Raw genomic sequence first — 226,281 nt, 5'->3', positions numbered from 1 at the left:
TGGGCAAGGTTTCGTTAACCCACGCGGCGCAGCATTTTCAGCGCTTAAGCAGAGGGCAGGAGCCGCGGCCGCAAGGCCCTCCTGCCCTCGCCCAGCTTCCGACATCGCCAAGCCCGGCTACGTGAATGTGATCGCCACCGCCATACTCATTCCCGCTTTGTCCGGCTAATGGCGGCAACCCAATTCCCTTGCCCCAGATCCGCAGCCCCATCCATAAATGATCATCCGCTCCGCCGCGACACGCCTCAGGGCGCTTCTTGTCACCCTCGCCGTGCTTCTTGCCGTCGGATTGTCTCCGGCATCGGCGGTTTCGCTGCTCGATCCCTTCAACCTGCCAGGGGTCATGGATGGCGGCACGGCCAAGGTCGGTGACGGCATTGCGTTTGCCGATGGCCAGCGGTTCAAGCTCGACGTCTATGCGCCCGAAGCGCGCGGCGGATCGGCGCCAGTGGTCTTCTTCATCTATGGCGGCGGTTGGAACCGGGGCGAGCGCGGCGACTACCAGTTCGTTGGCCGGGCTTTGGCCTCGCGCGGGTTCGTTACCGTCATCGCCGACTACCGTCACGTGCCGGAGGTGCGCTATCCCGAATTCCTCGAGGACAATGCCAGGGCGTTGAAGTGGGTCGAGGATAATATTTCGACCTATGGCGGCGATCCGACGCGGCTGTTTCTCGCCGGCCATTCGGCCGGTGCCTACAATGCCGTGATGCTGGCGCTCGACCCGTCGTTCCTGCGCGAATATGGCGTGACGCTCAACATCCGCGGCGTTGCTGCGCTCTCCGGCCCCTACGACTTCTACCCCTTCGAATACAATGAGGTCCGCGAGGCGTTTGGTCAGGCGCCGAACCCCGAAGGCACGCAGCCGATCAACCTCGTCACCTCCGAGGCGCCGCCGATGTACCTCGCCACCGGCACCACCGATCCGATCGTGCGCATGCAGAACACCGAGCACCTTGCCATGAGGCTCTACCAGAGCGGAGTGTGGGTGACGGCGCGCTATTTCGAGGGCTACGGGCACATGGAGCCGGTGATCGCCATGGGCGCCGCCTGGCGCTGGCGGCTGCCGGTGCTCGAGGACATGGTGGCGTTCTTTACCCGGTTCGGCGCGTTCCCGAGCGGCGTGCCCTATGTGGCGGTGATCCCCGATCCGCCAGCCGGCACAACGAACGGTATGGACGGGGTGGTTGCCGAGCTCGATGAGATGTTCGGGCCGCTCTCGCAGTAGCTGTCACGGCGCGATTTGACGGGGGCGGGAATCGGTCTAGCTTTCGCCCCATGGACCAAGTGCTACCTGACCCCTTGCGATATGCCGGCGCGGGCAAAGCCATCCAACGCGCCGCACTCGAAGAGATCGTGCGCGCCGAGCCGGTGCTGATGCGCGTGCTCCGGACGCTTCGGGACGAGGCGCTCCCCGATCACCTGCTGGTGGCCGGCGCGCTCTACAATGGCGTGTGGAATCATCTCACCGGCCGGCCGATTCTGGCCGGTGTCAACGATATCGATGTCTTTTACTTCGACGGCTCGGACCTCTCCTATGAGGCCGAGGATGTGGTGATCAGGCGGCTCGAGGCGGAGCTTTCCGAGTTGCCGGTGCCCGTGCAGGCGCGTAACCAGGCGCGGGTGCATCTGTGGTTCGAGCAGAAATTCGGCACCCCATTCACGCCGCTGACCTCAGCGGGCGAGATGCTTGAACGTTATGCCTCGAAAACCCATGCGGTGGCCGTGCGCCTCGAGGCGGACGAAAGCCTCACCGTGCTGGCGCCGTTCGGGCTCGACGACATCTTCTCGTTCCGCATCACTCCCAATCCTGCGCTCGACAATCGCAAGACGCATGAAGCGAAAGGCGCACGGGCGAAGTCGATCTGGCCGCAGATCACCGTGATGCCGTGGTGAGGGTGAACGTCCGGGCCTGAGGCGGCGGGCCCGACGTTACTCCGGCGCGGCGGTTGCCCCTTCTCCCCTCGTGGGAGAGGGTGCCTCGAAGGGGCGGATGAGGGGGCTGCGGTCGCAGTTTGCCGCCGAACGCTGTGCATATGGCGCCATTGCACCCCCTCACCCTGCTTTTCCTCTGGACGCGGAAAAGCGGTCCCTCTCCCACGAGGGGAGAGGGGAGGCGTGCCAACCGCGAGTACCGGGATGACAGCTCCTCTCACGCCGGATCAATGGTGACCGACGGAGCCGAGCGTATCGACGGGCCGTGGTACACCGCCTCGATATTGTTGCCGTCGGGATCGAGGACGAAGGCGGCGTAGTAGCCGGGGTGGTAGTCGCGCTCGCCGGGCGGGCCGTTGTCGGTGCCGCCGCTAGCGAGCGCGGCCTTGTAGAAGGCGTCGACCATGGCCCGGTCGCGCGCCTGGAAGGCGAGGTGCACGTGGGTCGGGACGGTGCGCGCGTCGGCGGCATCAACGAAGAGCTCGTCGACCTGGAACCAGCCTTTGCCGGACTGCTCGATCTTGAGGCCGAGGACGCCGAGCACAGCGGAATAGAACCGCTTGGTCAGCGCGAAATTGGCTGCACGCAGGTGCACGTGGTCGATGAGACGCCCGATATGCCAGCTCATCATCCGCTCCGAAATTCAGGTGGAAACGCCTCGCCAGGCGCATGGGCGGCGAGGCTTAACAGGCGTCAGTCCTTGTCGGCCTCTTCGGCCGAGCCGGAATTGAGCTGGCCGTACTTCTCCTCGCCGATCTTCTCCAGCAGGCCGAGCTGAGTCTCGAGGAAGTCGATATGGCCTTCCTCGTCGGCGAGCAATTCCTCGAAGAGGTTCTTGGTCACGTAATCGCCGATCTCCTCGCAGAGCTCGCGGCTGGCCTTGTAGGCGGTACGCGCGTCGTATTCGCCGGCAAGGTCGGCCTCGAGCACTTCCTTGATTGTCTGGCCGATGCGCAGAGGCGCGACGCGCTGCAAGTTGGGGTGGCCCTCGAGGAAGATGATGCGCTCGATCAGCTTGTCGGCGTGATGCATCTCCTCAATCGATTCGGCGCGCTCCTTGGCCGCGATCTTGGTATAACCCCAGTCTTCGAGCAGGCGATAGTGAACCCAATACTGGTTGACGGCGCCCAGTTCGAGAAAGAGGGCCTCGTTAAGCCGCTCGATGACTTGTGCTTCGCCTTTCACGACGACCTCCAATGCGTTTGCTCTTGAGCGTGGCAAGACGCGCGCGCACGTCGATAAGTTCGCCGGGCGTACGGGCTTGCTGCATATGGTAATTTTCGGTCGTCTTGACGATAATGTCCACCACATTCGGCACGCATCCACTGCACTTGGCGCGCCGTTCGAGTTCGCGGTAGACCATGGCGGGGACCACAAGCTGCCACGGGTCAGCTCTGAGAAAGCCGAGGACGATCTCCTCGATTTCCTTGTCGGTGATCATGTTGCACTGGCAGATGAGCATGAGCTTTCAGGCAGTGGTCTCTCGTGTTTCAGGCGGGCGCATAAAAAGGCCCCCATTCATGATTGTCAATGTCAGATATTGTCGCGGCAGAGGCCAGCGACAAGGTCTGCCGGCGGCTTCCCTTTCGCCAGGGATATGACGTTTGGGAGAGGCGTTCGATCTGATCTAGGTCAACATCGACCATGCCGCGCCGACGAGGGCAGCCGCTACGAGGACCAGCATGGGGCCTGCCTTCAGCGCAAAGATGGCGGCGAGCGCGGCAGCAGTCAGCGCGAGGGCAACGGGGTCGAGGGATGCCCAGGCGGGAATCTCGAGGCTGGCGCCAAAACCCCGCCATTGCGAGAGATCGGCAAAGAGCGTGTGCAGAGCGAACCAAACCGTCAGATTGCAGATGACGCCGACGACGGCTGCGGTCACCGCCGACATGGCCGCGCCGAGCGCCCGGTTTTCCCGCAGCTTTTCGATGAAGGGCGCTCCGAGGAAAATCCACAGGAAGCACGGTACGAACGTCACCCAGGTGGTGAGCACGGCCGCAAGGCTCGCCGCGACCAGTGGAGGCAGCGTGCCGGGATCGCGATAGGCGCCGAGAAAGCCGACGAACTGGACAACCTGGATCAGGGGGCCTGGCGTCGTCTCGGCCATGCCCAGGCCGTCCAGCATCTCGCCGGGTTGGAGCCAACCATAGTGGCCGACAGCTTCCTGGGCGACATAGGCAAGGACGGCGTACGCCCCGCCAAAGGTCACCACAGCCATCTGGCTGAAGAACAAAGCGATCTGAGAAAAGACATTGTCCAACCCGAGCATCGCCAGCAGGGCCAGCACGGGCGCGAGCCACAGGACCAGGAAGACGACGGAGACCATCAACGACCATCCAAGATTGGGTCTGGCATGGGCCGGGGTTTCCTGACCCAGGACTGAATCGGCGTCGGCCAGGAAAAAGCCCTTGCCGGCCGCATGTCCGGTTGCCGGACCAAACAGAGACGGAGCTGTCCGCTCGCCCAGAAAGCCGACGAGCGCGGCGACGAGGATGATGGCGGGGAAGGGGACGTCGAACACGAAGATGGCAAGGAACGCCGCCGCCGCGATTGCGACCATGGCGGGGTTGCGCAGCGCCCGCGTCCCTATCCTGACCAGAGCATTGGCAACGAGGGCGAGGACGGCGGCCTTGAGGCCGAAGAACAGGCCCTCGACGAGGCGAGCCTCGGCGAAAATGACATAGATGTAGCTGAGGGCGAGGATCGAGACGAAGCCGGGCAGGACGAAGAGAGCACCGGCGACGATCCCCCCCTTGGTCTTGTGCAGCAGCCAGCCGAGATAGACCGCGAGCTGCTGTGCCTCAGGACCGGGAAGCAGCATGCAATAGCTCAGCGCATGCAGAAACCGGTTCTCGCCGACCCAGCGCTTCTCCTCGACGAGGATGCGGTGCATCACCGCGATCTGCCCGGCCGGACCGCCGAAGCTGAGGGCGGCGACGCGCAGCCATACCTTGACCCCTTCAGCGAAGGGAATGGTGACGTCGGGCTGATAGGTCGTCCCGGCGTTGTCGCTCGGTTCGGAAAGGTCCGTCATCTCGTGGCCAGGGGCCGGTTCGTCGGCCAGTTGTGCGTCTCGTCGGTCGCGTCCCGGCACCAGCGATAGAAGGCGTCATAGAGCTCCATGCCGGCCTCGAGCTGCTCCAGATCGTCGGCATACATGCGCGACAGACCGAGGGATGCGGCAAGAAGTCCCGCTGCCTCGGGAGCGAGATCGTGGCGGGAGGTGTCGGCCCCGCGCACGATTCTGGCCAAGTGGTCGAGAGGGCCCGAGGACAGGCCGAACTCCTCCACCATGACATCGAAGGTGCACAGCTCCCCGCGGTGGCTCCAGAACACGTCCTCGATGTCGAAAGGCGTTGCGCCGAAACGTTCGGCGACGCCCACGACTTCCGGCGGCGGAACATAGAGGAACACTGCATCCGGATCGACGAAGCGGCGGATGAGCCACGGACAGGCGATGCGGTCAATCTTGGGACGCGCCCGCGTGACCCAAACCGTCCGCCCCAACCCATCGCGGGGAGGCACCACCGCTTGGGGAACAGCGCTCCCGTTCGCATCGATCCAGGCTAAATGACCGCCCTCCAGCACTTCGGCCGGCACGCCTTCATGGCGCAGATAGGCGGCGACGCCATGGCTGAGCTTGAGCCCGCGCTGGCAGATGATGATCGCGCTCTTGCCCCGGAGCTGGTCGATCCACTGGGGAACGGCGTCATGAGGACGCCGCACGCCTGCGGGGATCAGCCGGGGATCGGCTGCAAAGTCATCTTCGGTGCGGACATCGATGATGCGGGGCGATCGAGGGGTGCCGATCAGGCGAAGGAGTTTGTCGACAGAAATCGTCGTCGAAGACATAGCGCGCCCTTCCTTGGAACTCTGGGTGGACGCGATACTTCGGCTGGCGCCTCGTGGGGAGATCGCAATCCCCATGGCTCCAGTTTGCTGGCCGCAGGCGTTGATTGTCAAGAAAGCCGCGTATGCGACCACACCCTATTTGCCTTCCATGCGCCCCTTGCGCGTCGCGATCACCGCGGCCGAGGCGGCAACGCGGTGGGCGGTCGAGAAGAACTCGCGATGGACCAGGATGAGGATGGTGAGGAGGCAGGCAACGATGGAGAGCCACTCGGCCGCGAACCAGGCAACGGTGGCGACGGCGAAATAATAAGCGCGGATGCCCGAGTTGAAGTTCTGGGCGCCCAGTGAATTGAGCCGTGCCACGGCATCGATCTCGGCTTCACCCGGAGGTGGGTCGTGGTCGAGGGCGCCGAGCATGATGCAGAAATGGTTGAACTGGCGCAGCGACAGGGTGAAGGAAAAGAACGCCAAAACGAACATCGTCAGCATGACGACGAGATGCAGGACCACCTCCTGGACGCTGTAGACGCGGTCGATGGCGATGGTTTCGAGCGCGCTCATGAGCGCGGGCAGTTGCCCGAAGACCGCCAGCACCGCCAGCACCAGCAGTGCCGAGGTCGAGGCCATGAACGCGACCGAGCTCATGATGTTGCCGGAAAGGATGGCATCGAACGGGGATTCGCGCCGGGCGGCATTAGCCACCCACCGCCGCCGCTCGATGCTCATGATGACCGAGAGCGACGGGCGGTAGCGCTCCACCAGCGGCACGGTGAAGTTGTAGGCAAAGTAGCAGATCAGCGGAAAGAGCGTCGCCAGAAGCGTCATAACGGAAAATCCCCGGCCCGGTTGGGCGCATCATATAGACGCCGCGGCAAAAGGCGACCGCTCTAGGGTGTGGTGCTATTCAGGTGATGCCGGTCTGCAAATGGCCGCTTTCTGCGCTTCCGGCCTTCGCCGGCCGAAGCTTTCTCGAGCGTTAGCGCTCCAGGAAGGGCTACGGCCGGCATAGGCCGGTGCTCTCGTACCCGAAGGTACGCTGCGCTCCGGTTCTCGAAACGGCCATTTCGCCTCGGCCTGACCTGAATCCCAACACACCCTAAATCGGGCGTGGGTGGCGCCTGTGGATTTTGTCAATGTCGCAGAGGATCTTCTCGGAGAGCACGAGATCGCGCCCGCCGATGTCGTTCTCGAGCTGAGCGACGCTGGTCGCCCCGAGGATCACCGAGGTCACGAACGGGCGGGTGAGGCAGAAGGCGATGGCCATCTGCGCCGGGTCGAGTCCGTGGTGGCGGGCGAGCGCCACATATTCGGCAACGACCGGCATGGAGTGCCTGTTCATCCGCCACAGCCCCTTCTGGTATTCGGCACGGCTGCCGGGCGGGATGACGCCGCCCTCGTATTTGCCGGTGAGGAGCCCGGCGGCGAGCGGCGAATAAGCGAGGAGCCCGACATTCTCGTGGTGGCTGAGTTCTGCCATGTCGAGATCGAACTGGCGGCGGATGAGGCTGTATTCGTTCTGCACGGATACGAGCCGCGGCAGGCCGCGCTCCTCGGCGAGGCGCAGCCATTGGGCGATGCCCCAGGTGGTCTCGTTGGAGACCCCGACATGGCGGATCTTGCCGGCCTCGACCATGCGCCCCAACGCCTCGAGCATGTCGGTGAGGTTGGCGATGACGTCGCCGGTGTCCTGGGTGGCGGGAGCGTAAGTCCAGCCATTGTCGAAACTGTAGTGGCCGCGCGAGGGCCAGTGGATCTGATAAAGGTCGATGTAGTCGGTCTGCAGGCGCCTGAGGCTCCCTTCGACCGCCTCGGTTATCGTGGCGCCGTCAGCGCGTTTGCCGCCGCGGATGTGGCTGGAGCCGCCACCGACGATCTTGCTGGCGAGAATCCATTTGTCGCGCTTGCCCGTTTTGGCGAACCAGGTGCCGATGATTTCTTCGGTCCGCCCCGAGGTCTCAGGGCTGCCCGGCACCGCATAGACTTCGGCGGTATCCATGAAATTGAACCCGGCATCGAGCGCCAGGTCGATCTGCGCATGGCCCTCGGCCTCGCTGTTCTGGCTGCCCCAGGTCATGGTGCCAAGGCAGAGGGCAGTGACCGTCAAATCGGTGCGGCCGAGCCGGTTGCGCTTCATAAGTTCAAGTCCCCGCAAGTGAAATTCGCGCGGCACCCTAAGGGGACGACCCTGTTCGCACAAGGCGCAGAGGCGCATTTCCTGCGACTGTCAAAAAACCATCACATGGCGCGAGAAAGGGGGTTGAGCTATACCGCCCAACCCCCTATATACCGCTCACGTCGCGGCCAATCAGGCCGCCAGTGACGGCCTTCCCAGGCATCGCAAGTCACATTTGGCGCGGGGTGGAGCAGCCCGGTAGCTCGTCAGGCTCATAACCTGAAGGTCGCAGGTTCAAATCCTGCCCCCGCAACCAATCTTTCGTCCGAATACCCGTCTCTTGCGAGGCGGGTTTTTGCTTTTGGCGAGGGTGTTCGGCGGGGTGAGATCCTTCCCGGCCAAGCAGCAAGCTGCTGCGGTCGTTCAACCGCAAGCGCTTGACGATCATAAATTTCCATGCGAACAAAATACGAACATCGATTGAGGCAGGAAGTACGTCTGACTCGTTGCGGTGGTTTGGTCGTCCGCGATTACCGCACTGATGCGGCGGGCACCGCCTGAAGATCAGTCGAGTCTGCGTGGCGTATGCAAAGGGGGGAGTCATGTCACGACCAATCGCGAACGGCATGCGCCGCAAAATTGTCAGCTGGACAGTGCTTATCGCTGCGCTCTCCTTGGGCTACGTCAGCGAACACTTCGGCATCCCGCAGGACCGCTGGATCTTGCTCGTCATTCTAGGCGTTCTGTTCCTGGCCATTGGCGAGACCCAGGCAAATCTGCGACGCATCGAGAGCCATCTCGGCCTTGAGCATTTGCAAACGAATAGCGAGCAGGGTTTGAAGGTGGCGGACGGGCCGGTGACGTCGGAGCCTGTCCTGCCGGAGTTGCCGTCGAAGGATGACACGCGCGTTTCCCCCGGGACACGCCTCTTCCTTGAGCACTTCGCGCGGTTCGCGGACGTCACCAACAAACAGATAGGGGGGTTGTGGTGTCTGCGGGAAACCGCAGAGCGGGACTACAATGATCCGGCCTATTGCCGCCGCTACGACATCTTCTACATGGATAGACGGTGCGGAAGTGTTCTGGTCTACGACCGCAGTCGTCTCGGATTTCCCTATACGACAGAAACACCAAGCATAACCACCCGCATCGAGGTCCGGAACGCCCGGTCGTTCCGGACAGATTATCTGATGACGCTTCTGGACCAGCTGGCGATAGCAGGAAGTTTTAATGAGGAGGTGGAGCGGGTTCGGCAGGAGATCCGCAACGCCATGGTGCTGGCGATGTGGCAGGTCGGTCCGGAACGGATCGTCGCGCCGAAGACGCTGAAGATTCGATTCGATGCATCGGCCAAATGGTACCTCCTGACGGCGGGAATTGCACCGCACAAGCCCAGCGAGGCCCGCAGTCTCCGCGATGTCTTGCGAGAACCAGAGGAGGGCAACTCGACGGCGTGAACCCTTTGCTGGGCCCAGTTTTGGGCTCACCCACGGCTAATTGCATCAAAATGCAAGCCTTCTGCCACCGCGGAACCTCAGGGATTGGTGTGCGCTTGCCCCCTGAGGAGCGTTTGGCGCGACTCTCCAGGGTGGTCTATGTCCTTTGCCCGGTGAGGTGGTCGGTAACACGGCTACCGCGTGGCGGTCCCCCGCACCGCCCAGGCCCTGGCTTTGAGTGCAATGTTGCCGTCGCTGGCGCGGGGAAGGTCCGCGGCCAGCTTCTCCTTCAGCCGTTGACGTGCGTCGGGCGCCAGGCTCATGCAGTAGCCTGGCGCCGGACCGGCGCCCAGCGTGAAAGGATGCCAGAAGTCCTCGAAGTCGCGGAACATCGTCGGCACCTCTATGCGCGCCGACTCCACGAAAGCCAGGCCCGCTGCTTCCGCCAAGCCCACGAGACCCTCCTGGGTGCAGAAAGGAAAGCGCCGGTTCTCGGCGAGGTCATGAACTGCCGGATCGAGGGCGATCGCCGCCTGCCAGAAAGCTCGCATGAATTCCATACCCCCGCCTGGATAGTCCCATACGTAAAAGGCGATGGTGGCACCGGCGCGCGCCACACGCTGCATTTCAGCCAGCGCCGTTGCCCTGTCGGGAACGAAATTGAGGACGAGGCCGGAGACCACCATGTGGTTGGTGGCGTCCCCAACGGGCAACGCCTGCGCATCGCCGGTCAGGAACCGGGCGCGTTCGTCGCTCACCCTGGCTCTGGCCTGCGCGAGAAAGCCCTCGGACGGCTCGATGGCGGTTAAGCTGGCCGGTGTGCACCGGGCGAGGATCTCGCCCGAAAGCGCACCCGTTCCGCATCCGACCTCAAGCCAGTCAAGCCCTTCGGCCGGAGCCAGCCAATCGAGGAAGCGCGGGGCAACCTGCCGGCTCCAGCGGCCCATATAGAGGTCATAGCTCTCGCCGGCGCTCCAGGCGTCGTGACGGGACTGCTCAGACATTGCCCTCATTCCCCGGCTATTGACCGGAGGTAAGCATAGGCGCGCGCGCAAAAGAGAGCCAGCGGCAGATTAGGTGGGAGGGTACCCGCAATCGCGCCAGACTTGTTACTCCCACCGTTGCCGCCTGCGGTGCGAAGACGAACCTCACCCGAACGAGCGAACCGCCTCGACCATTATCCAGGCGGTGCTCACGCCAGATCAGGAGGTTCGACTGCCATGACGACATCAGCCACAAGCAACGGGACGCAGACCGCGATGAAGAAGCCGGCGGTGGTCTCTCCGCAGGAGTGGGAGGCAGCGCGGCAGGCGCTGCTCACCAAGGAGAAGGAGCACACCCGCGCCGGCGATGCGCTGGCAGCCAAGCGCCGGCGCATGCCGTGGGTGGAAGTGAACACTGATTACATATTCGAGGGTCCCGAAGGCCGGAAGAGCCTCATTGATCTCTTCGAGGGCAGGCATCAGCTCATCGTCTACCGCGCCTTCTACGAGCCGGGCGTCTTCGGCTGGCCCGAGCATGCCTGCCGGGGCTGCTCGATGGTGGCCGACCAGGTCGCCCATGTCGCCCATCTCAATGCCCGCGACACCACCCTCGTCTTCGTCTCGCGCGCACCGCAGGCCGAAATCGCGAGCCTCAAGGACCGGATGGGCTGGGCGATGCCATGGTATACGCTCACCGACCAGTTCGACGCCGATTTCGGGGTCGACGAGTGGCATGGCACCAATGTGTTCTTCCGCGACGGCGACAAAGTCTACCGCACCTACTTCATCAACAACCGAGGCGACGAGCAGATGGGCGGGACCTGGAACTATCTCGATATCACCCCGCTCGGCCGGCAGGAGGAGTGGGAGGATTCGCCCGAGGGCTACCCGCGGACGCCCGCCTACAAATGGTGGAGCTGGCACGACAGCTATGAGGCCGACGCCGAGTCCGACAAGAAGTGGGCCGAGGTGTCGGACGCTGGAGAGGCGGCGTTCCGCAACACGGAGGCGGAATCGTGAGCCGGGCGACGTCCGGCGAGTCCGGCGGGGGGGCCCTCAGCAGGAACGCCGCAGCTGGGGCGGGCGATCTCCTGGCGCTCGCGGCAGCACCGACCTTCGCCATCATGGCGCTTGTCACCGAGGTTTCGTCGGGCGGTGGCGGGATGGAGATGCCGGGCCATGGCGCACATCCCTTCCCGCTCGGAGAGATGACGACGATGTACCTGCTGATGGCCGTGTTCAGCGCGGTTCCCTGGTTGCGGCGGATGCGGGCGAGAAGGGGCACAACGCAGCACCATCTGCCCGATGCCGCTGCGGCGGGGGCGGCGACACAGCGCTGAACACATCAAAGGGCACGGGGAGGGCGGTTTTGCCAGTCTTCCGTGCCCCTTTCACACACCTTGCGGCTGTGGCGGTATCTCAGGTTGGGTTCCGGCCTGCGCCGGTATGACATGCGGTGGGTGGGGAGGCGTCGTGCGTCTCACCACCCGTCACAGCACGGTCATTCTCGCCGATCGGTGCTGCCGCGCACCACCAGAGTGTGCGGCAAGACAATGCGCTCGCCCGCCTCGCGGTCGCTCTCTTCGAGGAGTGTCAGCAGCTCGACCATGGCCCGGCGGCCGAGTTCGCGGCGGGGCTGGCGGACGGTGGTGAGCGGTGGATCGTAGAATTCGGCGATGTCGACGTCGTCGAATCCGACGATCGAGATATCCTGCGGCACACGCAGGCCCTTCTGCTTGCAGATGGTGATGGCACCGATCGCCATCTCGTCATTGGCGCAGAAGATAGCGGTCGGGGCCGGCAGGCGGGAGAGCAGGACCATCGCCGCCTCCTGACCCGAGCGCATGGTGTTGTTGCCCAGAACGATGCGTGACGGATCGACCGCAAGGCCCGCCGCGGCCATAGCGGCCCGATAGCCGCGCTCGCGGTCGGCATTGGTTGGGGCGGGCGGGCCGGCGATGTGGGCGATGTCCTTGTGTCCCAGCGCAACAAGGTAGGCAACGGCTTCGCTCGCCGCCGCGAACTCATCGATGCCGACGGTCGTCAAGGCCCAGCCTTCGATCGGCACGGCGACGGCGACGGCCCGCCGGGCGAGGTCGGGCACCCGGGCGAGTTCCTTGGGCACATGACCGGTCTGGATGACGAGGCCCTCGACCGTGCCGGCAAGGAAGGTGTGAGCGATGCGCCGCTCGATGTCGGGGCGCGAGAAGGTGTTGCCGATGAGCACCCCATAGCCGCCCTCCTGGGCGACCTCGGCGAGGGCCGAGACCACGTCGGAAAAGAACGGATTGGCGATGTCGTTGAGGGCAATGAGGATGTTCTTCTCGCGCTCCTCGCGCGCAGCCCTGGCGGCCGGCAGCACATAGCCCAGTTCCTCGGCCACGGCCAAGACCCTCTGGCGCGTCTCGGCATTGACCAGGGTCGACCCCGCCAGCGCCCGGCTGACCGTTCCTGCATTGACCTCTGCAACTCTTGCAATGTCGGCCATCGTCGGTCGTGCCATCGGCGAATCCGTCAATCACCCCAATCCCTAGCGAAGCTTAGCCGCAAGCCGGCCTACGGGAAACCCAGCCACCTCTTGCAATTGTAATGCAAAAGTTGTAGCAATATTGCAATATGTTGCAGAAGGAGGAGGGTATGGCGGCTACCGGCAGGAGGGTGATCGTCGCGCCTTATCCGCGAACGATGCGGGAGATCTTGGCCGAGGAGGACCTCGAGCGGCTCGGCGGCTTTGCTGAGATCGTCTGGGGGCGCGACGAAGAGTTGCCGGCCGAGCGGCTCAATGCGGCCCTGTCGGATGCCTGGGCGCTGGTCGGCTTTGCTCCGGCGCTTAGCGGCGCCGACATCGACAGGGCGTCAGAGCTCAAGGCGGTGGTCGAAGTCGGCGGGCATTTCCCGCCGGCGATCGACTATGAGGCGTGCTTTGCCCGCGGCATCCGCGTGCTCTCCTGCGCGCCGGCCTTTGCCCGGCCGGTCGCCGAGATGGCGCTGGCCATGACGCTGACGTCCTGCCGCGGGCTGGTCGCCGCGCATCTCGATTTCCGCGCTAGTCGGGAAGAGTGGCAGGGCGACCGGCGCGGCGACTTCTCGCTCTATGGCGCCGAACTCGGCTTTGTCGGCTTCGGCTCGATCGCGCGCGAGCTTGCCACACTCCTCAGGCCCTTCGGCTGCCGCATCAGGGTGTTCGACCCATGGCTGACGGATTCGGTGATCACGGCAGCCGGGTGCGTTCCCGCCTCGCTCGAAGAGGTGATGGCGGAGTGCCGGGCGATCTATGTGCTGGCCTCGCCGACGCCGGAGAACAAGGGCCTCATCAGCCGTCAGCTCATCGCCAGCGTGCAGCAGGATGCATTGCTGGTGGTAATCAGCCGGGCGCATCTCGTCGATTTCGACGCCCTGGTCGAGGCGGCCGATAGCGGCCGCATTCAGGCTGCGGTCGACGTCTTTCCGGTCGAGCCGGTGCCGCGGGACGCGACCGTGCGCGGGAGCGCCAACATGGTCCTCTCGCCGCATCGGGCTGCCTCCATCCGCCGGGAACGGCAGGCGATCGGCCGGATGGCGGTCGACGATCTCGAACTGATGTCGCGCGGCCTGCCGCCGCTGGTGCTGCAGGCGGCACAGCCGGAAGCGATCAGGAAGAGAATCCTGCCGAAGGCCGACGCACCGGCCCCACCGTCGGGGAGCAACAGCAGAAGGCGGCATCGTGACCGCACGGGTTAAGATCAAAAAGGAGGAGACCATGAGACAGTTGAAGCTTGCTCTGCCTTCGGCATTGGGCGTCGCGCTCCTCGCGAGCGTTGCATGTGCCGCCGAGCTTACCGTCGCGACCGGCGATGGCGGGCTTTATCCGCAGGTTCTGCGCGAGCAGCTCGACCGCTTCGAGGCGGAGACCGGCCACTCGGTCACTATTCTGCCGGCGCCGATCTCGGGCACCGAGACCTTCGCGCAGTTCCGGCTGTGGCTGGCCAATGGCAGCCCCGATGTCGACGTCTATCTCTTGTCCGACGAGTGGGTGCCGCAGCTTGCCGATCACTTCCTCGATCTCTCGCAGGCGGCCGGCGATGCGCTCGATGCGCATTTTCCGCCGCTCGTCGAGGGGCAGACGATCGACGGAAGGTTGGTCGGCATGCCGCTCTTTGCCGACGCGCCGGCGCTCTTCTATCGGACCGACCTGCTGGAGAAGTACGACAAGCCGGTGCCCGAGACCTGGGTGGAACTCGAGGCGACGGCGACGGAGATCATGGAGGTCGAGCGCGCTGCCGGCAACGAGGACTTGTGGGGTTTCGTCTTCCAGGGCAATGCCTATGAGGGCCTGACCTGCGACGCACTCGAATGGGTCGCCTCGAACGGGGGCGGGCGCATCATCGAAGCTGACGGCTCCATTTCGATCAACAACCCCCAGGCTGTTGCGGCTATCGAGCGGGCGGCCGGTTGGGTCGGCACCATCACGCCCGAGGGTGTGCTCGGCTACAAGGAGGAGGAGAGCCGCGGCGTCTGGCAGGTCGGCAAGGCGGTGTTCATGCGCAACTGGCCTTATGCCTATGCGCTCGGCAACAGCGCCGACTCGCCCATCAAGGACCTCTTCGACGTGGCGCCGCTCCCCAAGGGCGAGGCCGAAGGCGCGCAGTCGGCGGCAACACTGGCGAGCCGCGCCACCGCAGCCTCTAAATATTCGCGCAACCCCGATGCCGCCATCGAGCTGGCGCTGTTCCTCGCCGCGCCCGAACAGCAAAAACAGAACGCGATCAGGCTTGCGTATCTGCCGACCATCGAGGCGCTTTATGATGACGAGGAAGTGGCCGCGGCCCAGCCGATTATTCCGAGGTGGAAGGAGATTTTCCTCACTGCGGTGTGGCGCCCGGCGGCGGTGACCAAGACGCGCTACAACGAGGTCTCCTCGATGTTCTGGACCGCGGTCCACGACACCCTGTCGGGACGGGGGTCGGCAGCGGAGAATCTGGAGCTGCTGGAGGTGGACCTCACCGAGCTCAAGGGGGAGGGGTGGTAGGCAATTGCCCCTCATTCGGCGCTTCGCGCTACCTTCTCCCACGAGGGGAGAAGGGGAGGTGCCCCGCGCCGATTCTCTGCCAAATTGAGCTTCGCAAAAAGAGGCGGCGATTAGCCACCCTCCGCTATTAAGCTTCTGCTAACCATGTTTGGTCATGGTCACCCCCGGTGGCTCGGGGGCTGTGATGCGAAGTTTTGTATTGGGAATGGTGGTGGTGTTGGGGCTTGGCGCGACGGCATATGCCGGTCCGATGCCGGTGCTGCCTGAGCTGCCGCCGCTGCCGACCGATTATGTGGCGGTCGGGCAGATGGACGGGTTCCATGCCGGGATCGTCGGCGTGGTGAGCGTTAACTCCGATGCTGCCGGCACGATCGGACTTGCGGTCGGCGCGACGACCATGGCGGCCGACCTGCTGCTTGGGGTGGAAGGGCTGGGGCTGGTGACCAGCGACGGCACGACCAGCCTTGAAGCCAGCGTTCGCATAGGCGTTGCCCTCTCCGATACCGTTGCAATCTTCGGCCAGACCGGTCTTGGCCTCGACAGCGAGGAGGGGTCGTTCCTCGGCCTCGGCGGCAGCCTCGATGCGGCGGTTTCGGATACGCTGACGGCGCGTGTGCAGTATCGCTACGCACATGACCTTTCCGGCGACCCCGGCCGGCATGCGATCCTTTCTGGGCTCTTGTTCAAGTTTTAGCCGAATTTGTGATCGGTCCGATTTAGTTCTCGGTAGGAAGTTTTCCCCATAGTTTTCCCAAAGGGCCGAGAATAGGCCAGTTGGGGGCTCAGAATGAGGAAACGGATCGCACTTGCGTTGGGTGGGGTGCTCGCCTTGGCGGGGGCGGCGCATGCGGATGACTGGACGGTGACGCGCCTGCGCGGCGGCGTCTTCGTCCTTGCCGACGGACAGTGGCAGCAGCTTTTTCGCGGCAGCGTCGTCTCGGACGACCGGGTGATCAAGAGCGCGCCCAACGGCCGGGCAACCTTGGTGCGCGACGCCGAGGCGGTGGAGCTTGGGCCCGATACCACCGCGCAGATCGCCGATATCGGCGGTTTCACCACCGTCTACAACCACGCAGGCGTCGTTGGTGTCGACGCGGAGGCGCGCAATGTCCAGCACTTTGCCGTGCAGACTCCGCACCTAGCCGCCGTCGTCAAGGGAACGGCCTTCGTCGTCGAGGCGGAGACCGCCCAGTCGACCGTCGCGGTCACCCGCGGGCAGGTCGAGGTCAATGACGCACGGTTCGGTGGTACGGTGAGCCTTGCCGCCGGCCAGGAAGTCTCGTCGAGCAGCGTGCGTGCCATTGCCCCGGACGCGATCGTTCCGGTGTCGCGCAGCATGCCGGCCCCGCCGCCCCCGGTGGTGCCGCCGCGCGCAGCAGCCGCGCAGGCCGGACAGGGCGGCAATGCGGCCCCCGGGCAGCCGGGCTCCGATGCGCCCGGGCGTGCCGATGATGCACCCGGCGGCGCCGGGACCGGCAATAGCGGCGGCAACGGGAACAGCGGCGGAACTGCCGGCGGCGGAGGCGGCAGCAGCGGAAGTGGTGGTGGCAGCGGCAGTGGCAACGGCGGCAACGGAAACGGCGGCGACGGCGGGAACGGTGGGAGCGGTAATAGCGGCAACGGAAACAGCGGTAGCGGTGGCGGAAACAGCGGGACCAGCGGCGGCGGTAACGGTGGCGGATCCGGCAACAGCGGCAGCGGGAACGGCGGCAGCGGTAATAGCGGCAACGGAAACAGCGGCAACGGAAACAGCGGTAGCGGCGGGGGAAACGGCGGGAATAGTGGCGGCGGTAGCGGTGGCGGGTCCGGCAACGGCAATGGCAACGGCAGCGGCAGCGGCAGCGGGAATGATGGCGGCAACGGCGGCGGCAGCGGAAGCAGTGACGGCAACAGCGGCAGCGGTAGCAGCGGCGGCAGCGGCAACAGCGGCAACGGAAACAGCGGCAATAGCGGCGGAAGCGACAACGGCAACAGCAACGGCAACAAACGATGATGACGTCGCAAACCAGGACCGGGCTCGCCTGACAGGGCTCTCACCTTCGATCGGCAGTGCACATGCTTGATCTCTCCAGCACCGGCAAAGCGCGGGTTTATCTCGGAACCATCGGCGGCACGCTGTTGTGCATCGCCGTGGCGCTGCTGATCGACGGCTTTGACTTTGCAACGGGCAGGTGGCGCTGGGGCAGCGAGCCGCTCAACAACATCCTGATCCCCGGCGTGCTGGCGCCGCCGCTGCTCTTCCTGCTGCTGAGCCAGATGCGCCAGCTGGCCCTGGCGCATCGCGAGGTGCTGACCGCGGCCTCGACCGACAGCCTGACCCAATGCCTCAACCGGCGCGCCTTCACGGCCATGGTCGAGGGCTATATCGCGTCAGTCACCGGTGACGCGGCGCTGCTCGTCATCGACGTCGATTTTTTCAAGAGCGTCAACGACCGCTTTGGCCACGACAAGGGTGACGAGGCGCTCGGCATGGTGGCGCAGGCGATCAAGGGATCGGTGCGCTCGACCGATCTCGTGGCGCGCATGGGCGGCGAAGAGTTCAGCGTGTTCCTGCCGGCGACCGACCTTACGGGCGCGCGGGTTGCGGGCGAAGCCATCCGCCAGCGCGTCGCGGCGGTCGAGATCACCGTCGATGGCGAGCTGCTGCATCTCAGCGTGTCGGTAGGCGGGGTCGCCTTTGCAGCGCCCGCCGCCTTTGCCGAGCTTTATCGCGCCGCCGACCAACTGATGTACCTTGCCAAGGGCTCCGGGCGCGACCGCACCGTGCTCGATACCTTCGGGGCGGCGTGACCAAATGGCAGTGTGGCGGACCGCCGGATCGCAGATCGCGCGCACCGCCGTGGTCGCTCTCGTCATCGCGGCGGTCGCCGCGGGGGCAAATTTCGGCCTCTTCGCGCCCCTCGACCAGGCATTGGCGCAGTTCCGCTTTGCCGGCAACAGCCGGCCGCCGAGCGGCGAGGTGTTGTTCGTCGAAATCGATGCCGCGAGCCTCGAGGCCATTGGCGTATGGCCCTGGCCGCGGCGGGTGCATGGCGAGGTGCTCGATGCTCTGATGGAGATGGGCGCGGCCGAAGTGGTGTTCGACATCGATTTCAGTACGGCATCCAACAGCGCGGACGATGCGCTTTTCGAGGCAGCGCTCGCACGGGCCGGCGGCTATGCGTTCCTCGCCGCGTTCCAGCAGTTCCTGGCCGACGGCACCCTCATCGTCAATGAGCCGCTCAAGCGGTTCGCCCGGCACGCCTCGGCGGTCTCGGTCAATGTCGATGGGGACGGGACGGGCCTTACGCGCTCGATCCCGACAGTGCTCGCGGGGCCGGATCTGCCTTCGATCCCTCTAGCGCTGGTGCCGACTTTCGGCGGTGAGGGCGCCCGCATTTTCATCGACTACAGCATCGACCTGATGCAGGTTCCGCGCATCCCGGTGCATCGCCTGCTCGCTGGCGCGGTCGATCCGTCGCTTGTTGCCGGCAGGCAGGTCGTCATCGGCGCCGGCGCCATTGAGCTGCGCGATTTTTTCCGGGTGCCGCGCTTCGGCGTGCTACCGGGTCCGCTGGTGCAGATCGGCGCGGTGGAGACCGCCAAGGCCGGGCGCAATCTCTCCGTTCCCGGGGCCTGGCCGGCCCTGGCGCTCGCAGGGGTTGCTGGGCTGCTCTACCTCGCCTTCGGCGCCCGACTGTCGCTTGGCCGGCTGGCGATGGTGGCCGTTGCTGCGAGTCTTGCGATCGAGCTTGCCGCGTGGGCAGCGCTTGGGCAGGCCGCGCTGCTCGTCGAAACCTTACCCTTTCACGCGACGGCCGGCGCCTTGGTGCTGCTGGCGCTCTTTGAAGAACGGGCACGGCGCTGGTTCGAGAGCCGCGAGCAGCAGGCGCGGCTGGCCTGGCTTGCCGAGCATGATGTGGTCAGCGGCGCGCGCTCGCGCCATGCGTTCCTTGCCGATCTCGATCGGCAGCTTGCCGTCGAACCGGCAGCCAGCCTGATGCTGGTCCATCTGGGGCGCCTCGAGGCGGTCAATGCCAGCCTCGGGCACGAGGTGGCCGATGCGGTCGCCGCGCAGGTGGTCAAGCGCCTGGGCTCGCTGTTCAAGATCCTGCCCGCCCGCATCGGCGGCGACGTCTTTGCGCTGAACCTGCCGTCCGGCCTCGATGACGCGCACCGGTCGCTGCTGCCGGCGAGGCTCCGGGTCATGCTCGGCCAGCCGTTCGAGGTCGCCGGCCACCAGGTCGTGATCAGCCCGACCTGCGGGTTCAGCGAGACCTCTCCGGGGACCCCCGTCGGTGCGGCCGAGCTGTTGCGACAGGCCGAGGTCGCCCTGACGACCGCCCGGCAACGCCACACCGGCTCCGCCGTCTTTGCACCCGCGCAGGCGCAGCGCATCGCCGACCGAAGGCGGCTGGACCTGGCGCTGCGGCGTGCGCTCGACGAGAACCAGTTCCATTTGCTGTTCCAGCCGCAGATGGACCTCAAATCCGGCGCCATGGTCGGCGTCGAGGCGCTGGTGCGCTGGCAGAGCCCCGAGCTCGGGCTGGTGTCGCCCGCCGATTTCATCCCCGTTGCCGAGGAGACCGGGGTGATCGTCGCGCTCGGCGATTGGGTGATGCGCGAGGCGTGCCGGCAGGCGGCCGAATGGGCCTCAACGGTCAACATCTCGGTCAATGTCTCGAGCATCCAATTCCGGCTCGGCAACGTCGTCGGCACGGTCAAGCGCGCGCTCGCCGAATCCGGCCTTGCGCCCGAGCGGCTCGATATCGAGATCACCGAGAGCGTCTTCATCGATAATGACGAGACGATGCGCGGCACGCTCGAGTCGCTGCGCGCGCTGGGCGTGACCATTGCCCTCGACGATTTCGGCACCGGCTACTCGTCGCTGAGCTATCTGTCGAAACTGCCGGTCGACCGCATCAAGATCGACCAGGCCTTCATCCGCACCCTGCCGGACCCGCACAACGAGGCGATCGTCGAGAGCATCGTACTGATGGCGAGGCGGCTGGAGAAGACGGTGGTGGCAGAGGGCGTCGAGACCGAGGAGCAGCGGGCGTATCTTGCCGGCATCGGTGTGGAGCTGGTGCAGGGGTATTTGTTTGGTCGGCCGGGGTTGCCGGAGGCTATCGGGTTGGTTGAGAGGGCGGAAAGAAGCACTATCGCCGTGTCGGCGTAGCTGCCTGGTCATGGGGGAGGGGCACCATCCCGCCCCACCCACCGGCTGTCATCCCGGCGCAGGCCGGGACCCAGCCCTGAAGATCTCCGCGCGCACGGAAAGATCCGTTGGCTACGCTTTCCGAACCCCGTTCACACATCTTGCGGCTGGCGCGGTACCTCAGGATGGATCCCGGCCTCCGCCGGGATGACACCGAGTTTGTTGGAGCGGAGGTGACACCCTCACAACCCAAACCACCTTTGCCGCCGGCTCGAGCCGAAATGCTCCTTGTCCGCCCGCAAGGCCACCGACGGCTCGTAATAGTTCCCCGTCGGCGTCGGCCCGGAGAAGAAATCGACCTCGACCTTGCCGATGCGGCCGGCGCCGAATTCGATGTAGCAGGTGCCGAAGCCGTCATATTGCACCGGCTCGCCAGCCCCATTGATCCTCGCGATCAGGGCGCTGGCGACGGCCTTGGCGGCGCCTTCGGCAAAGACGCCGGCCTTAGGGGTGCCGGTGGCGGCGCCGTCGCCGACGGCGTAGACATTGGGGTAGTTGGTTTCGAGGGTGCGCGGGTTGACCGGGATCCAGCCGTCCTGGGACATGCCGCTTTCCAAGACCACCGGCGGCACGCGGTGCTTGGGTACGCCCAGGAACAGGTCGAAGGGCATCTCGCGTTTGTCGTCGAGGATGGCGACGTTGCGGGCATTGTCGACCTGGGCGATGCGGGCGCCGGGGATGAACTCGATGTCGCGCTCGGCAAAGGCGGCGAGCAGCGCCCGCGAGGTTTCGGGCGAGGGCGGCACCGGGCTCGGTAGCGGCAGCACCAGCGAGATCGTCGATTGCTGCCTGATGCCGCGCGTGACCAGGTAGTCATGCAGCATCAGCGCGCATTCGCTGGGCGCGGGCGGGCATTTGTAGGGCGCGCCGCACACGCCGATGATGGCGTTGCCGCCGGTAAAGGTCGGCAGCACCTGGCGCAGCTTTTCGGCGCCGGGGATCGAATAGAACTCGGTGGTGTCCTCAAGGCCGGGGGTGGCGTCGAAGTCGTATTCGGCCCCGAGCGCAACCACGAGGTAATCGGCCTCGAACACCCCGTCATCGGTGGTCACCCGCCGCGCCTCAGGGTCGATAGCGGTGATGGTGCTCTTCACCAGCTTGACGCCCGGTTTGGCATAGGCGCTGTAAGGCATGCGTAGCGCATCGGCCTCCTTATGGCCGAACATCACGTCGAGCTTGGAAAAGCCGAACATGAACGTTGTCGACTTGTCGATCAGCGTCACCTCGATGCTGTCGCCAAGCGCCTCGGACAGCAGGCTGGTGAGCTCGAGCCCGCCGAAGCCGGCGCCGAGCACGAGAATACGTGCCTTGGTCATCTGAAATCCCCCAAAATGGATGTGTGCCGAAAAGCAGGTATGGCGCGGGCGAGGGCGGCATGGCCGCCCCCACCCGATTGCGATGTCAGGTGATGACCGGCTGCGGGACGATGCGGATATAGGGCTTGGGCTCCTTCCAGCCCTGCGGATAAAGCGTCTTGGCTTCGTCGTTGGAGACGGACCCGGCAATGATGACATCGTCGCCCTGTTTCCAGTTGGCCGGGGTGGCGAGCCGGTGCTTGGACGTCAGCTGCAGCGAGTCGATCACCCGGATGAGCTCGTCGAAATTGCGCCCGGTGGTCATCGGGTAAGAGATCACCAGCTTGATCTTCTTGTCCGGCCCGATGACGTAGACGTTGCGCACCGTCTGGTTGTCGGCGGCGGTACGCCCTTCGGAGCTCTCGCCGGCCTCGGCCGGCAGCATGTCGTAGAGCTTGCTGATGGCAAGCGTCGGATCGCCGATCATCGGGAAGTTGGGCGCGGTGCCCTGTGTCTCGGCGATATCGCGGGCCCAGCCCTCGTGCTTGTCGACCGGATCGACCGAAAGCCCGATGACCTTGACGCCGCGCTTGTCGAACTCGGGTTTGAGGCGTGCCATCACGCCAAGCTCGGTGGTGCAGACCGGGGTGAAATCCTTGGGGTGGGAGAAGATGATGCCCCAGTCATTGCCGAGCCATTCGTGGAACGAGATCTGTCCCATGGTGGTCTCGGCGGTGAAATCAGGCGCCATCGTGTTGATGTTGAGCGTCACTTCAAGTTCCTCCTGCGGTTGGAAATTCGGTTGCCGGGGCACATTAGGAAAATTATGTTCCTCCAGCGTTCCCTGACGGCCGCGAGCCCGCGACGGCATGCTGGCTGGGCGGGAAATGGAGACTATCGCGCTGCGACTTGTTTGTATCAAATCACGCGCTTCTTTTTTCGTCGCGGGATTTCTCGCGAAAACTGGTTCTGACTTTCGCATCCTGCTTTAGTTTCTTCAGTGGTCCACGCTTCTTCGAACCAAAAAAAGCGCTGATCCATCTGCGTGGTGCCTCCTCATGCGCGTCTTCATCCAACTGCTCGGGCGCTTCAGCGTCCGCATCGACGATCAGGCCCTTGCCGCCACCGATTGGCCGCGCAACCGCGCCGCCGCGCTGGTCAAGCTACTGGCCGTTTCGCCGGGCAACCGGCTGCATCGCGAGCAGGTGATGGACCTGTTCTGGCCCGAACTCGACAGCGAGGCAGCGGGCGCGAACCTCAGGAAGGCCCTGCACTTTGCCCGCCGCGCGCTCGGCGTTCATGAGATCATCGAGGTTGTCGGCGACGTCGTCTGCCTGGCCCCGCAGGCGGAGCTGACCGTCGATGCGCAGCTGTTCGAGGAGACTGCCAAGGCAGCGCTCAAGGCCGGCGATGGCCCCGCCCTTGAACGCGCCGCCGACCTCTATGGCGGCGAGCTTTTACCCGACGACATCTATGTCGACTGGCTCGAGGCGCCGCGAGAGCACCTGAAGCGCCGCTATCTCGAGCTCCCGCGCGCCGGCCGAATGTGGCAGCGCCTCATCGCGCTCGACCCGACCGACGAGGAGGCGCAGCGCGCCCTGATGCAGGCGGCGCTCGATGCGGGAAACCGCGGCGAGGCCATCCGCCAGTTCAACCAGCTGCGCGACAGCCTCCATGCCGAGCTGGGCGTCGGCCCGAGCGCGGCAACCATCGCGCTCTACGAGCGGGCACTGGTGCTTTCGGCGGACCCCGTCAGCCCCTCCGAGCGCATCCGCGCCGCGCTCGCCTGGGGGCTTGTTTCCCTGCAAAGCGCCGATTTCGACGAGGCCAGCCGGATCGCGCGGGAAACGCGGGACCTCGCCATCGGCGCCGATCTCGGGCGCGAGGTCGGCGAGGCCAGCGCGCTTATCGGCCTTGCCGCCAACATGCAGAACCGCTGGCCGGCGCTTTTCCGTTCCGAATTCATCGAATGGGTCGAGGCGCGCCCCGCCTTCATCCGCCATGTCTTCGATGGGCACCTCTGCCTCTCCGAATTTTGCCTCTGCAGTGCATCCGGGCACAGCGAGGTGGCCGCGCTCGCCGCGGAGCTGCGCACCGTTGCCGCCAAGGCGCAATCGCGCGCGGGCGAGGGGCTCGCCTGCCTGCTGCTCGGCGAAGCAGCGCTGTTCTCGGGCGAGCTCGACTCGGCCGAGCAGTTGCTGACGCAAGCCGAAGAGAAGCTGCGCGAGGCCGATGCGGTTTCCGGGCGCGTGCTGGCGGTCGAGCGTCTGGCCGAGATCGCGCTCGAGCGCGGGCAGAACTGGAGGGCCGGCCGGCTGATCGAGCGCGGGCTGACCGACGCCCGGCTCTCGTGGCTCGCCCCGCACCTCATCATGCGCATGCAGGCCCTGGCCGTGCGCGCGGCAAGAACGCACGAAGAGGTGGCCGAGGCGATCCTTGCCGGCGACCGGCTGATGACCAGCGGCGCCTGCCAGCCCTGCTCGATGGCGCTGCGCACCGCGACGGCCATTGCGCTGGCCGAAGCGGGCGAGCTCGAGCAGGTCGACCGCCGCCTCAACGACGCCGAGCGCATCGCCGGCATGTGGCACGGCGGCCCCTGGGCCGCTGCGCTGTGGGAAGCCCGCGGCGTACAGCGGCGGGCGCAGAAGCTGACGGTGCGCGCCATGGCGGCGTTCGAGGAAGCGGCGAACCGCTATGCGGAGCTGGGGCGTCCGCGGGACGCGGTGCGGTGCCTGGCGCGGATGGGGGCTTAGCCGCGGGGGTGATTGGGCACCATTCATCCGCACCCACCGGCTGTCATCCCGGCGAAGGCCGGGACCCAGCCCTAAACACATCACCGGGCACGGAAAGTGCGATTGGCGACGCATTCCGAGCCCCATTTCAACACCTTGCGGCTGGCGCGCTATCTCAGGCTGGGCCCCCTGAGTTCCGTCGGGGTGACACCGAGTTTGTTGGGGCGGCGGTGGCAGCTACAGTACCCTCTTTACCTCGCCCCTTCGGGGAGAGGTCGACGGCGAAGCCGGCGGGTGAGGGGGCCTTCCTGCTCACACTCTCTCACCCATGCAACTCCACAAAATGCGGGTTGTACATCACCCCCAGCACATTGCCGAACGGATCCACCACCGAGGCGGTCACGAACCCTGAATCCCCCCGCGGCGTAACCGGATCAAACTCCCTCGCACCCTTCTCCTTCAACCGTGCCAGCGTTCCCTCGATGTCATCGACATGCCAGAGGAGGATCGCCCCTCCCGGGCCCTTCTGCCTCCCGCCCGGCGCGTAGCGGGCATCGATGATGCCGAACTCGTCGGCATCATCGCCAATGCGGAACTCCACATAGGCCGGCGCCTCGCGGCTCGGCACCTGGTAATAGGCCTCGACCCCGAAGAGATCGGCGTACCAGTCGCGTGCCGCGACGAGGTCTTCGGCAAAGAAGTTCGAGGTGGCCATACCGCGCAGGAAATGTGTGTTGGTCATTGTCATTCTCCATCATTTCGAGTGTTGATGGAGCCATGATGACGCCGCGCCCGCCCGCCGTATTTCAAAAACCCGCAGAACCCTACGAGCCGCGCGGGCGGCTGGACCCGGCAAGCTTCGATCGCAACGTCAACTTCCAGACCCTCGCGCCGCCGCCGGCGCTGGAGTTCTTCCTCGAGCATTTGTGGATCATCAGCTGGGAGGGGTTGGAGGGCACCTATCGTTCAGCGCAGGTGATGCACCGGCCCTATGTCGATGTGTTCGTTGGGAAGGAGAGCGACGGCATCCAGGGCACCTTCCGCGGCCGGCGCATCTATGAGGCCAAGGGCACCGGCCGTATCGTCGGCGCCCGCTTCAAGCCCGCCGCCTTCCGCTGCTTCTGGCCGGGCGAAATGTCGAACCTGCAAGACGCGATGATGCCAATCGCCTCCGCCTTCCCGCGCTATGACGAGCCGTATCGCAACGCCATCCGCGCCGCCCCCGAAACGGAAGCGGTCGGGCTCCTTGCCGATCTCATCGCCACCGCATCACCCAAGGAAGACGCCAACGTGCTGCTGGTCAACGATATCATCGCGGCTGTCGAGGCCGACGAGGAGATGGCAACGGTCGCCGGCGTTGCCCGCGCCTTCCGACACAGCGAACGCTGGCTGCAGCAGCTCTTCAAGGATTATCTCGGCGTCGGCCTTAAATGGTTCCTCAAACGCCGGCGTTTGCTCGCGGCGGCTGAGCGGATGCGTGAGGAGGGGGAGGTGGACTGGGCGGGGCTGGCGTATGAGCTGGGGTACAGCAGCCAGCAGCATTTCATTACGGATTTCAGGCTGGTGGTGGGGGAGACGCCGGTGGAGTATCGGGCAGGGGTGAGGCGGAACACAAGGGGGCGCCCTTCGGTATCAATCCAACGGAAGTAGGGGCACGTGCGGCACTCATGGCGGCGTCATGATAGGCCGGTGAAATGCGCCTCCGGAAGACCACGACCCTTGTGGTGCTCAATTGTTCAATTTCGACCAATTATTTCGGCCGCTAGATAGTCAAGATTACTTTGTGCGGCATGTAACGAATCCCGATCTCTGGACTTCTTCGCGGAATTGGAGGATTTTCTAAGAGGGGGGTGGATATGGGGGCGGATGCGTCAGTCAAAAGTCTAGAGGACTTCTGGCATCCTGCGGGGACTTCCACGCAGAACTTTGACGCGTCGCCAGACTTTTGGACGCCGCTCACATCTGTCGCGAACACGCAACCACAAAACGAGCCGCTAGCGGCCGCCGGCCCGTGGGATTTTCCTGAAGATAACCACCCACCAAGTCCGCCTTTGGCGGAGAGTTGGGCTATTGACCCCCCGCTGCCCTGGTATGATGAGCACAGGGCAGAGAATCCGCATCTACTGGTATTTTCGCCTCCGAGCGCAGAGTCCCTGGCTCTGAGGCGAGGTCGTTGGCTAGCGCAGTTGCTGGATGTTCCGGAACCTAGCCGCCGTCGACGCTTTGCGGCTTTCTTTGCTGAGGTCTTTGACCTCTTCCCATCTAAGGCGACGTTCCAAACTCTGGCGGATCTTGCCCTAGTTGGGGTTGATGCGGAAGCCGTCCAGGATGGTTGTCTTTTCAAGTTGGCATTTGTGGACGATCCCTACCTTCCGTTTCATCGTCACGGAGGCTCCCAACCCGCCCGCGCCGCCAACCCTCAACAGATGCTTCCTTGGCGCAGGGCAGTCCGAATGGCGGAAATCGCAATGCGAAATCCGTACGATTGTATTGAGGATGACTGGACCAATGCTTGGGCTGCGTTGCGCCCGGGCCACCCGGCTTACTGGTCGTTCCTTGACTACATCGAACTGCGCATCCGCTCAGCATTTATCCTTCTTCCAGAGGGTGCGGAAGATCAACCCCGCCCCGACAGGATAAAATTCAGGGCCGCATTCGGTTGCTCTAACCCCCAATCTCGGACCGGCGGACTTATTACTCTTGATCGGGGTCTTATTGGCGTCCTCCACCAAGAGACTTGGACCCCTCAGATAGCAGCGAGAAGATAAATTGTCTCGGTTGACCCCAATCGTTGAGAGCTGGATACGAAGCACGAAACACGAACGTATCGGCCATGTTGTTAGACATGTGGCCGGCGGACTCATCGCGAATTTTGGACCTGAGATCGGCGAGGCATTTGTCGCCGAAGAAGAATGGAGTTGTGGTCTGAGGCCCGGCTTCATCGTGCAGGATGTGCCCCTCTCGGCAACGCGGCGCACGCTTGGTATTGGCACGGTGGTTGCGCTCCGCAGCATCGGTCACAGCGATCTTGCCGCCGTGCAGTTTCACTCGTCGGGACAAACCCGATGGATCCCGTTCGAACGATTAGCCCGCATCATGGATCCAGCGCTCCAGTATCTGCGCGGAGAACAGCGGTTTGGCGACAGTGGCGAGCGGACAGCACTTAACCTGATGGCGCACGCACTAAGAACATGGAACGAAGCCACTGGCGCGCTCGACCGGCTGGATGTTGATCCGCTGCCTCATCAGATCACGCTGGTTCACAGGATCATGGGATCAGGCGAGACGAACTGGCTGATCGCGGACGACGTCGGTCTGGGCAAGACCATTGAGGTGGGTCTACTTTTGGCCGCGTTGGAGCGTCAACGAAGCATACGGCGCATACTCGTTATCGTGCCTTCTGGCCTGACACGGCAGTGGAAGGCCGAGATGCAGTCCAAGTTCAATCGGCATTTCCGCATACTTGGCCGGGACTTTGAGGTAGAGGGACCGAAGGAATGGGGATTATATGACAACGTCATTGCCTCCCTTGACCTCGTCAAACCTCGAAACTCTGACGACGACGGCACGGACTTCGGGACGCGGTTCGGTTCTTTGCTGGCTGCTGGCGCGTGGGATATCGTCATTTTTGATGAGGCTCACCGCCTTTCGCGCGACGAAGATGGTCGGCAGACCTTACGCTTCAGGTTGGCGCACGCGCTTAGGGAACGCTGTGACACCTTCTTTTTGCTAACGGGTACTCCACACCAAGGCGACGGAGGCTGCGCGATCAACTCCGGTCAAGCTTGCCACAGGTGCCGATGTCTAACTCTGAGGGGGGTAGCGGTGGCCGCGGACCTAATCCGTAATGTTGCGAGCCAGATCTTCCAGGGCGGCTTCGTTTATCTCGCACTGTCACACGACAATAATCCGACACCGTGACACGCTGCGCCGGTCTTAGCTCGATCGGATAAAGTGCGCTTTCCTTCGCACGAACTTCATACTGAAATTCAACAAGATATTCTCCGTATCTTGACATCCATGCCGCACCGTTGATTCATACGTTCTGCGAATGTTGGAGTCCTTTTATGTCCGAGAAGAGAGAGAAATTCATAAAGCTTGCAGAGGGCAGAACCCAAGCGGCTTTAGATGCCATTCGGAAAATTGGGAATCTCTCGAACCGGAGAGCCTACGAATTTGATGACGGGGACGTCAGGAAAATCGTGAAGGCACTTCGCGACGCGGCGTCAGACCTCGAACGAAAGTTCGGATCCACGTCAGCAGTCGAGAAGGACGTATTCAAGCTATAGGATCTTTGCGATGAGCTTCGAACGCCTGACCATTCAAGACGACAGATTCTTGATCAACCGCCTTATTGGACAGGCACCGCGACACACACTTGTTCGCGAGTTTTTCATGAACGCGCAGGAAAGTGCGGCACTGGCACCAGAAGGGCAGAGACTGGTCCGCATCTACCCAACGCTGGTCGAAGGCATTCGGAAGCTGACATTCTGGAACACCGGGCCAGGAATGAATTCGATCGACCTTCGAACTGCCACAAACATCTCTGCATCGATCAACAAACAGTTGTCGCTCGATGGCAATTTCGGTATCGGCGCCAAGGTATCTGGCTTAACCGTTTCGCCCGCAGGAATACGGTATCGCTCCTGCAAGGATGGTGCCGTCCATGAGGTCACAATAGGATTCGACGAGGACGCGGATACCTTTGTTCGATTTGCCTTCGAGGTCGAGGGACGACATGAGTCTGTCTTCGACGTCACCGAGGCGGTGCGACAGACAGCCGATGTCACCTACGACTGGACGGAAGTCGTTCTTATGGGCGAGGGCGATGACCATGACACCGTATCAGAACCGATCGGCACAGGTATCCGGGTCGACCGCAGCTACGTTGCGACGCAGATCTTTCGACGTTTTGCGGAATTTCGTCCCGGGGTCAAAGTCACTTTGGACGTGTCGATGACAAAAGGCGGCGGGCGTGATGAAACAGGCAGGACTCGTACCCTCAAGACGCTGCAGGACGTTATCCCACAGCTTCCAAACGCTGAGACAGTGACCTGCTCCGAGTCGGGTGTGAAGATACAGTACGTGCACGACCCGAAGCATGCCAGTTACAGTCACTCTATGAGCGCGCTCAACAACCCGGCGACATCGTCGACTACGTTCTGCGCGCTGGTTCACAAAGGTGAAAGATACGACCTGCGAACCGGGAAAGCATGGTCGGCTGTCGCTCCCAATTACGGGATTCCTTTCGGCTCGACCGTCCTTACGGTTGAGATCATCGTCCCGGACAGCGCGGCGCTTCCGAACCAGTACCGAGATGCCCTCACCACGGTCGAGGAGCGCAATTCGATCACTACCGACGACTACGCCATGAAGGTTCGGGAACTGATGCCTGAGTGGGTAAAGGACGTGATCAGGGAGGCGCACCCACCGAGGGACGAGAACCTCGACGACCTGCAGAACGACCTTCAGAAGCTCCTTGATGAGTTTCGCTTGCCGACATCAACCTACGTGAAGTCGCTCAAGACGCCCGAGCGCACGGAGGATAATGATGTCGGTCTCGATGAAGCCCGCGCAGCGGACGTCGATACGATCGACAATGAGGAAGATCGGTTCCTTCGCGGCGAACGGAGCTATGGACAGAGGGCGACGGAGAAGAAAGTCCGGAAAGCGCCAGAGGGCGCGAAACTCTCCAAGGAGGCGCAGGCACTCGAGCGCGCCCCGATGATCGAGATATTGGACGATCCCGCGGACGTTGATGAGAAGCAGATAAAGGGGCGTGCGGGCCGCTTCTACAAGGATGCGCAGACCCTATTCATCAATGGCCTTTATTCCGCAGTCGACAGGATGACTGCAGAGCTCGAGGTACACTTCGCAGGGCAGGCCGAGGGCGAGGCGCTTCGCAGTATCGTCCTGAGGGCGGCACAGCGATCTATGGCGTTCCGCGTGGGCAAGGCCACCTGCTACGCGATCAGCAAGCGATTGGTGGACGGATGGTCGCTGGAAGATCTCGATCGAGCGACCTCTCCGGAGTCTCTTTCTCTTGCAGCCGATGACTATCGCCAAAGCTTGGCAACGGCACGCAAATGGATCAGTTCGGAGCTCAAGGCCCATGGTTTTGCTGTCGTGGAGCCGGAGGCGGTGTGAGGCCTCTTGCAACGGAGGCCCGTTTTCGCATCAAAACAGCAAGACGGCGATGCACGGCGAGAAAATCGGCATCTATGCAAACCATTGATGACACAGTGACTTCTCCCCTCTAGTCTGGCCGGATGCCAAACGCGCCATGGACAGACGAAGAGAATGACCTGATCGTCGCGGACTACTTCGCGATGCTGGCCGACGACGTCGCCGATCGATCCTATAGCAAAGCCGAGCACAATCGGCGCCTGCAAGAACGGACCGACCGCTCCCGAAAGTCGATCGAGTTCAAGCACCAAAACATCAGTGCCGTGCTCAAAGGACTTGGCGAGGATTGGATTCCTGGCTACCGGCCGGCCTTCCACTTCCAGATGTCTCTGGTGAATGCAGTGGTTCGATGGCTGGCACGAAATCCGGATTGGGTAGTCCGAAATCCCGCTGCACGCGAGGATTTCGGGCTGCGCGAGACGTCACCACTCCACGTGGGGCCACCACCTACACTTTCGAATGAGCCGCCACCTCAAGAACTGGAGCAGACTTTATTCATCGCTCGAAAGTTCGACGTCGCGGGTAGGGACGAGCGTAACCGCGCTCTAGGTCGGGCGGGAGAAGAACGCGTTTTGGCCCACGAGCGCACCTCGTTGACCAGCGCGGGCCGAAGCGATCTGGCACGCGAGATACGATGGGTGTCGGAGGAGGAGGGGGACGGTGCGGGCTACGACATCGCAAGCTTCTCGGCAGACGGACGGCCGCGATTGATTGAGGTGAAGACGACGAACGGGTGGGAACGCACGCCCTTTCACATCACACGCAACGAGCTGGCGGTTGCCGACGAGCGGCGCACCGAATGGTGCCTGTTCCGTCTTTGGAACTTCTCGCGCGAGCCGAAGGCGTTCGAGCTATACCCGCCCCTAGACGCTCATGTCTCCCTGACAGCGTTGACGTTTCAGGCGAGCTTCCACTGAGAAACTCTTCACTCTCGCAAATTGTCGAATCCCCCACCCCTCGTTCGTCGCACCAATAGCGCCACCATCTGGGCGTTCGTGACACACACCGAGGGAGACCCCACAATGTTTGATCGACTCAACACATACGCCCCCATGGCGCTTGGCGCGTTGCGGATTGTTGCAGGGTTGCTGTTCTTGCAGGGCGGCACGCAGAAGCTGTTCGGCTTTCCGGAGGTGCCTTTCGAGATGCCGCCGACGGAGGGGCTGATGCTGGCCGCCGGTATATTGGAGTTGGTCGGCGGCGCATTGATGATCGTTGGCTTCTTGACGCGGCCGACCGCGTTCATCCTTTCGGGGTTCATGGCGGTCGGCTATTGGATCGGGCATGCGCCGATGGGCTTGTTTCCGGCCACCAATATGGGCGGGCCGGCGATCCTGTTCTGCTTTGTGTACCTTTATATTTTCTTTGCCGGGCCTGGGGCGTGGAGTGTTGATGGGGTGATGCCGGGGGCTTGGCGGGAGAAGAGGGCTTGAGGGGAGGCGGCTTCGGCGGTCCAAAGAAGGCCCCCTCACCCGGCCCTGCGGGCCGACCTCTCCCCCAAGGGCGAGGTGTTGCTGTGGCGCGCGCAGTGCCCTCTTCACCTCTCCCTTTGGGGGAGAGGTCGACGGCGGAGCCGGCGGGTGAGGGGGCCTTTCGCTTTCGACGGAACCGTTTTGTCGCCGACGCATCGCGCCCTGTTCATGCACCTTGCGGCTGGGGTGGGATCGCAGGCTGCGTCCTCGCCTTCGTGAGGATGACAGCCGGTGGGGGTTGCGCGGCGGCGGTCTACCTGGGCTACCCCCACCCTTAATCCCTCCCCACAAGGGGGAGGGAGAAGAAGGCGCGCGCCCTACTGCGCGGCCGCGGCTTCCGCCACATCCAGCCCAGCCAGCCGCCGCGCGCGGGTGAGGCACGCCGGCTGTTCCGACCGGTAGCGGGGCCCGATTTCCATCATCAGGACGGTGTCGGGGAGGAAGGTGAGGTCGGCGAAAATGCTGTCCCAGTCGATGTCGCCCCAGCCCAGGGGCATGTGCAGGTCGCCGATGCCCATGGCGGAGTTTTCCTGGACGAAGAAGGGTTTGTAGTGGGCCTGCGGGCGGCCGAAGCTGTCGTGGACGTGGAGATGGCCGGTGACGGGGGCCATGGCGGCGATCTCTGCGCGGAAGTCGAGACCCCTCAGGGTTGCCTCGAGATAGGCATGGCTGAAGTCGATGAGGGCGACGACGTTGGGGTGGTTGACGGCCTTGACCGTCTCGGCGACCTGCGCGGGCGTCTGCCGGTACTGGCCGGGTTCGGTGGTGAAGATGTTCTCGAAGGCGATGCGCACGCCATAGGGGCGGCAGAACTCGCCGAGTTCGGTCAGCGCCTCGCGCTCGCGCACATCCGCCTCGGCCCGCTGGTGCCACTGGTCGGCGCGCAGGCACCCGCCGTGCTGGACGAGGATGCGCGCGCCGATGCGGTCGCAGACCTCGACCAGCGCCTTGGCGGCGGCCAGCTGGTAGGGGAGGGTGTCGGGATCCATGAAGTTGGACGAGACCAGCCCGTGGACGGTGTAGCGGAAATCGAACTGGCTGGTGAGGGCCACCAGGCGCTCCAGGCGCTCGGGGATGATGCGGCCGCCGGCGACGAGGTCGATGCTGGTCAGGGCCAGTTCGACGCAGTCGACGCCCATGTCGGCGAGGCGCTTGAGGTCGGCCTCGAGGCTGAGGAGCTCGCCGTCGTTGGAGCCGGAGTTGAAGCCGACGGCGGTGATGCTGGTGGGGGTCATGTGGTGGTTCTCCCTGTCAAGCGCTGACGTGCTCGCGGCGGCGCGGGTCATGTGGAGGCCATCGAGACGATGGCCCCTTGTCTTGTCGAAAAGGTGGACGTCGGCTCCCCCCAATACGCCTTGCGCGTGAAGCCCTGTCGTCACTGCGATAACAGTTCGACACCTGGTTCGTGACGGTTGGGTGAAGCGGGTGCGGTGGGGCCTCCACCGCCCGGGTCGGGAGGCGGGATCGGCTTTTTCACCTGGGACAGTAACCGGAACAACCAGCAAGTTCCTGGCGTTGCGGTGGCATGATACCCAAACCCGATAGAAAGTTGGCGCGGATGATCCAGCGCCACGCTGCTGCGGAGGCGATGCGCGTGCAGTTGCGCCGCATGCAGGCGTTCGCGATTCCTGACGATCGGGAGGGTGTCTTCCGTCGTCTCCTCGACAAGCTCGATCGGGCTGCGGCGGACAAGGCTCCGGGGCATAGACGTCGGGGTCCTGAACGAAACGAGTCCTGAGCGTCTCCGTCCTCCAGGACACTGGAATTGCGCCTTTCGGGTGAGCGCCGCGCGCGCCGCAGGTATCTGCGGACGGCAACGACCGCCTGTCACGTCGACGCCGGAGCGCAGACCGACCCCCGGAACCCTTCGATGCGCATGCCGTTGCTTTCGGGAGAGTTTGCCCGGAGGCAGCGAAAGCTTCAGATGGCCAATCGGTTAGCGCAATCCCGTCCGCTGCGGGACGACCTCTATCAGCCGGTCAAGGACGATGACCTGTGGTCCGTCCATCGCGCCGACTCGCCCCTCGTCGGCACGGCCATCCACAATGGGCATGGGCTTCGCCCGGATCTCTCCGAGATCATGGCGCTCGATGCATCGGGGCGGCTGCGGGAGGAGGATCCGTTCACCGAATTCGTCATTCGCGACGTGCCCAACCGGGTGATCGTCCACCGCTCCCGGTTCGAGGTCGATCTCAATCGCGCCCGCGACGGGGCTGTCTATATGACCCGCGAACAGGCCTGGGGTCTCCACATCTGGGCGAGGAACCTCAAAGCCAGCGCCGTCGAGCGGTCGCTCGCCACGCACGATGCCTATTATGCCATGCTCGGCCAGATGCTGCGGGATGTGGAGGCGCAGTTCGGCCGCTTCGTCCTCCTCGACATCCACAGCTACAATCATCGCCGTGCCGGCCCGTCGGCCGACCCGACGCCGGCGGCGGACGCTCCGGCCGTCAATATCGGCACCTTTTCCATGGACCGCGCCCGTTGGGCAGACGTCGTCGATCCGTTCATGGAAAGCCTGCGCAGCTTCACCTTTCGCGGTGAAGCCATGGACGTGCGCGAGAACGTCGCCTTTCAGGGGCGCGGCGAGCAGACACGGTTCGTGCACGCCAGATTCCCCGAGACCGGCTGCGCCATCGCCATCGAGTTCAAGAAATTCTTCATGGACGAGTGGACCGGCGAGCCCGACGACGAAGCGCTCCTTGCCCTCCGGGCAATGATCAAGGCGTCCCTGCCGGTGCTGCTCGAGGCCCTCGAGCAACACGCATGAAAAGCACCGCCGACAAGAAGCTCCTGAAAACGATCGCCGCGGCGCTCGAAAGCGGCGATCCGATCAGGCTCGATCTCGGCCGCGGCGAGCGCCTGCATATCGATCGGCCGCAGCCGTTTCTCTGCGTCTATGTCGGGCGGCGGCGCGAACCGGCAGCGCTGGGCATCGTCACGGCCAATTCGGCCTACCTCCTGGTCGCCAGCCTCGGGCGCGCCAGGGCGATCATCGAGCTTGTCGGCAAGGCGATGGTCGATCGCTTCGGCGCCTTCCTCGTCATCGATGTCGGCGAGCTCGAGCGGGATCGCCTCGCCAGCGATGCCGCCTATCTGCCACCATTCGAAACCACCGCTTCTGCCTCGAACGACGCTGGCGCCCAGGCGGCGCTTGCCGCCTTCGCAGGCGCGGTCGAGGCGGTGAAGGTCAAGTTCCGCACGCCCCGGGTCGCCCGCCCGGGGCTTGCTGACGACCCTGCCGCCAAGCTCGCGCGGCACCTCACTCAGTTCGGCTGCCTGACGGTGCGCTTTGCGCCTATCTACCGGGTGCCGGAGTCCGAAGCGGTCTATCCCGAACTGCTAGAACGCGTGGTCGCCAACTTCGTCGATGCGGGCCTGCACGCCGTCGCCGCCTTTGCGCAGGAAACGAAAAGCGTTGCCGTCCTCAGTCATCGTGCGTTCGGCCGCAAGGCGTTCATCGATGCCGTCGCCCGCGCCGACCGGGCCATGGACGAGGTCGCCAGATCCTTCGATTTCCTGCTGGCCGTCACCCCCATCAACGCCGACGCGGCCTGGGAGGAGTTCGCGCAATCAAACCATGAGCGCGCGCCGCGGTTCCTCTACCGGCCGCTGGCGTTCGGGTCCGATGGCTTGAAGAAAAAGCTGTTCGCGATCCGGCTCGATCAGTTCGAGGACCCGGTCCTCACCACTCTTTACCGCGAGAAACAGCAGGAGCTGGACCTGATGCTCTCGCTGATCGCCGCGCGGGAAACGCCGCGCTTCGTCGAGCTCAGCCGCGCGCTCTACGGCCCGGTGGAGCCTGGATTGCTCAAGGCCGCCAAGGACGTCTTGGCCAAGACCCAGAAGACCAAGCGTCGCCGCGGCGCCGACGGCGAGGCCGTCGATTGCGCTTTTGTCGAACGTCGTGCCCGCGCCATGGTCAAGGCCTATGCCTTCAATGGCGAGGAAGCCGCGGCCATCGAAGTGCGCGACGACCTGCCGGCCGGCCTCATGGTCTCGGGCTCGCGGTTGCTGATCTCGCGCAGCACCACCATGCCCAAGGGCCGCGTCGAGGCCCTGCTCAGCCACGAGGTCGGGGTGCACCTCCTCACCTATTTCAACGGATCGGCGCAGGGGCTGCATCTCTTCCGCAATGGCCTGGCAGGTTACGAGGGCATCCAGGAGGGGCTGGCGGTTTTCGCCGAATACCTGGCGGGCGGCATGACCGTGACGCGGCTGCGCCTGCTTGCCGCGAGGGTCATCGGTTGCGCCGATATGCTCGACGGCGCCAGTTTTGCCGAGTGCTTTGCCCGCATGCGCGAACTCGGCCTGTCGCCGGCCCTGGCCTTCAATCTGGTGCTGCGCCTCTATCGCGGCGGGGGGCTCGCCAAGGACGCCATATACCTGCGCGGTCTCATCGAGATCCTCAGCCATCTGCGGGCTGGGGGTGCACTCGATCCGTTCTTTATGGGCAAGATCGCGGCGTCCCACTTCAGCATCATGCAGGAATTGTCGACGCGCGGCCTCATCAAGCCACCCCGGTTCGCCCCGCAATTCCTCTCGCATCCAGAGGCGGAAAAGCGTCTCGCCGCCGCCACCAACGGCATGTCGCCGATCGACATGATCAGACCCTAGGAGCCCCTATGCGCATCGCTTTCTTCGTCAACTCGATCAAGGGCGAAACCGTCAACTACACCACCACGCACCTGGCCCTGGCGGCGGTCAGTCGCGGCCACGAGATCTGCTATCTGACCCCGGGCGACTTCGTGATGCGCTCCGACGACAGCATCGTCGTGCGCGCCCTGACGCTGCCCTCGGCCAAGTACAAGAAGGCGGCGACCTTGTTCAAGGACCTGCAGGGCAAGGAGACGACCATCGAGCCCGTCGCGGTCGAGGAGATCGATGTCCTGATGCTGCGCAACGACCCGGCCGAGGATGCGGCCGATCGCCCCTGGGCCACCCAGATCGGCGCCCTCTTCGGACGGCTTGCGGCCGAGCGCGGCGTGGTGGTGCTCAACGATCCGGAGGGTCTCGAGCAGGCGCAGAACAAGCTCTACTTCCAGGGCTTTCCCTCGACGGTGCGTCCGGAAACGCTGATCTCCAAGAGCATAGAGGAGATTCGTGCCTTCATCGACGCGCAACGTCGCGGCGTCATCCTCAAACCCCTGCAGGGCTCGGGCGGCAAGAACGTCTTCAAGATCGCCTCGCCAAAGGACTCCAACCTCAACCAGATCTTCGAGGCGGTGAGCGAGGAGGGCTATCTCATCGCCCAGAGCTTCATGCCCAAGGCGAGCCAAGGCGACGTGCGCTTTTTCCTGATGAACGGCGTCCCGCTGCAACGCGACGGCAAATATGCCGCCTTTCGCCGGGCGCCCGCCGACGGGGAACTGCGCTCCAACATCCATGCCGGGGGCCACCCCGAAACCGTCGAGGTCACGCCCGGGATGCTGGCGATCGCCGAGTCGGTGCGCCCCAAGCTCGTCCAGGACGGCATGTTCCTCGTCGGCCTCGACATCGTCGGCGACAAGCTCTTAGAGATCAACGTCTTCACCCCGGGCGGGCTCAACAACCTTTCGAAGATGTACGAGACCGATTTCTGCCAGAGCGTCATCGAAGCGCTCGAGAAGAAAGTCTCGATCCGCGATGCCTATGCCGGCCGGATACCCAACCGGGAACTGGCGACACTTTAGAGCTCGATCGGCTCGCGGGTGAGGGTGACACCGAAGCGCTCTTCCACCGCACCGCTGACCTTCGCGGAAAGCTCCGAAACCTCCCGGTAGGTCGCGCCGCCATGGTTGACGACGATCAGGGCATGGCCTTCATAGATCCCGGCCTGTCCGTGCCGATGCCCCTTGAGGCCGCAGGCATCGATCAGCCAGGCGGCGGAGAGCTTGACGGTGCCGTCCGGCTGGGGATAGCGCGGACCACCCGTGATGGCGTCGGCCATTTCGGGCCGGACCACCGGATTGTGGAAGAATGACCCGACATTGCCGATCACCCGCCAGTCGGGGAGCTTGCTCGCGCGGAGGGTCAGCACCCGCTCCATGATCACCGACGCATCGGCGTCGCGCGGCAGGCTGTCGAGGCCCGGATAGGTGAGGACCGGCGCCCAGGCTCGCGGGAGGGCGAAGGTCGCCTCAGTGACGATGAAGCGGCCGCGAAGCTGCTTGAAGAGGCTCTGACGGTAGGAGAATTTGCACTCGTCAGGCGTAAAGCGGCGCTCCTTTCCGTCCTGCGTGTCGAGGACGGTCAACGATTCCAGCCTCTCGGCCAGCTCCACGCCATAGGCGCCGATATTCTGGATCGGCGCGGCACCGACCGTGCCCGGTATGCCGGCAAGGTTCTCGAGGCCCCGGAGGCCCTCGGACACCGTCCAGGCAACGAACTGCGACCAGTCCTCGCCGGCTTTCGCCGTCACCAGGGCTGACCCGTCATCACGCCGCTCGATGGTGCGCCCCTTGATGGCCATCACGCCGACGACGGCCTCAAGGTCATCGCGCAGCACCAGATTGCTGCCGCCGCCGACGATGTGGAGCGGGAGACCGGCGGATGCGGCAAATGCCATCAACTCCCCGATCTCGTCGCGTGCCGAGATCACCGCCCCGTACCGTGCCTTGGAGGCGAGGCCCAGGGTGTTGAACGGGGAGAGGTCGAAGTCTGGTGTCAATTCCATGGTGCCGGGTCTGGGCGCTGAAGGGGCTGCGTTGCAAGGCAGCGTCTTTTGACGCGCCCGCGCCCCCGCTGCAAGCAGATTGCACGTCGTGGCGTAGGAACGTTGCGCCCGATCAGCCGATCCGGAGCCGCGGTGCAATCGTCTCGAGAAAGCGACTGCACAAATTGAACGCCATCAACGATGATAGGGCGGTAACGCGGCCGAATGGTGGAGCTCTTCCCGCAGTGCGATTTGAATATGCACCCGCCGTCTCCTATGAGGATCTCGGCAGCGGACAGGTTCTCTATTCCGCGCCGGGGTTTCCTGCTTTTCCCGCCAGAGTCAGCATCGAACTCTTCGAGCGCGCGCGCCAGATCGTCGGCAGGCAGCAGGTGTCCGTCTGGGATCCGATGTGCGGTGCCGGCGGCATCGTGGCGACGCTCGGCATTGCCTGCGCGCATTCCATCACCAACGTCATTGCGACCGACATTTCCGGCGATGCCGTTTGGTTGGCGCGGCGCAACCTCGAGCTCACGTCGCCGCAGGGACTTTCGAGGAGAGCCAACGAACTCCGGCAGATGGGGGCGAACCCGTCGCGCATCGCTTCGGCAGAGCGCCTGATGAAACTGGTTGACGGCCGAGCGATCGCATTCGAAGCGGCGGTAGCGGACATCACGGACAAGGCGTCGTTGCCTGGTATCGACCCGTCTATGATCGACATCGTGGTGACCGATCTGCCTTACGGTTCGCAAACACATTGGCAGACCGCCTCCGAACGGCCCCTGGTGTCGATGCTGGACGTCCTCTGGCATGTCCTGCCGCGCCACGCCGTGGTTGTGGTCGCCGCAACGGATCGGAGTGCATTCGATGCGGGGCCACCCGCCTACCGCGCGTTCAAACACGGTCATCGAACCATCAAGATGTATCGAGCCCCGTGATCTAGCGGCTAGGTGGACCTGCCTTGGCGCCGGTCGGGGCTTCACCCGCCCGTGGCAACGCGCCGGGGCGTGTGGGAGGATTTCGCCAAAGGCTCCAGCAGGCCGATGATCTCGACGACCCTTCTGCCTTCGGGGCTCAGCGCATAGATGACGCTGCGCGGGAAGGTCGATTGGGGGGAACGCGTGACGAGCCCTCTATCTTCGAGCGCCTCGAGGCGTTCCGTCAGCACCTTCGGCGTGACCCCCGGCAGGCAGCGCGCAAGCTCGCTGTAGCGCTTCGCGCCCGCCGAGAGATGCCAGAGGATGCACGCGTTCCATCGGTGGCCGAGAAAAGCCAGCCAGTCTTCGACGGGGCAGTCCGTGGCCGGGCGGGCGACGGGCTCCTCGAACGCGTAGTTCTGCGCCCAGTGCAGCATGCAGTTCTCTCCATTTGGATAGGAAAGTGTGGGTGTGATTGGTTGCCTGCGTCAACCCGAGACGGAGCAAGCAATGTTCACCGTAGAAAGACCGGAAGCGTTCAACGAAACCTGGGCGCGCGCCTTCAACACGCGCGAACTTGACCATCTGCTGGCGCTCTATGAGGACGAGGCGATCCTGGCCGATGCCACCCGGACCGTGCGCGGCAAGGCCGAGATCGCGTTCTTCCTCGGCGAGTTCCTGAAGGTGCCGGGCACGTTGAGCGGCCGCAATAACTTCTGCCTGCAACTGGGCGATCTTGCCCTGCTGCGCGCCGATTGGGTTCTGCGCGATCCTGATGGGAACCAGATCATGTCCGGCAGTTCGGCCGAGATCATCCGGCGCCAGCCGGACGGCAACTGGCTCTATGCAATAGACCATGCCGCAGGAGCGAGCCTGCCTGCAGTCTGAGACGAAGCGCAATGCGATGGGGGCGTGCGCCCAGCGCAGCCTTCACGCGGAGCGGCGGACCGCCTGCCGAAGACACACTTGAAAAATCGGATGGCCGGGCAGCATGCGCCGGGCTGAAGGGGATCCTGGAACCTCCTCCCCCGCCGCTCGTTTCCTGGCCAAACCGAAGTGGAGTGTCCAATTGTCGGCACGTTTGATGAGCAGGCGCCTGTTCATCGGGACTGGTTTGGCGGGCGCGATCATGTCCACTGCATCGATGGGGCGCCTGGTATCGGCGCAGGAGGCGCGCGTGGGCGGAAATGAAGTCATTTCGAAAGACGGGACCCGCATCGCCTTCGAGCGGGTGGGCGACGGACCGGCGCTTATCCTCGTCGGCGGCGCTCTCAGCGATCGATCGGGGTGGGCGCCACTGGCCAAGCTCCTGGCGCCACGCTTGACCGTGTTCAGCTACGATCGCCGTGGCAGAGGTGATAGTGAAGACACGCCGCCCTATTCCGTCGAGCGCGAGATCGAAGATCTCGAGGTCCTCATCGAGGAAGCAGGTGGAGCGGCGTTTGTCCACGGCCAGTCCTCCGGCGCGGTCCTTGCCTTGGAGACCACAGCCAGGCTCCCGGCCAAGGTCCAAAAGCTCTCGCTGTACGAACCGCCATTCATTATCGACGACAGCCGTCCGCCACCGCCTGAGAATTATGTCAGGCACATCAATGAGCTGATCGCCGCCAATCGCCGAGGTGACGCCGTAAAATTCTTCATGACCGAAGTGGTGGGCGCGCCTGCCGAAGCCGTGGCAGAGATGCGAAACGCCCCAACATGGCCGGCGCTCGAGGCCTTGGCGCATACCCTGGCCTACGACCTCGCCGTTTTGGGAGATAACATGGCAGGCGACCCGCTGCCGGCCGAACAATGGACCACTGCCACCGCACCCACGCTGGTGATGGACGGTGGGGGGAGCCCTCCATGGATACGCAATTCGGCTCGAGCGGTAGCGGATGTCCTACCCGATGCGCAGCACCGCACGCTGGACGGTCAGACGCACAATGCCGCGCCAGAAGTCCTCGCCCCGGAGATAGAGCGGTTCTTCCTCGGCTAAAGCGGTTCCTAGACGCGATCGAAATTGCTCGGCAAAATGACGATGTCGCGGATGGTCACGTTGCGCTTGCGGGTGAGCATGAAGACGATTGCCTCGGCAACCTCCTCCGGATCGATCAGGCCGCCAGCCTCCTTGGCCTTGCGCAGGTTCTCTTCGGGCCAGTCGGCCAGCAAGGCCGACACGACTGGTCCAGGAGAGATCTCACCGACGCGGATGCCGTGCGGGATCAATTGTCGGCGCATGCCTTGGACAAAACTGTTGATCGCCCATTTCGAGCCCGAATAGACCGGCTCCCAGTACGTCGGGAAGTGTCCCGCCACCGAGCAGGTGACGAGGATATCGCCGGTCTTGCGCTCGATCATGTGCGGGACGACCGCGTGCACGTTCTTCATGACCGCATTGACGTTGAGGTTCAGCATGCGGTCGATGGCCTCGGGTGTCGTATCGGTCAGATCGCCTCCGACATAGACGCCGGCATTGCAGTGCAGGATGTCGATATGATCGACCTTCTCCAGGATCTCCGGCACCATTCGGTTGCAGCTGTCCGCATCAAGCAGGTTGGTCACCTGGGGGATGACGGCTTTGCCCAACTCGCCGACCAGTTCGGAGAGTTTGTTTTCGTTCCAGTCGACCATCACGACCCGGGCACCTTCAGCCAGCAGTGCTTTGGTCGTTGCGAGGCCTATGCCTGACGCGGCGCCCGTAACCACCGCGATCTTGCCTGCCAGGTCCGGCATTGTTGATTTCCTCTTCCCTGTGTCGATGCGGCAGCTCCTATTATGGAGTCTGCGCGCTCGTCATAACCCATTTCCGCCCGGTTCATACACCTTGCGGCTGGCGCGGTATCTCAGGGACCTTGGCCGAAATGATAATTGTGGGCGGTGTGGGCGACGGTTGCCAAGAGCTGAGGCCGGTGCAGCACCCCCTCGCGTGACTTGACGAGGCGGACTTTCGGGCGCAAGGTTGGCGAAATTGGCCAGACCAATTGACCAATAGGCCAGCGGAGGACCCTCGAGATTCCCGTCGTTGCCGTACAGCCGCGTCGCCTTTATCGCCAGGTCGCCGACCAGCTGCGGCAGCTGATCGATGACGGCGAGTTTCCGCCGGAAACGCGCCTGCCGCCGGAGCGGGACCTTGCCGCGCAGCTGCAGATATCGCGCCCGACGCTGCGCGAGGCACTGATCGCGCTCGAGGTCGAGGGGCGCATCACCATCAGGGGTGGATCCGGCATCTATGTGACCAGCGGCGCCCAGGTGATGCCCAGGGCGTCTGTCGGCGACACCATCGAGGGGCCGTTCGAGCTGTTGAGGGCGCGGGCCTTCATAGAGGGCGCCATCGCGGCCGAGGCGGCGCGGCTGGCAACGCCTTCCGATATCGCAGCGCTCGACGATGTGCTCGGCGGCATGCAGAGCCAGCGCGGATCCGGCGACCCGATGATCCGTCTCGACCGCGCGTTCCATACGGGCATTGCCGGCATACTCGGCAACGCGGTGCTGGTCCGCTTCATCGGCGACCTGTTCGACCAGCGCATCAATCCCTATTTCGAGCGGCTCGCCGTCTATTTCGAGGACGGTGACACCTGGCGCACGGCAGTCGCCGAGCACGCGGCTATCCGCGACGCCATCGCCGCCCATGATGTCGAAGGCGCCAAGGCTGCCATGCAGACGCATCTGCGTCTGTCGCAGGAGCGGTTCCAACGCAGTTTCGGCGAGGCCGTCGAGGAGCCAGGACGGCCTGGAAGTTAAGGAGAGGATACCTATCCGGCTGCACCGGCGGCCGATGTACCATCATCATCACTGGGAGGACCAATATGATACTGAAACGCGCATTCCTGACGGCAGCAATTGCCGCGATTTCCATGACCGCCAGCGCGGCCATGGCGCAGACGAACCTCAAATGGGCGCATGTCTACGAGACCTCCGAACCGTTCCACACGGAGTCGGTGTGGGCTGCCGAAGAGATCGAGAAGCGCACCGAGGGGCGCTACCACATCGATGTGTTCCCGGCCTCGCAGCTCGGCAAGGAAGCCGACATCAATCAGGGCCTGACGCTCGGCACCACCGACATCATCATCTCCGGATCGAGCTTTGCAGCCCGTGAGTTCGCGCCGATCGGCGTCACCTATTTCCCCTACACCTTTCGCGACGCCGATCACCTCCTCGCCTACACCAAAAGCGACATCTACAAGGACCTGACCGCCGGCTACGAGGAAGCTTCGGGGCACCACATCACCGCGACCACCTATTACGGCACGCGCCACACCACCTCGAACCGGCCGATCGAATCCTGCGCCGACATGCAGGGCCTCAAGATCCGCGTCCCGGATGTGCCGGCATACCTTGCGATGCCGCGGGCGTGCGGTGCCAACACGACGCCCATCGCCTTTGCCGAAGTCTATCTCGCGCTGCAGAACGGTACCGTCGAGGCGCAGGAAAACCCGCTGACGACGATCGAAGCCAAGAAGTTCTTCGAGGTGCAGGACTACATCGTGCTCACCGGCCACATCGTCGACCATCTCAACACCGTGGTCTCGCAGACCGCCTGGTCGCAGCTTTCCGACGAGGACAAGGCGATCTTCACCGAGGTGATGCAGGAAGCGGCCGCGCGCGCCACCGCCAAGATCGTCGAGAGCGAGGCGGCGCTCGTCGAGACGTTCAGGGAGCGCGGACTGACCGTCACCGAGGTCGACCGCTCGGACTTCGAGAAGGCTGTGATGGAGAAGGTGACGTTCGAAGAATTCGGCTACCGCCAGGCCGACTGGGAAGCGATCCGCGCCGTCGAATAGGATCCCCGGGCTCCGGCGCCAGGCGTCGGGGCCCGTTCATTACGGACCTCACCCGGAGCACCCAGATGGCGCAGGAAAACCAATCCAAGGTTACCGCCGAAGAGATCGCGCGGGCATTTGATGAGGAGGCCGCACCGGTCAGCCTCAGGCGCTACGCGCCCGAAGACTGGGTTACGCTCGTCGTCTTCTGGGGAATGGCGCTCTGCGTCTTTCTGCAGTTCTTTACCCGCTACGTGCTCAACAACAGCTTCGCCTGGACCGAGGAGATCGCCATCAACTGCCTGGTAGTCGTGGTGTTCCTGGGTTCGGTCATGTGCGTGCGGCTCTCCCGCCACATCCAGGTGGACGTCCTCTACCACTACATTTCGCCCCGGATCGGTCGGATGCTGGCGCTCTTTGCCGAAGTCGTCACCATAGGCTTTTTCGCCTACGCCTCACTCCTCTTCTGGCGCTACACCGGCATCGTTTCGCGCGAACGGATGGTCACTATCGACCTGCCGCGCAATATCGTCTTCTACGCCGTCTTTGCCGGCTTTGCCCTGATGCTGGTGCGCTCGGTGATCAAGTTCATCGCCGACATCAGGCGCGGCTATACTCAACTCGAGCGGCCCGGTGCCCTCGACGGGCTCGGGGAGTAGGCCATGCTGCTTCTCATCGGATCGTTCCTGGTGCTGATGATCATCGGCATCCCAGTCGCCGTTTCCATGGCGGTCGCCTCGGTGCTGTATCTCCTCGTCTATGGCGTTGCGCCCGACATCATCGTCGCGCAGCGCATGATCGCGGGCGTCGAGAGCTTTCCCCTGCTGGCGGTGCCGTTCTTCATTCTCGCCGGCAATCTGATGAACATCGCCGGGGTCACCGGGCGGATCTATGCCTTCGCGCTGGCGCTGGTGGGCTGGATGAAGGGCGGGCTGGCGCAGGTCAATATCGTCGGCTCGGTGGTGTTCTCGGGGATGTCGGGTACGGCCCTAGCGGACGCGGCGGGCATCGGCACCATCGAAATCAAGGCAATGAGGGATCACGGCTATCCCGTGGACGCGGCAGTCGGTGTCACCGCCGCCTCGGCGACGCTCGGGCCGATCTTCCCGCCGTCTCTGCCGTTCGTCATCTACGGCATGATGGCCAATGTCTCGATCGGCGCGCTGTTCCTTGCCGGCATCCTGCCCGGCATCGTCATGATGCTTTTGATGATGCTGACCGTTGCCTTCTTCGCCTATCGCAAGGGGTGGGGCTCGGACACGCCTTTCGAGTTGCGCAAGCTCGTTCGCGCCGGGCTGGAAATCGTCGTTGTCCTCTGTTTTCCGCTGGCGGTGTTCCTGATGGTCTGGGCCGGCCTCTCGGTCAATCTTGCCGTCGGCATTGCCCTTTTCGTCCTCGTCGCGCTCGACTGGTATTTCGACTTTTCCGCTGTGATGGCGCTGATGACGCCCGTCATCCTCATCGGCGGCATGGCGCTCGGCTGGTTCACGCCGACCGAGGCCGCGGTGGCAGCGGTCCTCTGGTCGCTGTTCCTGGGGCTCGTGCGCTACCGCACCATGACCCTCAAGATGCTGGGCAAGGTCACGTTCGACACGATCGAGACCACGGCATCGGTGCTGTTCATCGTCACCGCCGCGTCGGTCTTTGCCTGGCTGCTGACGGTGAGCCAGGCGGCCCAGCTGTTCTCCGATTTCATCTTTTCGCTGACCGACGATAAATGGACGTTCCTGATCCTCGTCAACCTCTTGATCCTCGTCGTCGGGTGCTTCCTCGATACCATCGCGGCGATCACCATCCTCGTGCCGATCCTCCTGCCGATCGTTCTGAAGTTCGAGATCGATCCCGTGCACTTCGGGGTGGTCCTTACCCTTAATCTGATGATCGGCTTGCTGACCCCGCCGATAGGGGTGGTGATGTTCGTGCTCTCGCGCATTGCCAGGATCTCCCTGCAGCGCACGATGAAGGCGATCCTGCCCTGGCTGGTGCCCCTCATCATCGCGCTGCTGGTGATCAGCTTCGTTCCCGCAGTGACGCTGTGGCTGCCGACGCAACTTGGGCTGGTACGATGACCCGAGCCGCGATCGCCGCAACGCTTTTCGGCGCCGAGGACCTGCGCCTCGTCGAGCAGAAGCCGGCGGCGCTGGCGAATGGCATGGTGAGGGTGCGGTTCGGGGCCGGCGGCATCTGCGGCTCGGACCTTCACTATTTCCGCCATGCCCGGACCGGCGACTTCATGGTGACCGAGCCGCTGATCCTCGGACACGAGATCTCCGGGGAGATCATCGAGATCGCCGGCACCGCCCCGGGACTGACGGTTGGCGACCGCGTCGCCGTCAACCCGTCGCGCTGGTGCGGCGACTGCCGGTATTGCCGGGAGGGGCGCGAGAATCTGTGCGAGCGTATCCACTTCATGGGCTCGGCGTCGCGCACGCCGCACATGCAGGGAGGCTTTGCCAGCCTCATCGACGTCACGCCTGCCCAGTGCGTCGTGGTGCCCACGCATGTTTCCTATACGGCCGCAGCGCTCGCCGAACCCCTGGCGGTTGCTCTGCACGCGGTGGCACGGGCCGGGCAGACGCGCGCCCGCAGCATCGCCGTGATCGGGGCCGGGCCCATTGGCCTCCTTGTGATGCTGTCGGCGAGGCTCGCATCGGCGGAAAGCGTGGCGGTGGTCGACATCGCCGCGGCGCCCCTGAGTTTTGCGTCCAAGCTCGGTGCCGACCGTGTCGTCGACCTTTCCGGCGGAGACGAGGCGGCGGAGGCGGTCACGCAGTCGGTCTGGGACGTGGTTTTCGAAGCTTCGGGCACGGCCGCCGGCCTTTCCACGGCGATCAGGGCGGTGCGACGCGGGGGCACGGTCGTCCAGGTGGGCAATCTGCCGGGCGGCCCCATTCCTGTGCCGGCAAATGCGGTGATGGCCAAGGAGCTCGATTTGCGCGGCACCTTCCGCTTCGGACGCGAGTTCGCACAGGCGGCGGAGCTCATCGTCACTGGTCAGGTCGACGTGACGCGACTGGTGACGGCAGAACGCAACCTGTCGGATGCTCCGCAGGCCTTCCGGCTGGCGCTCGACCGCTCGCAGAGCGTCAAGGTGATGCTGACCGCGGACTGAGCGGGGAGGCGGACGCGCCCGTGGCGGCGGGGAGGGCGCTATGCTAGATCCCCCGCATGAACAATCCCCCGCCAGCACCGGCCCTGTCGGTTCCGTTCGAAATCTTTCTCGTGGCAGTCCCCGGGCTCGAAAGGGCGCTTTGCGATGAGGCGCGGGCGGCGGGGTTTGCCGATGCGGTGGTGGGCGAAGGTGGGGTGGTGATCCACGGCGGCTGGCTTGAGGTCTGGCGGGCCAATCTGGAGCTGCGGGGCGCGACGCGGGTGCTGGCGCGGATCGGCTCGTTCCGGGCCATGCACCTCGCCCAGCTCGACAAGCGGGCGCGCAAGGTTGCCTGGGCCTCGGTGCTCAAGCGCGATGTGGCGGTCAAGGTCGAGGCGAGCTGCAAGCGGTCGCGGATCTATCACGCAGGCGCGGCCGCGCAGCGGGTGGCGACGGCGATCCGCGAGGAACTGGGGGCGCCGGTCGCCGATGATGCGCCGGTGCGGGTGATGGTGCGGATCGAGGACGATCTCGTCACCGTCAGCATCGATACGACCGGCGAGCCGCTGCACAAGCGCGGCTTCAAGCAGGCGCTCAACCGGGCGCCGATGCGCGAGAGCATGGCCGCGCTGTTCCTCAAGCAATGCGGCTATGACGGACGAGAGCCCGTGCTCGACCCGATGTGCGGCTCGGGCACCTTCGTCATCGAGGCGGCCGAGATCGCTGCGGGCTTAAAGCCAGGGCGGGAGCGGCCATTCGCCTTCGAAGAACTCGTCGGGTTCGATGCCGAAAAATGGCGGGCGATGAAAAGCGAGGGCGGGGGCAAGGCGACGGGTCTCATCTTCTTCGGCAGCGACCGCGATGCCGGCGCGATCCGCATGAGCCGCGAGAATGCGCAGCGTGCCGGCGTTGCCGAGCTGACGCGCTTCGAACAGGTGCCGGTCGAACTGCTGGCCGCGCCCGAGGGGCCGCCGGGCCTCGTCATCGTCAACCCGCCCTATGGCACGCGCATCGGCAACAAGGCGCCGCTGCGGGCCCTCTACCGGAACCTCGGCACGGCATTGCGGGGCAAGTTCGCCGGCTGGCGCGTCGGGCTCGTCACCACGGACAAGGACCTGGCGCAGGCGACCGGGCTGCCCTTTCTGCCGCCGGCGCCGCCGGTGCTGCATGGCGGGCTGCGGGTGACGCTCTACCAGACCGGGCCGCTGGGCAAGCGATGAGCGGGAGTTACGTGCATCGGCAGGGGTCGGTCGAGACGGCGTTTCGCGCGGCTGGCTGCTTCTGTTTCCATGACGGTCGGCTGCTGCTCATCGAGCGGCAGGTCGGCAAGCCGATGCCGCGTCACTGGGGCGTGCCGAGCGGCAAGCTCGAAAGGGAGGAGACGGCACGCATGGCGGTGGTGCGGGAACTCTTCGAGGAGGTCGGGCTGGAGGTTGCGCCGGCGGCCCCGACGGAAATCGTCAGCGCTATCGTCTCGGACCGCGGCGTGGTCTTCGAATATGTCTCGTTCCACCTCGAGCTCGAGGCGGTGCCGGAGCTGCGGCTCCATGAACACGAAATTCGCGACATCGCTTGGCTACGGCCGGAGGCGATCGGAGGGCGGCCGATGATGCCCTTCTTCTTCAATACGCTCAACGACGTGCTGGCGTGGCGAAGGCACGGCACAGTGCCGGTGCGGACGCTGCCGGAGGCGGAGGCGAGTGGGGTGGTTCCAACGAAAGCATAGGCCTTTCGACTATCGGTGGTGCCTTGACGGAAGAGAACTGCTCAGGAGCGCTACACCGCACCGGCCTCCGTCGACCTCGAGCTTTTCACGTTCCGATTGGATGGGAACGTGAGCCCTAAATACTTGAATTTGCAGCGTTTTCGAACCCCAAAAGTGGTGTCCACTTTTGCTGAAAACGCTCTCTAGGGCCCCCGTTCCGACTGAATCGGAACGGGGGCCCAGGTCGCTAAGTTTTTGCGTGTTCGAACGGAAAGTGGCGGCGTTTTTGCGGAGACGCTCTCGGGCGAGCGGCGGGCACTGCGGCGACCTGCATGTTGCCGCCATCCGCTGGGGCGCCGACCTATTTCCCGGGAACTTCGGTATAGACGGCCAGTTCATAGCCGTCCGGATCGGCGAAGTGAAAGCGCTGTCCGCCCGGGAAGGTGTAGATCGGCCGCACGATCGTGCCGCCCGCAGCTTTGACGCGCGCAAGGGTGGCCGTCAGGTCACCGGCGTAGAGGATCACAAGTGGTCCGCCGCCGGATCGGACCTCGCCGAGCGTCGTGAAGCCGCCCGAGAGGCGTCCGTCCCGGAACTCGCAATAGTCCGGGCCATAATCAGTGAAGGCCCAGCCGAAGGCGTCGCCGTAGAATTGGCGCGACCTGGCGATGTCAGCCACGTTCAGTTCGATGTAGTCGATGCGTTGGTCGTTGCTCATGGGAGTGGTCTCTCGTTTTGACGTTGGCTATCAGTCGGCTGGAAGGTTGGCCGGGTTCCAGACGACTTCCCACACGTGTCCGTCGGGATCCTGGAAATAGCCGGCATAGCCGCCCCAGAAGGTGTCCTTGGCGGCCTTGATAATTGTCGCGCCCGCCCTGGCGGCCTCATCCATCACGGCGGCGACCTCGGTGCGGCTGGCAACGTTGTGACCGATCGTGAGGGTCGTAGGGCTCGGCGGCGTTGCCGCCAGGCCGGTATCGTGGACGAGCGATGCATGCTCCCAGATGGCAAGCTTGAGACCGCCCGAGAGATCGAAGAATGCGACCGCCCCGTGCTCGAACTCGGTTCCGATTATGCCCTGCGTCGGAAGGCCCAACCCATCGCGATAGAAGTGCAATGATCGCTCGAGGTCGGTAACGGCAATGGTGAGGACAGATATTCTTGGCTTCATCGTCCGGCTCCTTGGTTTGTTGTCGTGAGCCTCGACCTTAGAGCCGCCGGGGCAGCCGCGATTGAACGATTCGGCCAAACTGGCGGCGGCTGGTGTCCGCTTTGCTGAAAACGCTTCAGGTGCGGCCGAGCAGGGTCAACAGGGATTGCGGCGTGTGCATGGTCAGGCGGCGGCTCTCGCGCACGAGGTGTGCCTGGTCGGCATAGCCGGCCTCGGCGGCCAACATGGCCGTGGAGCCGCCGCCTCGCGTCAACCGGAGGTAGCGCTGGTAGCGCAGGATACGGGCGAGGGTTCGCGGTCCATAGCCGAACGTCTCGTCAAACCTTCGCCGCAGCGTGCGCTCGCTCATTGCCAAGGCGCGCGTCAGCCAGGGAACGAGCGGCGCGTCCGGCGGCGGACTATTGTCGATGAGCTCGAAGGCGGCCCGCATCGCTGGGTCGACGTCGATGGCGGGCCGGCTGCTGACGACCAGCCTCAGCAGTGCGGCTATGTCGGGTTTGCCAACTGCATCGAGACGGATACTGCGTTCGAGGTCGCGGGCGCGGCGTCCCCAAAGATCATCCAGGGACACCCGCATGCCGAGAAGCTCGCCGGCCGGCACGCCAAGCCACCTGGCCGCTGCGGCGGGGCTGAAACGAAGGCCGACGACGGTTCCGCCTCCCTGGATCATTTCCACCTGAGGTTCGGCATCCGGACCGGCCACCCGCAGCTTTCCGCCGATCCACTCGATGTCGATCGTTGCGTCGGGCATCACAACGATCGGCGGCGTCACGCCAGGCAGGTCGTGAATCCAGACGGCCGAGAAGGCCGTACGGAGCCCAGGTGACACGCCATGCTCCCGGAAGAGCCCCGTGGCCTGCGCCAGCGTGCCCTCGGTCATCCTTCGCCTCGACAAATAGATGATCTTGCGGATGCCCTGGCAATCCTCATCAGTGCTGGTTGGTTCCCCAGCCGCAGACCAAACGCGGCTTGGACGCAGGTCAAGCGCGCTCGCGAGCTAATCCAATCCGAGGCGCCTGCCGGCTTGACGGAACAGAGCAGCGGCATCGTCGGCGAACCGGAACGTGGCGAGGAAGTCGTCGACGCGGTAGTCTGGACGCGTGCTGCGAATGATCGCAGCGAAGGCTTTGCCCTCATCGACACGTCCGGCCAAGGCCAGGCAATGGGCGGCGATCGCGAGAATGACAGCATGCGCGTTGGGACGGGCCGCGGCCTTCAGCGCCCACTCCGCGGCTTCCTCGAACTGGCCGAGGCGCACATGTGCCATCGCCCGGGCGCCCAGCATTCCGAACAGGAGCGGATCGAAGGGGCTGAGATGACGCGAATGGTCGGACGAGCCGATCGCGGCTTGCGGATTGCCCGATTGTGAATGGACGAAGGAGAGCGCGTAGTGGCCGAGCGCAAAGTTCGGACTGAGGTCCACCGCCGCCTCCAGCTCGCCAAGGGATTCATCCTGACGCCCGTTCAGCCAAAGAGCGCGGCCCATGGCCCAATGCGCGGCCGGATCGTGGTCGTCGACAATGAGGCTGCGCCCTGCAGCCTCGAAGGCCAGTGCGGCCTCGCGATCGCGATCCGCCCATTGCTGGAAGGCATTCTGCCAATGGGTGAACGAGATGCCTGCATGCGCTCGCGAAAATGTCGGATCCAGCCGCGCCGACATCTGGAAGAAGTGCTGCGCCAGCTCGTTGTCGGGCCTGGTGAACCGATAGCTGTGCCAGAGGCCGCGGTGATAGGCCTCCCAGGCGTCGAGTGAGTTGGGGGGCTTCAGGATCGCGCGGTTCCTTTCAGCCGTCTCGATCTCGCTGGCGATCGACGAGACGATCCTGTTGCAGATCTCGTCAAGCACCATGAAGGCATCGTCGGGCTTATGATCGAACGCTTCCGTCCACACGATCCTGGCCGTGCGCGCCTCGACCAACTCGACGGTGACCACGATGCGACCCGCCTGGTGCAGCACGGTGCCGCTGGCGACATAGTCGACGTTCAATCTGCGCGCGGCATCCTCCGGCCCGATACTGCGCTCGGCGAGCGCAAAGACGGAGCCGCGTGCGATGATGAACAGGCTTCGCAGCTTTGCGAGCTTGGTGATGATGTCACTGGTCAGACCATCTGCCAGCGGACGCCTCTGGGTGTCGCTGTTCCCCCCGTCGAGGAATGGCATCACTGCCAGGGAAGCGCGATGGGGTGCAAGGGAAACGTCTTCCGGCAAGCTCGCCAGACCGCCGGCCGGCTCCGCTGCAGCCATTTGCGTGCCGTGCAGTGCGCTCGCCGAGCTGCTTCTGATCTCCGCCCAGACTTTGCGAAGAGGATCGGTATCCAGATCCTCGGCCGCGAACATCCGGGCGGTGGTCGCGAGATGCTCGTCACCCTCATGGATACGCCCGCGTGCCGCCAAAGCACGCAGGAGCTTTGCGTGAGCGCGCGTATCGAACGGGGCAACTTCGACCCATCTCTCCAGGAACGGAAATGCTTCATCAGACTCCGGCGAGAGGCGTGCGATGAGGTGCTCCAGCACCGCCGCGTCGCAGGCGCTGAAGCGGCGCCTCTGGGCAATGAGCCAGCTGTCGAATTGAGGACTGCGGTCGACCTCAAGCCCTTCGAGGAAATCGCCGACGAACAGTTTCGACAGCGCCAGCAGGCGGTCCGTCCCAAGCTTCTCGATGCCGTGCTCGACTGCGGCCGCAATCTCGAGAACATCCACGAGGCAACCATCGAGATCGAGCGAAACCAGATCGTTCGAGGTCTCGATGCGCTGGTGGCCCGGCTCATCGAGTGCGTTTCGCAACTTGCTGAGACACCAGCGCAGTTCACCGCGGGGGTCGTTGGGAACATCCCAGAAAATATCACAGAGGCGGCTGCGTCCGACTGGATGCGGGGCGAGCGCCAGATATGCCAGGAGCGCGCGCAGCTTACGCGACGCCGGAAGCTGCAGGATGGTGCCGTTCCGCCAAACGGATAGCGCCCCAAGCATCCGAATCCGGATGCCGGGTGTGCCGACGTCAACGTCCGGCGCGGATTCCATGATCATTCCCACGCCGCCTCCCACGGCGCACCACGGTCAGGTGTTCTATCACCGAAATCACCGCGCTGCATCTTTGATCGGGCCTGCCAGGCCTCACAGATCCTTGGTGGCAGCGGACGGCTAGCAGACGAACGGCTGGCCTCCTTGGTGAGACAGGTTCGTCATCAGATGGAGAACGACGATGAAACGTGCATACAGCATCAAACGGGCGAGCATAGCGGCCACGGCCGCTGTCGGCGTGCTTTTCGTCACCTTTGCCTTTCCCGCCCTTGCACATGACAGCGAGCACCATACCGCCATCCCCGTGGATAATGTCGTCTTCAACCCGGGTCCGCCGACCTTGCCGGCCGGCGCTGAGATCGCCGTGTTGATGGGCAGTCCCGCCGAGCCCGGCCCGTTCGTCATCCGGCTGAAGTTTCCTGCCGGCTATGAAATACCGCCCCACCGGCACCCCCAGGAGGAGCATGTCACCGTTCTTTCCGGCGGCTTCGGCATGGCGACAGGAGAAACGCACGACCGGGCTGCGGCACCTCTGCTGGCAGCGGGAAGCTTCGTGCGGATCCCCGTCGGCGAGGCGCACTACGCCTGGACGCAGGAAGAGACGATCGTCCAGCTCAACGGCATCGGTCCGTTCGGCGTCGAATATGTGGACCCGATGGACGATCCGCGCGCACAATGAAGTCTCAGGGCCGCCGGGTATCCGGCGGCCCTGGAGCGCGATGCCATTTAATGGATGAGGGAGACCAACCATGTTGGACAAAGCAGCAATCAGAACGACGGCCGGTCGAGGGCGCCTCTTCGAAAGCATTCTGGAGACCGTCGGGGACACCCCGACGATCCGGATCAACAATCTCGGGGTGGATCACGCGACGATCTACGTGAAAGCCGAGTTCTTCAACCCGATGTCCTCGGTCAAGGACCGGCTGGCGCTCAATATCATCGAGGAGGCCGAGCGCAGCGGAACATTGAAGCCGGGCCAGACGGTCGTCGAGGCGACCAGCGGCAATACCGGGATCGGGCTCGCCATGGTGTGCGCTCAGAAGGGCTACCCTCTGGTCGTGACCATGGCCGACAGCTTCTCGGTCGAGCGCCGCAAGCTGATGCGCATGCTCGGGGCCAAGGTCGTCCTGACGCCGCGCGCGCAGAAGGGCTTCGGCATGTACAGGAAAGCGGTGGAACTCGCCGAGGCCAATGGCTGGTTCCTCGCCCGCCAGTTCGAGACCGCGGCAAATGCGGACATCCATGAGGCGACGACGGCCCGCGAGATCATCAACGATTTCGCCGGTTCGCGGCTCGACTGGTTCGTGACCGGCTACGGGACGGGCGGCACGGTTGCCGGCGTCGGGCGGGTCTTGCGCCGGGAGCGGCCGGAGACCCGGATCGTGCTCTGCGAACCCGCCAATGCACAACTCATTGGCAGCGGCCAGGCCCAGGAACGTGCAAGCGACCACTCTCCGGCAGCCAGCCATCCCGCCTTCGAGCCGCACCCCATCCAGGGCTGGACCCCGGATTTCGTTCCCTACGTGCTGCAGGAGGCTGTCGACTCCCGCTTCTATGACGAGGTGATGCCGGTTGCAGGCCCCGAAGGGATCAAGTGGGCGAAAGCACTGGCGCAAAAGGAAGGCATATTCACCGGCGTTTCCGGCGGCTCGACCTTCGCCGTGGCGCGTCAGGTCGCCGAACGCGCACCCGCCGGATCGGTGATCCTCGCCATGCTTCCCGACACCGGCGAACGCTACATCACCACGCCGCTCTTCGAGACGATCGAAGCCGAGATGGACGAGGAGGAGACCGCTCTTTCGCGCTCGACGCCCGGCTACCAGTTCGTCGCGTGACGATGCCCTTTGAATGGAGCATGAGATGGACGCGTTGCATCGCCCAGGGGCTGCGACCGGTGAAGAAACGCTCGACCCGACCGATTGGGCCGTACTCGGGGCACTTTCCCACCGCATCGTCGACGACGCGATCGGCTTTCTGCGCGATGTGCGCGAGCGCCCCGTGTGGCGGGATATGCCGGCTGAGGTAAGGACGTTCTTCGATACCGCCTTGCCTCGCTCGCCGGCGCCGCTCGGCGAGGTCTACAGGCAAGTCACGGAGAACGTGATGTCCTATCCGATGGGCAACATCCATCCGCGTTTCTGGTCGTGGTACATGGGATCCAGCAACTTTACCGGTGCGCTGGCCGATTTCCTGGCGGCGATCCAGGGATCCAACCTCGGCGGCGGCAATCATGCCGCCGCCCTGCTGGACGCTCAGGTGGTCAACTGGTTGAAGGAAATGGTGGGGTTTCCGGCTTCGGCCAGCGGCACGCTGGTCAGCGGCGGCTCCATGGCCAACCTCATCGGGCTGACGGTGGCGCGCAACGTAAAGGCTGGCGTGGACGTGCGCGAGCATGGCGTCGCGGCGATCGACAAGCCGTTGCGCTTCTATGCCTCGGATCAGGTCCACAGCTGCCACCGCAAGGCACTTGAAGAGTTGGGGCTGGGCAACCGGGCCCTGCGGCGCATCCCGAGTGATGCCGGGTTTCGAATGGACGTCGCCGCTCTTGCTGCAGCGATTGCGCAAGACCGCGCCGCTGGCTTTCTGCCTGCCTGTATTATTGCCAACGCAGGCACAGTGAACACTGGTGCGATCGATGATCTCTCAGCGATCGGTGATCTGGCAGCTGAAGAGGATATCTGGTTCCATGTCGACGGCTGCATAGGCGCGCTGATCGCCATCGCCCCCGAAAACGCCTTGCGCGTTGACGGCATCGGGCGCGCCGATTCCCTGGCGCTCGATCCGCATAAATGGCTGCATGCGCCTTTCGAAGTCGGCTGCGCCCTCATCCGCGACCCCTCTGCCCATCATGCGGCTTTTGCGGTGACGTCCGAATATCTGGAGGCGACATCGCGCGGCCTCGCCGCGGCAGCGTGGCTGCACGAGTACGGGTTGCAGACCACACGCGGCTTCCGGGCGCTGAAGGTCTGGATGGCGCTCAAGGAGCATGGCGCCGAAAAGTTCGGCCGCCTCATCGACCAGAACATCGCTCAGGCGCGGTACCTCACCACCCTTATCGAGGCCGAGCCCCTTCTGGAGCTCGCGGCCCCCACAACGATCAACATCGTCTGTTTCCGGTATCGTGCGAAGGGGGTGGAGGCCGAGGCGCTAAAGGCCATCAATACGGAAATCATGCTGCGGCTGCAGGAAGAGGGGACAGCGGCAATTTCGGATACGACGGTGCATGGCGAGCATTGCCTGCGGGTCGCCATAACCAATCACCGCACACACCGCGACGATCTCTTTCTGCTCGTTGAGGAAACGGTCCGCCTGGGGAACGAGATCGCAGGATCCTGAGCGGCTGGGACGCCTCAGGCTCGCGCCCAGAACCAGCCTCTAGCTCGCAGATAGCTCTCCGCTGACCATCGAACGAACCGTGCGGGCGAGGTCTGCAGTCGCTTCCGCCAGCTGATCTGCGCCGGCAGTCTCGAGTTCGTCTCTTGCGCCATAATCCCAGTGCACGCCAAGGCCGCGTATTCCCACCGCATGGGCCCTGGAGATGTCATATCGGCGGTCCCCGACCATGACGCTGTGCGAGGGCGGAATATCCTGTTGCGACAAAATATGGGCGAGGAGTTCGGGGGAGGCGGCTGCGACCGCCTCTCTTGTAACCCGGACCACCGTCTCATTTTTTACCGATACCGATATTGACCGGGTTGGTGAGATAGGCTCGGCCGCTATCGTCTGTCTGCTCCTGCACCATTTCGTCCAGCACGCCGCGAACCGTATCGCGCTCGGATTTGGTCAGGCCGAGCTCGCCGAGCACCTCCTCCACAATCGGATTGCTCCAAATGATCCAGTTCCAGAGTTCCTCTCCTGAACTGAATGCTGTCCGCTCGGTGGTCGTCTCGACACGGATCTTCTTGAGACCGGCGGCTTCCAATTCAGCGCGCAGCCGCTCGGGGTCGCTCAACTGGAACGGCAATGGCGGGGGGGCCACGGACGGGCCTTCGAACCCGGGCCGCACCGACTGAACCGCGCCTACCAGAAAGCGCAGGAAGTCGACTTCGTGCGGGTCGCCATAGGTGATGACCAGAACGGTTCCCCCCGGCTTGACGACACGGGCCATCTCGCGAATGCCTGCGGGCATGTCGGGAAATAGCATCACACCGAACTGCGACCCGGCGATGTCAAAGCTTTCGGCTTCGAATTGCAGGGCGTGGCCGTCCATGACGCTTGTGTCGATCGCAAGTGCATCCTTTCGTGCGCGATCCTGCAGCAGCTGGAGCATCACCGGCGACTGGTCGACAGCGACCACTTCTGCGCCAAGCCTCGCGGCGGGGATGGCAAGGGCGCCACTGCCGCAAGCAACGTCGAGGAACCGCATCCCCGACTGTAGTTCGGCCCGCAGCAGCGCCTCACCGGCAAGCTGCATCTGGGTTTCAGTGTTGGTCCTGTCATAGCCGGGCGCAATGTGATCCCACGCCTCGCGCGTATGCGGCGGTATGTCGGATGCGGCGGGTTCACCATACCTGCTGATGGCCTCCCGCAGCGCTTCGACGAATGCAGCAGGCTGCTCGATTGCGGGATCGTCCGCGGCGTCTTCGATGACGTATAGCGGCCAGCCATGGCGAGCGCTTGCCCTCTCCGCCACGTTCAGCGAGGTTGCGAGATCATGTCGCCCCCAGATCAATACAGTCGGCACCTCGATACGAGCGAGATCGTCCGGCGCAATCTCTGGAATGCCGAACTGCTCCATCAGGCCGTGTTGGGTGGGTTTCAGAGGGGCCGTCCGGGCGCGATCCAGATTGTAGGCTTTGAAATTGTCCCACGTGGTGCCCAGGTCCGTGCGAAGCCTGTCCAGATCGAAGGCGCAGCGTTGCCAGAGCCGATCGTGATTCTCCTCGCTCGGCTCTGTCGCGAACGTCATGAGTGCCTCCCCGAACTCCGGCGCAGGCTGGAAGGGCGTAAGCCCCAGCGCATCCGAGAGCACGAGACAGCGCAGACCCGCGCCTCCCGCGGCCGCATAGCGCGCGGCGATGGCGCCCCCTAGAACCTGGCCCACCAATACAGCAGGGCTCTGACAGGTCTGCTCGATCAGTTCGCCCAGCCAGGCGAGTACGCGGTCCGTATCGACGGTCCCGTCGATCGCGTTGGATTTCCCATGACCCGGAAGGTCGGGTGCTATGACCCGGTGGGTCTTGATGAGCTCGGGGATCACTCGAAACCATTTGGCGGCGTATTCGCCCGGGCCATGCAGAAGGACGAACGGCGGCCCGATGCCGCCCTCGAACACGTTGGTCGAAATGCCTGCCAGTTGCACGCGCCGCTCGGCAACGGGAAGATCTGTCAACAGCCGCAGCCGCGCCTCCTCGGCACCAATCACCGGTCCGGATTGTTCTTTCGTGGTTTCAACTCTTCGAGCCTTGTTCATGACCTCCTCCATTCCTTCGATGGTCTGGAGGCAGGCTAGAGCCGACCGTGGCCGCATGCTTCGGGGAAAGCGCGGAAATTGCAGCGAACGCGCAATGGGTGTTTCCACGTATAACGGAGTTCAGACGAGGTGGTGCCCGTAGGCCCATGCAGTGGCTGCCGCGCGCGATGACAGGTCGAGTTTTGTAAAGATATTGCTCACATGCCGCTCGATTGTGCGTTCGCTCAGGAAAAGCTCATCGGCGATGGCCTTGTTTGTCTTGCCGGTAGCAATTAGCCGCAAAACCTGCAACTCGCGCTGACTCAGGCCGTGCAATCCCGCACGCGGCCTCGCCATAAGGTCCTCGACGCGGCGGAGGTCCGGATAGGCGCCCAGTCTATCGAACCCGGCTTTTGCGGCCGCGAATTCAAAGTCGGCACCGTCGCCGTCACCTTGCGCGCGGCAGGCAAGTCCGATCTGGATGCGGATGCGGGCAGCCTCATATGGTGCGTCGATTGCATTCCACACCTCGAATGCAGGGCGCAGCGTGACGAGAGCCGCGCCGGCGTCTCTATTGGCAAGAGCGAGAGCTCCCCGGGCTTGGTTGGCCATGGCACTCAGCACTGTAGATTTGAAAGCTGCTGCGATCTCTTCCAGTTCCCCACATGCTTGTTTGGCCTCGCCGAGTTCTCCCACGGAGATTGCAGTCTCGACATACGCCGGAAGAAGGCGCGCCCTGTGCAGCCGATCCTTTGTGGTGCCTATCACTCGTCGTATTGCTGCGATTGCCGCGTCCTTGCGCCCCTGCGCCAGACGCAGCAGGGCCAGTCCCGGCTGCGGTTCGTGGCCAAACCGGCTGGCGCGGCGATAATCCTCCTCCGCCGCGTCCAGCTCGCCCCTGAGGCGATGCATCTCGGCCCTTTGATAAAACGCCGTTGCCGGAGGTTGCGGATCGAAACCATCAAGGAAACGCTCGCAGGCTCGGCCGGCTTCCGCAATTGCATCGCCCCAGGCGCCGGCAAGCTGCATGATCTCCGCGCGATGGACCAGGCAGGTGCCGGTGAATGCAACGATCTGCGGCTGTTTGCTGCACCAGGCGGCAAGGGCGGATGTCCACTCCCGCGCTCGGTCAAAGGCGTAGATATCGTGGCAGGCTTCGATGACGCTGCAATAGATCAGGCCCGTCATGAGTGGCGACAGCTCATCCTCGATGACTGCGACCATAGCTTCGTCGAGAAGGGCGAGACCCGCCGCCACTGAACCTTTGCGGAGAAGTGCGCGCCCCTGGAGATGCAGCGCGACCGAAAGCAGATCAGCATCCTGAAACCGCTCACCGATATCGGCGGCATTTTTTGCTTCGTGCAGAGCTGAGTCGAAGTCACCCTCGGCAAGCTTCTCCTCGATGACCGGTATCATCAAATAGCCCCGTTCGACGCAGTCTTTCCCGTGACGCTGCAACAGGCGCTTTGCCCGGGAGAACCATCCGCTCGCCGGACCTGTTTGTCCTCTGCTGGCAAGGCGGAAACCGAGCCAGAACGCCGTGCGCACGGCCCGCGTGCAATCGTTGGCCTCGACGTATGCGCGATGGGCGCGGTCGAAGGCGCGCAGGGCGTCTTCGTCTCGATTGGTCAGGTACGCGGATATCGCCAGCCGCTCCAGATCTTCAGCGGAAAGTGGCGCCTCCCGGTCGATTCGCGAAAACACGGCAAATGCGTCAGCCCAGTCATGACGCCCAAAGCAATCGCGACCTATCGACAGCTCGGCGTGCAGGGCAGATCCCGATCCGTCCGCATTTTGCTCGTCAGCGCCTTCCATCCACCTCCCTCCGGCGACAGAGGAGTTCGAGACGAGCTAGCCTAGCAGCAAATCCTGCCTTTTTCAGCGTACTCGACCAGGTTGTGTTGGACGTCTGGCTTCCCGGATCGCGCCCTCGGGTCGGCAACAGCCTGGACAGATGCCGGCCTAATCCGGTCGTCGGCATTATGCCCGCGCTTGCGAAGCGCCAGTGGGTATCCGGCGGCTTCCTTCTCCGCAATGCCAAGCCCATTCAGAACGATCAGCCCGTTCAGAGGCCCGAAGACATCAAACCGCGACTAGATCCGCGATGTCGGCGCATTGCGGACAGTCGATGGACTCAGGTACCCGAGTCCAGGTGGCGATAGCTGAGGACGAGGCCTTCCTTATCCTCCGGCAATGCCGGGAGGGGAACAATGGCCACCAGGATACCGCCGCTGTCGCTGATGCTCGGCACGAGCATGTTCCTCTCGGGCGTGACCTTCGCGACCACTCTGCCCTATGCGGCGATCGTGGGCATCGAGAAGCTCGGGATGTCCAACGCGACCTATGCGGCGCTGGTGTCGGCCGGCGCGGCGGTGGGAGCGGTGACCTCGCTGCTGATCGGCTACGTCTCGGATCGCGTGCCGGACCGGCGCATCCTGGTCCTGGTGTCGTCCCTTGCGGGTGTCATCGGCTACGGGCTTATTTATCTCTTCCGCAACCAGATGAGCTTTTCGATCGCGACGGTATTCATCATTCCCCTTGCGGTCGCCATCTTCTCGCAGAGCTTTTCGTTCGTGCGCGCCTTCTACAGCGAGCGGGCGCCGGGCAGGGCGGATATGATGGTCTCGGTGATGCGGACCATCTTTTCGGCTTCATGGGTGGTCGTGCCTCCAGCCGCGGGCATCATCGCCGCGCTGACGTCGGTGTTCGATGTCTATCTGATCACGTGCCTCGCCTACCTCGCCATCGGCACGATCTTCATCCTGATGATGCGCAACCCGGCGACCCGCGTAGCGCGCCCCGCGCCCAAATCCGCTGCCGGACCGACGCAAGGGCGAACGTTGGACGCTGGCACATTGTGCGGTCTCCTCGCGATCCTCATCGTGATGATCGCCATGCGGCTGGTCCAACTGGCCATGCCCCTGATGATCGTCAACGATCTGGGCGGCAGCATCAGCGACGTGGGGCTCTATGCGGGCACGGCGGCGCTGACGGAGATACCTTTCATGCTCCTATGGGGGTATGCGGTCGGCCGTTACTTCTCCAAGGTCGCGATCATCGCCTTTTCCGCCGCGTTGCTGGGCGTCTACATCCTTCTGGTGCTGCGCGCGGCCACCGTCATGGATGTCCTGATCCTGCAGGTGGTCAACGGCGTGGCGGCATCGGCACTGCTCTCGATCAACATCAGCTATGTCCAGGACACCATCAAGGGGCGCATCGGGCTCTCGAGTTCGCTGATGGACGTCATCGCCATTCTCGCAACGCTCGGCGGAGCGGCTCTCTTCGGAACCCTCAGCGCCGGCTCCGATTACCGGCAGGTCTTGTGGGCGGCGGCCGCCATCGCGATCCTTGGTGGCGTGGTCATGGGTGTCGGCAATTTCGGTCGGATAAGATTGCGACGTTCGACCGCTTCGCCGTGAAGTCTGGCGTTTGGCGCCTCTTTGCCACGGCTGTGGCGTCAGCGGGAGCACGAGCAGGCTGATTACCGTCAGGCATGAAACCAGAGGCGCCCTTCGCGGTTCTCCCAACCGAGGACAGCGTTGGGGCTGACAGTTTTGGTGACCGGATGTCCCGTTTCGTGATCAACCCGCCAGTCTTCTTCGGCTCCGTTGCGATCATCGGGCTTTTCGTTGCTGTTGGCGTCGTGTTCCCCGGACAGGCAGAGGCCATCTTCGGCGCCATGCAGGGCTGGGTGCTGGGCGCCTTCGGCTGGTGGTACCTGCTGTCGGTGGCGATTTTCCTCGGTTCGGTCATCCTCATTGCCGCAAGCCGTTTCGGCAATCTCAAGCTCGGACCCGACGACGCCACTCCAGACTTCCGCTACGTGTCCTGGGTGGCCATGCTCTTTGCCGCGGGCATGGGGATCGGGCTCATGTACTTCGCCGTGGGCGAGCCGATGACTCATTTTGCCGCCCCTCCCGAGGCCGAGCCTCTCTCCATTGCCGCGCAGCGCCAGGCGCTGAGCGTCACCTTCTTTCACTGGGGCTTTCATGCCTGGGCGATCTATGCGGTGGTGGGACTCTCGCTCGCCTATTTCGGCTATCGCTACAACCTGCCGCTCACGGTGCGCTCGGGCCTTTACCCGCTGCTCAAGGAGCGGATCAACGGGCCGATCGGCCACGCGGTCGATATCTTTGCCATCTGCGGAACGCTGTTCGGCATCGCCACGTCGCTTGGTTTCGGCGTGCTGCAGATCAATGCCGGCCTCAGCTATCTGCTCGAGGTTCCCAACAACACGCTCGTCCAGATCGTGCTGATCACAATCATCACCGCCGTCGCCACGATCTCGGTCGTCACCGGTGTCGACAAGGGCATAAGACGCCTCAGCGAACTCAACCTCGGGGTCGCCCTCCTGCTCATGCTCTTCGTGCTGGTGGCCGGCCCGACGGCCCTGCTCCTGCGCGACCTGGTGCAGAACATCGGCTTTTATCTCGATACCATCGTGCTGCGCACCTTCAACATCTACGCCTATGAGCCGCGTCCCTGGATCGACGCGTGGACCCTTTTCTACTGGGCCTGGTGGATCTCCTGGTCGCCGTTCGTCGGCATGTTCATCGCCCGGATCTCGCGTGGCAGGACGGTGCGGGAATTCGTCGTGGCCGTGCTCTTCATCCCGGCAGGGTTCACGTTCCTCTGGATGACTGTGTTTGGCAACACCGCCATCCATATCGACACGACGGTCGCCAACGGGGCTTTGGCGGTCGCCGTTTCCGAAGACCTTTCGGTGGCCCTGTTCCAGTTCTTCCAATATCTGCCTCTGCCGGCGCTCACCTCGTCACTGGCCGTGCTTCTGGTCGCGATATTCTTCATCACCTCCTCGGATTCCGGCTCCCTTGTCGTCGATACCATCGCGGCGGGCGGGGAAACGCAAACGACCGCGCTCCAGCGGGTGTTCTGGTGCGTGCTGGAGGGGCTGATCGCCGCTGTGCTGCTCGTTGCCGGAGGCTTGGCCGCGCTGCAGTCGGCCACGATCGCCACGGCGCTTCCCTTCTCGCTGATCATGCTGGTGCTGATCTGGTCCCTGTTCACCGGGATGAAGTCCGATCTGGCGCAGCAACGGGTCGGGCAGGGAGCAAGCACCCCCTCGGCCCATCCCGCCGCCGGACTGACCTGGCAACGCCGGCTCGGGCTGATCCTCAACGCTCCGGGCGAAAAGCAGGTCATCGGCTATATCGCCGACGTGGTAACACCGGCTCTCCAGAATGTGGCCAGGGAAATGGAGGAGCGTGGCCGCGCCGCGACCGTTTCGGACGGCGGCGGCGAACATTCCGTCGCGCTCACGATACCGGCCAGCGGCGTGCGCGATTTCTTATATGGCGTGCAACTGACCGCTCATCGCCTGCCGGCATTCTCGGCGCTCGAAGCGGCCCAGGCGGACCTGCGTTTCGAGGCGCGCACGTTCTTCAGCGACGGCAGCCGCGGTTACGACCTGATGGGCATGACGCAGGACCAGGTCATTGCCGACGTGCTGGTGCAGTTCGACCGGTACCTGCAGCTCATCCAGTCGCCCGAAGCCTCGCTGCTGGCGGGGGCACCCGAGCATGCGGCGGAAGCCGACTCGTCCCGTTGATCAAACTCGAAGCCTACCGGAACTGAGCCTGCCCGGCGGTGGCACATCCTCGACGATGGGGCGTTACTGATCCAGTGTTGTCACCGGAGCCTGCCGAGTAACCTCAGCAGCCTGAGCATCCGGGGCAGCAGGAGTACGGCGAGCAGGAGCATCGCGGTTATCGCGGTGGCCAGCAGGTAGGATTTAGCGCCGACCTCGGACGCGACGTGCGGGTGCCCGAGGGCCGGCAGGGGCCAGAGGACGGCGATGGTGGCGATCCAGGCTCGTATTGCCCGTGCTGAGGGGAAGGCCATCATGCTGCGCTCCCGGGGGTCGTCGACGCGAGCGCGTTCGGCGGCTGACGTTCCGAGCGGATCCGCCCGATTTCCTTCATCATGACGTAGAGGCCGTAATAGGCCGGCACCAGCGGCAGTGCCGCCGTGTACATCCCGGACTCGTAGTGGAACGTGCCGTCGATCACGAAGGGGAAGACGAAATGGGCCAGTTCGGCGATGGTCATGGCAATGAAGAAGGCGCAGAGAAAATAGTAGCCGACCGCCCACTGCTTGATCAGCGCGATCGCACCCCCGACCCAGATGAAGGGTGCAAGCCAGGCGATGACGAAGAGCAGGTCCGCTTCCGGCACGGTGCGGCCGGCCAAGGTGGACACCAGGACCTCGAAGTCGGTCAGATACTCCTCATAGGTGTGGACGAGGAACAGCATGACCGTCAGCAGGTAGGGAACGATGACCTTGCGAGAGTCGAAGGGGGTCCGCCAGGCGGTGGCCATGTAGAGGATGAGGCCGCCCCCGAAAGCCACAGCGAAGACCGCTGCCGGAATGGGCCCCAGCATCACGTATCCAATGGCGACAATGGTGCAGATCAGCAGGATGGGAAGGATGAGCGTGCGGGCTTGGGTCATGGATTTTCCGTTGTTCTAGGGTGTCGCGGCGGCCGCGCCAGGTCCCAGCCCTGCTGCATAGAGGGGTTCGAGGGAGGCGAGTTCCAGTGTGCTGCCGCTGAGATGCCGGGCAGCGTCGCCCATGAGGTAGGCGGCATAGTCGCCCACGGCCTCGGCGGGAAGTCCGCTTCCCGGGACCGTCGCATGGTCCCGCACGAAAGCTCGGTGCATGAGCTCGAAGATGGCGATGTCCTTGCCTTCCAGCTCCAGGCAAAGGCTCTTGAACAGCATCTGCTGGGCGGCGGTGGCGATCGAGACGAGGCCAGCGCCTTTCCATGGTGTCACCGCCAGCGGGCCGTTGATAAGCAGGTAGTGGCCGCCGCCGTTCTCGAGCAATGCCGGCAGGAACAGCCTCGCGGCGTCGAAATGGGCCAGCAGGTAATCATCGAGCACCTGCCTGAGCTTTTGCGGATCGGCTTTCAGCAATGACGGAGCGTCTTGGAAGCGCCCGAGCGAGGCGACGGCACCGTCGATGCGGCCGTGGCGACTGGCGAGTTCGCGCAGGAGCTCCCGCCCCCACACCGGGTCGCCGATGTTGCCCTGGTGCGTCGAGAGCCGGTCCATCCCGCCGCCCTCGGCCCGGCTCTCGACGTGCCCCCGGAGTGCCGCAAGCTTCTCCTCTGACCGCGAAGGGACCGCCACCTGCGCGCCGGCGGCAAGCAGCGAGCCGACGATGAAGGAGCCGACATTTCCGGTGCCGCCGGCAACGACGACGTTTCGTCCCGCAAGGGATTGAACATTGCTGGCCATCGTGATCCTCCCGTTTTTGCCCGGTGGATCTGGAATAGGCGTGACGGCTTCGCCCGGCAATCGCGCCGCGGCGGACGCAGCGTCCGGCAGAGCGAACAGCGGATCAGACCGGCGCCACGGCCGGGCGCTGCTTGCGGAACATCACGATGGCGGTTACCGCCGCCGCCAGCACCACCGCGCCGCTGACGGAGGCGGTGATCTGCATGGCTTGGGTGAAGGCGTCGCGCGCAGCTTCGAGAAGTGCCGCGCCCGACGGTCCGGGCATCGCCTCGGCGATCGCTGCTGCCGGGCCGATACCGCGCAGCGCCGTCGCTGCCAGATCGGGCGACATGTCCGCCGGCAGGCTCGCGCCGAGCCCCGCGCGATAGAGCACTGTCACCAGGCTTCCGAGAAGCGCGATGCCCAGCGCACCACCGAATTCAGAGCTGGTCTCGTTGAGCCCGGAGGCGGCCCCGGCGCGGTCGGGCGGTGCGGCGCTCATCACCAGGTCCGCCGCCACCGCCGCGCACGGCGCAGTCCCCAGCGACAACATGACGAAGCCGGTGATCAGCAGCGCGAAGCCGTTCGGGCCGTCGAGCTGGGTGAGGAGGAAGTAGCCCGCCGCAGCCACTGAAAGGCCAAGCCCGAGCACGTAGGCGGGCCGCATCAGGCCGAGCAGCACCGAGGTCAGCAGCGAGCCGGCGACGAAGCCGAGGCCGGACGGCAAGGTCCAGAGCCCCGCCTCGAACGGCGTCAACCCGAGCACCAGCTGCAGATACTGGGCTATGAAGAGGAGGGCCCCGAAGGCGGCAAAGAAGCCGAAGACGTTGATGGCGAGTGCCGCGCTGAACATCGGTCGGCCGAAGAGGCTCAGATCGAGCAACGGCTGCTCGAGGGTGGCCTTGCGGCGCACGAACACCGCGCCGACCACGAGGCCGAAGGCGATGGTTGCGGCCGCTGCCCAGCCATCGCCACCTTCGGCGACCTGCTTGATGCCGTAGATGATCGCAAGCACGGCGACCACCGACATGGCTGCGCTCAGCAGGTCGAGCCGGCCGGGATTGGGATCCTTGTACTCGGGCAGCAGCCTGGGGGCCAGCACCAGAAGCAGGACCATCACCGGCACGGCGATGAGGAAGACCGAACCCCACCAGAACCAGGCGAGGAGCGCCCCGCCGATCACCGGGCCCAGTGCGCCGCCGACGGAAAAGCTGGCCACCCAGACGCTGATGGCAAAGGTGCGTTCGCGATCGTTGGGGAACATGTTGGTGATCAGCGAAAGCGTCGAGGGTGCCAGCGTCGCGCCGGCTATGCCGAGCAGGGCGCGGGCGAGGATCAGCATGGCGGCGCTCTGTGCGAAGGCCGCGAAAATCGAGGCAGCGCCAAAGCACGCCGCCCCTATCAGCAGGAGCTTACGGCGGCCGATGCGGTCGCCGAGCGTCCCCATGGTGAGCAGCGCTCCGGCCACGAAGAACCCGTAGATGTCCACGATCCACAGCAATTGTGCGGCCGTGGGCTTGAGATCGGCCGTCAGCGACGGCACGGCCAGGTTGAGGACGGTCAGGTCCATCGAATAGAGCATGCACGGCAGCGCGATGACGGCGAGGCCGATCCATTCGCGCCGGCCGGCTCGCGGAGCATCCTCAGTGGTCATTGCCGATCTCCTTCAGATAGGTTCCAGCGGGGAGGGTGCCCCGCTTCACTGTATCGACGAACCGCTGGATCGGCTTTCGACAACCCACGAAAACTTTTCGGCCGCTGAAGGCTTGCGGCCGTTCGTACCCGCGAGGATTTCCGGTCCTCCACGCGGCATCGCCTCAAGATCCTGGCCAGCGTTCCTGTGGAGCTTCAGGACGCCGGACTGGAATAGGCTCGACGGCGTGTCCGGAACAACCATGCCGCGGCGGACGCAGCGTCCGGCAGTGCGAACGTCAGCAGAGCGACGTGTGGCCATGGCAGCTGCCAGGGCGCGATGTACCTATGACAGCGGGCGCAGAGCCGTGAGGCGCATCGCCTGCGGGAGGTGGCGGGCGATATAGAGAGCGAGCGCGCGTACGGAAGGCACCTGGCCCCGCCGGGACGGCACGAGCATGCTGATTTCGGCTCCGCCGGCATGCCAGTCCGGCAGCACCCGAACCAGATTTCCCTCCGCCAGCGCCGTCCTGCACAACCCGGCCGGCAGGGCCGCGATCCCTAGTCCGCTCGCTGCTGCGGCTTTCAGCGATTGGGCGTCGTCGGCGGCGATGCGGGACGACATGCGCACCCGGCACTCGCTGCCGGCGTCGTTTCGCAACAGCAACTCCGGTGCGTCGGCCATGGCGCTCATCACCAGCCCGGCATGGGCCGCAAGGTCGGCCGGCACGACAGGCAGCGTCATGCGCTCCAGGTAGGCTGCCGACGCGACCAGCCAGCGGGGCGAGAAGCCGAGCCGCTTCTGGATCAGGCTCGAATCCGGGAGCTGCTGTATGTGCGCACGTACTGCCAGATCAAAACCATCATCCACCAGATCGACGCTGCCGTTGCTGGCGTGCAGTTGAAAGTCGACATCGGCGAACTCGGTGGCAAAGCCGCAGAGCACCTCCACAAGGCCCGAGGTATAGGTGGTCGACGAACTGCTGATCCTGATGGTGCCGCCCGGTTCAGCCAGACGGCTCTTCAGCAGTACATCCAGCTCTTCGGCTTCATCCAGTATGGCGCGGGCATGAGCATAGACCTGCCTCCCGAGCTCGGTGACGCTGAAGCTCCTCGAGTTGCGCCGCAGGAGGCTGGCGCCGACCTCCTTCTCGAGCGCGGCGATCCGGTCGCTGACGCTCGACTTGGCGAGGCCAGTCGCCCGTGCAGCGGCCGAGAAACCCTGACTGTCGACCACCCGCACGAAGAGGGCCAGGCTATTGAGATCCATGAGCGCCATACGACCGTTGAACAACCATGCGGTGAAGCTATGCACCTCCTCGTTTAACACTCAAGAGCATCGCTAGCCGTCGGGGTCTTCGGCGCCATAGGCGCGCCGCCCCTTCCCGCCAGGGACGCGTCGGACCTCGAGCGGCGGTCAGCGGGGCACCGCCGCAAAGGGAAGTAGCATCCGCTCTGGCGGTTTGCATTTACCGTGCCGTGTCGACTCCACCCGTCCTGCTTCGTCGTGAACGCAGAACCGGACGCCGTCCGATGCGGCCGGACCGCCATGACACTCGAGGACAAGATGACCGCTGGCAAGACTTCCCTCACACGCAACCTCCTGATGGCGGGCGTCGTCGCCGGGCCGCTCTATGTCGCGCTCGGGCTCTTTCAGATGGCGATCCGCCCGACCTTCGACATCACGCGCCACCCGCTCAGCATCATGAGCAATGGCGATCTCGGCTGGATACAGGTCATGAACTTTACCGTGACCGGCATCCTGACGATCCTCGGGGCCATCGGCATCCGTCGGCTGATCCATCCCGGCCGCGCCGGAACGTCAGGACCGATCCTGCTTGGCCTCTACGGTTTCGGGCTCGTGGCCGCCGCTATCTTTCCCGCCGATCCGATGCTGGGTTTTCCGCCGGGAACCCCGGCGGACGCCATGGAGATCAGTACCACGGGCATCCTCCATTTCGTGGCCGGCGCGGTCGGTTTCCTGTCATTCATCGCCGGGTGCTTCGTCTTTGCGCGCCGCTTCTTTAACCAGGACGAGCGTGGCTGGGGGATCTACTCGGTCGCCACCGGTGTGATCTTCCTTGGCGCGTTCGCCGGCATCGCATCGGGCGGCGGCAATCCTCTGTTCAACGTCGCCTTCGCCATCGCAGTGGTCGTCGCCTGGGCCTGGATCTCGGCCCTGTGCCTCAAGTTCCGCCGCGAGGTCCATCCCGATCGGTGAAGCTCACGTTCAGCAGCCAGGCTTTGCCTGCCGGAGGTCATCATGCCGAAGTTCGATACTGTTCTGCTTCAGACCGGCGCCAACACCACCGGAATCGTGATCCCGGCCGAGGTGGTCGAGGCGCTGGGGTGGGGCAAGCGCCCCAAGGTCACTGTCACGCTCAACGGGACCTACACCTATCGCAACACGGTTGCCGTGATGGGCGGAGAATATATGGTCGGTGTCAGCGCCGAGCACCGCGAGAAGTCGGGGCTCAAGGGCGGCGACAGGATCTCCGTCGAGCTGGCGCTCGATACCGCGCCGCGCACTGTCGTGGTGCCTGCCGAACTGGCCGCCGCACTGGCCGGGGATGAGGCGGCCAAGAGTGCTTTCGAGAAGCTGAGCTACAGCCGCCAACGCCAGCATGTCCTGGCGGTCGAGGGCGCGAAGGCTGCCGAGACCAAGGCGCGGCGGGTCGAGAAGATCATCGAGACGCTGAAGGCCGGCAAGTAGTCTCGTGGCTGTCCACGGCCTCGCGACAGGTTCGTCACGTCGAGCTGGGCCTGTCCTAGGGATCCGACGCAGACCGGTCGGCCGATGCGGATTGCTCGATGGCAACGCGCAGGTACTCGGCGCTGTTGTCGATGTGGGCGCGCATCAGGGACTTGGCGCCGTCGGCGTCGCCCGCCTTGATCCTGTTGTAGATGTCGAGGTGCTCGTTGTAGGCGGCCTCGTAGGATTTGGTCGGCACGCTCGAGGTGACACGGATGACCTCGGTCACCAAGCCATAGAGATTGTCGTAGAAGACCGAGAGGATGGTGTTGCCCGCCGCATCGACGAGGGCACGGTGGAAGGCGGCGTCGGCGGCGGTAAAGCTGCCGAAGTCCTTGTTGTCGCCGGCCGCGCGCATGTCGGCGAGTGCGGTTTCCACTTTGGTCAGATCGTGGGTCTCGCCTGATGTCAGGAGGTCGAGCACGTCGCTTTCGATCATCCGGCGCACCACCATCAGTTCCGTCAGGTAGCGCGGATTGGCGGTGAGCAATTGCCGGACGGTCGTCGCCAGCGTCCCCATGAACTCGCCGACATCGTCACGCACCACGGTAGTGCGCTCGCCGTGCCGCCGCCGAACCAGGCCCTTGGTCTCAAGGATCTGGATGGCCTCGCGTACCGAGCGCGTCGAGACACCGAATTCTCGCGCCAGCTCGCTCTCCGAGGGGAGCCTGTCGCCAATCGCCAGTTCACCGCTGAGGATCTTGCCCTCCACCACGCTGGCGACGGCCGAGTGCAGCTTGTCTCTGGCGGGGGGCGTTCCGGTATGCGCGGTCATCAAGATTCCCTCATGCGAACGCCTGCGGCAAAACTAGTCATGTCATAAGTTGTGTCAAGCACGGCGGTCAAGTGTTGACATATGACTTATGACATGAGAGGTGGAGCTAAAGCTGGCTCGCCGATCACAGCCAATACGCTGCACTCGCCAGCATCCGGCAGCGTGGGAGGACAAGATATGAAGGTTTTCAAAGCAGCGCTCGCAGCTTCACTGTTGGTTGGTGGATCGCTTGCCCTGACGGGGCAGGCGCTGGCGGAGTGGCCCGAGCGGGCCGTCACCATCATCGTCCCCTGGTCCGCCGGCGGCGGCACCGATGCGACGGCGCGCGCCGTCGCCCAGGAGCTCGAGGAGCGGTTCGGCCAGCCGTTCAACGTCGTCAACCGCACCGGCGGCGGCGGGCTTGTTGGGCACATCACCATCGCCAACTCGGCACCCGACGGCTACACGCTCGGCGTCATCACCATCGAGACGACGATGTTCGAGGCCCAGGGCCTGCCGGGCGCGGCTCCGGAGAACTTCACCCTGCTCGGGCGCTTCAATGCCGATCCGATCGGTATCAACGTGCGCGCCGATGCGCCCTATGCGACGGCCGAGGACCTGATCAAGGCGGTCAGTGCCAATCCGGGTGCGCTGAAGGCTTCAGGCGCCAACCGTGGCGGCCTCTCGCACCTCGCCTGGGCGGGCCTGCTCAACACGCTCGGTGTCGATCCGGAAGCCAGCCCCTGGGTTGCTTCGGACGGTTCGGCTCCGGCCATGCAGCAGCTTGCCGCCAACGCCATCTCCATCGTCTCGACCTCGCCTGCCGAGGCGCAGTCGCTGGTCGATGCCGGCGAAGCCAAGACCCTGGTGGTGATGGCGGATGAACGCAGCTCGCTCTATCCCGACATCCCGACGGCTGGCGAGGCGCTTGGTGTCGAGTGGTCGCCGCTGCCCTTCCGCGGCATGGCCGGTCCCGCCGAACTGCCTGAGGAAGTGGTGACCAAGGTGTCTGAGGCCTTGGCGGAGATCACTGAGGACGAGGACTTCATCACCATGATGGAATCGCGTGGGTTCTCGGTTGCCTACCAGGATGCGGAGACGTTCACGCAGACGGTGATGCGCTCGCGCGATGCCCTGGTCGAGGCCATGCAGGCGGTCGGTCTCGCGCAGCAATAGGTAATAGGCAAAAAGGAGGAGCGCCATGCGCATTGACGACCGCATTCTCGGTGTCGGGCTGGCGCTCCTTGCCCTTTTCATCATCCAGCAGGCCCAGACGATCCCGTCCGTTCCCGGGACCACCTTCGGTCCGTCGCTGATGCCGACGCTCATCGGGCTGGTCATGGTGGCCTGCGGTCTTGCCGTCTTTCTCGGGGGCGTACGCAGCGCGGGGGCAGGACCGCTGATCGATGTCTCGGTGTGGCGCGGTCAGACCCGCGGGCTCGTCTGCGCGGCCTGGGCGATCCTCGGCGTCATCGTCGGCATCGCCGTCATGCCGTGGATCGGGTTTCCGCTGTTCGGGCTGATCTATGCGCTGCCGCTGATGCTGCTGATGGGCGCACGCCCGATCGCGGCGTTGCCGGTGGCGGTGGTCGTCGTCCTCTGTGCCTATCTGGTCTTCAAGCGGCTGCTCTATGTGCCGCTGCCGGCCGGCCCGCTGACGTTTCTAGGATAGTGCGATGGGTCTCGACGTCCTGATCCCCGCTCTTAGCCTGGTGTTGCAGCCCCAGGTGCTCGTCGTCGTTCTATTGGCCACCATCTACGGCCTCTTCATCGGGGCCATCCCCGGGCTCAGCGCCACCATGGCCACAGCGCTGCTGATCCCGCTGACCGTTTACATGGATCCGGTGCCGGCGATCGCGGCGATCGTTGCAACGACCGCCATGGCGATCACGGCGGGTGATATTCCGGGCGTCCTCCTGCGCATTCCGGGAACGCCCGCGTCGGCCGCCTATGTCGAGGAAGCCTATGCGCTCAACCTCAAGGGCAAGGCCCAGCTCGCCATGGGCATCGGCATCGTGTTCTCAGCCGCCGGGGGGCTCGTCGGCGCCATCATCCTGTTGGTCGGCGCACCGATCCTGGCGCGTGCGGCGCTCAATTTCTCCAGCTTCGAGTTCTTCTGGCTGGCGCTTCTCGGGCTCCTGACCTCGGCGCTGGTCAGCACCAACGCACCGGCGCGCGGGCTGTTCTCGCTCTGCCTCGGGCTGCTGATCAGCACCGTCGGACTCGACGTCACCTCCGGCCAGCCCCGTTTCACCTTCGGCGTGATCGACCTCTATGGCGGGGTCAGCTTCATTCCGACCATGATCGGCATGTTCGCCTTCGCCGAACTGCTACGCGGCCTGTCGTCGGCGGGGACGACGCCGCCGGTCCCCGAGCGGCAGAAGTTGTGGAGCAACCCGTTCGCCGGTGTCGGCCGCATGTTCAGGACGTATCCCTGGAGCTTCGTGCGTGGCTCGGGTCTCGGCGCGGCGATCGGCGCGCTGCCGGGCGTCGGTGGCGACCTTGCCGCCTGGATCGCCTATGGCATGAGCAAGCGCTTGTCGAAGACGCCCGAAAAGTTCGGCACGGGCCATGAAGAAGGCCTCATTGAAGCCAGCTCCTCGAACAATGCCGGCCTTTCGAGCGCCTGGGTGCCGGCGCTGGTCTTCGGTATCCCCGGAGATGCGGTGACGGCCATTGCCATTGGCGTCTTGTTCATGAAGGGGCTCAACCCCGGCCCGCAACTCTTCGTCGACAATCCGACGATGCTGACGGCCGTTATCCTCACCTTCGCCCTCGCCAACCTGCTGCTCATCCCCATCGGGTTCTTTGCCATCAAGGGCGCCCGCCATGTGCTGGCGGTGCCGCGCGGGCTGATCGTGCCGACCATCCTGGTGTTCTGCGTTGTCGGGTCGTTTGCCATCAACAACACGGTGTTCGATGTCGGCGTCATGCTGGCGGCAGGCCTTGTGGCATACCTGATGGAGTCCAACCGTTTCCCGATCGCGCCGGTCATCCTCGGGCTGGTTCTCGGCCCCATCCTCGAGCGCAATTTCATCATGTCGATGCAGATCGCCGACGGCAACCTCCTAGGCTTTTTCGGCCGGCCAGTATCCGCGGTCCTCGGGGTGATCGTCTGTGCCGTCGTCCTGATCCCGCTCATCCGCAGTGTGCTGCGCACGCGTTCCAGATCGACCGCCGATATCGGCGCGTCGTGACCTTCCAGTTCAGATTAGGGGTACTTTCAAATGTATGATCCGTTTTCCGTAGAGGGCCGCGTTGCCGTCGTGACCGGCGGGCTCGGCCAGCTCGGAACCCAGTTCTCCAAATCGCTGGCCGAGGCCGGGGCAAAGGTCGCGATCTTCTCCCGCCGCCCGTTCGATGATGCCAAGCTTGCCGAGAAGTTCCCCGGCCTGACCGACAACATCCGCGTCTATGAGGCGAGCGTCACCGACAAGGACGCGCTGGAAGCGGCGACCGAAAAGCTCGTTGCCGACTGGGGCGTGCCGCAGGTGCTGGTCAACAATGCCGGCATCGATTCCAAGCCCGATGGATCGGCCGAGCAAAATGCGCCCTTCGAAGTCTATCCGCAGAAATACTGGGACGAGATCATCGAAACCAACCTTACCGGCGTAATGCTGACCAGCCAGGTGGTCGGCAGCAGGATGGCTGAAGAAGAGCGCGGCTCGATCATCAATGTCGGCTCGATCTACGGCATGGTTTCGCCCAATCAGGCGCTCTATGCGTATCGCGAGAAGCGCGACGGCGTGCCGTTCATCAAGGCGATCTCCTACGCAGCCTCCAAGTCCGGCCTCGTCAACATGACCCGGTACCTAGCCACCTATTGGGGTCCTAAGAAGGTGCGCGTCAACCTCATCTCGTTCGGCGGAGTCAAGACCGCGAGCTTCGACAAGGAGTTCGTCGATGCGTTCCTCGAGCGCGTACCCATGGGGCGTCAGGCCGAGATCGACGAATACAACGGCGTCATCCGGTTCCTCGCCTCGGATGCCTCGTCCTACATGACCGGCTCGAACGTCGTCGTCGACGGCGGCTTCACCGCCTGGTGACGCCCACACCCGCCACTCTGAACAGGACTCCCTCATGAGCATTTTCGATTATTCGACCACTGACTGGGCGTCGATCAACCGCCTTTCCAACTGGTATTCCGGCGACATCCATGACGTCATGGACAAGCATGGCGCCTACGGCCACCTCAAGGGCATTTCGCTGTTCGGGAGCCTGCCTCCAGGCAAGGTGGTCTGCGGCCCGGCGGTGACCGTCCTCTACGAGCCCTCGACCCGCACCGGACAGCCGCAGGATGTCTATCACGGCGCCATCGACGGCGTGATCAAGGGCGGGATCATGATGGTTGATGCGTCCTGCGCCGAGGGCTCGGGCACGGGCGAATTGATGTCGACCGGAGCCAAGGTCGCGGGTGCTGCCGCGACCGTCGTCCACGGCACCGTGCGCGACCTCGCCGAGGTCCGGCATCTCGACTATCCGCTGTTTGCCCGCGGCACGAGTCCGGTCGGCGTCTCGGGCCGCATGGAGCCGACCAGGGCGCATATCGACCTCGATATCGATGGCGTGCGCGTGCGTCCGGGCGACGTGATCTTTGCCGATATCAGCGGTGTCGTCGTCATCCCGCGCGAGCTCATTGCGACCATCGCCGATGCGGCCGACGAGAACGGCAAGGGTGAAGCGCTATGCCGGGAGCGGATCCTGTCGGGCGAAACGCTGCAAAGCGTCTGGCCGCTGGGCAGCAGCGGGCCGGCGTGAGGGCGGGGGAAGCCGCCGTCAATGGAAGGCACCATCTCTTCCCGCCTGCGCTGGGATGCCGGCGGGAAGAGAGAATGTCTTAACCATTGGCCCATCCCCGCGACCGTGTGACCGCAGGCCCCGGCATCCAAGTCGCGACCGGAACGTTGCGAATGCGATGCGGTGGGGAAGCTGAGATGGTCTTGCGTTCTGGAGCCTGCGCCCTGGCGAGTGCCGCAGTGATCGCGGCGGCGCCGTGCGTTGGTGCGGAAATGGAGCTTACGCTGTCGGGCACGGCCTATGACGGCGGCCCGGCGTTCGAGGCGGCGATCGGCGGCGAGGTGGTCGCGACCGGTACGATCGACGATCCAGTTCCGGAGGGAAGCGTTTTCCACTTTACGGTCGACGACCGGATCCTTGCCGGCAATGGTGATCTCACCATCCGCTTGACCAACGACCATTATGGCGGTGAGGGCAAGGACCGCAGCCTCCACATCCTCGGCGGCAGGGTGGGGGACACGCCGCTGGCGCCCGCTCAATTCATCCTCACCAGCAATGGCGAACGCATCGAGCGGGACACGGGGGCAGTCGTGCAGGTGTGGTCGGAGGCGGAAATCGCGGTCGTCAATGCGCCGCCGGGCGGCTGGCTCGAGGCAGGGGCTTTGCCAGAAGCTGATGCGGCAGGTGGAGAGACGAGCGCCGCCTCCTGTTCCGCCGCGGCCGAGATCACCGGGTTCGCGCACAACGCGACCGCGAGCGAGGCCAACGTCTCGCAGGCCCTCAGCGACGTCGTCGACGTGGCCAACAGCGGAGTTTGCTCGGTCACCATAACTGGCTATGCCGACGTGACCGGTTCGGCACTGATCAACCGGCGGATCACCGCGGCGCGCGCTGCCGTGGTGCTCGACCATCTTCTGGCGAGCGGCGCCCGGCTTCCGGCCGCCAATATCGTTGCCACCGAGGGCACGACCCAGTTCGGGCCGGACGCCGCCGCCAACCGGCGCGTCGTCGTGCAGTTCTGGGGGCCTTAGGGTGTGCTGATATTCAACACGATGCCGGTCTATGTCGGTGCGTGCTGGTTCAATCCTCATTACCGTTCCGGCCAGGACGCGTGCTCGTCGTCGATGATGTAGTCGTGGAGGTGCCGGTAGCCGGCGCTTGTCGCCCGCGCACCCGCAAGATGCGGATGGTCGGCAGGCAAGTCCTCATGCGTGTGCTCGAGGGCGGTCGGGTCCGACGCCGGCCAGAGGCGCATTGCCAGGATCAGGCCCGCCGCGGCGATGGCGGCCATGACGAGGAAGGTTGCGGGCATGCCGACCGTGGCTCCCAACCACCCGGCGAGAGGATAGGTGATGAGCCAGGCGGCGTGGGAGAGGGCGAACTGGGCGGCAAAGAGGGCAGGGCGATCTTCTGCATGCGAGGAACGCCGTATGAGCCGACCGGATGGGGTCTGGGTGATCGAATAGCCGATGCCGACCGCGAACCAGGTAAAGAGCAGCGGCACGAAGCCGGAGAGGAGGCTCCCGGCCAGCATGCCAGCGGCGAGAATGCCGGCGCCGGCGAGCATGACCGGCCGGTCCGGCACGCGATCGAGGAGCCGGGGCAAGGCCAGCGCGGCGAGCATCGAGCCGCTGCCGAACGCGGCGAGCGCGAGCGCCGTCGCTTGCTGGTTCAGAGCGAAGATAGACTGGACGAGCACCACGGTGTTGACGATGACCATGGCTCCGGCCGCCGCGACCCCCAGGGTCAGCGCCAGTAGACCTTGCAGGCGCGGCGTGTTGAGGTAGATGCGCAGGCCCCTCGTGGTGCGGTCGTAGATGCCGCGTGGCCTGGCGGGCTTCGGGCTCGGCAGCACGACCGAGACAACCAGCAGCGCCGAGGCGAGGAAGCCGAGGACGGTGCCGGAAAACAGGGCGTTGAACGAGACGACGGCCAGCAGCGCCGCGGTGAGCAGAGGGCTGACGAGGCTTTCCAAATCGTAGGCGAGCCGCGACAGCGAGAGGGCGCTTGTATAGTCCTTGTCGTTGGCCAGCACATCGGGGATGGTCGCCTGGAAGGTCGGGGTGAATGCGGCCGAGGCCGATTGCAGCACGAAGATCAGCAGATAGACCTGCCAGACCTCGGTGACGAACGGCAGACAGGCCGCAACGCTCGCCCGCACCAGATCGCACGCGACCAGCATGAAGCGGCGCGGCAGGCGTTCGGCGAAGGCCGAGGCGATCGGCGCAACGCCCACATAGGCGACCATCTTGATGGCAAGGGCCGTGCCCAGCACCGCGCCCGCATCGGCACCGGCGAGTTCAAAGGCGAGCAGGCCGAGCGCCACCGTCGCAAGGCCCGTACCGACAAGGGCAATGACCTGGGCCAGGAACAGATGGCGATAGGTCCGGTCGGTGAGTACCTTCAGCATTTTGGCCTCAGTAAGGGAGATGGGCGTGGTGGCGCGGCGATAACGCCGCGCCTGAGGCCGGTCGGCCCTGGTCGAGTGTCGTCTATTACCGTCGGGAGAATCTCAACGCGCGACCAGGGATAAGAGTCCCCGTTTGATCGTCTCGCGCGTCAATCCGATGTTGGCGAGCAACCGATCGTTGAGATGGTCGACCCAATGGGCCTGACCGGCCGGCGAGAACTCGGTCGGTCGACTGGTCAACGATCTCGTCCCGAACTGCTCATGTTCTGCCTTGCCAGTATGGCGCAAGCTGCAAGCGAACGAGCTTTCGCAACACGGCGAGGCAGAGCCATGGGTATGACCGCGGTGCTGCCATCTGGCGCGGCACCGTTCGCATACGCAAAGCTCAACCTGGCACGGAGGGTACGATGCTCAAGACCGATGGCGTGATTTTGCACTGCTCCATAAGCCTTGACGGCTTCGCAGCCGATCTCAACGACAGCCTCGACGGCATGGAGGGCGACTGGGGACCCAACCCCCTGGCCGACGAAGTCGTGGCCAATGTCGGCTGTATCCTCGGCGGTCGTCGTGGCTATGACATTTCGCGCGGCTGGGAGCGGGAACCCGAAGCCTATGGCGGCGAGGTCAAGGTTCCCGAGTTCGTCGTCACGCGCCGGCCGCCACCTGACGATCCGAGGACCATGTTTGCCGACGGCAACGACCTGCCGGCGACGGTCGCCAAAGCCAAAGCGGCAGCCAAGGGCAAGATGGTCGTCATCATCGGGCCAACGCTGGGGTCGGCGTTGCTGCGCGCGGGACTGGTCGATCAGGTGGTGATCCACATGGTCCCGGTGCTGATCGGGGCAGGTCGTCCGCTCTACACACCCGATGGGGAGCCTCCGGTCCGGCTCGAAAAGCAAGCCATGAGCGAGGCCGGTCAGGTCACGAACTTCATTTTCCGGCCGGTACGGGACCCGCGTTCCAGGTGATGCCGGCCTAAAAGTGACCCTAGGCGTCGTGGGCGCGATCGGTCCTCGACTGCAGTGCGTCGATGATCTGCTGGCTGGCGATCGATCCGACTTCGGCCCCCTCTTCGTTGCTCACCGATACGGTACTCGCTCCGTTGGAAAGGGCGTCGATGACCTCGGTCACAGGTCCTGTCGTGCGCACCTGCATTTGCGCATCGGATACGATTTCCGGGATCATGACATCGGATGCCCGTAACTGTATCCGCGTGACCCGCGAGATCTTCGCACAGCCGGCCTTCGATACCTTCAGGGGGAACGAGATCCTTCCCGGTGCGCACGTGCAGACCGACGAGGAATTGGACGCGCATATCCGCGATCACGCCGAGAGCGCCTTCCATCCGTGCGCCACCTGCCGGGTGGGGCGTGCGGATGACGCTGCTTGGTGGGGGAAAAGGCCTCGGATCACATTCTGGGCAACAAGATGTTGCCACCTGAAGATACACAGCCCTGGATCAATCCACGCTGGCAGTCTTCGGACCGCTAGCAGCATGATCGGGGGTTTTGCCTTGCCGAGTTGACCGTTGCCGGAGCGTGATGCGAATGCTTCGGTCAAACCGCATAGGGGGGAGGCCAATGCAGCAATCTGGAGTGCCTTCGCCATTGCTGGCTGCCGGGGCGATCCTGCTCAGTGTCGCGCTTCTGATCACCGGCAATGGCCTGCAGCTCATGCTGCTGCCGATCCGCGGCGGCATCGAGGGGTTTTCTGCATTCGAGGTCGGCCTCCTCGGGTCCGGGTATTTCCTCGGCTTTGTGCTGGGCTGCGTGCTGTCGCCGCTGCTGATCCTGCGCGCCGGTCACGTGCGCACATTCGCCGCCCTGGTATCGATCGCCTCGGCAGCGGCTCTGGGCTACCCGTTGGCGGTCGACCCGCTGATCTGGGTCCTCTTACGCATGTTCACCGGGTTCTGCCTCGCAGGCCTCTATCTGGTGGTGGAGAGCTGGCTCAACGACCAGGCAACCAACGAAACCCGCGGCATGCTGATTTCGACCTATGTCACGGTCAATTTCACCGTCATCACCCTCGGTCAGATGATGGTAACCCTGGTGCAGCCGAGTTCGTTCGTGCTGTTTTCCATCGCCTCGGTTCTGGTCTCGCTGGCGGCCGTGCCGATCGTCATGACACGCTCGAGCCAGCCTGCACCCATCACCATCGTGCGCTTCCGGCCGGTGCGCATGTTTCGCCTGTCCCCCACCGGCACGGTGTCGATTTTTCTGATCGGGCTGGCGACGGGCTCGTTCTGGTCGTTGGGTCCGACCTATGCGAATGCCGCCAGCGGCGGCAATGTCACCGAGGCGGCCATGTTCATGAGCGCTGCCGTGCTCGGCGGGGCTGTCGTGCAGTGGCCGGCTGGCAAGGTGTCCGACACGGTGGATCGGCGCCATGTGCTGATTGCCCTTGCGGCCTTCTCCGTCGTGTCGGGGGCGGCGATCATGGTGCTTCCGCATGCGACCTGGCTGTGGCTGGTCCTGGGGTTCGCCTTCGGCGCGGGCCTCCTGCCCAGCTATGCCATTGCTGCGGCGCATGTCTTCGACTTTGCCGATCGGGCCGACTATGTCGAGATCTCGGCCGGCCTTCTGCTGCTCAATGGCGTCGGTTCGACCATCGGCCCGCTCATCACCGCGCTGAGCTTCACGCTGTTCGGTATTGCGGGAATCTTCGTCGTCAATGGGCTGGTGCAAGTTGCCTTGATCATCTTCGTTGCCGTGCGACTGGTCCGGCGCGAGGGACTGCCGGAGGCCGAAAAGCAGAACTTCGATCTCGGCACCAGCGCCGCGGTTTCGGTCGTTGGCGATGAAGAGGCCATCCAGCTCAGTGACCTGGTCATGCAAGAACCGACAGAACCACCGCCCCAGGAACAGGCGAGCGGCTGACGCTTACGCGTGCAGACGCGCCGCCTCTCCCGTTTGGGCCTGCATCAAGATTTTGGGGGAGGCATGTCACATTCGCAATTCCTGGCTCGTCTTTTGTGTCGGGCAAAGAGAGCCCGGCAACAGCGGCCGCAAAAGCCGCAATTTAAGGAGAATGGTATGAGCAAGAACGCAGGTCTCGTGATGCTCAAGGCAAAACCCGGTCAGCGCGACGAGGTCAGGCGCGTGTGGGAAAAGTATGCTCGCGACTATGTCGCCAGCAGCAACGGCGCGCTCAGCTCCTACTACTGCTACGACGACAACGATCCCGACAGGATTATCGTGTTTGGACTTGCCGCCGATGAGGCCAGTAACGAAGAGTTCGTGCAGCAGCCCTGGTTCGCCGATTATCAGCGGGAGACGCAAGCTCTGCTCGCCGAGCCGGGCGAGGTCCGGAGGGCTACCCCGAAATACATAAAGGCGGCGCAGAGTTGAGCCGATCGACTGGCCGGATAACGACCACAACCTCTCTGGACGCAGCGGGCAGTTTCAACCCGCTGCGTCCAAAGCTCCTGCGCGTCGCCTACCGAATGCTGGGCGCCGTGGCCGACGCCGAGGACATGGTCCAGGAGGCCTTCATCCGCTGGATGGGCACCGACCGGACTAAGGTGTGCAATCCCGAGGCGTTCCTGCGCCGCACCGTCACGCGGCTCTGCCTCGATCAGCTCAAATCCGCGCAGCGCCAGCGCGAGACCTATGTCGGGCCCTGGCTTCCCGAACCTGTCGTCGAGGACGAAGACGTCGAAGACGTGACCTTGCCGATGATGCTGGCTCTGGAACGTCTTTCTCCGCTCGAACGCGCAGCCTTTCTGCTGCACGACGTGTTCGGATTGGATTTCGACGAAGTGGCGGCGACCATCCAGCGCGAGCCCGCGGCCTGCCGCCAACTCGCGGCGCGCGCACGCATACATGTTCGTGAGGCGCGCCCCCGCTTTCAGGTGGAGAAACAACGTGGCCTCGAGATCGCCGAGGCCTTTTTCTCTGCTTCGCGCGGCGGCGACATAAAGGCGCTCAGCGCGATGTTGGCCGCCGATGTCAGCATTCACGCCGACGGTGGGGGCAAGCGCCCAGCAGCCACATATCCGATCCTGGGGTTCGATGCCGTCATGAACCTGTTCGAGGCTCGCACGACCCAGGTGCAGGAGAATGGATCAAGGCTTGTGCGCATCGCTTTCATCAACGGACTGCCCGGTTTCATCAGTCTGGAAGCGGACGGCGAACTCCAGGCGACCGCTCTCGACATCGAGGACGGAAAGATCGTGGCCATCTATGCGGTGCGGAACCCCGATAAGCTGAGGCATCTTCACTAACCGGTGGATTTTCTTCGCGGCATTTGCCGAGCCGGCAAGGCCACGTGTTTTCGCTATTCCGGCACATTGGTGTATGCTTTCTGACGAGATGTCACGAGACCCGCTTGAAACAATTCAAGCTGCGCGGGACGCCTATCGACGCAGTGCATGGGCGGACGCGACCGAGCTGTTCTTGCGCGCCGATGCCGAAACCGAGCTCGAGATCAACGACGTTGAGGCACTGGTCTGGGCCGCTGGGATCGCGGCGCAGGATCGCGTCATGCTCGCCGCGCTCGAGCGGGTCTACGCGTATCACGCTGCCCACGAGAACCACGAGGAATGCGCGCGCGCGGCATTCTGGTGCGGACTTCGCAACATGCAGGCGGGAGAGGTCGGGCTGGGGGCCGGATGGCTCCAGCGTGCCGGCAGACACGCCGAACAGACGTCACCCGATTGCGTGCAGCGCGGCTATCTCCTGTTGCCCCAGGCGTACATGCTGCGGGGGAAAGGCGCCTATGAAGCGGCGATCGAGATTGCCGACAGGGCCATCGCCTTCGGAGAAGCCCAGAACGAACCCGACCTTATTGCCCTCGCCGGCAGCATGAAGGGCGGTCTTCTATTCCGCCTCGGCCGCATCGACGAGGGCTATGTGCCGATCGACGAGGCCATGTTGCTGGCCAGCAGTCGGCGTCTCTCGCCGGTGGTGAGCGGTGTCGTCTATTGCGAGATCGTCGCCTCCTGCTGCCGGGTGCTCGAAATGGTCCGCGCGCGCGAATGGACCGCGATTCTGACGGACTGGTGCCGGCGCAATCCCCAGGCCAAAGCCTTCAACGGCGTCTGCCAGGTACACCGGGCCGAGGTGCTGCAACTCGAGGGCAACTGGAGCGAAGCCTTTTCGGAGGCCGAGCACGCCGGGGTGGGTCTCACCGGCACGACCGAACAGACCGCCATGGCCAACGCGGCCTACCGGCGGGGCGAGATCCTGCGGCTGCGCGGCGTGTTCGAGAAGTCGGATGCCGAGTATCGCCTGGCCGGCGAAATGGGTATCGACCCGCAGCCGGGCCTGGCACTGCTCCGCCTGGCGCAGGGTCGGCACGAGGAGGCTGTCGCTGCGATCCGACGCGCCCTGGAAACGGCCGGCGACATGCCGCGGAAAACGGCGTTGCTGCCGGCAGGCATCGAGATCTTCATCGCTTGCGGTGATCTCGATGCGGCCGAACGGCTTTGCGGTGAACTGTCGGACATCGCGGAGCTCTTCGGCACCGAGATCCTGGCGCGCGTTGCCGATCAGGGACACGGCGCGCTGGCTCTGGCGCGCGGAAATTTCGGCGATGCCGTAGCGGTGCTTACCCGTGCGCTGCGCTATTGGCTCGAGTTCGGCGCGCCCTATCTCGTGGCTCGCCTGCGCGTCGACATCGCGCGAGGCTGTGCCGAGCTCGGCGACTTCGAACACGCCGAGCGGGAGCTCGATGCGGCCGAGAAAGTCTTCGAGGACCTCGGCGCTGCACCTGACCTCGCTCGGATCCACGAGCTTCGGCCCGGGTCAAAGGCGACGAGGGACGACGAGCTGACGGCGCGCGAGCGACAGGTGCTGTCGCTGGTCGCCGATGGCCGCACGAACCGCGAGATTGCCGAGGAGCTCCGGGTCAGCTCCAAGACGGTGAACCGCCATGTCGAGAACATCTTCGGCAAGCTCGGTGTCCCCTCGCGCGCGGCGGCGGTCGCCAAGGCGTTGAAGTCCGGCTCGATCTGACGCGCGGAATGGGTCAAACGCCCCATTGCACAAAATATGCAGCGTGGGTCGTCCTTACGATGAAGGCTGCCCGTCGCTTGCCTATGCTCTCCTCCAGAATGACGACTAGACTGGAGGGAGACCATGGCCAGCACGCGCATGACCACATCTGCCGACGACAGGGCCCGGAGTGGCCACCATCCGGCGGACCTCGTGGAGACGGGCAATCTGCTGCGAACCCAGCCCGGCGCATTTCCCGCGGCATCTTCGCAGACATCGGGCAAGGCCGAGCCTGAGCATCACGACGTCGTGGTGATCGGGGCGGGCCAGGCGGGGCTCTCGGTCGGCTACCATCTGAAGCATAGGGGCGTCGACCATGTCATCCTGGATGGAGCCTCGCGACTTGGCGATGTCTGGCGGCACCGGTGGGATTCGCTGAGGCTCTTCACCCCGGCCAAGTTCGATGGGCTCGACGGCTACCGCTTCCCGGCGCATGGCGACGTTTTTCCGACCAAAGACGAGATGGCCGATTACCTCGAAAGCTACGCCGAAAAGTTCGGCTTGCCGGTGCGCCTCAACGCCCGCGTCGAGAAGCTGAGCAAGGCAAACGGCCGCTTTCGCGTGGAGACTACGGACGGTGTCTACCAGGCAGATCAGGTGGTGGTTGCGGCGGCAGGCTATCAGAAGCCGCGCGTGCCGGAGCTTGCGCAGGATATCGGGGCGAACGTTCTCCAGATGCATTCGCGTGACTACAGGAACCCCGCGCAGCTGCCGGACGGCCCCGTGCTGCTGATCGGCGCCGGCAATTCGGGCGCCGAGATCGCCATGGATCTTGCCAGGACGCACAAGGTCTACCTCTCCGGACGCGCGGTCGGGCACATCCCGTTCAACCCAACCGGCCTTCCTGCACGCGTAGTGATGGTCCGCCTGGTCATCCGCGGGTTGTTCCATCACCTGCTGACGATGCGCACGCCCATGGGACGCAAGTTCCGCACAAAGATGCACGGGCACGGCATGCCGCTGATCCGCACACGACCGGGCCAGTTGGAGCGTGCCGGCGTCCGGCGGATCGGCAAGATCACCGCGATCACAGACGACAAGGCAGTGGCCGAAGGGGGTGCAGAGGTCACGTTTTCCAGCGTGATCTGGTGCACCGGTTACCATTCCGGGTTCGACTGGATCGACCTGCCGGTCCTCGACGAACACGGCACCCCCCGCCACCGGTTCGGCAAAGCAACCGACGTCGACGGGCTCTACTTCGCCGGGCTGCATTTCCAGTACGCGGTGTCCTCGACACTGGTCTCGGGCGTCGGGCGCGACGCACGCCGGGTCGCGGGCTGGATCGCCGCGGCAAAACCAAAGGAGGAAAGACCATGAAACTGATTCTCAAAGCAGCGCTTCTCGCGTGCGTACCGACGGCCGCATTTGCCGAGCCGGTGGTCGTGCCATCCGCCGGTTCCGTCTCCGAAACAGTGGAGAGACTGGAGGCGTCGGTCGAAGCCGAAGGGGCGCGGGTTTTCGGCATCGTCGACTTCGGCGGCGGCGTCAAAAGTATCGGAGAGGATGTCGGCGACATCCAACTCGTCATCTTCGGTGATCCCAGGATCGGCGCGCAGGCGCTGTCCGCGGACCGGATGGCCGCGCTCGACCTGCCCGGGAAAATCCTCGTCTACGACACCGATAACGGCACGGCGATGGCGTATGAAGTTCCGGCCGAAATCCTCGCCGAGTGGGACATTCCCGCCGATGCGCCGGTGCTGCAGGTGATGGCCAGCACGCTGGATAAGATCACCTCGGCAGCGGCCGAATAGCCCGCAGCATCGAGAACCAGAGCGCGCGATCTGATGGGATCAGATCGCGCGCTTCTCACCTTGCCGTTTTCGCGCCAACGGTGACAATGCGGGGTATTCCACCCGCTGCTCCGGTTCCGGCCTTCACCCGGCCGAGCCCAACCGGTCCGATGAGGCATAATGAGTTCAGACATCACCAGCATTGTTGCGGACTCGCGCATCGGCGGCCAGCGGTGGGACCGGATGATCTTCGGTCACTTCATCGAGCACTTCCATACCCAGATCTATGGTGGGCTCTACGAGCCGGGCTCGCAGCTCGCTGACGACCGGGGTTTCCGCATGGACGTCATCGAGGCGCTGCGCGAGCTCAAGACGCCGATCATGCGCTGGCCCGGCGGCAACTACGTTTCCGACCATCACTGGTATGAAGCCATCGGCCTCAACCGCATCCCCTCCTACAACAAGGCCTGGCGCGTACCCGAGCCCAATACCTTCGGCACCGACGAGTTCATCGCCTGGTGCCGGGAGGTCGGCTGCGAGCCCTATATCTGCACCAATGGCGGCAACGGCACCGCCGAGGAAATGAGCAACTGGGTCGAGTATTGCAACGGCCGCTACGAGACCCGCTATGCCAACCAGCGGCGGCAAAACGGCAATGACCGGCCCTTCGGCGTCCGGTACTGGGGTATCGGCAACGAGAGCTACGGCGATTGGCAGATCGGCGCCAAGACGGCCGCCGAATGGGGGCCGTATGTTGCCGAATCCGCCAAGATGATGCGCGCGGTCGACGAGGACATCCTCCTGTCCGCCGCGGCCGTTCCCGACAGCGAGTGGACCATGGGCCTGCTGCGCTCGGCCGGCCGCTACCTCGATCTCATTTCCATCCACGGCTACTGGGACCACCTCTCGCAGGTCGAGAACCCGTCCGACTATATGACGGCGATCATGAGTTGCGAGTCTCCCGACCGGATGATCGCTGAGACGCGTAACGTCATCGGCGCCGCCGGTTTCACCGGCAAGGTCAAGATCGCTTTCGACGAATGGAACCTGCGCGGCTGGCACCATCCGGACGGAACGGGCGACGACAAGATCAAGGCGCGCGACCTCAACGACGTGCCGAGCACCTATACCATGGCGGACGCGCTGTTCTCGGCTTCGTTCTTCAACGCGTGCCTGCGCAACGCAGACGTTGTCACCATGGCCAATGTGGCGCCGACCGTGAACACCCGCGGACCGCTCTATGCCCACAAGGACGGCATCGTAAGGCGGACCACGTTCCACGCGATGAAGATGTATGTCGATCACATCCGCGAACGGATGATCGACGCGCGGGTGGAGGGGCCGCGGCTCGGGCATGGAGCTAAGAGCGTTGCCAGGGTCGACGCAATCGTCAGCAAGGACGGCGCTGGAACCACGGTCACCATCGTCAACCGCGATCCGACGGCAAAAGCGGATTGCCGGATCATGCTCGATGGGCAAACCCTCAGAGGTGAGTTCTCCGTCGATATCCTCGAAGGCAACTCTGCGGACGCCTTCAATTCTGTCGAAAAGCCGAATGCGGTGGCGCCGAGGAGAGCGGTTGTGCAGGACAAGGACGAAGCCTTCTCGATCCCGCCGCATGCGCTCTGCATGCTGCATATCCCTGCCTGACGGCCGCTCTAAAGCGGCCAGAAGAACAGGATGGCCGGCACGGCGACGGCGATGATGATGGCTTCGAGTGGCAGGCCCATGCGCCAGTAGTCGCCGAAGCGATAGCCTCCGGGCCCCATGATGATGGTGTTGTTCTTGTGGCCGATGGGGGTGAGGAAGGCGCAGGACGCGGCGACCGCCACGGCCATGAGGAACGGGTCGGGCGACACCTCGAGGGACCGTGCGATCGAGAGCCCGACAGGGGCCGCGATCAGCGCCGTCGCCACATTGTTGAGGAAGTCGGACAAGGTCATGGTGACGATCATGAGAAGGGCAAGGATCGCCCATATCGGCAACGATCCGGTCAGCGACAGGATACCCTCTGCAATGAGTTGCGTGCCGCCCGAGCTTTCAAGCGCCAGGCCCAGCGGGATGAGGGAGCCGAGCAGCACGATGACCGGCCATTCCACGGCCTCGTAGACTTCTCGCCCGCCAACGATGCCGGAAAGAGCGTAGACGCCGACCACCGCGGCAAGCGCAACCGCCAGCGGTAGGAGGCCGGCAACGGCCGCCCCTACGCCGACGGCGAAGGCGGCGATGGCGAACAATGCCTTGCTGCGCTGGATGACGGTATGGCTCTTTTCGGCGAGCGGCAGCACGCCGAGCCACTCGGCACTATCCCTGACGCGGCTTTCGGGGCCCAGCAGCAGCACCACATCGCCGGGCTCGATCGGCAGCCGGCGCACGCGCTCGCGGAAACGCCGGCCCTGGCGCGACACGCCGAGCAGGACCACGCCGCGCCTGTAGAGCAGGCCCAGGCCCTGGGCGGTACGTCCGGCCATGCGCGCGTTCTGCGGGACGGTCGCCTCCACCAGCGTCAACGTCTCGCCGCGCAGACCGCCATGGTCCTCGGAGTCGATGGTGTCGAGGCTGGCGGCGCCGATAAAGGCCTCGATGGATTTCGGGTCGCCTTCGAGGACGACGGCATCGCCCTGGCGGATTTCGACGCTCCTCGAAAAGCCCGGCAGGCGCCGGCCGTTGCGCACGAGGCCAAGGATAATGATGTCGTGCTCTTCGGCGACGGGGAACAGATCGGCAGGCGTCTTGCCGATGCTCTTCGATTTTTCGCCGACGCCCGCCTCCGCAACGAATAGGTCGGTCTCGGCGCGCTCGCCGGCCGTTGCGCGCTTTGCCTCCTCGGGGATCAACCGCCAGCCTATGGTGGTGACGAACGCGATGCCGATGGAGGCGCACACCAACCCGACCGGCGAAAAGTCGAACATTGAAAAGGGGGCGCCGAGCGCGCGTTCGCGGAACTGCGCGACGACGATGTTGGGCGGTGTCCCGATCAGGGTGATCATGCCGCCGAGGATCGTCGCGAAGGACAGCGGCATCAGCGAACGGGAGACGGGGCGCTTGGCCTTTTCCGCCGCCTCGATGTCCAGCGACATCAGCATGACGAGTGCTGCCACATTGTTAATGACCGCCGACATGGCCGCCCCGGCCACCGACATGAAGCCGATATGGGTGGAGAGCGGCCTGTCGGCGGAGACGACGAAACGGGCAACGAGCTCCACTGCGCCGGCATTGAGCATGGCGCGCGAGACGATCAGCACCAGGGCAATGATAATCACGGCCTCATGCCCGAAACCCTCGAATGCGTGTTCGGCCGGAACGACGCCGCCGACGACAGCCACCACCAGGGCGGCGAATGCCACGAGGTCATAGCGTATGCGGCCCCACACCAGGAGCCCGAACACCAGGCCGAGGAGAGTGAAGAGGAAGATCTGCTCGTAGGTCACGGGCGGCAACTCGCTGAGGTGACATCGGTGCGTGCCCCCCGGCCTACCAGACGATGGCATGTACATCCACCCGTAGCCGCCGCTTGCGCAGCCCTAGGCACAACCGCATTTCCTGCCCGACGAACAGTTTGGAGCGCGCGACTTACTGATCCGTCGCGCGCCCAACCTCTACGGTCGCAGCGTCTAGATCAGCCGCTGCCCACCGTCGATGTGAATGGTCTCGCCGGTGGTGAAGTCGCTTTCCATGGCGTAGACGTAGGCGGGAGCGATGTCGGCGGGTGTCGCGATCTTTCCCGCCGGCAGGCGGGCGGCCATGTCCTCGAAGTAGCCGGACTTGGCCTCGCCGACGAGTTCGTCGAACAATGGTGTGTCGACCCAGCCGGGGGATATGACATTGACGCGGGTCGGCGCCAGTTCCAGTGACAGGGCAGTGGCAAAATAGCTGAATGAGCCGGCAATCGCCGACACCACCGCACCTCCGGGGACCGGCGGGCGATCCTTGTTGATCCCTGACGTGAAGGTCATGGACCCTCCGGTCCTCAGGGTACGTACGGCATGCTTGGCGAGCATGACGGCGCCGACCAGCTTGTTGTCGATGAAGCGGCGCACGGCATCCATTTCGGTTTCATCGATGGGATCACCGGGCGGCGGCGGTCCGGCCGTCGAGACGAGATGATCGAACGCACCGATCTCGTTGAACACAAGGGCAATCTCAGCTTCCTGCGTCATGTCGCCGGCAATGGCTCTGACACGGCCCTCTGCGGCGAGCGCCTGTTCTGCCGCCTGCAGCTTGCCCGGCGAGCGGCCAATGATCACGACGTCCGCGCCGCTCTTGAGGGCAGCAGCTGCGACACCCAGACCAATGCCGGAGCTGCCTCCGACGACGACGACTTTCTGGCCCATAAGCGTTGCCATGGGATCCTCCATTCGGGTTTTGTATGAATTGGGTTAGGTACTGGCCTGGGCAGTCACCAAGCCGCCCTCGACGCCTTCGGGCAGTGGGTCGGGCGCGTCAGCCCTGGTAGGCGCGCTCGAGGTCGGCGATGATGATCTTCTTCATCTTGTACATGGCCTCAAGGACGCGGTTGGCCTTTTCCCGGTCCGGGTCTGAGACCATCCGCAGAAGGGCTGTCGGCGTCACCTGCCAATAGACACCGAACTTGTCGGTCAGCCATCCACAGGGCTGCTCCTTGCCGCCGCCGGCCGTCAGCGCGTTCCAGTAATAGTCGGTCTCCGCCTGGTCCTGCGTCTCCACCAGGAACGAGAAGGCCTCGTTGTAGGGCGCGTGCGAGTTGGTATTGAGAGCAACGACCGGCTGGCCGGCGAGCTCAAAACGGACGACCGAGAGTTCGGGATCGGGCAGCTCCGTGCGGTTGAGGACTTTACTGTCCTTGAAGACTGACATGTAGAATTCCATGGCCTCTTCGGCCTGGTTCTGGAACCAGAGATGGGGAAAGACCTTTGGCATCGTTCTTATCCTTTGGGTTTTGAGTGAGTGGTCGTGGCCAGGCGCGTCGAGCTGTCGTTCAGCTCCATCCCTTGGGGTCGTTGACGAGGGGGACGATCGAGCCGTCCCAGTCGCGCCCGTAGCCCATGTCGGCAAGCAGGTGATCCGGGTAAGCGGCGAACGCTTGGAGCTTCCGACGCCGCAAGACGGCGGCGAGGCGGGCAAGGCCTGCCAGGGCGAAGTGGCGCGGCGACGGGATTGCGAAAGTGCGTGCCGACGTCAGTACGACCTCATTGCATGCATCAGCGATTGCGTGATTAGTGCTCACAGCGAATTCCTTTCCTGTCTCTTTTGGCTATCTCATGGAAGCCGGAAATCCGTGCTTCCATGCCGATACCTTGCCTCCCTCTTGCATGGACAACAAACGAATATTCGTGCACGATGTGTGAGCAAAACTCACAGGTTGAACCATGCCGCGCAAGCTCCCCCCCTTGACCGCTCTTCCCGCGTTCGATGCGGCGGCGCGTCACCTCAGCTTCACCAACGCGGCCGCTGAGCTGAACCTGACGCACGGCGCCATCAGCCGCGCCATCCGCAACATCGAGGAGAGGCTCGGTATCGGGCTCTTCGAAAGGGGAACGCGATCCGTCAGCCTGACGCCGGCGGGTGCCGCGTACGCAGCCGAGATCGGCGCAGCGCTCGACCGGATCAGCGCCGCGACGATCGTTGCCACGGCGCCGCGTTCGGCAGGCGTCCTGACCGTCTCGACGTCGGATGGCTTTGCGGGCCGGTGGCTGGTGCCGAGGCTCCATCGCTTCCATCGCGCCCATCGGGACATCGATGTGCGGATTTCAACCTCAGGGGTGCTTGCCGATTTCGTCAGGGACGGGATCGATATCGCGATCCGTTACGGTGGCGGGGAGTATGAGGGGGTGGTCTCGGAGTTCCTGTCGGAGGTGGAGGTGTTCCCCGTGTGCAGTCCGGAACTGCTGCAGGGTGAGCATCCTTTGCGCGAACCGAGCGACCTCAAACATCACACTCTCATCCATGACGGCTTCCCTATCAACTGGGCCCTGTGGCTGCAGCGCGCCGGCGTCGAAGGTATCGACCCGAACAGTGGCGTCAGGTTCGATTCCGCTACCTATGCCACCGATGCAGCGGTGCACGGCGAGGGTGTGCTCCTCGGCCGGAGCGCACTCGTTTCGGCAGACCTGGCGGCAGGAAGGCTGGTCCGCCCGTTCGACCTCAAGTTCAAGGCGACGTCCAGCTACTACGTCGTCTATCTCGCGAGCGCCCTGCGGCAGAGAAAGGTCAGGGCCTTTCGCGACTGGCTCCTGGAAGAAGCGGCGGCCGACCGAGAGGTTACCGGGTAGCGGTCCAGGCCAGTCGAGCCTGAACCAATCAGTTCATCACCCGTTGTAGACCGTCGCGGGAGGCTACTATGGGCATCAACGAAATCGGCGTGGTCGGCCTTGGCCGGATGGGTGGAGGACTTGCGGACCTGGCTATCTCAAAGGGGTATCACGTCGTCGGCCTGACCCTGGGGGGCGCACCCAGGGAGCTCGTCGAGGCGGGGCTGGTCGAGGTCTCCGATATTGCCGGCTTCCGGGAAAAGCTGCAGCCGCGACGCGTGGTGTTGCTCTATATTCCCGCTGGGCCGGATGTTGACGCGGCGCTCGACAAGTTGGCTTCTTCTCTCGAGCCGGGCGATATCGTCGTCGATGGCGGCAATTCCTATTGGGGTGACTCCATCCGGCGCCATGACCGCCTGAAGGCTCGGGGGATCGATTTCGTCGACCTCGGCACGTCCGGAGGCCTGTCGGGCGCCCGCACCGGGGCGTGCTTCATGGCCGGTGGCGACAAGGATGTCGTTGCCACCATCGAACCGCTGCTTAAGTCCCTCTCGGTACCGGATGGCTTCGTCCATGCAGGTCCTCCGGGCAGTGGGCATTTCGTCAAGCTCGTACACAACGGGATCGAATTTGGCATGTTGCAGGCGATCGGAGAGGGTTTCGATCTGTTGACGCGTTTTCATGAGCCGCTCGATCTCGATGGCGTGCTCGAATGCTGGCGGAACGGCTCCGTTATTCGTTCGTGGCTGATCGACCTTCTTGCCGAGGCGCATTCCGATGACCCCACTCTGAGCAAAACGACCAGGTATATCGAGGACACCGGAGAGGTGAACTGGCTGGTTGCTGATGCCCTTCGGATGGAGGCTCCGATTCCGGTGATTTCGCAGTCGGTCATGCAGTTGTTCGCCTCACGTGATGAGAATGGCGTGTGGGCAAAGGCCATTGTTGCGATGCGACACGGTTTTGGCGGACATCCGTTCGGTCCGAACGCAAGCGTGGTGGCTGAGCGCCGCGAAGGCAGGGTGGGTGATATCTATCGGCCGAAAACGGTATAGCTTTGCCTTGCCCGATGAGCCTGCGATGCATGCCCCTGGCTCGGGTGAACGCGCCGGCCCGACTGCTATGTCAGCCGCCGACCACTGGAGCGCGACGCGATTTGATTGAGTCAAGTAATGCGCTCTATGCGTTTTGTTGCTGCGGGATATTTCGCAAAAAGCCGGTTCCCATCCTGGATCAGGTCCGAGACAGGCTTTTTGCATCCCGCTCTAACAGCAAGGAGCGCGATCGATGCTCGCACTGGATTTGAAAGGCAAACGCGCCTTGGTAACCGGCGCCAACTCGGGCATCGGCGAGGCCACCGCGCTGATGTTGGCCGATGCAGGCGCCGATGTGGTCGTGAATTATGTGGACGAGGCCGAAGCGGCGGAAGCAGTGGCCGCCGCAATCCGCGCCAAGGGCAGGCGGTCATTCGCCATTCATGCCAATATTTCGGACGCGGGTCAGGTCTCCAGCATGGTGGCGCGGATGAAGCAGGACTGGGGCGGCATCGACGTGCTGGTGAACAACGCCGGCATCGACGGCCACGCCGCCCTGGGTTGGGAGGCAGACGTCGAGGCCTGGCGCAAGGTCATCGACGTCAATCTCCTCGGCACGTTTTTCTGCTCACGCGCAGCGCTGGGGCAGATGGTGGCGCAGCGGGCCGGGGTGATCGTGAACATGTCGTCGGTTCACGAGAGGATCCCATGGGGCGGGTTCAGCGCCTACACAGCGTCGAAAGCTGCGGTTTCGATGCTGACCAAGACCCTGGCGCAGGAGGCGGCACCCTATGGCGTGCGCGTGCTCGCCCTGGCACCCGGAGCGGTCAAGACGCCGATCAACCGCAATGTGTGGAGCGACCCGGCCGGGTTGGCGGACCTGAAGAGGAAGATCCCGATGGGCCGGCTCGCGGAACCTGACGAGATCGCGCGGATGGTGGCTGTGCTCGCCTCGGATTTTGCCAGCTACGCCACCGGTACGACGCTCTTTGTCGACGGCGGCATGACCGATTTCGCCGACTTCGCCCATGGCGGGTGACGGCGTTTCATACCAACAACGCGAGGATCGGATGAGCGATGGACAGCCTCGTCGCCTGCGCATGACACTGGCCGCGCGAAGGGGTATTCCGACGTCGGCCCACCCCAGCAGATCCGGAGGATAATGGCATGAGCCGCCCGATCGAGGACTATGGCTTTATCGGCAACATGCTGTCCTGCGCGCTCGTCGCCCGCGACGGGTCGATCGACTGGCTCTGCCTGCCAAGGTTCGACTCCGATGCGTGTTTTGCGGCGCTCCTCGGCTCGAAAGAAAATGGGTGCTGGCTCATCACCCCAAAGGAGAAAGCGTCGCGCGTTTCCCGCCGCTACCGCCCGGGCACCACTATTCTCGAAACGACGTTCGAAACAGCGACAGGCGCCGTCACGCTGATCGATTTCATGCCGCTTGCCGAAGACGAGGAGCACGTCGACGTAGTGCGCATCGTGCGCGGTGACAGGGGGAACGTCGAAATGAACATGGAGTTTGTCCTGCGCTTCGACTACGGGCGAACGGTGCCCTGGGTGCGCCGCACGGATTATGGACTGCAGGCTGTAGCAGGACCGGACGCGGTGGAGCTGCGCACGCCGGTGGAGCTGAAGGGCAGGGACATGCGCACCTTCGCGACCTTCAGTGTCGGAGCCGGGGCGCAGGTGCCATTCGCCATGACGTGGCATCCCTCGCACCGGCCGCCGACCGTCCGCTGGGATCCAGCCCGGCGGCTCAATGAGACCGAGAAGCGGTGGCGGAAATGGTCCGACGATTGCTCCTTTGCCGGCAAGAAGGACCACCCGTGGCGGGAAGCTGTCGTGCGTTCGCTGGTGACGCTCAAAGCGCTCACCTTCGCGCCGACCGGTGGCATCGTCGCAGCGGCAACGACCTCGCTTCCCGAAGAGATCGGGGGTGTACGCAACTGGGATTACCGGTATTGCTGGATACGCGACGCCACCCTCACGCTGCTGGCGCTGCTGACCTCCGGCTATCGTGACGAGGCGAAGGCCTGGCGCGAATGGCTGTTGCGAGCCGCCGCCATCCATCCGAAACAGCTCCAGATCATGTTTGGCCTCGCGGGGGAGCGGCGACTGACCGAGATCGAGCTGCCATGGCTGGCCGGATACGAAGGCTCGTTGCCGGTCCGCGTCGGAAACGCCGCCTACGATCAACTGCAGCTCGACGTCTATGGCGAGATGATGGATGCCCTGCATGTCGGGCGCAAGTTCATGCTCGAACCGTCGGAGGCGAGCTGGGGGTTCCAGAAGGTCCTGCTCGACGATCTCGAGAAGCAGTGGCGCGAACCTGACGACGGCATCTGGGAAATGCGCGGGGGGCGCCGCCACTTCACTTATTCGCGCGTCATGGCCTGGGTTGCTTTCGACCGCGGCGTCAAGGCTGTCGAAGACTATGGCTTGTCGGGCCCTGTCGATCGTTGGCACAAGGTGCGCGGCGAGATCCGCGACGACATTCTGGCCAATGGCTGGAACGAGAAGCGAGGCAGCTTTGTGCAGTATTATGGGGGAGACGCTCTCGATGCGTCGCTCCTGCTCATTCCGTCGGTCGGGTTCCTCCCCCCGGACGATCCGCGCGTCATAGCGACCGTCGAGGCCATCCAGCGCGACCTGGTGGAGGGCGGGCTGGTTCTACGCTATCGGCCAGAGCATGCGCCGGACGGCGTCAGCGGGAGCGAGGGGACCTTTCTCGTCTGCAGTTTCTGGCTCGTCGATGCGCTGACGATGATCGGCCGTATCGACGAAGCCGAGGCGCTGTTCGAACGTCTCCTCTCAATCCGCAATGATCTCGGATTGCTTGCCGAAGAATACGATCCTCACACCGGCCGGCAACTCGGCAATTTTCCGCAGGCCTTCTCGCATGTCGGCCTGGTGAACTCGGCCACGAACCTTATCTCGGCGCGAGGTCCGGCCGAGCAACGCGCCGGCAGAGCTGCTGCCGAAGAACAACCTTAGCGCCGGCTTTCCCGTTCTGACGATGTCAGAACGGGAACTCCAGGCTATCGAACCGTCGCGTTTTCTTCTGCGCAGTCACAGAGCCGAGGATGGTCGCGCCGATAGCCAGTAGATGGCCCCTACCGAGTCCTCCTTCGGGTTGTCCGTGTGGATCGGCATGAACTCATCACTCGATGCCAACGCAGGATCGATCGTCGACGGGCAGGCGTGCGGGACCGTGACCGAGCCCCTGACGCAGATGTCCTGGCTGGAGTGGGCGTCGGCCTGCGCCGCAGCGGTCGTGGTCATTGCGGCGGCCATTGACGCAACAAGAGTGCTGCCTGCAGCGAGGTTGATCGCCCGGGCAATGAGGGTGCGCTTAGTCATTTTATGTCTCCGAGTTGCGCTCGGTCGACGGCACTCGCGAGATTGGCTGAGCGCAAGGAGAGACCGAGCAGGGAGCCGCACCTATTGTCCGGACTGCCGGTTCGGGTCCTTAGCCGGTGCTAAAGAAGTTCGGAAATCATGTGAAAGCGCTGGGTAGAGCGGGCCCCACCACCCACAGTGTGTCGTCCCGCGAAAGGCCCCCTCACCCGGCCCTGCGGGCCGACCTCTCCCCCAGAGGGAGAGGTGTTGCGGAGGCCGGCCCAGTGCCCACTTCACCTCTCCCTGGGGGGAGAGGTCGACGGCGAAGCCGGCAGGTGAGGGGGCCTTCCGCATTCGCGGGATCCATCCTTGGACACATGAGCGCGAATGCGCTTTTTTCGCGGGAATGACTCCGTGGTTGTGTTGTACCCAAGGGTCACCCCCTAGAGCGCGCCCACATCTAGCCCCGAGGAATCCCGGCCTTGGCCAGGCCTTCGGCCATGAAGCCGTCGTGGGGTCCGGGGCTCTTGTTGCCAAAGAACTTTGCAATCGTCAGACCCGGCCGCGCGGCCGTCACGATCTGCAATGCATCGCGTGCCTCATCCAGCCGGTCGAGATGGGCGTAGGCGGCCGCCAGCACGGTCTGCGTCCATTCCAGGCGATTGTAGATGTCGTGGGCGCGCAGGGCCCAGATGAGGGCCTCCTCGAAGCGGCCGGCCGAGAGATGGGCTTCTCCTATGGCGGTCAGGCACCAGATCACTTCCGGCGCTCCGGGCAGGAAGCGAAGGGCGCGCAAATGGCAGGCGATGGCGTCGTCGAAATTGCCATGGCGCCGATTGGCAAAGCCGGAAAAGTTGGCAACGAGGAAGCTGTTGGGGTTGAGTTCAAAGGCGCGCATGACGATGCCGTATCCGCGATCCGGCTCGACGTCCATAAGATGGAGGCCGGCGATCGCCAGGACCGTGGCGTCGTTGCTGTCGGCTGCAAGGGCACGGCGCGAGAGCGCGATGCACTCGGCCGCGTCGTCGACGCCGGGCGGGGCCGCCTTGCCGCTGCCGAGGCGCTTGGCATGCGCCCAGGAGGCGTGCGCGAGCGCTGATGCAAAGCCGGGATCGAGCGCGATGGCACGCTCGAGCAGCACAATGGCCTCACTGTAGTTGTGCGCCTCGACGCTCGAAATCAGCGGCAGCGCCTGCAGATAGAGATCGTAGGCATCTAGACTCTCGGGGCGCTTGCGGCGCGCGCGCTCGATCTCGGCCCTGCGGATTTGCGGCTCGATCGCACCGACGACGCTCTCGGTGATCGCGTCCTCGAAATCGAAGACATCGTCGAGCAGCCCATCGAACTTTTCCGCCCAGATATGCGCGCCGCTTTCCGCATCGATCAGCTGGCCGGTGACGCGGACCGTCCGGCCGGCGCGTCGCACGCTGCCTTCGAGCGCGTAGCGCACACCAAGGGCTCTGGCCGCGTCGCGTACGTCGTAGGTGCGGTCCTTGTAGACGAAGGAGGAGTTGCGCGCGACCACTGCAAAAGTTCTGAAGCGCGAGAGCGCGGTGATCAGGTCCTCGACCATGCCGTCGGCAAAATATCCTTGCTGCGGGTCATCGCTGAAATTTGTAAAGGGGAGGACGGCGATCGATGGCCTGCCGTCAAAGGAACCGGCCTGTATCTCTGACGGGCGCGTCAGCCGATAGCCGACCCGCGGCACGGTCGCGATCCACTCCTGACCGTCCGGCTGGGTGCCGAGCGCCTTGCGTAGGGCCGCGATCTGCACGGTCAGGTTGCTTTCCTCGACGATGACACCGGGCCAGGCCCTCTCCATCAGGGTCTCTCGCTTGACGATGCCGCCGGCAGCCTCCATCAGCACTTCGAAGAGGGCAAGGCCCTTGCCCCCGACGACGACTTCCTTGCCGTCCCGTTGCAGCAGAACGCGCTGCGCGTCGAGCACGAACGGTCCGACGGTCAAGGCGGAGCTCGACGTCGAAGCATGCGCGAGCGGCACGTGGGTATCGGGAACCACGATCGCCGGCGCCGCGTCGGCCTTGGGGGTAGGAGACGCATCGGGGGGATCTCGAGGCGTTGACACCTCGCGCAATCGATAGCCGAGCCGGTTGAGGGTCTGTATCTCGAAGCCCCCGACGGTCGCGGCGGTTTTTCGCAGGCGCCCGATGCAGCGCTGGATCGCGTCCTCGCCGACAACGACCCCGCGCCAGCACCCGGCGATCAGGTCGTCGCGGGTCACCGTCTCACCGCGCCGCTGCGCGAGGTACACCAGCACCTGCATGACCCTCGGCTCCAGAGAGAGGGTCTCGCCGGCATTCGAAATCTCGCAGGACGACGGTTGCACCCGCGTCCCGCCCAGATCGAATTCGTCGGTCCTTGCAAGCTCGATCGGTGATGCGGGCTCTGCACTCATCTCACGTCTTCATCGGCAATTGATCGGCAAACCATCGGTGCGCGGTCCTGTCGGCGTGAAAGGACTTGCTTCAAAACACCGCTCAACAGCAGGGGGGCGATTATGACGGTCGCACCAGCCTGCTGCAATGCAATTCACCTGGCGATCGAAGACGATCCGGTGACGCAGGAAGGTAGAAGCAAGATGTTCTCAGAAGTACGGGGCCCGGCGCTATCGGCCGCAACGGGAGAGGTTGTCTCATTGTTCGACGATGCAGACGCGCCCGGGCATGGCATGGGCTGCCCATCCTCCTAAAAGCGCGGTCGCGTGTTCGAACCGCAAACGTAGCATCCATCCCGGATCAAGTCCGGGGCAGGCTTTTTGCTCAAAAGCTCCGGCTGGCTCGTTTCGCACGGTTTCGGCCATCGTGCCTCTCTCGCATGAACTGCGCCCAGTCTATTCCCACGCCTCCATGTGCCGCCGCGGCTCAAGGCGCTCAACAGCAGGGCGGGCGATCATGACGGTCGCACCGGTCTGCCGCAACGCAATTCACTTAGCGATCGAAGATGATCTCTCAGTCAAGAAGGTTAGAAGCAAGATGTTCTCAGATATACGGGGCCTGGCCCTCTCGGGCGCAACGGCGGAAGCCGTTTCATTATTCGACGAGGCGGTCGAGGCGTTCAACATCTATCGGGGCGATCCGGTCGGTCTTTTGAACCAGGCCATCGACGCCGCGCCCGAATTTGCCATGGCGCATATCCTCAAGGCCTATCTCCTTGGGTTTGCAACCGAGCCTGACGCGACGCAAGCGGCCCGGCGGATCGTTGTCCGCACGAAGTCGCTGCACCTCGCGGACCGGGAGGCCTCGCATGTGGTCGCCCTCGACAATCTCCTTGACGGCGAGTGGACGCAGGCGGCGATCGCGCTCGACGTTCACAACGCGCTCTATCCGCATGATCTCGTTGCGCTCCAATGTGGCCATCTTGTCGACTTCTATCGCGCCAGCTCCCGGGGCCTGCGCGACCGTATCGCTCGGGTGCTGCCCAAATGGTCGCCCGATATGCCCGGCTATTCGATCCTCCTCGGCCTTTATGCGTTCGGGCTCGAGGAAACGGGTGACTATGCGAGAGCCGAGGATGCCGGCAGGCAGGCGGTCGCCATCGAGCCGCGCGACAGCTGGGCGCACCACGCCGTCGCCCATGTGATGGAGATGCAGGGCCGCGCCGAGGACGGCATCGGCTGGATGGTCGCGCGTGAGCCGCATTGGACGGGCGACGACAACTTCTTCAAGGTGCACAACTGGTGGCACCGCTCGCTCTGCCACCTGGACCTGGGCCAGGTGGAGGAGGTCTTCTCGCTCTATGACGGGCCGATCCGTAGGGATCGCAGCCCCGTTGCGCTCGACATGGTCGATGCCTCAGCGCTGCTGTGGCGCCTCGCGATGTCGGGTCACGACATCGGCGAGCGATGGCAGGAATTGGCCGGCGCATGGGACGACCACGCCGATGGGGTGAGCTACCCCTTCAACGACTGGCACGCGGTGATGGCGTATCTCGGGGCCGGCCGCCACAAGGACGTCGAGCGTATCGTTTCGGGCTTTGGCACGAACGGCGGTGCGGCCGAGACCGACAATTGGGGGCGCAAGACCGCGCTTCCGCTCGTTGCCGGCTTTGCCGCGTTCTGGCGCGGCGACTACGAGACGGCCGCCAACCACCTTCATGGCGCACGCTACATCGCCAATTCGTTCGGCGGCAGCCATGCCCAGCGGGACATCATCGACTGGACGCTGACGGAAGCGACCGTGCGCGGTGGCCTGACCGCGATGGCAGAGGCGCTCGCCAGCGAAAGGTTGGCGCTCAAGCCCCACAGTCCCATCAACCGCAGTTTCCTGACGCGTGCCCGCGCCGGCGCGGCGCCCAACGTGAAGGCGGCCTGAGAGATGTCGACGTTCTTCAAATCCATACCGGTGCGCTGGCGCGTCATGCGCAGGCGCCGCCGGTCGCACCGCAACACTATCGAGGTGTTGCGCCAGTTCAACGACCACCTGCTCAAGGACATCGGCCTCAACGAGCCGTGCTCAACCGACGATCCCTGGCTCTAGGGCTACACCTCTTCCGGGCGGAACCGCCCGGCAGTGAGCGGGCAAAAACACCGCCCCCCGGGGGCACCCGGATTGCGGCCCATGTCCGACACGGACCTACGCCGCGATACCCCGCGTCCCGCCCATCCGACGGGCTACGCGACATCAATTCCATCAACTCTAAGGATCCGACTATGAAATGCATCTACCTGACTGCTCTCGCAATCGCTGGAGCGCTCGTCTCAAGCGGGGCCACGGCGGCGCCGAACGCCTTCGACGTGGCAGAAGACCACACGCGTTTCGTGTTTCAACCCGCCCCGGTAGATGAAGACGGTATGCCGGCGCACGGCAACCCATTCATCACCCAGGGCTACGTCTATCCCGTCGGCACGTTGAAACCGGGTGTGGATGGCGTGAACGAGGACGGCTCTCCGGCATTCCCCGACCTGGTGCTCGGCACCTGGACCTGCGACGGTTTCCTGGTGGGCACGGCGATGAAAGCCGAGACCGGTGTGTTCCTGATCTCGCGCCAGACTGTCTTGCTGAACGATGGCGACCTGCTCATCTCGGAAGGTCCCGAAATAATCGACGAGAACGTTGAGCTCTTACGCGCAATCTCGGGCGCGACTGGTGGCTTTGTCGGCCACGACGGCGATATCAGCCAGACATTTCTCGGTTGGGGTTCGTTCATGGGCCTGCGCGCGACCTTCGACTTGGAGGGTCACGGCAAGGAGCAGTAACTTTCGGTGACGGCATCGATCACCTTGGCGGTCGACAGTGCCTTAGGCATTGCGACCGCCGCAGCGCAGAAAAGCCGACTCTCGAAGAGATCTACAAGCACATCGAGGGCGTCTAAGGCGTCGTGCCGAAATACACGAAGGTCAGGGCATCGCCGCCGCCTGGGCCTGACCAAGGCGCTGGAGGTGGAAGAGGGCGTGCTCGACCAAGTCGCCGATCAGCATCGCCGTCGCACGCTGGAGAACTCCCGCCGGGGCCGACCCGGCGGGAACCAGTGTCGCGCCCTTGCGCGAAGGAAAACCATGACAACAGACATGAACCCCACCCCGTATTTTATCCGCCATGCCCGTCCCCGCGACATCACGGCGATCCGGGCGATGCAGGCGCGCTCCATGTGGACGTTGGGCGCCGACTTCTATTCGGAGGCCGAGATTGCAGGCTTCATGGAAGCATTCGGCACGATGGACGACGCCATCGTCCTCGAGGGGCACTGTTTTCTTGCCGAAGACGCTTACGGCGCGATCCTTGCCAGCGGCGCCTGGTCGCGCGCCAAACCGGGCTATGCCGCAGGCCTGCCCGCGAAGGGTCACGCGGGCGACATGCCGACCGTGCGCAGCGTCTTCGTCGATCCGGCAGTCGCACGCTGCGGTGTCGGTACGGCGATCATGCTGCGGGTGGAACAGGACGCCATCGCGCACAGCGTCCTGCTGCTGGGCCTGACGGCGACCCTTTCAGGTGTCCCGCTCTACCAGCGGCTCGGCTACCAGGTAGAAGAAGTGACGCAGATCCTGTTCCCGGACCAGACACGCTTCGGGTGCGTCAAGATGCAAAAGGTGCTGGATCGCGACGCAATTTGAGGGAACTGGATCGCGCGCTTCTCAAAAAAACGCTCGGCACAATTGCTGGGGTGCGAACGGTTTCCGGCATTGATGACAACGACAGGCCGCAACTAACATGTTAATGGAGGCGGTAGCGATACCTCCTCCTGTTCCCCGACCAGCTCATGACCGTCACAGCCAGCGCACCGGCAACCAGCCTTGCCAGCAAGACCACGCTCTCGATCATCGTCGCGGTGAGCGTCTGCCACCTGATCAACGACGTGATGCAATCGCTGCTTTCGGCGATCTACCCGATCCTCAAGGTCAATTACGGGCTCGACTATGTGCAGATCGGGCTTTTGACCTTCACCTTCCAGGTCGTGGCCTCGCTCCTGCAGCCTGCCATCGGCATGTACACGGACAAGCGGCCCCTGCCTTACTCGCTGCCTGTGGGCATGGGATCGAGCCTCATCGGATTGATCATCCTGGGGTTCGCGCAGACCTACTGGCTGTTGCTCCTGGGCTGCGCCTTCATCGGGCTCGGGTCGGCGATCTTCCACCCGGAATCGAGCCGGGTGGCGCGGCTGGCTTCCGGTGGACGGCACGGGCTGGCGCAATCGCTGTTCCAGGTGGGCGGCAATGCCGGCTCGGCCATCGGGCCGCTGCTGGCCGCCTTCATCGTGCTGCCGCGCGGACAGTGGAGCGTCAGCCTTTTCGCAATGGGCTCGCTCGTCGGCATCTTCATCCTCTCACGGGTCGGACGCTGGTATGCCGAGCACCGGCGGGCCAATGCCGGCAAGGCGCCGGCCAGTACGGCGCTGATCTTTGACAAGCGCACGACGATGATCGCGCTCATCGTGCTGACGGTCCTCACGCTCACCAAGAACGCCTATATCGCGAGCTTTTCGAGCTACTACACGTTCTACCTCATCGAAAAATTCCAGGTGGGCGTACAGGACGCGCAGCTGCTGCTGTTCGTCTTCCTCGGCGCCTCGGCACTCGGCGTGTTCCTGGGTGGACCGATCAACGACCGCTTCGGCGCCAAGTTCGTGATCTGGTTCTCGATCCTGGGCGTTCTGCCGTTCACCCTCATGCTGCCCTATGCCGACCTCACCTGGACGGTGATCCTCACCATCATCGTCGGGATCATTTTCTCGTCCGCCTTCTCGGCCATCGTGGTGTTCGCGCAGGAGCTGATGCCGGGCCGCATCGGCATGATCGCCGGCATCTTCTTCGGCTTCGCGTTCGGCGCGGCCGGCATCGCGGCGGCAGCGCTCGGGGCGCTCGCCGACCAGACCAGCATCCAGTACGTGTTCTGGCTCTGCTCGTTCCTGCCGCTGGCCGGACTACTGACGGTGTTCCTGCCGGACATGGGGAAAGTCCGGTAGAGTCGTTGCGCTGCGGTGCAGACCTCGCCTTGCGATCTTGATTAAGCAGGTCTCCTGCTTATGGTAGCCGGGCGATGCCCGTCGGTAGGCGGGTTAGAGCGTCGCTAAATGACGCTTTCGAATGGGCGAAGTTCAGCGACGGTCTTGGGCAAGCCTTGCGCCTCCAAGCGTTCCAAGAATTCGGCGGCTGACTTGGGCGGTTTTCTCAGGCGAGCGCGGCATCGTTGCACCGAGTTCAAGACGGCAGCCGTATCCAGCCCGAACTGGTTGAATATGAAATCGTCAGGGTGAAGGACCTCAATGTCGTACTTTCCAACGTGCTTGGTTGGAAAGTCTTGCAGGTTCATTGTGATGATGGCGTCGCAGCTTGAGTGAATAGCCGCGGCAAGAACATGCCGATCATCGGGATCTGGCAACACCAAGCCTTCGATCATATCTTCGTACCCCTCCACCAAACAGTCTGGGACTGCGTCGTTCATCAACTCGACGGTTCTGGCTAGCTTTTCGGGATTGAGGTCTTGACGGTTGACGAGGAGGTTGCGCGTCCACTCGTCGTGAATTCGGGCGCTCCATTTAGCGCGAAACAACCCGGTCCCTGCGAGTTCCATAAGAATATCTCGCAGGGGGGCCGGGTAGGGCACACAAGCATCGTAGATGACGGTGTAATTTGACTGGTTAATAGCCCATATCCAGTTCTTGAGCCTGATCGGCCAACGCCTGCATTGCCTGCCGCCGCTTCTCGTCGGAGGCTTTCCTATAGGTTTGCAGGTCGCTGAACTTTATACGTCGATGCGTCCCCACCATGTGATGGTCGATCTCTCCTTTTTGGAGAAGGCGGATCAGATAAGGGCGAGAGACGTTTAGATAGTCAGCAGCCTCTTGCGTCGTAAGCTCCGCATGAATGGGGATGAGTGTAACCGCGTTGCCCTGCGCCATCTCAGTCAGAAGACGGTATAAGAGTTCGTTCACCGACTTAGGAAGCCGCAGGACTTCGCCGCTATCTACCTGAACGCGAAGCTCAGCACTCTTGGCACGCGAAAGAGTGCGGCTTGCTGCGTTTGCAAGCTCTGCATCATCCGGAGTCGGCAGAACGGGTCGTTCCAGTAGCTGAGTCATTTGAGTTTCCCTTACTTCGGCTTGAATATAGCCTGACTGGCTAGCCGCAACAATCGAAATATCCGAAATAAGCGAACGCATGCCTGACCGATTGGTTCCGCTTTCCGCCTTTGGCCGGAACGGCGGCTCTGCTCCTCTTCCCACTGCGCAGTTGCGCCGTTATGCAGGGTGCCCGATCGGAGGATGTGCCATGCAGGGGATTGAACTATCGCGCCGCTTTTACGCCGACATCGTTCGGCCTTGGCTGAACGAGGTTGCGCCAAGTTTGTCCCACTCGGCAGCGCTGATCGGCTATGGGTCGGAACTCCTCGGCTTCGACGACGAGACCTCCAGGGACCACAACTGGGGGCCGCGCGTACACATCATCCTGACCCGGGACCGGTTCGACGATCATGCGCGGCGCTTGGTCGCAGAGTTCTCCCAAGTCGCCCCCGACAGCTATCTTGGAGAGCCCATCGGCTGGCGCAGCCGGCCGCATCCGCCGGCAAACGGTGTCGAAGCGGCAGGCGCACTCGAGCACGGGCTCGAGTTCCATACGCTCGAAGCCAGGCTGGAAGGCCACTTCGCCGTGCGGTCGGTGGAGAACCTCAGTGCGCTGCAGTGGCTGGGATTTGCCGAACAAAAGCTGCTCGCCTTTACGGCCGGCGCCGTCTTCCATGACGACCTAGGCCGTTTGAGCCAGGCTCGTGAGCGTCTGGCCTACTTTCCGGACGACGTGTGGCTCTACAAGATCGCGTGCCAGTGGCGGCGCATTGCCGAAGAGCAGGCATTCGTCGGCCGAGCGGGGCAGGTCGGTGACGATCTCGGCTCCCGGATCATCGCCGCACGGCTGGTGCGGGACGTGATGAGGATGAGCTTCCTGCTCGAGCGCCGTTACGCCCCCTATGCAAAGTGGTTCGGCAGCGCCTTTGCCAAGCTCCCGATCGCCGGGGCCCTCTTGCGCCATCTGGAGCAGGCCCTGCTTGCCAGCGAATGGACGCAGCGAGGCGACGCCCTTGCTTCGGCCTATCTCGAGCTGGCGCGGCGACAGAATGCGATCGGAGTGGCCGGGTTCAACCCGGTGGTCGGTCCCTACTTTGATCGGCCGTTCACCACCATCAACGTCGACGATGCGATCGCGGCCGTCAGCGCGGCGATAGCGGACCCCTTTATCAAAGAGCTTCCAGTCGTCGGCTCACTGGATCAGGTCAGCGATCTCACGCCCGTTCTGGAAAGCCCGGACATGTCCCAGAGGATGATGCACCAGCTGTTCGGCTGACCGCTGGTGCCGCGTGGGGACTTAAGCAGGCTCACGCGGGTCGATATCGGCGCTGTAGTCGACGCCGCCGAGCCCGAAGCCGAAGAGCCTCAAAAACTCGCGCCGGTAGCGATCGAGGTCGGCGTGTTGAGCGAGCGTTTCGCTCGACAGCAGCGGCCAGCGCCGGCCCATCTCGGCTTGGACAGCCTCCGACAATTCCCAGTCGTCGACATGTACCCGGCTCTCTTTGTCGAGCTCGAGGGGTGGCTGAAGCTTCACGCGGAACAGGCGATCGATCTGCTCGATGCAGCCTTCCCCGAGCCCCATCTCCTCCATGACCTTGAGGAGAAGGGTGCCGTAAAGCGGCACCACCGGAATGGCGGAACTCGCCTGGGTGACCACGGCCTTCAGCGCCACGACGAAGGCGCTTTCGGAACCGTATCTCTCTCGCATCGCGGCGGCGGCGCGATCGAGGTCGGCCTTGGCGCGCCCCAGCGTACCCTTGTGGTAGATCGGCCAGGTCAGCTCGCTGCCGAGATAGGTGTAGTTGAGGGTCATGAAGTCCGGGGCGAGGACCTTGGCCTCACGTAACGCATCGACCCACAGCTCCCAATCCTCGCCGCCCATGACCTTGACGGTCGCCTCCGCCTCGTCGGCGGTTGCCGGCTGAATTTCGACTTCGCTGACCGCGCCGGTACCCGTGTCGAGGGTCTTGGAGCGAACCGCTTCCCCCATCGGCTTGATGGCCGAGCGATAGGTGGTGCCGGTTTTGGGATCGGTTCGCACCGGCGAGGCGAGGCTATAGACCACCAGGTCTACCTCACCGAGATTGTCGCGGATCGCTGCGATGGTTTGCGCCTTGGCCGCATCCGAGAAGGCATCGCCTTCAACCGTTACCGCGATGCGGCCGGCAGCGCGTGCGCGCTTTTCGAAGGCACGGTTGTTGTACCAGCCGGCTGAAGCGGTTTTCGTTTCACCCGGCTCCTTTTCAAAGGAGACGCCGACGGTATCGGCGCCGGAACCGAAGGTGGTGACGATGCGCGAGGCGAGGCCATAGCCGGTCGAACAGCCGAGGACCAGCACGCGCTTGCGCGGGCTTTCGATCGGACCCTTGACCACCACATGGTCGATCTGCCGCTGAACATTGGTGGCGCACCCGACTGGGTGGGCGGTCGTGCAGATGAAGCCGCGAATTCTGGGTTCGATGATCATTGTTCGGCTCCGCCTATGCCTTGCGTCAGGACCTGCCGTTGCTAACCTGCGGCTCGCTGGTGCGCAAGTACGGGCAATTGCAATGGCAGTGCCGTTCGTTATAGCCAATCCGACCGCGTGATCCTGGAGGAGACGCAACATGGACCGTTTCACCGGCGGGTGCCTGTGCGGGGACGTATGGATCGTGGCTTCGGGACGCCCGTACCGGGTCGCGATTTGTCACTGTCTCGATTGCCGCAAGCATCATGGGGCGCTGTTTTACGCCGCCGCGGTGTTCCCACAGGATGCAGTGACCATCGATGGCGAAACACGCGACTATGCCGGGCGGCACTTCTGTCCCCGCTGCGGCTCGTCGGTTTTTGCACGCACCGACGACGAAATCGAAGTGCACCTGGGGTCGCTCGACGCCCCCGATCAGCTGATGCCGACCTACGAAAGCTGGACCATCCGTCGCGAGTCCTGGCTGCCGCCGTTTCCGCTGAAGAGACGGTACGAGCGCGATCGTGAGGGCACGGGGCGCTCCGAGGACTAGAACGAACGAACCCGCAATGCGCCGCTTCAGTTTTGGCCCTTCGCGTCCTTCAGCGCCTCTTGGAGGACATCGAACACGCGCTCGTCGGTGGTCTGCGAGACATTGAAGCGAAGGAAGCTGCTTGCAGACTGGGCGAGGCTGAAGGCGTTGCCGGGGGCGAGCACGACGTTCCTTGCCAGCGCCGCCCGCGCCACGTCGGCGGCGTCGAGCCCACCGGGCAGGCGGCACCAGAGGAAGAGGCCGGCCTGCGGTTCGAGCCAGGGCTCGATGCCGAGGACCTTCAACTTCGCCCCGACATCACGCCTCGCGGCCGAGAGGCGCAGGCGCAGGGCTTCGAGGTGTTTGCGGTAGCCGCCGTCGCTCAAGACGGCAAAGACCAGCTCGGCGGCGAGCCGGCCGCCGCCGAAGGAGGTGGCGATCTTGAGGTCGGTGAGGCCTTCGATCCAATCGGACCGCGCGGCGATGAACCCGCAGCGAACCGAGGCGGAGAGGGTCTTGGAGAAGCTGCCGATGTGGATGACGCGGTCGAGCCCGTCGAAAGCGCCCAGCCTTGGGGCAGGGCTCTGTTCGAAGTCGGCGAAGATGTCGTCCTCGATGATGGTGAGACCGAACTCATCGGCAAGTTTGAGCACCCGATGGGCGACGACCGGCGAGAGTGTGGCGCCGGTTGGATTGTGGATGCCCGAATTGGTGATGTAGAGCCGCGGGCGGTGCTCGGCGAGGGCTTTGCGCAGGAGCTCGATATCGGGGCCGGTGGGCGTGAAGGGGACGCTCACCATCCGCGCCCGGTGCGCGCGCAGCAGGGCCTGGAAGTTGAAGTAGCACGGGTCGTCGACGAGGACCGTGTCGCCAGGCTCGAGCAGCATGCGGCAGATGAGATCGATCGCCTGCGTGCCGCTCTCGGTGAGCATCACCTGATCGGGTGTTGCCTCGATGCCGCGGTCGGCCATGCGTCGCGCGATCAGCTGTCGCAGTAGCGGCAGACCCAGCGGCGAGCCGTAATCGGCCAGGGCCGGCTCGCCGGCGCGTGCGATGGTGCGCAGGGCCTTGCGCAGACCGTCCACCGGCAGCCAGGACGACGGCAACCAGCCGCAACCAGGTTTGAGATCATCGTGCGCGGCATCGAGGGACTGCCGCGAGATCCAGAATGGATCGATGGCGCGGTCGAGTCTTTGGCCGACATCGATCAGGGAGAGAGGCGTCGTCTCGCTGGCCACATAGAAGCCGGAACCGGGCCTCGAATGGATCGCGCCCTCGGCAACTAGGCGCTCATAGGCGTCGACCACCGTCGAGGTGCTGACCTTGAGCGTCGCTGCCAGCCCCCGCACCGACGGCAGCTTAGCGCCCGGCGTCAGGCTGCGCCCGGCGATGCGCTGGCGGATGGTGGCCATGACCATCGCCACCCGCGTCGTTCCACCGATTTCTGCCATCCGTATTGCTTCCGTTGCCATAACAGTTTGGCGCAACTGTATCGGACTGTTGCTGGCACAACCAGCCGTCGTTGGGAATAAGGAAGCCTGCACAAAAAGGAGCAGGCTTTGGATCGGTCGGCGGACGGATGGATCAGCGGCCTCATCGGGGTCATCATCTTCAGCGGGTCGCTGCCCGCCACAAGGGTTGCCGTGCAGCAGTTCGATCCGGTGTTCCTGACCGTCGCCCGGGCCGCTATCGCCGGCATTCTCGGGCTCGGCCTGCTGCTGGCCTTCCGGCAGAAGCGCCCCTCGAGGAACGACCTCGCTTCGCTGGTCATCGTGGCGCTGGGCGTGGTGGTCGGCTTCCCGCTGCTGACGGCGCTGGCACTCCAGCACGTGACGTCGGCGCATTCGATCGTCTTCATTGGCCTCCTGCCGCTGGCGACATCGATCTTCGGCGTCGTGCGCGGCGGCGAGCGGCCAAAGCCGGCGTTCTGGGCATTATCGGTTTTGGGCAGCACGCTTGTTGCGGGGTTCGCGCTGACGCAAGGGCTCACCGCCTCGCCCATCGGCGATGGGCTGATGCTGACCGCCATAATCGTTTGCGGTTTCGGCTATGCGGAAGGCGCCAGGCTTTCCCGGACGCTCGGCGGCTGGCAGGTGATCTCGTGGGCGCTGGTGTTGTCGCTTCCGCTGATGATCGTGCTGACGGTGGCAACGTGGCCACCAACGCTCTCGCAGGTCGAAAGCCCCGCATGGCTCAGCCTCGCCTATGTATCGCTGTTCAGCATGCTCATCGGCTTCGTCTTCTGGTATCGCGGTCTCGCCCAGGGCGGCATCGCCGCAGTCGGCCAGCTCCAGCTCCTGCAGCCGTTCTTCGGCCTGGCGCTGGCGGCGACCCTTCTCCACGAGCCCGTGACCTCAGCCATGCTGGCTGTGACGGTCGCCGTCGTCCTCTGCGTCGCCGGGGCGCGCAGGTTCGCCAGATGAAACGCCTCTGACTGCGTTGTAACCAAACGTTAACGCCTGATAGACTTGGTTTTTCAAGTGCCTGAGTGCACAGCAAAACAAAATCGCATTGTTGTGAAGTAGTTGCTCAGCGCCGCGCGCCGGACGTATGATCTTGATCGTTGGGGGAAAGTCGTTAGCTCGGGAGGAGGAGCAGATGGCTAAGCGCCCCAACTTGCGCCGTGCGTACCGTCTCAAGAACAGGACGCGCCCCGCGTCCGAACCGGAAGAAAAAGGACTCAGTAGACGGGAGTTCTTCAGGCAAGGTGCCGCCGCAGGCGTGCTCGGCGCCGCAGCGTTGAGCGGTGCCGGCGCCGCGATGGCGCAGGAAAAAGCAGACTCCATTCCATGGGACTATGAAGCAGACGTCGTCATCGCCGGCGGCGGGTGCGCCGGTATCACCGCAGCCATAAGGGCGCGGGACCTCGGCGCCACCGTTCTCGTGGTCGATCAGAACTTCGATCTCGGCGGGCGTATGCTGCACAGCGGCTCGTTCCTGTCGCTCGGCGGCGGCGACGCCATCCAGAAGCGGGACATGGAAGGCAGAGGCGATGCCGAGGGGTTCATCACCGTACCTCCGGTCGAGGAGCCGGCGGAGCTCGACGACGACGTCGAGCTGTTGTTCAAAGACATGACCGACTGGTCGATCGTCGACACCAAGGCCCAAAGTCCGTTCAGATACAACGAGCGCGAGCAGAACCGTGCCTGGGCGGAAAACTGCCCGCCGACCCGCGAGTTCCTGATGAGGAACTATATTCGCTTCACCCGGGTGAGCGGCACGCATGGCGGCGGCGGCATGTCGCGAGCCCGGGCGCCGTTCTGCTTCCTGATGCTGGGCGACGTGACCGACATCAAGGCCGGCACCATCACCGCCGAGGATGCGGGCGTCGCCGATGACGAGCGGACCAGCCCGTTGGCCCCGGTCAAGATGGAGGAGGCGACCGAGACGGTCGGCCCCAACGCGGTGCAGAATGGTGTCGCGCTGGCGAGACCCCTGGAGTTCTCGGCGCGCGAGAAGGGCGTGCAGTTCATGCTCCACCGCCACTTCGACGAACTGATCCGCGAACAACCCTCGGCGGGCAGGATACTGGGGATCAGCGCCCATTATTCCCCCAGGATCAACCCCGAGACGGGAGAACGCCTCGAGAGCTACTGGCAGAACGGCAATATCGACGAGCGGCGCGAGGTCGTGCGCATCCGGGCCAAGAAGGCCGTCATCCTCGCCAGCGGCGGGCTTGCCGGCAATCCGGAACTGCGCTCGATGTTCTACCCTGCGATGCGCGAGCCCGCCTTCAACACCAGCGGCTATGCCCTGCAAGGGCCACACGGACAGGACGGCAGTGCCCTGATCGCCGCGCTCAAGGTCGGAGCGAACATGGCTGGCATGCAGCAGAATCTCTCCTATCCCACCACGTTCCATATCCCGACGCGGCTCGGGACCCGGGATGCCTATACCGACATGTATCCGGGTCACCCGACCTTCGTCTTCCGGGGGTCCACTGGTATCAATGTCGGCAATACCGGCTTTGAGGAGTTCATTGCCGTCAACCAGGTCGGCAAGCGCTTCTTCAACGAGGTGCGGCTGCCTATCAGAGGCGGCGCGGCGCGCTATCCGGGGGGACCGGAGTCGGGCGTGCCGAATGCCGGGCTCGACCATATTCCGCTCGATTGGCGTAACTGCCGGCACGAATGGGTGCGGCAGATGTACAGCTATGATCATGGCATGGACGCTGCCTTGGCCATGAACGAGGGATCCCAGCCCCCGCACTACTATTCGGGGCCGCTCTGGGCGATCTTCGACGAGGCCGCGATCGAGCGCACCGGGTGGGAGATGCGCTTCCCCTACGTCAACGAGGAGAACGGCTACTACTTCACCGCCGATACGATTCCCGACCTCGCCGCAAAGATCTACGCCGGGCACCCGTTCCAGCGCGTTCCGCTGAACTACCTCGAAGAAACCGTGGAGACCTGGAACTCCTATGTCGAGGCCGGCGAGGATCCCGATTTCGAACGGCACGTCGAAGCTCCGATGAACGCGATCATGCAGCCGCCCTTCTACGCGCTCTCGATCATGGTCATCTGGCACGACTCCTATGGGGGCCTGCGCGTCAACGGCCGGCAGCAGGTCATCGATACCCAAGGCAGGGCTATCCCCGGTCTTTATGCCGGCGGCGAGGCCGTCGGGGGCATCAACAAGCACGGCTTGGGCAAGGGCCATGTCCATGGCTTCATAGCCGGCACTCACGCCGCAGCGGAAGCCGCGGTCTGATCCCCAATTCCGGTGGGGCGCCGCCCCACCGGAGCCCCGGTTCGAGTGAGTTGAAATGGCAGCACAAGATTCAGAGCGGGATGCGGATTTTCGCGAAGACTCCGGCGACACCGAGGAGTTGGAGCCGCAGGCGGCATGCATTGTCACTGTGGACGTCACACCCGGCAGGATCACCCCGTTCACCGAGCCGGCCGAGCCGGAGACGCAAGAGCTGGAGGCTGATTCCGGGGACGAGGACGCCGGGCCCGCCGAGGTCGATGCGGGCGCCGAGCTGACGCTCATCGGCATCGTCGAATGCCTGCCGGTCCGGGACCTTACGCAACTGTCGCTCCTCATCCAGAACGAGGGCGGCTCGCTTGTGGGCGAAGCCGAGATCTCCGACTTCGACGGCGAGATCAACTTTACGGACGAACTCGTGCTCACGGCACCCCTCGAGCCGGGTGAGCACACCTGGCTCGCCGTGTTGCCGGCCCACACCGCCGATGGCATCGACTACGCCGAGGTCACCACGCCGTTCCGGCTCGTCGTCAAGGCGCACGCGACCAGCATCCTGGTCTGGGATGTCCCCACGGCAATCGTTGCCGGCGAGACCTTCCGCTTCACGCTCGGGGTCAAATGCTCTTCGCAATGCGGACCGACCGGCTGGACCTTCGCCGTCAGCAACGAGCACGGCGACGCAATAGCAACGGGAACGCTCGGCGATGAACCCTGGCCGGGCACGGCTGCGCTCTATTATGCGCAGGTGGAAGCAAGCGCTCCGGCGGCAGAGGGATTGCACGACTGGACCGTGACCGCGCCGGGCGCCGACACGGATATTCCGCATGAACAGCAGACGGCCCGCTTTGGCGTCAGGTCGGTGCGGCAGCCCGAATGCGTCATTTCCGTCGAGGCGATCGACAAGGCGACGCAGGCGCCGATCAAGGGCGCCAAGGTCGTGGTCCATCCCTATCGGGTGTTCACCGATGCTGACGGGCACGCTGAGGTCCGCGTCCCCAAGGGCACCTACAGGATATTCGTTTCCGGTCCCAGGCACGTTCCCTATCGCGCTGACAGCCAAGTGGCGGCCGATACCTCGATCCGCGCCGAACTGACCGTCGACCGGGGGCCGACTGCAGCCGAGCTGTGGGCCTGACACCAGAGCCTTTCCCGTTCCGAAGGAGTCGAACGGGAGCTCCAGGTTTTTGAATGGCCGCGTTTGGAACCGCAGAAGTGGGAAGATGCTTTTGCTGAGAACGCTCCAGAGGAGCGCTCGAAGAAGGAAGGAACCGATCATGCCGAAAGCTGCGATCCGCGTCATTGGTGCATTGCTCGTGACAGCCGCCCCGGCGGCGGCTCTGCCCGCGCTCGCGCAGTCCGAGCTCCTGACGCAGGGCCAACAGCTCTACGAGCAGCATTGCGCCGTGTGCCACCAGCCCGAGGGCCAGGGCGTGGCCGGAAGCTTTCCGGAACTGGCGGGTAACGCCAATCTCGAGGATCTTTCCCTGATCGTGACCAATATCCATGAGGGCAAGGGCGCCATGCCCGCCTTTCCGGACCTGACGGCCGAGGAGATCGCCGCGCTCGCCACCTACGTTCGCAACAGCTGGGGCAATACCTTCGGTGAGGTGGCCGCCGAAGAGGTCACCCCGCTTCTCGACGCCTCGGCTGACACCGGCGACCAGGCGGACACCGGCGACCAGGCTTCGATCTGGGATGGGGTGTTTACCGCCGAGCAGGCGGAGCGGGGCGAAGAGGCGTATGACGCATGCACCAGGTGCCATGGCCGCAGGCTGAACGGGGCGGCCGACGATCCCGACATGAAGTCGACCCCGCCGCTGGCGCGGGCGGCATTCCTGCGCGACTGGAACGGGCGCACACTCGCAACCCTCTTCGAGATGACCAAGACGACGATGCCGCAGAACAACCCGGCATCGCTCCCCGATCAGGAGTATGTGGACATCATCGCCTATATGCTGTCCGTCAGCGAGGCACCGGCCGGCGACACCGAGCTTCCGGTCGATCCCGCGGCACTCGCCCGCATCGTGATCGAAGAGCAACCATGACAAACGCCAACGCACGCTCGCCAACCACATGCCGCAGGGTCTCGGACCGGGCGACGCTGTCGGCGGGTGTGGCTGTCACGCTCTGGCTTCTCGTTTCGGGTGCCGCGCTCGCCCAGGAACCAGCGGGCGATGCGCCTGCGGCGACGACGCCCGGCCAGCAGGAGCCGGGTGATCCCGGCGTCGTCTGCAGCGTTTCAGGCTACGACGTGATCATCCGCAATACGGGGACCGACCCGATTGCCTCAGGCGCGGCGGTAAACTGGTCGGTGCCATTTGCAAGAGTTGAGGGGAGCCACGCGCTCACCGCGGTGCTGGATCCGGGAGGCCGTGTGTTCCTGACCGGAGCGCTCGGCAGCAACTTCCTCAGTTCCAGCGCCGAGTGTGTTGCTGGCATGGCAGGCGAGCCAGACCAACCGGCTGGCGGCGACAACGCCCCAGCGCCGCCGGCAAACTAGAGCGAGATGCAAAAGCGGATACCGGTTCTTTGCAGAAAGTCTCGCGACAACAAGGAGCTAGAGCGCGAGATTTTCAACCAAATCGCATCGCGATCTAGAGCGTAGCCCGGGGCCGCGTTCGACGCGCACGAGACTGCAAAGGAGACGTTCGATGCATGCCCATCTATCCTCGATCTACACAGCAACCACTCTCGCGCTGCTGCTTTCGATTGCGCCGGCATCGGCCGAGGTACTGAATTTCTCGGCTGATCTTACCGGCGCTGCCGAAGTGCCGCCGAACGAGTCCACGGGCACCGGCCGGGTGATCGCCGACTTCGACACCGACACCGGATTGCTGAAGTGGAGCATCAACTACCGGGGTCTCACGGGCCCTGCCACCGCAGCCCATTTCCACGGTCCGGCCAATCCGAACGAGACTGCAGACCCGGTCATCCCCGTCGACATCGCGCTGGCGACTACCGGCGCCGAACCGGACGCGCCGGCGGACGCAGGGCCCGTGGTTCCGGCCGAGCCCACCGGAGAACCCGCAGAGCCACCGCCAGCCGAGACGATGGAGGAGCCGACAGAAGAGCCTGCCCAGTCACCGGCGGAGCAAGCGCCGGTGGAGTTGCCGGCAGCGGAAGCTCCCGAGGAGCCGACGGAAGAACCTGCGATGTCACCGGCGGAACAAGCGCCCGTAGATTCGCCGGCAGCGGAAGCTCCGGAGGAGCCGACGGAAGAGCCTGCAATGTCACCGGCAGAGCAGGCGCCCGTGGAGCCGTCGACGGCGGAGGGCACCGAGGAAACGACAGAGGAACCTGCCGAGCCACCGGCTCCCGACGTCGAACCTGCGCCCGAACCTCAGCCGGGAACACCGACGGGACCGACGACGCAGGTCAGCGGAGAGGCGAAGCTGACCGACGAGCAGGCCGCCGACCTACGGGCGGGCATGTGGTATCTCAACATCCACACAGCCATGTATCCCGACGGCGAGCTGCGCGCGCAACTGCCACCAGAAGCAGAAGACGACTAGAGCCTTTCCCGTTCCGATTGAATCGGAACGGGAGCTCTAAGTGATTGGATTCTCGCGTTTTCGAACCGCAAAAGTGGTGTCCACTTTTGCTGAAAACGCTCTATTGCCTTCCCCGCTCCGATCCAGTCGGAGCGGGAGGTCTAAAATAGACGGTCGCGGCGTCCGGCAATCCTATCACGTGGGCGCCGCGGCGATGGGCGGTAGCGTCGGAACCAAGGCGCTCTCAACGTGAAGAGGCGCTTCTCACTCGGCGGGCGTCGACTGCAGGTGCTGTGGCCAGCGCTCGAGCGCTTCCCGGCCGGCCTTGGTCAGGTCGTAGATGCCGCGATCGGTTCGTGCGAACCAGCCATAGACATTGTGCAGCAATATCTTGGGCGCGTTTGGCCTTTCGGGCTTCAAATCGCGTGGTCGCTTGGGACCATCCGCAAGGGCGGCGGCGCAGGATAAGGCTTCCTGGCGGTAAGCCGTCATGATCGGCGCACGCGAACCGCCGCCGGCGACCGGATCGCCTTGCCGGCGCCGGTGCTCGTCGATCAATCTCGATCGGCGCCGTGGATCGCGGCGCGGCGCCAATGCCACCGGACTGAGCAGTATCTCGACCTTGCCGGCCTGCGAGATGCCGAGCAGGCCAAAGCCGAGACGGCGACAGAGATTGCGAAACCGGACATCGCTCTCCCGCCCCTTGCCTCGTTTCGAAACGCATGCCGCCAGCCAGACTTCATCGCTGACAGCCATACGGTCGACACCCTGCAGGACAAGTTCAAGATTGAACTTCAACTTCAGTTCGCAAACGACCACGATCGGCGGGGAACCATCGCTCAGCGCCAGCAGGTCGCAACCCCCGATTTCGCCCTGGACGACAAAGCCCAGGCTCTCGAGGAAGCCTTTTACAGGGCCGTAAAGGGAGGTTTCCAGCATGCTTCCACCAATCGGTTCACCGGCCCAATGATCGCCGCCTCGGACTGAACGGCAGGTAAACACGATCGCCGCACAGGCGGCATCCGCCCCCGTGCCTCAGCCTGCGCGACGAACTGAGGTGCGCCGCATGGAACGGCGTGAGGCCTTTGCCGTTGTTGCCGTGCACCGGCAGAGGAAACCGCCTTGGCCATGGATAGAGCGGCATGAACGACCGTTTCGTCGCCGTCATCATCTTCTGCCTCGCCTTCTGGGCCTTCATCTGGCTTAGCCCGCAGGATAGTGGCGCCCAGGTCGTCACCCGCCTGGGGCTGACGCTTTCCATCGTTGAGGACGGGCAACTGACCATCGACAAGGTCGCGGCGCGCACGATCGACAAGGCGAAGTTCGGCGGACAGTTTTACGCGGACAAGACGCCGGGCCTTTCCTTCCTCGCCATTCCAGTCGTGGCTGCCGCACGCACCGTGTTCGCGATGCTGGGTTGGTCGACGGACTGGACGGACCCGCAGGTTTTCGACCGCTACGCGGTCGTCGCAACCATCGGAACCAATTGCCTGGTTTCCGCACTCGCGGTTGCTCTCGTCTTCCTCGTTGCGCGACGCCTGGGTGCTCCATCCGCGGGGGCAGTGTTCGCCGCCGGCGCGCTGGCGCTCGGAACTCCGTTTCTGGGGTGGTCCACGGCGTTCTTCTCGCACTCGGTGTCGGGGAGCCTGCTGGTGATCGCGCTGGCGCTGGTGTTCTTGGCGGCGAACGAGAAACGCCTGCTGCTCTGGGGCGCGGCGGGCGTTGTGCTCGGCTATTGCGCCGTGGTCGAGCTCACCACCGCCCCGGCCGCGATGCTGATCGGTCTCCTGGCGCTCGGCCTTGCAGCCCGCGGCGGGAACCTTGTCGCATGCCTTTGCGGGCTGGCGATCGGCGGAACCATCGGCGCAATGCCGCTGGTGCTCTACAATCAGCTCGCCTTCGGCGATCCCTTTGTGCTGGGCTACGCGAACGTGGTCGGCTTCGAGGGCATGCAGCAGGGCTTTTTTGGTGTGGGTCTGCCCGATCCCGCGGTCATTGCCGAACTGCTTTTCGGTACCTATCGCGGGCTGCTGCCGCTCTCACCGATACTGCTCCTGGCCCCGTTCGGGTTGGTAGCCATGGCCAGAAGGCAGGACACGCGGGCGGTGGCAGTGATCGTCATGCTTGCGTTCATCAGTCAGCTCGCCATCAACGCCGGCTATGTCTACTGGAACGGAGGCTGGTCCGTCGGGCCGCGGCATCTCGTTCCGGCCCTGCCGCTTCTTGCGCTGGCATTGGCCTTCGCCTGGCCCCGCGAGGGCGCGGCGCGTATGGTCGCCCTGACCTTGCTCTTCATCAGTCTGGCGATATCGCTGATCTGTGCCGGCGGTGGTATGTCTGCACCGGGCCAGTATCGCAACCCCCTCCTCGAATGGGTGCTGCCTCGCTTCTCTACGCCGGAGGCACTCCTGCGCAGCGCGCCGGTGCTGATGTCCTGGGCGGGCTTTGGCTGGCTCCTCTGGCGTGCGGATAGCGTGGCCAGGCCTCACATCATCGCGGCCCGCGCGGGGTAGCGTCGCGCCCGGCGAACCATGATTGTCACAACAACCTGGAGTTCAACGCGCTCGCTCTCGATGATCGGCGATCACCGCCGCGATGACCTCGAGAGGCACGTTCTCCTCCGGGTGCACGCTCTGGTTGTTGGCCGCGAGCAGCGCGGCTTTCCACAGTGCCCAGACGCGGCCTCGCGCCCAGGTCGCTTCATCCACATTGACCAGCGAACGGAACGCGGCCCGGCTCTCGCCCTCGAGAAACACCCAGGCGAGAACGAGATCGCATGATGGGTCGCCGACGGCGGCGCAGCCGAAGTCGATGACGGCGGAAAGTCGCCCGTCGCGGGCAAGGAAATTGCCGACGGCGATGTCGCCATGGACCCACACCGGCTTCGTTGCGGGGACTTGCGCAGCGGCATCGAGTATGGCGTAGGCCGCCCTCGTGTCGATGTCGCCGTCGAGCGCATCGACGTAACGGCGCGCATCCGCGCCATAGGCCTCCATCGGGTCGGCACCCCGCAGGAAGCTGTGCTGTCCCGGCGCCGGACCTTCCCTCGGGTCGATCGCCTGCAGGGCGTTGAGGAACCTGGCGATGTCCTCCGCCAGTGCCAGCTTGTCGATGTGGCGTGTCACCGACTCGCCGTCGATCCACTGGTAGATGGACCATGACCACGGATAGCCCTCTGCCGGCCCGCCGACCGCGATTGGGACCGGCACTTCGACCGGCAGGTGCGGCGCCAGACGCGGCAGCCAGTGGCTCTCCTTGGCGGCCTGCTCGGCATAACCCTCACCCGAAGGCAACCGCACCTTCATGCGCTCGCCGAGGTGAAACGTCCAGTTGTCCCACCCATCCATCGCGACCGGGCGGATGGGCAGGTCCGCCCATTGCGGGAACTGCTGCGCAACAAGCCGCTGCACGAGGTCGACATCAACCGGGAACTTGCCCGCCTCGAGTTTCGCGTCGCGGTTGCTCATTGGCTTTCCCAAACAATGTGGACGAAAGGGTGCAAGATTGCACCCTGGTGGCGGCGCGCAAGGGAACCGGAGCAATGCGGCTGGGATGCGATGCTATTAGGTGATGCCCGTTCGCAAATGTTCATTGATAGGAACGACTTATAGGACTTCGAGGTAGGAAGTTATAACTCACAGAACAACTTGAAACAACTTCGGTTAAAGACAGATTTGAGTTTATTGCGTTACCATTATGATTGAGTAGATATTGATTTACTGCTCAGGCAACTTTGGTGCTGCCAATGCCTCTTTGCCGGTAGAATTACGCCGCGGGAGGTCGAGCCGAGGGGGTTCGAAAGTGGCAGATTTTGAGACGGCCGATTTCAAGATCGCTTGGGCGAAGGTGCTGGCGCAGGCCGCCGTGAACGAGGCATTTCGAACCCGGCTCGAGAAAGATCCGAAGACGGTCTTGGCAGAACACGGCTATAGCGACGCCACCGATAAACAGATTTCCGATTACGTCAAAACGCATCTGCAGCCAGCGCTCGATGCGCTTGCCCTTTTCCAGGAGCAGCAGTCCAGCGCGGCGAATGCTCAGGGTGTAGGCACCATGTCGACACAGGCAGGAGGACGGACGATGGCGACGGGAGGGGCGGCGACAACCACTGGACCCACGGGCCTTTCGGCCGTGCCCGGAACTGCCGCCGCGACAACTGCGACCTATCCCGGCGCGACCTACCCCGGCGCAAGCTATCCCTGCGGAAGCTATCCGTGTCTGGGCAGTGGGGCGACGACAGGCGGTGCAGCTCAGTCCACCCAGTTGTCCGGCACCATGGCGATGCGTCTTTCCCCCGCAGGCTCCGGTGCGGCGTTCGACTGCTGGGGCTCGGCGGCGACCTTCGGCAGCGTCGGCTCCTTCTGCGGTACGGCAGGCACCGCGGGGACGGCTGGCTCTTTCGGTTCGGCAATCACCGCCGAGACGACACCAACGTCGGGTGGGGCAGGCCGATTGGGTGCAACCTCAGCGACAATGGGGACGGCCACGTCAGGGGCGACAGCAGCCACGATCTCGACAGGCACGACGGGTACCCAGGCGTGTCTACCTTGCTGGGCACCCAGCTCGGGCGCGGTCCGTTCGACTGCGCTGAGCGGTACGATGGCAAGCCGCCTTCAGCCATCGGCCTGCGGGGCGGCATTCGATTGCCTGGGTTCATTCGGGACGGCCGGATCGTTCGGCAGCGTGTGCGGGACGGCCGGTACGGCCGCGACGGCCGGCACGTTCGGCTCGGCAATCACGGCAGAGACCGGGGCATCGATGGGCGGCGCGACGATGGGGGGCACGTCAGCCAGCTCCACCCGACTGTCAGGCACGGCGGCCACCGCGCGTCTCGCTCCGTCCGGCACGGCGGCCCAGTTTGACTGTTGGGGCTCGGCGGCCACCTTCGGCAGTGCCGGCTCGTTCTGTGGCACGGCCGGTACCGCTGGAACGGCAGGAACATTTGGATCGGCCATTACCGCCGAGATGGGCGTGCAGGGTGCGGGTCTTACCAACGCCGGCACGTTGGGATCCTTTGCCACATTCTGCGGCGGTATCGGGCCGCAGAGCAGCAGCCCAAGCGCATCATCCTCGACCTGCTGGGGGACGATGTTCAGCGCTTAGCGCGGGATGCGAAAAAGTGGGAACCGGGCCCCAGATGCTCAGGCCGCAGCTCAAGCGCAAATATCACGTCGAATATGTGAACGGCGAGGGTATATTCCTGCTTGCGGAGCGGGAGAAGTTCGTCCTCGAAGGATCGAGCCTGTTCCACATCGTTCCGTTGCTCGATGGAACCCGCTCCGTCGACGCGATCGTCGAGACGGTCGGACCTTGGGTCGCGCCGCAGGAGGCCTATGATGCGCTCAACGTCCTGCTCCGGGAGGGACACCTGGTGGACGGCGACACCGCTGCGCCAAAGACGGCCGCGGCTTTCTGGTCCGAGTTCGACGTGGACACCCGGTTCCTTCCCAGCTTCCTGTCGTCCTGCTCGGTGGAGGTCCATGCGGTCGGGGACGTCGACCCGACGTCCCTGCGCGGCACGCTGGCTAACGCCGGCCTGCGGTTGGACGGAGCTGGTGTAGCCGGGATCGCGGTGGTCGACGATTACCTCCGCCCGGAGCTCGCGGAGATCAACCGGCATTGTCTTGAACGACGCATGCCCCTGCTCCTGGTCAAACCGGTGGGCGTTTTACTTTGGATCGGGCCGCTGATCGTGCCGGGCCGAACAGCCTGCTGGACATGCCTGGAGGCCCGCCTCAGCGCCAACCGGGAGGTGGAATCCTATGTCGAAGCCAAGAGCGGCCGGCCGGGGCCGTTCCCGGTCAGCAACGCTCGCTTCGGTCTCGGTGAGCTGCAGGCCAACACGATGGCCGCTACCCAGTTCCTGCGATGGCTGGTGACTGGATCGAACCCAGCCATCGAATCGAGGTTCCTTGTCGCCGACCAGGTGTCCTTCTCGTTCAGTTTCCATGATGTTGTGCGCCAACCTCACTGTTCGGCCTGCGGATCCCCCGGGATCACATCGAGGGCGGGCAGCCCGATCGTCCTTAGCGAGAGTGCCGCCTATCGGCAGAGCAACGCCGGCTTGAGATCAGAAGCGCCGGAGGTGACATTCGAGCGTCTCAAGCATCACATCAGCCCCTACTCGGGAGTCGTCAGCCATGTCGAACCGGCGATGTGGCACGCTGCCGGTCCGATCAGAAGCTATGTAGCGGGCCATAATTTCGCACTCAAGAGCGACCAGATCTGGTTCCTGAAGGACGGTTTGCGCACGCGCAGCTCTGGCAAGGGATGGACCGACGCCCAGGCCAAGACGAGTGCGTTGTGCGAAGCACTCGAGCGGTACTCGGGGGTTTTCCGCGACGACAATCCGAGGCTGGTCAGCACCTACACGGCGCTTGGCGAGGATGCGGTCGATCCCCGGACGGCAATGCTCTTCAGTGACCGGCAGTACCAGGAGCGGGAAGCCTGGCAGGCTCGCAACAGCCGGTTCCAGGTGGTGCCGCTGCCATTCCAGGAAGACCACCCGATAAGCTGGACGCCGCTCTGGTCGCTTTCGCGTCAGTGCGTGCGTTACCTGCCCACGAGCTATGTCTATTACAATTTCCCCTACAAGCAGGAGCCGTTCTTCTGTTGGGCGGATTCCAACGGCGCGGCCGCAGGACGAACGCTGAGCGAAGCCATCCTGCAAGGGCTTTTCGAGCTCATCGAGCGAGATGCCGTCTGCCTTTGGTGGTACAACATGGTCCGTCGTCCGGGTGTTGACCTTAACGCGATCGACGACGACCATATCAGCCAGATGAAGGACTTCTACGCCGGCGTCGGTCGGGAATTCTGGGTTCTCGACCTCACGGCCGACCTGGGCGTACCCGTGTTTGTCGCGATCAGCCGGCGCATCAGTGGTCCGACCGAGGACATCATGATGGGTTTCGGTGCTCATCTGGACGCCCGGATCGCGTTGACCAGAGCGCTAACGGAACTCAACCAGTTCATCCCCGCCCTCCTCAATGTCGCTCCCGACGGCACGACCGCCTATGCGCTGGGTGACAATGAGGCGATCCACTGGTGGACGAGCGCGACTATCGCGAACCAACCCTATCTTGAGCCTGCAAGGGGCAAGAAGACCGTTGCCGGCGACAGGAGCCGGCCCCCCGTCGGCCAGACCGACGAGATCCTTGCGGAAATTCTCGCTCGCCTCGATCGTGCAGGCCACGAGGTGATGGTACTCGATCAGACGCGGCCTGATATCGACCTTTGCGTGGTGAAAGTGGTTGCGCCGGGCCTTCGCCATTTCTGGGCCCGGTTTGCGCCGGGACGTCTCTACGACGTTCCTGTCAAGCTCGGCTGGCGGGACTCTGCGACCAGGGAGGGGGATCTCAACCCGATCCCCATGTTCCTGTGAGCGCACAGGTCACGGCGTACGCGGGCATGGCTGTGGCCCTCACCGAGCCGGCCGGAACGATCGGGCAACGTGCGGCCGCTCTTCCCGAGGGTCTGCTGCGGAGCCTGGAGGCCGGTCCTGTCGCCGTGGCCGACATCGACAGAGATTTTGAGACGGTGCTGCCGGAAGTCTATCTGGCACTGCATATCCTCTGGCAGCAGCGGGCGCTTACCCTCCTGGATCGGGCGATCGACCCAGCAATACGGGTCGTATGCGCCATCGAGGATCAGCCGCTCAACCTTGGCACAGCAGGCTTGGCCGCGTCGTGGAGATTGTCGCGCTTTGCCTTCATGCGCGCCGGCCGCGATGGCCGGTTGCGAATCGAGACGCCCCGGCTGCCGGTTGTTGCGGAGATCCTGCGGCCGGAATTGGCGGGTCTGTTTGCGACGTTGGCTGAACCTCAAACCGTTGACGGACTCGCCGACCGCATTCAGTGGCTGGAAGGCCGCGAACATGTCCAGGTGCTTCTGCTCCTCCTCCAAAATGCAGGCGTTGTCGAGGCGTGCGACGGCAACGGGCGGCGACCGGAGGACCTGCGCGCCGACCTGGTACAATGGGAGTTTCACGATCTTCTGTTCCACAGCCGTAGCCGCAAGGGGCGCCATTCGGCTGCGATAGGGGGAGATTTTCGTTTCAGGGGCCAGTTGCCGCCGCAACCCGCCCTAAAGGCCAATCGGTGGAGCGTGAACTCGGTCATGCTGCCCCGGCCTGACATCGCCGCGCTAACGCTCGTGGATCCACCGTTCTCGGCTGTACTGGAGTCGCGACGTTCGATCCGCGATCAGGACTTTGATCGTCCCCTCTCGATCGGCCAGCTTGGCGAGTTTCTGTACCGCGCCGCCCGGGTCCGGGATCGCTTCCAGACTGATATCGGGGAGTTCACGTCCCGACCCTACCCAAGCGGGGGAGCCAGCTACGAGCTCGAGCTCTATGTGACGATCAACGTTTGCATCGGGCTTGGACGCGGCTTCTACTATTATGATGCGGCAGCGCACACCTTGAACCTCATCCAGGCTGCCAATGATGAAGTCGAGGCCTTGCTCGACGAAGCCTGGCTGTCGGCTGCGCGCATGTGCAGACCGCAGGTGCTCATCACGATCGCCAGTCGGTTCCATCGCGTGACCTGGAAGTACTCCGGCATGGCCTATGCGGCGCAGCTCAAGAACGTCGGCGTTCTGTATCAGACACTCTATCTGGTCGCGACGGCGATGAACCTTGCCGGATGCGCGTTGGGACTCGGCAATTCCGAAAGGATGTGCCGCCTCGCTGGCACGAACTATTTCGAGGAGGGATCGATCGGAGAGTTCATGCTTGGAACGGCACGCGAAACCGGCACAGGGTAAGCAGCATGGCTCTCTTTTCAACGCAGGCCCAGGCTGAGGACCTCTACTCCCAATCACTGCTGCTCGCCGGCGCTCGTGACCTCGCCAGCGCGACGTCGGTCGACCATTGGGACCTCGTCGCCCGCCAGTTGGTTGTTCTGCTGGATCAATTCTACGTCCACCTGCCGCTGAAGCGGAGTTCGCTCGGAGTTGATCCGGTTCAAGATGCCAGGCTGCTGGTGGACGAAGTTCCCTTCATGCCGTCGGACGTGGAGTTTTTTCGACGGGTATTCAACATCCTGATCCGGCTCCGAGATCGGCACACTGCTATCCGCTTGCCAAGCCCGTGGCGGGACATGGTCGCGTACTTGCCCTTCGCCGTTGAGAGCTACTTCGATCAGGCTGGGCGTCACCTGGTTGTCAGCAAGATAATGGCCGACACCGGCGACGCCGAGTTCGGTCCAGGCGTCGAGATCACTCACTGGAATGGCACACCCATCCGCCGACATATCGAGGCGCTGAGCTGGAACACTGAAGGCGCCAATCCGTTTGCCCGCGTTGCGATTGCCCTTCGCTCGCTTACCGCCCGGCCGCTCGGCTACATGCCCCAACCCGACGAGGACTGGGTGACAATCACGTATCGCTCGAACAAGGGAGCCCATCGAAGCGTATCGGTTCCATGGCGGATCTATTTCCCCGAAACGGGCAGCGCAGCCAGCATCGCCAATGTCACGGCATCGGCCAACAGGGTTCTGTTTCAGGGGGTCGACCGCAACACATTGATCATCAACAATACCTGGTACGATCTTTTTACCCGCGCGACTCCAGCGACCGAGCGGGCCGGTGCGTCCGACCTCTTCGACGACATCGTCCAGGCCAAGACCGTAGCGACGCCTTCGGGCGAGTGGGGTTATCTCAGGATATTCTCCTTCGAGGTGCCCGATCCCGCTGGTTTCGTGAACAGAGTTGCCGGCCTGCTGAGCCAGCTTCCGCAGAACGGCCTTATCGTCGACGTCAGAGCCAATCCCGGTGGCTCGATCCCCGCGGGTGAAGGGTTGATGCGCCTCTTCACCGGGCGCGTGGTTGAATCGGCCCCCGTAAGCTTCCGCAATACGCAGGCGGTACGGCGGCTCGGAGGTCTTTCGCCTTTCCTGGCCTGGAAGCATTCGCTGGACATGCAGTACGAAACCGGTGACGTGTTCTCACAGGGTTTTGCGCTGACACCCGATGAGATCGGTCCCAGGGGCGTGTATTCGGGCCGGGTTGTCGTGATCATCGATGCGCTCTGCTACAGCACCACTGATTTCTTCGCCGCCGGGATGCAGGACAATGGACTTGCGGAAATTCTGGGGGTCGATCCGGTCACGGGTGCGGGCGGCGCCAATGTGTGGAACCATGGCGTTCTCGGCCAGTTCGCGGCCCAAGGCGGTGGTTCAGACATCCAGCCTCTGCCTTCCAACATAGACATCGACCTGTCTGTAAGACGGTCGACGCGTGTCGGCCCCAGCCTCGGGCTGCCGCTGGAAGGCTTGGGCGTCTTCGCCGACCATCAGTATCAACTGACGCGAAGGGACGTGCTGGAGAACAATGAAGACCTGATAGCCTTCGCTGGAGGGATTCTGGCCGCCGGCGGCTGAATGCTGTGGTGGCGGGGAGCAAAGCGGACGCAGCTGCCGCGAGCGGGACCGGAACTTCAACCGGCAGGTGCGGCTGCTCAAGGTCGCTGCGTTCGCTCGATGAACTCACCCATCAGCGCGGCCGACGCCTCGGCGTGCGTTTCGAGCAGGAAATGTCCGCCGTCGAGGATGTGGGCTTCCATGCGCGGAAAATCCTCGATCCAGGAGAGCGTTTCGGCGATGTCGAAGAAGGCGTCGTGGCGGCCCCAGATCATCAGCGCCGGCGGCCGCCGCTCCTTGAAATATTCGCCGATCTCGTCGAACCGGGCGACGTATTTGCCGTAGTCGGCAAGAAGGGCGCGCTGCATCTCCATGCGGCCGGGCAGGTTCAAAATCCTCCAGTCTTCGACCCAGGGCTCACCCTCGATCCGGGCGACGACATCTGCCGGCACGTCGCGCGTATACTGGGCGCGCGTGTCTTCGAAGGTGAGAAACGATGTCGCCTCAGCCTTTTTCTCCGGGGTGGGATCGGACCAGTAGGCGAACGTTGCTTCCCATTGCGGTGCAAAGCCGGTGTGGTGCGCGTTGGCGTTCTGGATGATGAGGCCCGACACCAGCTCGGGCGATTGCATGGCGATCCGCAATCCGACGGGCGCACCCCAATCGTGCAGATAGATGAAACGTTGCCCAACCTCGAGGTGGCGCAACAGCTCGGTGACGGCGTCGCCGAGCGCTGCAAACGAAGGCTCGGCAAGAGGGTCGGATTGTCCGTATCCGGGCAGGTCCGGCGCGACCACGTAGGCGACGCGCGACAGCACGGGTATCACGTCGCGGAACGTCTTGGATGAACTGGCGTAACCGTGCAGCAGCAAGAGAGCGGGGTTCGCTCTATCGCCTGCGGTAACGTAGGTAAGCTCGGTTCCGCTGGAGAGACGCAATCGCTGTTGGACGGTTTCATGATGGGTCTGCATATCTCATCTCCTGGGTTTGCCGTCAGCGATGAAACCTGATAATTGGATTAATACGGTTACAGCGCTGTAACCGCATAATGCCTTTGAAAAGGTTACGTTCCCTGTCGAGCGATCACACGGCCTGGGTGCCGGAGCACTTCATAGGCGGTCATCCCGCCCTCGACCTTGCCAACGCCGTGTTCAATCGGCGGTGGCCCGAGGAGGATAACGAACTGCTCAAATCCGCCCGGGATATCGGAAACTGGTTCAAAGCATCGGGCCTTGCCGATGCGCGCCAGGCAGGAGCGGTCGCCAGGATACCGGGTGAAGCGTTCGTGGAACGGGTGCACGCGCTGCGCGAAGTGTCGGCCCGAGTCTTCGGGGCGATCGCCGCGGGCAAGGCCCCTGCGATGGAGGCGCTGGGGTTCCTCTTTTCCGCAGCGGCAAGCGGGCTTTCCGCCGGGGACATTACGCCGAACGGCGCGCGCCCGGAACTCTCCCCTAGTGAATGGCGGCACCCGGACGCCGTCACGGCGTTCCTCGCCCTGCTATCGGTCGAAGCTTTCTTTACCCTGCCGCGCGAAAGGCTGCGCTCCTGTCCGCGCTGCGGCTGGCTGTTCCTCGACACCTCCCGCGGCGGCAAACGCCGCTGGTGCAGCATGCGGACCTGCGGCAACCGCGAGAAGGTGTCGCGGCACAGGGAGCATGACTAGAGCAACGTGCGCAAAGGTGGCTACCGGCTTTGCGCAAAAAACGTTGCGACAACAAAGACTAGAGCCGGCGTTCTGAATTCGTCAGAACGCGCAAGGCTCTAGAGTTTGTCAGCATGGGTCGTGCGGTGCTTTCCATTGGCGGCAACGAGGAATCCTCGCGCAGAGGAGGTGGCGAACTCCGTCGTCTTCCTTGCATCCGACGAGAGTTCCCGCCTTCAGGCGACGGAAATCGTCGTCGGTGGCGGCACGACCGGAGCCCTCTCCGGGTCACCGCGCTATGTGCGCGGGGAAGGTCCTAAGCCAGGCCAAGTTACTCCAGGTCATTCCTTGATCTGCGGCGCCTGGCTTAACGGCAGGCAGCATCAGTGCGCCATGTGCGCGTCGACAGCCATGGCATCGCAGGACACCGCAGGATTGAAATCGGCATCTCGGGCCTCGCGACATCAATCACCGCGTCCTCGATATAGCCGACATTGACATAATGGATGCCCTGCGGCGCCGCAACATCGGCAAGTCATCGGGGGACCGTGTACTGCTGCATATTTGGGGCAGGAACGAACCGGTGTGGCCGGGGTTGATAGTTGCGCTCCGGAGATCCCGCCCATGCCTTTCCTGTCGATCGTACGCTTTCTGGCAACGCTGGTGTCATTGGGGCTGCTTGGCCTGACCGCATACCTCCTCTGGGCCTGGTACGAAGGAGACCTGGTGCGGCAGGCAGACGGCGACCTGGTCCGGGTTCGGGAGGACTGGTGGCTCTGGGTGGCGGTGGGCCTCGGGCTCTTCTCGTTTTTGGGCAAGTTCCTCGTGGTTCCTCTCCTCGCCCGACCCGACAAGAGTGAGCGCTCGCGGCCCGAGCGCGGCGCCGGGCAGATCGTCGAACAGCCGGGTGGCTCGGAAATCTATATCGAAGAGACGGGATTGCAGAGCGGCCCGACGCTCATCCTCACGCATGGCTGGGCGCTCGACAGCACCATCTGGCACTACGCCAGGCAATCTCTCGGCAAGTCCTTCCGGATCATCGTCTGGGACCTGCCGGGCCTTGGCCGATCGAAGGGCCGCATTTCGCTCGAAAGCTTTGCGGCCGAACTCGGTTCGATCATCCTGCGCTCGGGTGCCGACAAGGTGGTCCTCGTCGGGCACAGCATAGGCGGCATGACCATCCAGACGCTGGCTCGCGATCGTCCTGAGCTCTTCCTCGAGCGCGTTGCCGGCGCGGTGCTGCTCAACACCACCTATACCAACCCACTCAAGACCATGATCCTGTCGGGCTTCGTGCAGGCGATCCGCTGGCCGCTGCTCGAGCCTCTCATGCGGCTCACCATCCTCCTGCAGCCGCTTGCCTGGCTCAGCGCCTGGCAAAGCTATCTCAGTGGAACGGCCCATATCGCCAACCGCCTCGGGTTCGGCAAATACGTGACCCGCAGCCAACTCAACCACGTCACGCTGCTGGCGACGAGGAATCCGCCGGGCGAGGTGCAAAAGGGGAACCTCGCCATGTTCCGCTGGAACGCCACGGGAGCATTGCGGGATACCGATGTACCGATACTGGTCATAGCGGGGGAAGCCGACATCGTCACCAGGCCGGACGCGAGCCGGGAGCTTGCCCGACAGGCGCCGCGCGCTCAGTTCGAGGTGATCGAAGGCGTCAATCACATGGGCATGCTGGAGCGGGCCGACCAGTACAATTCAGCGATCAGCGCCTTCGTCGAGCGCGTGCTGCCAAAGAGCGCATAGGCGCAAGGCGAGGAGGGCGGCGCAACGAACGCGACGCAAGCGAGGTATGGCCGCGCGATGAGCGGGGCAATGCTGTCCGAGCGGGAGGGTGGTCAGGCCATGTGCGACAGTCCGGCGCTCTCACGCGGCGAGAAGGCGCTCGTCGAGAAACTGTCGAAGGGAGATGCTGAGCCCTTCAACGTCATGTCCGACGATGACGGTCAGGGACGTCGAGGCGTGAAAGACGTAAGAGGGGGGCCGCGTTTCCCGCGGCCCAGATTCGTCAATGTTTGAGCGCGTCTCGAGCAGCATCCTTGGCCTTGCCAACGCCTTTCTGAATGCTGCCCTCCGCCTTGTCGGCCTTGCCATCGGCGCGCATCTTGTCGTCGCCGGTCGCCTTGCCGACCTTGTCCTTCACTTCTCCGCGCAATTTTTTGCCGGAGCCCTTTACCTCATCCTTGTGCACAGTCGTTCCTCCATGGTTGGGGAACATCAACAGAACAGATGCGTGGAAGTTCCTCGTCGATGAAATTGTGATGGCGGGCCATGGCGAAGCGTCGGCGGAATGCGAAGCCCGCTGGCTGACAAACAGCGCCCGCGGCCAGGGGTAAATCCGGGCGCCTCTCAAAGTGGTCAGCGGATCGGCCTTCCGGGAAAGGGGCGCTTGCGCCCACAGCTCACTCAGCCTTCGCAAGGTATTCGGCATGGACGATGCCGGAGCCCAGACGCCTGAGATCTGCGAGCTCGAAGGCCGAGGCATAGCCTGCCGGGAAAAGCCTGGTGCCGCGCCCGAGAACGGTGGGGTAGATCAGCATGTGCACCTTGTCGACTAGGCCCTGCGGTAGCAGCGAATGGACGAGCCCTGCGCTGCCATAGACGACGATATCGCCCCCGCTCTCGGCCTTCAGATCACGCACGGCACCGACCACATCCCCCGACAGGACCGAAGTGTTCGTCCACGTCGCATCCTTGAGCGTGTTCGAGGCGACGTATTTGCGCATGGCGTTGAGCTTCTTGGCAAAGCCCGCCGGATCGTCGATGGTCGGCCACACCGGGGCGAACCCCTCATAGGTGGTCCGGCCCAGCAACACGATGTCGGCCGCCCAAAGCTCCTCATGCATGATCTCGTCGCCCTCGGGGCCACGGCTGAAGGGGCCGACCCAGTTGCCAAGGCCGGAGTTTTCCATGCCGACGGGGTCCTGAACGACACCGTCGAGGGAACTGTAGACGCTCACCACCAATTTGCGCGGCATGCGGGTCTCCATTGCTTTTCCATTTCGCGACGGCCGGAACCTAGTCGACGCCCTGATTCCTGTATTGAACGAAAGCGACAGCGGCTCAGCCAGCCTCCCGCGAGATCCGGCGCGGCGTCTGCCCCATGAAGCGCTTCAGCGATCGCGTGAGGTGCGCCTGGTCGGCGTAACCGGCCTCGATGACGACATCTGCAATGGGTGCTCCGGCATCCAGCAACGCTGTTGCCCTCTGCGCCCGATTGATCTGCCGGATCGTGCCGAGAGTCAGTCCCGTTGCCGCGCGAACGCGGCGTTCCCTGGTGCGCCGGGAGAGGTCTGTTGCCCTCTCCTCCATGATCTCCACGACGATGGGATCGAAGGCGATAAGTTTCTTACGCGCAAGCCGCCCGAGAAAAACCTCGACGTTCTCGTAGCCGGGAATCTCCCAGTCCGAGCCATCGAGCTGGAACGTGCCTCGGGCAGACGCAGGCACGGTCAGGTCGCGGTCGACGAGCCTTGAAACGGGCAGGGCGGGCATGAACGCACCCAGTTTGAACCAGACCCCAACGAACGCCGCGTCCACGGGGATCGGCACTGCCGTCGCCCTGGTCTCCGGGCCCCGCAGGGTGACGTGCGTCTTACCCGCCTGCTGCCAGATCACGATCTGCCAGTGAGTTGCGGCGACCGAAATGAACGCCGGGGAGGAGACGCTGCGCGCTCGCCAGACCTTGTCGACAAAGGGTGAATCGGCCGCCCGCTCTTCGATGTGAAACAGCTTTTCTGCGCGTTGCATTCGGATCGTCGCATCCCTGTTGGTACTCATAGGACGATTGACCAGGGGCCGAGACGACAATCGCTGCCGGAAAAGCGCGAACCTTGCAGCCTACCTACTATTAGGTAGGTAACGTTATGACCAACCTGTCCACGACATCCGACGATATCCTTGCCTGTGCCCGCTCGCTGATTATCGCAGGGGGGTACAACGGGTTCAGCTATGCGGACATTGCCGAGGTCGTCGGCATCCGCAAGGCCAGCATCCACCATCATTTTCCAAGCAAGGTCGACCTGGTGCGCACGCTGGTCTTTCGTTATCGCGAGGAGGCGCGGGCCGGGTTCGCCGAGCTTGAACGGACGGCCGCAGACCCGCGCGACCAGCTTTCAAGCTACGTCGGTTACTGGGAAAAGTGCATTGCGGATGCAAGCGCACCCTTCTGCGTATGCGCGCTTCTGGCCAGCGAACTGCCGGTGTTGCCGGCCGAAGTGGCTGGCGAAGTGCGTCTTCATTTCGAGACTTTGTCGGAATGGCTCACATCCGTATTTGAACGCGGTGCCGAAGTGGGGATCTTTCGACTTTCAAACCCGCCCCAGGCCGAAGCAGAGGCCTTCATGGCTGCGGTGCACGGCGGGATGTTGTCCGCACGGGTGCACGACGAAGCTCTTCGGCATGATCACCGCTTCGATGCTCGATCGCCTCTCCAACTGACCCAACTCGGCCATCACATCAGGCCGCATTCCACCTACCAACTAGTAGATAGAGAAAATGACGACAATTGATGACTTCGCCCGATCAACTCAGGATCGCTGGCTCACCTCGTATTACCTCTCCCGCGCGGCATTCTCTGCGGCCTGGGTGGCATCCGCTCTAACGCTCGGCCAACACTATGCCGTTCCTGGCGCCATCCTGCTGGTGATCTACCCGTTCTGGGATGCTGGGGCCAACTATGTCGACGCCGTCCGCAACGGCGGGTTAGCTCGCAACCGCACGCAAGCCTTCAATGTTTTCGTCAGCCTGGCCACGACAGTGGCAGTGCTCGTGGCTCTGCAGATCGGCCTCAACACTGTCCTCACGGTATTTGGTGCGTGGGCTATCCTATCGGGCCTGCTGCAACTGGGCACCGCGGTCCGCCGCTGGAAATCTTCTGGCGCACAATGGGCAATGGCCCTGAGCGGCGGTCAATCAGCACTTGCCGGCGCGTTTTTCGTCGTCCAGGCGCAACAGCCTGTACCAGCGGTGATCCCTGTGATTGCGGGATACGCGGCCTTCGGCGCCGTCTATTTTCTCGTTTCGGCAATATCGCTGGTCATTGGCAGGAGATTGCGCAAGCAGCGGTAGTGGCTTCGCACAGGAGTTATGACGCCTTGGTGGTTGGTTAAGTCCTCTGCGCAGAGGTGCTGGCTACCAAGCATTGCGCCAGCCCCTGCCACACGGCATCCAACAGCTACCGCACCCCCGTCCCGCGCAGGTTCCACGCTCGGCCTGGGTCCTCGCGTCGAGGCGCGAGGATGACGGCGGTGGGGGTGCGGTCGTGGTGGCCGGCGGAGAGATCGGGAGTGCTCATCCACGGGCCTCAGGCGATAATGTGGAGACGCCGCGAAGGCTTTCGCACTGCCGCCCCACCACCCCACGATGTCATCCTCGCGCTTCGACGCGAGGACCCAGGCGGTGTGTGCAGCTGTGCTCAGAGGGTTGGGTGCGGTAGGAAGAGTGCTCACCGGCACGGCGCGAGTGCGAAGTGACTTCGGGGAGCGACAAGGCTAGGCTCGCATGCCCTTCGCCAGCACGAAGAGCGCGCGCCATGCCCCGCTTACTCGCCGTCTACACCATGAACCGGAAGACCTCGCCCGCTTTCGCAGCCTCCCCAAATCCGAGCAGGACGCGATCGACGCCGCCGGTCGAAGCAGTGGGCGGAATGGGAGGCGAGGAACGCCGCATCGTCCCCCGATCGTGGCGGCATGGTCGGCAAGACGACGCGCGTGACCAAGGACGGCATCGCCGGCGCCGTGAGCCCCTTCTGCGGCTACATCGTCGTCGAAGCCGGGAGCATCGAGGCTGCCGCCCGCCCCTTCGAGAACCACCCGCATTTTTCTGTGTTTCCGGGGGATGGGGTGGACATCATGCCGTTTCTTACGGATCCGCGGCGTAGCCCTCCATCCATAGGTCACGATCCCGGCGACTGTTCAGCTACTGCTTCACACCGCGGCGGAAACGTAAGGCGACGACGTCCGCTGCGCCCCCATGATCGAGGCAGTGATGCAAATCGATGAGCTAGAATGGCGCCGGTTAGATTGTGTGCATCCGGGCGGAACGCTAACGACCAGCCCCAATGCCATCAGGTAGTCCCGATAGAACGCTTCCCAGGCATCGCCGTCGGGAATCTCTTTGAAATCAATCATCTTCAGCTCACCTTACTTGATGCCGACCTGCTGGCTGGAGCCGCAACTCTTCCGGCACCCGTGCATCGACCGCACGAATCTGCGGCACGGATACCATGCGCTGACCCGTCCACGGCACCTTGAGCACTGCCAGCGCGATTTCTTCCGGTCCGTTGATCAGCAGCTGCGCCGTGCAGGCGTCCATGTCCAGGTGGAAGAAAAGCAGGTGCTGAGCACGAGTGTCCACCATTCGAAAGGCTGGACCGCGTTTTGTCCCACTCGCTTTGACTTGCACCGAGCGGCCATCGGGCGCGTACCCATCAATGCCGGTGCGGTTACGCGCGATCAGCTTGATACCGAATAGGTCGGCGGCCAAGGCTTCGCCCAAGTCGCCCACGAGGTTACCATCGAGGGTGAAGGACAGCGCAGAGCTGGCGTAATGATCCCGCACTTTATTGCGCGCGACAATTAGCTCGCGGATGACGGGTGGAAGAACAAAACCCATGAATTGGGCCTCAGTGATAAGTGCGGCCATACTATTTGGGCTGGCGGCAGTTTTGAAGGCATCTTGTGGGGTCACGAGAGCGCCAGGAGGAGGAATTGCACCTGTAACGTCCGGTCAATACTAGGACGCCATAATTGCCGCAGGAGGGGTGTATGGCGGAACTGGAAATCAGCGCGGACGAGGCCAAAGAACTGCTGAAGATGGACAAGGTCAGCACCGCCGAGGACCCGGTGGAGTTGCCTGACTTAGGCGGCCGGGCGGACATGCCCTTCGCCAGTACCGACAGTCGGGAAGAATTCTGTATCAGCTTCACCCGCAGCTCCATTATGCTCGAGAAGCGGAACCACCATCTGCGAGGCCGGAAGGTCATCGGTCTAGCGCGCCTCGATCTAGACGGTCCCGGCCACCGGAACCCCGATGGCGAGGAGATCGGGCCACGTCACCTTCACGTCTACCGGGAGGGCTACGGACTCAAATACGCCATCGAAGTGCCGCAGGGTTTGTTCCGGAACCTCGACGACCCTTTGGTGACGTTGGAAGACTTCTTCCGCTACTGCCACGTGGTCACACCACCGAAGATCAAGAAGAGCCTGTTCACGCAATGAGCGAGATCGACGATCTCATGGAGCGCTACCACGCTTGGCTTCGCGACAAGACCGCATGGAAGACGCTCGACAAGTGGACGGTGATCACGGCTCCGTACCTCGACCGCCACAACGACTACCTGCAGGTCTTCCTGAAGAAGGCCGAGGACGGCTACTTCTTGACCGACGATGGGGCGACGATCGGGGGGCTTCTCGAGGAGGGCTGCAGGCTGGACAGTCCGAAGCGGCAGCAGCTCTTGCGCATGACGTTGGCCGGGTACGGGGTGGCCGAGGACAATGGGCGACTGACAGTCAGGGCAACGGCTGACAACTTTGCACTCAAGAAGCACTCCTTGGTGCAGGCCATGCTCGCCGTCGGTGACATGTTCTTCCTGGCCGAGCCGCATGTGACGAGCCTGTTCATGGAGGACGTGCGCTCGTGGCTGGACCGGTCCGACGTGCGCTACTCGGAGGGCGTGTCGTTCGTCGGCCGATCCGGCTTTGCGCGCAGGTTCGATTTTCTGATCCCGAAGTCCCGGCAGGCCCCCGAGCGCGTCATCAAGGCGATCAACAATCCTGTGAAGAGCGCCGCAGACTCCGTCATCATGGACTGGCTCGACACCAGAGAGGTGCGGCCCGACCAGCTGAAGCTCTACGCCTTCGTCAACGACAACGAGCGCGAGGTCTCCGGGGCGGTGATTGATGCGCTGTCAAACTACGAGATCGTGCCGGTCCTGTGGAGTCATCGCGGCGACGTGAGGCAGGCGCTAGCCGCTTGAGCCTACTTGGGGCCTGCGAGAGCTGGCGGCTCCAGGTCGCCGTCACAGAATTCTTCGCCCTGCTTTTGGTCGAAACCCTCACCCTGCCGTGCGAAAGGCTGCGTGCCTGCCCGCTGAGGGCTGGCCGGCGGCAAACGCCGCTGGTGCAGCATGCTGACTTGCGGGAGTAGAAGAAGGTTTCGCGACACATGGGCAGGGCGTGGTTGTGGATTTTCAAAGCGCGCGCCAACGGTCATTGCCTCGCCATCAAGACTGGCTTCTCAGGTGGAACTGAACTTCGCAGCGCTGGAAGTAACTAGATCTTGAGGATAGGCTTCAACACTATCGTATTTGATCATAGATCGGGCAGTCTCGAATGGCGAAGACGCGTGTGTTGATGGTGTCGGCAAATCCAGCAAATACCGGACGTCTGATGCTGGACGAGGAAGTTCGATCGATAGAGAAGAGCCTTCAGGCGTCCGATCACGGTGATAGCATTGAGTTGATCGCCAAATGGGCTGCGCGGCCGCAAGATCTACTCGAGCATCTCAACCGATTTCGACCGCATGTCGTGCATTTCAGCGGCCATGGAAGTGAGGCTGATGAAATTATTCTTACCAATGAGGCAGGGAACGCGCAGCCTGTAGGCAAGGCCGCAATGGCGGCGCTCTTCAAGGCCCTCAAGGACGATATCAGCGTTGTGGTTCTCAATGCCTGCTTCTCGCGAAGCCAAGCGGACGCAATCACTGAGTATGTCGATTGCGCAATTGGAATGAGCCAAGCAATCGGTGATGGGGCTGCCATTACCTTCGCAGGGTCGTTCTATAGCGCCCTCGGATTTGGTCGAACAGTCGGGGAAGCTTTCGAACAAGGCGTCTTGGCACTGATGCTGGAAGGTATACCGGAGGAGAACACTCCCCGCCTTCTGTGTCGGTCAGGCGTTGACGCGAACAAGCTACAGTTGTTGCCCATGGGTACCAGGGATATGCGCGTAACCGCAGCTCTCCCGCCCGCAGATAAACCAAGAACCGCGCTAGTGGTCGAAGACGATGGCTCCATCCAAGCGCTACTCGCGGCATTGTTGCAGCGAGAAGGCTTTAATGTTCTGCGGGCGGGGACCAACAAGCAGGCAGCCGATTTGCTCGCGTCCTCGAAGGTGGATCTGGTATTGCTCGATATGGAACTTCCGGACGGCGATGGGTTGGATTTTGCGCGAGAGATACGAAGAACACAGGAGTTGGCGATAATCTTCCTTACCCAACGGTCTGGATCGGCCGACAAGATCGCAGGCTTTGAGGTTGGAGGCGACGACTATATCACGAAGCCGTTCGACCCCGAGGAACTGCTGGCGAGAATTGCAAGCGTCATGCGCCGAACCGTCGGTCAACGAGTTAAGTAGTGAGGAATGGTGAACAGCCCCACTTGGTGGGCGGGGGGTGACAGCCATGCCCATACCGCCGCATGAGCCAGATGTGCGCGCGAAAATGGGGCGCGACGTACGCCGCAACATCCAAAAAACTGTGCTCGATGCGCGTCAGCGGCTGACTTCCAGCTCGGGCACGCGCGCGTCGTTCGACTATGAGCTGATGCAGGCCTATACCGGCTCGCGAATCGGCGCGGCGCTGCCGATCTCGGCCATCGTCGTCATCCTCGCGGTGGTGGCGAGCTTCTGGGTGCCATTCGTTTTCACGGCTGTCTGGGCAGGCATGGTGCTGTTGAGCCTCCTGGCGGTGGCCTTGATGTGCCGGCGGTTCCAACACACGGAGGCGGCCAAGTTCAACGCGGAGCACTGGACGACCAATTTCGTGGCCGCCGAGACAGTCTACGGCATCACCTGGTCGCTCATTCCGCTGTTCGGCCTCCTGACCCAGGCCGACGCCCTGGCGGTCGTGACCTTCGCCATGGTTCTGGTCAGCATCGCCTCCAACGCGGTCGCCACGCGCACGCTGACCCCGGCAACGGTGATGAGCACGCTGCCGGCAACGCTCACGGTCAGCATCAACCTCGTTTCCGCAGGTGGCACGCTCAACTATACGCTGGGCGCCATCGTCCTCTGTGCCGAGATCTTCTTTGTCTATCTCGCCCGCCAGTTGCACGCCTCCGAACTCGAGCGCATCTCGCACCAGGCCGAGAAAGACTCGCTGATCGCCGAGCTCGAAGAGGCCCAGCACATGTCCGACGAAGCGCGCCGGCACGCCGAGCAGGCTAACATGGCTAAGTCGCTGTTTCTTGCCACCATGAGCCATGAGCTGCGCACGCCACTTACCAGCGTAATCGGCAACGCGGAACTGATGGAATTGGTGACGCAGAGCGAAGAGGATCGCCGACTGTCGCTTCGGGCTATTAAGGACTCGGGACGGCACCTTCTCGACTTGGTGAGCGAACTGCTCGACCTCAGTCGCATCGAGGCGGGTAAGTATGACCTCAGTGAGGAGGCACTCTCCCTAACAGAAGTAGCCGCCAAGTGCGTGGAGATGCTCGGACCACGCGCCAAGGCCAAGGGCATCGACCTCACCTTCAGCTACGGCAAGAACCTGCCCAAGCTGTGGGGCGACGAACGGGCCATCCGCCAGGTGGTCCTCAACCTCCTCTCCAATGCCATCAAGTTCACGCCCCAGGGCGGCAAGGTCACCCTCGTCATCAACCGCAGCGCCGATGGCGGACAGCTGATTTCGGTCAAGGACAACGGCCCGGGCATTCCTGAGGAGGAGATCGAGACGGTGTTCTCGTCCTTCGGACAAGGCTCACTCGCCCAGAAGACCGCCGAACAGGGTGCGGGGCTCGGATTGACCATCGTCCGGAACCTCATGGAACTGCACCAGGGTCGCTTTGACCTGATCTCGAAAGTGCGCTTCGGCACTGAGGTGATCGCCAGCTTCCCCCGCGCGCGGGTGATGGACGCTCTGGCGCCGGTGGTCGAGCGGCGCGGCAGCGAGGTGAGCACGTCAGTCAGCGGCCCCGCGTCAGGTATGGCAGAGAACGATTATGCCAGACCCTCCGTCGAGAGTTCCCCCACAAGGTCCGATGTCCTTCGTATTCTCATCGTTGAAGATGATGCGTCGATACTGCACGTTATCCAAACCATCGCCATCACGGCCGGCCACGACGTCACGACCGCGCCGGATGGTGAAACTGCACTCGCCCTGCTGCAGGAGCGAGAATTTCATTGCGTACTCCTAGACATGCATCTCCCCGGCATACGTGGCACCGAGGTGAAGGAGGAGTTCGACGCGTTTGATCAAGGCGCTGGATTCATTCCCGTGTTCTTCGCCGTCACAGGGGATGCCTCTTCCACCCAGCGAGGTATCTACAAATCCCTTGGGTTCCATGGGGTCGTGGAAAAACCGTTCTACGCCGAGGATATTCTCGCGGCGTTCTCCGACGCCCAACTGTTGCGCAAGGAGCGGAGCATGGGGTTTGAGTATCCGCCAGAATTCGATGCCGAGAGAATGGCGAAGCTAGAACGCAGCCTTGACAGCAACGACTTCGTTGACAGCCTCCTGCAGGCAAGCGTTTCCCTTTCCAGCAGGGCGGAAGCACTCGCTCAAGCCGTCAGAAACGGCGACCTTCTGAGTGCTCGAAAGATTTGCCACACCGTCGCGGGTACAGCTGGTCAGTTTGGCCTTACAGCGCTCCAGAGCAGGGCTAAAGAGGCGCTGCTGGAACTGGATAAGGCCACCGCAGCTACGATGGAGTCGGCGGTCGCACCTTTGATCGATCTCATAGACCCTGCCGTTAAATCGTTGGCGGCCCTGAGGCGATCCCGATAGCAATCTGTGCTGTCCACGAGTTGCGGCTTGCTCCGACGTAGGCTGGCGGTATCATCAGCTATATTGTCAAAATGGCACATCGCGATATGCCTCCCTGGCGTCGTGTCTCCCCCCTGCGCAGCTTGATCTATACTTGCCCACGAGATCCGAGATCATGCGGTGAGAAGAGCGACCGGAGGTCTTCCAGCTACGGGGACCGCGATCCAGCTGATAGGGCTGACAGTCATGAACGATCCCAAGCTCCATCATTACGTTCCGCAATTTCACCTGCGGCGTTTCACCGACGCAACGGGACGCTTGTGGGTCTGGGATCGCGATCGGGACAGAACCTTTCGAACGTCACCCGGGCGTGTCGCGGCCGAAAAGCAATTCTACCGGCTGACCCAATATGAGGCGTATGGCCACGATCCGATGACGATGGAGAAGCAACTGTCGACGCTGGAAGGCGAAGTGGCGCTGATCACAGAACAGTGGCTTAGCTGGCTCCGCATGATGGAGCCACTCGACAAGGTCGAGATTTCTGCAGCCGACCGACAGCTCGTAGCCCTATATATCGCCGTGCAGTTTCTGCGCACCGCCGACACGCGTGACACTCTGTCGGCCTATGCCGCGATCGGTGACGGGGAAGAGCTGACCGCAGATGAACAGCGGCGCCTTCACACTGAGGTAATGTGGGATGAGGGGTTGACCAACGGTCTGGCATCACGCTTTGGCGGGGCATGCTGGGTCTTCGCACGCAACGAGACCGCGACGCCGTTCGTCACGTCGGACAATCCCATCGCCTTTCGCACCGCAGATAATCGCCGTTGGCTGAAGGCAGGGATACTAGCGCCGGGCGTGTATATCGTGTTTCCGCTGGCACCCGACATCATCCTCTATGCCTATCCCGGCGATCCGCCCTTCCAGAAGCTTTCGAAGTTCGCCGATTGTCTTTCACCGGTGGCGCTCGACAATAGCATGGTAACAAACGAGAATAGTGGGCAGGTATTTATGGCGTCTCGATTTGTCCTCTCCAATCGCAGCAATTTCGACGCCGAACGGGCTTTCGCGCTATCGATCGGCACCGATCTCTATGCCGACCCGGTAGGTCATGGCAAATGAGCCGCCAACTTGCCGTGGGGCCATGACACACGGTCCAGGCCCGACACCGCTGAATATCTGGCCAAGTCTGTGCACGTGCCAGAAAGCAAGGCGGTAGGTGTTACGGTGGAATACACTGCTGCCGTGGATGAGGCCGTGCGAGAGCTACAGGTATCATGCTGCATGAATGGCGTACTGCGGGCGACGAATGAGGCTCTACTACTTCACGACGTCTGACTTCGGTTTGCAGGCCATCCGGGACCGGCGGCTGAAAGTCGCTCGCATAGACGAATTGAACGACCCTTTTGAGTTCATAGGACTGGCGCTCGATCGCGCGGGTCGTCGAGCCTTCAACGGATTCAAGAAAGCTATGAACGCGCGATATGGCATGATCTGCCTGAGCTCTGACTGGACCCATCCGCTGCTCTGGGGCCACTACGCCGATAAGCACAAGGGGCTTGCGCTCGGCTTCGATGTGCTAGACGGCGACATATTCGAGCCCGTCAAGTACTATTCGAAGCGGTTGACGCCCACAGAGTTCGGACTGACGTCACTTCACCACATGACCGAAGCCCACATGAAAGAGATGCTGGGCATGAAGTTTGCGGCGTGGAGCTATGAATCCGAACACCGAGCATTCTGCCGGCTCGAAGATAGGGACCCCGTTAGCGAGCTGTATTTTCTGCCATTCACCGATCTGTTGACGCTCAAGCAGGTCATCGTTGGGGCGCGCAGTCCGGTCACGCGGGCCCGTCTCAGTGATGTGCTCGGCACGCACGGCACCGGTGTGGAAGCGTTCAAGGCGCGTCCGGGGTTCAAGGAGTTCGCCGTCGTGGAGAACAAGCGCAAGTCGGCGTGGAAATGATACAATAACACGAACCAGGGTGCCGGCATCCCCGGCACCCCGCGCTTCATCACCCTCAGAACTCAAACTCGTTTATATTGTCCTTGGTGAAAATAAACGGCGCGCCGAGCAAAATCTCCGAACCATTGATCACCGACAACGTCCCCAGCTTCCCGGCCTCAACCTCTGTATCCCCCGGCTGCAGCGTGCCATCCGCTGTTGCCCGCATCACATAGGCAGCCGCGTATCCAAGGTCCACCGGGTTCCACAACACCACGGACTTGACGCAGTCGGCGTCGACATAGGCTTCATGGCGTTGTTGCCGCATTGGCCGGCCGGGGTCACGGCATCGGCGGCGGCAGGGGTGGCGACCGAAGTCATGCCGAGGATGCCCTTGAGGTCATCGCCATACTTGTTGATCAGGGTGTTTGCCTGATTGAAGCTGAGGATGTTGTCCTCCTGCGCTTCCACCGTCTCCAGCCAACTGGAGGTTCGGATAGCACTCGGTGGCGTAGGCTTCCATTTCGGCGATCCAGCGCGCCTGGTTGGGCGTGGTGAAGGTCGAGGTGACGATGGCAAAGCTCGCCTCCTCGCCCACTTCGGCGGCAAGGCTGTCGATCATCGCCTTGGCGATGCCGTTGAACTCGGCCTGGTTGACGAACCACTGGCGGGCATCGGGCTCGGAGTTGGCGTCGTAGCCGACGACGTTGATGCCGGCTTCAAGGGCTTTCTTCAAGACCGGCGCGATCGCGACTGGATCGTTGGCGGCAAAAGAGGATGCCGTCGACGCTCGGGTCATCCGCGCTCGATCCTGAGCGTAAAGCAGTTGTTGGCAGCCGAGCGCATATGCACATACGCGACGTCGGAGCGCCGAAGGATGAGGTCGGCCTGACCTTCGATCTCGTCGGGCTGCACCACGGTCCCGGTGCCGTAGACGATGCGATCGTCTTTCCCGTAGCCACGCAGGATTTGCCTGTCGTTGCTGTTGCGATGACGCTCCGGCAGCCCCCGAGCCGGGTCGTAGGCTGGACACTGCTCCGCATGCAGGAACACCGGACCGATCTCCGCATAGGGCTGTGGCGCCGGGAACGGTCGGTGGGCGAGCACCAGATAGGCTTCCCCCTCGGAGACGTAACCGAGGCAATGGCGGCATGGAACGCCTTTGCCATCCGATATGTGCAGCTCGGGCACCTGCCCGTTGGCATCGACGGCGCCGTCGCGATAGGCCGCGGCAAGTTCACTTGGCATTCCAAGAAAACGTAGGGTCATGGCGAATTCCTTTCGCCAGGAGTTCGACCCCAATTGTCGCTGCAGGGCGACCCGATTTTGACAGGCCGGTTGCAGGTGTGCCAAGCGCGCTTCAGGCGAAGCGTTCCGGCCCATGCCTGTGAGAGCTGCCGGCGGGTCGCCAGGAACGGACCGTGCATGATGTCTTGAAGGAGCTTGAGATTGTCAGAGTATCGGCGGGTTGGTCCTTGCCCCACCTCAGACGCAGCAAGCCGGAAGCCGAAAGGGTGCCGGAATCACCGGCACCCTTGTGTCTCTGACCTTTAGAAATCGAAGTCGTTGATGTTCTCCTTGGTGAAAATGAACGGCGCCCCGAGCAGGATCTCCGAGCCGTTGATCACCGAAAGGGTCCCCAACTTCCCGGCTTCAACCTCGGTGTCACCCGGCTGCAGTTCGCCATCGGCGGTGGCCCGCATGACGTAGGCGGCGGCGTAGCCGAGGTCCACCGGGTTCCACAGCACGACGGACTTGACGCAGTCGGCATCGACATAGGGCTTCATGGCGTTGGGGGTTGCGAGCCCAATGACGGCGATGTTGCCGCATTGGCCGGCCTGGGTCACGGCATCGGCAGCGGCAGGGGTTGCGACCGAGGTCATGCCAAGGATGCCCTTGAGGTCATCGCCATACTTGTTGATCAGGGTGTTGGCCTGATTGAAGCTGAGGATATTGTCCTCCTGCGCTTCCACCGTCTCCAGCCACTGGAGGTTCGGATAGCACTCGGTGGCGTAGGCTTCCATCTCGGCGATCCAGCGCGCCTGGTTGGGCGTGGTGAAGGTCGAGGTGACGATGGCAAAGCTTGCGTCTTCGCCGACTTCCGCGGCAAGGCTGTCGATCATCGCCTTGGCGATGCCGTTGAATTCGGCCTGGTTGACGAACCACTGGCGGGCATCGGGCTCGGAGTTGGCGTCGTAGCCGACGACGTTGATGCCCGCTTCAAGCGCCTTCTTCAGGACCGGCGCGATCGCCACCGGGTCGTTGGCGGCAAAGAGGATGCCGTCGACGCCCGAGGTGATGTAGTTGTCGATCAACGTGATCTGGTCGTCGATATTGGCTTCCGTCGGGCCGTCGGTGGTGGCGTTCATGTTGCCCATTTCGGCCGCGGCCTCGGCAATGCCCTTGGAGGTCGCGTCGAAATAGCCGATGCCGATGAGCTTGGGCACGTCGACGACGGTGATCTCCTGGCCGGCCCGGTCCGGCGGATTTGTTGGGACGCCGCCATCATATTCCTTGGCGGCCGGCGTTGCCGCGGTGCCGTCGCAGGCGAGGGGGGTGGTCGGCAGGTCGTCGCCGCCGGTCCACGTCCCCTGGGCCTGCACCATGCCGGTCGAGAGCGACAGCACGGACAGGGCGACTAAGGTCTTCTTCAGCATAATGTCTCTCCTCCATGTGGCCCGAACCCAAACCCGGCAAGGCTCGCGGCGCTGGTTCTTTCAGTTCATCATCGGGTGCCGTCCCGGTGGAAAAGGTTGGAAATGAGGATGGTGAGGATCAGCACGGCGCCGATCAACACGATGGTGCCGTCGCTCTTGACGCCCGCGAGCGACAGGCCGTTCTTCAGGGCCTGGATCAGGATCAGCCCCAGCAGGGTGCCGATGATGGTGCCGCGACCGCCGAAGATCGAGGTTCCCCCCAGGACCACCGCGGTGATGGCGTCGAGCTCGACGCCGGTGCCCATGTCCGAACGGGTGGTCGACACACGCGACACGAAAATCACGGCGGCGAGCGCCGCGGCAAAGCCCGAGGCTGAATAGATCAGAAGCTTGACCCGGTCGACGCGGAGCCCCGAGAACCTGGCAGCCGTCTCGTTGGAGCCGGTGGCATAGGTCATCCGTCCCCAGGTGGTCATGCCGAGGATCACTGCGGCGACGACCGCGACGATGCCGAGCAGCCACAGCTGCGTCGGCACTCCCAGCACCTGGCCTTGCCCGAGAACATAGAACCAGTCGGGATAGCCGCGCACCGAACGGGCTTGCGACACCCCCTCGGCGATGCCGCGGTAGAGGGCGAGCGTGCCGAGCGTTGCGATCAGCGGCGGCACCTTGAAGCGGGTGATGATCAGGCCGTTGAAGAGGCCGGCGAGGGTCCCGACCATGAGAGCAAGGAAGATCGCCAGCTCCAGTGGTAGTCCGAAATTCTTCCAGAACACGCCCAGCATGATTGCGCTCATGCCGAGGATCGAGCCGACCGAAAGATCGATGCCGCCGGTGACGATGACGAAGGTCATGACGATGGCGATGAGCCCCACCTCGGTCATCAGCCGGCCCTGGTTCAACAGGTTATCGACGGTGAAGAACCTGGGGGACTGCGCGGCGAGCACGATCAGTGCCAGGACCACCAGCACCGCGAGAATGGTTTCGTGCCGAAGGAGCTTTTTGATCGTCATCGGCTGGCTTGCCGTGTTTCGCGGTTGCGCCGGAGCATGTCGATCAGCACCGTGATGAGGATCAGGAGGCCGATGACCGCGCGCAGCCAGTAGGCGGAGACGTTGACGAAGATGAGCCCCGCCCCGATCGCCGAGAACAGGATCGCGGCGAGGGTCGAGCCGATCACCGTGCCGGTGCCCCCGAGGATGGAGACACCGCCGATCACCGATGCGGTGATGATGGTGAGTTCCAGGTTGGGCGGCACGGTCGACTGGATGATCTGGAGCTGGGTGGCAAAGAGGATGGTGGCGACGCCGGCGATGGCGCCGTGGATCGCGAACACCTCGACGATGCGCCTTTCGATCGGAATGCCCGCGGCGCGGGCCGCTTCCGAGTTGCCGCCGATGGCGTAGAGTGAGCGGCCGAAGGCGGAGTAGCGCATCCAGAGGAAGGCGATGACAGTGCAGATCACCATGAACCAGACCGGCGCCGGCACGCCCAGCAGGCGCTGCTGGGCCAGCAGGAAGTCGGGCGGCAGATTGCTGATCCAGGCGCCGCCGGTGATCGAGACCAGCCCGCCGCGAAGGATGGACAGCATGCCGAGCGTCACCACGATGCTGGGTATCTTGCCATAGGCGACCAGCGCGCCGACCACCGCATTGATGGCAGCGCCGGCGAGGATCGGCGCCCCCCAGGCGACCCACACCGGATATCCGGCGACCGCCAGCGTGCCCGAGATGGTGGCGAGGACGCCGATCAGGGCCCCGACCGAAACGTCGATGTTGCCCGTGATGATGATCATCGACATGCCGATCGCCGCCACGGCGATATAGGCATTGCCCGAAATGATGGTGTTGAGGTTGTTGGCGCCGAGGAACCGCGGGTTGATCAACGAAACGACCGCGAAGAGGATGAGGATCGCGCAGGCGATGACGATCTCCTGGCCATAGGCCGAGACGAACCGTGTGAGGCCACTGCGGCGTGGGCGGAATGCGGGAGCAGCTTCCACGGACATCAGGCCGCCACCCCGGCCGCACCGGCCTGCGTCATCGCCGCACCCACGGTCTCGGGTGTTGCATCGGCCCGGTCGATCGTTGCCGCCAGCCGGCCGCCATGCATCACCAGGATGCGGTCGCTCATCCCCAGCACTTCCGGAAGCTCGCTCGAAATCATCAGGATAGCCATCCCTTCCTTGGCCAGCCGGCTCATCAGCGCATGGATCTCCGCCTTGGCGCCGACGTCGATGCCGCGTGTCGGCTCGTCCATGATGAGGATAAGCGGGTGAGTTTCCAGCCACTTGCCGAGCACGACCTTCTGCTGGTTGCCGCCGGAAAGCTGCGCCACCACCTGGTCGGGCCCACGGGCGCGCACGCCGAGACTTGCAATGGCCTCGACGGCCTGCCTCGCCTCGCGCGTGAGGCTGATGAAAATGCCGCTGGCCACGTGGCGCAGCGCCGCCATCGACGTGTTCTGCGCGATGGTCATGGGTCTGACGAGGCCCTGCAGCCCGCGGTCTTCCGGGACATAGGCGATGCCGAGATTGCGCGCTTGCCTCGGGCTCAGGATCCTCACCGGCTTGCCATCGACCTCGATGGTGCCGCTGTCGGCAGGGGTGATGCCGAAGATGGTGAGCGCCAGCTCCGTCCGGCCGGCCCCGACCAGCCCCGCAACGCCGACGATCTCGCCACGCCTGAGGTCAAACGAGATGTCCTTGACCCGCTGCCCGTAGGAGAGATTGCGCACCTTGAGGATCGTTTCCCCGATCGCGGCTTCGGCCTTGGGGAACATGTGGTCGATCTCGCGGCCGACCATCATGGCGACGAGCGTCTGCTCGGTGACCTCGGCGATCGGCCGCGTGCCGATCAGCGCCCCGTCGCGCAGCACGGTCACGCGGTCGGCCAGCGCGAAGATCTCGGGCAGTTTGTGGCTGACATAGATGATGGCAACGCCCCGCTCGCGCAGGCGCTTGATGACAGCCATCAGCCGCTCGACGTCGGCGTCGGCCAGCGCGGCGGTGGGCTCGTCCATGATGACGACCCGCGCATCCTGGCTCAGCGCCTTGGCGATCTCGACGCGCTGCCGATTGGCAACCGAAAGGCTGCCGACCTTGGCATCGACATCGAGGTCGGGGCTGTCGAGCGAATCCAGCAGCTGGCGCGCGCGTCGGCGCATCTGTTGCCAGTCGAGCATGTTGAGGCGCCCGCGCGGCGCGTTGCCGAGGAAGATGTTCTCGGTGACGGTCAGCTCCGGGAACAGCAGCAGCTCCTGGTAGACCGTGGCGATGCCGCCTTTGCGCGCCTCTCGGGGGCTCAGCGCCCTGAACTGCTGGTCACCGATGTGGATCAGTCCCGTATCGGGTGCATGGACGCCGGCGATGATCTTGATCAGCGTCGACTTGCCCGCGCCGTTCTCTCCCAGGAGCGCGTGGACCTCGCCCGCCCGGACGTCGAAGTCGACATCCCTCAGCACGCGAACGCCGCCGAACGACTTCGACACTCGCTCCAGCCTGACCTCTACCGTCAATGCCGGCCTCCCTGAGGGAGCCTCGCGACAAGCAAGCGGGTGTGGGCCAACAGATCCTCCCCGAGCGCATTGTTTGCACTGCGTGTTGGACCTCAGTTTGGGTTATTTTTGCGCGGGTTGCTAGTGTCTGCGGTTGGTGGGACGCGGCCAGTTGCGGATGGTCGGTTCGGCCGATGCCGTCGCCTGTCCGAACCATTCAAGACAGCGTCAGGCGGGCCGTGCAGTCATGGGGCGTTACTGACTGGAGCTCCCCATGATCGTTACGGCATCTTCCATCACATTCATTACGCCGCAGGTGGCGACCGCCCGCGCCTTCTACGAGCGCTATTTCGACACCTGGTCGCCCTTCGACTGCGGCTGGTACGTCCTGGTGAGGCTGGGCAAAGAGCCCGACGCGCCGGAAATCGGCTTCATGGAGCCGCGCGATGGGGCCGAGCCGTTCCGTGCGGGCGGCATGCTGAACCTTACTGTCGACGATGTCGACCATATGCACGCGCGCATGAGCAGCGCCGGCGAAACGATCGTCATTCCCCTTGCCGACAATCCCTGGGGCCATCGCGGCTTCGGCGTGATCGATCCGGCGGGGGTTGTCGTCTATTGCCACAAGGCCATACCGGCGAGTGACGCGTTCGCGCCGTTCATCCAGAAAGGCCCGGATGTGCCGCGAGGCGCATGAGGGCCTCGTTCTTTCGGAAGCGGCCGGGCGTGTGGCCGAAGCGGTGCCGGAACGAGCGGGTCATGTGCGCCTGATCGGCATAGCCTGAAAGGAAAGCGATCGAGGCCAGGTCGGCCTGGGTCGCCAGTCCCGCCAACGCCCTCCGGGCCCGAGCAAGGTCGAACCAGAAGGATGGCGCCCGGCCGGTTGCCGAGACCAGATAGCGGTGCAGCGTGCGCGGTGAAACGCCGAGCTGGCGTGCAGCCGCCCTAACGCTTGTCGTTTCGAGGATGGCAGCGATCGGTTCTTCGTTGAGCCTGACGTGCGTATGGATGGCATCGAGAAGTCGCATTTGCATGCGCTCATGGTCATCGCCTGTCGCGAACTCCATCCGGAGTTGCCTCAGAACGGAAGCGGGAACGCTGGCGCCCGGGCGCAGGCGCAAGCCGATGAGACATTCACCAGCGGTGAGGTGCACCTTGCGCGTCCGGTCATCGAGTGCGCAAAGCTCGAGGCTCGAGCGACCATCCGGCGTGACCCGGATGATCAGGTCGCGGCAGCCATCGGGAAGAACCGTGGCATCTGCGCTGGCGGTGCGGCAGTAGCGCCACTGTTGCAGGATCGGATCGCAGACGCTCATGGATCTCTGTTCGCCAGGAAAGATCGAAGCCTAGTCCGAGCGCCAGGTGCGAACAATGGCAGTGGCAGAATCAGACGGGGGTGACGGCCTCTTGCAGGCGGCGAGCGTAGACGTCTCGCCCGTCATCCGAATCGCTTAGGCTTTGACCCCAAGGCGAGAGGAGGCGACCGTGAAACTGGATCTGGCTCTGGTTGCCCCACCGCTGAGGACGATCCTCTTCCATTACCTCAAGACGGCCCGGCTGGTGCTTCTCGCCGTGCTCGCCACCACGCTGTTGGGCACGCTCGCGTCCATCGGCGCGCCGTATCTCTTTTCCCGCCTCATCGATCAGCTCTCCGCTGCATCGGTCGCCAGCGGCCTCATCTGGGCGTTCATGGCCTATGCGGTCCTGATGGGCGCCGCCTACGCATTTCAGCGCATGTCGAGCTTTCTCACCTTCATGACCTCGGAGAGCCTCAACTTCGTCACGTCCACCTCGTTCTTTGCCCGGCTGGTCGAAAAGACCTCGTCCTTCTTTCTCGATCACAACCCCGCCGAGATCGAAAACGCCCAGCAGAAGGGCGAGAGAGCGCTCAACATCGTCGTCCAGTTCGCCCTCGCCGCGGTCCTCCCCAGCGTCACGCAGCTGATCCTCGCCCTCGGGCTTTTGGGCACGGTGCTCGATTTCGATATCGCGCTCATCGTTTTCGGTTATGGCGTCGTCTATGTGGCGCTCGTCGCCCGTGCCGCTTCGGTCACTCGCCCACACCTGGACGAGGCCATCGAGCAATCCCAGGCAAGCTCGCGCTTTGTAGGCAACGCCATCTCCTCGATGGACACACTGCGCCAGTTCCAGTCAGCCGGCTGGATGATCGGACAGTTCACCAATCGCGAGCGCACGGTTCTCGAAGCCTTTGGCCGCTACGCCACCACCCATGTGCGATATGCCTTCATCTTCGGCCTCGCGCTCACCGTTCAGTTCGCCATCAGCCTCTGGCTGCTCGTCCCGCGCGTCGCCGCCGGCGAGTTGACGGTCGGCGATCTGGTCCTGTTCAACACCCTCCTCCTCCAGCTCAACCTGCCCTTTCAGATGATGGGCCAGGCCATCCAGCAATTCGCCCAGTCCTATTCCAATTTCCTGCCCTTTGCCCGCATGTGGCAGGCCGACGCCCATGACGATCCCGAAACCACCGACACCTTCGCGGTAAGCGAGGGCGTCATCGGCTTTGAAGACGTCTCCTACCTCTATCCCAATGGCCGTGGCGTCTCCGAGATCAGCTTCACCGCCCGCCGCGGCACGATCACCTACATCACCGGCGATACCGGCGCGGGCAAATCAACCCTGTTCAAGCTGCTTTTGAAGGACATGCGGCCGACATCGGGCAGCATCACCGTCGACGGCACCGATCTTGGCGCGGTCTCGCGCACCGACTGGTTCGCTCATGTCGCTGCGGTCCCGCAAGACATCGTGCTTCTCAACGATACGCTGGCGACCAACATCGTCCTCGGCAGGCCTTTTGATGAGGCCCGTTTGCGTCGCGCCGCCGAACGCGCCGCGATCCTCGCCTTCATCGAAGGGCTCGAGGCCGGCTTTGACACCGTCGTCGGCGAGCGCGGGCTCAAGCTCTCCGGCGGCGAACGCCAGCGCATCGCCATTGCCCGCGCCCTCTATGCCGATCCGGCCGTCGTGCTTCTGGATGAAGCGAGCTCGGCCCTCGATGCCGAAACCGAAAAAGACATCATGGACCAGCTGCGCCTCATCCGTGATGAAGTCACCATCATTGCCATCACCCACCGCGTCAGCGTCATCGCTCCCGACGACAAAGTGGTCAGAATCGGCCCCATCGGCACGCAGCCGTAACCCCCCCACAGCGCGGATGTGACGACGCCGGCGCAAAACTTGGCAGCTGGCACATCTGCACAGTGATCTGTGCAGAGCCCCTAGTGCAGGCGCCGCAAAGGCATTAACGTTGCGGTCCCGCCTTATTCTGTCCCCTTTTGTCGAGACGACCCCATTGGCCGAGCCCTCCTTGTTTGCCCGTTTCGTTGCCCTTGTGGGCGGCGCCGCCGTTGCCATCCGCCATTCCGGTGAAGGACCAAAATCCCCAGCCTATGGCACAGAGCCCGCGATCCCCATGCCCAAGCCGCAGGGCAGCATTCCGACGCTGAAGATGCCGACTGCCAAGGGCTGGGAAGGCGACCACAAGCCGACCCCGGCGCCGGGCCTCAAGGTCAATGCCTTCGCCAAGGGGCTCGTCCATCCGCGCAATGTCCATGTGCTGCCCAATGGCGATGTGCTGGTCGCCGAATCCATGGGTGAAGGCGGCAAGCCGCGCACGCTCTTCGACCACGCCATGCACGCGACCCTGAAGCGGGCCAGGGCCTCGGGCCAAAGCCCCAACCGTGTGACGTTGCTGCGGGATGCCGACGGCGATGGGGTGGCCGAGGAACGGCACGCCCTTATCGAGAACGTCCGCCAGCCCTTCGGCATGGTGTTGCTCGGCGACACGCTCTATGTGGGCGCCAGCGACGCTGTGCTGGCCTACCCTTATGAAGCCAGGGCGACGAAGATCACGACGGCGGGCAAGAAGCTGATGGACCTCGTTCCCGGCGGCCACTGGACGCGCAACCTCATCGCCAGCAAGGACGGCACCAGGCTTTATGTGGCGGTGGGTTCGCAGAGCAATATCGGGGACGCGGGCATGGCGGCCGAAGAGAACCGCGCCTGCATCCATGAGCTGGACCTGACCACGGGCAAATCGCGCATCTTTGCCGGGGGGCTGCGCAATCCGGTTGGCATGGCCTGGGAACCGTCGACGGACGTGCTGTGGACCGTCGTCAACGAGCGCGACGGGCTAGGCGACGAGACGCCGCCGGATTACCTGACCTCGGTTGTCGATGGCGGCTTCTATGGCTGGCCCTATTGCTATTGGGACCGGGTGGTCGACGACCGCGTGCCGCAGGATAACGCCAAGGTCGCCTCGGCGCTGCAGCCGGACTATGCGCTGGGCGGCCATACGGCCTCGCTCGGCCTTTGCTGGCTGCCGCAAGGCACGCTGCCGGGCTTTTCGGCCGGCATGGCCATAGGCCAGCATGGCTCGTGGAACCGCTCCAAGCTCTCCGGCTACAAGCTGGCTTTCGTTGAATTCCAGGACGGCAAGCCCGTGGGCATGCCGCGGGACATCCTGAGGGATTTCCTGTCGCCCGACGAGGAGTATTCCTATGGGCGGCCGGTCGGTGTGGCTCTGGCCAAAGACGGCGCCGTGTTGATGGCCGACGATGTCGGCGACGTCATCTGGCGCGTCACGGGCGCGTAAGACGACCATGCGGGTCTTGGCAAAGCTGGTCGCCGCCGGTGTGACGCTGGCCGCTCTCGTCGTTCCGTCGTGGGGTGAAGAGCGCCTGGTGTTGGGTCTACAGGAAAGCGGCACGGTGCAATGGGAAATCCAGGCGATCCGTGATCTCGGGCTCGATGCCCGGCACGGCGTGACGCTCGAAGTGCGCCCGCTTGCCGATAGCCGGGCGGGACAGATCGCGCTGCAGACGGGTGCGGTCGACGTCATCCTTTCCGACTTCACCTGGGTCTCGGCGCAGCGCTGGCGGGGGAGCGACTTCACCATGGTGCCCCACTCGCTGGCCGTGGGCGGGCTGATGGTGCCGGCGGAAAGCGACATCGAGGCGGTCGAGGATCTGGCGGGCAGGGTGATCGGCGTTGCCGGCGGGCCGGCGGACAAGAGCTGGGTCACGCTCCAGGCCTATTATGCGCAGGCGACGGGCGGCACGCTGGCCGATGACGCCGAGGCGCGTTTCGGGGCGCCGCCGCTGATCAACGAACTGCTCAGTTCCGGCGGCATCGATGCCGGGCTCAATTTCTGGCACTGGAATGCGCGGGGCAAGGCCGCGGGCATGCGGCAGGTCATCTCGGTGGCCGATATGTTCGCCGCCCTTGGCCTTGCCGAACAGCCGCCGCTGCTGGGCTGGACCTTCAGCGAGGACGTGGCGGCAGGCAAGGAGGAGGCGTTGAAGCGCTTCCTCGATGCATCGTTCGACGCCAAGGCGGCGCTCCTCTCCGAGGACGCGGTCTGGGATGGGCTCGCCGGGTTCATGGGTGCAGCCGACGATCCGGCGCTGTTCAAGCAGTTGCGTGACGATTATCGCGCGGGCATCGTCAGCAGGTATGATCCGGATGAGGTCTCGGTCGCAGAAGAGGCCTTCGCGCTTCTTGCACGATATGGCGGAAGCGACGTGGTGGGCGATCAGACGGAACTGGCGCCAGGCACCTTCTGGGAGGGGTATCGCAAATAGACCGGGCACGGCGCGAACGGCAGGGAAACGTCCTCGGGTGGGAGGTTCTGTCCCTGCCGCTGCTGCTCGTGATATGGCAGGCCCTGGCCATGGTCTTCGTCCATCGCCTGTTTCCGACGCCTGTCATGGTGGCGGAGGAAATCTGGGCGCTGGCGAGCGAGGGGCGGCTGCTATCGGATCTCGTGCGGACGCTGGTGCGCGCCATGGCGGCGTTCGCACTGGCCATGGTGCTGGGAACGGCTCTGGGCATAGTGCTGGGCCGGCAGGCGTTCCTCGATCGGCTGTTCTCCTCCTGGCTGGTGGTCGGTCTCAACCTGCCGGCCATTGTCGTCGCCATCGTGCTCTACATCTGGCTGGGGCTGACCGAAACGGCGCTGATCGCCGGCGTGATGATCAACAAGGTGCCGCTGGTGATCGTCACCATCCGAGAGGGCGTGCGCAGCTTTTCCGCCGAATACGAGGAGCTGGGCCTGGCGCTGCGGCTCGGCTTCCGGCGACGGCTCGCCACGATCTACTGGCCGCAATTGCTGCCGTTCGTGCTGGCGGCGGCGCGGACGGGATTGTCGCTGATCTGGAAGATCGTGCTGGTGTTCGAGGTGTTGGGCAGCGATGGCGGCGTCGGCTATCGGGTCAGCCTCATGTTCCAGTTCTTCGACGTCACCGGCATTCTTGCCTATACCGCCGCCTTCATCATTGTGGTGCTGGCCTTCGAATATGGCGTGTTGCGGCCGCTGGAGGGGAGGGCACGTGCATGGCGGCGCCCAGCCTGAACATCGCCGTCACGGAAAAGCGCTTCGGTGTGGGAGCACCGCTCTTTGCCGATTTCAACCTGTCGATCGAGCCCGGCACCGTTGTGGCATTGCTCGGGCCTTCAGGCATCGGCAAATCCAGTCTGCTGCGGATGGTGGCGGGGATCGATCGCGCCTTTTCCGGCTCGATCGCCATCGATGCTGTCGCGGCAGCGCAAGCGCCGGCACCCGGCTTCGTGTTCCAGGATGCGCGGCTCCTGCCCTGGCTGACGGCGCTGGAGAATGTGCGGCTGGCAAACAGGGATCTGGATCAAGCGGGCGCGGAGAACTTGCTGTCGCAGGTTGGCCTTGCCGGGCGCGGAGGAGACTTCCCGCATCAGCTGTCCGGCGGCATGCAGCGGCGCGTGAGTCTGGCGCGGGCCTTAGCGGCCAATCCAGGACTGCTGGTGCTGGACGAGCCGTTTGTTTCGCTGGACGCGGCGCTCGCGGCCGAAATGCGCACGCTTCTGGCCGAGACGATCGATGCGCGCCGACCCACGGTGTTGCTGGTCACGCATAATGTGGAGGATGGCGTGCGCCTTGCCGACCGCATCATCCTGCTTGCGGGACGGCCGGCGCAAATCGCTGCCGATGTCGCGCTGGATACGCCGCGATCGGAACGAAACGAGGCCGTGCTCGACGCCTACCGCGCGCGGCTCATGGCCTGACGCAGACGCGCCTCGGCGATGTGATGCTAGCCAACGTGCTCACCCGAGCTTTTCCGGCCATCGGCATCAGTCCGGCGCCTGTGAAGGAGGAGCCGAGGCTGCAAAGAAGGGCGCTGGTTTGAGGATGGTGTTGGTCTGGGAAATCAGGTTTCCCGCCTCGGCGCTCCTTTTCAGGTAGCTGATCCAATCCGGGTCCTGCTGCAGGCGGGCGCGCTTCTGTTCCCGATCGGCTGCGCTCTCATACACCCAGATGTGGACATAGGAATTGACGTTGCCAGTTTCGGTGGCTGCGAACAGGAGCGGTGTGCCCAGGTGCCGGGTCTGAACAGGCCAGCCATGCTCGGCGTAAAGCTGCAACTGCCGCTGAATGGTCCCGGGGCGGCAGGTATAGGTGCGGTGATCGTAGATCATCATTCCTCCGGATTTGGGCGAGCAGCCTGCAAAGTCGCCAGGTTTTTTCCCTTGCCGGTGGACACCTACTTGCCACGGCACGCATCAAGTGTACTAATATATATCAGCCAGCGCGTGCAACCCGATAGCTTCGCGGGAAGCTCGGCCGGCAAGTTCTGGTGGATTGATCGGGCTGCCTTGCACCGGGCAGCCAAACAAAAAAGAGAAGGCACGCATCAGAACGCTGCTGCCATCCAGCGCGACCGAAAGGCGACGCTTGAACAGTGCTTTTTTCAGTGAGGAGGAACTATGAAACGTATTCTTGTTACCGCGGCTTCTCTGGCATGCGCGCTATTGGCCATGCCGCTTGCGGCCCATGCCCAATACCCTGAGCGGGACATACGCGTGGTGGTGCCGTGGGGCGCCGGGGGCGGCACCGACGCGATCGCCCGCAAGCTGACCCAGATCGCCGAGGATGAAATCGGCGGCACGATGTATGTCGAAAACATCGAAGGCGGCGTCAGTGCCACCGGCATCAGCCAGGTCATGCGTGCGCCGACAGACGGCTACACCATCGGTGTCCTGACTTATGACAGCGTGGTCACCATTCCATGGCAGGGGCTGTTGCCAAGCTACGACCTGGAGAACCTGAAGCTGGTCGCGCGCGTGACCAGCGAACCGGACGCATTGGTCATCGACGCCGATGCCGGATACGACACGCTCGAGCAACTGCTTGCTGCCGCCAAGGAGGATCCCGAAGGCGTCCGCGTTGCAGTGCAGAACCTTGGCGGGCGCACGCACCTGGCGCTTCTGCAGTTGCAGCAGCTGTCGGATACCCAGTTCCAGGTGATCTCCTATCCGGGTGGCGCTGGCCCGCAAAAGGAGGCGATCCTCTCCGGGGAAGCGGTAGGCGCCGTCACCAGCCTTGGCGATTTTGCCAATCTTTTGCAGGATGGCACCGTGAAGGGTCTGGCTGAATTTTCCTCAGCGCCCAACCCGACCTATCCGGACGTGCCGCTAGCCAAGGATCATGGTGTCGATCTCGAGATCGGCAGCTTCATCGTTCTCGCCGTGCCGGCAGGAACGCCCGACGACATCGTCGCGCAGATCGAGTCCGCCTATCAGGCCGCCTATGAAAGCCAGGAATTCCAGGATTGGGTGTCCAATGTCGGGGTGACGCCAAGCTGGCTCGGCACTTCCGAAGTCACGCAATGGGCCGAGGAAACCCAGCAGACCCTGTTCGAGGAAATGGATGCTCTGGTGGAGCAGGGGATCCTCACCAAGTAAGATGAAGACCCTCCATCGCGCCAGGCCGTGAGGCCTGGCGCGTGTTCTTTTGCAAGGGATATGCACGATGGACCGGCGGAGACTGCTGAGCGCGGAATTCGGGCTCCCCATATCGCTCTTGATACTGACCACCATCTATCTCGCCGAGACGTTCCGACTGCGCTCGCAGATGTCTGAGTCGTTCTGGGAAGGCCCGAGGGCCATGCCGGTGCTCGCCTGCGTGCTCATGTACGCGCTGCTCGTGCTTGTGCTGGTGCGCCAGTTTCGCGCTGCATCGACAGCGCCGGCCGAGGGCAGCGCCGTGCGTCCCATCCTGGTGACCGTCGCCACGGCCATCTACATCTTCGCCTTCGAGCCGTTGGGATATGGGCTCTCGACCATATTGTTTGTGAGCGCCCTGTTCGTGATCTTCGGCTTCAAGCTCGAAAAACCGATCTCATTTGCGATCCATGCGGTCGCGGTGACTGCTGTCTTCTACGTCCTTTACGCGGTCTTGTTCGGCATTCGGCTTCCTGAGCTCTACGGGATCATCTGATGGAAACGTTCCTCGGCTATTTCGGCGGGTTCAGGGAGCTTCTCGATCCGCTCAACCTGGCGGTGATGATCGGCGGTTTCCTGATCGGCACGTTCTTTGGCGCCATGCCGGGGCTTACCTCGGTGCTGGCTATCGCGCTGCTGCTGCCCATCACCTACCAGATCGATGTCGTGCCCTCGCTGATCATGTGCGCCTCGATCTTCATGGCCGGCATGTATTCCGGCTCGATCACCGCCACCACGATCAACATCCCGGGTGCGCCATCCTCGATGATGACGGCGATCGAAGGCCATCGGCTGATGAAGCAGGGCAAGGGCGCCAATGCCCTGGGCCATGCAGCTCTCGGGTCGATGGTCGGTGGCACGCTCGGGGCGCTGATGCTGATGGCCTTCATGCCGGTCGCTGCACGGCTCTCCCTCCTGATCCAGACACCCGGCAAGTTCTCGCTGGTGCTGTTCGCGCTGGTGGTGATCGTCATCGTGGAAAGGGGCGCAATCGCCAAGAGTGCCATCGCGGTACTGCTCGGCATCATGATAGCCACGATCGGCATCGACGTACTCCAGCCTATCCCCCGCTTCAACTTCGGCACGGAGGTGCTGATCGAGGGGATCGACCTGATGCCGCTGGTGATCGGTGCGTTTGCCGTCAGCGAGATCCTGGTCCAGGCGCAGAGCTGGAATGTCACTTCCGGCGTCGACGCCGATGAGATCCGCAAGATCAAGATCCGCCGGCAGGAGTTCATTCCACTGTGGTCGGAAGTGCGCGAGATCGGCGTGTGGACGTATCTCAAGGGTTCGGTGCTCGGTTATCTGATCGGTGTCTTGCCCGGTGCGGGCGGGTCCATGGCTGCTTTCGTGTCCTATGTGGAGGCGCGCAGGAGCTCGAAAAGGCCGCAGGACTACGGAAAAGGCAGCCGCGAAGGCATTGCGGCGGCGGAATCGGCCAACAACGCCATGTGTGGCGGCGCTTTCGTGCCGATGTTGATGTTCGGCATCCCCGGCGATCCGACAACGGCGATCGTGCTTGGCGTGCTCGTGATCAACGGGCTGCAACCGGGCGCGCGCTTGCTGGAAAACCAGGCCGATCTGATCTCGCCCATGTTCGCCTCCTTGATCGTGAGCGCCCTCATCCTGATACCGCTCACGCTCTACCTCTTGGGGCCGCTGTTCTTGCGCATGGTCACCGTCTCCAGAGGCCTGCTCTATACCGGCATCGCGGTGGTGGCGCTCGTGGGCAGCTATGTCGCGACCCTCTCCATCTTCCAGATGTTCCTGTCGCTGCTGTTCGGGATCCTCGCTTTCGTGATGCGGCGCCAGAACTATTCCACCGTCGCGCTGCTGCTCGGGTTCATCCTGGGGCCGGATCTCGAGCAGTATTTCCGGCGGGCGATCACCCTGACCGATGGCGGCCCGCTGGTGTTCCTCACCAGCCTCGACAGCCTGTTCTTCCTGCTTTTGACCGCCGCCTTTGTCTACGTGATCGTCATCCGCAAACCCAAGGACAGCATAGCGGCGTAGGCTGGCGCCCCGCCGTTCCACAGGATTTTTTTAGCAAGCAGGACCAGATGCGCCACGGCGGACAAATATTGGTAGATCAGCTCAAGATCCATGGGGTGCGCAGGGTGTTCTCCGTCCCCGGGGAGAGCTTTCTGGCGGCGCTCGACGGGCTTCACGATTCCGGAATCGAGAACATTGTCTGCCGTCAGGAAGGCGGCGCCGCCATGATGGCGGAAGCTCACGGCAAGCTGACGGGCTTGCCGGGCGTCTGCTTCGTGACGCGGGGACCGGGCGCAACCAACGCTTCGGCCGGAGTGCATGTCGCCCGGCAGGATTCGACGCCGATGATCCTTTTCGTAGGGCAGATCGATCGTTCACACCGCGATCGCGAGGCCTTCCAGGAGGTGGATTATCGGGCGATGTTCGGTACCCTTTGCAAATGGGTGGCTGAAGTCGATCAGACCGAGCGTCTGCCGGAATACATCTCCCGGGCTTTCCATGTTGCCCTTTCGGGGCGACCAGGGCCGGTGGTGCTGGCGCTTCCGGAAGACATGCTTTCGGCTGAGGCTGAGGTCGAGAACCTGCCTGTGGTGGCGCCCTCGCCGGCCGCCGTCAGCGCGGCTCAGGTCTCCGCCCTGACGCAGGCCCTGAGCCGGGCCGAGAAGCCCCTGGTGGTGGTTGGCGGGACACTATGGGACGGGGAGGCGGCCGCCAATCTGACGCGTTTCGCCAAGGCGTGGAACCTGCCCGTGAGCGTGACTTTCCGCCGCCAGTGCCATCTCGACAACCGGCACTCTAATTATGTCGGCGATCTCGGCGTCGGCATGAACCCCAGGCTTGGTGCACGCTTCCAGGAGAGCGATTGCCTGTTGATGCTGGGCGGCCGGCTGGGCGACAGCCTGACGCGTGGCTACGACCTGATGAAGCCGGCGGCACCAGGCAAGACTATCTTGCATGTCTATCCGGACCCGGGAGAACTGGGACGCGTCTACCGCCCGGATCTGGGCATTGTCGCGCAGGCTGCGGAGATGGTGGCGGCGTTGGCGCAAACGACGCCGGCGGCCGGCACCGAAGCCAAATGGTCCGAGTGGACGGCGGCGGCAAGGCGCGACTACGAAGTCTGGATAAAGCCGAAGGAAACGCCCGGTGCGGTGAAGCTGGAACAGGTCATCCACTGGCTTTCCACCAATCTCCCGGAAGACGCCATCGTCACCAATGGCGCGGGCAACTACGCGGCGTTCCTGCACCGCTATTTCGTTTACAAGGGCCCGCATACGCAATTGGCGCCGACTTCGGGCAGCATGGGCTATTGCTTTCCGGCGGCGGTGGCAGGTGCGCTCGAGCATCCGGACCGAGCGGTCGTCTGCCTTGCCGGCGACGGGTGCTTTCAGATGACCCTGAACGAGATGTCGACGGCCATGCAACATGGTGCCAAGCCGATCGTCATCGTCGCCAACAATGGGCAATACGGCACGATCCGCATGCATCAGGAGCGGCACTATCCGGGACGTGTCTCCGGCACGCAGCTGACGAGTCCGGACTTCGCGGCATTGGCACGTGCTTATGGTGGCCACGGCGAGCTGGTGATGAACACGGCTGATTTTCCCGATGCGTTCAATCGCGCCAAGGCCGCCGATACGCTCGCCGTGATCGAACTGCGGCTCGACCCCGAGGCACTGACATCGGGCGCTACATCATCCGAAATCCGTGCCCAAAGCGAAGCTGCAAGGAAATAGCGGGCGGCGCATTCCGCACAAGGAGAGCCGGATGGCCGATATCGTATCGATGCGCGAGTGCAGGGGACTGCATGTGGTGGCGCAGACCCCGTTTCGGGAAGACGGGGCGCTGGACCTCGATAGCATCGATACGCTTTCCGCCTTCTACTACAAGCACGACGCCCAAGGTTTGACGGTGCTGGGTGTGAGTGGGGAACAGGGCAAACTGACGCCGGACGAGTGTATTGCCGTGGCGGCCCGCTTCGTTCGAGCGGCGCAGGGCAAGCGCATCATCGTGGGCGTATCCAGCCCCGGCATCGCCCAACTCGTGGCCGTTGCGCAGCAGGTGATGGCCGAGGGCGCCAGCGGCGTGATGATCTGCCCACCCGCCGGCACGCAGACGGATGAAGAGCTCCTGCGCTACTTCGACATCATTTTCGCCCGGATCGGCGATACACCGACGGTTCTGCAGGATTTTCCGGGCCATTCGGGGGTGAAGATGTCGCCCTCGCTGATACGCCGGCTGGTGGAAACCTTCCCGCAGATCGCGGTAGTCAAGGAGGAGGATCTTCCAAGCGTCACCAAGATCACCCGGCTGCGGGCGGAGCTCGGGTACAAGGTGCGCATATTGACCGGAAACAATGGACTCTACCTGCCTCAGGAATTGGCGCGCGGGGCAGACGGGCCGATGGCCGGCTTTTCCTTTCCCGAAATGCTTTCCGGAGTCTACGACCTGATGAGCCGCGGGGAAAGCGAAGCGGCCCACCGATTGTTCAACACCTATTTGCCCCTGCTGCGCTATGAGGCCCAGGGGGAGTGGGGCATCGCCATCCGCAAGGAGGTGATGCGCCAGCGCGGTGCCATGGAATGCGCGGTGCTACGCGCCCCGGGACCGACGCTCAATGCGGTGGACATGGCCGAAATCGGGGACATGATCGCCAGGATGGAGATCGGCTTCCAGTTCGACACCCGAACTCTCGGACGCTAACATGTCGACCAACAGCCAAGTGGGAAGTCCCTTTCGTTGAAACCGAGCCCATTGCCTTTCGAATCGCGCCTTCAGGGACTGAACATGACGGATCCCGCGGCTCCCGGTCCTGCCTTTGGCGGGTTTGCCGCGCCATCGGGCGGATCGGTCGGGAGTCGCCTTTACGAGGATTTGCGCCGAAGGATCATATCCCTCGAATTTCCGCCTGGAACAAGCCTGCCGCGGGCCGAGTTGGCGAAGGCTTATGAAGTGAGCCAGACGCCACTGCGCGAGGCGATGCAGCGCCTGGAGCAGGATGGGCTGGTGCGGATATTTCCGCAGTCCAAGACTATCGTCAGCCAGATAAACACCCCGCAGATTTATGAGGCGCATTTCATGCGGGTGGCGCTCGAAACGGAAGTGGTGCGCCAGCTGACCCGTGCAAGGAACCAGGAGGCGGTGAAACATGCGCGGGCGATCGTGCGCATGCAGGAGGCGGTGGCCGAGGATCCGGGGCAGTTGCTGGCATTTCAGGAACTCGACGAAATGTTCCACCAAACACTCTTCGTGGGGGTGGGCCATCGGGGCCTGCACCAGTTGGTGACCTCTAAATCGGGGCATTTAAGCCGCATGCGGCGACTGCAACCGCATGACGAAACCAAGATACGGTTTATCCTCGACGGGCATCGCGACATCCTCGACGCCATCGATTCGGGCGAGGAAGAGGCTTCCGTTAAGGCCATGCGCGCCCACCTCAGCCAGACTGTGGTGAACGTGGAGGCGCTGCGCGAGCGCTACAAGCACTTCTTCAGCTAGAGCCTCGCGCGCTGAGGGAATCGGAGCGCCGGCTCCAGTACTTTGTGGTCGCAACGTTTGTTGCGAAAGGCCGGTATGCACCTCTGCTCGCGTTGCTCTAGTGTGTGCCAAAAGGCCGGCTTGGAGGGGGTCCTTGAACTTGGCGAGTACCGATCGGCCCGTACGCGTCGTGTGCGTCGGGGCGGCCACCTACGATCTCCTGTTTCGGCTGGAAACGCTTCCTGACGGGCCGGGAAAGGTGCTGCCGTTCGCGCTGCTCGAGGTGGCACACGGCATGGCGGCAAGCGCGGCGGCTGCGGCCGCCAGGCTCGGCGCCCAAGCCTCTCTGGTGGCGCGAGTGGGTGATGACGACATCGGCACGCGCATCATCGGCGACCTGACGGCGGCCGGCGTCGATTGCCGCTGGGTGCGTCAGGTGCAAGGAGCGCGCTCGCCCACCAGCGCCGTCCTCATCGACCGGCGGGGCGAAAGACTGGTGGTGCCGTACTACGATCCGGCGCTGGGCACCGACACCGATTGGCTGTCGCTCGACAAGATCGCAGAGGCCGATGCGGTCCTCGTCGATGTGCGATGGCCGCAGGGCGCCGCCCGCATACTCGACACCGCCCGGGAGGCGGGCATTCCGGGCGTGCTCGACGCCGATGTCGGTCCCGATGAGGTGGTTGTCGACCTGGTGTCGCGTGCCAGTCACGCGGTCTTTTCCGAGCCGGCTGCAGCGCGGCTGTCAGGCACTCGCGACCCCGCCGCCGCCGTGGCAGAGATCGCGAGGCGCTTTCCCGCCTTCATCGCCGTCACGGCAGGTCCGCAGGGTTGTTTCTGGGACGATGGCGGGACGGTTCGCCAGCAGCGGCCGCCTGCAGTCGAAGCGGTCGACACGCTCGCGGCCGGCGACGTCTTCCACGGTGCGTTCGTCACTGCACTTGCCGAGGGCATGCCCATGCGAGAGGTCATCGACTTCGCCAATACCGCCGCCGCCCTCAAATGTGAGGTCTTCGGCGGCAGGCTAGGGGCACCCGACCGCGCCCGGGTCGTGGCCAGAATGACAGGCGAGCGCTGACACTCAAACCTGCAACCGGGGCGTCGCAAGGGCCTTGACAGGCTACCTACTACTAGGTAGGTAACGTTATGACCAACCTGTCCACGACATCCGACGATATCCTTGCCTGTGCCCGCTCGCTGATTATCGCAGGGGGGTACAACGGGTTCAGCTATGCGGACATTGCCGAGGTCGTCGGCATCCGCAAGGCCAGCATCCACCATCATTTTCCAAGCAAGGTCGACCTGGTGCGCACGCTGGTCTTTCGTTATCGCGAGGAGGCGCGGGCCGGGTTCGCCGAGCTTGAACGGACGGCCGCAGACCCGCGCGACCAGCTTTCAAGCTACGTCGGTTACTGGGAAAAGTGCATTGCGGATGCAAGCGCACCCTTCTGCGTATGCGCGCTTCTGGCCAGCGAACTGCCGGTGTTGCCGGCCGAAGTGGCTGGCGAAGTGCGTCTTCATTTCGAGACTTTGTCGGAATGGCTCACATCCGTATTTGAACGCGGTGCCGAAGTGGGCATCTTTCGACTTTCAAACCCGCCCCAGGCCGAAGCAGAGGCCTTCATGGCTGCGGTGCACGGCGGGATGTTGTCCGCACGGGTGCACGACGATCCAAAGCTCTTCGGCATGATCACCGCTTCGATGCTCGATCGCCTCTCCAACTGACCCAACTCGGCCATCACATCAGGCCGCATTCCACCTACCAACTAGTAGATAGAGAAAATGACGACAATTGATGACTTCGCCCGATCAACTCAGGATCGCTGGCTCACCTCGTATTACCTCTCCCGCGCGGCATTCTCTGCGGCCTGGGTGGCATCCGCTCTAACGCTCGGCCAACACTATGCCGTTCCTGGCGCCATCCTGCTGGTGATCTACCCGTTCTGGGATGCTGGGGCCAACTATGTCGACGCCGTCCGCAACGGCGGGTTAGCTCGCAACCGCACGCAAGCCTTCAATGTTTTCGTCAGCCTGGCCACGACAGTGGCAGTGCTCGCGGCTCTGCAGATCGGCCTCAGCACTGTCCTCACGGTATTCGGTGCGTGGGCCATCCTATCGGGCCTGCTGCAACTCGGCACCGCAGTCCGCCGCTGGAAATCTTCAGGCGCACAATGGGCGATGGCCCTGAGCGGCGGTCAATCAGCACTTGCCGGCGCGTTTTTCGTCGTCCAGGCGCAACAGCCTGTACCAGCGGTGATCCCTGTGATTGCGGGATACGCGGCCTTCGGCGCCGTCTATTTTCTCGTTTCGGCAATATCGCTTGTCATCGGCAGGAGATTACGGAAACAACGGTGATCTTCATCGTCTCACCACGCTTGGCTCGCTGGCGCGTCGCGGATGCGCCAGCCTCCCGCTCCTGCCTCGCAACGGGTGCGGACTCAGCCGGGGAAGGGCGGCCGTCAGGAGGCGAGCGCCCGGGCAGGCGCCGCGGCCGCCGACTCTCTTGGCCGCCGCGGCGCAGGCCTTGGCTGCGGGCGCCGTGCCTCGAAGGGCGGCCGTTGCGTCGGAGTGACGGTCAGCTCGAGGAATGGCCCTGCCGCAGGATGCGCAGTTGCAGCGGCCTGCCGATAGCTCCGGCATCGAGCAAGCGCAGCAGCGGGCCGGGTCCGGTGACCGGATGACCGTCGAGGCTGATGAGGATGTCGGCATCGCGTAAGCCGGCGCGCGCGGCGGGTCCGTCCGCGACCAGCGAGTGCAGTACCACCGCCGAGCGGCTGGTGATCCCCGCGGCATCGGCGATGCGCCGCGGCAACGGCACCATATCCGCTCCCGCGCCGAGATAGGCGCGTCGCACTGCGCCGTGCTGGAGCACTTCGCTGACCACCAGCTGCACGGTATTGGCGGCAACGGCAAAGCAGATGCCTTGGGCACCGGCGATCATGGCGGTGTTGATGCCGATCACCTCGCCGGAACTGGCAACCAGCGCACCACCCGAATTGCCGGGATTGAGCGCAGCGTCGGTCTGGATCACGTCCTCTATCGGCCGGCCGGTGGGCGAGCGTAGGCTCCGGCCCAGCGCCGAGATGACTCCGGCCGTCACGGTCGACTCGAAGCCCAGCGGATTGCCGATGGCAATGGCGATCTGCCCGCGTCGCAGATGGGCGCTATCGCCGAGCACCGCAGTCGAAAGATCGGACCCGTCGGCCTTGATGACGGCAAGATCGGTATCGGGATCGGTGCCCAGCACCCTGCCTCTGATCCGCCTGGTATCGGGCAGGGCGAGGTCGACGCTCCTTGCTTGGCCGACAACGTGCGAATTGGTGACCAGCAAACCGTCGGGCGAGAGGACGACGCCCGACCCGTGGCCGCGGCCATCGACCGTTACGGCAGAGACCGCCGGGCCAACAAGATCAGCGACGTCCGCGACCGCGCGCGAATAGGCGTCGAGCAGGCCCGCATCGGCCTTGGTTTGATCGGTCTCCAGCATGATGTTGCTCCGCAATACTGTCTGTCACGTCATCAAATGGGGATCGCCTGACGGCACCGCACCTGCCCATCTGGCTAGCTGTGCAAGCCCGCCCTTATGGCCCAGCTTTTCGGCAATGACCCAACTTCCGAGGACTCCTGCGATGCCGGCCGATCTCGCCACCCTTTCCCAACAATTTGCCGACCTCATCGCCGCGGCGGCCCCACGGCTCGTCGCCGTCCGGGGGGCCGAGGGCGGACAGGTCAGCGGCCTCATCTGGCGCACCGGGCTCGTCGTTGCGGCACATGAAGCCCTTTCCGGCGAGGACGACTTCGACGTCTTCCTCGCCGACGGATCGCAGGTGAGGGCTGAACTTGCCGGCCGCGACCCCACCACCGATGTCGCGCTGCTGAGGCTTACGACCCCGGATTTCGACGACTGGACGCATGCACCCACCCCCGCCGTCGGCTCGCTCGCCATCGTTGCCGGTCGCGGGGCCTATTCGCCCCTGGCGAGTTTCGGCCTTGTCTCCGAGATCGGGCCCGCCTGGCGCAGCATGCGCGGCGGCGACATCGACGCGCGCATCACGCTCGGCCTCCGCCTCTCCTCCCGGGCGGAGGGCGGCGCGGTGCTCGCGCCCGACGGCGGTCTCATCGGTCTCGCCGTGACCGGCCCTCGTCGCCGCGCGCTGGCCATTCCGGCCTCGACCGTCGAACGGGCGGTGAGAACGCTCAGCGAAAAGGGCTATGTCCCACGCGGCTATCTCGGGGTCAGCCTCCACACGGTCGGCCGCGGCGAGGGCGCGATCGCGGTCGGCATCGAGCCCGAGGGCCCCGCTGCGCATGCGGGCTTTGTCGTGGGCGACCTCGTCACCACATGGAATGGTGAGACGATCCGGTCGGTCGGCGATGTCGCCAACCGGCTGGGGACCGGTACGGTCGGAGAGACAGCAAAACTGGGAGTGCTGCGCGGTGGAGTTGCCAGCGAAATCGATGTCACCATCGGCGAGCGTCCCCGCGGCTGAGCGCTCCGCCCTTCCGGCTGCAGCGCCGCTCCGCATCGGCCTTGCGATCGGGGACGCCGCCCTGCTCGAGGCGTTGCGCGCACGATTGCCGTTCCACCCTGGATTGATCGAGAGTCCGGAGGAGGACGCAGCAGTCATCATCGCCGATGCGCCTCTGGTGCAAGCCGATTTCGAGAGTCGGCGGCCCGTCCTCCTCATCGGCACGCAGCGTCGAGAGCACCCGAACGAGACGGTGGTCGAGAGCCTCGATCCCGCCTTCGTCCTCGCCGCGGCAACGCTGATCGCCAGCGGCTATCGGATCGTGCGCGATCACGCACCGCCCGAGCCGGTGCATCTGAGCTCGCGGGAGAAGCAAGTCCTGGCGCTGCTCGTCGAGGGGGCATCGAACAAGCTCATTGCCCGGCGGCTTGATATCTCGGTGCATACCGCCAAGTTCCATGTCACGGCGGTGCTCGAAAAGCTCGGCGCTCAGAACCGCTCCGATGCCGTCGCCATTGCGCTGCGCGAGGGCCTGGTGATGCTTTAGTGGACCACCCGGTATCGGATGTGGGTGGCTTCCGGCGTGTCGATCACCCGGACGATCTCCAGTTCGATTCGCCGTGACAGCACGTCGAACATCCTCAGGCCCGCACCGAACAGCACCGGAATCTGATGTATCTGCAATTCGTCCAGTACGCCGGCCTCCAGCGCTTTCTGCGCCGTGTATGCGCCGTGCACCATGACGTCGCGATCTCCTGCCGCGGCCTTGGCCTGTTCCATCGCGCTCTCGATCCCCTCGGTCACATAGGTCACCAAGGGATATTTGGCGACGGCCTCGCCAGGCGGTCGGTGGCTGGGAACAAAGATCGGGACGCCGTGATGGTTGCCGCTCCAGTGATCGACCTGCTCAACCGTGCGCCGACCCGCAAGCACCGCACCCGTCGCTTGCACTTCCTCCATGAAGTGCGCGCCCCACCGGCTCCCTTTTGTGTTGGGGGGCGGGGCCTCGAACCCATACCACTCGTGCAAGCGCATGAAATCGTCGCCGCCAGGGTTGCCAGGTCGGTCGTTCGGCCCCGCTATGTAGCCGTCGAGCGACATCGACATGTAGAGAACGGAATTGGACATTGTGCTTTTCCTGAAGAAGGGAATCACATCCCTCCGATGTCAGCACGACGAACGGCGACCATCGGACTCGACAATGTCATCGCAATGCGGTCCCGTTAGATCGCGCGTCCGTCTTGTTTATGGATTGCGCGTAAACCTCTATTCTCGACAGGCTGCGATTCGCGTTGCTCTCCCACCGCATCAGCCGTGGCAGAGGCCAGCGCGAAAGTTCAATGCCAGTGCAGTGGGAGCGGTACCGATAGAGGCGGATCGCGAAGACATCTACCAGGGGCTGCCACGCCTCAGGCGCGTTTCCGGGCCTGGGCTATAGTCATGTCAAACACGCCCCTTGCCCTGTTCATCGGCATGCCGGGACTTGAGCTGTCTGCGGACGAGGTTGCGTTCCTGCGCGATGCGAACCCCTATGGACTGTTCCTGTTCAGGCGCAATATCGACAAGCCGGACCAGGTGCGCCGGCTCATTGCGCAGTTTCGGGCAGCAGTCGGGCGTGCCGATGCGCCCGTGTTCGTCGACCAGGAGGGCGGCCGCGTACAGCGCCTCGACAATGGCAATTTTCCAAGCTTTCGAAGCCTTGGCTCCTTCGGGGCGCTCGCCAGGAAGGACCTCGGCCTTGCCAGGCGCGCCATGCGCCTTTCGACGCTGGCCATGGGCACGATTCTGGCCGACCTCACCATCGACAGCGGGACGACGCCGGTCGTTGACCTTGCCCGCAAGGGCACCCACGACGTGATCGGCCAGCGCGCGTTCGGCGACGATCCGGAGCTGGTGATCACCATGGCGCGCGAAGTCATCGAAGGCATGCTCGAGGTCGGCACACTACCGATCATGAAGCACATCCCCGGCTATGGCCGGGTGACCGTCGATCCGCATTTCGACTGTCCCGTCGTCGACGCCACGCTCGATGATCTGCGCCACACCGACTTCCAACCATTCATCGCGCTAAAGGATACGCCCTGGGCGATGGTTGCCCACCTCGTCTTCACGCAGGTCGACCCCCAGCGTCCGGCCTCGGTTTCGCCTGATGTCTGCGACCTTATCCGCAAAGACGTGGGCTACGATGGCGTGCTGATTACCGACTGCCTCTCCATGGAAGCGCTCAAGGGTACGGGGGCGGAGCGCGTCGCCGCGGCCCTCGAAGCGGGCTACGATATCGCGCTTCTCAGCCAGGGTGGGCTGACGGTGGCCGAAGCGGCCGCCAAGGCCGCTCGCCCGCTCAGTCCGAAAACGCTGGAACGAATCGCCCGCGCGCAAGGCAAACGCGGTAACCTTCGCGTAGACGTTGCCGCACTCCACGGCGAGGTGGAAGAGATTTTCAGGGAGAGCGGCGTCGCGTGAAGCGGTGCCGGGATGAAAGAAAGGGAGACCCGAAGTGTTGACGAGAAAGCTGATTGCAGCGGCCGCTGTGGCTCTGGCCATGACGACACCGGTGAGCGCCCAGGCGGTGGTGACCGTCAGCTCCGAACAGACAACGACCTGGGTGCGCAACTTCAATCCGTTCGGGCAGACCTCCGCCCGCGCCACCACGCTCGACTTCATCTACGAGCCTCTGGCGATCTTCAACCGCCGCGACGGCAACCGGCCGAACTTCAGACTGGCCGAGAGTTTCGAGCTGGCCGACGATCTGAAGTCGATCACCTTCACCCTTCGCGAGGGGCTGAAGTGGTCGGACGGGGAGCCTCTCACCGCCGACGACATCGTCTTCACCTATGATTACATCAAGGAGTTCCCGGCGCTCGATTTCATCTCGGTCTCGGCCCTGCTCGAATCCGTCGAGAAGGTCGACGAGCGAACCGTGCGCTTCAACCTCATCGAACCCAATTCGCTGATCGCCAATACGCTCGTCGGCATGCCGATCGTGCCGGAACACATCTGGTCAGAAGTTGAAGATCCGGTGACATTTTCCAATGAAAACCCGGTGGGCTCCGGTCCGCTGACCGAGATCACCCGCTTCACCCCGCAGGTCTACGAGCAATGCCGCAACCCGAACTATTGGGACGCCGAGACCCTTGCCGTCGATTGCATTCGCCTGCCTCAGCTCGCCGATAACCCGCAGGTTCTCGCGGCCCTGGCCAACGGCACCCTCGATTGGGCGACGAGCTTCATCCCCGACATCGACAATACGTTCGTGGCCAAGGACCCCGAGCACCACAAGTACTGGTTCAATCCGTCGAGCCTGGTGGCGTACTCGCTCAATCTGGAATCGCCGGACGAGAACAACAGGAAAGCCTTCAACGACGTCAACTTCCGGCGTGCGATGAGCATGCTGATCGACCGCCAGACGATCATCGACATCGCCGGATACGGCTATCCCTTGATCAACGAAGACCCGTCGATGCTCGGCAAAACCTACGAGTCTTTTGCCAACCCCGAAGTCCAGGCCAAGTTCGGCCAGTATGGCAAGTTCGATCCTGAAGCGGCGACGGCGCTCCTTGACGAAGCCGGCTACGTCGATGCCGATGGCGACGGCTTCCGCGACAATCCGGACGGCACGCCGATCGCGATCGATATCGAGATACCGAACGGCTGGACCGACTGGATCGATGCCGTTCAGATCACCATGGAAAGCCTCAAGGCTGCCGGCCTCAATGTGAAGATGAGCACCCCGGAAGCTGCTGTCTGGACCTCGGATCTCATCGAAGCGAAGTACTCGATGACGCTGAACGCGATCGCATCATCCTTCAATCCCTATTTCCCATATCGCCGCTCGTTCAATCCGGATGATTTCGGCAAGAGCCGCTTCAGCGCCCAGCGCTGGACCGATCCCGAGGTCATGGATCTCCTGAACCAGTACACGCGGACCAAAGATCCGGCCGAGCAGAAGCAGATCATGGACGAAATCCAGCTCATCGTGGCTGAGAACATGCCGGTGATTCCGGTCTACAACAGCCCGGCCTTCTACCAGTACAACACCAAGCGCTTCACGGGCTGGGCGAGCGCCGAGAACCCGTTTGTGTCCCCGGTGGTCTCCAACGCCAATCCGGCTCGCCTGATCCAGCTGCTGGCTCTGCGCCCGGTTGCTCAATAACCCTTCCGGAACAAGTGGGGGCGCGTCCGGGTGGCGCGCTCCTTCTAGCAGGATATCAGCGGAATGGCCTTTCTGCTCCGACGCCTGGCGTTCTACCTTGCAGCGTTCATTGCCGCCGCGACGATCAACTTCTTTCTTCCGCGCCTGATGCCGGGCGATCCCATCAAGATGATGTTCGCCAGCGCTGGATCGGAGCTGTCGCTGGACAACCTCAACGCGCTCAAGCTCACTTTCGGCTTCATCGATGCGCCGATCGGCGAGCAGTATCTCGCCTATCTCAAGAGCGTGTTCACCGGCGATCTCGGGCGCTCGATCAAGTATTTCCCGCTCCCGGTAAGTGATCTCTTGGGGCGGGCGCTGATCTGGACTGTCGGCCTCGTCGGCGCGGCCACCCTCGTCAGCTTTGCGCTCGGAACTTTCCTCGGCGTGATGGCTGCGTGGCGTCGCGGCACCCGGTTCGATACCGTCGTCTCGCTGGCCTCGATCTTCTCGAGCTCGGTTCCGGCGGTCGTGGTCTCGCTGATCACGCTCTTCGTCTTCGGCTATACCCTCGGCTGGTTCCCGAACGGATATGCCGCCGATCCCATGCTCGATCCGTCCTGGAACTGGGGTTATATCTCCAGCGTCCTCTACCACGGCACCCTGCCGATGCTGACGATGGTTGTTGTCCTGACAGGTGGCTTCGCGGTGACCATGCGCAACAACATGATCAACCTGCTGGGCGAAGACTACATCGTGATGGGCCGTGCCAAGGGGCTGTCCGACAAGGGTGTCATGCTCTGGTATGCCGCGCGCAATGCGCTGCTGCCGACGGTTTCGGCCCTTGCCATCGCCTTGGGTGCCGTGCTGGGCGGCTCGCTGGTCACCGAGGTGGTCTTCAACTATCCGGGCATGGGCAACACGCTCTATCAGGCCATTCTCGCGCGCGACTACCCGGTAATCCAGGGGGCGCTGCTGATCATGACGGCAGCCATGCTGATCGCGAACTTCATCGTCGACCTCAGCTACGTGCTGCTCGATCCACGACTCAAGCGGGCCTGAGCGATGAGCCTCCTCACCCAACTGCTTCACAACAGGAAGGCCCTGGTTGGCGTAACGATTCTCGTCATCGTCATTCTCGTTGCGGTGTTCGCCCCGATGCTCACCGAGTACAGCCCCACCCAGCGGGTCGGCCGGCCGCACCAGCCGCCGTCCGCCGACCATTGGCTCGGGACAACGCGCCTCGGCTACGATGTCTTCACCCGGCTGCTCTACGGCGCCCGGGTATCGCTCGCCGTCGGTTTCGGGGCAGGGCTCCTGATCACGGTGATCGGCACCGTCCTCGGCATCATCGCCGGCTACAAGGGCGGCGTGGTCGACGAGATCATCACCTTCCTGACCAACATGATCCTCGTGATCCCCAACCTGCCGCTGCTACTGGTGCTTGCGGCATTCATCGGCCAGGCCAGCCCGTTGGTCATTGCCATCATCCTGGGGTTCACGTCGTGGGCCTGGGGCGTGCGCGTCACGCGCTCGGAGACGCTGTCGGTTCGCCAGCGTGACTTCGTCAAGTCCGCGCAGATGCTGGGCGAACCCAGCTGGCGCATCATGGCCTTCGAGATTTTCCCGAACCTCATCTCGATCGTCGGCATCAATTTCATCGGCAGCGTCATCTTTGCCGTCATCACCGAGGCAACGCTCGAGTTCCTTGGGCTGGGCGACCCGAACACCGTCTCATGGGGCATCATGCTCTACAACGCGCAGAACGCCTCGGCGCTGTCGGTCGGGGCCTGGTGGGAGATCCTTACGCCGTGCGTCGCGCTGGCAGTGCTCGGCCTTGGCCTTGCGCTCATCAACTTCGCCATCGACGAAATCGCCAACCCGCGCCTGCGCACCGGGGGCATGCTCGCCCGCTGGACGGGCCTCGTTAGAAGGGGTGAAGGACAGCTGTGAGCGACCCCGTTCTGTCGATCCGCAACCTCTCGGTCGACTACATCGGCGCCGAAGCCGATTTCCATGCCGTCAGGAATGTCAGCTTTACCATCGCGGCCGGTGAGTTCTTCGGCCTTGCCGGCGAATCCGGCTGCGGCAAGAGCACCATCGCTTTTGCCATCACCCGACTGCTCCGCCCGCCCGCCATCATCCGGTCGGGCAGCGAGATCCTGCTCGACGGGCGTGACGTTCTTGCCCTCGACAGTGCAGCCCTTCGCGATCTTCGCTGGCGCGAGGTGGCGATGGTGTTCCAGAGCGCGATGAACTCGCTGAACCCGGTGCTGACGATCGAAAGCCAGTTCTACGATGTGCTCAGGACCCATACCGGCATGTCTCGCACCGCGGCGCGAGCGCGCGCCGCCGACCTGCTGAGGCTCGTCGACATACCGGCCGACCGGCTGTCAGCCTATCCGCACCAGCTGTCGGGCGGGATGCGCCAGCGGGTCGTCATAGCCATTTGCCTGGCGCTCAATCCCAAGCTCCTCATCATGGATGAGCCCACCACCGCGCTCGACGTGGTGGTGCAACGCGAAATCCTCGAGCGCATCAACAGGCTGCGCCAGGAACTGGGTTTCTCGGTGCTCTTCATCACCCACGATCTGGCCCTGATGGTGCAGGTGAGCGACCGCATCGGCATCATGCTCGAGGGCGAACTGGTGGAGGTCGACGACGCGCAGGCGATCTATCGTTCGCCTCGCCATGACTACACGCGCCGGCTCTGGGCCTCGATCCCGCGCCTCGGCAGTGAACGGACCGCACGGGACGCCGGACAATGAGCGATACGACGCCTATCCTCGCCCTTGACCATGTCTCGAAAAGCTTCGGTCGGGCAGAAGCTCGCGTTCATGCGGCGCGCTCGATTTCGTTTGCTCTTCATCCCGGCCGCACCCTTGCCCTTGTGGGGGAGTCCGGGTCGGGCAAGACCACGGCTGCGCGCCTCATCATGCGCGAGTACCGGCCGGACGAAGGCCGCCTGCTGTTCCGCGGTTCGCCGGTGGAGGACGGGCCGCTCGGGAGCCTCAAGGCTTACCGCCGTGCGGTGCAGATGGTCTTTCAGGACCCGTTCTCGTCGCTCAACCCCGTGCACACCGTCCGCTACCATCTGGAGCGTCCGCTGCAGCTTCACCAGCCCGCCCTGAAAGGCGCAGAACGGCGGGCGGCAATCGCCGAGGTCCTCACCCGGGTGAAGCTCGACCCGGCGTTGATCCTCCCCAAATACCCGCATGAGCTGTCCGGCGGCCAGCGCCAGCGCATCAGCATCGCGCGCGCGCTCGCCGTCAATCCCGAGGTGATCATCGCCGACGAGCCCACCTCCATGCTCGACGTCTCGGTGCGGCTCGGCATCCTGAACCTGCTCAACGACATGAAGCGCCAATTGGGGCTGGCGGTGCTCTACATCACCCACGACATCGCCACCGCCCGCTATGTGGCGGAAGACATCATGGTCATGTATGCGGGGCAGATCGTCGAGTGGGGCGAGACGGAGAGCGTGCTCGGCAATCCGCAGCACCCCTACACCCGTCTCCTGCTCTCGGCCGTTCCGGATCCCGATCGCCGCCTGACCGAGACGCTGTTCGATGGCGAGCTCAGCCGCGTCGACGTGATCCGCCGGCAATCGGCCATCGACCAATCCGAAGTGCGCGAGATCGCCGCAAATCACTTCATCCGCCCGATGCCGGCGTGAGCAGAGTTCTCGGCGGTCAAAGCCGTCGGTAGTCGGTCGGCTCGCCACCACCGAGGCGCCTGATGCGGGCGACCGCCTCATCCAGGGGCTCGACAGCCACGGCCATGTGCCAGGCATTGGCGTGGATGATGTCGGCCTCACTGGTCATGATCGCCACATGGCCGCGCCAGAACACGAGGTCGCCCCGCTGCAGCGCCTCGACCGGCTTGCCCACCGCCGCCTGCTGGTCGCTGTCGCGCGGGCAGTCGCGACCGCAGGCGTATAGGGCCTGTTGCACCAGCCCGGAACAATCGAGCCCCAGGCTCTCGCGCCCGCCCCAGAGATAGGGCGTGCCGACGAACCGCTCGGCGACCGCCGCGTGGTCCGCCTCAGCCTCGCCGATAGGAGCGAGGTGCTCGTCCACGAACCAGCCGCCCGCCGCCTTGACGAAGCGGCCCTCGCGCCCCTCGGCGGTCATCAGGGCATTCATCGAGTAGAGCCCGGTGGGAGGGGCTTTTATGCTGGGGGCGCTGAAAGCGTAAGTCCGCAGTGCCCGCACCGTGTGGGTCGGTGCCGTGGGCGGCGCGCCCAGCGCCGCGGCCTCGACATAGCCGACATAGCCGTCGCGCTTCGCCCGCCCGAAAGCCCAGCCATCCACCTCGTCCAGCACCTCGAACAGCTCGCCAAACAGCAACTGGTCGAGCTGTTCGGCGGCGGGCGAAGGCGCGCGGCGCAGGGATGCAGAGGGGACGCCCGTCTGGCGCACTGTGGTATCGATGTAGCGGGCGGCCGGGACGATGCCTTCCAGCGAGCGGGCGGCGATCCCTTCGCGTGCCAGGGTCAGGCGATGATCAAGCAATGTGGCGCCTTCGGCATGGCAGAGATGTTGCGGATACCTTGCGCCTCCACGCCTGCTTGCCGGTCATGCACGAGACGTTGCACATATCGGAAAGTTAGCTGGACAACCGCGTTCTGTCACCACTTTGCGTATGTCCGTCCCGCTCAGCCGAGTTCCTGGGCGAGTCCGATGAGAAGTCCTTCAGGCCCGCGGATGTAGCAGAGCCGATACGTGTCTTCATACTGGACGACTTCGCCGACGAGTTGCGCGCCGCGATTGCGGAGCCGTTCTAGCGTCTCGTCGATGTCGTCCACGGCGAACATGACGCGCAGATAGCCCAGGGCGTTGACCGGGGCGTTGCGGTGATCCGCCACGACAGGCGGCGCAAGGAAGCGGGATAGCTCGAGCCGGCCGTGGCCGTCGGGCGTCCGCATCATGGCAATTTCGACGTGCTGATCGCCCAGTCCAGTGACACGTCCGGCCCATTCTCCTTCGATCGTGCCCCGCCCTTCGAGCTCAAGGCCGAGCTCGCGAAAGAAATCAATCGTCGCTTCGAGGTCATCGACGACGATTCCTATGTTGTCCATCCGTTTGAGCGCCATGTGTCCAATCTCCATTGTCGTGCAAACTAGCGCGTTATCGCGCCGTGTGCCGGGTCATCTCCGCGATGATGGTATCGTAGTGGGAAGGATGCAGCTCATGGCCGCCGCCTTCGAGCCTGACGAGCCTTGCGCCCGCTATGGCCTGGCAGAGCGCCAGGCCATGCCCAATCGGAAAGATCGGGTCGGCCGTGCCGTGGATCACGAGCAGCGGGGCGCGCAGCTCGCGGAACCGGCTGCGCCATGGCTCGCCTATCTCGAACAGGACGCTGTGGTTGGTGGCGCTCAGATAGCCACCGGAACGGTCGAAGTCTTTCTCGATGAAGGCTCTCATCCCGGCCTCGTCGAACTCGGATGCCGTGCCTGCGACCAGACGTGCATCCTCGACCAGGTATGCGACCGCTTCCGTGCGATCCGACCAGTCCACATCCAGGGCCATGTGTTCCAGCCACGCCTTGCCGCTCTGGGGGAGGCTGGACCAATCCATCCCGATCGGCGAGGTGCTGATCGCCGTCAGGGAAAGCACCCGCTCCGGATGCTTGACCGCCGCACCCTGGCCGACCATCCCGCCTTGGGAGAACCCCGCGACATGCGCCGCCGTGATCGCGTAGCCGTCGAGCACGCGAAAGACGTCATCGACCGCGTCATCGTAGCCATAGCCCGGCCGACCGGGCGGATATTTGGTCGAAAGACCAGAGTCTCGCTGGTCGTAGCGGATGACGAAGCGGCCCTGTGCGGCGAGCCGGCGGCAGAATTCCTCGGGCCACCACAACATGGAGGCCATGCCGCCCATGATGAGAAGTATCGGCGGCTGGGCCGGGTCGCCGAAGCTCTGCGTCGCGATCTCGACGCCATCGGCACGGATCACGCGCTCGTTCATGGCAGGCCTCGCGGCGCAGACTCCGGGTACTCGTCGTGCCTTCGTATCCAGTCCATGATCGTGGTTTCGAGATACATGTATGCCCGGTCGCGCATGCCGGTCATTTCCTTCTCGTGTTCGAGATGGCGCTTGCGGGCATCGAGCCATTCCTTTCGGGGGACGACAGGGTGCTGGGTCATTCGAAATAACTCCTCCTTTATCGCGTGCTGTCAGCCGCCACTGGTTCAGGCAGCCTTTTCGAGCAGCGCCGTCAGTTCGTCCGGCATGTCGATCGGCACATCATGGCCGCACGCAACCTCATGCACCTGCCAGGCCGGGTCGTTGCGATAGGTGTCGGCAATGGTGCTGAACCCGTCCCAGCCAGTGGCAACGATGTAGGTCTTTTTCGCCAGGTCCTTGTAGGCGCCGGCGACTTTCAGCCGCTCCGTCAGCGTAGCGGTCGGCTGCGGCGTAGCCTTGCCGTCCACCCAGGCGCGGTCCTCTTCACGCAGATAGTCGCCCGGCGATGTTGGGGGCGCCTCGATCAGTTCCCCCTTCAGCTCCCAGCCGCCGACGAAGTCGATGAACCCCTGCCCGTCTTCCGGAATGAAGGCCTCGAGATAGACAACCGAGGCTATGCGGTCCTTGACCCGTTCGATGACGCCGGTGCCGACGATGCCGCCATAGGAATGGGCGACCAGCACGACATTGCCGAGGTCATGAAAGAGGATCTCGTTGACCACATCGTCGATGTGCGTGGTGAGGTTGATCGGCAGGGTGTTGAGATGCGTGCGTTCGCCGAGCCCCGAGAGCGTCGGCACGTGCACCACGTGCCCCTTGGCGCGCAGCCGCTCGACCACGCGCTTCCAGGACCACGCTCCCGTCCAGGCTCCATGTACGATGACGAAGGTGGCCATTGTTTTCTCCTCCTATGATTGTCTTTTACAAGTGATTGTGTTTTGCAATCGATTGCGTTTTACAACCGATGATTGTAGTTTGCAACCATGAAAATGAAAGACACGCACACGCACCGCTCCGGCTGCCCCATCAACCTCGGCCTCGAGGTGTTTGGCGACAAGTGGAGCCTCCTGGTTGTCAGGGATATGATGTTTGCCGGAAAGCGGCACTTCCGCGAATTCCTGGCGTCGGATGAGGGGATATCGTCCAACATCCTCGCCGACCGGCTGGCAAAGCTGGTAGAGGCCGGCGTGCTGACGCGCGCCGGTGACCCCGAGCACAAGCTCAAGGCGATCTATTCCCTCACCGAAAAGGGTATAGAGCTCCTGCCCATCATCGCCGAGATCAGCCGCTGGAGCCGGAAATACGAGCCGGTCGACCCGGTCCTCGCGAGGACCGGCGAGGCGCGTGACCGCATGGGACCCGACGCCAACCAGCAGCAAATGGCTGCCCTCCGGCGCCTCCACCTGGGTGCGACGGACCAGGCTCCCGTCTGATGGCAGCCGCCCGTGGCAACCGCCATCATATCAAAGGCATCACGAATGAGGGCAAAACCCGAGCCGTTGGCGAGCAGCAGCACCTGTTCGTACCTTGAGCGGTGGCGGATCATCGTACGAGCACCATTCTGGTCCAACCGGAGCCCCTCATTTCTGGATGCGGTGTTCACTCGCGCGAACGCGAGTGCCTTGAGCTTCGATCGCCCGGATCAGCTGCTCGCGGGTGATGCCGACATCGCGCAGCCGGTGCTCGGGCGCAAACAGCAGGCTGAGCAATGCCTCCCTCTTCGCCCGCGCTGCTCGACGGGCGGCGACCCACGCGACGATGGCATGGAAGCCGCGGGCAAGGGGGAACTGGATGGAACGGTCGACCGGGGTGAAATCGGCGATGGCCATTTGCTTCTCCAACGGTTTGACTCTGTGCTGTGCCCAAGGCACCAACGCCCTAGCGGGCAGGGACGAAGCTATGGCAAACTGGTCAGGTACTTAATGACCAGTTGAGGGCGGAAATCCTTGTCCAGTCGAGACGCCGAGCTGCTGATCAGCGTGGATCGCAACGGGTCCGAATCCATGCAGAGGCAGGTCGAAAGGCAACTGCGCGACGCCATCCGTGGCGGCACGTTGCGGCCGGGGAGCGAGGTGCCATCGACCCGCGACCTCGCCCGCGATCTGGGCATTTCGCGGCCCCTGGTGATGGAGGCATACGCCCAGCTCGCGGCCGAGGGCTACCTCGCTCTGCGACAAGGCGCGGCGCCACGAGTGGCGGATACGGCGCCGGAGCGGCAGGCATACGATCTCCCGCCCGAGAGCTTCCCGACCGCAATCTTCCGCTACGACTTCCGGCCCGGCAGTCCGGATCTGTCGACCTTTCCCTCCGCACGCTGGCTGAAGGCGGTCGAGGCTGCCCTAAAGGCGATGACGCCCGACGATTTCGGCTACGGACAACGCTATGGCGTGTTGCTCCTGCGCCAGGCGTTGGCGGACTATCTCGGGCGCGTACGTGGCGTCAGCGGCGATCCGCGCCAGATCCTGATCACCAGCGGCTTCGAGCAGGCGCGGGCCTCGATGGCGCGGGCGCTGAAGCGGCGTGGCGTGACGCAGCTCGCGGTCGAGGACCCTGGCTATCACGACCGTGACATTTGGCTTGCGGCTGGACTGAGACTGATCCCCATCCCCGTGGATGAAAACGGCATCGACGTTGCTGCGCTCGCCAGGAGCGAAGCGCAGGCCGTGCTGCTGACACCTGCTCATCAATCTCCAACCGGCGTGGTGATGAGCGGCGCGCGTCGCCTCGCGCTCGCGAGCTGGTTGCGGGAGAAGAATGCCGTAGCACTCGAGGACGACTATGATGCCGAGTTCCGCTACGACCGCGCTCCCGTCGGCGCGCTTCAGGGCCTTGCGCCCGATAACGTCGTTTATGCCGGCACCGTGAGCAAGACGCTCGCACCGGCACTGCGGCTGGGTTGGATGGTCGTCCCGCCCGATCTGCTGCTGATGTTCGAGGACGAATTGCGGCTGATGGACTGCGGCCGCGGCCGGATTGAACAGTTCGCCCTCGCCTCTTTTCTCACGACCGGCGACTACGATCGGCACCTGCGCAAGATGCGTGCCCTCTACCGCGACCGCCGCGAGGCGCTCCTCGCCGTCCTTGGCGCGGAGCTGCCCGAGGCCGAGGTCGGCGGTATCTCGGCTGGCCTCCACGCAACCGTGCGCTTTCCCCGGCGCCTCGACGAGGAAGCGATCCTCGAGAGTGCCAACAAGCGGGGCATGGGCCTGAGCTTTCTGCGCCGGCACTATCTGGGTGCCGCGCCTGACGAGAGCACCCTGCTGCTCAGTTACGCGAGCATGCCCGAGTCGGCCCTTCGTACGGCCCTGCGCACCCTTGCCACTATTGTAGACGGTTAGCCCGAGGAAAACCGGAGGCGAGGCTGTGAAGGCCTGGACGCGGAACTCGGACACTGTCCTGCGCGGCGAGCTATACGCTCAAGACCCTGTTCCGGAAGACCGGAACCCCGTGGCGCTGGGGAAGGACTGATCGTCAGGCGGCCTTACGCTCTGCGCGGCGGATCCCCGACGTTGCGCCGCCGGCCTTGCCGGTGCGGGCGCGGCGCTTTTGCGCGGGCTTGCGCCGGAACGCCGGGTCACTGGCAACGATGGCGGCAATGCCGGCATCGATACTGTGGAAGATGTCGGTCAGTTCCGGATAGTCGAGATCATTGAAGTCGATGGCGTCGGGCAGGCGGGGCATGGGCTATGTCCAGTCGGAGTTGAGTGGCGATCGGGCATCATTAATCGTCTGTTAACGCCCGCCGCGCCCCCCAAACGGGTGGGCGGGGAATGATCCAGAGTGTTAATTTGTGCCAAACGGATGGCTCCCGAGATGGGGGCACCAGAGTCCAAGGAGGCTGAGATAAGATTCTTGATGCGCTTGACCGCGGTGGGGCGTAAATAGTTGTGCTTGGCTTTGAAGACTGTTGAGGCGTTGGAAATGTCTTGGTTGAAGTCGAATTCTTGCCTGCACTGGGCGCGTGCAGGCGTTCGCCGGGCCGTGGTTCTCTCCTGCCTGGTCCTGGCGGTCTTGCTGCAACTACCGGCAGCGGCCCAAGCTCAAGAGCCGCTGCCCGCGCCACAGGGACCGGTCATTCTGCTGGTCAGCGGCAATATCGGCGTAACCAATACGCAGGAGGGCGCCGCATTCGATCGCCAGATGCTCTACGATCTCGGCCTTACCGAAGTGAAGACCACGACGCCATGGACCGACGGCGTGCCGGTCTTCACGGGTGTCCTTGCCAGGACCCTGTTCGAGCGGGTGGCGGCGCAAGGCGTGACGGTCATGGCCTCTGCCCTCAACGACTACACCGTCGAGGTGCCGATGGAGGACTTCCAGAATTACGACGTGCTCCTGGCGACCGAGATGAACGGCGAGGAGATGCCCGTCAGTACCAAGGGGCCGATCTGGATCGTCTATCCGCGCGACGATCAGCCCGCATTGCAGGACCGACGACTGCACGACAGATGGGTCTGGCAACTCAAGGCGCTGCGGGTGCAATGAGCGCGCGGCCGTGGTTGTCGCGGCCGTTTCTTGCCGCTGCCCTTGCCCTCACAGTGCTGTTCGTTCTCCTGCTGGCGGCCGTCATACGGCTCGCCGTCAATGAGAATCGCCTGAGCGGGGAGCCTGCCGAAGGGGTCATCTGGTTTTCAAGCCAGGGCCAGTACGAAGCCATGCGACTGGCCGACGCGGTGCTCCTCTTCGAGACCGGACGGGTGCCGCGTGACGAGGTCAATCTGCGCCTGGACCTCCTCGACAGCCGCGTCCGCCTCTTCGAGGAAGGCTCGATGATCCATCGGGTCGCGGCAATGGGCTATGACGACGAGATCGCAGGCCTGCGGGCGACGTTGGATGTGCAGAGAGCGCAACTGGCGGACCTCCAGCCGGACCACGCTGAAGCAATTTCAGCGCTTCACGCCGCCGCACAGTCGATTGCGCTGACGATGCGGGACTTCGCCAATGCCGGGATGCTGGATGGGCGCGACAGACAGGAAGTGGTGCGTAACAGCCGACGGCAGATCCTGTTCGAGGTGCTCGGCTATCTCATCGCGACCCTGGCGGCGGGCGTTCTTGTTGCTATTATCGTCGCGCGCGGACATCGGAGCATGGCCCGTGCGGAAGCCGCATTGGACCGCGAGCGGGAGGTTTCGCGGCTGCATCGCGCCTTCACCTCGGTCGTCTCACACCAGTTCCGCACACCGCTATCCATCATCGATGCCAGCTCGCAACGCATGCTTCGGCGTGGGGCGGCCATGTCGGCGGAAGAGATCACCACCCGCGTCACCAAGATCCGCAATGCCTGCCAGCGGTTGACGCGGTTGATGGAGAGCACGCTCAACGCCGCGCGCCTCGAGCAGGGTGAGATCAGCTTTCACGCGCGTGTCTGCGACCTCCACAAGCTCATTACGTACGTTTGCGAGAATCAGCCCGAGGAAGACCAGAACCGGATCGAGCGGTCGCTGGACGCGCTGCCCAAGCTCGCCATGGCAGACAACACCCTGCTGGAACAAGCGGTGCACAATCTTGTTTCCAACGCCCTCAAATATTCGCCGGCAAGCGCATCGGTCGTCGTTCGGGGCGAGAGGCAGGGCGGCGATGCGATGATCAGTGTCGAAGATCGCGGTGTGGGCATCCCTGCCGACGAAATCGCGTTCATCAGCGAGCGGTTCTTCCGCGCCCGCACGGCAGAAGGCATTCCGGGAACAGGGATCGGCCTCAATTTCGTGTCGCAGATCATGGGGCTGCATGGCGGGCGGATCGACGTACGCAGCACCGAGGGTAAAGGTTCGACCTTCACCCTGATATTCCCCTATCGACCGGTGGAACTGGCCAGGCTCGCCTCGGAGGGCGCAGGTTGAAGGATGCCTGTCCCAAAGCCTCTCCCGAATCCGATTTGCGCCCCCGCGCGCAAAGGAGCGGGCGCGCTGTCAGACGCTTTCGGTGGAGAGGTGCGCCGGAAGTGGCCACTTGGAAAGCCCTCGGCGCATGCTAACATATCAGTGGCGCTCGGGGCGCCGGGCCCCAAGAGGGGCAGAGGGAGGAACCATGAACAAGTCACTCATTGTGAGCGCGCTTGCGCTGACCCTGTTGTCGGGTACCGCGCTTGCCGAGACGGCGGACAAGAGGATTGCGCTGTCGAACAACTACGCCGGCAACTCCTGGCGGCAGGCGATGCTGCAAAGCTGGGACACGGTGACCAAGCCGGCGGTCGAAGCGGGCATCGTTGCCGCGGCTGACGCGTTCACGACGGCCGAGAACCAGGCCACCGAGCAGGCAGCCCAGATCCAGAACCTGATCCTCCAGGGCTATGACGCGATCGTGCTCAACGCTGCGTCGCCAACCGCGCTCAACGGGGCGGTCAAGGAAGCGTGCGATGCCGGCATCATCGTCGTCTCATTCGACGGCATCGTCACCGAACCTTGCGCCTGGCGCATCGCGGTGGACTTCAAAGGCATGGGCAAAAGCGAAATCGAGTATCTCAAGGACGCGCTGCCCGATGGCGGCAAGCTCCTCGAGATCCGCGGCCTTGCCGGCGTCTTCGTCGACGACGAGATTTCGGCCGGTATCCATGAGGGCGTGGCCGAGAACCCCCAGTTCGAGATCGTGGGCTCCGTCCACGGCGACTGGGCCCAGGACGTGGCGCAGAAGGCCGTGGCGGGGATCCTGCCCAGCCTGCCGCAGGACATCGTTGGGGTCGTGACCCAGGGCGGCGACGGGTATGGTGCAGCTCAGGCCTTCGCGGCCGCCGGCCGGCCGACGCCGATCATCATCATGGGCAACCGCGAGGACGAACTCGCCTGGTGGAAGGAGCAGAAAGACGCCAGCGGCTATGAAACCATGTCGGTTTCCATTGCGCCCGGTGTTTCGACGCTCGCGTTCTGGGTGGCCCAGCAGATCCTCGATGGCAAGGACGTGCCCAAGGATCTGATCGTGCCGTTCCTGCGCATCGACCAGGATACGCTCGAGGCCAACCTGGAGACGACGCCGTCCGGGGGCGTTGCCAATGTAGAATACTCTCAGGAAGACGCCATCAAGGTGATCGAAGGCGAGTAAGCGATACCGGACCGGCCGATGAGCATCGATCCAGCCGTGAAGCCGGTCATCGCAGTGGACGGCGCCAGCAAGACTTTCGGCGCCGTCCGTGCCCTCTCGGAGGTGAGCTTTAGCGTCGCGCGTGGCGAGTGCGTTGGCCTTGTCGGCCACAACGGCGCGGGCAAGTCGACGCTGGTCAATATCCTCAACGGCAGCCTCACCCCCGATGCCGGGACCATCCACCTCGAGGGTTTAGCCGCCGATCGATACTCGGTCGTTGCCGCTCGCGCCAGCGGGTTGCGGTGCGTGTTCCAGGAACTCTCGCTCTGCCCGAACCTGACGGTGACAGAGAACACACGGATCATGCACTCGGGTATCAAAGGCCTGGGTTGGCGGAGGAACGCCGCCGCGCTTATCCGCGCCAAGCTCGACGAGATCTTTCCGGGGCACGGCATCGACGGCGGCCAGACCGTTGCCGAGCTTTCGATCGCAGAGCGGCAGATGGTGGAGATCGCCACCGCATTCTCCCAATCCGATCACGCCGTGCGGCTGGTGATCCTCGACGAGCCGACGTCATCGCTCGACTCGAGCCTGGCGGCCCAGCTCCTCGCCTACATCCGGCGCTTCGTTGCCGAAGGCGGCTCGGTTGTGCTGATCTCGCACATCCTTAGCGAAATCCTCACAACCGCCGACCGCATCGTGGTGATGAAGGACGGCCAGGTCGTCGCGTCCGGGCCGGCGGCGGAGTTCTCGGTCGATACGCTCGTTGGCGCGATGGGCAGCGTTGTGCGCGCACGCGATGCCCGCAGAGTTTTCGAGGCTGGGGCAGAGGGCGGACCGGTGCTGCAACAGCGGGCGCTCGGCAATGCCGAGGCGATGGATTTTGTAGCCTATCGCGGCGAGATACTCGGGCTTGCGGGCCTGGGTGGTCACGGGCAGACGCGCACGCTGGTGTCCCTGTTCATGAATGCGGGCGGCGATTGGCGGGGGCGGCGTCAGACGAAAATCGCCTTCGTTGCCGGCGATCGGCACGTGGATGGCAACCTGCCGCTGTGGAGCACTCTCAAGAACCTGACGCTGACGCTGTTGCCCGACCTCACACGCCTGGGTCTCATCGATCGCCGCAAGGAGGCGAGCGTTGCCGGCAATTGGCGGGAGCGGATGGAAATCCGCACCAATGACCTCGGCAACCCGATCCTGTCGCTCTCAGGCGGCAATCAGCAGAAGGTTCTGTTCGCGCGGGCGCTGGCCACCACCGCCCCGGTGGTTCTGATGGACGATCCGATGCGTGGCGTCGACATCGGCACTAAGCAGGAGGTCTATCACATGCTGCGGGTGGAGGCCGACAAGGGCCGCACCTTTGTGTGGTATTCGACCGAGATGGACGAGGTCTGCCAGTGCGACCGCGTCTATGTGTTCCGCGAGGGCCGCATCGTTGCCGAGCTCACGGGTGAGGATGTGACAGAAGAACGCGTACTCGCCGCCTCCTTTGCCGGGGGTGCTGCATGACCTGGCTGACCGCCGAGCGCTGGCGTCTCCTCGTGCCCGCCGTCTCGCTTACCGTCCTGCTCATCGCCGTGTTCTGGCTGCAGCCGCGAACGATGAGCTACACCGGGCTTAACCTGCTCTTCAATTTGGCAGTGCCAATCGCGCTCGCAACCATTGCGCAGATGCTGATCATGATGGTCAACGGGCTCGATCTGTCGATGGGCACCTTCGTCAGCTTCGTCGCCTGCGTCACGGCGACCTTCCTGCAAACGGATCCGCTGGTCGGAGCGCTGATCCTTTTTGGCTGCATCGCCATTTACGGGGCGCTGGGCGTTGTGATTTACCTGCGCAACCTGCCTGCGATCGTGGTCACGCTCGGTATGAGCTTTGTTTGGGGAGGCCTGGCCGTACTGCTGCTGCCCACGCCCGGCGGGGCGGCGCCCGAGTGGATCCGCTGGGTCATGACCTCGAAGCCACCGTTCGTGCCGATGGCAATCGTTGCCAGCGTTATTATTGCGGCCGCTGCTCACTGGCTGGTGATGCGGTCAAGCTTCGGCGTGGTGCTCCGCGGTGTCGGCGGCAACGAACGAACGGTTGAGCGCGCCGGTTGGTCGGTGTTGCGCGCTCGCGCCACCGCCTATGCCATGGCGGGTTTTTTTGCCGTGCTCTCGGGCATGTCGTTGGTAGGTCTGACCACCTCCGCCGACGCCAACATCGCGCTGCGCTACACGCTCCTTTCCATTGCGGGGGTGATCCTGGGGGGAGGGGAGTTCGTCGGGGGGCGGGTCTCGCCGATCGGCGCCGTCATCGGGGCACTGACTCTGACCCTGGCGGCATCCTTCCTGTCGTTCCTCAGGATATCACCCGACTGGCAGATCGGCGCGCAGGGCGCGATCCTGATCATCGTGCTGGCTCTGCGTCTGGTCCTCACCCGGCGCGAAGCGCGGGTGGCTCACTGATGGCCGCCATCAAGGCCATGCTGGCCAAACCCTGGATCTGGTCGTTCGTGGCTGCCGCCGGCGTCTGGATGGTCACGATCCTCTTCACCGCCGGCGCCTCGACCCTCGGCCTCACCCAGGCGGCACTGACCTTTGCGGCCTTCTCGATCATCGTGGGGCTGGGGCAGATGTTCGTCATTACGCTCGGGCCCGGTAATGTCGACCTCTCCATCCCCTCGACCATGACGCTGGCGGGTACCGTGGCGCTCAAGCTCATGGACACCAATAATGGCCTCATCGCGGTCGGCATTCTCGTCACTCTCGCCGTTGGCGTGACCGTCGGCATCGGCAATTACACCCTGATCAAACTCTTACGCATCCCGCCCATTATCGCGACGCTTTCCTCGAGCTTCATCATCCAGTCGACCGCGATCTGGTACAACCGCGGTATTCGTATCAAGCCGCCGCGGGTGCTCGCCGAATTCACGACGGCCAGCACCCTCGGCATCCCCAATGTCGCCTGGCTTGCGTTGGCAATATCGATCGTCGCCTGGGTCTTGCTCGAGCGCGGCATTTATGGGCGCTGGGTGTCGGCCATCGGCCAGAACATGCGCGCTGCGCGTCTGGCCGGCGTGCCCGTCGATGGCGTTCGTGTTGCAACCTACGTGCTTTGCGCCGTGCTCGCGGCGCTCGCTGGGTTCCTCCTCAGCTGCTTTTCGGGCGGCGCCGCGCTCAACATGGGTGCGGAGTATCTGCTCACGTCCATTGCGGTCGTGGTCATTGGCGGCACGGCCGTCGCCGGGGGCTTCGCCAACGTCCCCGGCATCTGGGGCGCGTCGCTGTTCCTGTTCCTGGTCGTGTCGATGCTCAATACCTACGGTGCCAGCGCCGGTGTCCGCCTGTTTCTCACCGGCGTTATCATCATCGCCGTGATCATCGCGGCAAGCCGCAGACTGGGAGAAGGCAGCAGCACCAGCTGAGGAGCCATCTGACCATGGGGGGACATCGTGGATCGGTCGCATGCTGATGCCAATCGGGCCAATTGGGACGAACGCGCGGACATCCATTACCGCGACGAAACCGGCTTTTACCGCATCGACGACGTGGTCGCGGGACGGCCTGTCCTAACCGCCATCGAAAGGCGTGAGTTGCCCGCGTTGGACGGCAAGAGTGTTGCCCACTTTCAGTGCCATATCGGCACCGACACCCTGTCGGTGAAACTGTTGGGCGCCGCTTCGGTCACCGGTCTTGATTTTTCGGGTCGCGCGCTCATCCGCGCCAGGGACCTGGCACGCCGGGCCGGGCTCGAGGCGCGCTTCGTCGAGGGCAGCGTCTACGACGCCGTCGCTCTTCTCGGCGAGAGCTACGATCTCGTCTTCACCAGTTGGGGAACGATCACCTGGCTCGACGATCTCCGCGCATGGGCGAGTGCCGTTGCCGGTGTGCTACGTCCCGGCGGGCAGTTCTATTTCGCCGACTCACACCCTGTCGCGCACCTCTTCGAGGATGCCCCGGATGGCGGCATCGAACTCCACTTCGACTACCGGGCGGCTCGAGGGGCACCCGTCAGCAATGACGTCGAGGTCACCTATACCGGCTCGCCGGAGAAACTCCGCAACATCAGGACGTATGAGTGGCAGCATTCCCTCGGTGATGTGCTCAATGCTCTTGTTGGCGCGGGCCTCGTAATCGACTTCGTCCACGAGCACGATGAAATCCCCTGGATGATGTTCTCCAACATGGTGCCCGGCAGGGACAAGGGTATGTTCAGATTGCCGGACGGTCACGTGCGCTTGCCCATGGCATGGTCGATCATGGCGCACAAACCCTGAGACGTCGTGCCAGCCTCGAACATGGGGCATCCCTGCTCAGGCAATGACCTCTCCCAGTCGCGCACCGTCTCGGTTTGCGCGCTGGGACCAATAGTGCTCGCTCGGTGGCGTCACAGGCAGCACCCGAGACCACAAAAGCCCGCACCTCCATATCCGAGAAGACAGGTGCTCCAGGCCGCCCACCTGCGGTCCTCACCGCAGGTTGACGCCGCACTCGGTTCTAATATATCAACGCATATCAGAGTGGAGGAGTTGATATGAAGACCATCGGATTTGGTGTCGGCATGCTGCTGGCAGCGAGTTTTTCTGTTGTCGGACCGGCGGTAGCGCAATATCCCGAGCGGCCGATCACCTTGATTGCACCAGCCGGCGCGGGCGGCGGCACCGATGCCACGGCGCGCCTGTTGGCGATCGGGCTCGAGCGTGAACTGGGCCAGCCAGTCAACGTTGTGAACCAGGGCCAGGGCGGCGGCGTCGTCGGGTTCACCTCGATCGTGACAGCGGAGCCGGATGGCTACACGCTCGGCGTCATCTACAATTTCGCCCATTACAGCCCCATGGGGCAGGGCGATTTCGATGCCGAGGACATGACGCCGATCGGCCAGTTCAACTTCGACCCTGCCGGCTTCCATGTGCGCACCGATTCCGAATGGACCGACATCAATCAGGCGCTCGATGCCATCAAAGCCGACCCGGCCGCCTATGACATCGCCTGCGGCGGCGGGTGCGGCGGCTCCTGGCCGCTGGCCTTCGCCTCGCTGCTCGACGCTTACGAGGTCGACCTGTCGCAAGTGCGCATGATCTCGGGGCAGGGTGCCGCGGCGGCGCTGCAGGAGATGGTGGCCGGCGGCTTCGACGTGGTGCCGAGCTCGGTGCCCGAGGCCGGATCGCTGATCGAGTCTGGGCTGGTGCGGGGCCTCGCCGTGTTCGGCACCGAGCGGCTTGCCGCCTTCCCGGACATTCCCACGCTCGAGGAAGAAACCGGCATGGTGCTCGAGCTCGGCGCCTGGCGGGGCCTGGTCGGTCCGGCAGGCCTGCCCGATGACGTCACCGAACAACTGAAAGCTGCGCTCGAAGCGGTCTACAACGATCCTGAGTTCCAGAGCGCGATGACCGAACGCGGATTTGGCCTGCGCTGGCGCGATGCCGATGAGTTCGGTGAATTCATGGCTGAGGAAGAGACGAGCGTTCGTGAACTGGTCCGCGTTCTCGGGCTATAACGAGCGCCCGGGTCCCGCCTCATAAGGCGGGGCCCGCCGGCAGCGGCACATGGAGGAGGACGGCGATGCAACTCAGCCAACTGGCCGTCGCGGGCGGCTTCGGGCTGCTCGGTGCCACCCTGATCGTCAGTACAGCAAGCCTTGAGCCGGTGGCGCATATCGAGTTCGGGCCGGCGCTGTTCCCCACGATCGTCGGCTGGACGATGATTGTCCTGGCAGGATTTGCCGCGTTCGATGCGGTGCGTGCTCCTGCAGTCGAGGCGGGTGCGACGCAGGGCGAGCCGCGCGAGCAGCTGGACCGGCACCGGATTATCCTTTTTGCCGCCTTTGCGGCAGCGCCGGTGATCTATGTCGTCCTTGCCCCCGTTCTCGGATTCCTGCTGACCATGCCGCTGATCGTCGGCGGGCTGACGTTCCTGGCTTCGGGCAAGCCGGTGCGCTCGATCCTGCTCGGGCTGGCGCTCACGATCCTTCTGCATCTTGTCTTCTACCAGATTCTGCGCGTCACCCTGCCTTGGGGCGTCCTGACAAACTACGCGGGCGTCCTGACATGGAGGTGATCGGCCAGGCCTTCGTGCAACTGCTCTCACCTCAGGTCCTGCTCATCATGCTGGGGGCTGCGGTCTACGGCCTGACCATGGGCGCCATACCGGGACTCAGCGCCTCGATGGCGGTGGCGCTCGTCATCCCCATCGCCTTCTTTCTCGATCCCGTGCCGGCCCTCGCCGGCGTGATGACACTTGCCGCCATGGCGATCTTTGCCGGGGACCTGCCCGGCGCCCTGTTGCGTATTCCCGGTACGCCGGCATCGGCGGCCTATGTCGATGATGCCTACCTGATGGTGCGCCGGGGCCAGGGGGGACTTGCGCTCGGCCTTTGCGTGATCTGTTCGGCCATCGGCGGTGTCGTCGGCGCGCTGGTGCTCATCGGGGCGGCGCCCGCCATTGCCCGGATTGCCCTGCAGTTCTCGAGCTACGAAAAGTTCTGGCTCGCCTGCCTCGGGCTGACCGCTGCCGTCGCCGTCAGCGGGGGCAAGTGGTACAAGGGCGGGATCAGCCTGATGCTTGGTCTGGCCATCGCCCAGGTCGGTCTCGATCCGGTTTCCGGCCAGGTGCGCCTGACCTTCGGCAACGACAACCTCGTCGGCGGCCTCGCCTTCATTCCGGTGCTGATCGGCATGTTCGCCATCCCCGAGGTCCTGCGCTATGCCCTCTCGCCGGGCGAAATCTCGCCGCCGCCGGTGCAGGCACTCGGCAACCTTCTGTCCGGTGTCGGCTCGACCCTCGCCCGCCTCAAGCGCGATCTGGTGCAGGGATCGGCGGTCGGGGTGGTGGTCGGCGCCATCCCAGGTGCCGGCGCCGACATTGCCGCCTACATCTCCTATGCGATCTCGAAGCGCTTCTCCAAAATCGGCGACAAGTACGGAACCGGCGTGCCCGACGCATTGGTCGCGCCGACGACCTCGAACAATGCGGCGGTGGGTGGTGCGCTGATCCCGGCGACCGTCTTCGGGATTCCCGGTGACAGCCTGACCGCGATCATCATTGGCGTCTTCTTCCTCAAGGGCCTCAACCCCGGACCGACGGTGTTCCTCGAGAATGCGCTGCTGATCAATACCGTGTTCGTGGCGTTTCTCATCGCCAACATCATGATGGTGCCACTCGGCCTGCTGGCCACCAGCGCCTTTCAGCGGGTGATCCGTGCTCCGCGCCACATGCTGATGCCCTCGGTGCTCGCCTTCTGCATCATCGGCGCGTTCGCCGTCGAGAACACGCACTTCGCGATCATGACCATGCTGGTCCTCGGACTCGTGGCTTTCGTGATGGAGAAACATCAGTATCCTCTGGCGCCGGCCATTCTCGGGCTGGTGCTGGGACCGATGCTGGAGGAGACGTTCCTCAATTCCTTGATCCGGGCGCGCGGGAACGCGCTGGCCTTCGTCGAGCGTCCGCTCTCAATGGGGCTGGCGACGCTGACGGCCGTGATCTGCCTTGCTCCGATGGCGCTCTACATCTGGCGCAAATTCAAACCCGAGGATGTCCGGACCGCATGAGACACGTCAGTTCCGCATCCGAAAGCCTCGCCGACGCCGCGTTCCAGGTCATAGAAGAGAAGATCGTCACGCTTGAACTGGCGCCGGGGAGCCGGGTGACCGAGGCCTCGCTCGGGCAGTTGACCGGCTTTGGCCGGACACCGGTACGCGAGGCCCTGCTGCGGCTGGCACAGGGGTTCCTGATCGAGATCCTGCCACGCAACGGCATCCTGATCGCCCCGATGGACTTCGACGTCATCCTGATGACGCTGGAGGTGCGGCGCCACGTCGAGCGCCTGATCGTCGAGCGCGCGGCGCGCTATTCGGACGACCGAGACCGGCGCCGGCTGGACAGCCTGCGCGCGGCCTTCCAGGGCGCGACGGATCGCGGCGACGCGCTGGCATTCATCCGCACCGACAACATGCTGAACAAGACGCTCAACGCGGCGGCGCGTCATCCGGTGGCGGCCAAGGTTGCCCAGCCGCTGCACAGCGTCAGCCGTCGCATGGGCTTCGCGCTGGGGCGGATCGACGGCGCCGGGTTCAACGTGACCGGGCCGAAGCATCAGCGGCTGATCGAGGCAGTGGTGGCCGGCGATGTGCCGGCAAGCCTTGCCGCGTTGGACGAACTGCTCGACGCGGTCGACGAGCTGAAGCAGCTGTGCGCCGAAAAGGGCCTGGGCAATGGCCTCTGATCCAGGATCGGGTGCGCGGCGTATCGTCATCTACGGCAACGCCTTCGCCGACAGGCTCGACGCTATCGCCGAGCGGCTCGGCGACGGTTTCGAGATCGCCCACGTACCGGCCGATCTACCGCCGGAGCGGATGGCCGAGGCGTTCGCCGATGCCTTCGCCGTGATCGCGGTCAACACGGCTGAACACTTACCGCTGTCCGACGGCTTGCGTTTGTTGCAGGTGCCCGGCATCGGTTGGGACGGTGTTGACGTCGCACATGTGCCGGCCTCGGCCGAGATCGCCAATGTTGGCGGGCATGAGAGTGCGGTGGCCGAATACTGCCTGGCGCAGATGCTCGACTGGTGCCATCGGCTGCGTGCTGCCGATGCCGAGTTTCGTGCCGGATCGTGGGCGCGGTCGAGCCGGTTCGGCGGCAAGCCGCATCGTGAGCTGCGCGGCTCGACTGTCGGCATCGTCGGCTATGGCGGCATCGGGCGCGATCTGGCGCGCATGCTGCGTGCGCTCGACGTGAAGGTGGTGGCAGCCAATCGCAGTCCCTCGGCCTTCGACGATCACGTCGATGCGCGCTTCGGGCTCGATGCGGTTCCGCAGGTGCTGGCGCAGTGCGATTTCGCCGTGATCGCCGTGGCCCTGACGCCCGAGACCAAAGGGCTGATCGGTAAGGCGGCCCTGGCCGCGCTCGGGCCCGAGGGCGTGCTCGTCAACGTTGCCCGCGGACCGGTCGTCGACGAGGAAGCGCTATTTGAAGCGCTGTCGAACGGGGCGCTTGGTGGCGCGGTGATCGATGTCTGGTACCGCTATCCCGACCAGCTCGACGATGCGGACCTTGCTCCGTCGCGTTTCGACTTTGCCGGGCTGGCGAACGTCGTGATGTCGCCGCACATATCAGGATGGACCCAAGGCACCGTGTCGCGGCGCGTCGCCGTCATTGCGGAAAATCTCAGGCGCGCGGCAGTTGACGAGCCATTGATCAACGTCGTGGCCACCGGTACGCGCTCGGCGTGATTCAAAACCGGCGACCCGCTCGGGTGCGCCGCTTCAGGAGGTTAAAGAGTGTCGCTGTTGCCCAGGGGCGTCCATCCGATCATCTATGCCTTGTTTGATGCAACGGGGGATCTGGACCGGCAGGCCATGCGGCGCCAGATCGAGGTGTGCATCGCGCAGGGCGCGGTGGGCATCGTTGCGCTCGGGCTGGCGACAGAGGTGCGGTTTCTCAGCGACGACCAGCAGCGCCAGATCGTCGAATGGTGCGTCGCGGACATCGCGGGGCGCGTGCCGCTGGGCGTGACGATCTTCGGGCAGACACCCGACGATCAGATCGAACGCGTGAACCACGCGGCGGCAGCCGGCGCCGACTGGGCGGTGTTGCAGCCACCTGCCAGCGTCACCGACGAGACGGGTCTCGTTGCCGCGTTCTCGCGCGTGCTCGAGGCCTCGCCGCTGCCGGCGGCACTCCAGAACATGCCGCAGTTCCTCGGGGTGGGGCTGAGCGTCGAGGCGATCGCCGATCTTGCAGCGCGGCACAAGCGGGTCATCGGGGTCAAGCAGGAGGTTTCCGCAACGGAGACCGCCGAGCTCGTCGCGCGGCTCGCAGGGCGCGCGCAGGTGTTGTCGGGACGCGGCGGCATCGAGCTTGTCGACTGCATGACAGCCGGGGTCGCGGGGCATATCCCGGCGCCGGAATGTGCCGACTACCTCGTCGCGCTGTGGGACCACATGAGCGCCGGGCGCGAAGAAGAAGCGCGCGACGTTTATGCGCGCGTACTGCCGATGGCGACTTTCGTGCTGCAATCGCTCGAGGCGCTGACGACCTATGGCAAGCTGCTGTTTTGCCTCCGCCACGAGATCGCCTTCCACCAGCGCGCCGGGGCCATGGCGCCCACAGAGTTCGGGCTGAAGGCGCTGGAAGGCCATGCGCGCGGGCTGGGGATCGACACCTCCGGCTGGGACGCGCGACTGGCGTCGGTTCTCAAATCGTAATGTCACGACAGGGCTCACAGGAATGAAGATCACCGCGCTCCGCACCTATGCAGTCGCGCCACGCTGGCTGTTCCTCAAGGTCGAGACCGACGAAGGCATATCGGGCTGGGGCGAGCCGGTGCTCGAAGGGCATGCCGAGACGTTGGCCACGAAGATTTCCGAGCTCGCCGACTTCGTGGTCGGGCTCGATCCGCGCCGTGTCGAAGACATCTGGCAGATGCTGTATCGCAATGGCTGTTATCGCGGTGGGCCGGTGCTGATGAGCGCCATTTCGGGACTCGACATGGCGCTTTGGGACATCAAGGGCCGCGCGCTCGGGGTGCCGGTCTACGAGCTTCTCGGCGGACCAGTGCGCGACAAGGTGCGAACCTACTGCTGGATCGGAGGCGACAGGCCCGCCCAGTTGATCGAGGGCGCCCTTGCGTTACGCGACAAGGGCTACGATGCATGCAAGTTCAACATCTGCTCGGAACTGCAGATCGTCGACACCTATGCCAAGGTCGACGGCATCATAAGCACCCTCAACGACCTGCGCGAAGCGGTCGGGTCGAGCATGGACCTCGCCTTCGATTTCCACGGCCGCGTGCATGCGCCAATGGCGCGGGTGCTGCTTAGGGAACTCGAACCGCTGCGTCCGATGTTCGTGGAGGACGCCGTCGTATCAGCCATGGTCGAGACGATGGCCGACCTCGCGCGAACCACAAGCATTCCGCTTTGCATCGGCGAACGACTGCACAGCCGCTATGACTTCAAGCGCGTGTTTGAGCTGCGCGCGGCACAGGTGATCAACCCCGACACCGCCCATGTCGGCGGCATCTCCGAAATGGTCCGCATCGGCCATTGGGCGGAAGCCTATGACGTCGCCTTTGCACCCCATTGTCCGCTCGGCCCGATCGCGTTGGCGGCATCTCTGCAGGTCGATGCCATCTGCCACAATGCCTTCATCCAGGAGCAGAGCCTCGGTATCCACTACAACCATAAGGGGGATCTCGGCGACTACACCTTGCCAGGCCACGGTTTCACCTTCGAGGACGGCATGCTGGCAATCCCCAAGGGTCCCGGACTCGGCATCGAGGTCGACGAGGCGGCCGTGGCACGTGCCGCACAAACCGGCCATCGCTGGCGCGCGCCGGTCTGGAGACACAAAGACGGTTCGATTGCTGAGTGGTAAGAAGCGCCACCGGATCCGACACCCTGGGGTCAAGCGGTGACTCTTTGATCGCCCCGGGTAAGATAGCGGCTTACCGTCGATGGCGACCGATTTCGTTCAGTCCGAGTCCTGGTGGAGGCCGATGATGTTACCGGCGGGGTCGCGGAACCACGCCACCGGTTTGACCCTCGGGTCGCGGTGAATGCCCTTGGCGTCGGTTCTTGGGACGTCGTACTGCTCGAAGACCACTCCCTTGGCGATGAGTTCATCGACGGCGCTTTCGATATCGGGAGTCTTCAGGCTCAACACGGTAAATTCGGCAGGCCGGTAGTGCAGGCTCGGATAGACGACGAACCTGTGGCCGTCGGGCAGCCGCACCTCCATACCCTGGGGCACGTCGGCACCCTCGATGCCAAGCGGTACGAGGCCGACATCAAGGCCCAGGATATCGCGATAAAATGCCAGGGCGCGGGGGACATCGTCGACGGCGTAGCTGGCGGAAATGCCGGTGTAGCGCATAGGACCTCCAAGCGATGGTTCAGGCGAGAAAGTGTTCGATGGCGGGGGCGATTGCGTCAATGGACACATCATGGTGCTGGCCGGCGAGCGTTTCACGCGACGCATGGGGAATTATCGCAGCGATGGCATCGGCGGACGGATGGTTTTTGGCCGAGGATTCGCTGCCGTCGACAATCAGGGTCGGTTGCGTGATGGCTTCCCAGCGAACCGGCACGGCGAAGCTGGGGAAAGCGCTGGTGATGATGCGTCCGTCATAGGGCAGGGTGTGAGCGATGCCGGTGAGGATGTGCCAGGTGCCGCCGGTGCGGACCTTTTCGATCTCGGGTTTTGGAATGCCCATTACGGTCATGAGGAAATATTGCGAGGCGCCATCGCGGTCGCCGGCGGCAAGAAGGCGATCAAGGGTTTCGACATAATCGGGCGGCAACGGGCGAGGCGGATTTTCGAGAATGATGGCGGGTTCGTAGAGGACGAGACGGGTGATCGGCAGGCCTGCCGCAGCGGCTTCGGCGGCGAGCACCCCGCCTGACGAGAAGCCCACCAGAGCCGCCGGCCCGGTGGTGGCGAGCAGGGCGGCAAGGTCCTCGATTTCGCGCGCGACGGCATAAGGGGCCGTGTCGCCACTGGCGCCACGGCCGCGCCGGTCATAGTGCAGGACGGTGAATTTTTGCGAGAGGCGTTCGGCCAGTGCGGTCATCTTCGGTGAGATGGCGCGATAGCCGGTAGTGCCATGGACCAGGACCACTGGCGCCCCCGCGCCGATGCGATCGAAGGCGATGATGGTGCCGTCAGTGGAAATGGCTTGACTGGTCAAATGGTCGGCTCCGGCAAAATAGTGATCCCGCAGGTTAGTCCAACAAGCACATCTCGTTCCCGTCTATTAGTAGTGTTTCACAACCAGTTGCATATTAGGATCATAGATGCAGCGATGCAACCCGTTTTGGAATCGATTGATGAATAACGATCACCGCTCCGGCTGCCCGCTAAATCTTTCGCTGGAGGTGTTCGGCGACAGATGGAGCCTGCAATCCGCTCCAGCCTACGTATCACCCTCGATCATCGCCGCTATCCGCTGGGCGTCCACGCCCTGCGGCAGGGTGCCGAAGGTGCGGCCCCAGTCGCCGGAAAGGCGGGTTCGGATGAAGGCCTCGGCGGCCAGTGGATTCCCGTGGCGCAAGAGCAGGCTGGATTGGAGGAGCAAGGCCAGGACCTCGACGAAGTGGCGGGCCTCACCTTCGGAAACGCCGGAGGCATAGCGATCGAGCGTTACTGCGCAGGCCGCGTCGAAATCGCGGTTTGTGCCCTTGGCGAGGTCGAGTTCGGCCTTGAGCGCCGCCATAGCCTGCGGGGCGCGGTCGAGGGTTCGCATGACGTCGAGGCAGACGATGTTGCCCGATCCTTCCCAGATGGCATTGAGCGGTGCCTCGCGATAGAGCCAGGGCAGGGGGCTTTCCTCGACGTAGCCGGAGCCTCCGAGGCATTCCATCGCTTCGATGACCACGGCCGAACAGCGCTTGTTGGACCAGTATTTGGCGAGCGCCACGGCAATGCGGGCGAAGGCGCGTTCCGTGGGATCGGCGCCGTTGTCGAAGGCTTGGACTACGCGCAGGCCTATGGCAAGCGCGCCCAGCCAATCGAGCGTCAGGTCGGCAAGGACAGCCTGCATCAGGGGTTGGTCGATCAGGGGCTTCCCGAAAGCTGCGCGGTTGCGGGTCCACCAGGCGGCTTCGACGAGCGCGCGGCGCATCAGGCCGGCGGGGGCCATAGCGGTGTCGAGCCTTGTGTGGTGGACCATTTCGATGATGGTGGGAACGCCCCTGCCGAGCTCACCGAGTCGTTCGGCCCAGGCGCCGTGATACTCGATCTCGGCCGAGGCATTGGCGCGGTTGCCGAGCTTGTCCTTCAAACGCATCAGGTGAATGGGGTTGCGCGTGCCGTCGGGCTGCCAGCGCGGTGTCACGAAACAGGTGAGGCCCTCTGGCGTCTGCGCGAGCGTCAGGAAGGCGTCCGACATCGGCGCCGAACAGAACCATTTGTGGCCAAAGAGCCGGTAGCCGTCGCCGTCGGGCTCTGCCCTCGTGGTATTGGCACGCAGGTCCGAGCCGCCCTGCTTTTCGGTCATCGCCATGCCGATGGTGAGGCCGGACTTTTCCGATGCCGGCCGCGAGCTCGGATCGTAGCGGGCGGCGAGGGCGCCGGGACGCCAGCGCTCGGCAAGCGCGGGTGTTGCAGCAAGGGCCGGCACGGCTGCATAGGTCATGGTCATCGGGCAGCAGACGCCCGGCTCGACCTGGGTCAGCAGATAGACCATCGCCGCATGGGCGGTGTGGCCGCCGCTCTCGGTCGCGGTCCAGGGCAGGGCACTGTAGCCGGCCTCGAGGCCGAGGTGCATCAGGGCGTGGTAGGCCGGATGGAACTCGACCTCGTCGATGCGGCGGCCAGTGCGGTCGAACGTCCTGAGCTCGGGCGGGAAACGGTTGGCGGCACGGCCCTGCTCGAGGGCTTCGACGGAACCAATGCTTGCCGCAAAACTTGCCAGGTGCGCCGCATGGGCGGGGGCCAGCCGGGCGATTTCAGCGCGCAGCGGCGCGTCGCCCTCCCAGAGCGGCAGCCCGACAGGGGGCTCAGGCTGGTTCAAGACGGTAAGGGTTTCATGTTTGGCGCGAGGCTCCATGACGTCCTCCCGGCGAGGCATCTGCATTCTGCCGATGTTGATGCGGCATCGACACGATAGATTCTCGGCATTTTTCGCCATTCCCGGTCGCCTGTAAACTTCGCTTGCTTCCAGAATTTGGAGGACAGGCGAAATGTTTGCGGCAGGTGTTCATCGCGATCAATCGAGGGGGCCTGCGGGAGGTTGTCAGCGATGGTGACCTGCCCGAGCTGCGGTACCAGGAACGCCGAGGGGCACAGGTTCTGCAGCAATTGCGGGTCCCCGCTGGAGGCCGCGCGCATCGAAGGCGAGCGCAAGTTCGCAACCTTTCTATTCGCCGACGTTGCCCATTCCACGGCGATTGCCGAGCAAATGGATCCCGAGGATTGGACGTTCGTGATGAACGCGGCCTTCGGCTTCATGAACATGGCCGTCTCGCGCTATGGCGGCACGGTGTCCCGCCTGATGGGCGATGCGGTGCTCGCATTGTTCGGGGCTCCTCTCGCGCATGAAGACGATGCCGAGCGTGCAGTGCGCGCCGCACTCGAGATCCAACAGGCAGCGGATGAATATGCGCGCACCGTAAAACAGCGTTATGGGGTCGATTTCCGGATGCGCATCGGCATCCATAGCGGCACGGCCGTGCTGGCATTCGTTGGCGATGCGATCAGGACAGAATACACGGCCATGGGCGATGCCGCCAATATCGCGGCACGGCTGCAGTCAGCGGCGGAACCCGGGACGGTGCTGATCAGTGCCGAGACGCATAAGCTGGTCAGCAGCCAGTTCGAATTTCGCCCCCGCGGCTCCATCGAGATGAAAGGAAAGCAGGCACCAGTCGTTTGCTTCGAGGTTGTCGGCGTCAGCGCGGCGCCGGGGAAGATGCGCGGGCTCGAGGGGCTGGCCTCGCCGCTGGTCGGCCGCGAGAGCGAGCTCGTCCTGTTGCAGGAGAAGCTTGACGCTCTCAATGCCGGCACGGGCTCGGTGATTGCGATTCTGGGGGAGGCCGGCCTCGGCAAGTCCCGCCTGACGGCGGAATTGCGCAAGATCCACGCCTCGCGAGGCGAGGAGACGCCGGTCCAATGGTACGAAACCCGCGCGATTTCCTACGGCCAGTCGATCCCCTACTACCCCTGGCGGATGCTCGGACGACAGTTGATCGGTGCAACCGACATGGATGCAGCGCCGGCCGTGCGTGAAAAGCTTGGCCAATGGGTGGAGCGGCTCGGCCTGCCGGGCGAAGCCATTGCCTTCTACGAGACGCTGCTGGCCGTCGATACGCAAGAGAGCCGCCTGGCGCTTGAAGCCTATTCGGGCGAGCAGATGATCGAGCGGGTGGCGGCCGCCGTGACCGATGGGATCCGGGCCGCGATCGGATCGGGCGAGGCCGCGCGACCCCATGTGCTGGTGCTGGACGATCTCCACTGGTCCGACAACGCCAGCCTCGAGCTGATCGCCCAGGTGGCGGCGCTTGCCGCCTTCATGCCGCTGATGGTCGTCTGCATCCTGCGGCCGCGTCGCAAGGCCGCGAGCTGGCAGCTTGTGGATCGGCTCGATGCCAGCCTCGGCAGTGCCTTCGAGCGCATCGACCTGCAGCCGCTCGCGGCCGCCGACGCGGGCCTGCTGCTCGGCAACCTACTCGACGTGAGGGATCTGCCCGAAAGCGTGCGCAGGCAGATACTCGACCGCTCGGAAGGCAATCCGTTCTATCTCGAGGAAGTGTTGCGGTCCCTGATCGACGGAGGGCAGATCGTCGAGGAGGAAGGGCATTGGCGGGCGCGGCGCGAGATCATCGATGCCAAGATCCCCGAAACCCTGGCGGGCGTTCTCAGTTCGCGGATAGACAGGCTGCCGGAGACGACCAAACGTGTCGCGCAGACCGCTTCCGTGATCGGCCGGGCCTTCTTGCACCGCGTGCTGGAATCGGTCTGCCAGTCCGCCCCGGCGCAGGAGCGCGTCGAACATGTCGAGCCTCACCTGGCCGCGCTCTCCTACGAACAACTCGTGCGCGAGCGGACCCGCGATCCGGAGCGGGAGTATGCGTTCAAGCATGCACTGACCTGCGAGGCCGCCTACGACCTGCTGTTGAAATCGCGGCGACGCGAATTGCACGCCCGCACCGGCCAGACGCTCGAAAGCCTCTTTGCCGATCGGCGCGAGGAACTCGCTCCGATCCTGGCGCACCATTTCACCGAAGCCGAGGACTATGGGCGCGCCCTCGAATACTCGCTGCGTGCAGCCGAAAACGCCGGTAAGCTTTCGGCCGCCCATGAGGAGCTGGAGCATCGCGAGCGCACCCTGAAGCTCCTCGATCGCCTGCCCGATGCCACGCCGGAGCTCGTCATCGATGCGATCGTTTCATGGGCGATCGTGCGCAACAGGCTCAATCGTTTCGAAGGCGTCCTGGAGCAGCTGGGCAAGGCCGTGCAGATGGCGCGCGACAGAGGAGACAAGCGGCGCCTCGCGAGCGCACTCTCCTGGACCGGAAACATCCACATGGTCACCGGCTTTCCGTCGCGCAGCGTTCCGCATCTCAAGGAAGCCGAGCAACTTGCGAGCGAGCTCGGGGACGAAAAGCTTCTGCTGCTGCCGTTGTTCATAACCACGTGGTACCTTGTCGATCGTGACCCGGAGGCCGCGGAACGGGCCCTCCGGGAGGTCATCGACCTGGCGCGCAACTCCGGCATCCCGGGCGTAGAGGCACATGCGATGGCCGAGCGCGCGGTTGCGCTGTCGCGGCTCGGCGAGTTCGAGCAGGCACGCGAGCAGATCGAGGAGGCGCTGGCGGCGGAGCCACTTGCCGGCTCGGCCGTTCGCCAGGCCGATATCAACATTGCCGTGGCCATGGCCTATTATGACATGGGCGAGGTCGAAAAGGGCCTCGAGCACGCTCGCAAAGGTGGCGAGAAGGCCATGAGCGTGAACGGCTTCGAGTGCGCGTGCGCGGGATACCTGGCCCTCGGCCAGGGCTATCGATCGCAGCACGAGCTGGACAGGGCGCTCCATGAGTTCCGGCGATCCCTGAACATTGCCGAACGGGCGAGCACCACCGCCCTTGCCGGGCTTTCGACGCTTGCACGCGGTGCCCTTGCAGCGGCCGAGGTCGAGCAGGGGGCGGAGGGCGCCGTCGAGAGACTGCGCAGGGCCGTCGACGATGCCCGCGCCAGCCATGACGAATATGGCACCGCGACCCTCTCGGAGGACCTCGCGGGAGCTCTCATCAAACTCGGTCGGCGCCAGGAAGCCGCCGCGCCGCTGCAGGTCGCGATGGACTATTATGGGCAGGCCGGCATGCGGCCGTACCTCGCCCGAGCACTCGAGCTTGCAGCGACCATACACGAAGAGGCCGGCCGGGCGGACGACGCGGCACGCGCCCGCGAGAAGGCTGCGGAAGTGCGGGCTCCCCGTCCTGAGGAGGAGCGCCCTGGAGCCTCTCCCGTTCCGATCGAATTGGAACGGGAAGTTCCAGGTCTTTGATTGCGGCATTTTCGAACTGCCAGTGGTGTCCCACTTTTGCTGAAAATGCTGGTTTGGCGGAGACCCGAAATGGAAAAGCCGGTAATCCTGGCGGTCGACGACGAGCCCTCGGTGCTCGCGGCAGTCGTGCGCGATCTCAGGCGCCGATATGGTGGCGAATACCGCGTCATGCGCGCGGCTTCGGGTGCAGAGGCGCTCGAGGCCCTGCGCGAACTGAGGCTGCGCAACGAGGTCGTTGCCCTGCTGGTGGTGGATCAGCGCATGCCGGGAATGACCGGCGTTGCCCTCCTCGCCGAGGCACTGGATGTCTTTCCCGACGCCCGACGCGTGCTTTTGACCGCCTATGCCGACACCGACGCGGCGATCAAGGCCATCAACGAGGTGAAGCTCCATCATTATCTGATGAAGCCGTGGCATCCGCCCGAGGAGCAGCTTTATCCCGTGCTCGACGACCTCCTCGACGACTGGCGCGCGAACTTCCAGCCGGTGTTCGAGGGCGTGCGCGTGATCGGTCACCGCTGGTCGGCCGACGGCCACCGCATCCGCGACTTCCTTGCGCGCAACCTCATTGCCTATCAATGGCTGGACATCGAGACCGATGCCGAGGCGACGGAGCTGCGCGAAATCGCAGGAGCGGCCCAGCAGCCACTTCCTCTGGTGGTGCTCGCCGACGGAACGACGCTCTCGCAACCGAGCGTTGCCACGCTCGCCGAGAGGCTCGGCCTCCACACCCAGGCACAGTGGGAGACCTACGACCTCATCATCGTTGGAGCGGGACCGGCCGGACTTGCCGCGGCGGTCTATGGAGCCTCCGAAGGGCTGCGGACGCTGCTCATTGAGCGCGAGGCTCCGGGCGGGCAGGCCGGCACGAGTTCGAGTATAGAGAATTATCTGGGCTTTCCGGCCGGCCTCAGCGGCAGCGATCTGGCGCGGCGCGCGGTGGCGCAGGCACGCCGTTTCGGCACGGAGATCCTGGCGCCGATGGAAGCCACCGGCTTTTCGTCCTCGAACGGCTATCACCTCATTCATCTCTCTAACGGTTCCACGGTCGCCACCCAGGCGCTGCTGATCGCAACCGGGGTGCAGTACCGCCTGCTGGACGTCGCGGGCGCCGAGCGGTTGGCCGGCGCGGGGCTCTTCTATGGCGCGGCAATCACCGAGGCGCTGAACGTCAAGGGGCAGGATGTCTTCATCGTGGGCGGGGGCAATTCCGCCGGCCAGGCGGCGCTCTACCTCTCCCATTACGCCTCTTCGGTCACGCTGCTCGTGCGCGGCGCCGGGCTCGCCGACACGATGTCGCAATATCTTATTGCGCGCATCGAGGAGGCCGAGAGCATCCACCTGCGCCCGCACGTCTCGGTCGCTGAAGTCCATGGCGAGGAAAGCCTCGAGGCGATCAGCCTGCGGGATGCGCGCACGGGCGAGCTCGAGCGGGTCCCGGCGCGTGCCCTTTTCGTTTTCATCGGGGCGGCGCCGAGGACCGGCTGGCTCAACGGGGCGGTTCAAGCCGACGAGCAGGGGTTCATCCTCTCGGGGCTGGACATCGAGCGCGACGGCGGGAAACGGTCGCGCGGCTGGACGGTACCGCGCGATCCGTTCTGGCTGGAGACGAGCATTCCTGGCGTGTTCGTTGCCGGCGACCTCAGACATCGATCGACCAAGCGCATCGCATCGGCGGTCGGGGAGGGGGCAATGGCTGTGCAGTTCGTCCACCAGCATCTGCGCGCCCCAATGCACGCGTCACCTCCGGAGCCGGCTTCCGGGGCCCAGGCGAAACAGCCGGCGGAGGCGCATCCGTGACGAACGCCTCAGCGCAGCTGCGCTCGCTGCAGGAGTCGATACGCCAGCTTCCGCTGTTTTCCGAACTGTCGAGGAGCGACGTGGCGGAACTGTGCCGTTCCTCCAACCGGGTTTTCGCCGCGCCCGGGGACGTCATCATTAAAGAGGGGGCACCGGGGGATTCGCTGTTCGTGATTCTCTCGGGTGCGGTCGAGATCAGCAAGATGGAGGGTGAGCAAGAGATCGTGCTCGCCTCGCGCGGGCCGGGGGAGTTCCTCGGCGAAATGTCACTGCTGGAGCAGAGGCCGCGAACCGCGACCGCCCGAACGGTGAGGCAGAGCGAGTTGCTCGAGATCGGCCCCGAGGCGTTCCGAAAATTGCTGGAGAGCAATCCTACCATCGCCAGCACGGTCCTGCGCACGATGGCTGTGCGACTGCGCAGCAGCGAAGCAACGCTGATACAGCGCGAGAAGCTCGCATCGCTGGGCACGCTGGCGGCCGGGCTCGCGCACGAGCTCAACAATCCGGCAGCGGCAATCCGGCGCAGCAGCGACTACCTTCGCGAAGCTTTCGACACGTGGCGGCGGCTTACGGCAGACCTGCAAACGCTCGTGCTCAGCGAGACTGAGGCCGTGCGCCTTTCCGAACTCGAACGCAACATCTCGGGCTGCGGCTCCATGCGCGCGCGCGACCCGGCCCTGGCGGACGAAGAAGACCGGCTCATCAGCGAACTCGAGCGGCTGGACGTGGAAGAGCCCTGGGAAATAGGCCCGGCAATGGTCGCCTATGGCTGGACGGTGGAACGTCTTGCCGATCTTTTGGCGAGCTTCCGGCCGTCGAACCTGCGCCCGGTCGTCAAATGGCTGGGCTCCGGGCTTGCGGTCCAGCAGCTCATCGAGGAGATCCAGGGCAGCGCCGAGGCGATCTCCAACATCGTGCGGTCCGTGAAATCCTACGCGTATCTTGACCAGGCGCCGCTCAAGGAGATCGACTTGCGCGCCAGCCTCGAAGATACGTTGATGATCCTCAATCACAAGCTCAAGCATGGCATCGAGGTGGTGCGTGACTTCGAGCCGGACTTGCCTCACGTCACGGCATATGCAGGCGAGCTGAACCAGGTCTGGACCAATTTGATCGACAACGCTGTCCAGGCGATGGACGGAACCGGCACGCTCGAACTGCATGCCCGCCGTATAGGCGACCAGGTGGAGATCCGCATCGCCGACAGCGGTCCGGGGATCGCGCCGGAACTGCATTCGCGCATCTTCGAACCCTTCTTCACCACCAAGCCGCAGGGCGTCGGCACCGGGCTCGGCCTCCACATCTCTTACAACATCGTCGTCAACCGGCATCGCGGCCGCATCGACGTCGCATCACGCCCGGGGCGCACCGAGTTCCGGGTGCTGCTGCCGATCCGGATGGCGGAAGTGGCGACAGGCACGTCCGCGGCGATCGTGCAGCGATCCGAGGGATAGCGAGTCGCCCATGCGAACCAGGCTGCGAGCACCGGAGCGGGCAGTGGAGGACCAATGACCGCCGCCGCCCTTGTCGCCCTGCTCCTGCTCGAGGCCAAGCACTTCCTCTTCGACTTCGTGCTCCAATCGCCATACCAGGCGAAGAACAAGGGCGTTTACGGGCACCCGGGTGGCATTCTGCACGCGGCCCTGCACGTGCTGGGGACCGCCGTCGTCATGGTCTTCTTCCTGACGGATCTGCCTCTCCTGCTCGTGTTCCTGATCGCGGAGTTCCTAATTCACTATCATACGGACTGGGCCAAGGCCCATCTGGTCAAGCGCTCGGCGCCCGCCCGCGGAGCTGAGTTCTGGTCGATTTTTGGGTTCGACCAGTTCGTGCATCACGCAACCTACGCAGCAATCGTGTTCGCGGCCTTGAGCAGCTGATGCCCTCTAACGGGGTGCCGGCGCGGGGACGGATCTTGTCAGGCCTGGCCCCTATTCCCTGCTCACCTTCCAGATCGTGCCGCTGCCGTCCTCGCTGACGAACAGTGAACCGTCCTCGGCGACCGCCACGCCCACGGGGCGGCCCCACACTTCTGCATCTCCGACCACGAAGCCGGTCATGAAATCCTGGTAGGTTCCGTCGGTGTTGCCGCTCTCGTCGAAGTCGAGCCGCACCACCTTGTAGCCCGTTCGCGTGTCGCGGTTCCACGAGCCGTGCATGGCAACAAAGGCATCGCCCTCGTATTCTGCGCCCCATGCATCGCTCTCGGAAAACGCGATGTTGAGCGGTGCCGAATGGGCCTGGAACAGCACGTCCGGCACGGTCACCTGGTCGGCGAGATCCGGCCGCTGGCCCGCGAGCCGCGGATCCTCGTGGTCGCCGATATAGTACCAGGGCCAGCCGTAGAAGGCGCCTTCCTCGACATGGGTGGCATAGTCGAAGGGGATGTTGTCACCCAGGAGGTCTCGCTCGTTGACGACACACCAGAGATCGCCCGTCGCCGGCTGGATGGCCATTCCCGAGCAATTGCGCAGGCCAGTGGCGAACACTTTCTCGTTCGTGCCTTCGGGAGAAAAGCTGAGCACCAGGGCGCGGCCTTCCTCTTCTCCCCACATGGCACCCAGCGCGCGCTCCTCAGCCCAGGCCTCCCAGCCGCCCTCGGGCTCTTCGGTCACCTGCTCGGCAACGTTCGAGCCGGAGCCAACCGAATAGTAGAGGGTCTCCCCATCGGGCGAGAAGACGATGTCGCGCGTCCAGTGGTGTTCGCCGGGAATGCCCTGGACCAGTGATTCCGGTTCGGGTTCAGGTTCGCCGCTCGCTTCGAGGTCGCCGGACGTATAAGCAAAACGCTTCAGCCCGTCGCTCTCGGCAACGTACACCCATTCCGGGTTGTCGCCCGGTGGATAGAACGCGATGCCGTAGGGCTCGTTGAGGTTTTCGGCAAAGACGCTCTCTTCTGTCGGTCCCGCGCTGCCCTCGGCGAACCGATAGACCAGCACCTCGCCGGCCTCGCTGTTGGCGACGAACAGATCGCCGTTCGGGGCAAAGCGGATGACGCGCGGGTTCTCGATCCCCTCGGCCACCATCTCGACCTTGAACCCGTCGGGCACCTGAGGGCCCGCGTCGGGGGGCATGGCGACGTCCTCGGGTGGATTTGACGTCTCTGCCGTCAGGTCGGGTTCCTCGAGGTCCTCGACCGTGATGTGGCGCCTGACGCCGGGGCTGTCGTCCTGCCAGTCGCCGAACGCGGCGTCTCCGGTCAGGGCCTCGCCGGCCGCGTTATCCTGCGCCAGCCCTCCTGCCGGTAACAATGAGACGAAAGATATGGCTGCGAGCGGAATGATCAGCTTCTGCATCTCGACCTCCGTGGCCGCCCTCCCGCGCGCAACGCCAGAGCGCCCGCGCAGTTCCTGCAACACGGAAGGGTGATGCGCCACGGATGTGTGTTGCTATTCGTTGGCCGGTAATACCGTCAAAGCCCGGCATGCATGTCGCGGTATAGTCTCGGAGCCACGCCGAACCGACGCTCGAAGGCTTCTGAAAGGCGCGTTGACGGGAAGAGGCCCACCTGGGCTGCGACCGTTTTGAGTGAAAGGCCGCGCGAAAGCAGCATGCGCGCCGCATCGAGCCGTGCGGTCTCGACGAAACGGGCCGGTGTTACGCCTGTCGCCGCCACGAACCTGCGATGGAAAGTGCGCTCGGTGAGGCCCGCGCGATCGGCGAGAGCGGGCACATCCAGCGGTGCATCGAGATTGGCTTGTATCCACTCGATCACCTCGGCGAACGGGCTATCGCCCTTGACCTGCGCCTGCAGCACCGGGCTGAACTGGGACTGGTAGCCCGGGCGTCGGGCATAGAGGATCAGCCGCTTTGCCACCGCGCCGGCGACCGTCGCATCGACGTCGTTGGCGATCATCGCCAGGGCCATGTCGATACCCGTCGTGACACCGGCCGATGTCCACAACCGCCCGTCGACCACGTAGAGCGCATCCGGATCGACGGTGACAGCCGGAAAGGTTTCGGCGAGCGGCTTGCAGGAGTCCCAGTGGGTTGCGACGCGATGGCCATCGAGGAGCCCGAGCGCGGCGAGAAGAAAGCCTCCGCTGCAGACCGAACCGAAACGTTCGGCCCGCGCGGCGAGCGCCGGAAAGGCTTCCCGAAGGACCGGGTCCCCGACCGCCGGCAGAAGGTGTTCCCGTTCGGCGCCCGCGACCAGCACGGTTTGAGCGCCCCCCGGCTCGAGCTCCGTAATGGGCGTCGTTGCGACTGCGATGCCGCTGCTGCTTTCAATTGTCCCGCCTTGCGCGGATACGAGGCCAACTTCGTAAAAGCCAGTCTTTCCCTGCAGTCCCAGCGCGTGGTTGGCGCCACTGAAGACCGATGCCGGCCCGGCGGTGTCGAGCAGTTCGAAGCCCGGATAGACGATGAAGGCAACATTATGCATTGGCAGAAAATAGCGGATCTTTGTCATTTCTGCCATACCTCGCTTCAGCTAGATTTCGAGCTGCCTGAGCGCGCATCCGCCGCTTTCGGAAAGAGAGGCAGCCATGTCGAAATCCAGATCGAAACTCCTGTCGAAATCCATCTTCATCTGGGCCGGTGGGATCCTCATCGCTCTTTGCCTGCTGGGCTTTGGCGGCTGGGTACTCAGCCTGCCTTCTGGCACCGCAGTGGCCGAGGCGCCGCCCGTGCCGCCGGAGGAAATGGAGGCCATGCTCGCTTCGCTGAGGCCTGAAAGGGGCGAGCGTCCTGTCGTGGCGGTCATCGGGATCAACGATGCCACCGAGACCACGGACTATCTTGTGCCGACGGGCATCCTGCGGCGCGCCGATGTCGCCGATGTGGTGATGCTGGCGACCGAGCCGGGACCGGTGCAGCTCTATCCCGCGCTCAAGGTCGAGCCCGATGCGACGATTGCCGAGTTCGACGCTGAGCACCCCGACGGAGCCGACTATGTCATCGTTCCTGCCATGAGCCGCGACGATCACCCGGCGGTGCTCGCTTGGCTGCAGAGCCAGTCGCAGAAGGGGGCGACGATCATCGGTGTCTGCGCGGGGGCCAAGGTCGTTGGCGCCGCCGGCCTGCTCGACGGCCGCCGGGCCACGACCCACTGGTATTATCTGCGCCAGTTGCTCGAGCGCAGTCCGAGCATCGACTATGTCGCCGACAGGCGAATGGTTTCTGACGGGGGTGTGGTGACGACGACCGGCATCTCGGCATCCATGCCCATGATGCTGACGCTGATCGAAGCGATCGCAGGACGCGAGAAGGCGGAATCGGTTGCGCGCGATCTCGGGCTTGAAACATGGGATGCACGGCATGCGAGCGCTGCGTTCCGCCTCACGCGCCCGTTCGCCACGACAGTTATGGCCAACGTGCTCGCCTTCTGGAACCGCGACACGTGGGGGATAGAGCTGCAGCCCGGCATGGACGAGGCGTCGCTTGCCCTGGTCGCCGATGCCTGGTCGCGGACCTATAGGTCCAATGCCCTCGCATTCGCGGCTTCGTCGTCTGGGATCGTGACGGCCAATGGCGTTCGCATTCTGCCGGATCAGCCAATGACGGACTGGCCAGGTGAACGTCGCGTCTCGACCTTCGCCGACCAGCCGCCGGCCGGCGCACTGGATCAGACCCTTCTGGCCATCACCGAGCGCTATGGCGAACCCACCACCAATGTCGTTGCCATGCAGCTCGAATATCCGCGGGAAGGAGCCGCCCCGTAGGGGCTCTCCCGGAAGTTTTCCTTGGACGGCCTGTCGAATTCCGGTCCCGCCGTTCGGCTATACAGTGAAGGCAGGGCACACCAAACGTGCCCGGAAGAGCGTTCAGGAGAAAGTCATGCCGCAATATCTGGTCGCTATCCACCATCCCGATGACTACGACCCCACCGTCGCAGAGGACGACGCGATGCGCCGCGACATCACCGCACTCAACGAGGAGATGAAGGCTGCGGGCATCCGGATCTTCGTTGGCGGCCTGCAGCCGGCAGGCCGCGCGGTGTCGGTGCGGGTGAAGCCCGATGGCGAAGAGCTCGTCACCGACGGGCCGTACCTCGAGACCAAGGAGCACATGGGCGGCTTCTGGGTGCTGGAAGCCGCCGACATGGACGAGGCACTGGCCTGGGGGCGCAAGGCCGCCGTCGCCTGTCGGGCGCCGGTCGAGGTGCGGCCGTTCCACTGACGCTGAACCCGAAGAACCTGGAGAAAGACCCGTGAGAAAGATCATAGCTATAACCCAGGTCACGGTGGACGGCGTCATGCAGGCGCCCGGCCACTCCGAGGAGGATCCGACGAACGGGTTCACCCACGGAGGCTGGGCTATGCCGCTGGAGGACGATGCAGTGAACCAGGCCGCTGACGAGACCGTCGCCGGTGAGTTCGACATGCTCCTGGGCCGCCGCACCTACGATGTCTTCGCCGCCCACTGGCCGAACCAGGACGATACGATCGGCAACGCATTCAACAAGGCGACGAAATACGTCGTCACCCGCAGCCTCAACCAGCTCGGCTGGGAGAAATCGCTGCGCATTGACGGCGATGTCGTCGAGGAGATCCGTCGTCTGAAGGCATCGGACGGGCCCGAGGTGCATATCTGGGGCAGCAGCCAGTTGCTGCAGACGCTGATCGCCGCCGATCTCATCGACGAATATCGCTTGTGGGTCTTTCCGCTGGTGCTTGGCGAAGGAAAGCGGCTGTTCGAGAACGGCGTTCCGCCGCGCGGCCTCACTCTCGTCGAGACGAAAAGCACGCCCAACGGCATTCTCATCAACACCTACCGTCCGGCCGGGCCTGTCCGGTAGCGGCGCCAAAACTCAGAAGGAGGAGTGAATGACCACGATACTGCGCACTACCCTCACCGCGGCAGCGCTCGTCGCAGCCGGCGCCGCTTTGGCTCAGGAGACCCCCGAAGGCAATCGGGTCGAGATCAACGGCATGCAGATGTATTACGAGGTCTCCGGCACGGGCGATCCGATGATCGTGCTGCATGGCGGCTTCATGAATATCCCCATGATGGGCGATATCGTCGGGCAGCTGGCGCAGACCCACCAGGTCTATGCGCTGGAGGCCCAGGGGCACGGGCGCACCACCGATATCGACAGGCCCATCACCTATCCGAACCTTGCCGGCGACGTCGCAGCGTTCATGGAGGTGGTCGGGATCGAGAAGGCCGACGTCTTCGGCTACTCGATGGGCGCGATGACGGGGCTGCGGCTTGCCATCGACTTTCCCGAAAAGGTCGACCAGCTGGTCTTCACCTCCGGCGCGTACGACTATGAGGGGTGGCAGCCGGCATTCCAGGAGGCGATCCCGCAGTGGAACCTCGAGATGTTCACCTCTTCGCCTTTCGCCGAGGACTACAAGGTGCTCGCCGCCGACCCGGAAGGCTTCCCGGCAATGGCCGAGAAGGTGATCGAACTGGAGAAGCTGAAGTTTGCCTGGGGCGAGGAAGTGGCGGCGCTGGAGACGCCCGTCCTGATCATTGCAGGCGATTCCGACGGCATGACGCTCGAGCACAGCGTCGATATGTTCCGGCTGCTCGGGGGCGGCGTCATGGGCGATACGGGCGAGCCGCTGCCCGCCTCGCGGCTGGCGATCCTGCCTGCCTCTTCACACACCGCAGTCATCAACCAGCCCGACCTGTTGATGGAATTCATTGGACCGTTCCTTGCCGGCGAGACGCCCAAGACCGGGTTTTGACCGAGACGTCGCGCGTGGCGGGCGCCCTTGCCCGCCGCGCGTTCCATGAGGTCCGGGTTGGAAGCCGGATGTCTGGTCCCGGCCCTTCATCAGTGTCCGGCTTCGCGCGATAGAAATGCGGTCAGCCACCTCAGCACCAGATCCGGAGCTTCAAGCTGAGGCAGATGGCCGACGCCAGGCAGTGTTTTGAACGATGCCTGCGGGATCAGCGCATGAAGCGCTTTGCCTCGCTTCAGTGGAATCCATGGATCGTCCTCGCCCCAGATTATCTTTACCGGACAGCGTAGGTCGCCAAACATCGGCTCGACTTCGGCGGTATAGCTTTCATCGGCTTGCGCGAATTGCCGATAGAAGCTTGCCTGTCCCTCCTGCGACAGCCATGGCTCGACAAGCTTCCCGAAATCTCCCGCATCGATGTCGTTGACGATCGCCCCTTTTATGTAGGCCTCCACGACCGCTCTATGGATATGCGGAGGCAGGCCTGAAAAGGCTTCCACATGGCGGCCGACGTGATCGAAGAACTCCGATCCCCAAGGGCGCATCGCGACGACGTTCATCAGCACATACCGATCGAACTCGCAGCCGTGCAGCAAATGCGCGCGCAGCGTCGTCGCACCGCCCATGTCGTGGGCAATCACGATTGGCTCTTCGAGCCCCCAATGCCCAAGCATTTCGGCGAACACCTGTGCCTGCACGTCGAGGGAGGTGCGCTGCTCCGGGTCTTTGTCGGATCGTCCATATCCGGGCATATCGTACCAATGGACGCGGTACCGGCTCGTGAGATCCGGGATGATCCGATGCCATGAGAACGAGGACCATGGCCAGCCGTGGGCCAGAACGAGTGCAGGCCCGCTGCCAAGCCGACCCGCAGCCACCATGCCCGCGGATGTCTCCACAGTCTCATCGAGTTTCCACGACATCCAATATCCTCCCTGGGTTTTGCACGAAGCGCCGTCCAAACGACCTGGTTCGTAACCTTATGATCGAAGACCACTGGCCCCAAATCTCCGACGGTGCCCGCTCCAGGGCGGATGGTCATCCGCCGCGCCAAGTCACCATCTGCCTGCAAGCCAGGTCATGTTGGCGGGCGTGTCGATTTCTCTCCCACCCGCTCGTCGTCAGGGCAGAGAAGAGGAGTTTACAATGCTTAGACGCACGTTCCTGTCACTGACCGCCGCGCTGCTCATGGCGCTGCCCGCATTCGCCCAGCAATCCGACCAACCCGCGCAAGGAGCCGCCATGTTGCCCGCCCCGTCGAAATCCGGTTACGCACCCGTCAACGGCGTCGAAGTCTATTACGCCGTTTACGGCGAGGGCGATCCGCTCGTCCTGCTGCACGGCGGACTTGCCACGATGGACATGTTCGGACCGAACGTCGCCCTGCTGGCACAAGATCACCAGGTCATCGCCATCGACCTGCAGGGGCATGGACACACCCTGCCCTTCGATCGCCCGATGAGCTACGAGGCCATGGCCGACGACGTCGCCGGCGTCATCCAATATCTCGGCTTCGAGAAGGCCGACCTCATGGGATATTCGCTCGGTGGGGGCACTGCCCTGCGCGTGGCGATCCAGCACCCGGAACTGGTGGACAAGCTGGTCGTCGTCTCCGCCCCCTACGCCTGGGCGGGCTGGCACGATTACAACCAGCAGGGCATGCGCTCGATGACACCGGACATGGCCGAAGGCATGAAGGGTTCGCTGCTCTACGAGGCTTACGCGGCGGTCGCGCCCGACGTCGACAACTTCCCGGTCCTGATCGAGCAGATCACGGCGATGATGATGCACGACTTCGACTGGTCCGCCGAGATCAAGGAGATCAAGGCGCCGACGCTGCTCATGTTCGCCGACTGGGACGCCGTGCGCACCAGCCACATCGCCAGCTTTTTCGAACTGCTCGGGGGTGGACTGCAGGACGCGCAGTGGGACGGGTCGGGCATGAATGCCAACCGCCTGGCCATCATTCCCAACGCCACCCACTACAATATCTTCGCTGATACAAGGCCGGGCGAAGCAGCCATCGCCTTCCTCGACGCCCCGGCGCAATAGTCCCCGATGCATCGAAAAGCCCGGCAATGCCGGGCTTTCTCCTTTTCGGCGTACGATCGATGGCTATCGATCCAGATGTCAGCTTTTGGGGAACGGCAGCGTTGGCTCGAATGGCTCATATTGAGCGCGTAGCCGGCTCACGGCTTACGACCCCAAATCGGCCGTTCTCGGCACGCGCGCAAAATCCCGTAAGCTGCCGTCGTCTGCGAACGAGATGATGCTAGGCTTTATGGACCGGCTTCAACGATTGACTGCAAGGTGTCCGCGTCGCGACGCGGTGGGGCGCCGAACAGCCTTTTATACTCACGCGAGAACTGGGAGGCACTTTCATATCCAACGGCATAGCCCACTGTGGCTGCCTCGGCATGTTCGGTCACCAGGCGCCGGCGCGCTTCGTGCAACCGAATATGCTTCTGATATTGCAGCGGGGTCACGCCGGTCACCGCCCTGAAACGGCGATGAAACACCGACACGCTCATGCCGGCGACCGCCGCCATGGCTTGGATGCTGAGATGCTCGGCATAATGCTGACGAACAAAGGCCATGGCCCGGCGGATATGGGATAGCCTTGTCTCCGCGCCGGCAATCTGGCGCAACAATGCGCCATGCGGCCCCATCAGCAGACGGAACATCAGCTCATGCTCTAGGTGAGGGGCGAGGACCAGTATCTCGTCGGGTCGGTCGAGCAGGCCGGCGAGCCGGCGCCAGGCATCGAGCAGTGCGGGTCCCGCCTTGGCGACACCGAATCCTGAGCCGATGGCGGGCTCGGCAAGCCCGTTCATGTCGAGCAGGATCGTCGAGATCACGGCGGGGTCGAGATAGAGATTGAGTGCCAGATAGGGCTCGTCGGTCGATGCTTCGCAGACCTGCCCCATGGCCGTCACCTCGGCGGCCACCACCATGCATTCGCTCGCGCCATATTCGAGCACGCCATCTCCGATGAAGGTGCGCTTGCGGCCCTGCAGGACAAGGCACACGACCGGTTCATAGATCAGGCCGCCGGCATCGGTGGGATTGTCGATGCGGTAGATGTGGAGCCGCGGCATCGCCGGGTGAGGAGCGCCGACATGGCGCAGCGCGATGGCGCGAATATCGTCCAGGTCTGTCATGGCGCTATCCCACAGTTGTTGCCTCAAAAGGTCAAGCGATCAGCAGGATCAGGCAATCATTTGGGAGCATCGGACATCCAGTCAGGAGCCGGTCGTACCTACATTCCGTCAGCATACGCATGAAAGGACATTGCGATGCAGAAGCACAAACTGGGCAAGAACGGACCGGAAGTGTCAGCCATCGGCTACGGTGCCATGGGGTTTCATCTCGCTTATGGCGCGGCCGACACCCAAGCAGGCCTGGACCTCATCAAGCGCGCCTATGACCTGGGCGTTACCTTCTTCGATACCGCCGAACTCTATGGCTGGGGCGAGAACGAGAAGTTCATCGGCGAGGCGGTGAAGGGCTTTCGCGACGATATCGTTATCGCCACCAAATTCGGCTTCACCCTCGACAATGGCAACTACGGCGCCAACAGCCAGCCTGACCATATTCGCAAGGTGACGGAAAACAGCCTGCGCTATCTTGGCGTCGACCAGATCGACATCCTTTATCAGCACCGCGTCGATCCCAGCGTGCCGATCGAAGACGTTGCCGGGACGGTCAAGGACCTGATTGCTGATGGCAAGGTCAAGTATTTTGGACTTAGCGAAGCCGGGCCGCAGACCATTCGCAAGGCTCATGCCGTGCAGCCGGTGACGGTCCTGCAGACCGAATATTCCGTCTTCGAACGCGATGTCGAAGCGGTACTGCCCACCACACGTGAACTGGGCATCGGCTTTGTCGCCTACTCGCCGCTTGGCCGTGGCTTTCTCACCGGTGCCGTAAAGCCGTCAGCCGGATATGAAGAAAACGACATGCGTCGCTTTGATCCACGCTGGCAGCCGGGCAATTTCGAAAAGAACCTCGACGCCGTCCGCCAACTCGGTGAACTCGCCCAGACCAAGGGCATAACGCTATCTCAGCTGGCGCTGGCGTGGCTCCTGGCCCAGGGCGACGACGTCGTGCCGATCCCCGGCACGCGCCGGGTCGAACGTCTCGAGGAAAACCTGGCCGCTGCGGATGTGACGCTATCGGCCGATGATCTGATCCGCATCGGAAATATCTTACCGGATGGCGCTTTTGGTGCGCGCTACGCCGGCGATATGGTCCCAGACTGGATCTGACAGACAAGGGGTGGCTGGCATGCTCGCCACCCACCATTAACCAGCAAATAGGCGTCACACCAGAATGTCGGCTGATCGGGGTGGCCGTGTCCAAAAGCCGACATTCCGTTTTCCACACCATTCAGACGCGAATGGCGGATTGGCAGACCGTCAGCTTTCAGGGTTTCCAACCGAAGGCTTCAACGTCCGATCAGGGGCACACAGCGGACGATCGTGCTCACGACCGACGGGGTGAGAGGCGTTCCATGTGCGCACATTGAGAGCTAGGGTGCCGGTAATCACATCCAGCAGGGCCCATGGTTGAGCCAGAGATACCCCTCGAAGGCGGTGCGGACTCGAGGGTCGTTCCAGTCGGTGAGACGGTTCGGCGCGACGCTCGCTCCTGGTCGCCGGCCGTCCTCGATCTGCTGCAGCACGTCGAGCGCGAAGGGTTTGCCGGGGCGCCGCGGGCGCTGGGCTTTGACGAGCAAGGGCGAGAGGTTCTGAGCTTCATCGAGGGAGAGGTCGGGCAAGGCGCCGATTTCATCCCGGACGACGGTGGCCGCTTCGACGTTCGTCTCCCTGACTATGTCTGGCGTGACGAGGTGCTGGTGCAGCTTGGCGCACTTATACGCGCCTATCACGATGCCGCGGCGACCTTTCCATGGGCTGGCCGCACGTGGCGCCTCGAGGCTCGTCAGCCTGTCGAGACCGTCTGCCACAACGATCTCACACCGTGGAACACCGTGTTTCGTGCGGGCCTGCCGGTGGCGTTCATCGATTGGGACGCCGCGGCGCCGGGGCCTCGCGCCGCAGATCTCGGATTCATCGCCTGGCGCTGGGTGCCGTTCTGGCGTGACGCGAAATGCCGGGCACATGGCCTGCCGACCGGCGTTGCGGAAAAGGCTCGCCGCTTCCGCCTGCTGCTCAAGGCCTACGGTGCCGAGCTTGAGATTGGTATCGTCAACGCGGGTATCGAGCGGATGCGGCACTTGCAGGACCACATGCGGAAGCTCGTCGGCGACGGTTCCGAGTGGGAGATGGAGCTTGCGCGTCGCGGCGTGCTCGGCGAAGCGGCGCTGGAGATCGCGTGGGTTGAGGAGCACGCTCAAGCGCTTGTGGGATCGTGACTATTTCTCGCTTCGCGCCCAGATCGAGGACAGCAGCGACGCGATACCGAGGAGCAGCACGCCCCAGACGAGCGAGCGGGGTGTGCCGTCATAACCTTGTCCGACCAGCGAGCCGAGGATCGTCGCACCCAGCGCCTGAACCGCGCCGAAGGCCGATGCGGCCGTGCCGGCGACCTTGCCCAGATTGGTCATGGAGAGGGCACCGAGCGTCGCATCGGCCCAGGTGAACATTGCCATCATCGCCGTCACCAGCAGGAAGAACGCGGCAAAGGGCAGGAGCTCGAGGGTGAACGCCAGGACGAGCGTTGCCGCGAGGCCCGTATAACCCCAAAGGGCTATGCGGGCGACGCGGACGGCGCCGACGCGGCGCAGCAGACGCGAGCAGACGAAGGCGGAAACCGACTGGACAATTGCCGTGGCGGCCATGGCCATCGGGAACAACGGGCCGAGGCCGAACGCTTCCCCGTAGACAGGCTGGGTGGTCGCGATGAAGCCATAGAGAGCACCCAGCAAGAACATGGCGGCCAAGCCATAGCCGACCGCATTGCGATCGGCGGCGACGATGGCGAGACCCGTCCCGATCTCCTTGAGGGAGAACGGACGCCGGTTCTCTGGTGCCAGCGTCTCGGGGAGCCGGAGCCAGGCCCAGACAAGGACCACCGCACCGAGCGCGGCCATGGTGAGGAAGATCGCCTGCCAGCCGGCGACCAGAAGGATGGCCTGTCCGATGAGCGGGGCTACGACCGGCAGGATGAGGAAGGCCATCAGCGAGAGCGACATCGCCTGCGCCATCTCGGTGCCCGCGTAGCGATCGCGCAGCACCGCCTGCGAGAGGCGTGTCGTGCCGACGCCCAACCCCTGAGCCAAGCGCAGAGCGAGCAGGGTTTCCATGTTCGGCGCCAACGGACAAAGCAGCGCTGCAGTAACGAACACGGCAAGGCCTGAAAGGATCGGCACCCGCCGCCCGAACGCGTCGGCGACAGGGCCGATGAGGAAGGCCGAAACGGCGGCGCCGAAGAGGAACGTCCCGACCGTCAACTGCGCCAGATTAGGCGCATCCGAGCGCATGGCCGTGCCGATGTCCGGCAGGGCCGCGAGCATGATGTCGAGAGCAATGGAACTGAGGCCCATAAGGGCCGCGACGAGCAGGACGAGTTCGTTTCGTCCCAAACCAGCGTTGTCGGAAACTTAGCGCACCCACCGGCCGCGACATGCCTCACCAGGTGCGTCCTGGATCATGCGGTCGCTGACGGGGTCTACTTAGATGGTATTCCGCAAGGTTGGCAAGGTCCGCAGATGAGCGAAGTGCCAATGGCAGCTTACCTCATCGACATCAAGTTCGTGATGAGACCTGCCCTGACTTCAAGCACAGGCACGGGTGCCTCGGGATGACCGATGTCCCTCAACTGATCGGGAGTCAAATCCGCGATGGCCCGACGTGTCGAAACGGTTCGTTGCCAAGTCTTGAGAGTCGCGATTGCAGTTGCTGTGGTTTTCAGCGCAAGTCCAGGCAGGGGCACTCTCAACGCGTGATGTCGGACGCGAGTTTTCACGTAAGGCATTTCGGCCTCCTTACGGCTTGCGGCCGATCACGGCGCCGTTCGCGGCGGGTGCGTCGAACCAGACCGTCTCGATGTGCCGGAATCCGGCTTCCTCCAGCCACGCCGAATATTCGGCGGGCGTATAGTTTCGTCCTTCCGTCTCGATCAACATGTTGAGGCTCATCAGCGCGGCCGGCGCTGGTCCGGTCTTTTCGTCATTGACGAGAAGTTCGCTGATGACGACTGCGCCGCCGCTCGGCAAAGCCTCGAAGGACCGGCGCAGCAGGGTGCGGTTCTTCGCCTCGTCCCAATCGTGCAGGATCATCGACAGGAGATGCACGTCGTGAGCCTGCGGGAGCTCTTCGAAGAAGCTGCCGCCTGCGGTCTCGATCCGGTCGGTCAAGCCGGCCTCGGCAATCTTTCCCGCCGCGATCGCGGCCACATGCGGCAAGTCAAACACGGTCGCACGCAGTGCCCCGTGCTGTTTGCAAAGCTCGATGTCGTACGCGCCCGATCCGCCGCCAATGTCCAGGAGGCGGCGGAAATGACCGAGATCCACGGCTTCGCCGAGCTTGCGCGCGGTCATCGTGGAAAGCGAATGCATCGCCTCCCAGAAGAGGGCCAGCATCATCGGATCCTCGCCGTCGAATATCGAGGATTGCGCCGCCGGGTCCCACGTGGTTGGCTGGTTGGTGCGCAGCGCCTCTGTAAGCCTTCCCCAGCCCGCATAGAGCCGCTTGTCGGCCATCTGCACGAAGCCACCGAAGTAATACGGTTTCCCGCGCACGAGATAGGCTTCGCTTAACTGCGTATTGCGATAACGGCCGTCCGTTTTCTCCAGAAGCCCGAGTGCAGCGCAGCCGGTCAGCAGCATCTCGGCCGGGCGTGGATGGAGACCCAGCGCTTCCGCAAGCCCGGCAACCGTGATGCCGCCGCCGCCCGCAAGGCGGCTGAAGAGGTCCAACTCGTGCGCAGCGGCCAGAGTCTTGAAGGCCCAGAAACCGGTCGAAAGCGCCATCAGCGGGTCGGCGGAAGGAAGCTCCGCCGCAATCGCTGCACGGCCTGCATGGATTGTCGTTTCCATGATCATCTCCCGCAAATTGAGTCGATGGCGTGTTCGTTGGGCAGCAGAAGCCGCGTCGGGTTCAGCGCGGCGCTCGCGCCGCCGTCTCGCCGGGCGGGAGCGTGCGCATGATGAAGGTCGGTACCGTCTCGCCGGGACCGAACGGACCTGGTACCTCGTGGCTGACCGCGGGGATGCTGCGCAGGAACTCCACGATCGCCTGCACGTCTTCGTCCGTCAGCTGGCTGTAGGCGTGATAGGGCATGATTGGCGCGAGCACGCGGTCATCGGGTCGCTTGCCCGTGGTGAGGGCGGTGGCGACTTCCTCGTCCGACCACCCGCCCAGGCCGGTCGCCTCGTCCGGGGTGAGGTTGGGCCCGAGGAACATGCCCAGCCCCGGAATCTCGAAGCCTACGTCCGAGCCGCCGAGATAGCGCGACATGTCGGGCTGGCCGAGGAAATAGCCCGGTGTGTGACAATCGTGGCATCCACCCAGGTTCACGAGATATTTGCCACGGGCGACCTGCGCTTCGTCGGCCTGAGTTGCGAATGCAGATAGCGTGGCAAGCGCCGCCGCACATGCCAGACGGAACGCATTGCGATGCATCGTCTCCTCTGCTGATTTGCTAGCGGAGCGGCAGCAAGGTTGCTTCCGCTGATTGCCGTCCGGCGTATCTTAGGAGAGCATGAGGACTGGCAGAAGTGCCAATTCATACATTTTCGGGCAGGCCAATTTCGTTTACTCTAGGACCATGACGGCCTTTCACATCAGCCTGGTCGGGCGCAAGGACCTCAGCGGCGAGATCTACCGCCAGGTCCGGCGCGCGGTTCTCGATCGGCGGCTGCGACCAGGCGACCTTCTGCCGCCTGGCCGCGAACTGGCGCGCACGCTTGCCGTGTCGCGTGCCACCGTGACGGTGGCTTATGAACAGCTCGCCGCGGAAGGGTTCGTGACATCCCGGCAGGGGTCCGGGACGTTCGTGAGCGAAGCGGTCACGCTCGACGGGCGCGAAAAGGCAGGACGCCGATCCACCGGCGCGCTCCAGCCGCGCTCGATCTGGGAAGCGATCGCACCGCCTCTTACATTCGAGACAGTTCGGTTCGACTTTCGCGCTGGGCTTTGCGATGCGTCCCTGTTTCCGGCGAGGTCATGGCGGCGGTCGGTGACTTGGGCGCTGCGTTCGGGCGAAACGGCCCCCGGCGTTTATGAGCACCCCGCCGGACATGGCGACCTCAGGGTCGCAATCGCCCGCCACATTGGCATCTCTCGAGGGATCAGGGCTTTCGCGGACGACATCGTTATCACGAACGGTACGCAACAGGCGCTCGATATCCTGGCACGCGTCCTGCTGGCGCCGGGGGACGCAATTGCCGTCGAAGATCCGGGCTACGGCCCTCCGAGGCAGTTGTTCAAGTCGTTGGGCATTCGCGTGGTCGGCGTACCGGTGGATCGCCAGGGGCTGGTCGTCGATGCGCTGCCGCGCGGGATCCGGGCCGTCTATGTCACGCCCTCTCATCAATTTCCGCTTTCCGTGACGATGACGCTAGCGCGTCGGCAGGCATTGCTGGCGTGGGCCGAGCGGCACAACGCGGCCATTATCGAAGACGACTACGATAGCGAGTTCCGTTTCGGCGACCGTCCTCTTGAGCCGTTGCAGACGCTCGACGAAAACGGCCGGGTCGTCTACGTCGGCTCCTTCTCGAAGACCATGCTGCCGACGCTTCGGCTGGGTTTCCTGCTGGCGCCGCCATCGCTGCGAGCGGCCCTGCACAAAGCCAAATTCGTCAGCGACTGGCATTCATCGGCCTTCGCGCAAGCGGCACTCGCGCGTTTCATCGACGAGGGTGCGTTTGCGCGTCACGTCCGCCGGGTGAGCGCAGTCTACCGGGAACGGCACCGGATCCTCTCGGCCGCGATCTCGCGTGATTTTGCCGAGCATCTCGAGCTCGTCCCGTCGACGACGGGGCTCCATCTCACCGCTCTCGCCCGGACAATGTCGGTGGACCACATTGCCACAATTGCCCGCCGCGCCGCCGATCGCGGCGTTGCTGTCCAGGTCCTGTCACGGTTCGCCGTCGGCGCAGCCTCACGAGCCGGGATCATGCTGGGATATGGCGCCATTCCCACGGCCCACATCGAAGAAGGGATGAATTTGCTCCGCGCCTGTTTCGACAGCGAACCGCAGTGACCAAATGAGCAAAATTCAGATGGCCTGAGAGAGGAACTGGGCCTTGCGGGCGGCCGAGGCCTGACGGCGAGCGCCAAAGTCGTCCTCCAGAGCCAACCGCAACAATGCCAGCTCCAACAGATGGCCTCAGCGTTGCAACAGAGAACACCCAAACACGATAGGCCGGGCCTATCGGACGGAGACGCAGAGCCCCGGTGCCTCAAATGCTGGTCAATGTACGAAGTTCAGCGAGATAGATCGCGAATTGGGCGGACGTGATTTTCGAATGGCACATGTCGTCGCTGAAACGTTGCGTCTTCGTCGATTTCCGGTCGGCTGATCCGGTCCATACGAAAATGACGGAAGCCTTTGCGCGCTGGGTCCCAGGCCACCAAATACCATAGTGGTGGCAAGATCAGCATGGCTTGCGGCTCAACATTTCGGTTGGTTACGGCCTCTTTTGCGTCACGATATTGGATGCGCAGGTGCCGCCGTTGGAGAAATGCCGTCTCGAATGCGGGTAGCAGCGCAGGGTCCATCGCTCCCATATCCGAGATGTCCACCTGCGGTGAAAGTTGCCCGACGTACAAGCAATCCAGAAACCGGCGCAAGTCGCGCAACTTGTCCGACGGCAAGGCTCTCTCGATTTTGGCAAGCCCAGCATCTGCGAGACCCGAAAAGGGCAAGCTTGCGGCTGCACGCATCGATGCAACGCTGATGAGAAGCGCAAAGACCTCGGCAACCGAGAGCCGCGCCGTGGTCTGAACCGATTGCGGATCCAGTTGCAGGCCACCCCCGCGGCCAGGTTCAGAATGAATGACAAAGCCCTCATCGCGGAGCGCTTTGATGTCACGCAACACTGTGCGCCTGGACGCGCCAACCTCCCCCGCCAGGTCAGCGACCGTCGAAGTACCGTTGCGGCGAAGGCTGCGCACGATGGCGTCTTGTCGGAGGCGAGCTGTCATTTGGCAACGCTGACCATTCAATGGTGTCAAAATTTAGCACCATTCGCCTTTAGGCAGCGGCTGCACATGTCAGCAAGGTGAATATGCAATGCTCAATACGATCGACTTTCCCAAGCCCAGCCTCGTCTCGGTCAACGGCGCGGAACTCGAAGTCTTTGAGGCAGGCCGGGAAAACGAAGGAAAACCCATTGTGCTCTGTCACGGCTGGCCGGAGCATGCCTTTTCCTGGCGCCACCAGGTGCCCGCCCTTGTCGCAGCGGGCTACCATGTCATCGTCCCGAACCAGCGGGGCTATGGCAACTCATCCCGCCCGGCCGAAGTCACAGCCTATGACATCGAACATTTGTCAGGTGATCTTGTCGCGCTTCTCGATCATTACGGCTACGACGATGCCACCTTTGTAGGTCACGATTGGGGTGCGATGGTTGTTTGGGGGCTGACCTTGCTGCATCCAAGCCGTGTAAACAAAGTGATAAATCTGAGCCTGCCCTACCAGGAGCGCGGAGAAAAACCCTGGATCGAGTTCATGGAGCAAATACTTGGCGGCGACTATTACTTTGTCCACTTCAATCGACAGCCGGGCGTCGCGGACGCCATATTGGACGAGAATACGTTCCGGTTCCTTCGCAACCTGTATCGGAAAAACGTGCCCTTCAAACAGCCCGAGCCGGGCATGGCAATGATCAATCTCGCCAGAGCAGAAACACCGCTCGGGGAGCCGTTGATGAGCGACAGCGAGTTGGCCGTCTTCGTCTCTGCCTTCGAAAAAGCAGGGTTCACGGGCAGCATCAATTGGTACAGGAACCTTGACCGCAACTGGCGCTTATTAGCGGACGTTGATCCTATCATCCAACAACCCACACTCATGATCTACGGCGAGCGTGATTTGATCCCGAAGTCCGACAAACTGGCCGCGTTCGTTCCCAATGTGGACGTGGTCACGCTGGATTGCGGCCATTGGATCCAGCAGGAAAAGCCGGAAGAAACAAACCAGGCGATTTTGAAGTGGCTGGACCGGCAGGCTGCCGTTTAGTCCCTAGGGCAACTCAAGACTATTTTGCATCTTAGGCCCTGAATTCCGCCTTCCGGTTTGACCGGAGGGCGTAATGAGACGCTGAAGGCAACCAACGGCTCACGGGAACCGCATCGGAGCGTCTTCGCCGGACGGTTGCGTTCAATCAGGCACTTGATTGACGCGTGACCACCATGCATTTGAGCACCCGGCGCTCCGTTTCGCTGCCCTTGCCCTGTACCAATTGATCCAGCATATCGGCCCCCTGCCAACCCAGATCGTAATAGGGCAGGGCCACGGTCGTCAGTTCAGGTTTGAGGGCGAGCGAAACCGTCCTGAAGTCGTCGAAACCGACAATGGTGATATCGCCCGGCACGCGAAGGCCTAGGTAAAGAGCGGCCAGATACGCCTGGAGCGCCATTTCGTCATTGCCGCAGACCAGGGCTGTCGGGCGATCCGGCATAGACAGGATGTCCAGGGCCTCCCGATAAACATAGTTCGTCTCGCGACCGATCGGCCCTTCCATGCCCAGACGGATGATTATGTCGTTTTCCGCAATGCCGCCTGCCTGCGCCGCGGCCAGAAAGGCATCCAGCCGCTGGTTGGCTCCCAGCAAGAGCGGATTGAGCCTTATGTAGCCAATTCGGCGATGACCCAGCGCAAGCAGGTGTTGAGTGAGGTCATAGGAACCGCCAAAGTCGTCCGGCTCGATCGATGGATAGGCGTACCCTTCTTCGGGATGAGAGTTGACCAGTACGGTCGGTATGGTGACCTCGCCCGCCGTAGGCGCCACGACGCGGTGATACATGGCGACGTAAAGTACGCCGTCGATGCGGTGGGCCTTGAAGGTTCTCCAGACGTTGGCTTCCCTGTCGAAGTCGCCATCGGTATTGGCCAGTAGCACTGTACGTCCATTGGCGCCCGCCCAATCCTGAACGCCTCTGACGATGTCGCCCGAATAGGGTGTTGTCGATATGAAGTCGGTGATGATGCCGATGATGTTGGTCCGGCTCGAGCGGATGCTGCGCGCGGCCAGGTTCGGGATGTACCCCAGATCGGCAATGGCGAGTTGCACCTTTTCGATCGTGTCCGGTGTGACGTTTGGCTCGCGGTTGACCACCCGGGAGACCGTCTTATCCGAGACGCCGGCCACCCGAGCGACATCCTTGATACTAACCATCCGTTCCCTCCCGCGCTCGCAAAGAGTCTAGCGCCGCCACCCGGTGACTGCAATCGACAACGTCGACATTAGCAATGTCGACGTTGTCATTGCGATTGACGACGTCGACATTGGTGCATATGGTCCGAGCTGCAGCGGGTCAAGTCCCGCGTGCAGAATGACAGGAGGAGACATGAAGAAGACGCTATCTTGCACGGTGGCCGCGCTGGCGCTGATGACCTCAGCCGCCCACGCCGAAGCCATCACGGTGCTCGTCGAAGGCGGCGGCCATTCGCTTCAGCAGGCCGCTGCCGATGCGTTTACCAAGGAAACGGGCATCGAGGTCAACTTCGTGGAGGTTCCCTATCAGGGCGTCTACGACAAGCTATCGGCCGAAATCGCGTCCGGGACATCGAACTATGACGTTGCTACCATCGATGTCGTCTGGAATGCGGCCTTTGCGGCCCATGTCGAAGATCTGACCGATCTGTTCACCGACGCCGTGAAGGCCGACATCCCGCCCGCCCTCGTGATGGACGCCAATGCGGGTAACAAGATGATGGGCATGCCCGCCTGGGCCAATGCCGAGATCGTCTTCTACCGCAAAGACCTTTGGGAAGACCCGGCCAACCAGACCGCATTCAAGGAGCAGTTCGGCTACGATCTCGCTCCGCCAGCCACCTGGCAGCAATGGCGCGACATGGCGAGCTTTTTCACCAAGGACGGCATGTATGGCACGGTGGTCATTGGCGGCACTTCCGAAGAATGGATGGCCGAAGTTCTGCAGGCCGGCTCACCTGGCGTGATCCTGGACGATGCAGGCAACGTCATCCTCGACAATCAGGCTCATATCGACGCGCTGGAGAACTACCGAGCTCCGCTCTGCCTGGACAAGTCGGTGCCCGACAACGCGCTCGAGATCAGCTGGGGCGAGGCGCAAAACCTATTCTACCAGGGCCAAACGGCCATGATGAAGTTCTGGGCCCATGCCTATAAGATGACCCCTGAGGACAGCGAGATCACCGGAAAGGTCGGCGTCGCGCCGATGATCGCCGGCTCCGCAGGCATCGCCGCCATTCCCGGCCCTTGGTACAACGTCATTCCGTCCACCTCGCAGCACAAGGACGCGGCGCGGCAGTTCATCTCATACCTTGTTGCCCACAACGCACTGGGCATCGAGGCTCCGCTTGGGTTGGCAGCCACGAATTCGGCCTACGAAAGCTACATGGGCAAGCCCGGCTACGAGCATTTCGGCCCGTTGATGGAAACGCTTTCGGCGCCTGCGACCAAGGGCCGGCCACTCAGCGAAGACTACCAGGAGCTGGTGGACGAAGCCGTCATGCCCGCCTTCCAGGGCGCGTTGGAATGCGAAGACAACGTGGCCGAACTGCTCCAGGATGCCGCGGCGACCGCTCGCGATATTCTGGGCCAGTAACCTCGGATCGAGCCAGACCGGGGCGGTCCAATGCCGCCCCGGAGCCCAACGAACCGGGGGGAACGATGTCTGAACGC

219 protein-coding genes, 1 tRNA gene and 4 pseudogenes (1 of these 224 cut by a window edge) are annotated in these 226,281 nt (G+C 63.9%); 141 read left to right on the top strand and 83 right to left on the bottom strand.

Going from position 1 to position 226,281, the window contains the following annotated elements:
- The first annotated feature begins 217 nt into the window (after positions 1–217).
- Complete coding sequence (locus QQK18_RS06585; RefSeq protein WP_284339509.1) at positions 218–1,225, top strand: alpha/beta hydrolase; 1,008 nt, start codon at positions 218–220, stop codon at positions 1,223–1,225.
- 50 nt (positions 1,226–1,275) lie between these two features.
- Positions 1,276–1,893 carry a nucleotidyltransferase family protein gene (locus QQK18_RS06580; RefSeq protein ID WP_284339508.1) on the top strand — a complete coding sequence of 206 codons (618 nt, stop codon included), beginning with the start codon at positions 1,276–1,278 and terminating at the stop codon, positions 1,891–1,893.
- A gap of 256 nt (positions 1,894–2,149) precedes the next feature.
- Here QQK18_RS06580 and QQK18_RS06575 read toward each other — a convergent pair whose 3' ends face one another.
- From QQK18_RS06575 to QQK18_RS06545, 7 genes are all read right to left on the bottom strand, one after another.
- Positions 2,150–2,560 (bottom strand): VOC family protein, encoded by a 411-nt coding sequence (locus tag QQK18_RS06575; protein WP_284339507.1) that lies wholly within the window; start codon positions 2,558–2,560, stop codon positions 2,150–2,152.
- A 65-nt stretch (positions 2,561–2,625) separates the two neighbouring features.
- Entirely contained in the window at positions 2,626–3,117 is a 492-nt protein-coding gene (gene bfr / locus QQK18_RS06570) for a bacterioferritin (RefSeq protein ID WP_284339506.1), read from the bottom strand.
- Entirely contained in the window at positions 3,083–3,373 is a 291-nt protein-coding gene (locus QQK18_RS06565; protein WP_379993999.1) for a (2Fe-2S)-binding protein, read from the bottom strand. Before QQK18_RS06565 ends, bfr begins: the two co-directional genes overlap by 35 nt.
- Before the next feature lie 186 nt (positions 3,374–3,559).
- On the bottom strand, positions 3,560–4,963 hold the full coding sequence (gene chrA, locus QQK18_RS06560) for a chromate efflux transporter (protein ID WP_284339504.1): 1,404 nt from the start codon (positions 4,961–4,963) through the stop codon (positions 3,560–3,562).
- Complete coding sequence (locus QQK18_RS06555; protein ID WP_284339503.1) at positions 4,960–5,781, bottom strand: sulfurtransferase/chromate resistance protein; 822 nt, start codon at positions 5,779–5,781, stop codon at positions 4,960–4,962. The genes chrA and QQK18_RS06555 overlap by 4 nt, the downstream gene beginning before the upstream one ends.
- 135 nt (positions 5,782–5,916) lie before the next feature.
- Complete coding sequence (locus QQK18_RS06550) at positions 5,917–6,606, bottom strand: DUF599 domain-containing protein (protein WP_284339502.1); 690 nt, start codon at positions 6,604–6,606, stop codon at positions 5,917–5,919.
- 271 nt (positions 6,607–6,877) lie between these two features.
- The gene (locus QQK18_RS06545; RefSeq protein ID WP_284339501.1) at positions 6,878–7,915 is read right to left on the bottom strand and encodes an aldo/keto reductase; all 1,038 of its coding nucleotides are present in this window, start codon (positions 7,913–7,915) and stop codon (positions 6,878–6,880) included.
- A 218-nt stretch (positions 7,916–8,133) separates the two neighbouring features.
- On the opposite strand from QQK18_RS06545, the gene QQK18_RS06540 reads away from it, so the two are divergent.
- Both QQK18_RS06540 and QQK18_RS06535 read left to right on the top strand, forming a co-directional pair.
- Positions 8,134–8,210: transfer RNA gene (locus QQK18_RS06540), tRNA-Met, on the top strand.
- A 286-nt stretch (positions 8,211–8,496) separates the two neighbouring features.
- On the top strand, positions 8,497–9,351 hold the full coding sequence (locus QQK18_RS06535) for a hypothetical protein (RefSeq protein ID WP_284339500.1): 855 nt from the start codon (positions 8,497–8,499) through the stop codon (positions 9,349–9,351).
- Between the two features lie 173 nt (positions 9,352–9,524).
- On the opposite strand, the gene QQK18_RS06530 is transcribed toward QQK18_RS06535, so the two are convergent.
- Positions 9,525–10,334, bottom strand: a complete 810-nt coding sequence (locus QQK18_RS06530) for a class I SAM-dependent methyltransferase (protein ID WP_284339499.1) — start codon at positions 10,332–10,334, stop codon at positions 9,525–9,527.
- Positions 10,335–10,550: 216 nt separating this feature from the next.
- On the opposite strand from QQK18_RS06530, the gene QQK18_RS06525 reads away from it, so the two are divergent.
- Together QQK18_RS06525 and QQK18_RS06520 are read left to right on the top strand one after the other, a co-directional pair.
- Entirely contained in the window at positions 10,551–11,333 is a 783-nt protein-coding gene (locus QQK18_RS06525) for a DUF899 domain-containing protein (RefSeq protein ID WP_284339498.1), read from the top strand.
- Positions 11,330–11,653, top strand: coding sequence for a hypothetical protein (locus QQK18_RS06520; protein WP_284339497.1), 324 nt, complete (start codon positions 11,330–11,332; stop codon positions 11,651–11,653). Before QQK18_RS06525 ends, QQK18_RS06520 begins: the two co-directional genes overlap by 4 nt.
- Before the next feature lie 161 nt (positions 11,654–11,814).
- On the opposite strand, the gene QQK18_RS06515 is transcribed toward QQK18_RS06520, so the two are convergent.
- A complete protein-coding gene (locus QQK18_RS06515) occupies positions 11,815–12,816 on the bottom strand; it encodes a LacI family DNA-binding transcriptional regulator (RefSeq protein WP_284339496.1) in 1,002 nt (333 codons plus the stop codon).
- Positions 12,817–12,950: 134 nt separating this feature from the next.
- Here QQK18_RS06515 and QQK18_RS06510 point away from each other — a divergent pair, with 134 nt between their 5' ends.
- The 6 genes from QQK18_RS06510 (at position 12,951) to QQK18_RS06485 (ending at position 20,479) form a co-directional block, all read left to right on the top strand.
- Positions 12,951–14,033 carry an NAD(P)-dependent oxidoreductase gene (locus tag QQK18_RS06510; protein WP_284339495.1) on the top strand — a complete coding sequence of 361 codons (1,083 nt, stop codon included), beginning with the start codon at positions 12,951–12,953 and terminating at the stop codon, positions 14,031–14,033.
- A gap of 19 nt (positions 14,034–14,052) precedes the next feature.
- Complete coding sequence (locus tag QQK18_RS06505) at positions 14,053–15,321, top strand: ABC transporter substrate-binding protein (protein ID WP_284339494.1); 1,269 nt, start codon at positions 14,053–14,055, stop codon at positions 15,319–15,321.
- A gap of 184 nt (positions 15,322–15,505) precedes the next feature.
- Positions 15,506–16,015, top strand: coding sequence for a hypothetical protein (locus QQK18_RS06500; RefSeq protein WP_284339493.1), 510 nt, complete (start codon positions 15,506–15,508; stop codon positions 16,013–16,015).
- Between the two features lie 93 nt (positions 16,016–16,108).
- Positions 16,109–17,314 carry a FecR domain-containing protein gene (locus tag QQK18_RS06495; RefSeq protein ID WP_284339492.1) on the top strand — a complete coding sequence of 402 codons (1,206 nt, stop codon included), beginning with the start codon at positions 16,109–16,111 and terminating at the stop codon, positions 17,312–17,314.
- A 62-nt stretch (positions 17,315–17,376) separates the two neighbouring features.
- Positions 17,377–18,111, top strand: a complete 735-nt coding sequence (locus QQK18_RS06490) for a GGDEF domain-containing protein (protein ID WP_284339491.1) — start codon at positions 17,377–17,379, stop codon at positions 18,109–18,111.
- A gap of 4 nt (positions 18,112–18,115) precedes the next feature.
- Positions 18,116–20,479: a putative bifunctional diguanylate cyclase/phosphodiesterase gene (locus QQK18_RS06485; RefSeq protein ID WP_284339490.1), complete on the top strand. Its 2,364-nt coding sequence runs from the start codon at positions 18,116–18,118 to the stop codon at positions 20,477–20,479.
- Between the two features lie 221 nt (positions 20,480–20,700).
- Here QQK18_RS06485 and QQK18_RS06480 read toward each other — a convergent pair whose 3' ends face one another.
- The gene (locus tag QQK18_RS06480) at positions 20,701–21,834 is read right to left on the bottom strand and encodes an NAD(P)/FAD-dependent oxidoreductase (RefSeq protein WP_284339489.1); all 1,134 of its coding nucleotides are present in this window, start codon (positions 21,832–21,834) and stop codon (positions 20,701–20,703) included.
- Positions 21,835–21,919: 85 nt separating this feature from the next.
- Positions 21,920–22,585, bottom strand: a complete 666-nt coding sequence (locus QQK18_RS06475; protein WP_284339488.1) for a peroxiredoxin — start codon at positions 22,583–22,585, stop codon at positions 21,920–21,922.
- 286 nt (positions 22,586–22,871) lie between these two features.
- Between QQK18_RS06475 and QQK18_RS06470 the strand changes: the two genes are divergently transcribed.
- Positions 22,872–24,566 carry an AfsR/SARP family transcriptional regulator gene (locus QQK18_RS06470; protein WP_284339487.1) on the top strand — a complete coding sequence of 565 codons (1,695 nt, stop codon included), beginning with the start codon at positions 22,872–22,874 and terminating at the stop codon, positions 24,564–24,566.
- A gap of 301 nt (positions 24,567–24,867) precedes the next feature.
- Here the strand turns inward: QQK18_RS06470 and QQK18_RS06465 are convergent, their stop codons facing one another.
- Positions 24,868–25,287 (bottom strand): VOC family protein, encoded by a 420-nt coding sequence (locus tag QQK18_RS06465; protein WP_284339486.1) that lies wholly within the window; start codon positions 25,285–25,287, stop codon positions 24,868–24,870.
- A 38-nt stretch (positions 25,288–25,325) separates the two neighbouring features.
- On the opposite strand from QQK18_RS06465, the gene QQK18_RS06460 reads away from it, so the two are divergent.
- The 6 genes from QQK18_RS06460 (at position 25,326) to QQK18_RS06435 (ending at position 32,164) form a co-directional block, all read left to right on the top strand.
- Positions 25,326–26,195 carry a helix-turn-helix domain-containing protein gene (locus QQK18_RS06460; RefSeq protein WP_284339485.1) on the top strand — a complete coding sequence of 290 codons (870 nt, stop codon included), beginning with the start codon at positions 25,326–25,328 and terminating at the stop codon, positions 26,193–26,195.
- A 1,197-nt stretch (positions 26,196–27,392) separates the two neighbouring features.
- Complete coding sequence (locus QQK18_RS06455) at positions 27,393–28,466, top strand: DEAD/DEAH box helicase (protein ID WP_284339483.1); 1,074 nt, start codon at positions 27,393–27,395, stop codon at positions 28,464–28,466.
- A gap of 146 nt (positions 28,467–28,612) precedes the next feature.
- Positions 28,613–28,834 (top strand): hypothetical protein, encoded by a 222-nt coding sequence (locus QQK18_RS06450; protein WP_284339482.1) that lies wholly within the window; start codon positions 28,613–28,615, stop codon positions 28,832–28,834.
- 10 nt (positions 28,835–28,844) lie between these two features.
- Positions 28,845–30,692, top strand: coding sequence for a hypothetical protein (locus tag QQK18_RS06445; RefSeq protein WP_284339481.1), 1,848 nt, complete (start codon positions 28,845–28,847; stop codon positions 30,690–30,692).
- A gap of 182 nt (positions 30,693–30,874) precedes the next feature.
- Positions 30,875–31,648: a protein NO VEIN domain-containing protein gene (locus QQK18_RS06440; protein WP_284339480.1), complete on the top strand. Its 774-nt coding sequence runs from the start codon at positions 30,875–30,877 to the stop codon at positions 31,646–31,648.
- A 105-nt stretch (positions 31,649–31,753) separates the two neighbouring features.
- Complete coding sequence (locus QQK18_RS06435) at positions 31,754–32,164, top strand: DoxX family protein (protein ID WP_284339479.1); 411 nt, start codon at positions 31,754–31,756, stop codon at positions 32,162–32,164.
- Positions 32,165–32,520: 356 nt separating this feature from the next.
- On the opposite strand, the gene QQK18_RS06430 is transcribed toward QQK18_RS06435, so the two are convergent.
- On the bottom strand, positions 32,521–33,438 hold the full coding sequence (locus QQK18_RS06430; RefSeq protein WP_284339478.1) for a TIM barrel protein: 918 nt from the start codon (positions 33,436–33,438) through the stop codon (positions 32,521–32,523).
- 689 nt (positions 33,439–34,127) lie between these two features.
- On the opposite strand from QQK18_RS06430, the gene QQK18_RS06425 reads away from it, so the two are divergent.
- From QQK18_RS06425 to QQK18_RS06415, 3 genes are read left to right on the top strand one after another with little or no spacing between them, the layout of a single operon-like run.
- Positions 34,128–34,973, top strand: a complete 846-nt coding sequence (locus QQK18_RS06425; protein WP_284339477.1) for an N-formylglutamate amidohydrolase — start codon at positions 34,128–34,130, stop codon at positions 34,971–34,973.
- Positions 34,970–36,820 (top strand): flavohemoglobin expression-modulating QEGLA motif protein, encoded by a 1,851-nt coding sequence (locus tag QQK18_RS06420; RefSeq protein ID WP_284339476.1) that lies wholly within the window; start codon positions 34,970–34,972, stop codon positions 36,818–36,820. The genes QQK18_RS06425 and QQK18_RS06420 overlap by 4 nt, the downstream gene beginning before the upstream one ends.
- A gap of 8 nt (positions 36,821–36,828) precedes the next feature.
- Positions 36,829–37,875: a glutathione synthetase gene (locus QQK18_RS06415; protein WP_284339475.1), complete on the top strand. Its 1,047-nt coding sequence runs from the start codon at positions 36,829–36,831 to the stop codon at positions 37,873–37,875.
- On the opposite strand, the gene murB is transcribed toward QQK18_RS06415, so the two are convergent.
- Positions 37,872–38,858 (bottom strand): UDP-N-acetylmuramate dehydrogenase, encoded by a 987-nt coding sequence (murB, locus tag QQK18_RS06410; protein ID WP_284339474.1) that lies wholly within the window; start codon positions 38,856–38,858, stop codon positions 37,872–37,874. The two genes, QQK18_RS06415 and murB, sit on opposite strands and share 4 nt — an antisense overlap.
- A gap of 164 nt (positions 38,859–39,022) precedes the next feature.
- On the opposite strand from murB, the gene QQK18_RS06405 reads away from it, so the two are divergent.
- Positions 39,023–39,775: a hypothetical protein gene (locus tag QQK18_RS06405; RefSeq protein WP_284339473.1), complete on the top strand. Its 753-nt coding sequence runs from the start codon at positions 39,023–39,025 to the stop codon at positions 39,773–39,775.
- A gap of 41 nt (positions 39,776–39,816) precedes the next feature.
- Here QQK18_RS06405 and QQK18_RS06400 read toward each other — a convergent pair whose 3' ends face one another.
- The gene (locus QQK18_RS06400) at positions 39,817–40,191 is read right to left on the bottom strand and encodes a winged helix-turn-helix transcriptional regulator (RefSeq protein WP_284339472.1); all 375 of its coding nucleotides are present in this window, start codon (positions 40,189–40,191) and stop codon (positions 39,817–39,819) included.
- Between the two features lie 73 nt (positions 40,192–40,264).
- Here QQK18_RS06400 and QQK18_RS06395 point away from each other — a divergent pair, with 73 nt between their 5' ends.
- Both QQK18_RS06395 and QQK18_RS06390 read left to right on the top strand, forming a co-directional pair.
- The gene (locus QQK18_RS06395) at positions 40,265–40,642 is read left to right on the top strand and encodes a YybH family protein (protein ID WP_284339471.1); all 378 of its coding nucleotides are present in this window, start codon (positions 40,265–40,267) and stop codon (positions 40,640–40,642) included.
- Between the two features lie 241 nt (positions 40,643–40,883).
- Entirely contained in the window at positions 40,884–41,732 is an 849-nt protein-coding gene (locus QQK18_RS06390) for an alpha/beta fold hydrolase (RefSeq protein WP_284339470.1), read from the top strand.
- A gap of 8 nt (positions 41,733–41,740) precedes the next feature.
- Here the strand turns inward: QQK18_RS06390 and QQK18_RS06385 are convergent, their stop codons facing one another.
- On the bottom strand, positions 41,741–42,469 hold the full coding sequence (locus QQK18_RS06385) for an SDR family oxidoreductase (protein WP_284339469.1): 729 nt from the start codon (positions 42,467–42,469) through the stop codon (positions 41,741–41,743).
- Between the two features lie 279 nt (positions 42,470–42,748).
- Between QQK18_RS06385 and QQK18_RS06380 the strand changes: the two genes are divergently transcribed.
- The 7 genes from QQK18_RS06380 to QQK18_RS06350 all read left to right on the top strand — a co-directional run bounded on the left by QQK18_RS06380 (position 42,749) and on the right by QQK18_RS06350 (position 49,313).
- On the top strand, positions 42,749–43,477 hold the full coding sequence (locus tag QQK18_RS06380; RefSeq protein WP_284339989.1) for a FadR/GntR family transcriptional regulator: 729 nt from the start codon (positions 42,749–42,751) through the stop codon (positions 43,475–43,477).
- A gap of 65 nt (positions 43,478–43,542) precedes the next feature.
- Positions 43,543–44,517 (top strand): sialic acid TRAP transporter substrate-binding protein SiaP, encoded by a 975-nt coding sequence (locus QQK18_RS06375; protein WP_284339468.1) that lies wholly within the window; start codon positions 43,543–43,545, stop codon positions 44,515–44,517.
- A 65-nt stretch (positions 44,518–44,582) separates the two neighbouring features.
- Positions 44,583–45,155 carry a TRAP transporter small permease gene (locus QQK18_RS06370; protein ID WP_284339467.1) on the top strand — a complete coding sequence of 191 codons (573 nt, stop codon included), beginning with the start codon at positions 44,583–44,585 and terminating at the stop codon, positions 45,153–45,155.
- Between the two features lie 3 nt (positions 45,156–45,158).
- Positions 45,159–46,565, top strand: coding sequence for a TRAP transporter large permease (locus QQK18_RS06365; RefSeq protein ID WP_284339466.1), 1,407 nt, complete (start codon positions 45,159–45,161; stop codon positions 46,563–46,565).
- A complete protein-coding gene (locus QQK18_RS06360) occupies positions 46,562–47,608 on the top strand; it encodes an L-idonate 5-dehydrogenase (protein ID WP_284339465.1) in 1,047 nt (348 codons plus the stop codon). Before QQK18_RS06365 ends, QQK18_RS06360 begins: the two co-directional genes overlap by 4 nt.
- 56 nt (positions 47,609–47,664) lie before the next feature.
- A complete protein-coding gene (locus QQK18_RS06355; RefSeq protein WP_284339464.1) occupies positions 47,665–48,807 on the top strand; it encodes a THUMP domain-containing class I SAM-dependent RNA methyltransferase in 1,143 nt (380 codons plus the stop codon).
- Positions 48,804–49,313: an NUDIX hydrolase gene (locus QQK18_RS06350; protein WP_284339463.1), complete on the top strand. Its 510-nt coding sequence runs from the start codon at positions 48,804–48,806 to the stop codon at positions 49,311–49,313. Before QQK18_RS06355 ends, QQK18_RS06350 begins: the two co-directional genes overlap by 4 nt.
- Positions 49,314–49,653: 340 nt before the next feature.
- On the opposite strand, the gene QQK18_RS06345 is transcribed toward QQK18_RS06350, so the two are convergent.
- From QQK18_RS06345 to QQK18_RS06330, 4 genes are all read right to left on the bottom strand, one after another.
- Positions 49,654–50,010 carry a VOC family protein gene (locus tag QQK18_RS06345; RefSeq protein ID WP_284339462.1) on the bottom strand — a complete coding sequence of 119 codons (357 nt, stop codon included), beginning with the start codon at positions 50,008–50,010 and terminating at the stop codon, positions 49,654–49,656.
- A gap of 30 nt (positions 50,011–50,040) precedes the next feature.
- On the bottom strand, positions 50,041–50,463 hold the full coding sequence (locus QQK18_RS06340) for a VOC family protein (RefSeq protein ID WP_284339461.1): 423 nt from the start codon (positions 50,461–50,463) through the stop codon (positions 50,041–50,043).
- Between the two features lie 115 nt (positions 50,464–50,578).
- Positions 50,579–51,343 (bottom strand): AraC family transcriptional regulator, encoded by a 765-nt coding sequence (locus tag QQK18_RS06335; RefSeq protein WP_284339460.1) that lies wholly within the window; start codon positions 51,341–51,343, stop codon positions 50,579–50,581.
- A 117-nt stretch (positions 51,344–51,460) separates the two neighbouring features.
- Positions 51,461–53,491: a BTAD domain-containing putative transcriptional regulator gene (locus QQK18_RS06330; RefSeq protein ID WP_431307852.1), complete on the bottom strand. Its 2,031-nt coding sequence runs from the start codon at positions 53,489–53,491 to the stop codon at positions 51,461–51,463.
- A gap of 175 nt (positions 53,492–53,666) precedes the next feature.
- On the opposite strand from QQK18_RS06330, the gene QQK18_RS06325 reads away from it, so the two are divergent.
- The 3 genes from QQK18_RS06325 (at position 53,667) to QQK18_RS06315 (ending at position 56,821) form a co-directional block, all read left to right on the top strand.
- The gene (locus QQK18_RS06325) at positions 53,667–54,164 is read left to right on the top strand and encodes a cupin domain-containing protein (protein ID WP_284339459.1); all 498 of its coding nucleotides are present in this window, start codon (positions 53,667–53,669) and stop codon (positions 54,162–54,164) included.
- Between the two features lie 70 nt (positions 54,165–54,234).
- A complete protein-coding gene (locus tag QQK18_RS06320) occupies positions 54,235–55,320 on the top strand; it encodes a PLP-dependent cysteine synthase family protein (RefSeq protein ID WP_284339458.1) in 1,086 nt (361 codons plus the stop codon).
- 25 nt (positions 55,321–55,345) lie between these two features.
- Complete coding sequence (locus QQK18_RS06315) at positions 55,346–56,821, top strand: pyridoxal phosphate-dependent decarboxylase family protein (protein WP_284339457.1); 1,476 nt, start codon at positions 55,346–55,348, stop codon at positions 56,819–56,821.
- 39 nt (positions 56,822–56,860) lie between these two features.
- Here QQK18_RS06315 and QQK18_RS06310 read toward each other — a convergent pair whose 3' ends face one another.
- The 3 genes from QQK18_RS06310 to QQK18_RS06300 all read right to left on the bottom strand — a co-directional run bounded on the left by QQK18_RS06310 (position 56,861) and on the right by QQK18_RS06300 (position 60,692).
- The gene (locus QQK18_RS06310; protein ID WP_348523209.1) at positions 56,861–57,145 is read right to left on the bottom strand and encodes an HAD hydrolase-like protein; all 285 of its coding nucleotides are present in this window, start codon (positions 57,143–57,145) and stop codon (positions 56,861–56,863) included.
- Between the two features lie 4 nt (positions 57,146–57,149).
- Entirely contained in the window at positions 57,150–58,898 is a 1,749-nt protein-coding gene (locus tag QQK18_RS06305; protein ID WP_284339456.1) for an alpha/beta fold hydrolase, read from the bottom strand.
- A 120-nt stretch (positions 58,899–59,018) separates the two neighbouring features.
- Positions 59,019–60,692 (bottom strand): LuxR family transcriptional regulator, encoded by a 1,674-nt coding sequence (locus QQK18_RS06300; protein WP_284339455.1) that lies wholly within the window; start codon positions 60,690–60,692, stop codon positions 59,019–59,021.
- A gap of 395 nt (positions 60,693–61,087) precedes the next feature.
- Here QQK18_RS06300 and QQK18_RS06295 point away from each other — a divergent pair, with 395 nt between their 5' ends.
- Together QQK18_RS06295 and QQK18_RS06290 are read left to right on the top strand one after the other, a co-directional pair.
- Positions 61,088–62,296, top strand: coding sequence for an MFS transporter (locus QQK18_RS06295; RefSeq protein WP_284339454.1), 1,209 nt, complete (start codon positions 61,088–61,090; stop codon positions 62,294–62,296).
- 146 nt (positions 62,297–62,442) lie between these two features.
- Positions 62,443–64,446: a BCCT family transporter gene (locus QQK18_RS06290; RefSeq protein ID WP_284339453.1), complete on the top strand. Its 2,004-nt coding sequence runs from the start codon at positions 62,443–62,445 to the stop codon at positions 64,444–64,446.
- 80 nt (positions 64,447–64,526) lie between these two features.
- Here QQK18_RS06290 and QQK18_RS06285 read toward each other — a convergent pair whose 3' ends face one another.
- From QQK18_RS06285 to QQK18_RS06265, 5 genes are all read right to left on the bottom strand, one after another.
- Positions 64,527–64,742, bottom strand: coding sequence for a hypothetical protein (locus tag QQK18_RS06285; RefSeq protein ID WP_284339452.1), 216 nt, complete (start codon positions 64,740–64,742; stop codon positions 64,527–64,529).
- Positions 64,739–65,347, bottom strand: coding sequence for a hypothetical protein (locus QQK18_RS06280; protein WP_284339451.1), 609 nt, complete (start codon positions 65,345–65,347; stop codon positions 64,739–64,741). Before QQK18_RS06280 ends, QQK18_RS06285 begins: the two co-directional genes overlap by 4 nt.
- Positions 65,348–65,362: 15 nt before the next feature.
- Positions 65,363–66,136 (bottom strand): SDR family NAD(P)-dependent oxidoreductase, encoded by a 774-nt coding sequence (locus QQK18_RS06275; protein ID WP_284339450.1) that lies wholly within the window; start codon positions 66,134–66,136, stop codon positions 65,363–65,365.
- Positions 66,137–66,239: 103 nt separating this feature from the next.
- Positions 66,240–67,769, bottom strand: coding sequence for an MFS transporter (locus QQK18_RS06270; protein ID WP_284339449.1), 1,530 nt, complete (start codon positions 67,767–67,769; stop codon positions 66,240–66,242).
- 324 nt (positions 67,770–68,093) lie between these two features.
- Entirely contained in the window at positions 68,094–69,077 is a 984-nt protein-coding gene (locus QQK18_RS06265; protein ID WP_284339448.1) for a LysR substrate-binding domain-containing protein, read from the bottom strand.
- A gap of 237 nt (positions 69,078–69,314) precedes the next feature.
- On the opposite strand from QQK18_RS06265, the gene QQK18_RS06260 reads away from it, so the two are divergent.
- Together QQK18_RS06260 and QQK18_RS06255 are read left to right on the top strand one after the other, a co-directional pair.
- A complete protein-coding gene (locus QQK18_RS06260) occupies positions 69,315–69,968 on the top strand; it encodes a DUF998 domain-containing protein (RefSeq protein WP_284339447.1) in 654 nt (217 codons plus the stop codon).
- Between the two features lie 42 nt (positions 69,969–70,010).
- Positions 70,011–70,460, top strand: coding sequence for a YdeI/OmpD-associated family protein (locus QQK18_RS06255; RefSeq protein WP_284339446.1), 450 nt, complete (start codon positions 70,011–70,013; stop codon positions 70,458–70,460).
- A gap of 55 nt (positions 70,461–70,515) precedes the next feature.
- Here the strand turns inward: QQK18_RS06255 and QQK18_RS06250 are convergent, their stop codons facing one another.
- A complete protein-coding gene (locus tag QQK18_RS06250; RefSeq protein WP_284339445.1) occupies positions 70,516–71,274 on the bottom strand; it encodes a FadR/GntR family transcriptional regulator in 759 nt (252 codons plus the stop codon).
- A gap of 177 nt (positions 71,275–71,451) precedes the next feature.
- Here QQK18_RS06250 and QQK18_RS06245 point away from each other — a divergent pair, with 177 nt between their 5' ends.
- The 6 genes from QQK18_RS06245 (at position 71,452) to QQK18_RS06220 (ending at position 77,021) form a co-directional block, all read left to right on the top strand.
- On the top strand, positions 71,452–72,429 hold the full coding sequence (locus QQK18_RS06245) for a tripartite tricarboxylate transporter substrate binding protein (protein WP_284339444.1): 978 nt from the start codon (positions 71,452–71,454) through the stop codon (positions 72,427–72,429).
- A 25-nt stretch (positions 72,430–72,454) separates the two neighbouring features.
- Complete coding sequence (locus tag QQK18_RS06240) at positions 72,455–72,925, top strand: tripartite tricarboxylate transporter TctB family protein (protein ID WP_284339443.1); 471 nt, start codon at positions 72,455–72,457, stop codon at positions 72,923–72,925.
- A gap of 4 nt (positions 72,926–72,929) precedes the next feature.
- On the top strand, positions 72,930–74,450 hold the full coding sequence (locus QQK18_RS06235) for a tripartite tricarboxylate transporter permease (protein ID WP_284339442.1): 1,521 nt from the start codon (positions 72,930–72,932) through the stop codon (positions 74,448–74,450).
- Positions 74,451–74,480: 30 nt separating this feature from the next.
- Positions 74,481–75,299 carry an SDR family oxidoreductase gene (locus QQK18_RS06230; protein WP_284339441.1) on the top strand — a complete coding sequence of 273 codons (819 nt, stop codon included), beginning with the start codon at positions 74,481–74,483 and terminating at the stop codon, positions 75,297–75,299.
- A 34-nt stretch (positions 75,300–75,333) separates the two neighbouring features.
- Positions 75,334–76,011, top strand: coding sequence for an RraA family protein (locus tag QQK18_RS06225; RefSeq protein WP_284339440.1), 678 nt, complete (start codon positions 75,334–75,336; stop codon positions 76,009–76,011).
- Positions 76,012–76,187: 176 nt separating this feature from the next.
- On the top strand, positions 76,188–77,021 hold the full coding sequence (locus QQK18_RS06220; RefSeq protein ID WP_284339439.1) for a carbohydrate-binding domain-containing protein: 834 nt from the start codon (positions 76,188–76,190) through the stop codon (positions 77,019–77,021).
- A gap of 59 nt (positions 77,022–77,080) precedes the next feature.
- Here QQK18_RS06220 and QQK18_RS06215 read toward each other — a convergent pair whose 3' ends face one another.
- Complete coding sequence (locus tag QQK18_RS06215; RefSeq protein ID WP_284339438.1) at positions 77,081–78,400, bottom strand: MFS transporter; 1,320 nt, start codon at positions 78,398–78,400, stop codon at positions 77,081–77,083.
- 102 nt (positions 78,401–78,502) lie between these two features.
- Complete coding sequence (locus QQK18_RS06210; RefSeq protein ID WP_284339437.1) at positions 78,503–78,640, bottom strand: hypothetical protein; 138 nt, start codon at positions 78,638–78,640, stop codon at positions 78,503–78,505.
- A 167-nt stretch (positions 78,641–78,807) separates the two neighbouring features.
- Here QQK18_RS06210 and QQK18_RS06205 point away from each other — a divergent pair, with 167 nt between their 5' ends.
- Positions 78,808–79,368 (top strand): dihydrofolate reductase family protein, encoded by a 561-nt coding sequence (locus QQK18_RS06205; RefSeq protein WP_284339436.1) that lies wholly within the window; start codon positions 78,808–78,810, stop codon positions 79,366–79,368.
- 19 nt (positions 79,369–79,387) lie between these two features.
- Here the strand turns inward: QQK18_RS06205 and QQK18_RS06200 are convergent, their stop codons facing one another.
- Complete coding sequence (locus QQK18_RS06200; RefSeq protein ID WP_284340007.1) at positions 79,388–79,585, bottom strand: hypothetical protein; 198 nt, start codon at positions 79,583–79,585, stop codon at positions 79,388–79,390.
- Between the two features lie 4 nt (positions 79,586–79,589).
- Here QQK18_RS06200 and QQK18_RS06195 point away from each other — a divergent pair.
- The 8 genes and pseudogenes from QQK18_RS06195 to QQK18_RS06160 form a co-directional block, all read left to right on the top strand.
- A pseudogene (locus QQK18_RS06195) lies at positions 79,590–79,891 on the top strand (GMC oxidoreductase); the annotation flags it as partial.
- Between the two features lie 89 nt (positions 79,892–79,980).
- On the top strand, positions 79,981–81,279 hold the full coding sequence (locus QQK18_RS06190) for an MFS transporter (protein ID WP_284339435.1): 1,299 nt from the start codon (positions 79,981–79,983) through the stop codon (positions 81,277–81,279).
- A gap of 156 nt (positions 81,280–81,435) precedes the next feature.
- Positions 81,436–81,750: a putative quinol monooxygenase gene (locus tag QQK18_RS06185; RefSeq protein WP_284339434.1), complete on the top strand. Its 315-nt coding sequence runs from the start codon at positions 81,436–81,438 to the stop codon at positions 81,748–81,750.
- Entirely contained in the window at positions 81,747–82,625 is an 879-nt protein-coding gene (locus tag QQK18_RS06180) for a sigma-70 family RNA polymerase sigma factor (RefSeq protein ID WP_284339433.1), read from the top strand. Before QQK18_RS06185 ends, QQK18_RS06180 begins: the two co-directional genes overlap by 4 nt.
- 172 nt (positions 82,626–82,797) lie before the next feature.
- A complete protein-coding gene (locus QQK18_RS06175) occupies positions 82,798–84,357 on the top strand; it encodes a LuxR family transcriptional regulator (protein WP_284339432.1) in 1,560 nt (519 codons plus the stop codon).
- Positions 84,358–84,480: 123 nt separating this feature from the next.
- Entirely contained in the window at positions 84,481–85,713 is a 1,233-nt protein-coding gene (locus QQK18_RS06170) for a flavin-containing monooxygenase (RefSeq protein WP_284339431.1), read from the top strand.
- Complete coding sequence (locus tag QQK18_RS06165) at positions 85,710–86,147, top strand: DUF302 domain-containing protein (protein WP_284339430.1); 438 nt, start codon at positions 85,710–85,712, stop codon at positions 86,145–86,147. The genes QQK18_RS06170 and QQK18_RS06165 overlap by 4 nt, the downstream gene beginning before the upstream one ends.
- A gap of 159 nt (positions 86,148–86,306) precedes the next feature.
- Positions 86,307–87,776 (top strand): alpha-L-arabinofuranosidase C-terminal domain-containing protein, encoded by a 1,470-nt coding sequence (locus tag QQK18_RS06160; RefSeq protein ID WP_284339429.1) that lies wholly within the window; start codon positions 86,307–86,309, stop codon positions 87,774–87,776.
- A gap of 8 nt (positions 87,777–87,784) precedes the next feature.
- Here QQK18_RS06160 and QQK18_RS06155 read toward each other — a convergent pair whose 3' ends face one another.
- The 4 genes from QQK18_RS06155 to QQK18_RS06140 form a co-directional block, all read right to left on the bottom strand.
- Positions 87,785–89,557, bottom strand: coding sequence for an SLC13 family permease (locus tag QQK18_RS06155; protein WP_284339428.1), 1,773 nt, complete (start codon positions 89,555–89,557; stop codon positions 87,785–87,787).
- A gap of 183 nt (positions 89,558–89,740) precedes the next feature.
- A complete protein-coding gene (locus QQK18_RS06150) occupies positions 89,741–90,472 on the bottom strand; it encodes an SDR family oxidoreductase (protein ID WP_284339427.1) in 732 nt (243 codons plus the stop codon).
- Between the two features lie 97 nt (positions 90,473–90,569).
- Positions 90,570–91,025, bottom strand: a complete 456-nt coding sequence (locus QQK18_RS06145; protein ID WP_284339426.1) for a VOC family protein — start codon at positions 91,023–91,025, stop codon at positions 90,570–90,572.
- A 58-nt stretch (positions 91,026–91,083) separates the two neighbouring features.
- Positions 91,084–91,332 (bottom strand): hypothetical protein, encoded by a 249-nt coding sequence (locus QQK18_RS06140; protein ID WP_284339425.1) that lies wholly within the window; start codon positions 91,330–91,332, stop codon positions 91,084–91,086.
- A gap of 142 nt (positions 91,333–91,474) precedes the next feature.
- Between QQK18_RS06140 and gcvA the strand changes: the two genes are divergently transcribed.
- The 4 genes from gcvA to QQK18_RS06120 all read left to right on the top strand — a co-directional run bounded on the left by gcvA (position 91,475) and on the right by QQK18_RS06120 (position 96,387).
- Positions 91,475–92,377 carry a transcriptional regulator GcvA gene (gene gcvA, locus QQK18_RS06135; RefSeq protein WP_284339424.1) on the top strand — a complete coding sequence of 301 codons (903 nt, stop codon included), beginning with the start codon at positions 91,475–91,477 and terminating at the stop codon, positions 92,375–92,377.
- A gap of 68 nt (positions 92,378–92,445) precedes the next feature.
- Positions 92,446–93,411 (top strand): NADP(+)-dependent, decarboxylating phosphogluconate dehydrogenase, encoded by a 966-nt coding sequence (locus QQK18_RS06130; RefSeq protein ID WP_284339423.1) that lies wholly within the window; start codon positions 92,446–92,448, stop codon positions 93,409–93,411.
- Between the two features lie 232 nt (positions 93,412–93,643).
- Positions 93,644–94,429 (top strand): glucose 1-dehydrogenase, encoded by a 786-nt coding sequence (locus QQK18_RS06125; RefSeq protein ID WP_284339422.1) that lies wholly within the window; start codon positions 93,644–93,646, stop codon positions 94,427–94,429.
- A 128-nt stretch (positions 94,430–94,557) separates the two neighbouring features.
- Entirely contained in the window at positions 94,558–96,387 is a 1,830-nt protein-coding gene (locus QQK18_RS06120; protein WP_284339421.1) for a glycoside hydrolase family 15 protein, read from the top strand.
- A gap of 75 nt (positions 96,388–96,462) precedes the next feature.
- Here QQK18_RS06120 and QQK18_RS06115 read toward each other — a convergent pair whose 3' ends face one another.
- Together QQK18_RS06115 and QQK18_RS06110 are read right to left on the bottom strand one after the other, a co-directional pair.
- Complete coding sequence (locus tag QQK18_RS06115) at positions 96,463–96,753, bottom strand: hypothetical protein (RefSeq protein ID WP_284339420.1); 291 nt, start codon at positions 96,751–96,753, stop codon at positions 96,463–96,465.
- Between the two features lie 439 nt (positions 96,754–97,192).
- Complete coding sequence (locus tag QQK18_RS06110; RefSeq protein WP_284339419.1) at positions 97,193–99,148, bottom strand: winged helix-turn-helix domain-containing tetratricopeptide repeat protein; 1,956 nt, start codon at positions 99,146–99,148, stop codon at positions 97,193–97,195.
- A 577-nt stretch (positions 99,149–99,725) separates the two neighbouring features.
- Here QQK18_RS06110 and QQK18_RS06105 point away from each other — a divergent pair.
- The 5 genes from QQK18_RS06105 to QQK18_RS06085 all read left to right on the top strand — a co-directional run bounded on the left by QQK18_RS06105 (position 99,726) and on the right by QQK18_RS06085 (position 104,151).
- Positions 99,726–101,063 (top strand): tetratricopeptide repeat protein, encoded by a 1,338-nt coding sequence (locus tag QQK18_RS06105; protein ID WP_284339418.1) that lies wholly within the window; start codon positions 99,726–99,728, stop codon positions 101,061–101,063.
- 3 nt (positions 101,064–101,066) lie between these two features.
- Positions 101,067–101,228 (top strand): YjiS-like domain-containing protein, encoded by a 162-nt coding sequence (locus QQK18_RS06100; RefSeq protein ID WP_284339417.1) that lies wholly within the window; start codon positions 101,067–101,069, stop codon positions 101,226–101,228.
- 173 nt (positions 101,229–101,401) lie between these two features.
- A complete protein-coding gene (locus tag QQK18_RS06095) occupies positions 101,402–101,947 on the top strand; it encodes a hypothetical protein (protein ID WP_284339416.1) in 546 nt (181 codons plus the stop codon).
- 312 nt (positions 101,948–102,259) lie between these two features.
- Positions 102,260–102,802 (top strand): GNAT family N-acetyltransferase, encoded by a 543-nt coding sequence (locus tag QQK18_RS06090; protein WP_284339415.1) that lies wholly within the window; start codon positions 102,260–102,262, stop codon positions 102,800–102,802.
- Between the two features lie 146 nt (positions 102,803–102,948).
- On the top strand, positions 102,949–104,151 hold the full coding sequence (locus tag QQK18_RS06085) for an MFS transporter (RefSeq protein WP_284339414.1): 1,203 nt from the start codon (positions 102,949–102,951) through the stop codon (positions 104,149–104,151).
- 104 nt (positions 104,152–104,255) lie between these two features.
- Here QQK18_RS06085 and QQK18_RS06080 read toward each other — a convergent pair whose 3' ends face one another.
- Together QQK18_RS06080 and QQK18_RS06075 are read right to left on the bottom strand one after the other, a co-directional pair.
- The gene (locus tag QQK18_RS06080) at positions 104,256–104,807 is read right to left on the bottom strand and encodes a PIN domain-containing protein (RefSeq protein WP_284339987.1); all 552 of its coding nucleotides are present in this window, start codon (positions 104,805–104,807) and stop codon (positions 104,256–104,258) included.
- Between the two features lie 19 nt (positions 104,808–104,826).
- Positions 104,827–105,348 (bottom strand): helix-turn-helix domain-containing protein, encoded by a 522-nt coding sequence (locus QQK18_RS06075; RefSeq protein ID WP_284339413.1) that lies wholly within the window; start codon positions 105,346–105,348, stop codon positions 104,827–104,829.
- Positions 105,349–105,457: 109 nt separating this feature from the next.
- Between QQK18_RS06075 and QQK18_RS06070 the strand changes: the two genes are divergently transcribed.
- On the top strand, positions 105,458–106,525 hold the full coding sequence (locus tag QQK18_RS06070) for a DUF4037 domain-containing protein (protein ID WP_284339412.1): 1,068 nt from the start codon (positions 105,458–105,460) through the stop codon (positions 106,523–106,525).
- 21 nt (positions 106,526–106,546) lie between these two features.
- On the opposite strand, the gene fabV is transcribed toward QQK18_RS06070, so the two are convergent.
- On the bottom strand, positions 106,547–107,716 hold the full coding sequence (gene fabV / locus QQK18_RS06065; RefSeq protein ID WP_284339411.1) for an enoyl-ACP reductase FabV: 1,170 nt from the start codon (positions 107,714–107,716) through the stop codon (positions 106,547–106,549).
- Positions 107,717–107,855: 139 nt separating this feature from the next.
- Between fabV and QQK18_RS06060 the strand changes: the two genes are divergently transcribed.
- Positions 107,856–108,248 (top strand): GFA family protein, encoded by a 393-nt coding sequence (locus tag QQK18_RS06060; protein ID WP_284339410.1) that lies wholly within the window; start codon positions 107,856–107,858, stop codon positions 108,246–108,248.
- Between the two features lie 26 nt (positions 108,249–108,274).
- Here QQK18_RS06060 and QQK18_RS06055 read toward each other — a convergent pair whose 3' ends face one another.
- On the bottom strand, positions 108,275–109,699 hold the full coding sequence (locus QQK18_RS06055) for an aminotransferase-like domain-containing protein (protein ID WP_284339409.1): 1,425 nt from the start codon (positions 109,697–109,699) through the stop codon (positions 108,275–108,277).
- A gap of 87 nt (positions 109,700–109,786) precedes the next feature.
- On the opposite strand from QQK18_RS06055, the gene QQK18_RS06050 reads away from it, so the two are divergent.
- From QQK18_RS06050 to QQK18_RS06025, 6 genes are all read left to right on the top strand, one after another.
- On the top strand, positions 109,787–110,650 hold the full coding sequence (locus QQK18_RS06050) for a DMT family transporter (protein WP_284339408.1): 864 nt from the start codon (positions 109,787–109,789) through the stop codon (positions 110,648–110,650).
- Between the two features lie 175 nt (positions 110,651–110,825).
- Positions 110,826–112,937, top strand: coding sequence for an FAD-dependent oxidoreductase (locus tag QQK18_RS06045; protein ID WP_284339407.1), 2,112 nt, complete (start codon positions 110,826–110,828; stop codon positions 112,935–112,937).
- A gap of 55 nt (positions 112,938–112,992) precedes the next feature.
- Positions 112,993–114,069, top strand: coding sequence for a carboxypeptidase-like regulatory domain-containing protein (locus QQK18_RS06040; protein WP_284339406.1), 1,077 nt, complete (start codon positions 112,993–112,995; stop codon positions 114,067–114,069).
- Positions 114,070–114,208: 139 nt separating this feature from the next.
- Positions 114,209–114,979 (top strand): c-type cytochrome, encoded by a 771-nt coding sequence (locus tag QQK18_RS06035; protein WP_284339404.1) that lies wholly within the window; start codon positions 114,209–114,211, stop codon positions 114,977–114,979.
- Positions 114,976–115,434 (top strand): hypothetical protein, encoded by a 459-nt coding sequence (locus tag QQK18_RS06030; RefSeq protein ID WP_284339403.1) that lies wholly within the window; start codon positions 114,976–114,978, stop codon positions 115,432–115,434. The genes QQK18_RS06035 and QQK18_RS06030 overlap by 4 nt, the downstream gene beginning before the upstream one ends.
- 151 nt (positions 115,435–115,585) lie before the next feature.
- Positions 115,586–116,446, top strand: a complete 861-nt coding sequence (locus QQK18_RS06025) for a CHRD domain-containing protein (RefSeq protein WP_284339402.1) — start codon at positions 115,586–115,588, stop codon at positions 116,444–116,446.
- A 243-nt stretch (positions 116,447–116,689) separates the two neighbouring features.
- Here QQK18_RS06025 and QQK18_RS06020 read toward each other — a convergent pair whose 3' ends face one another.
- Positions 116,690–117,364 (bottom strand): DUF2161 domain-containing phosphodiesterase, encoded by a 675-nt coding sequence (locus tag QQK18_RS06020; RefSeq protein WP_284339401.1) that lies wholly within the window; start codon positions 117,362–117,364, stop codon positions 116,690–116,692.
- 203 nt (positions 117,365–117,567) lie between these two features.
- On the opposite strand from QQK18_RS06020, the gene QQK18_RS06015 reads away from it, so the two are divergent.
- Entirely contained in the window at positions 117,568–118,938 is a 1,371-nt protein-coding gene (locus QQK18_RS06015; protein ID WP_284339400.1) for a hypothetical protein, read from the top strand.
- A 42-nt stretch (positions 118,939–118,980) separates the two neighbouring features.
- On the opposite strand, the gene QQK18_RS06010 is transcribed toward QQK18_RS06015, so the two are convergent.
- From QQK18_RS06010 to QQK18_RS06000, 3 genes are all read right to left on the bottom strand, one after another.
- Complete coding sequence (locus QQK18_RS06010) at positions 118,981–119,892, bottom strand: aminoglycoside phosphotransferase family protein (RefSeq protein ID WP_284339399.1); 912 nt, start codon at positions 119,890–119,892, stop codon at positions 118,981–118,983.
- A 783-nt stretch (positions 119,893–120,675) separates the two neighbouring features.
- Complete coding sequence (locus QQK18_RS06005) at positions 120,676–120,948, bottom strand: hypothetical protein (RefSeq protein ID WP_284339398.1); 273 nt, start codon at positions 120,946–120,948, stop codon at positions 120,676–120,678.
- A gap of 90 nt (positions 120,949–121,038) precedes the next feature.
- Complete coding sequence (locus QQK18_RS06000) at positions 121,039–121,428, bottom strand: hypothetical protein (RefSeq protein WP_284339397.1); 390 nt, start codon at positions 121,426–121,428, stop codon at positions 121,039–121,041.
- A gap of 134 nt (positions 121,429–121,562) precedes the next feature.
- On the opposite strand from QQK18_RS06000, the gene QQK18_RS05995 reads away from it, so the two are divergent.
- The 3 genes from QQK18_RS05995 to QQK18_RS05985 are packed head-to-tail and all read left to right on the top strand — an operon-like array spanning position 121,563 to position 126,804.
- Complete coding sequence (locus QQK18_RS05995; RefSeq protein ID WP_284339396.1) at positions 121,563–123,806, top strand: TOMM precursor leader peptide-binding protein; 2,244 nt, start codon at positions 121,563–121,565, stop codon at positions 123,804–123,806.
- Between the two features lie 26 nt (positions 123,807–123,832).
- Positions 123,833–125,188: a SagB/ThcOx family dehydrogenase gene (locus QQK18_RS05990; protein ID WP_284339395.1), complete on the top strand. Its 1,356-nt coding sequence runs from the start codon at positions 123,833–123,835 to the stop codon at positions 125,186–125,188.
- A 5-nt stretch (positions 125,189–125,193) separates the two neighbouring features.
- The gene (locus QQK18_RS05985; RefSeq protein ID WP_284339394.1) at positions 125,194–126,804 is read left to right on the top strand and encodes a S41 family peptidase; all 1,611 of its coding nucleotides are present in this window, start codon (positions 125,194–125,196) and stop codon (positions 126,802–126,804) included.
- 77 nt (positions 126,805–126,881) lie between these two features.
- Here the strand turns inward: QQK18_RS05985 and QQK18_RS05980 are convergent, their stop codons facing one another.
- On the bottom strand, positions 126,882–127,754 hold the full coding sequence (locus QQK18_RS05980) for an alpha/beta fold hydrolase (RefSeq protein ID WP_284339393.1): 873 nt from the start codon (positions 127,752–127,754) through the stop codon (positions 126,882–126,884).
- Between the two features lie 83 nt (positions 127,755–127,837).
- Here QQK18_RS05980 and QQK18_RS05975 point away from each other — a divergent pair, with 83 nt between their 5' ends.
- The gene (locus QQK18_RS05975) at positions 127,838–128,446 is read left to right on the top strand and encodes a CGNR zinc finger domain-containing protein (RefSeq protein WP_284339392.1); all 609 of its coding nucleotides are present in this window, start codon (positions 127,838–127,840) and stop codon (positions 128,444–128,446) included.
- 603 nt (positions 128,447–129,049) lie between these two features.
- On the top strand, positions 129,050–130,180 hold the full coding sequence (locus QQK18_RS05970; protein ID WP_284339391.1) for an alpha/beta fold hydrolase: 1,131 nt from the start codon (positions 129,050–129,052) through the stop codon (positions 130,178–130,180).
- Positions 130,181–130,442: 262 nt separating this feature from the next.
- Here QQK18_RS05970 and QQK18_RS27375 read toward each other — a convergent pair whose 3' ends face one another.
- From QQK18_RS27375 to QQK18_RS05955, 3 genes are all read right to left on the bottom strand, one after another.
- Positions 130,443–130,865: a CsbD family protein gene (locus QQK18_RS27375; protein WP_348523208.1), complete on the bottom strand. Its 423-nt coding sequence runs from the start codon at positions 130,863–130,865 to the stop codon at positions 130,443–130,445.
- Positions 130,837–131,412 carry a dihydrofolate reductase family protein gene (locus tag QQK18_RS05960; RefSeq protein WP_284339390.1) on the bottom strand — a complete coding sequence of 192 codons (576 nt, stop codon included), beginning with the start codon at positions 131,410–131,412 and terminating at the stop codon, positions 130,837–130,839. The genes QQK18_RS27375 and QQK18_RS05960 overlap by 29 nt, the downstream gene beginning before the upstream one ends.
- Before the next feature lie 85 nt (positions 131,413–131,497).
- Positions 131,498–132,184 carry a helix-turn-helix domain-containing protein gene (locus QQK18_RS05955; protein WP_284339389.1) on the bottom strand — a complete coding sequence of 229 codons (687 nt, stop codon included), beginning with the start codon at positions 132,182–132,184 and terminating at the stop codon, positions 131,498–131,500.
- Positions 132,185–132,300: 116 nt separating this feature from the next.
- Between QQK18_RS05955 and QQK18_RS05950 the strand changes: the two are divergent.
- The 3 genes and pseudogenes from QQK18_RS05950 to QQK18_RS05940 form a co-directional block, all read left to right on the top strand.
- A pseudogene (locus tag QQK18_RS05950) lies at positions 132,301–132,874 on the top strand (TetR/AcrR family transcriptional regulator).
- A 57-nt stretch (positions 132,875–132,931) separates the two neighbouring features.
- Positions 132,932–133,504 carry a DUF308 domain-containing protein gene (locus tag QQK18_RS05945; protein ID WP_284339388.1) on the top strand — a complete coding sequence of 191 codons (573 nt, stop codon included), beginning with the start codon at positions 132,932–132,934 and terminating at the stop codon, positions 133,502–133,504.
- 463 nt (positions 133,505–133,967) lie between these two features.
- Positions 133,968–134,301: pseudogene (locus QQK18_RS05940) on the top strand (hypothetical protein); the annotation flags it as partial.
- Positions 134,302–134,361: 60 nt separating this feature from the next.
- On the opposite strand, the gene QQK18_RS05935 reads toward QQK18_RS05940, so the two are convergent.
- On the bottom strand, positions 134,362–134,565 hold the full coding sequence (locus QQK18_RS05935) for a hypothetical protein (protein ID WP_284340006.1): 204 nt from the start codon (positions 134,563–134,565) through the stop codon (positions 134,362–134,364).
- A gap of 7 nt (positions 134,566–134,572) precedes the next feature.
- Entirely contained in the window at positions 134,573–135,049 is a 477-nt protein-coding gene (locus QQK18_RS05930) for a DUF6998 domain-containing protein (RefSeq protein ID WP_284339387.1), read from the bottom strand.
- Positions 135,050–135,201: 152 nt separating this feature from the next.
- Between QQK18_RS05930 and QQK18_RS05925 the strand changes: the two genes are divergently transcribed.
- The 6 genes from QQK18_RS05925 to QQK18_RS05900 all read left to right on the top strand — a co-directional run bounded on the left by QQK18_RS05925 (position 135,202) and on the right by QQK18_RS05900 (position 142,106).
- Positions 135,202–135,654, top strand: coding sequence for a DUF6978 family protein (locus QQK18_RS05925; protein WP_284339386.1), 453 nt, complete (start codon positions 135,202–135,204; stop codon positions 135,652–135,654).
- Entirely contained in the window at positions 135,651–136,412 is a 762-nt protein-coding gene (locus QQK18_RS05920; RefSeq protein ID WP_284339385.1) for a DUF1829 domain-containing protein, read from the top strand. Before QQK18_RS05925 ends, QQK18_RS05920 begins: the two co-directional genes overlap by 4 nt.
- Before the next feature lie 355 nt (positions 136,413–136,767).
- A complete protein-coding gene (locus QQK18_RS05915) occupies positions 136,768–137,790 on the top strand; it encodes a response regulator (RefSeq protein WP_284339384.1) in 1,023 nt (340 codons plus the stop codon).
- A gap of 46 nt (positions 137,791–137,836) precedes the next feature.
- Entirely contained in the window at positions 137,837–140,161 is a 2,325-nt protein-coding gene (locus tag QQK18_RS05910; protein WP_284339383.1) for an ATP-binding protein, read from the top strand.
- Between the two features lie 225 nt (positions 140,162–140,386).
- Positions 140,387–141,262, top strand: a complete 876-nt coding sequence (locus QQK18_RS05905) for a DUF4238 domain-containing protein (protein ID WP_284339382.1) — start codon at positions 140,387–140,389, stop codon at positions 141,260–141,262.
- 187 nt (positions 141,263–141,449) lie between these two features.
- Positions 141,450–142,106 (top strand): DUF2971 domain-containing protein, encoded by a 657-nt coding sequence (locus QQK18_RS05900; protein WP_284339381.1) that lies wholly within the window; start codon positions 141,450–141,452, stop codon positions 142,104–142,106.
- A gap of 55 nt (positions 142,107–142,161) precedes the next feature.
- Here QQK18_RS05900 and QQK18_RS05895 read toward each other — a convergent pair whose 3' ends face one another.
- The 7 genes from QQK18_RS05895 to QQK18_RS05865 all read right to left on the bottom strand — a co-directional run bounded on the left by QQK18_RS05895 (position 142,162) and on the right by QQK18_RS05865 (position 148,258).
- Entirely contained in the window at positions 142,162–142,413 is a 252-nt protein-coding gene (locus tag QQK18_RS05895; RefSeq protein ID WP_284339380.1) for a type 1 periplasmic-binding domain-containing protein, read from the bottom strand.
- 72 nt (positions 142,414–142,485) lie between these two features.
- Entirely contained in the window at positions 142,486–142,884 is a 399-nt protein-coding gene (locus QQK18_RS05890; RefSeq protein WP_284339379.1) for a substrate-binding domain-containing protein, read from the bottom strand.
- Positions 142,881–143,354: a DUF1203 domain-containing protein gene (locus QQK18_RS05885; RefSeq protein WP_284339378.1), complete on the bottom strand. Its 474-nt coding sequence runs from the start codon at positions 143,352–143,354 to the stop codon at positions 142,881–142,883. The genes QQK18_RS05890 and QQK18_RS05885 overlap by 4 nt, the downstream gene beginning before the upstream one ends.
- Positions 143,355–143,635: 281 nt before the next feature.
- A complete protein-coding gene (locus tag QQK18_RS05880; RefSeq protein WP_284339377.1) occupies positions 143,636–144,742 on the bottom strand; it encodes an autoinducer 2 ABC transporter substrate-binding protein in 1,107 nt (368 codons plus the stop codon).
- 68 nt (positions 144,743–144,810) lie between these two features.
- Positions 144,811–145,755 carry an ABC transporter permease gene (locus QQK18_RS05875; RefSeq protein ID WP_284339376.1) on the bottom strand — a complete coding sequence of 315 codons (945 nt, stop codon included), beginning with the start codon at positions 145,753–145,755 and terminating at the stop codon, positions 144,811–144,813.
- On the bottom strand, positions 145,752–146,750 hold the full coding sequence (locus tag QQK18_RS05870; protein ID WP_284339375.1) for an ABC transporter permease: 999 nt from the start codon (positions 146,748–146,750) through the stop codon (positions 145,752–145,754). The genes QQK18_RS05875 and QQK18_RS05870 overlap by 4 nt, the downstream gene beginning before the upstream one ends.
- Positions 146,750–148,258, bottom strand: coding sequence for a sugar ABC transporter ATP-binding protein (locus QQK18_RS05865; RefSeq protein WP_284339374.1), 1,509 nt, complete (start codon positions 148,256–148,258; stop codon positions 146,750–146,752). The genes QQK18_RS05870 and QQK18_RS05865 overlap by 1 nt, the downstream gene beginning before the upstream one ends.
- A gap of 253 nt (positions 148,259–148,511) precedes the next feature.
- Between QQK18_RS05865 and QQK18_RS05860 the strand changes: the two genes are divergently transcribed.
- Entirely contained in the window at positions 148,512–148,934 is a 423-nt protein-coding gene (locus QQK18_RS05860; protein ID WP_284339372.1) for a VOC family protein, read from the top strand.
- On the opposite strand, the gene QQK18_RS05855 is transcribed toward QQK18_RS05860, so the two are convergent.
- Complete coding sequence (locus tag QQK18_RS05855) at positions 148,897–149,553, bottom strand: helix-turn-helix domain-containing protein (protein ID WP_284339371.1); 657 nt, start codon at positions 149,551–149,553, stop codon at positions 148,897–148,899. The genes QQK18_RS05860 and QQK18_RS05855 overlap by 38 nt on opposite strands.
- 169 nt (positions 149,554–149,722) lie before the next feature.
- On the opposite strand from QQK18_RS05855, the gene QQK18_RS05850 reads away from it, so the two are divergent.
- The 5 genes from QQK18_RS05850 to QQK18_RS05830 all read left to right on the top strand — a co-directional run bounded on the left by QQK18_RS05850 (position 149,723) and on the right by QQK18_RS05830 (position 155,293).
- The gene (locus tag QQK18_RS05850) at positions 149,723–151,393 is read left to right on the top strand and encodes an ABC transporter ATP-binding protein (protein WP_284339370.1); all 1,671 of its coding nucleotides are present in this window, start codon (positions 149,723–149,725) and stop codon (positions 151,391–151,393) included.
- A 154-nt stretch (positions 151,394–151,547) separates the two neighbouring features.
- Entirely contained in the window at positions 151,548–152,849 is a 1,302-nt protein-coding gene (locus QQK18_RS05845) for a PQQ-dependent sugar dehydrogenase (RefSeq protein WP_284339369.1), read from the top strand.
- A 7-nt stretch (positions 152,850–152,856) separates the two neighbouring features.
- On the top strand, positions 152,857–153,837 hold the full coding sequence (locus QQK18_RS05840) for an ABC transporter substrate-binding protein (RefSeq protein ID WP_284339368.1): 981 nt from the start codon (positions 152,857–152,859) through the stop codon (positions 153,835–153,837).
- Positions 153,838–153,926: 89 nt separating this feature from the next.
- On the top strand, positions 153,927–154,607 hold the full coding sequence (locus QQK18_RS05835) for an ABC transporter permease (protein ID WP_284339367.1): 681 nt from the start codon (positions 153,927–153,929) through the stop codon (positions 154,605–154,607).
- Positions 154,589–155,293, top strand: coding sequence for an ABC transporter ATP-binding protein (locus QQK18_RS05830; protein ID WP_284339366.1), 705 nt, complete (start codon positions 154,589–154,591; stop codon positions 155,291–155,293). Before QQK18_RS05835 ends, QQK18_RS05830 begins: the two co-directional genes overlap by 19 nt.
- Positions 155,294–155,359: 66 nt before the next feature.
- On the opposite strand, the gene QQK18_RS05825 is transcribed toward QQK18_RS05830, so the two are convergent.
- Complete coding sequence (locus tag QQK18_RS05825) at positions 155,360–155,704, bottom strand: NIPSNAP family protein (protein ID WP_284339365.1); 345 nt, start codon at positions 155,702–155,704, stop codon at positions 155,360–155,362.
- A 288-nt stretch (positions 155,705–155,992) separates the two neighbouring features.
- Between QQK18_RS05825 and QQK18_RS05820 the strand changes: the two genes are divergently transcribed.
- From QQK18_RS05820 to QQK18_RS05780, 9 genes are all read left to right on the top strand, one after another.
- Positions 155,993–156,970, top strand: a complete 978-nt coding sequence (locus QQK18_RS05820) for a Bug family tripartite tricarboxylate transporter substrate binding protein (protein WP_284339364.1) — start codon at positions 155,993–155,995, stop codon at positions 156,968–156,970.
- Positions 156,971–157,037: 67 nt separating this feature from the next.
- Positions 157,038–157,505, top strand: coding sequence for a tripartite tricarboxylate transporter TctB family protein (locus QQK18_RS05815; protein WP_284339363.1), 468 nt, complete (start codon positions 157,038–157,040; stop codon positions 157,503–157,505).
- The gene (locus tag QQK18_RS05810) at positions 157,505–159,022 is read left to right on the top strand and encodes a tripartite tricarboxylate transporter permease (RefSeq protein ID WP_284339362.1); all 1,518 of its coding nucleotides are present in this window, start codon (positions 157,505–157,507) and stop codon (positions 159,020–159,022) included. The genes QQK18_RS05815 and QQK18_RS05810 overlap by 1 nt, the downstream gene beginning before the upstream one ends.
- 47 nt (positions 159,023–159,069) lie before the next feature.
- Positions 159,070–160,737: a thiamine pyrophosphate-binding protein gene (locus tag QQK18_RS05805; protein ID WP_284339361.1), complete on the top strand. Its 1,668-nt coding sequence runs from the start codon at positions 159,070–159,072 to the stop codon at positions 160,735–160,737.
- A gap of 31 nt (positions 160,738–160,768) precedes the next feature.
- Positions 160,769–161,704: a dihydrodipicolinate synthase family protein gene (locus QQK18_RS05800; protein WP_284339360.1), complete on the top strand. Its 936-nt coding sequence runs from the start codon at positions 160,769–160,771 to the stop codon at positions 161,702–161,704.
- Positions 161,705–161,788: 84 nt separating this feature from the next.
- Positions 161,789–162,499: a GntR family transcriptional regulator gene (locus QQK18_RS05795; RefSeq protein ID WP_284339359.1), complete on the top strand. Its 711-nt coding sequence runs from the start codon at positions 161,789–161,791 to the stop codon at positions 162,497–162,499.
- Positions 162,500–162,632: 133 nt separating this feature from the next.
- Positions 162,633–163,556, top strand: coding sequence for a PfkB family carbohydrate kinase (locus QQK18_RS05790; RefSeq protein WP_284339358.1), 924 nt, complete (start codon positions 162,633–162,635; stop codon positions 163,554–163,556).
- Positions 163,557–163,624: 68 nt separating this feature from the next.
- On the top strand, positions 163,625–164,203 hold the full coding sequence (locus tag QQK18_RS05785) for a TetR/AcrR family transcriptional regulator (protein WP_284339357.1): 579 nt from the start codon (positions 163,625–163,627) through the stop codon (positions 164,201–164,203).
- Between the two features lie 57 nt (positions 164,204–164,260).
- Positions 164,261–164,833 carry a DUF308 domain-containing protein gene (locus tag QQK18_RS05780; protein WP_284339356.1) on the top strand — a complete coding sequence of 191 codons (573 nt, stop codon included), beginning with the start codon at positions 164,261–164,263 and terminating at the stop codon, positions 164,831–164,833.
- Positions 164,834–165,053: 220 nt separating this feature from the next.
- Here QQK18_RS05780 and QQK18_RS05775 read toward each other — a convergent pair whose 3' ends face one another.
- A complete protein-coding gene (locus QQK18_RS05775; RefSeq protein WP_284339355.1) occupies positions 165,054–165,965 on the bottom strand; it encodes a S1C family serine protease in 912 nt (303 codons plus the stop codon).
- Positions 165,966–166,107: 142 nt separating this feature from the next.
- Between QQK18_RS05775 and QQK18_RS05770 the strand changes: the two genes are divergently transcribed.
- Positions 166,108–166,968, top strand: a complete 861-nt coding sequence (locus tag QQK18_RS05770; RefSeq protein ID WP_284339354.1) for a S1C family serine protease — start codon at positions 166,108–166,110, stop codon at positions 166,966–166,968.
- Positions 166,937–167,494 (top strand): helix-turn-helix transcriptional regulator, encoded by a 558-nt coding sequence (locus tag QQK18_RS05765; protein ID WP_284339353.1) that lies wholly within the window; start codon positions 166,937–166,939, stop codon positions 167,492–167,494. Before QQK18_RS05770 ends, QQK18_RS05765 begins: the two co-directional genes overlap by 32 nt.
- Here QQK18_RS05765 and QQK18_RS05760 read toward each other — a convergent pair.
- A complete protein-coding gene (locus QQK18_RS05760) occupies positions 167,491–168,075 on the bottom strand; it encodes a dihydrofolate reductase family protein (protein ID WP_284339352.1) in 585 nt (194 codons plus the stop codon). The two genes, QQK18_RS05765 and QQK18_RS05760, sit on opposite strands and share 4 nt — an antisense overlap.
- A gap of 312 nt (positions 168,076–168,387) precedes the next feature.
- Here QQK18_RS05760 and nagZ point away from each other — a divergent pair, with 312 nt between their 5' ends.
- From nagZ to QQK18_RS05730, 6 genes are all read left to right on the top strand, one after another.
- Positions 168,388–169,410: a beta-N-acetylhexosaminidase gene (gene nagZ, locus QQK18_RS05755; RefSeq protein WP_284339351.1), complete on the top strand. Its 1,023-nt coding sequence runs from the start codon at positions 168,388–168,390 to the stop codon at positions 169,408–169,410.
- A 37-nt stretch (positions 169,411–169,447) separates the two neighbouring features.
- Positions 169,448–171,100: an ABC transporter substrate-binding protein gene (locus QQK18_RS05750; protein ID WP_284339985.1), complete on the top strand. Its 1,653-nt coding sequence runs from the start codon at positions 169,448–169,450 to the stop codon at positions 171,098–171,100.
- A gap of 63 nt (positions 171,101–171,163) precedes the next feature.
- The gene (locus tag QQK18_RS05745; protein ID WP_284339350.1) at positions 171,164–172,141 is read left to right on the top strand and encodes an ABC transporter permease; all 978 of its coding nucleotides are present in this window, start codon (positions 171,164–171,166) and stop codon (positions 172,139–172,141) included.
- 3 nt (positions 172,142–172,144) lie between these two features.
- A complete protein-coding gene (locus QQK18_RS05740) occupies positions 172,145–173,032 on the top strand; it encodes an ABC transporter permease (RefSeq protein WP_284339349.1) in 888 nt (295 codons plus the stop codon).
- Entirely contained in the window at positions 173,029–173,847 is an 819-nt protein-coding gene (locus QQK18_RS05735; protein WP_284339348.1) for an ABC transporter ATP-binding protein, read from the top strand. Before QQK18_RS05740 ends, QQK18_RS05735 begins: the two co-directional genes overlap by 4 nt.
- Positions 173,844–174,755, top strand: a complete 912-nt coding sequence (locus tag QQK18_RS05730; protein ID WP_284339347.1) for an ABC transporter ATP-binding protein — start codon at positions 173,844–173,846, stop codon at positions 174,753–174,755. The genes QQK18_RS05735 and QQK18_RS05730 overlap by 4 nt, the downstream gene beginning before the upstream one ends.
- A 16-nt stretch (positions 174,756–174,771) precedes the next feature.
- Here QQK18_RS05730 and QQK18_RS05725 read toward each other — a convergent pair whose 3' ends face one another.
- The 5 genes from QQK18_RS05725 to QQK18_RS05705 all read right to left on the bottom strand — a co-directional run bounded on the left by QQK18_RS05725 (position 174,772) and on the right by QQK18_RS05705 (position 177,947).
- Positions 174,772–175,593, bottom strand: a complete 822-nt coding sequence (locus tag QQK18_RS05725; protein ID WP_284339346.1) for a C40 family peptidase — start codon at positions 175,591–175,593, stop codon at positions 174,772–174,774.
- Positions 175,594–175,736: 143 nt separating this feature from the next.
- Complete coding sequence (locus QQK18_RS05720; RefSeq protein WP_284339345.1) at positions 175,737–176,174, bottom strand: VOC family protein; 438 nt, start codon at positions 176,172–176,174, stop codon at positions 175,737–175,739.
- A 34-nt stretch (positions 176,175–176,208) separates the two neighbouring features.
- On the bottom strand, positions 176,209–177,051 hold the full coding sequence (locus QQK18_RS05715) for an alpha/beta fold hydrolase (RefSeq protein ID WP_284339344.1): 843 nt from the start codon (positions 177,049–177,051) through the stop codon (positions 176,209–176,211).
- Positions 177,048–177,230: a DUF899 family protein gene (locus QQK18_RS05710; protein WP_284339343.1), complete on the bottom strand. Its 183-nt coding sequence runs from the start codon at positions 177,228–177,230 to the stop codon at positions 177,048–177,050. Before QQK18_RS05710 ends, QQK18_RS05715 begins: the two co-directional genes overlap by 4 nt.
- Positions 177,231–177,275: 45 nt before the next feature.
- Positions 177,276–177,947 carry an alpha/beta fold hydrolase gene (locus QQK18_RS05705; RefSeq protein WP_284339342.1) on the bottom strand — a complete coding sequence of 224 codons (672 nt, stop codon included), beginning with the start codon at positions 177,945–177,947 and terminating at the stop codon, positions 177,276–177,278.
- Between the two features lie 93 nt (positions 177,948–178,040).
- Between QQK18_RS05705 and QQK18_RS05700 the strand changes: the two genes are divergently transcribed.
- On the top strand, positions 178,041–178,484 hold the full coding sequence (locus QQK18_RS05700) for a winged helix-turn-helix transcriptional regulator (protein ID WP_284339341.1): 444 nt from the start codon (positions 178,041–178,043) through the stop codon (positions 178,482–178,484).
- Between the two features lie 147 nt (positions 178,485–178,631).
- Here the strand turns inward: QQK18_RS05700 and QQK18_RS05695 are convergent, their stop codons facing one another.
- Positions 178,632–178,880 carry a hypothetical protein gene (locus tag QQK18_RS05695; protein WP_284339340.1) on the bottom strand — a complete coding sequence of 83 codons (249 nt, stop codon included), beginning with the start codon at positions 178,878–178,880 and terminating at the stop codon, positions 178,632–178,634.
- A 117-nt stretch (positions 178,881–178,997) separates the two neighbouring features.
- Between QQK18_RS05695 and pdxR (QQK18_RS05690) the strand changes: the two genes are divergently transcribed.
- Positions 178,998–180,389 (top strand): MocR-like pyridoxine biosynthesis transcription factor PdxR, encoded by a 1,392-nt coding sequence (gene pdxR / locus QQK18_RS05690; protein ID WP_284339339.1) that lies wholly within the window; start codon positions 178,998–179,000, stop codon positions 180,387–180,389.
- A 133-nt stretch (positions 180,390–180,522) separates the two neighbouring features.
- Here pdxR (QQK18_RS05690) and QQK18_RS05685 read toward each other — a convergent pair whose 3' ends face one another.
- Positions 180,523–180,732 (bottom strand): hypothetical protein, encoded by a 210-nt coding sequence (locus QQK18_RS05685; protein WP_284339338.1) that lies wholly within the window; start codon positions 180,730–180,732, stop codon positions 180,523–180,525.
- 249 nt (positions 180,733–180,981) lie between these two features.
- Here QQK18_RS05685 and QQK18_RS05680 point away from each other — a divergent pair, with 249 nt between their 5' ends.
- The 14 genes from QQK18_RS05680 to dgoD all read left to right on the top strand — a co-directional run bounded on the left by QQK18_RS05680 (position 180,982) and on the right by dgoD (position 195,422).
- Complete coding sequence (locus QQK18_RS05680) at positions 180,982–181,536, top strand: putative pterin-binding protein (protein ID WP_284339336.1); 555 nt, start codon at positions 180,982–180,984, stop codon at positions 181,534–181,536.
- The gene (locus QQK18_RS05675) at positions 181,533–182,891 is read left to right on the top strand and encodes a sensor histidine kinase (RefSeq protein WP_284339335.1); all 1,359 of its coding nucleotides are present in this window, start codon (positions 181,533–181,535) and stop codon (positions 182,889–182,891) included. The genes QQK18_RS05680 and QQK18_RS05675 overlap by 4 nt, the downstream gene beginning before the upstream one ends.
- Positions 182,892–183,078: 187 nt before the next feature.
- Positions 183,079–184,086, top strand: coding sequence for an ABC transporter substrate-binding protein (locus QQK18_RS05670; RefSeq protein WP_284339334.1), 1,008 nt, complete (start codon positions 183,079–183,081; stop codon positions 184,084–184,086).
- 18 nt (positions 184,087–184,104) lie between these two features.
- Complete coding sequence (locus QQK18_RS05665) at positions 184,105–185,574, top strand: ATP-binding cassette domain-containing protein (RefSeq protein ID WP_284339333.1); 1,470 nt, start codon at positions 184,105–184,107, stop codon at positions 185,572–185,574.
- On the top strand, positions 185,571–186,512 hold the full coding sequence (locus QQK18_RS05660; RefSeq protein WP_284339332.1) for an ABC transporter permease: 942 nt from the start codon (positions 185,571–185,573) through the stop codon (positions 186,510–186,512). Before QQK18_RS05665 ends, QQK18_RS05660 begins: the two co-directional genes overlap by 4 nt.
- Positions 186,512–187,471, top strand: coding sequence for an ABC transporter permease (locus tag QQK18_RS05655; protein ID WP_284339331.1), 960 nt, complete (start codon positions 186,512–186,514; stop codon positions 187,469–187,471). Before QQK18_RS05660 ends, QQK18_RS05655 begins: the two co-directional genes overlap by 1 nt.
- A 27-nt stretch (positions 187,472–187,498) precedes the next feature.
- Positions 187,499–188,323, top strand: a complete 825-nt coding sequence (locus QQK18_RS05650; RefSeq protein ID WP_284339330.1) for a class I SAM-dependent methyltransferase — start codon at positions 187,499–187,501, stop codon at positions 188,321–188,323.
- Positions 188,324–188,580: 257 nt separating this feature from the next.
- Entirely contained in the window at positions 188,581–189,543 is a 963-nt protein-coding gene (locus tag QQK18_RS05645) for a Bug family tripartite tricarboxylate transporter substrate binding protein (RefSeq protein ID WP_284339329.1), read from the top strand.
- 65 nt (positions 189,544–189,608) lie between these two features.
- Positions 189,609–190,103 carry a tripartite tricarboxylate transporter TctB family protein gene (locus QQK18_RS05640; protein WP_284339328.1) on the top strand — a complete coding sequence of 165 codons (495 nt, stop codon included), beginning with the start codon at positions 189,609–189,611 and terminating at the stop codon, positions 190,101–190,103.
- Positions 190,094–191,596 carry a tripartite tricarboxylate transporter permease gene (locus tag QQK18_RS05635; RefSeq protein WP_284339327.1) on the top strand — a complete coding sequence of 501 codons (1,503 nt, stop codon included), beginning with the start codon at positions 190,094–190,096 and terminating at the stop codon, positions 191,594–191,596. Before QQK18_RS05640 ends, QQK18_RS05635 begins: the two co-directional genes overlap by 10 nt.
- On the top strand, positions 191,593–192,270 hold the full coding sequence (locus QQK18_RS05630; protein ID WP_284339326.1) for a GntR family transcriptional regulator: 678 nt from the start codon (positions 191,593–191,595) through the stop codon (positions 192,268–192,270). Before QQK18_RS05635 ends, QQK18_RS05630 begins: the two co-directional genes overlap by 4 nt.
- Entirely contained in the window at positions 192,260–193,276 is a 1,017-nt protein-coding gene (locus QQK18_RS05625) for an NAD(P)-dependent oxidoreductase (protein WP_284339324.1), read from the top strand. Before QQK18_RS05630 ends, QQK18_RS05625 begins: the two co-directional genes overlap by 11 nt.
- A 48-nt stretch (positions 193,277–193,324) precedes the next feature.
- The gene (locus QQK18_RS05620) at positions 193,325–194,251 is read left to right on the top strand and encodes a dihydrodipicolinate synthase family protein (RefSeq protein ID WP_284339323.1); all 927 of its coding nucleotides are present in this window, start codon (positions 193,325–193,327) and stop codon (positions 194,249–194,251) included.
- Between the two features lie 22 nt (positions 194,252–194,273).
- A complete protein-coding gene (dgoD, locus tag QQK18_RS05615) occupies positions 194,274–195,422 on the top strand; it encodes a galactonate dehydratase (protein WP_284339322.1) in 1,149 nt (382 codons plus the stop codon).
- 96 nt (positions 195,423–195,518) lie between these two features.
- Here the strand turns inward: dgoD and QQK18_RS05610 are convergent, their stop codons facing one another.
- Positions 195,519–195,920: a VOC family protein gene (locus tag QQK18_RS05610; RefSeq protein WP_284339321.1), complete on the bottom strand. Its 402-nt coding sequence runs from the start codon at positions 195,918–195,920 to the stop codon at positions 195,519–195,521.
- A 19-nt stretch (positions 195,921–195,939) separates the two neighbouring features.
- On the bottom strand, positions 195,940–196,734 hold the full coding sequence (locus QQK18_RS05605; RefSeq protein WP_284339320.1) for an alpha/beta fold hydrolase: 795 nt from the start codon (positions 196,732–196,734) through the stop codon (positions 195,940–195,942).
- 139 nt (positions 196,735–196,873) lie between these two features.
- On the opposite strand from QQK18_RS05605, the pseudogene QQK18_RS27505 reads away from it, so the two are divergent.
- A pseudogene (locus QQK18_RS27505) lies at positions 196,874–196,945 on the top strand (winged helix-turn-helix transcriptional regulator); the annotation flags it as partial.
- Positions 196,946–196,959: 14 nt separating this feature from the next.
- Here QQK18_RS27505 and QQK18_RS05600 read toward each other — a convergent pair.
- On the bottom strand, positions 196,960–198,594 hold the full coding sequence (locus QQK18_RS05600; RefSeq protein ID WP_284339319.1) for an acyl-CoA dehydrogenase family protein: 1,635 nt from the start codon (positions 198,592–198,594) through the stop codon (positions 196,960–196,962).
- A 192-nt stretch (positions 198,595–198,786) separates the two neighbouring features.
- On the opposite strand from QQK18_RS05600, the gene QQK18_RS05595 reads away from it, so the two are divergent.
- The 4 genes from QQK18_RS05595 (at position 198,787) to QQK18_RS05580 (ending at position 205,730) form a co-directional block, all read left to right on the top strand.
- Positions 198,787–202,050: an adenylate/guanylate cyclase domain-containing protein gene (locus QQK18_RS05595; protein ID WP_284339318.1), complete on the top strand. Its 3,264-nt coding sequence runs from the start codon at positions 198,787–198,789 to the stop codon at positions 202,048–202,050.
- Between the two features lie 69 nt (positions 202,051–202,119).
- Complete coding sequence (locus QQK18_RS05590; protein ID WP_284339317.1) at positions 202,120–203,850, top strand: response regulator; 1,731 nt, start codon at positions 202,120–202,122, stop codon at positions 203,848–203,850.
- Positions 203,847–205,304 carry a sensor histidine kinase gene (locus tag QQK18_RS05585; RefSeq protein ID WP_284339316.1) on the top strand — a complete coding sequence of 486 codons (1,458 nt, stop codon included), beginning with the start codon at positions 203,847–203,849 and terminating at the stop codon, positions 205,302–205,304. The genes QQK18_RS05590 and QQK18_RS05585 overlap by 4 nt, the downstream gene beginning before the upstream one ends.
- Positions 205,305–205,358: 54 nt before the next feature.
- Entirely contained in the window at positions 205,359–205,730 is a 372-nt protein-coding gene (locus tag QQK18_RS05580; protein WP_284339315.1) for a DUF3307 domain-containing protein, read from the top strand.
- 51 nt (positions 205,731–205,781) lie between these two features.
- On the opposite strand, the gene QQK18_RS05575 is transcribed toward QQK18_RS05580, so the two are convergent.
- Together QQK18_RS05575 and QQK18_RS05570 are read right to left on the bottom strand one after the other, a co-directional pair.
- Positions 205,782–207,146, bottom strand: a complete 1,365-nt coding sequence (locus QQK18_RS05575; RefSeq protein WP_284339314.1) for a PQQ-dependent sugar dehydrogenase — start codon at positions 207,144–207,146, stop codon at positions 205,782–205,784.
- Between the two features lie 116 nt (positions 207,147–207,262).
- Positions 207,263–208,270 carry a GlxA family transcriptional regulator gene (locus tag QQK18_RS05570; RefSeq protein ID WP_284339313.1) on the bottom strand — a complete coding sequence of 336 codons (1,008 nt, stop codon included), beginning with the start codon at positions 208,268–208,270 and terminating at the stop codon, positions 207,263–207,265.
- Positions 208,271–208,361: 91 nt separating this feature from the next.
- Here QQK18_RS05570 and QQK18_RS05565 point away from each other — a divergent pair, with 91 nt between their 5' ends.
- The 4 genes from QQK18_RS05565 to QQK18_RS05550 all read left to right on the top strand — a co-directional run bounded on the left by QQK18_RS05565 (position 208,362) and on the right by QQK18_RS05550 (position 211,487).
- Positions 208,362–209,513, top strand: coding sequence for a DJ-1/PfpI family protein (locus QQK18_RS05565; RefSeq protein ID WP_379994100.1), 1,152 nt, complete (start codon positions 208,362–208,364; stop codon positions 209,511–209,513).
- A 115-nt stretch (positions 209,514–209,628) separates the two neighbouring features.
- Positions 209,629–209,970, top strand: coding sequence for a YciI family protein (locus QQK18_RS05560; RefSeq protein WP_284339311.1), 342 nt, complete (start codon positions 209,629–209,631; stop codon positions 209,968–209,970).
- Between the two features lie 31 nt (positions 209,971–210,001).
- Positions 210,002–210,589 carry a dihydrofolate reductase family protein gene (locus QQK18_RS05555; protein WP_284339310.1) on the top strand — a complete coding sequence of 196 codons (588 nt, stop codon included), beginning with the start codon at positions 210,002–210,004 and terminating at the stop codon, positions 210,587–210,589.
- A gap of 28 nt (positions 210,590–210,617) precedes the next feature.
- Entirely contained in the window at positions 210,618–211,487 is an 870-nt protein-coding gene (locus tag QQK18_RS05550; protein ID WP_284339309.1) for an alpha/beta fold hydrolase, read from the top strand.
- A gap of 89 nt (positions 211,488–211,576) precedes the next feature.
- Here QQK18_RS05550 and QQK18_RS05545 read toward each other — a convergent pair whose 3' ends face one another.
- The gene (locus QQK18_RS05545; RefSeq protein ID WP_284339308.1) at positions 211,577–212,446 is read right to left on the bottom strand and encodes an alpha/beta fold hydrolase; all 870 of its coding nucleotides are present in this window, start codon (positions 212,444–212,446) and stop codon (positions 211,577–211,579) included.
- Between the two features lie 184 nt (positions 212,447–212,630).
- On the opposite strand from QQK18_RS05545, the gene QQK18_RS05540 reads away from it, so the two are divergent.
- A complete protein-coding gene (locus QQK18_RS05540; RefSeq protein WP_284339307.1) occupies positions 212,631–213,536 on the top strand; it encodes an alpha/beta fold hydrolase in 906 nt (301 codons plus the stop codon).
- A 227-nt stretch (positions 213,537–213,763) separates the two neighbouring features.
- On the opposite strand, the gene QQK18_RS05535 is transcribed toward QQK18_RS05540, so the two are convergent.
- Positions 213,764–214,645, bottom strand: a complete 882-nt coding sequence (locus QQK18_RS05535) for an AraC family transcriptional regulator (protein WP_284339306.1) — start codon at positions 214,643–214,645, stop codon at positions 213,764–213,766.
- A 135-nt stretch (positions 214,646–214,780) separates the two neighbouring features.
- Here QQK18_RS05535 and QQK18_RS05530 point away from each other — a divergent pair, with 135 nt between their 5' ends.
- Both QQK18_RS05530 and QQK18_RS05525 read left to right on the top strand, forming a co-directional pair.
- On the top strand, positions 214,781–215,752 hold the full coding sequence (locus tag QQK18_RS05530) for an aldo/keto reductase (RefSeq protein ID WP_284339305.1): 972 nt from the start codon (positions 214,781–214,783) through the stop codon (positions 215,750–215,752).
- 296 nt (positions 215,753–216,048) lie between these two features.
- A complete protein-coding gene (locus QQK18_RS05525) occupies positions 216,049–216,861 on the top strand; it encodes an aminoglycoside phosphotransferase family protein (protein ID WP_284339304.1) in 813 nt (270 codons plus the stop codon).
- Here QQK18_RS05525 and QQK18_RS05520 read toward each other — a convergent pair whose 3' ends face one another.
- From QQK18_RS05520 to QQK18_RS05505, 4 genes are all read right to left on the bottom strand, one after another.
- Positions 216,862–218,031 carry a multidrug effflux MFS transporter gene (locus QQK18_RS05520; protein ID WP_284339303.1) on the bottom strand — a complete coding sequence of 390 codons (1,170 nt, stop codon included), beginning with the start codon at positions 218,029–218,031 and terminating at the stop codon, positions 216,862–216,864.
- Positions 218,032–218,180: 149 nt separating this feature from the next.
- The gene (locus tag QQK18_RS05515; protein WP_284339302.1) at positions 218,181–218,423 is read right to left on the bottom strand and encodes a DUF1127 domain-containing protein; all 243 of its coding nucleotides are present in this window, start codon (positions 218,421–218,423) and stop codon (positions 218,181–218,183) included.
- Positions 218,424–218,433: 10 nt separating this feature from the next.
- Entirely contained in the window at positions 218,434–219,486 is a 1,053-nt protein-coding gene (locus QQK18_RS05510; RefSeq protein WP_284339301.1) for a methyltransferase, read from the bottom strand.
- Between the two features lie 61 nt (positions 219,487–219,547).
- The gene (locus QQK18_RS05505) at positions 219,548–220,072 is read right to left on the bottom strand and encodes a c-type cytochrome (RefSeq protein WP_284339300.1); all 525 of its coding nucleotides are present in this window, start codon (positions 220,070–220,072) and stop codon (positions 219,548–219,550) included.
- A 145-nt stretch (positions 220,073–220,217) separates the two neighbouring features.
- On the opposite strand from QQK18_RS05505, the gene pdxR (QQK18_RS05500) reads away from it, so the two are divergent.
- Positions 220,218–221,654, top strand: coding sequence for a MocR-like pyridoxine biosynthesis transcription factor PdxR (gene pdxR / locus QQK18_RS05500; RefSeq protein WP_284339299.1), 1,437 nt, complete (start codon positions 220,218–220,220; stop codon positions 221,652–221,654).
- Between the two features lie 224 nt (positions 221,655–221,878).
- On the opposite strand, the gene QQK18_RS05495 is transcribed toward pdxR (QQK18_RS05500), so the two are convergent.
- Positions 221,879–222,598: a helix-turn-helix transcriptional regulator gene (locus QQK18_RS05495; RefSeq protein ID WP_284339298.1), complete on the bottom strand. Its 720-nt coding sequence runs from the start codon at positions 222,596–222,598 to the stop codon at positions 221,879–221,881.
- Between the two features lie 88 nt (positions 222,599–222,686).
- On the opposite strand from QQK18_RS05495, the gene QQK18_RS05490 reads away from it, so the two are divergent.
- The gene (locus QQK18_RS05490) at positions 222,687–223,631 is read left to right on the top strand and encodes an alpha/beta fold hydrolase (protein WP_284339297.1); all 945 of its coding nucleotides are present in this window, start codon (positions 222,687–222,689) and stop codon (positions 223,629–223,631) included.
- A 145-nt stretch (positions 223,632–223,776) separates the two neighbouring features.
- On the opposite strand, the gene QQK18_RS05485 is transcribed toward QQK18_RS05490, so the two are convergent.
- Positions 223,777–224,790, bottom strand: coding sequence for a LacI family DNA-binding transcriptional regulator (locus QQK18_RS05485; RefSeq protein WP_284339296.1), 1,014 nt, complete (start codon positions 224,788–224,790; stop codon positions 223,777–223,779).
- A gap of 172 nt (positions 224,791–224,962) precedes the next feature.
- Here QQK18_RS05485 and QQK18_RS05480 point away from each other — a divergent pair, with 172 nt between their 5' ends.
- Together QQK18_RS05480 and QQK18_RS05475 are read left to right on the top strand one after the other, a co-directional pair.
- Positions 224,963–226,204: an ABC transporter substrate-binding protein gene (locus tag QQK18_RS05480; protein ID WP_284339295.1), complete on the top strand. Its 1,242-nt coding sequence runs from the start codon at positions 224,963–224,965 to the stop codon at positions 226,202–226,204.
- Positions 226,205–226,269: 65 nt separating this feature from the next.
- A protein-coding gene (locus tag QQK18_RS05475; RefSeq protein WP_284339294.1) for a carbohydrate ABC transporter permease crosses the window boundary here: on the top strand, positions 226,270–226,281 show its 5' portion. Its footprint extends 867 nt past the window's final position; 12 of the gene's 879 nt are visible here — the first part of the coding sequence; it begins with the start codon at positions 226,270–226,272; its stop codon lies beyond the right edge, outside the window.

It is taken from the genome of Devosia nitrariae, from assembly GCF_030160115.1.
Lineage (GTDB): Bacteria > Pseudomonadota > Alphaproteobacteria > Rhizobiales > Devosiaceae > Devosia > Devosia nitrariae.
The sequence above is the reverse complement of the archived record's forward strand: the minus strand, read 5'-3'. Positions and strand labels throughout refer to the sequence as shown.

Bases quoted from the DNA above. Each gene is read 5' to 3' on its own strand.
- QQK18_RS06255 (WP_284339446.1), top strand. From the start codon at position 70,011: ATGCCGAAGTTCGATACTGTTCTGCTTCAGACCGGCGCCAACACCACC.
- QQK18_RS05955 (WP_284339389.1), bottom strand. From the start codon at position 132,184: ATGCAACGCGCAGAAAAGCTGTTTCACATCGAAGAGCGGGCGGCCGAT.
- QQK18_RS06110 (WP_284339419.1), bottom strand. From the start codon at position 99,148: ATGAGTGCAGAGCCCGCATCACCGATCGAGCTTGCAAGGACCGACGAA.
- QQK18_RS05930 (WP_284339387.1), bottom strand. From the start codon at position 135,049: ATGGGTTTTGTTCTTCCACCCGTCATCCGCGAGCTAATTGTCGCGCGC.
- QQK18_RS05920 (WP_284339385.1), top strand. From the start codon at position 135,651: ATGAGCGAGATCGACGATCTCATGGAGCGCTACCACGCTTGGCTTCGC.
- QQK18_RS05775 (WP_284339355.1), bottom strand. From the start codon at position 165,965: ATGCTGGAGACCGATCAAACCAAGGCCGATGCGGGCCTGCTCGACGCC.
- QQK18_RS06320 (WP_284339458.1), top strand. From the start codon at position 54,235: ATGTTGGACAAAGCAGCAATCAGAACGACGGCCGGTCGAGGGCGCCTC.
- QQK18_RS06295 (WP_284339454.1), top strand. From the start codon at position 61,088: ATGGCCACCAGGATACCGCCGCTGTCGCTGATGCTCGGCACGAGCATG.
- QQK18_RS05770 (WP_284339354.1), top strand. From the start codon at position 166,108: ATGCCGGCCGATCTCGCCACCCTTTCCCAACAATTTGCCGACCTCATC.
- QQK18_RS05960 (WP_284339390.1), bottom strand. From the start codon at position 131,412: ATGCCGCGCAAATTGGTGGTGAGCGTCTACAGTTCCCTCGACGGTGTC.
- QQK18_RS05610 (WP_284339321.1), bottom strand. From the start codon at position 195,920: ATGCGCTACACCGGCATTTCCGCCAGCTACGCCGTCGACGATGTCCCC.
- QQK18_RS06100 (WP_284339417.1), top strand. From the start codon at position 101,067: ATGTCGACGTTCTTCAAATCCATACCGGTGCGCTGGCGCGTCATGCGC.
- QQK18_RS06365 (WP_284339466.1), top strand. From the start codon at position 45,159: ATGCTGCTTCTCATCGGATCGTTCCTGGTGCTGATGATCATCGGCATC.
- QQK18_RS06060 (WP_284339410.1), top strand. From the start codon at position 107,856: ATGGACCGTTTCACCGGCGGGTGCCTGTGCGGGGACGTATGGATCGTG.
- QQK18_RS06245 (WP_284339444.1), top strand. From the start codon at position 71,452: ATGAAGGTTTTCAAAGCAGCGCTCGCAGCTTCACTGTTGGTTGGTGGA.
- QQK18_RS05970 (WP_284339391.1), top strand. From the start codon at position 129,050: ATGCCTTTCCTGTCGATCGTACGCTTTCTGGCAACGCTGGTGTCATTG.
- QQK18_RS05645 (WP_284339329.1), top strand. From the start codon at position 188,581: ATGAAGACCATCGGATTTGGTGTCGGCATGCTGCTGGCAGCGAGTTTT.
- QQK18_RS05810 (WP_284339362.1), top strand. From the start codon at position 157,505: ATGGAAACGTTCCTCGGCTATTTCGGCGGGTTCAGGGAGCTTCTCGAT.
- QQK18_RS06430 (WP_284339478.1), bottom strand. From the start codon at position 33,438: ATGACCCCCACCAGCATCACCGCCGTCGGCTTCAACTCCGGCTCCAAC.
- QQK18_RS06190 (WP_284339435.1), top strand. From the start codon at position 79,981: ATGCAGCAATCTGGAGTGCCTTCGCCATTGCTGGCTGCCGGGGCGATC.
- QQK18_RS05905 (WP_284339382.1), top strand. From the start codon at position 140,387: ATGAACGATCCCAAGCTCCATCATTACGTTCCGCAATTTCACCTGCGG.
- dgoD (WP_284339322.1), top strand. From the start codon at position 194,274: ATGAAGATCACCGCGCTCCGCACCTATGCAGTCGCGCCACGCTGGCTG.
- QQK18_RS06490 (WP_284339491.1), top strand. From the start codon at position 17,377: ATGCTTGATCTCTCCAGCACCGGCAAAGCGCGGGTTTATCTCGGAACC.
- QQK18_RS06565 (WP_379993999.1), bottom strand. From the start codon at position 3,373: ATGATCACCGACAAGGAAATCGAGGAGATCGTCCTCGGCTTTCTCAGA.
- QQK18_RS05985 (WP_284339394.1), top strand. From the start codon at position 125,194: ATGGCTCTCTTTTCAACGCAGGCCCAGGCTGAGGACCTCTACTCCCAA.
- QQK18_RS05720 (WP_284339345.1), bottom strand. From the start codon at position 176,174: ATGGCGCTCAAACGGATGGACAACATAGGAATCGTCGTCGATGACCTC.
- QQK18_RS06460 (WP_284339485.1), top strand. From the start codon at position 25,326: ATGACGCCGCGCCCGCCCGCCGTATTTCAAAAACCCGCAGAACCCTAC.
- QQK18_RS06335 (WP_284339460.1), bottom strand. From the start codon at position 51,343: ATGACCGAGGGCACGCTGGCGCAGGCCACGGGGCTCTTCCGGGAGCAT.
- QQK18_RS06510 (WP_284339495.1), top strand. From the start codon at position 12,951: ATGGCGGCTACCGGCAGGAGGGTGATCGTCGCGCCTTATCCGCGAACG.
- QQK18_RS05510 (WP_284339301.1), bottom strand. From the start codon at position 219,486: ATGGAAACGACAATCCATGCAGGCCGTGCAGCGATTGCGGCGGAGCTT.
- QQK18_RS05640 (WP_284339328.1), top strand. From the start codon at position 189,609: ATGCAACTCAGCCAACTGGCCGTCGCGGGCGGCTTCGGGCTGCTCGGT.
- QQK18_RS06095 (WP_284339416.1), top strand. From the start codon at position 101,402: ATGAAATGCATCTACCTGACTGCTCTCGCAATCGCTGGAGCGCTCGTC.
- QQK18_RS06350 (WP_284339463.1), top strand. From the start codon at position 48,804: ATGAGCGGGAGTTACGTGCATCGGCAGGGGTCGGTCGAGACGGCGTTT.
- QQK18_RS06305 (WP_284339456.1), bottom strand. From the start codon at position 58,898: ATGAACAAGGCTCGAAGAGTTGAAACCACGAAAGAACAATCCGGACCG.
- QQK18_RS06575 (WP_284339507.1), bottom strand. From the start codon at position 2,560: ATGAGCTGGCATATCGGGCGTCTCATCGACCACGTGCACCTGCGTGCA.
- QQK18_RS06325 (WP_284339459.1), top strand. From the start codon at position 53,667: ATGAAACGTGCATACAGCATCAAACGGGCGAGCATAGCGGCCACGGCC.
- QQK18_RS05785 (WP_284339357.1), top strand. From the start codon at position 163,625: ATGACCAACCTGTCCACGACATCCGACGATATCCTTGCCTGTGCCCGC.
- QQK18_RS06415 (WP_284339475.1), top strand. From the start codon at position 36,829: ATGCGCATCGCTTTCTTCGTCAACTCGATCAAGGGCGAAACCGTCAAC.
- QQK18_RS05925 (WP_284339386.1), top strand. From the start codon at position 135,202: ATGGCGGAACTGGAAATCAGCGCGGACGAGGCCAAAGAACTGCTGAAG.
- gcvA (WP_284339424.1), top strand. From the start codon at position 91,475: ATGCCGCGCAAGCTCCCCCCCTTGACCGCTCTTCCCGCGTTCGATGCG.
- QQK18_RS05505 (WP_284339300.1), bottom strand. From the start codon at position 220,072: ATGCATCGCAATGCGTTCCGTCTGGCATGTGCGGCGGCGCTTGCCACG.
- QQK18_RS05825 (WP_284339365.1), bottom strand. From the start codon at position 155,704: ATGATCTACGATCACCGCACCTATACCTGCCGCCCCGGGACCATTCAG.
- QQK18_RS05595 (WP_284339318.1), top strand. From the start codon at position 198,787: ATGGTGACCTGCCCGAGCTGCGGTACCAGGAACGCCGAGGGGCACAGG.
- QQK18_RS05915 (WP_284339384.1), top strand. From the start codon at position 136,768: ATGGCGAAGACGCGTGTGTTGATGGTGTCGGCAAATCCAGCAAATACC.
- QQK18_RS05670 (WP_284339334.1), top strand. From the start codon at position 183,079: ATGAACAAGTCACTCATTGTGAGCGCGCTTGCGCTGACCCTGTTGTCG.
- QQK18_RS06440 (WP_284339480.1), top strand. From the start codon at position 30,875: ATGCTGGCCGACGACGTCGCCGATCGATCCTATAGCAAAGCCGAGCAC.
- QQK18_RS05895 (WP_284339380.1), bottom strand. From the start codon at position 142,413: ATGCGGCAACAACGCCATGAAGCCTATGTCGACGCCGACTGCGTCAAG.
- QQK18_RS06220 (WP_284339439.1), top strand. From the start codon at position 76,188: ATGGTCTTGCGTTCTGGAGCCTGCGCCCTGGCGAGTGCCGCAGTGATC.
- QQK18_RS06285 (WP_284339452.1), bottom strand. From the start codon at position 64,742: ATGATGGCCTTCCCCTCAGCACGGGCAATACGAGCCTGGATCGCCACC.
- QQK18_RS06250 (WP_284339445.1), bottom strand. From the start codon at position 71,274: ATGACCGCGCATACCGGAACGCCCCCCGCCAGAGACAAGCTGCACTCG.
- QQK18_RS06485 (WP_284339490.1), top strand. From the start codon at position 18,116: ATGGCAGTGTGGCGGACCGCCGGATCGCAGATCGCGCGCACCGCCGTG.
- QQK18_RS06015 (WP_284339400.1), top strand. From the start codon at position 117,568: ATGAACGACCGTTTCGTCGCCGTCATCATCTTCTGCCTCGCCTTCTGG.
- QQK18_RS06355 (WP_284339464.1), top strand. From the start codon at position 47,665: ATGAACAATCCCCCGCCAGCACCGGCCCTGTCGGTTCCGTTCGAAATC.
- QQK18_RS05760 (WP_284339352.1), bottom strand. From the start codon at position 168,075: ATGTCCAATTCCGTTCTCTACATGTCGATGTCGCTCGACGGCTACATA.
- QQK18_RS05590 (WP_284339317.1), top strand. From the start codon at position 202,120: ATGGAAAAGCCGGTAATCCTGGCGGTCGACGACGAGCCCTCGGTGCTC.
- QQK18_RS06555 (WP_284339503.1), bottom strand. From the start codon at position 5,781: ATGTCTTCGACGACGATTTCTGTCGACAAACTCCTTCGCCTGATCGGC.
- QQK18_RS05945 (WP_284339388.1), top strand. From the start codon at position 132,932: ATGACGACAATTGATGACTTCGCCCGATCAACTCAGGATCGCTGGCTC.
- QQK18_RS05910 (WP_284339383.1), top strand. From the start codon at position 137,837: ATGCCCATACCGCCGCATGAGCCAGATGTGCGCGCGAAAATGGGGCGC.
- QQK18_RS06360 (WP_284339465.1), top strand. From the start codon at position 46,562: ATGACCCGAGCCGCGATCGCCGCAACGCTTTTCGGCGCCGAGGACCTG.
- QQK18_RS05740 (WP_284339349.1), top strand. From the start codon at position 172,145: ATGAGCCTCCTCACCCAACTGCTTCACAACAGGAAGGCCCTGGTTGGC.
- QQK18_RS05710 (WP_284339343.1), bottom strand. From the start codon at position 177,230: ATGACCCAGCACCCTGTCGTCCCCCGAAAGGAATGGCTCGATGCCCGC.
- QQK18_RS05705 (WP_284339342.1), bottom strand. From the start codon at position 177,947: ATGGCCACCTTCGTCATCGTACATGGAGCCTGGACGGGAGCGTGGTCC.
- QQK18_RS06020 (WP_284339401.1), bottom strand. From the start codon at position 117,364: ATGCTGGAAACCTCCCTTTACGGCCCTGTAAAAGGCTTCCTCGAGAGC.
- chrA (WP_284339504.1), bottom strand. From the start codon at position 4,963: ATGACGGACCTTTCCGAACCGAGCGACAACGCCGGGACGACCTATCAG.
- QQK18_RS05745 (WP_284339350.1), top strand. From the start codon at position 171,164: ATGGCCTTTCTGCTCCGACGCCTGGCGTTCTACCTTGCAGCGTTCATT.
- QQK18_RS05485 (WP_284339296.1), bottom strand. From the start codon at position 224,790: ATGGTTAGTATCAAGGATGTCGCTCGGGTGGCCGGCGTCTCGGATAAG.
- QQK18_RS06145 (WP_284339426.1), bottom strand. From the start codon at position 91,025: ATGCCAAAGGTCTTTCCCCATCTCTGGTTCCAGAACCAGGCCGAAGAG.
- QQK18_RS05840 (WP_284339368.1), top strand. From the start codon at position 152,857: ATGCGGGTCTTGGCAAAGCTGGTCGCCGCCGGTGTGACGCTGGCCGCT.
- QQK18_RS05600 (WP_284339319.1), bottom strand. From the start codon at position 198,594: ATGGAGCCTCGCGCCAAACATGAAACCCTTACCGTCTTGAACCAGCCT.
- QQK18_RS06425 (WP_284339477.1), top strand. From the start codon at position 34,128: ATGGCCAATCGGTTAGCGCAATCCCGTCCGCTGCGGGACGACCTCTAT.
- QQK18_RS06585 (WP_284339509.1), top strand. From the start codon at position 218: ATGATCATCCGCTCCGCCGCGACACGCCTCAGGGCGCTTCTTGTCACC.
- QQK18_RS05885 (WP_284339378.1), bottom strand. From the start codon at position 143,354: ATGACCCTACGTTTTCTTGGAATGCCAAGTGAACTTGCCGCGGCCTAT.
- QQK18_RS05490 (WP_284339297.1), top strand. From the start codon at position 222,687: ATGCTCAATACGATCGACTTTCCCAAGCCCAGCCTCGTCTCGGTCAAC.
- QQK18_RS05805 (WP_284339361.1), top strand. From the start codon at position 159,070: ATGCGCCACGGCGGACAAATATTGGTAGATCAGCTCAAGATCCATGGG.
- QQK18_RS06185 (WP_284339434.1), top strand. From the start codon at position 81,436: ATGAGCAAGAACGCAGGTCTCGTGATGCTCAAGGCAAAACCCGGTCAG.
- QQK18_RS06370 (WP_284339467.1), top strand. From the start codon at position 44,583: ATGGCGCAGGAAAACCAATCCAAGGTTACCGCCGAAGAGATCGCGCGG.
- QQK18_RS06230 (WP_284339441.1), top strand. From the start codon at position 74,481: ATGTATGATCCGTTTTCCGTAGAGGGCCGCGTTGCCGTCGTGACCGGC.
- QQK18_RS06535 (WP_284339500.1), top strand. From the start codon at position 8,497: ATGTCACGACCAATCGCGAACGGCATGCGCCGCAAAATTGTCAGCTGG.
- QQK18_RS05935 (WP_284340006.1), bottom strand. From the start codon at position 134,565: ATGATTGATTTCAAAGAGATTCCCGACGGCGATGCCTGGGAAGCGTTC.
- QQK18_RS06225 (WP_284339440.1), top strand. From the start codon at position 75,334: ATGAGCATTTTCGATTATTCGACCACTGACTGGGCGTCGATCAACCGC.
- QQK18_RS05835 (WP_284339367.1), top strand. From the start codon at position 153,927: ATGGTCTTCGTCCATCGCCTGTTTCCGACGCCTGTCATGGTGGCGGAG.
- QQK18_RS06530 (WP_284339499.1), bottom strand. From the start codon at position 10,334: ATGTCTGAGCAGTCCCGTCACGACGCCTGGAGCGCCGGCGAGAGCTAT.
- QQK18_RS06040 (WP_284339406.1), top strand. From the start codon at position 112,993: ATGGCAGCACAAGATTCAGAGCGGGATGCGGATTTTCGCGAAGACTCC.
- QQK18_RS05795 (WP_284339359.1), top strand. From the start codon at position 161,789: ATGACGGATCCCGCGGCTCCCGGTCCTGCCTTTGGCGGGTTTGCCGCG.
- QQK18_RS05730 (WP_284339347.1), top strand. From the start codon at position 173,844: ATGAGCGATACGACGCCTATCCTCGCCCTTGACCATGTCTCGAAAAGC.
- QQK18_RS05695 (WP_284339340.1), bottom strand. From the start codon at position 178,880: ATGGCCATCGCCGATTTCACCCCGGTCGACCGTTCCATCCAGTTCCCC.
- QQK18_RS05820 (WP_284339364.1), top strand. From the start codon at position 155,993: ATGAAACGTATTCTTGTTACCGCGGCTTCTCTGGCATGCGCGCTATTG.
- QQK18_RS06400 (WP_284339472.1), bottom strand. From the start codon at position 40,191: ATGCTGCACTGGGCGCAGAACTACGCGTTCGAGGAGCCCGTCGCCCGC.
- QQK18_RS06150 (WP_284339427.1), bottom strand. From the start codon at position 90,472: ATGGCAACGCTTATGGGCCAGAAAGTCGTCGTCGTCGGAGGCAGCTCC.
- QQK18_RS06500 (WP_284339493.1), top strand. From the start codon at position 15,506: ATGCGAAGTTTTGTATTGGGAATGGTGGTGGTGTTGGGGCTTGGCGCG.
- QQK18_RS06275 (WP_284339450.1), bottom strand. From the start codon at position 66,136: ATGGCCAGCAATGTTCAATCCCTTGCGGGACGAAACGTCGTCGTTGCC.
- QQK18_RS05530 (WP_284339305.1), top strand. From the start codon at position 214,781: ATGCAGAAGCACAAACTGGGCAAGAACGGACCGGAAGTGTCAGCCATC.
- murB (WP_284339474.1), bottom strand. From the start codon at position 38,858: ATGGAATTGACACCAGACTTCGACCTCTCCCCGTTCAACACCCTGGGC.
- QQK18_RS06395 (WP_284339471.1), top strand. From the start codon at position 40,265: ATGTTCACCGTAGAAAGACCGGAAGCGTTCAACGAAACCTGGGCGCGC.
- QQK18_RS06025 (WP_284339402.1), top strand. From the start codon at position 115,586: ATGCATGCCCATCTATCCTCGATCTACACAGCAACCACTCTCGCGCTG.
- QQK18_RS06130 (WP_284339423.1), top strand. From the start codon at position 92,446: ATGGGCATCAACGAAATCGGCGTGGTCGGCCTTGGCCGGATGGGTGGA.
- QQK18_RS06445 (WP_284339481.1), top strand. From the start codon at position 28,845: ATGAGCTTCGAACGCCTGACCATTCAAGACGACAGATTCTTGATCAAC.
- QQK18_RS05635 (WP_284339327.1), top strand. From the start codon at position 190,094: ATGGAGGTGATCGGCCAGGCCTTCGTGCAACTGCTCTCACCTCAGGTC.
- QQK18_RS05780 (WP_284339356.1), top strand. From the start codon at position 164,261: ATGACGACAATTGATGACTTCGCCCGATCAACTCAGGATCGCTGGCTC.
- QQK18_RS05575 (WP_284339314.1), bottom strand. From the start codon at position 207,146: ATGCAGAAGCTGATCATTCCGCTCGCAGCCATATCTTTCGTCTCATTG.
- QQK18_RS05815 (WP_284339363.1), top strand. From the start codon at position 157,038: ATGGACCGGCGGAGACTGCTGAGCGCGGAATTCGGGCTCCCCATATCG.
- QQK18_RS05875 (WP_284339376.1), bottom strand. From the start codon at position 145,755: ATGACGATCAAAAAGCTCCTTCGGCACGAAACCATTCTCGCGGTGCTG.
- QQK18_RS06480 (WP_284339489.1), bottom strand. From the start codon at position 21,834: ATGACCAAGGCACGTATTCTCGTGCTCGGCGCCGGCTTCGGCGGGCTC.
- QQK18_RS06450 (WP_284339482.1), top strand. From the start codon at position 28,613: ATGTCCGAGAAGAGAGAGAAATTCATAAAGCTTGCAGAGGGCAGAACC.
- QQK18_RS05855 (WP_284339371.1), bottom strand. From the start codon at position 149,553: ATGAGCGTCTGCGATCCGATCCTGCAACAGTGGCGCTACTGCCGCACC.
- QQK18_RS05540 (WP_284339307.1), top strand. From the start codon at position 212,631: ATGCTTAGACGCACGTTCCTGTCACTGACCGCCGCGCTGCTCATGGCG.
- QQK18_RS06330 (WP_431307852.1), bottom strand. From the start codon at position 53,491: ATGATCATGGAATCCGCGCCGGACGTTGACGTCGGCACACCCGGCATC.
- QQK18_RS05830 (WP_284339366.1), top strand. From the start codon at position 154,589: ATGGCGGCGCCCAGCCTGAACATCGCCGTCACGGAAAAGCGCTTCGGT.
- QQK18_RS05535 (WP_284339306.1), bottom strand. From the start codon at position 214,645: ATGACAGACCTGGACGATATTCGCGCCATCGCGCTGCGCCATGTCGGC.
- QQK18_RS05995 (WP_284339396.1), top strand. From the start codon at position 121,563: ATGCTCAGGCCGCAGCTCAAGCGCAAATATCACGTCGAATATGTGAAC.
- QQK18_RS06170 (WP_284339431.1), top strand. From the start codon at position 84,481: ATGGCCAGCACGCGCATGACCACATCTGCCGACGACAGGGCCCGGAGT.
- fabV (WP_284339411.1), bottom strand. From the start codon at position 107,716: ATGATCATCGAACCCAGAATTCGCGGCTTCATCTGCACGACCGCCCAC.
- QQK18_RS06215 (WP_284339438.1), bottom strand. From the start codon at position 78,400: ATGCTGAAGGTACTCACCGACCGGACCTATCGCCATCTGTTCCTGGCC.
- QQK18_RS05880 (WP_284339377.1), bottom strand. From the start codon at position 144,742: ATGCTGAAGAAGACCTTAGTCGCCCTGTCCGTGCTGTCGCTCTCGACC.
- QQK18_RS05515 (WP_284339302.1), bottom strand. From the start codon at position 218,423: ATGCCTTACGTGAAAACTCGCGTCCGACATCACGCGTTGAGAGTGCCC.
- QQK18_RS06435 (WP_284339479.1), top strand. From the start codon at position 31,754: ATGTTTGATCGACTCAACACATACGCCCCCATGGCGCTTGGCGCGTTG.
- QQK18_RS06075 (WP_284339413.1), bottom strand. From the start codon at position 105,348: ATGCGTTCGCTTATTTCGGATATTTCGATTGTTGCGGCTAGCCAGTCA.
- QQK18_RS06105 (WP_284339418.1), top strand. From the start codon at position 99,726: ATGTTCTCAGATATACGGGGCCTGGCCCTCTCGGGCGCAACGGCGGAA.
- QQK18_RS06470 (WP_284339487.1), top strand. From the start codon at position 22,872: ATGCGCGTCTTCATCCAACTGCTCGGGCGCTTCAGCGTCCGCATCGAC.
- QQK18_RS05550 (WP_284339309.1), top strand. From the start codon at position 210,618: ATGACCACGATACTGCGCACTACCCTCACCGCGGCAGCGCTCGTCGCA.
- QQK18_RS06385 (WP_284339469.1), bottom strand. From the start codon at position 42,469: ATGCCGGACCTGGCAGGCAAGATCGCGGTGGTTACGGGCGCCGCGTCA.
- QQK18_RS06010 (WP_284339399.1), bottom strand. From the start codon at position 119,892: ATGAGCAACCGCGACGCGAAACTCGAGGCGGGCAAGTTCCCGGTTGAT.
- QQK18_RS06495 (WP_284339492.1), top strand. From the start codon at position 16,109: ATGAGGAAACGGATCGCACTTGCGTTGGGTGGGGTGCTCGCCTTGGCG.
- QQK18_RS06315 (WP_284339457.1), top strand. From the start codon at position 55,346: ATGGACGCGTTGCATCGCCCAGGGGCTGCGACCGGTGAAGAAACGCTC.
- QQK18_RS06205 (WP_284339436.1), top strand. From the start codon at position 78,808: ATGCTCAAGACCGATGGCGTGATTTTGCACTGCTCCATAAGCCTTGAC.
- QQK18_RS06390 (WP_284339470.1), top strand. From the start codon at position 40,884: ATGTCCACTGCATCGATGGGGCGCCTGGTATCGGCGCAGGAGGCGCGC.
- QQK18_RS05715 (WP_284339344.1), bottom strand. From the start codon at position 177,051: ATGAACGAGCGCGTGATCCGTGCCGATGGCGTCGAGATCGCGACGCAG.
- QQK18_RS05560 (WP_284339311.1), top strand. From the start codon at position 209,629: ATGCCGCAATATCTGGTCGCTATCCACCATCCCGATGACTACGACCCC.
- QQK18_RS06045 (WP_284339407.1), top strand. From the start codon at position 110,826: ATGGCTAAGCGCCCCAACTTGCGCCGTGCGTACCGTCTCAAGAACAGG.
- QQK18_RS06055 (WP_284339409.1), bottom strand. From the start codon at position 109,699: ATGGCAACGGAAGCAATACGGATGGCAGAAATCGGTGGAACGACGCGG.
- QQK18_RS05980 (WP_284339393.1), bottom strand. From the start codon at position 127,754: ATGCAGACCCATCATGAAACCGTCCAACAGCGATTGCGTCTCTCCAGC.
- QQK18_RS05700 (WP_284339341.1), top strand. From the start codon at position 178,041: ATGAAAGACACGCACACGCACCGCTCCGGCTGCCCCATCAACCTCGGC.
- QQK18_RS06235 (WP_284339442.1), top strand. From the start codon at position 72,930: ATGGGTCTCGACGTCCTGATCCCCGCTCTTAGCCTGGTGTTGCAGCCC.
- QQK18_RS05870 (WP_284339375.1), bottom strand. From the start codon at position 146,750: ATGTCCGTGGAAGCTGCTCCCGCATTCCGCCCACGCCGCAGTGGCCTC.
- nagZ (WP_284339351.1), top strand. From the start codon at position 168,388: ATGTCAAACACGCCCCTTGCCCTGTTCATCGGCATGCCGGGACTTGAG.
- QQK18_RS06300 (WP_284339455.1), bottom strand. From the start codon at position 60,692: ATGGAAGGCGCTGACGAGCAAAATGCGGACGGATCGGGATCTGCCCTG.
- QQK18_RS06545 (WP_284339501.1), bottom strand. From the start codon at position 7,915: ATGAAGCGCAACCGGCTCGGCCGCACCGATTTGACGGTCACTGCCCTC.
- QQK18_RS05495 (WP_284339298.1), bottom strand. From the start codon at position 222,598: ATGACAGCTCGCCTCCGACAAGACGCCATCGTGCGCAGCCTTCGCCGC.
- QQK18_RS06465 (WP_284339486.1), bottom strand. From the start codon at position 25,287: ATGACCAACACACATTTCCTGCGCGGTATGGCCACCTCGAACTTCTTT.
- QQK18_RS05765 (WP_284339353.1), top strand. From the start codon at position 166,937: ATGTCACCATCGGCGAGCGTCCCCGCGGCTGAGCGCTCCGCCCTTCCG.
- QQK18_RS05675 (WP_284339335.1), top strand. From the start codon at position 181,533: ATGAGCGCGCGGCCGTGGTTGTCGCGGCCGTTTCTTGCCGCTGCCCTT.
- QQK18_RS05665 (WP_284339333.1), top strand. From the start codon at position 184,105: ATGAGCATCGATCCAGCCGTGAAGCCGGTCATCGCAGTGGACGGCGCC.
- pdxR (WP_284339299.1), top strand. From the start codon at position 220,218: ATGACGGCCTTTCACATCAGCCTGGTCGGGCGCAAGGACCTCAGCGGC.
- QQK18_RS27375 (WP_348523208.1), bottom strand. From the start codon at position 130,865: ATGCCGAATACCTTGCGAAGGCTGAGTGAGCTGTGGGCGCAAGCGCCC.
- QQK18_RS05890 (WP_284339379.1), bottom strand. From the start codon at position 142,884: ATGACCCGAGCGTCGACGGCATCCTCTTTTGCCGCCAACGATCCAGTC.
- QQK18_RS05580 (WP_284339315.1), top strand. From the start codon at position 205,359: ATGACCGCCGCCGCCCTTGTCGCCCTGCTCCTGCTCGAGGCCAAGCAC.
- QQK18_RS05990 (WP_284339395.1), top strand. From the start codon at position 123,833: ATGGCTGTGGCCCTCACCGAGCCGGCCGGAACGATCGGGCAACGTGCG.
- QQK18_RS06120 (WP_284339421.1), top strand. From the start codon at position 94,558: ATGAGCCGCCCGATCGAGGACTATGGCTTTATCGGCAACATGCTGTCC.
- QQK18_RS06090 (WP_284339415.1), top strand. From the start codon at position 102,260: ATGAACCCCACCCCGTATTTTATCCGCCATGCCCGTCCCCGCGACATC.
- QQK18_RS05625 (WP_284339324.1), top strand. From the start codon at position 192,260: ATGGCCTCTGATCCAGGATCGGGTGCGCGGCGTATCGTCATCTACGGC.
- QQK18_RS06270 (WP_284339449.1), bottom strand. From the start codon at position 67,769: ATGACCACTGAGGATGCTCCGCGAGCCGGCCGGCGCGAATGGATCGGC.
- QQK18_RS05630 (WP_284339326.1), top strand. From the start codon at position 191,593: ATGAGACACGTCAGTTCCGCATCCGAAAGCCTCGCCGACGCCGCGTTC.
- QQK18_RS05685 (WP_284339338.1), bottom strand. From the start codon at position 180,732: ATGCCCCGCCTGCCCGACGCCATCGACTTCAATGATCTCGACTATCCG.
- QQK18_RS06420 (WP_284339476.1), top strand. From the start codon at position 34,970: ATGAAAAGCACCGCCGACAAGAAGCTCCTGAAAACGATCGCCGCGGCG.
- QQK18_RS05570 (WP_284339313.1), bottom strand. From the start codon at position 208,270: ATGGCAGAAATGACAAAGATCCGCTATTTTCTGCCAATGCATAATGTT.
- QQK18_RS05800 (WP_284339360.1), top strand. From the start codon at position 160,769: ATGGCCGATATCGTATCGATGCGCGAGTGCAGGGGACTGCATGTGGTG.
- QQK18_RS05660 (WP_284339332.1), top strand. From the start codon at position 185,571: ATGACCTGGCTGACCGCCGAGCGCTGGCGTCTCCTCGTGCCCGCCGTC.
- QQK18_RS06085 (WP_284339414.1), top strand. From the start codon at position 102,949: ATGACCGTCACAGCCAGCGCACCGGCAACCAGCCTTGCCAGCAAGACC.
- QQK18_RS06525 (WP_284339498.1), top strand. From the start codon at position 10,551: ATGACGACATCAGCCACAAGCAACGGGACGCAGACCGCGATGAAGAAG.
- QQK18_RS06260 (WP_284339447.1), top strand. From the start codon at position 69,315: ATGACCGCTGGCAAGACTTCCCTCACACGCAACCTCCTGATGGCGGGC.
- QQK18_RS06165 (WP_284339430.1), top strand. From the start codon at position 85,710: ATGAAACTGATTCTCAAAGCAGCGCTTCTCGCGTGCGTACCGACGGCC.
- QQK18_RS06290 (WP_284339453.1), top strand. From the start codon at position 62,443: ATGTCCCGTTTCGTGATCAACCCGCCAGTCTTCTTCGGCTCCGTTGCG.
- QQK18_RS06505 (WP_284339494.1), top strand. From the start codon at position 14,053: ATGAGACAGTTGAAGCTTGCTCTGCCTTCGGCATTGGGCGTCGCGCTC.
- QQK18_RS06375 (WP_284339468.1), top strand. From the start codon at position 43,543: ATGATACTGAAACGCGCATTCCTGACGGCAGCAATTGCCGCGATTTCC.
- QQK18_RS06550 (WP_284339502.1), bottom strand. From the start codon at position 6,606: ATGACGCTTCTGGCGACGCTCTTTCCGCTGATCTGCTACTTTGCCTAC.
- QQK18_RS06070 (WP_284339412.1), top strand. From the start codon at position 105,458: ATGCAGGGGATTGAACTATCGCGCCGCTTTTACGCCGACATCGTTCGG.
- QQK18_RS06345 (WP_284339462.1), bottom strand. From the start codon at position 50,010: ATGAGCAACGACCAACGCATCGACTACATCGAACTGAACGTGGCTGAC.
- QQK18_RS05900 (WP_284339381.1), top strand. From the start codon at position 141,450: ATGAGGCTCTACTACTTCACGACGTCTGACTTCGGTTTGCAGGCCATC.
- QQK18_RS06035 (WP_284339404.1), top strand. From the start codon at position 114,209: ATGCCGAAAGCTGCGATCCGCGTCATTGGTGCATTGCTCGTGACAGCC.
- QQK18_RS06125 (WP_284339422.1), top strand. From the start codon at position 93,644: ATGCTCGCACTGGATTTGAAAGGCAAACGCGCCTTGGTAACCGGCGCC.
- QQK18_RS05525 (WP_284339304.1), top strand. From the start codon at position 216,049: ATGGTTGAGCCAGAGATACCCCTCGAAGGCGGTGCGGACTCGAGGGTC.
- QQK18_RS06340 (WP_284339461.1), bottom strand. From the start codon at position 50,463: ATGAAGCCAAGAATATCTGTCCTCACCATTGCCGTTACCGACCTCGAG.
- QQK18_RS06200 (WP_284340007.1), bottom strand. From the start codon at position 79,585: ATGATCCCGGAAATCGTATCCGATGCGCAAATGCAGGTGCGCACGACA.
- QQK18_RS06580 (WP_284339508.1), top strand. From the start codon at position 1,276: ATGGACCAAGTGCTACCTGACCCCTTGCGATATGCCGGCGCGGGCAAA.
- QQK18_RS06515 (WP_284339496.1), bottom strand. From the start codon at position 12,816: ATGGCACGACCGACGATGGCCGACATTGCAAGAGTTGCAGAGGTCAAT.
- QQK18_RS06160 (WP_284339429.1), top strand. From the start codon at position 86,307: ATGAGTTCAGACATCACCAGCATTGTTGCGGACTCGCGCATCGGCGGC.
- QQK18_RS05480 (WP_284339295.1), top strand. From the start codon at position 224,963: ATGAAGAAGACGCTATCTTGCACGGTGGCCGCGCTGGCGCTGATGACC.
- QQK18_RS05860 (WP_284339372.1), top strand. From the start codon at position 148,512: ATGATCGTTACGGCATCTTCCATCACATTCATTACGCCGCAGGTGGCG.
- QQK18_RS06280 (WP_284339451.1), bottom strand. From the start codon at position 65,347: ATGACCCAAGCCCGCACGCTCATCCTTCCCATCCTGCTGATCTGCACC.
- QQK18_RS06115 (WP_284339420.1), bottom strand. From the start codon at position 96,753: ATGACTAAGCGCACCCTCATTGCCCGGGCGATCAACCTCGCTGCAGGC.
- QQK18_RS05655 (WP_284339331.1), top strand. From the start codon at position 186,512: ATGGCCGCCATCAAGGCCATGCTGGCCAAACCCTGGATCTGGTCGTTC.
- QQK18_RS06030 (WP_284339403.1), top strand. From the start codon at position 114,976: ATGACAAACGCCAACGCACGCTCGCCAACCACATGCCGCAGGGTCTCG.
- QQK18_RS06240 (WP_284339443.1), top strand. From the start codon at position 72,455: ATGCGCATTGACGACCGCATTCTCGGTGTCGGGCTGGCGCTCCTTGCC.